General features: G+C 55.4%; 169 protein-coding genes, 1 tRNA gene and 1 CRISPR repeat array (1 of these 171 running past the window's edge). Of the genes, 51 read left to right on the top strand and 119 right to left on the bottom strand.

Annotation, left to right across the window (positions count from 1 at the left end; all coding sequences use genetic code 11):
• A protein-coding gene (locus CLV58_RS10515; RefSeq protein ID WP_106137748.1) for a nucleoside permease crosses the window boundary here: on the bottom strand, window positions 1–1207 show its 5' portion. 8 nt of this gene lie to the left of the window's left edge; the window shows 1207 of its 1215 coding nt (coding positions 1–1207); its start codon is at window positions 1205–1207; its stop codon lies off the left edge, out of view.
• 191 nt (window positions 1208–1398) lie between these two features.
• Between CLV58_RS10515 and CLV58_RS10510 the strand changes: the two genes are divergently transcribed.
• Entirely contained in the window at window positions 1399–2118 is a 720-nt protein-coding gene (locus CLV58_RS10510) for a LolA family protein (RefSeq protein WP_106137747.1), read from the top strand.
• Window positions 2119–2327: 209 nt separating this feature from the next.
• Here CLV58_RS10510 and CLV58_RS10505 read toward each other — a convergent pair whose 3' ends face one another.
• Window positions 2328–6533, bottom strand: coding sequence for an NPCBM/NEW2 domain-containing protein (locus tag CLV58_RS10505; protein WP_106137746.1), 4206 nt, complete (start codon window positions 6531–6533; stop codon window positions 2328–2330).
• Between the two features lie 305 nt (window positions 6534–6838).
• Here CLV58_RS10505 and CLV58_RS10500 point away from each other — a divergent pair, with 305 nt between their 5' ends.
• Window positions 6839–9037 (top strand): M28 family peptidase, encoded by a 2199-nt coding sequence (locus tag CLV58_RS10500; protein ID WP_106137745.1) that lies wholly within the window; start codon window positions 6839–6841, stop codon window positions 9035–9037.
• Window positions 9038–9126: 89 nt separating this feature from the next.
• Here the strand turns inward: CLV58_RS10500 and CLV58_RS10495 are convergent, their stop codons facing one another.
• The 5 genes from CLV58_RS10495 to CLV58_RS10475 form a co-directional block, all read right to left on the bottom strand.
• The gene (locus tag CLV58_RS10495; RefSeq protein ID WP_106137744.1) at window positions 9127–9627 is read right to left on the bottom strand and encodes a Rad52/Rad22 family DNA repair protein; all 501 of its coding nucleotides are present in this window, start codon (window positions 9625–9627) and stop codon (window positions 9127–9129) included.
• 103 nt (window positions 9628–9730) lie between these two features.
• Entirely contained in the window at window positions 9731–11074 is a 1344-nt protein-coding gene (locus CLV58_RS10490; protein WP_211300842.1) for a GntP family permease, read from the bottom strand.
• Window positions 11075–11527: 453 nt separating this feature from the next.
• Window positions 11528–14188, bottom strand: a complete 2661-nt coding sequence (mutS, locus tag CLV58_RS10485; RefSeq protein WP_106137742.1) for a DNA mismatch repair protein MutS — start codon at window positions 14186–14188, stop codon at window positions 11528–11530.
• Window positions 14189–14410: 222 nt separating this feature from the next.
• Entirely contained in the window at window positions 14411–15871 is a 1461-nt protein-coding gene (locus CLV58_RS10480) for a carotenoid oxygenase family protein (protein ID WP_106137741.1), read from the bottom strand.
• Window positions 15872–16018: 147 nt separating this feature from the next.
• On the bottom strand, window positions 16019–16822 hold the full coding sequence (locus CLV58_RS10475; RefSeq protein ID WP_170108677.1) for a bacteriorhodopsin: 804 nt from the start codon (window positions 16820–16822) through the stop codon (window positions 16019–16021).
• Window positions 16823–17059: 237 nt separating this feature from the next.
• On the opposite strand from CLV58_RS10475, the gene CLV58_RS10470 reads away from it, so the two are divergent.
• The 4 genes from CLV58_RS10470 (at window position 17060) to CLV58_RS10455 (ending at window position 20247) form a co-directional block, all read left to right on the top strand.
• Window positions 17060–17974 carry a cation diffusion facilitator family transporter gene (locus CLV58_RS10470; RefSeq protein ID WP_106137739.1) on the top strand — a complete coding sequence of 305 codons (915 nt, stop codon included), beginning with the start codon at window positions 17060–17062 and terminating at the stop codon, window positions 17972–17974.
• Window positions 17975–18012: 38 nt separating this feature from the next.
• Window positions 18013–18543, top strand: a complete 531-nt coding sequence (locus tag CLV58_RS10465) for an RNA methyltransferase (protein ID WP_106137738.1) — start codon at window positions 18013–18015, stop codon at window positions 18541–18543.
• Window positions 18544–18615: 72 nt separating this feature from the next.
• Window positions 18616–19080 (top strand): hypothetical protein, encoded by a 465-nt coding sequence (locus CLV58_RS10460; protein ID WP_106137798.1) that lies wholly within the window; start codon window positions 18616–18618, stop codon window positions 19078–19080.
• Between the two features lie 228 nt (window positions 19081–19308).
• Complete coding sequence (locus CLV58_RS10455; RefSeq protein ID WP_106137737.1) at window positions 19309–20247, top strand: sensor histidine kinase; 939 nt, start codon at window positions 19309–19311, stop codon at window positions 20245–20247.
• Window positions 20248–20550: 303 nt separating this feature from the next.
• Here the strand turns inward: CLV58_RS10455 and CLV58_RS10450 are convergent, their stop codons facing one another.
• From CLV58_RS10450 to CLV58_RS10435, 4 genes are all read right to left on the bottom strand, one after another.
• The gene (locus CLV58_RS10450; RefSeq protein WP_106137736.1) at window positions 20551–24396 is read right to left on the bottom strand and encodes a PVC-type heme-binding CxxCH protein; all 3846 of its coding nucleotides are present in this window, start codon (window positions 24394–24396) and stop codon (window positions 20551–20553) included.
• Window positions 24397–24525: 129 nt separating this feature from the next.
• Window positions 24526–24942, bottom strand: a complete 417-nt coding sequence (locus tag CLV58_RS10445; RefSeq protein ID WP_106137735.1) for a GNAT family N-acetyltransferase — start codon at window positions 24940–24942, stop codon at window positions 24526–24528.
• An 85-nt stretch (window positions 24943–25027) separates the two neighbouring features.
• On the bottom strand, window positions 25028–26137 hold the full coding sequence (locus CLV58_RS10440; protein ID WP_106137734.1) for a Gfo/Idh/MocA family protein: 1110 nt from the start codon (window positions 26135–26137) through the stop codon (window positions 25028–25030).
• A gap of 56 nt (window positions 26138–26193) precedes the next feature.
• Window positions 26194–27066 carry a sugar phosphate isomerase/epimerase family protein gene (locus CLV58_RS10435; protein ID WP_106137733.1) on the bottom strand — a complete coding sequence of 291 codons (873 nt, stop codon included), beginning with the start codon at window positions 27064–27066 and terminating at the stop codon, window positions 26194–26196.
• A 135-nt stretch (window positions 27067–27201) separates the two neighbouring features.
• Here CLV58_RS10435 and CLV58_RS10430 point away from each other — a divergent pair, with 135 nt between their 5' ends.
• Window positions 27202–28089 (top strand): AraC family transcriptional regulator, encoded by an 888-nt coding sequence (locus tag CLV58_RS10430; protein WP_106137732.1) that lies wholly within the window; start codon window positions 27202–27204, stop codon window positions 28087–28089.
• A 135-nt stretch (window positions 28090–28224) separates the two neighbouring features.
• Here CLV58_RS10430 and CLV58_RS10425 read toward each other — a convergent pair whose 3' ends face one another.
• The 3 genes from CLV58_RS10425 to CLV58_RS10415 form a co-directional block, all read right to left on the bottom strand.
• Window positions 28225–29103, bottom strand: a complete 879-nt coding sequence (locus CLV58_RS10425) for an alpha/beta fold hydrolase (protein WP_106137731.1) — start codon at window positions 29101–29103, stop codon at window positions 28225–28227.
• A gap of 161 nt (window positions 29104–29264) precedes the next feature.
• Window positions 29265–32732, bottom strand: coding sequence for a putative Ig domain-containing protein (locus CLV58_RS10420; protein ID WP_106137730.1), 3468 nt, complete (start codon window positions 32730–32732; stop codon window positions 29265–29267).
• A 218-nt stretch (window positions 32733–32950) separates the two neighbouring features.
• Complete coding sequence (locus CLV58_RS10415; RefSeq protein WP_106137729.1) at window positions 32951–33898, bottom strand: 2-hydroxyacid dehydrogenase; 948 nt, start codon at window positions 33896–33898, stop codon at window positions 32951–32953.
• A 122-nt stretch (window positions 33899–34020) separates the two neighbouring features.
• Here CLV58_RS10415 and pdxA point away from each other — a divergent pair, with 122 nt between their 5' ends.
• The 4 genes from pdxA (at window position 34021) to CLV58_RS10395 (ending at window position 38868) form a co-directional block, all read left to right on the top strand.
• A complete protein-coding gene (gene pdxA / locus CLV58_RS10410) occupies window positions 34021–35643 on the top strand; it encodes a 4-hydroxythreonine-4-phosphate dehydrogenase PdxA (RefSeq protein ID WP_106137728.1) in 1623 nt (540 codons plus the stop codon).
• A gap of 179 nt (window positions 35644–35822) precedes the next feature.
• Entirely contained in the window at window positions 35823–36710 is an 888-nt protein-coding gene (locus CLV58_RS10405; RefSeq protein ID WP_106137727.1) for a YicC/YloC family endoribonuclease, read from the top strand.
• Window positions 36710–37342, top strand: coding sequence for a DNA-3-methyladenine glycosylase (locus CLV58_RS10400; protein WP_106137726.1), 633 nt, complete (start codon window positions 36710–36712; stop codon window positions 37340–37342). Before CLV58_RS10405 ends, CLV58_RS10400 begins: the two co-directional genes overlap by 1 nt.
• Window positions 37343–37554: 212 nt before the next feature.
• Complete coding sequence (locus tag CLV58_RS10395; protein WP_106137725.1) at window positions 37555–38868, top strand: MFS transporter; 1314 nt, start codon at window positions 37555–37557, stop codon at window positions 38866–38868.
• 18 nt (window positions 38869–38886) lie between these two features.
• On the opposite strand, the gene CLV58_RS10390 is transcribed toward CLV58_RS10395, so the two are convergent.
• From CLV58_RS10390 to CLV58_RS10380, 3 genes are read right to left on the bottom strand one after another with little or no spacing between them, the layout of a single operon-like run.
• Entirely contained in the window at window positions 38887–40443 is a 1557-nt protein-coding gene (locus tag CLV58_RS10390) for an ABC transporter permease/substrate-binding protein (protein WP_106137724.1), read from the bottom strand.
• Window positions 40440–41174: an ABC transporter ATP-binding protein gene (locus CLV58_RS10385; RefSeq protein WP_106137723.1), complete on the bottom strand. Its 735-nt coding sequence runs from the start codon at window positions 41172–41174 to the stop codon at window positions 40440–40442. Before CLV58_RS10385 ends, CLV58_RS10390 begins: the two co-directional genes overlap by 4 nt.
• Window positions 41174–41455: a DUF427 domain-containing protein gene (locus CLV58_RS10380; RefSeq protein ID WP_106137722.1), complete on the bottom strand. Its 282-nt coding sequence runs from the start codon at window positions 41453–41455 to the stop codon at window positions 41174–41176. Before CLV58_RS10380 ends, CLV58_RS10385 begins: the two co-directional genes overlap by 1 nt.
• 653 nt (window positions 41456–42108) lie before the next feature.
• Here CLV58_RS10380 and CLV58_RS10375 point away from each other — a divergent pair.
• The 6 genes from CLV58_RS10375 (at window position 42109) to CLV58_RS10350 (ending at window position 48776) form a co-directional block, all read left to right on the top strand.
• On the top strand, window positions 42109–42621 hold the full coding sequence (locus tag CLV58_RS10375) for a response regulator transcription factor (protein ID WP_106137721.1): 513 nt from the start codon (window positions 42109–42111) through the stop codon (window positions 42619–42621).
• A gap of 292 nt (window positions 42622–42913) precedes the next feature.
• Window positions 42914–43918 carry a sugar transferase gene (locus CLV58_RS10370; protein ID WP_281257898.1) on the top strand — a complete coding sequence of 335 codons (1005 nt, stop codon included), beginning with the start codon at window positions 42914–42916 and terminating at the stop codon, window positions 43916–43918.
• On the top strand, window positions 43897–44820 hold the full coding sequence (locus CLV58_RS10365) for a glycosyltransferase family 2 protein (RefSeq protein WP_106137720.1): 924 nt from the start codon (window positions 43897–43899) through the stop codon (window positions 44818–44820). The genes CLV58_RS10370 and CLV58_RS10365 overlap by 22 nt, the downstream gene beginning before the upstream one ends.
• A 27-nt stretch (window positions 44821–44847) precedes the next feature.
• Window positions 44848–46050 carry a glycosyltransferase family 2 protein gene (locus tag CLV58_RS10360; RefSeq protein WP_106137719.1) on the top strand — a complete coding sequence of 401 codons (1203 nt, stop codon included), beginning with the start codon at window positions 44848–44850 and terminating at the stop codon, window positions 46048–46050.
• A 53-nt stretch (window positions 46051–46103) separates the two neighbouring features.
• Window positions 46104–47573 carry an O-antigen ligase family protein gene (locus CLV58_RS10355; RefSeq protein WP_106137718.1) on the top strand — a complete coding sequence of 490 codons (1470 nt, stop codon included), beginning with the start codon at window positions 46104–46106 and terminating at the stop codon, window positions 47571–47573.
• Between the two features lie 27 nt (window positions 47574–47600).
• Window positions 47601–48776 (top strand): glycosyltransferase, encoded by a 1176-nt coding sequence (locus tag CLV58_RS10350; protein ID WP_106137717.1) that lies wholly within the window; start codon window positions 47601–47603, stop codon window positions 48774–48776.
• Here CLV58_RS10350 and CLV58_RS10345 read toward each other — a convergent pair.
• The 4 genes from CLV58_RS10345 to CLV58_RS10330 all read right to left on the bottom strand — a co-directional run bounded on the left by CLV58_RS10345 (window position 48760) and on the right by CLV58_RS10330 (window position 52133).
• Window positions 48760–49392, bottom strand: coding sequence for an acyltransferase (locus CLV58_RS10345; RefSeq protein WP_106137716.1), 633 nt, complete (start codon window positions 49390–49392; stop codon window positions 48760–48762). The two genes, CLV58_RS10350 and CLV58_RS10345, sit on opposite strands and share 17 nt — an antisense overlap.
• A 47-nt stretch (window positions 49393–49439) precedes the next feature.
• Window positions 49440–50312, bottom strand: a complete 873-nt coding sequence (locus CLV58_RS10340) for an alpha-1,2-fucosyltransferase (RefSeq protein WP_106137715.1) — start codon at window positions 50310–50312, stop codon at window positions 49440–49442.
• Window positions 50309–51277, bottom strand: coding sequence for a hypothetical protein (locus tag CLV58_RS10335; protein ID WP_106137714.1), 969 nt, complete (start codon window positions 51275–51277; stop codon window positions 50309–50311). Before CLV58_RS10335 ends, CLV58_RS10340 begins: the two co-directional genes overlap by 4 nt.
• Before the next feature lie 79 nt (window positions 51278–51356).
• The gene (locus CLV58_RS10330) at window positions 51357–52133 is read right to left on the bottom strand and encodes a 4'-phosphopantetheinyl transferase family protein (protein WP_211300841.1); all 777 of its coding nucleotides are present in this window, start codon (window positions 52131–52133) and stop codon (window positions 51357–51359) included.
• A gap of 103 nt (window positions 52134–52236) precedes the next feature.
• Between CLV58_RS10330 and CLV58_RS10325 the strand changes: the two genes are divergently transcribed.
• From CLV58_RS10325 to CLV58_RS10305, 5 genes are all read left to right on the top strand, one after another.
• Complete coding sequence (locus tag CLV58_RS10325; RefSeq protein ID WP_106137712.1) at window positions 52237–53235, top strand: T9SS type B sorting domain-containing protein; 999 nt, start codon at window positions 52237–52239, stop codon at window positions 53233–53235.
• A gap of 91 nt (window positions 53236–53326) precedes the next feature.
• The gene (locus CLV58_RS10320) at window positions 53327–55687 is read left to right on the top strand and encodes a T9SS type A sorting domain-containing protein (RefSeq protein ID WP_106137711.1); all 2361 of its coding nucleotides are present in this window, start codon (window positions 53327–53329) and stop codon (window positions 55685–55687) included.
• Window positions 55688–55785: 98 nt separating this feature from the next.
• On the top strand, window positions 55786–57228 hold the full coding sequence (locus CLV58_RS10315) for an MOP flippase family protein (protein WP_106137710.1): 1443 nt from the start codon (window positions 55786–55788) through the stop codon (window positions 57226–57228).
• A 352-nt stretch (window positions 57229–57580) separates the two neighbouring features.
• A complete protein-coding gene (locus CLV58_RS10310) occupies window positions 57581–58345 on the top strand; it encodes a porin family protein (RefSeq protein WP_106137709.1) in 765 nt (254 codons plus the stop codon).
• 62 nt (window positions 58346–58407) lie between these two features.
• Window positions 58408–58974 carry a pentapeptide repeat-containing protein gene (locus CLV58_RS10305; RefSeq protein WP_106137708.1) on the top strand — a complete coding sequence of 189 codons (567 nt, stop codon included), beginning with the start codon at window positions 58408–58410 and terminating at the stop codon, window positions 58972–58974.
• Between the two features lie 4 nt (window positions 58975–58978).
• Here the strand turns inward: CLV58_RS10305 and CLV58_RS10300 are convergent, their stop codons facing one another.
• Window positions 58979–60262 carry a glycoside hydrolase family 2 TIM barrel-domain containing protein gene (locus CLV58_RS10300; RefSeq protein ID WP_106137707.1) on the bottom strand — a complete coding sequence of 428 codons (1284 nt, stop codon included), beginning with the start codon at window positions 60260–60262 and terminating at the stop codon, window positions 58979–58981.
• A gap of 188 nt (window positions 60263–60450) precedes the next feature.
• On the opposite strand from CLV58_RS10300, the gene CLV58_RS10295 reads away from it, so the two are divergent.
• Window positions 60451–63009 carry a glycosyltransferase gene (locus tag CLV58_RS10295; protein ID WP_106137706.1) on the top strand — a complete coding sequence of 853 codons (2559 nt, stop codon included), beginning with the start codon at window positions 60451–60453 and terminating at the stop codon, window positions 63007–63009.
• Between the two features lie 137 nt (window positions 63010–63146).
• Here the strand turns inward: CLV58_RS10295 and CLV58_RS10290 are convergent, their stop codons facing one another.
• The 12 genes from CLV58_RS10290 to CLV58_RS10230 form a co-directional block, all read right to left on the bottom strand.
• The gene (locus CLV58_RS10290) at window positions 63147–67169 is read right to left on the bottom strand and encodes a non-ribosomal peptide synthetase (protein ID WP_106137705.1); all 4023 of its coding nucleotides are present in this window, start codon (window positions 67167–67169) and stop codon (window positions 63147–63149) included.
• 3 nt (window positions 67170–67172) lie between these two features.
• Window positions 67173–73994, bottom strand: a complete 6822-nt coding sequence (locus CLV58_RS10285) for a type I polyketide synthase (protein WP_106137704.1) — start codon at window positions 73992–73994, stop codon at window positions 67173–67175.
• Between the two features lie 36 nt (window positions 73995–74030).
• Window positions 74031–76226 carry a GumC family protein gene (locus CLV58_RS10280; RefSeq protein ID WP_211300840.1) on the bottom strand — a complete coding sequence of 732 codons (2196 nt, stop codon included), beginning with the start codon at window positions 76224–76226 and terminating at the stop codon, window positions 74031–74033.
• The gene (locus tag CLV58_RS10275) at window positions 76226–77053 is read right to left on the bottom strand and encodes a TolC family protein (RefSeq protein WP_106137703.1); all 828 of its coding nucleotides are present in this window, start codon (window positions 77051–77053) and stop codon (window positions 76226–76228) included. The genes CLV58_RS10280 and CLV58_RS10275 overlap by 1 nt, the downstream gene beginning before the upstream one ends.
• A gap of 211 nt (window positions 77054–77264) precedes the next feature.
• A complete protein-coding gene (locus tag CLV58_RS10270; RefSeq protein ID WP_211300839.1) occupies window positions 77265–78473 on the bottom strand; it encodes a glycosyltransferase family 2 protein in 1209 nt (402 codons plus the stop codon).
• 324 nt (window positions 78474–78797) lie between these two features.
• Window positions 78798–80729 carry a CocE/NonD family hydrolase gene (locus CLV58_RS10265; RefSeq protein ID WP_106137702.1) on the bottom strand — a complete coding sequence of 644 codons (1932 nt, stop codon included), beginning with the start codon at window positions 80727–80729 and terminating at the stop codon, window positions 78798–78800.
• Window positions 80730–80843: 114 nt separating this feature from the next.
• Window positions 80844–81044: a helix-turn-helix transcriptional regulator gene (locus CLV58_RS10260; protein WP_106137701.1), complete on the bottom strand. Its 201-nt coding sequence runs from the start codon at window positions 81042–81044 to the stop codon at window positions 80844–80846.
• Entirely contained in the window at window positions 81041–81331 is a 291-nt protein-coding gene (locus CLV58_RS28745; RefSeq protein WP_245882296.1) for a hypothetical protein, read from the bottom strand. Before CLV58_RS28745 ends, CLV58_RS10260 begins: the two co-directional genes overlap by 4 nt.
• A 722-nt stretch (window positions 81332–82053) precedes the next feature.
• Window positions 82054–82581 carry a GNAT family N-acetyltransferase gene (locus CLV58_RS10245; RefSeq protein ID WP_106137698.1) on the bottom strand — a complete coding sequence of 176 codons (528 nt, stop codon included), beginning with the start codon at window positions 82579–82581 and terminating at the stop codon, window positions 82054–82056.
• A gap of 84 nt (window positions 82582–82665) precedes the next feature.
• Window positions 82666–83265 carry a DUF6624 domain-containing protein gene (locus tag CLV58_RS10240; protein ID WP_106137697.1) on the bottom strand — a complete coding sequence of 200 codons (600 nt, stop codon included), beginning with the start codon at window positions 83263–83265 and terminating at the stop codon, window positions 82666–82668.
• Window positions 83266–83362: 97 nt separating this feature from the next.
• Window positions 83363–83812 carry a GNAT family N-acetyltransferase gene (locus CLV58_RS10235; RefSeq protein ID WP_106137696.1) on the bottom strand — a complete coding sequence of 150 codons (450 nt, stop codon included), beginning with the start codon at window positions 83810–83812 and terminating at the stop codon, window positions 83363–83365.
• Window positions 83800–84699, bottom strand: coding sequence for a LysR family transcriptional regulator (locus CLV58_RS10230; protein WP_106137695.1), 900 nt, complete (start codon window positions 84697–84699; stop codon window positions 83800–83802). The genes CLV58_RS10235 and CLV58_RS10230 overlap by 13 nt, the downstream gene beginning before the upstream one ends.
• Window positions 84700–84844: 145 nt before the next feature.
• Between CLV58_RS10230 and CLV58_RS10225 the strand changes: the two genes are divergently transcribed.
• Entirely contained in the window at window positions 84845–85240 is a 396-nt protein-coding gene (locus CLV58_RS10225) for a rhodanese-like domain-containing protein (RefSeq protein WP_106137694.1), read from the top strand.
• A 131-nt stretch (window positions 85241–85371) separates the two neighbouring features.
• Here CLV58_RS10225 and CLV58_RS10220 read toward each other — a convergent pair whose 3' ends face one another.
• The 7 genes from CLV58_RS10220 to CLV58_RS10185 form a co-directional block, all read right to left on the bottom strand.
• Entirely contained in the window at window positions 85372–86619 is a 1248-nt protein-coding gene (locus CLV58_RS10220) for an exo-beta-N-acetylmuramidase NamZ family protein (protein ID WP_106137693.1), read from the bottom strand.
• Between the two features lie 358 nt (window positions 86620–86977).
• Window positions 86978–87322 carry a low molecular weight protein tyrosine phosphatase family protein gene (locus CLV58_RS10210; RefSeq protein ID WP_106137691.1) on the bottom strand — a complete coding sequence of 115 codons (345 nt, stop codon included), beginning with the start codon at window positions 87320–87322 and terminating at the stop codon, window positions 86978–86980.
• Between the two features lie 144 nt (window positions 87323–87466).
• A complete protein-coding gene (locus tag CLV58_RS10205) occupies window positions 87467–87883 on the bottom strand; it encodes a hypothetical protein (RefSeq protein ID WP_146141406.1) in 417 nt (138 codons plus the stop codon).
• 432 nt (window positions 87884–88315) lie between these two features.
• The gene (locus tag CLV58_RS10200) at window positions 88316–88651 is read right to left on the bottom strand and encodes an L-rhamnose mutarotase (RefSeq protein WP_106137689.1); all 336 of its coding nucleotides are present in this window, start codon (window positions 88649–88651) and stop codon (window positions 88316–88318) included.
• 1 nt (window position 88652) lies between these two features.
• Window positions 88653–90044 (bottom strand): L-fucose:H+ symporter permease, encoded by a 1392-nt coding sequence (gene fucP, locus CLV58_RS10195; protein WP_106137688.1) that lies wholly within the window; start codon window positions 90042–90044, stop codon window positions 88653–88655.
• A gap of 58 nt (window positions 90045–90102) precedes the next feature.
• On the bottom strand, window positions 90103–90927 hold the full coding sequence (locus CLV58_RS10190) for an amidohydrolase family protein (RefSeq protein ID WP_106137687.1): 825 nt from the start codon (window positions 90925–90927) through the stop codon (window positions 90103–90105).
• An 89-nt stretch (window positions 90928–91016) separates the two neighbouring features.
• Complete coding sequence (locus CLV58_RS10185) at window positions 91017–91874, bottom strand: fumarylacetoacetate hydrolase family protein (protein ID WP_106137686.1); 858 nt, start codon at window positions 91872–91874, stop codon at window positions 91017–91019.
• A 217-nt stretch (window positions 91875–92091) separates the two neighbouring features.
• Between CLV58_RS10185 and CLV58_RS10180 the strand changes: the two genes are divergently transcribed.
• From CLV58_RS10180 to CLV58_RS10165, 4 genes are all read left to right on the top strand, one after another.
• Complete coding sequence (locus tag CLV58_RS10180) at window positions 92092–92853, top strand: OmpA family protein (RefSeq protein ID WP_106137685.1); 762 nt, start codon at window positions 92092–92094, stop codon at window positions 92851–92853.
• A gap of 122 nt (window positions 92854–92975) precedes the next feature.
• The gene (locus CLV58_RS10175; protein WP_106137684.1) at window positions 92976–93740 is read left to right on the top strand and encodes an oxygenase MpaB family protein; all 765 of its coding nucleotides are present in this window, start codon (window positions 92976–92978) and stop codon (window positions 93738–93740) included.
• A gap of 78 nt (window positions 93741–93818) precedes the next feature.
• On the top strand, window positions 93819–95219 hold the full coding sequence (locus CLV58_RS10170) for an L-serine ammonia-lyase (protein WP_106137795.1): 1401 nt from the start codon (window positions 93819–93821) through the stop codon (window positions 95217–95219).
• A gap of 81 nt (window positions 95220–95300) precedes the next feature.
• On the top strand, window positions 95301–96368 hold the full coding sequence (locus CLV58_RS10165; RefSeq protein ID WP_106137683.1) for an AI-2E family transporter: 1068 nt from the start codon (window positions 95301–95303) through the stop codon (window positions 96366–96368).
• An 87-nt stretch (window positions 96369–96455) separates the two neighbouring features.
• On the opposite strand, the gene CLV58_RS10160 is transcribed toward CLV58_RS10165, so the two are convergent.
• Entirely contained in the window at window positions 96456–98978 is a 2523-nt protein-coding gene (locus CLV58_RS10160) for a PspC domain-containing protein (RefSeq protein WP_106137682.1), read from the bottom strand.
• Between the two features lie 22 nt (window positions 98979–99000).
• Window positions 99001–99408: a PadR family transcriptional regulator gene (locus CLV58_RS10155; RefSeq protein WP_106137681.1), complete on the bottom strand. Its 408-nt coding sequence runs from the start codon at window positions 99406–99408 to the stop codon at window positions 99001–99003.
• Between the two features lie 258 nt (window positions 99409–99666).
• On the opposite strand from CLV58_RS10155, the gene porU2 reads away from it, so the two are divergent.
• Window positions 99667–103023, top strand: a complete 3357-nt coding sequence (porU2, locus tag CLV58_RS10150) for a putative type IX secretion system sortase PorU2 (RefSeq protein ID WP_106137680.1) — start codon at window positions 99667–99669, stop codon at window positions 103021–103023.
• Window positions 103020–104285 carry a hypothetical protein gene (locus CLV58_RS10145; protein ID WP_106137679.1) on the top strand — a complete coding sequence of 422 codons (1266 nt, stop codon included), beginning with the start codon at window positions 103020–103022 and terminating at the stop codon, window positions 104283–104285. The genes porU2 and CLV58_RS10145 overlap by 4 nt, the downstream gene beginning before the upstream one ends.
• Before the next feature lie 22 nt (window positions 104286–104307).
• Here the strand turns inward: CLV58_RS10145 and CLV58_RS10140 are convergent, their stop codons facing one another.
• The 28 genes from CLV58_RS10140 to moaC all read right to left on the bottom strand — a co-directional run bounded on the left by CLV58_RS10140 (window position 104308) and on the right by moaC (window position 137182).
• Window positions 104308–105738 (bottom strand): phytoene desaturase family protein, encoded by a 1431-nt coding sequence (locus CLV58_RS10140; protein WP_425443508.1) that lies wholly within the window; start codon window positions 105736–105738, stop codon window positions 104308–104310.
• Window positions 105739–105788: 50 nt separating this feature from the next.
• Window positions 105789–107006 (bottom strand): sulfite dehydrogenase, encoded by a 1218-nt coding sequence (gene soxC / locus CLV58_RS10135; protein WP_106137677.1) that lies wholly within the window; start codon window positions 107004–107006, stop codon window positions 105789–105791.
• 115 nt (window positions 107007–107121) lie between these two features.
• Complete coding sequence (locus CLV58_RS10130) at window positions 107122–107739, bottom strand: c-type cytochrome (protein ID WP_245882295.1); 618 nt, start codon at window positions 107737–107739, stop codon at window positions 107122–107124.
• A gap of 14 nt (window positions 107740–107753) precedes the next feature.
• Window positions 107754–108632: a DUF1684 domain-containing protein gene (locus CLV58_RS10125; RefSeq protein WP_106137676.1), complete on the bottom strand. Its 879-nt coding sequence runs from the start codon at window positions 108630–108632 to the stop codon at window positions 107754–107756.
• Between the two features lie 90 nt (window positions 108633–108722).
• Window positions 108723–110447: a tetratricopeptide repeat protein gene (locus CLV58_RS10120; protein ID WP_106137675.1), complete on the bottom strand. Its 1725-nt coding sequence runs from the start codon at window positions 110445–110447 to the stop codon at window positions 108723–108725.
• Window positions 110448–110510: 63 nt separating this feature from the next.
• Complete coding sequence (locus tag CLV58_RS10115) at window positions 110511–111971, bottom strand: RagB/SusD family nutrient uptake outer membrane protein (RefSeq protein ID WP_106137674.1); 1461 nt, start codon at window positions 111969–111971, stop codon at window positions 110511–110513.
• 21 nt (window positions 111972–111992) lie between these two features.
• Window positions 111993–115151: a SusC/RagA family TonB-linked outer membrane protein gene (locus tag CLV58_RS10110; RefSeq protein WP_245882294.1), complete on the bottom strand. Its 3159-nt coding sequence runs from the start codon at window positions 115149–115151 to the stop codon at window positions 111993–111995.
• Window positions 115152–115246: 95 nt separating this feature from the next.
• Complete coding sequence (locus tag CLV58_RS10105; RefSeq protein WP_106137672.1) at window positions 115247–116848, bottom strand: hypothetical protein; 1602 nt, start codon at window positions 116846–116848, stop codon at window positions 115247–115249.
• A 12-nt stretch (window positions 116849–116860) separates the two neighbouring features.
• Complete coding sequence (locus CLV58_RS10100) at window positions 116861–118288, bottom strand: DoxX family protein (RefSeq protein ID WP_245882293.1); 1428 nt, start codon at window positions 118286–118288, stop codon at window positions 116861–116863.
• Between the two features lie 12 nt (window positions 118289–118300).
• Window positions 118301–119587, bottom strand: coding sequence for an O-acetylhomoserine aminocarboxypropyltransferase/cysteine synthase family protein (locus CLV58_RS10095; RefSeq protein WP_106137671.1), 1287 nt, complete (start codon window positions 119585–119587; stop codon window positions 118301–118303).
• Between the two features lie 185 nt (window positions 119588–119772).
• Window positions 119773–120687, bottom strand: a complete 915-nt coding sequence (locus CLV58_RS10090; RefSeq protein ID WP_106137670.1) for a cyanophycinase — start codon at window positions 120685–120687, stop codon at window positions 119773–119775.
• Between the two features lie 63 nt (window positions 120688–120750).
• The gene (locus tag CLV58_RS10085; protein ID WP_106137669.1) at window positions 120751–122097 is read right to left on the bottom strand and encodes a RagB/SusD family nutrient uptake outer membrane protein; all 1347 of its coding nucleotides are present in this window, start codon (window positions 122095–122097) and stop codon (window positions 120751–120753) included.
• 204 nt (window positions 122098–122301) lie between these two features.
• Window positions 122302–125349 carry a SusC/RagA family TonB-linked outer membrane protein gene (locus CLV58_RS10080; RefSeq protein ID WP_106137668.1) on the bottom strand — a complete coding sequence of 1016 codons (3048 nt, stop codon included), beginning with the start codon at window positions 125347–125349 and terminating at the stop codon, window positions 122302–122304.
• A gap of 150 nt (window positions 125350–125499) precedes the next feature.
• Complete coding sequence (locus CLV58_RS10075) at window positions 125500–126324, bottom strand: phytanoyl-CoA dioxygenase family protein (protein WP_106137667.1); 825 nt, start codon at window positions 126322–126324, stop codon at window positions 125500–125502.
• A gap of 124 nt (window positions 126325–126448) precedes the next feature.
• Entirely contained in the window at window positions 126449–127675 is a 1227-nt protein-coding gene (locus CLV58_RS10070; RefSeq protein WP_106137666.1) for a sterol desaturase family protein, read from the bottom strand.
• Window positions 127676–128272: 597 nt separating this feature from the next.
• Window positions 128273–128935 (bottom strand): thiamine diphosphokinase, encoded by a 663-nt coding sequence (locus tag CLV58_RS10065; RefSeq protein WP_106137665.1) that lies wholly within the window; start codon window positions 128933–128935, stop codon window positions 128273–128275.
• Between the two features lie 124 nt (window positions 128936–129059).
• Window positions 129060–129815, bottom strand: a complete 756-nt coding sequence (gene kdsB, locus CLV58_RS10060) for a 3-deoxy-manno-octulosonate cytidylyltransferase (RefSeq protein WP_106137664.1) — start codon at window positions 129813–129815, stop codon at window positions 129060–129062.
• 104 nt (window positions 129816–129919) lie between these two features.
• Entirely contained in the window at window positions 129920–130756 is an 837-nt protein-coding gene (locus CLV58_RS10055) for a phosphatase (protein WP_342748902.1), read from the bottom strand.
• Between the two features lie 21 nt (window positions 130757–130777).
• Complete coding sequence (gene kdsA, locus CLV58_RS10050) at window positions 130778–131629, bottom strand: 3-deoxy-8-phosphooctulonate synthase (protein ID WP_106137662.1); 852 nt, start codon at window positions 131627–131629, stop codon at window positions 130778–130780.
• Between the two features lie 69 nt (window positions 131630–131698).
• Entirely contained in the window at window positions 131699–132784 is a 1086-nt protein-coding gene (locus CLV58_RS10045; protein ID WP_106137661.1) for an iron-containing alcohol dehydrogenase family protein, read from the bottom strand.
• A gap of 109 nt (window positions 132785–132893) precedes the next feature.
• Entirely contained in the window at window positions 132894–133094 is a 201-nt protein-coding gene (vapB, locus tag CLV58_RS10040) for a type II toxin-antitoxin system VapB family antitoxin (protein ID WP_106137660.1), read from the bottom strand.
• 15 nt (window positions 133095–133109) lie between these two features.
• Complete coding sequence (locus CLV58_RS10035; RefSeq protein ID WP_106137659.1) at window positions 133110–133418, bottom strand: DUF2442 domain-containing protein; 309 nt, start codon at window positions 133416–133418, stop codon at window positions 133110–133112.
• Window positions 133357–133647 (bottom strand): DUF4160 domain-containing protein, encoded by a 291-nt coding sequence (locus CLV58_RS29130; protein ID WP_106137658.1) that lies wholly within the window; start codon window positions 133645–133647, stop codon window positions 133357–133359. The genes CLV58_RS10035 and CLV58_RS29130 overlap by 62 nt, the downstream gene beginning before the upstream one ends.
• 1 nt (window position 133648) lies before the next feature.
• Entirely contained in the window at window positions 133649–134854 is a 1206-nt protein-coding gene (locus CLV58_RS10025) for a DegT/DnrJ/EryC1/StrS family aminotransferase (RefSeq protein WP_245882292.1), read from the bottom strand.
• A gap of 92 nt (window positions 134855–134946) precedes the next feature.
• Window positions 134947–135432 carry a nucleoside deaminase gene (locus CLV58_RS10020; RefSeq protein ID WP_106137656.1) on the bottom strand — a complete coding sequence of 162 codons (486 nt, stop codon included), beginning with the start codon at window positions 135430–135432 and terminating at the stop codon, window positions 134947–134949.
• Between the two features lie 10 nt (window positions 135433–135442).
• Window positions 135443–136066, bottom strand: coding sequence for a DUF6992 family protein (locus CLV58_RS10015; RefSeq protein WP_106137655.1), 624 nt, complete (start codon window positions 136064–136066; stop codon window positions 135443–135445).
• 47 nt (window positions 136067–136113) lie between these two features.
• Window positions 136114–136728, bottom strand: coding sequence for an NTP transferase domain-containing protein (locus CLV58_RS10010; protein WP_245882291.1), 615 nt, complete (start codon window positions 136726–136728; stop codon window positions 136114–136116).
• On the bottom strand, window positions 136706–137182 hold the full coding sequence (gene moaC / locus CLV58_RS10005) for a cyclic pyranopterin monophosphate synthase MoaC (RefSeq protein ID WP_106137654.1): 477 nt from the start codon (window positions 137180–137182) through the stop codon (window positions 136706–136708). The genes CLV58_RS10010 and moaC overlap by 23 nt, the downstream gene beginning before the upstream one ends.
• Before the next feature lie 164 nt (window positions 137183–137346).
• Here moaC and CLV58_RS10000 point away from each other — a divergent pair, with 164 nt between their 5' ends.
• The 4 genes from CLV58_RS10000 (at window position 137347) to CLV58_RS09985 (ending at window position 142435) form a co-directional block, all read left to right on the top strand.
• On the top strand, window positions 137347–138555 hold the full coding sequence (locus CLV58_RS10000; RefSeq protein WP_106137653.1) for a molybdopterin molybdotransferase MoeA: 1209 nt from the start codon (window positions 137347–137349) through the stop codon (window positions 138553–138555).
• Between the two features lie 88 nt (window positions 138556–138643).
• Window positions 138644–139579 carry a carbon-nitrogen hydrolase family protein gene (locus tag CLV58_RS09995; protein WP_106137652.1) on the top strand — a complete coding sequence of 312 codons (936 nt, stop codon included), beginning with the start codon at window positions 138644–138646 and terminating at the stop codon, window positions 139577–139579.
• Between the two features lie 88 nt (window positions 139580–139667).
• A complete protein-coding gene (locus tag CLV58_RS09990) occupies window positions 139668–141551 on the top strand; it encodes a GEVED domain-containing protein (protein WP_146141405.1) in 1884 nt (627 codons plus the stop codon).
• 86 nt (window positions 141552–141637) lie between these two features.
• On the top strand, window positions 141638–142435 hold the full coding sequence (locus CLV58_RS09985) for a Fic family protein (protein WP_106137650.1): 798 nt from the start codon (window positions 141638–141640) through the stop codon (window positions 142433–142435).
• 10 nt (window positions 142436–142445) lie between these two features.
• On the opposite strand, the gene CLV58_RS09980 is transcribed toward CLV58_RS09985, so the two are convergent.
• The 5 genes from CLV58_RS09980 to CLV58_RS09960 form a co-directional block, all read right to left on the bottom strand.
• The gene (locus CLV58_RS09980; protein ID WP_106137649.1) at window positions 142446–143429 is read right to left on the bottom strand and encodes a glycosyltransferase family 9 protein; all 984 of its coding nucleotides are present in this window, start codon (window positions 143427–143429) and stop codon (window positions 142446–142448) included.
• 170 nt (window positions 143430–143599) lie between these two features.
• Complete coding sequence (locus CLV58_RS09975) at window positions 143600–144664, bottom strand: DUF4249 domain-containing protein (protein WP_106137648.1); 1065 nt, start codon at window positions 144662–144664, stop codon at window positions 143600–143602.
• A gap of 127 nt (window positions 144665–144791) precedes the next feature.
• Window positions 144792–147197, bottom strand: coding sequence for a TonB-dependent receptor (locus tag CLV58_RS09970; protein ID WP_106137647.1), 2406 nt, complete (start codon window positions 147195–147197; stop codon window positions 144792–144794).
• 205 nt (window positions 147198–147402) lie between these two features.
• A complete protein-coding gene (locus CLV58_RS09965; protein WP_245882290.1) occupies window positions 147403–147753 on the bottom strand; it encodes a DUF6970 domain-containing protein in 351 nt (116 codons plus the stop codon).
• Window positions 147754–147839: 86 nt separating this feature from the next.
• A complete protein-coding gene (locus CLV58_RS09960) occupies window positions 147840–148559 on the bottom strand; it encodes a membrane or secreted protein (RefSeq protein ID WP_106137646.1) in 720 nt (239 codons plus the stop codon).
• A gap of 201 nt (window positions 148560–148760) precedes the next feature.
• Between CLV58_RS09960 and CLV58_RS09955 the strand changes: the two genes are divergently transcribed.
• From CLV58_RS09955 to CLV58_RS09945, 3 genes are all read left to right on the top strand, one after another.
• Window positions 148761–149291, top strand: coding sequence for an L-threonylcarbamoyladenylate synthase (locus tag CLV58_RS09955; protein ID WP_106137645.1), 531 nt, complete (start codon window positions 148761–148763; stop codon window positions 149289–149291).
• A gap of 125 nt (window positions 149292–149416) precedes the next feature.
• Window positions 149417–150898, top strand: coding sequence for a CCA tRNA nucleotidyltransferase (locus CLV58_RS09950; protein WP_106137644.1), 1482 nt, complete (start codon window positions 149417–149419; stop codon window positions 150896–150898).
• Window positions 150899–150945: 47 nt separating this feature from the next.
• Window positions 150946–151146: a hypothetical protein gene (locus CLV58_RS09945; RefSeq protein ID WP_106137643.1), complete on the top strand. Its 201-nt coding sequence runs from the start codon at window positions 150946–150948 to the stop codon at window positions 151144–151146.
• Window positions 151147–151259: 113 nt separating this feature from the next.
• Here the strand turns inward: CLV58_RS09945 and CLV58_RS09940 are convergent, their stop codons facing one another.
• From CLV58_RS09940 to CLV58_RS09910, 7 genes are all read right to left on the bottom strand, one after another.
• Entirely contained in the window at window positions 151260–152051 is a 792-nt protein-coding gene (locus tag CLV58_RS09940; RefSeq protein WP_106137642.1) for a M23 family metallopeptidase, read from the bottom strand.
• Window positions 152052–152210: 159 nt separating this feature from the next.
• Window positions 152211–152867 carry a type IX secretion system protein PorG gene (gene porG, locus CLV58_RS09935; RefSeq protein ID WP_211300838.1) on the bottom strand — a complete coding sequence of 219 codons (657 nt, stop codon included), beginning with the start codon at window positions 152865–152867 and terminating at the stop codon, window positions 152211–152213.
• Between the two features lie 18 nt (window positions 152868–152885).
• Window positions 152886–153887 carry a DUF6089 family protein gene (locus CLV58_RS09930; RefSeq protein WP_106137641.1) on the bottom strand — a complete coding sequence of 334 codons (1002 nt, stop codon included), beginning with the start codon at window positions 153885–153887 and terminating at the stop codon, window positions 152886–152888.
• A gap of 130 nt (window positions 153888–154017) precedes the next feature.
• Entirely contained in the window at window positions 154018–154893 is an 876-nt protein-coding gene (locus CLV58_RS09925) for an NAD kinase (protein ID WP_106137640.1), read from the bottom strand.
• Window positions 154894–154989: 96 nt separating this feature from the next.
• Window positions 154990–155658: a CBS domain-containing protein gene (locus tag CLV58_RS09920; RefSeq protein WP_106137639.1), complete on the bottom strand. Its 669-nt coding sequence runs from the start codon at window positions 155656–155658 to the stop codon at window positions 154990–154992.
• Between the two features lie 121 nt (window positions 155659–155779).
• Window positions 155780–156559 (bottom strand): alpha/beta fold hydrolase, encoded by a 780-nt coding sequence (locus tag CLV58_RS09915; RefSeq protein WP_106137638.1) that lies wholly within the window; start codon window positions 156557–156559, stop codon window positions 155780–155782.
• 9 nt (window positions 156560–156568) lie between these two features.
• On the bottom strand, window positions 156569–157186 hold the full coding sequence (locus CLV58_RS09910; RefSeq protein ID WP_106137637.1) for an anthranilate synthase component II: 618 nt from the start codon (window positions 157184–157186) through the stop codon (window positions 156569–156571).
• 223 nt (window positions 157187–157409) lie between these two features.
• On the opposite strand from CLV58_RS09910, the gene CLV58_RS09905 reads away from it, so the two are divergent.
• Window positions 157410–158705 carry an NAD(P)/FAD-dependent oxidoreductase gene (locus CLV58_RS09905; protein ID WP_146141404.1) on the top strand — a complete coding sequence of 432 codons (1296 nt, stop codon included), beginning with the start codon at window positions 157410–157412 and terminating at the stop codon, window positions 158703–158705.
• Between the two features lie 56 nt (window positions 158706–158761).
• Here the strand turns inward: CLV58_RS09905 and CLV58_RS09900 are convergent, their stop codons facing one another.
• Window positions 158762–159724, bottom strand: coding sequence for an NAD(P)/FAD-dependent oxidoreductase (locus tag CLV58_RS09900; RefSeq protein ID WP_245882289.1), 963 nt, complete (start codon window positions 159722–159724; stop codon window positions 158762–158764).
• 164 nt (window positions 159725–159888) lie between these two features.
• Between CLV58_RS09900 and CLV58_RS09895 the strand changes: the two genes are divergently transcribed.
• Window positions 159889–160701, top strand: a complete 813-nt coding sequence (locus CLV58_RS09895) for a hypothetical protein (protein WP_106137634.1) — start codon at window positions 159889–159891, stop codon at window positions 160699–160701.
• 58 nt (window positions 160702–160759) lie between these two features.
• On the opposite strand, the gene CLV58_RS09890 is transcribed toward CLV58_RS09895, so the two are convergent.
• Window positions 160760–161701 (bottom strand): hydrogen peroxide-inducible genes activator, encoded by a 942-nt coding sequence (locus tag CLV58_RS09890; protein ID WP_106137633.1) that lies wholly within the window; start codon window positions 161699–161701, stop codon window positions 160760–160762.
• Between the two features lie 329 nt (window positions 161702–162030).
• Between CLV58_RS09890 and hemH the strand changes: the two genes are divergently transcribed.
• Both hemH and CLV58_RS09880 read left to right on the top strand, forming a co-directional pair.
• A complete protein-coding gene (gene hemH / locus CLV58_RS09885) occupies window positions 162031–163092 on the top strand; it encodes a ferrochelatase (protein WP_106137632.1) in 1062 nt (353 codons plus the stop codon).
• A gap of 510 nt (window positions 163093–163602) precedes the next feature.
• On the top strand, window positions 163603–169638 hold the full coding sequence (locus CLV58_RS09880) for an immunoglobulin domain-containing protein (RefSeq protein ID WP_106137631.1): 6036 nt from the start codon (window positions 163603–163605) through the stop codon (window positions 169636–169638).
• A gap of 81 nt (window positions 169639–169719) precedes the next feature.
• Here CLV58_RS09880 and CLV58_RS09875 read toward each other — a convergent pair whose 3' ends face one another.
• Complete coding sequence (locus CLV58_RS09875; protein ID WP_245882297.1) at window positions 169720–170757, bottom strand: hypothetical protein; 1038 nt, start codon at window positions 170755–170757, stop codon at window positions 169720–169722.
• A 266-nt stretch (window positions 170758–171023) separates the two neighbouring features.
• Here CLV58_RS09875 and CLV58_RS09870 point away from each other — a divergent pair, with 266 nt between their 5' ends.
• Entirely contained in the window at window positions 171024–172148 is a 1125-nt protein-coding gene (locus CLV58_RS09870; RefSeq protein WP_170108675.1) for an OmpA family protein, read from the top strand.
• Between the two features lie 56 nt (window positions 172149–172204).
• On the opposite strand, the gene CLV58_RS09865 is transcribed toward CLV58_RS09870, so the two are convergent.
• The 5 genes from CLV58_RS09865 to CLV58_RS09845 form a co-directional block, all read right to left on the bottom strand.
• Window positions 172205–173062 carry a DMT family transporter gene (locus tag CLV58_RS09865; RefSeq protein WP_106137629.1) on the bottom strand — a complete coding sequence of 286 codons (858 nt, stop codon included), beginning with the start codon at window positions 173060–173062 and terminating at the stop codon, window positions 172205–172207.
• 2 nt (window positions 173063–173064) lie between these two features.
• A complete protein-coding gene (gene nadE / locus CLV58_RS09860; RefSeq protein ID WP_106137628.1) occupies window positions 173065–175167 on the bottom strand; it encodes an NAD(+) synthase in 2103 nt (700 codons plus the stop codon).
• A gap of 197 nt (window positions 175168–175364) precedes the next feature.
• The gene (locus CLV58_RS09855) at window positions 175365–177746 is read right to left on the bottom strand and encodes a glycoside hydrolase family 127 protein (protein WP_106137627.1); all 2382 of its coding nucleotides are present in this window, start codon (window positions 177744–177746) and stop codon (window positions 175365–175367) included.
• A 120-nt stretch (window positions 177747–177866) separates the two neighbouring features.
• Window positions 177867–180356: a glycoside hydrolase family 127 protein gene (locus CLV58_RS09850; RefSeq protein WP_245882288.1), complete on the bottom strand. Its 2490-nt coding sequence runs from the start codon at window positions 180354–180356 to the stop codon at window positions 177867–177869.
• 196 nt (window positions 180357–180552) lie between these two features.
• Window positions 180553–181680, bottom strand: a complete 1128-nt coding sequence (locus CLV58_RS09845; RefSeq protein ID WP_106137626.1) for a glycoside hydrolase family 18 protein — start codon at window positions 181678–181680, stop codon at window positions 180553–180555.
• A 216-nt stretch (window positions 181681–181896) separates the two neighbouring features.
• On the opposite strand from CLV58_RS09845, the gene CLV58_RS09840 reads away from it, so the two are divergent.
• Window positions 181897–184386 carry a phosphocholine-specific phospholipase C gene (locus CLV58_RS09840; protein WP_106137625.1) on the top strand — a complete coding sequence of 830 codons (2490 nt, stop codon included), beginning with the start codon at window positions 181897–181899 and terminating at the stop codon, window positions 184384–184386.
• A gap of 93 nt (window positions 184387–184479) precedes the next feature.
• Here CLV58_RS09840 and CLV58_RS09835 read toward each other — a convergent pair whose 3' ends face one another.
• Window positions 184480–184998: an AAA family ATPase gene (locus tag CLV58_RS09835; protein WP_106137624.1), complete on the bottom strand. Its 519-nt coding sequence runs from the start codon at window positions 184996–184998 to the stop codon at window positions 184480–184482.
• Between the two features lie 188 nt (window positions 184999–185186).
• Here CLV58_RS09835 and CLV58_RS09830 point away from each other — a divergent pair, with 188 nt between their 5' ends.
• Window positions 185187–187610, top strand: a complete 2424-nt coding sequence (locus tag CLV58_RS09830; protein ID WP_106137623.1) for a TonB-dependent receptor — start codon at window positions 185187–185189, stop codon at window positions 187608–187610.
• 204 nt (window positions 187611–187814) lie between these two features.
• On the opposite strand, the gene CLV58_RS09825 is transcribed toward CLV58_RS09830, so the two are convergent.
• The 11 genes from CLV58_RS09825 to CLV58_RS09775 form a co-directional block, all read right to left on the bottom strand.
• Entirely contained in the window at window positions 187815–189968 is a 2154-nt protein-coding gene (locus CLV58_RS09825; protein WP_106137622.1) for a xanthine dehydrogenase family protein molybdopterin-binding subunit, read from the bottom strand.
• Window positions 189965–190450 carry a (2Fe-2S)-binding protein gene (locus CLV58_RS09820; RefSeq protein ID WP_106137621.1) on the bottom strand — a complete coding sequence of 162 codons (486 nt, stop codon included), beginning with the start codon at window positions 190448–190450 and terminating at the stop codon, window positions 189965–189967. The genes CLV58_RS09825 and CLV58_RS09820 overlap by 4 nt, the downstream gene beginning before the upstream one ends.
• 187 nt (window positions 190451–190637) lie before the next feature.
• Entirely contained in the window at window positions 190638–191312 is a 675-nt protein-coding gene (locus CLV58_RS09815) for a class I SAM-dependent methyltransferase (protein WP_106137620.1), read from the bottom strand.
• Window positions 191313–191384: 72 nt separating this feature from the next.
• Window positions 191385–191774 (bottom strand): HEPN domain-containing protein, encoded by a 390-nt coding sequence (locus tag CLV58_RS09810; RefSeq protein ID WP_106137619.1) that lies wholly within the window; start codon window positions 191772–191774, stop codon window positions 191385–191387.
• Entirely contained in the window at window positions 191771–192106 is a 336-nt protein-coding gene (locus CLV58_RS09805; protein ID WP_106137618.1) for a nucleotidyltransferase domain-containing protein, read from the bottom strand. Before CLV58_RS09805 ends, CLV58_RS09810 begins: the two co-directional genes overlap by 4 nt.
• 44 nt (window positions 192107–192150) lie before the next feature.
• Window positions 192151–193437 carry a DUF5690 family protein gene (locus CLV58_RS09800; RefSeq protein WP_106137617.1) on the bottom strand — a complete coding sequence of 429 codons (1287 nt, stop codon included), beginning with the start codon at window positions 193435–193437 and terminating at the stop codon, window positions 192151–192153.
• 84 nt (window positions 193438–193521) lie between these two features.
• Window positions 193522–194061: a phosphonate degradation HD-domain oxygenase gene (locus tag CLV58_RS09795; protein WP_106137616.1), complete on the bottom strand. Its 540-nt coding sequence runs from the start codon at window positions 194059–194061 to the stop codon at window positions 193522–193524.
• An 80-nt stretch (window positions 194062–194141) separates the two neighbouring features.
• Window positions 194142–195056 carry a metallophosphoesterase family protein gene (locus CLV58_RS09790; protein WP_106137787.1) on the bottom strand — a complete coding sequence of 305 codons (915 nt, stop codon included), beginning with the start codon at window positions 195054–195056 and terminating at the stop codon, window positions 194142–194144.
• A gap of 103 nt (window positions 195057–195159) precedes the next feature.
• The gene (locus tag CLV58_RS09785; RefSeq protein ID WP_106137615.1) at window positions 195160–196269 is read right to left on the bottom strand and encodes an alkaline phosphatase family protein; all 1110 of its coding nucleotides are present in this window, start codon (window positions 196267–196269) and stop codon (window positions 195160–195162) included.
• A gap of 134 nt (window positions 196270–196403) precedes the next feature.
• A complete protein-coding gene (locus tag CLV58_RS09780; protein WP_106137614.1) occupies window positions 196404–198002 on the bottom strand; it encodes a SusD/RagB family nutrient-binding outer membrane lipoprotein in 1599 nt (532 codons plus the stop codon).
• A gap of 128 nt (window positions 198003–198130) precedes the next feature.
• Window positions 198131–201406 carry a SusC/RagA family TonB-linked outer membrane protein gene (locus CLV58_RS09775; RefSeq protein WP_106137613.1) on the bottom strand — a complete coding sequence of 1092 codons (3276 nt, stop codon included), beginning with the start codon at window positions 201404–201406 and terminating at the stop codon, window positions 198131–198133.
• A 402-nt stretch (window positions 201407–201808) separates the two neighbouring features.
• Here CLV58_RS09775 and CLV58_RS09770 point away from each other — a divergent pair, with 402 nt between their 5' ends.
• The 3 genes from CLV58_RS09770 to CLV58_RS09760 all read left to right on the top strand — a co-directional run bounded on the left by CLV58_RS09770 (window position 201809) and on the right by CLV58_RS09760 (window position 204776).
• Window positions 201809–202246 (top strand): MarR family winged helix-turn-helix transcriptional regulator, encoded by a 438-nt coding sequence (locus tag CLV58_RS09770; RefSeq protein WP_106137612.1) that lies wholly within the window; start codon window positions 201809–201811, stop codon window positions 202244–202246.
• Window positions 202247–202360: 114 nt separating this feature from the next.
• Entirely contained in the window at window positions 202361–203641 is a 1281-nt protein-coding gene (locus CLV58_RS09765) for an MFS transporter (protein ID WP_342748900.1), read from the top strand.
• A 139-nt stretch (window positions 203642–203780) separates the two neighbouring features.
• On the top strand, window positions 203781–204776 hold the full coding sequence (locus CLV58_RS09760; protein WP_106137611.1) for an amidohydrolase family protein: 996 nt from the start codon (window positions 203781–203783) through the stop codon (window positions 204774–204776).
• Window positions 204777–204795: 19 nt separating this feature from the next.
• Here CLV58_RS09760 and CLV58_RS09755 read toward each other — a convergent pair whose 3' ends face one another.
• From CLV58_RS09755 to CLV58_RS09730, 6 genes are all read right to left on the bottom strand, one after another.
• Window positions 204796–205941: a TIGR03364 family FAD-dependent oxidoreductase gene (locus CLV58_RS09755; protein WP_106137610.1), complete on the bottom strand. Its 1146-nt coding sequence runs from the start codon at window positions 205939–205941 to the stop codon at window positions 204796–204798.
• Window positions 205942–206094: 153 nt separating this feature from the next.
• Entirely contained in the window at window positions 206095–206805 is a 711-nt protein-coding gene (locus tag CLV58_RS09750; RefSeq protein WP_106137609.1) for an HAD family hydrolase, read from the bottom strand.
• A 105-nt stretch (window positions 206806–206910) separates the two neighbouring features.
• A complete protein-coding gene (locus CLV58_RS09745; protein WP_106137608.1) occupies window positions 206911–207636 on the bottom strand; it encodes a response regulator in 726 nt (241 codons plus the stop codon).
• Between the two features lie 12 nt (window positions 207637–207648).
• Entirely contained in the window at window positions 207649–209454 is a 1806-nt protein-coding gene (locus CLV58_RS09740; protein WP_106137607.1) for a histidine kinase dimerization/phosphoacceptor domain -containing protein, read from the bottom strand.
• 268 nt (window positions 209455–209722) lie between these two features.
• Window positions 209723–210967 carry an alkaline phosphatase family protein gene (locus tag CLV58_RS09735; protein ID WP_106137606.1) on the bottom strand — a complete coding sequence of 415 codons (1245 nt, stop codon included), beginning with the start codon at window positions 210965–210967 and terminating at the stop codon, window positions 209723–209725.
• Between the two features lie 149 nt (window positions 210968–211116).
• Window positions 211117–212598: a nicotinate phosphoribosyltransferase gene (locus CLV58_RS09730; RefSeq protein ID WP_106137605.1), complete on the bottom strand. Its 1482-nt coding sequence runs from the start codon at window positions 212596–212598 to the stop codon at window positions 211117–211119.
• Window positions 212599–212745: 147 nt separating this feature from the next.
• Here CLV58_RS09730 and rpoN point away from each other — a divergent pair, with 147 nt between their 5' ends.
• From rpoN to CLV58_RS09710, 4 genes are all read left to right on the top strand, one after another.
• Window positions 212746–214197 (top strand): RNA polymerase factor sigma-54, encoded by a 1452-nt coding sequence (gene rpoN / locus CLV58_RS09725; protein ID WP_106137604.1) that lies wholly within the window; start codon window positions 212746–212748, stop codon window positions 214195–214197.
• 225 nt (window positions 214198–214422) lie between these two features.
• The gene (locus CLV58_RS09720) at window positions 214423–215061 is read left to right on the top strand and encodes a hypothetical protein (RefSeq protein WP_342748899.1); all 639 of its coding nucleotides are present in this window, start codon (window positions 214423–214425) and stop codon (window positions 215059–215061) included.
• A gap of 131 nt (window positions 215062–215192) precedes the next feature.
• The gene (locus CLV58_RS09715; protein WP_106137603.1) at window positions 215193–215984 is read left to right on the top strand and encodes an enoyl-CoA hydratase/isomerase family protein; all 792 of its coding nucleotides are present in this window, start codon (window positions 215193–215195) and stop codon (window positions 215982–215984) included.
• 129 nt (window positions 215985–216113) lie between these two features.
• Window positions 216114–216187 (top strand) — tRNA-Arg (locus CLV58_RS09710).
• Between the two features lie 118 nt (window positions 216188–216305).
• Window positions 216306–220844: a CRISPR direct-repeat array (repeat unit 30 nt; unit sequence ATTTCAATTCCACTCAGGTACGATTAGAAG).
• 214 nt (window positions 220845–221058) lie between these two features.
• Here CLV58_RS09710 and cas2 read toward each other — a convergent pair.
• The 10 genes from cas2 to cas3 form a co-directional block, all read right to left on the bottom strand.
• Window positions 221059–221322, bottom strand: a complete 264-nt coding sequence (gene cas2 / locus CLV58_RS09705; protein WP_106137602.1) for a CRISPR-associated endonuclease Cas2 — start codon at window positions 221320–221322, stop codon at window positions 221059–221061.
• 95 nt (window positions 221323–221417) lie between these two features.
• On the bottom strand, window positions 221418–222440 hold the full coding sequence (gene cas1b, locus CLV58_RS09700; RefSeq protein WP_106137601.1) for a type I-B CRISPR-associated endonuclease Cas1b: 1023 nt from the start codon (window positions 222438–222440) through the stop codon (window positions 221418–221420).
• Between the two features lie 36 nt (window positions 222441–222476).
• Window positions 222477–222638 carry a hypothetical protein gene (locus tag CLV58_RS28320; protein WP_170108674.1) on the bottom strand — a complete coding sequence of 54 codons (162 nt, stop codon included), beginning with the start codon at window positions 222636–222638 and terminating at the stop codon, window positions 222477–222479.
• 93 nt (window positions 222639–222731) lie between these two features.
• Window positions 222732–223241 (bottom strand): CRISPR-associated protein Cas4, encoded by a 510-nt coding sequence (gene cas4, locus CLV58_RS09690; RefSeq protein ID WP_106137599.1) that lies wholly within the window; start codon window positions 223239–223241, stop codon window positions 222732–222734.
• Window positions 223242–223245: 4 nt separating this feature from the next.
• Complete coding sequence (locus tag CLV58_RS28960) at window positions 223246–223602, bottom strand: PDDEXK nuclease domain-containing protein (protein WP_281257900.1); 357 nt, start codon at window positions 223600–223602, stop codon at window positions 223246–223248.
• Window positions 223550–224275, bottom strand: a complete 726-nt coding sequence (locus CLV58_RS09685; protein ID WP_211300837.1) for a PDDEXK nuclease domain-containing protein — start codon at window positions 224273–224275, stop codon at window positions 223550–223552. Before CLV58_RS09685 ends, CLV58_RS28960 begins: the two co-directional genes overlap by 53 nt.
• Window positions 224276–224278: 3 nt before the next feature.
• A complete protein-coding gene (locus CLV58_RS09680; protein ID WP_146141403.1) occupies window positions 224279–224956 on the bottom strand; it encodes a hypothetical protein in 678 nt (225 codons plus the stop codon).
• Window positions 224957–224959: 3 nt separating this feature from the next.
• Window positions 224960–225937: a DevR family CRISPR-associated autoregulator gene (locus tag CLV58_RS09675; RefSeq protein WP_106137597.1), complete on the bottom strand. Its 978-nt coding sequence runs from the start codon at window positions 225935–225937 to the stop codon at window positions 224960–224962.
• 11 nt (window positions 225938–225948) lie between these two features.
• Complete coding sequence (locus tag CLV58_RS09670) at window positions 225949–227796, bottom strand: hypothetical protein (protein WP_106137596.1); 1848 nt, start codon at window positions 227794–227796, stop codon at window positions 225949–225951.
• A 2-nt stretch (window positions 227797–227798) separates the two neighbouring features.
• On the bottom strand, window positions 227799–230396 hold the full coding sequence (gene cas3, locus CLV58_RS09665) for a CRISPR-associated helicase Cas3' (RefSeq protein WP_106137595.1): 2598 nt from the start codon (window positions 230394–230396) through the stop codon (window positions 227799–227801).
• Between the last annotated feature and the right edge of the window lie 290 nt (window positions 230397–230686).

Below are 230686 nucleotides of genomic sequence, written 5' to 3'. Positions count from 1 at the left end.
CCAACTGATCCTCCTGCGCCAGTACGCGCTTTTTATCGGAGAAGAAGACGATGAAGAGGACAAGGACGACGGCGGCAATGCCAGCTGGCACGAGCCATACGCCAAGCCAGTCTTTCGACCCGTCGGGACGAGTGTAATAGTCGAGCACGATACCCGCTATTTTCGAGCCGATCCCCATACCGATGCCGTAAGTCGCCAGCGAGATAAGCCCCTGTGCCGACGATTTGATCTTGTCGCCCGCCTTATTATCGGTGTAAATCTGGCCCGTTACGAAGAAGAAATCGTAGCAGACACCGTGCAGAATGATCGCCAGATACAGCAGCCACTCGCCCGACCCGCCATCGCCGTATCCGAAGCCGATAAACCGTACAATCCAGGCAACCAGCCCCACGATCAGCATTTTCTTGACGCCCAGGCGGGTGTAGGCCAGCGGAATCAGCAGCATAAAAATCACTTCCGACGCCTGTCCCAGCGACATTTTATTTTCGACGTTCTGCATGCCACCATCCGTCAGTGAGGGGTTGGCCATAGCGTAGTAGAACGACAGTGGAATACAGATCAGCACCGACGACAGAAAGAAAATAGCGAACGACCGGTCTTTAAACAGCTTGAACGCATCGAGCCCCATGATCTGGGTGAATGAAGTCGATACGATTGCCTTAGGCGGGGTATTAGGCAGGAAAAAGGCGAAAATCCCCAGCGCAATGGCGGCTACCATCGACAGTTGGAAGATCGTTACCTGATCGCCGAAGCCGTAGATACCGACAATGTTCGTCACCACGATCCACGACACCGTTCCCAGTACCCGGATTGGGGGAAATTCCTTCTCCGGCACGTTCATCTGCTGCATCGCAATGGAATTGGTCAAGGCCAGCGTGGGCGCGAAGGTTAGGCAGTAGCCCAGTATGAGCAGGAAGAAATTATCGGGACTGGTGTTCTGCGTAATCAGGTAGAGCAGCGCGGCACCCAGCAGGTTCAGCACACCCAGTACCTTCTGCGCGGCAAAGTAGCGGTCGGCAATCATACCCACGAAAAACGGCGAAATCAGCATGGCCAGTGAGAATGCAGCATAAGCACTGCCGACCTGATCGCCGGACGCATGCAGCGTCGTCAGCATGTATTTACTCATCTGGCCGTACCAGGCACCCCAGACAAAAAACTGGAGGAACATCATCACCATTAATTTTACGCGGGTTGAAGCGAGCATCGAGGTTGCAGGAAGTTAGGGGTTAAACCGGATGAAGGTAAAAAACACCCGTCAGCCCTGCAAGCCGCCTACCCCCTAAAGTTGCCAGCCAGCCCCAATGTTGCTGCGATTTCGGCCACAACCGCTGATTTTCGCGCCGGCTTTGAGCCCGTATTGCTTACCTTTACTGACCTAGTTTGACTACTTTATTCATGAAAAAACAACTCTATACGCTGATCGTCCTGCTGGGCACCTCAGCGTTGTCGTTCGCGCAGACGGCCGACGAAATCGTTGCCAAGCACATCACGGCGCTGGGTGGTGCCGATAAAGTCGCTGGTGTAAAAACGGCGCAATACGAACAGACCATGTCGGTTGCCGGTATGGACCTGGTCGGCAAAACGTCGGTTGTGGTTGGCAAATCCGCCCGTAGCGACATATCGGTTATGGGACAGACCATTACGCAGGTGGTCGACGGCGATAAAGGCTGGGCGATCAACCCGATGCAGGGTGGTACCACCGCGCAGGATTTACCTGAGGATGTGGTGAAACTACAAAAAGCCACTACCGAGCCGACGGGTATGCAACTGGCCTACGCCAAACTGAACAAGCAGCCGTACGAACTGGTCGGCAAGGAAAAACTGGACGGCAAGGATGTCTACAACATCAAAATCACGAAGCCTGAAGGTACGTACAGCTATTACGTCGACGCGAACAACTATCAGTTGGTCGGCACTAAATCGGACATCACGGTGCAGGGCCAGAAAGTGAACGGCTCGGCCATGTTTGCTGACTACAAAAATACGGATGGCCTGATCCTGCCGTACACGCTGACCCTGACGGGTGGCGGTATGCCGGGTACCGTCACGGCGAAAGTAACGAAGCTGCTGATCAACGCCCCCGTCGATCCGTCGGTATTCGCGAAACCTAAGTAATTATGGAGTGTGTAGCCTGAACTTCCCGGTCTGGAGGCCGTCAGGCCAACTACATTAAGCGGTAGCCTTTTTGGCCGCTATCGCGTCTGCCAGACCGGGAGGTCTAGGCTACACCGGCTACACAATACGTCAGGTTATACCATCGACTCCACAAATCAAATGGCCAGTTCGCGCTTGCGAACTGGCCATTTGATTTTTCGTCAATCACGTTACTCCGTGAGTATCAGCTTCTGCGTTTGCCGTTGATTCCCCTGCGTCAGCATCAGGACGTAACTGCCCCGGTTGAGTGAGCGGACGTTTAGCCGGATAGTATTTTCACCAGCCGTAACGGCCTGCTCAGTTTGTAACACCGCTTGCCCGGCCAAACTAACTAATTGCACCGTCGCGGTTCCGGCGGTTGGCGCGTCGTAACGTATCCAAACGGTTTCCTGCGCCGGAACGGGGTATACCAGCACCGTCGCCCGGCTCGCTTCCGCCACGGCCTGCCGCCCCGACCCCATACTGGCCGGGTACAACCGTACCTGCGGAATCGGCTGTTGCCCCTGACCAGGATACAACCAGAGCAATTTCGCCGTAGCGCCACCGCCGTATTCGAAGTATTCCATCCGAATGTCGTACCGTTGGCCAGCCGTCAGATTCAGCACCTTACCCGCAACGAGCGTCGGTCCCTGCGGTACCCACTGATCGATAAGCTGCGTACCATTAACCCACAGGCGCACGCCGTCATCGGTCGTGGCGTAGAATGTGTAACTGCCGGTAACGGGTGCTTCGACCTGCCCTGTCCAGCGAACCGAGAAGTTATCGGTCCCTACCCGGCCCGCTGCAGGAGAACTATCACTCCACTCGAAATTCACGGTATCGTCGCGACGCGTCAGCGCGGCCGAGCCGCTCAAGGTTGTATTCGGATAGTAGTCGCCCCGCAGCCCCGTACCGGACCCGTTGCCGGCTACCGGCGTCGTTGTTGCGCCACCCGTCGGAATCAGTCGGGCACCGGCCCAGTCGCCGTGGTCGCAGGCAGCCCCATCCCCCCCGTCGGTAACCACCAGCGTCAGCGTTTGCTTGCCCGACACATCCAGCACCAGTGATTTAGTTGCGGTGGCTGCATTTACAATTCCACTGCTATAGACCTTATTGCCGTCCAGGAAAACCTGAAACTCGATCGTCCCACAACCCACGCTGGCAATCTCGTCATCCAGCCCCATGTCGGTAATGAACTGCGTATACTGTCCACCCAGGTTATAGCTAATCGACGAAGCCGCGTGTACCCCCAGCCCTTTGGTGTAGGTTTGCCCGTTAAGGGTGATGGTCCGCCCGTCGCCCGCGTTGGCTTCACCGTTGCTTTTGTCTTTCTCAACGGGGCCATAGCCATTGGTGACCGATGTCCAGCTCAGGTCTGACAGATACACGCCCGATCCCGATGGGGTTGGGGTAGGTGTCGTTGTCGGGACGCGGAAGAACGCGCTGGCTGGTATTACCTGTTTGTTGAGGCTGGGGCCGCTGTAGCTGGCGCTTAGCGACTGACCGTTCACCCCCTGAAAATAAACCACCGTGATGGCGTGTTTCCCCGCTTTCAGGCCAATCGATCCCGACCGTTCCTGATCGCCATGAACCCCATCATTGCTCACAACCTCGGTATTGCCGATATAGAGTTTAGTACCATCGTCAGAGGTCGTGTAGAAGGTGTAAGAACCATCGGCAGGCGCGTTGATGTAGCCCGTGAAGCGAAGACCGTAGTTCTGATCCCGGCTGCGGGGTGACAGGTCTACCTGCCCAGCCGTACCCGTTTTGACCGGCGTCAGCGCAGCGAAGTTGGGCAGCGCACTCCAGTTGCCTTCGTAGTATTGGTAGTCGAGCCCGTTGGTAGTCGACGCCGGATTTTCGGGATCGCGCAGCGTCACGGCCGGCGGGGGCGTCGGGGTGTTGTTGACCTCTTTGAACAGGATAACCGATGCGTAGGGCTCGACCGTGACCTGCCCGTTATAGGAGTTGTTTTTCGCGTCGCGGTATGCCCCATTTAGCGACTCGACTTTCGTCTGCGCTGTCGTATTGTATACCAGTTTGATGTAATCGTCCGGGTTGACGGGACTCAGCGACACTTCATTCAGCCGGATATTGTCGAGCCAGGCCGACTGGCCGTCTTCGTCGGTCTGCACCACCAGAATCGCGTCAGATTCGTCAGCCGTAGCCGTAAAGGTGATATCGTACCCCTGTCGGCTGGTATTCAGCACATAATCCTTGCGCGGAGACAAATCCTGGTAGCTGCCGACGCGCTGCCGCAGGTATACCTGCACCCGCTTGGTAGCCGACGACGCAATACCGTCGAACAGTAACTGATAGGCCTGTCCTTTCCGCACCGACCCGACAGTCTGTATGGCGAGCGAATACGAGTTGCGCTGATTCGAGGCCGACGCAAACCAAAGCCGCATCGAGCCGCCGTCCAGCCGGTTCGAATTGTCCCAGTCGACGCGTCCGTTGCCATTTGGCGACCAGACACTCCAGCCGTTGGTACCGTCGGAGAACGAGTTATTAAGTCGGTTAGCCCCCGTCTGCGATACCACTTCCTGCTTGTAGGTAAACGGGCTACCGGTGGAATTGCGGTCCTGATTCCACTGCGCCTGCCATTCCGCCAGCGTCAGTACTTTACCCGTCAGGCCCGAACCGGGGTTCCAGACGGCCTGAATTTTAAACGCATCCTGAAACGGACTGATATACCGGTTGTTGTCGAACGGCCCGTACTGATTCAGGTCGTTGGCATACGATTCGTAGTCGGCCACCAGCTGATTGGGCGTCCGGCTGACAAAGATATTGTCCTGGAGCGTGTTGTTGCGGAAGGCACAGGGCTCGTTGTAGCCCAGCCGGATCTGCTCTTCACCGTTGTTGTAACTGGTGTTTCCCCGCACTACGACATTCGATGTACCGCGCAGCAGCAGCCCCTTCGATTTACAGTTGAACGTCGTGTTGTTGACGATCTCCGCGTTCTTCGAGCAGTCGTCCAGGAAAATACCGTTGGCCCCGGCGTAGAAGTCGTTCACGGTTCCTTCCGGCGCCCCCAGGCCGTTGAAGATCACGTTGGAAATGATACGGTTACCGCCGGGATTGCCATAGTCGCCGTTCCACGAATAGACGCCACTGCCATCACTTTTCGTCAGACAGAAGTTCGACACGACGTTTTTCTGAATGGTCGAGTTACTGAACACCGAGATACCGTTGTAGCCAATGTAATCCAGCACGTTGCTCTCAATCAGTACGTTAGCCGTCGCAACGGATTGCAAGCCGGTGTAACTACCATCGCCACTCCCGCCCCGGCCAGGCACCATGGCAATGCGTTGCAGCGTGTTCCCCCGGATCGTCACGTTCTGGTAGGGGCCGACGTACACACCGTTGTTGTTGACATCCTGAATCAGGTTGTTCTCGATCAGCAGCGTATTCCCCGAACCGACGGCGGTAATCGCATCGGCACCCAGCTTTTTCAGGTCGTTACCCGACAGCACCAGGTTCGAGCCATTGTTGACGGCGATGCCCGTGGTAAGCGTTTCGGCGATTTGCAGGTTACGAACCGTCACGTACGATACATTGGTCAGGTTGACAGCCTCCGAAAACGTGGTTACGGTAATCTGCTGATTGTTGGGGTTGCTCTGGTTATCGAACAGCCGGATCGTTTTGTCGGACGGATTATAATACCACTCCCCCGGCTGATCGAGCGTACCCGGATGTTTCTGGATGAAAAAGCCCCAGCCATCGTTCGGCTGGTATTTGGTTCCATTATCCGCCATCGACAGCGTGTTCCCGCTCTGACCGGTAATTGTCGCCCGGTCGAGTACCCACTGAACCGGCCGTATCACGACTTCACCGCCCGTCCAGTTACCGGGTAACGATTGTCGGCTGGTCAGCTGCGTTTTGCCGCTGTGCGACTGGATATTGAGGTAACCTCGCTCGGTATCGCTCAGATTCGGGTAGCGCCCCAGCGGCAACACTTCGCCGTTGCGGTACACACCTGTTACGTCGTTGCCGCAGCTCGAACAGCTTGCCTGCCAGGTGTTGTTTCCGATGTTGTTCCAGTTGCTGAGTTGTATGGAGCCCGCCAGCAAGGGCTTGTTCCCTTCGCCAAAGGCATCGACCACGATGGGCCGGTTGGCGACACCGGATTGCCGTATTTTAAGGCTTCCCCGGAAGGTATCACCCCGCCGGAACAACACCTGATCGCCGGGCTGGAGCGACAGGCTGTTGACTTTATCGATCGTTTTGTACGGCGCGTCGCTCGACCGACCGGAATTGCCATCGTTACCCGAGGCCGCTACATAATAGGTCGTTTGGCCAAAACTCGTCGACGAAAGACCGGCCAGCAGTAGCCAGCTGGTAGTCAGGCGCAGGGCCTTTGCCGGCCTGCTTAGTTTGCTAGTAAATAAACGGTGCACAAGTAAACGGAATAGGTACTAAAAAGAAATCTCCTCAGCTTTCAGTAGCCGGGCAGTAGTCACAGCGGGTCAGTGGGATAGCGAAACGCACGTAGCGGGGACTGAGTAGTAACCCCTAGCAAGCAGTCGTGTGGACGTAGGGCCGACGAAATAGCAATAGTCCAATTTCGTCGGAATAATGTCTAAGCAAATAGAAAACCTGCGTAGACTTTTATTTATTAAACGTACCACTACCAAATATTATTCCGGTTTTTACATAAATTGGGCAAGGTCGTAATTTTTTAATCTATGTTAACCAAATATATATGAAGCAACCGTACATGATCAGTAAATGCGCAATAGCCATTAGTGCGCTGATTGTCAATCTATCCTCATCGTTCGCGCAGCAGTCTTTGTCCGGCTTCGTACCGGCCCGACAGGCCGATCAGTACAAAATCGAGGCCGATTTTAAAGCAAAACAATCGTCGACTGCGTTTAAAAATCACCTGGAAAAGCTGAGTAGCGTACCGCACATTACGGGCTCGAAAGAGAATGAACAGGTCCGCGACTACATCGCCGAAACCATGCGCAAGGCGGGCTGGCAGGTCGACATCTATCCGCACGATGTGCTGCTGCCAAAGGGTCCCGGTGAGATTGCCGTCGAACTGGTCGAGCCCATCCGGCAACCCCTCAACATCAAGGAGTTCATCTTCACGCAGGACAAATACGCCAGTGACCCGCGCCTGACGCCCGGCTATAATGCCTGGTCGGGGTCGGGCGACGTAACGCGCGAAGTCGTCTACGCCAACTACGGACGTAAGGAGGATTTCGAGCAGTTGAAGGCGATGGGCATATCGGTCAAGGACAAGATCGTACTGGCGCGCTACGGTGGTAACTTCCGGGGTTACAAAGCGCAGTTTGCGCAGGCAGCCGGTGCTGCGGGCGTCATCATCTTCACCGATCCGTCGGATTCCGGCTACATGCGCGGGCTGACTTTTCCCGAGGGACCGTATTACTCGGAAAGTATCATTCAGCGCGGTTCGTTGCTAACCACGCCCTACACCGGCGATCCGCTCACGCCCGGCGAAGCAGCACTGCCCCTGGACGCGAAAAACACCCCCAAACGACTCGATCAGCAAGCCGTCGGGCTGCACACGATTCCGGTGACCCCATTGCCGTATGGGTCGGCCACCGAGATACTGAAACGCATGGCGGGTGCCCGTCCCGTACCCAACGGCTGGCAGGGTGGTCTTCCCTTCACCTACCGGCTTGAAGGTGGGCCGACCCTAAAAGTGCGACTGATGGTCAAGCAGGAAAAAGCGATTCAGCGCATCTATCAGGTTGTCGGCACGCTGACCGGTACCGAATTTCCGGACGAATGGATCATTGCCGGGTGCCACTACGACGCCTGGTCATACGGCGCGACTGACCCCAACTCCGGCACCGCCATGCTACTGAGTATGACCGAGTCGCTGGGCAAAATGGCCAAGGCCGGGCAGAAACCCCGCCGGACGATCAAAGTCTGCCATTGGGATGCCGAAGAGCCGGGCGTGATCGGCTCAGCCGAATGGAGCGAGCAGTTCCGCGACGAGCTGACGCAGAAGGCAGTGGCGTATATGAATTACGACGCGGCCGTGTCGGGTCGGACGTTCGGTGCGAGTGCATCACCGAGTATGAAAAAGCTGATTATCGAAGCGACGCAGGCCGTACAATACCCCGATTCCAACAAAACGGTGTATCAGCACTGGATGGGCAACCGGGCCGCTGGTAACCCGACGCGTGTAACGGGTTCGTCGGCCCCGGCGGTGGGCGATGGTGAACCGACGATCGGTAACCTCGGCGGTGGTTCCGACCATATTGCGCCATACATGCACATCGGCATTCCGTCGTTGAGCGCCGGAATGGAAGGCCCCACGCTGTACCACTCGCAGTACGACGATCTGTTTTTCTACGACAAGTTCGCCGATCCAACCTACAAGATGGGTCCGATGATGGAGCAGGTTGTCGGAACGATGACGCTGCGACTGGCCAACGCTGATCTGGTACCCTACGACGTCAAACGGTACCCGGCCGATCTAGCCGTTCATCTGAAGGCCGCCGAGAAAGCCATTCAGGCCTACGCGCCCACCTACTCGATCAAGCCCCTGCTCGACGCTGTTACCGAGTTAAGCCGTAACGCCGATGCAGCCGAAGCCGCCCGGCAGCAGTATCTCAAGGCAGGCCGCACCGACAAACTGGTGGCGCTGAATCGCGAGCTACGGATGCTGGAACGCTCGTTTATCGACCCTAAGGGCAACGCCTTCGGGGGCTGGTATAAATCGCTCTATGCTTCGTCGGACCCGAACAGTGGGTACGCATCGTGGATGCTGCCCGGTCTGCTCTACGAAGCATCGCTGAAATCAACAGCGAACCTGCCCGCTATCGAAGCACAGTATAAAAAGGCAATCACATCACTGTCGGAGAAACTTCAGACTTTGTCGCAGGGCATGGGCAGCGTACCGGCCGCGCTGGGTAGTGGGAAATAGCCGATTGGTTTATCTACTAAAAAAGCGTCCCGGAGCCGGGACGCTTTTTGTCTTTTTAAGACAGCTGGCTGTTTACAGCTTACGTTGTTTCACGCGACTCGCGCAGGCTTGGCGTGTTCGGGTTTGAGCACGACGACATCGCGGACGGCACCGCCGGCGTTAATCTTCGCGACCATGGCGTCGAGCAGCGGGACCGCCCAGCTGGGAATGTATTTATCCGTCGTTTCGACGAACACTTTCGGAAAATCATACAGCGCCCGGCCCAGTCCGAACTGCACGGCGCAGCGTTTCATCGCATCCGAAATACCCCCTTTGACCGGCTCAATACCCGTGCGGCTGGCACCATCGGTTTTACTTACGGCACTACCATCGGGGAGCATGACGGTGATGGTACACAGAAAGCCCCCGTCGATCTCCTTGATCTCATTGTTCCAGCCCGACCAGCCAAACTGCTCGTCGAAACGCTGCATCACACACCGGTTGGTGATGTACGGCACGACGATGATTTTCTGGCCATCTTTGGTCTGGCTTTGTACCCGCCATTCGATCTCGTGGGCCGTCAGCGGAGCGTTCAATACGTTCAATTCCATTTGTTGTTTATGTGTTGTATGTACAGGCTGGCTGCGGGTGTGAACCTGGTTAATTACCCTTGAATATCGCCATTTTTAGCCATTTCTGCAACGTTTTTGCCACTTATTTAAGGGCTAAAAACAGCGCCCAGATCAGTAGTTGTACAACGATTCCCATAGCGATGGTAGCCAGGCTGTAGACGCGAAACATGGTGGCTGTCGGCAGGTCAGAAAAGCGGCTGATTACCCAGAAATACGCGTCGTTGGCGTGGCTGACAACCATACTCCCGGCCCCCATACTCAACACCGCCAGCGTGACGCCCATCGGCGATTGCAGGCCCAGACTGGCAAGCAGTGGCGTTACCAGCGAAGCCGCCGTGATAACCGCCACCGTCGAGGAACCTTGCGCCGTTTTTAATAAAGCAGCGATCAGAAACGGAAAGAAAATACCAAGCGGTAGACCGTTCAGGGCATCGCCGAGACTTTTGCCGATACCAGTCACCTGCAACATTTCGCCGAACATACCGCCCCCGGCGATAATCGCGATAATCATCCCGGCCTTGTCGACACCCTCGGTCAGCCAGTTTGTCAGTTCGCTGCGGTGTCGGGACTGAATGAGCAGCAACGACGCAATGATCCCCACCCCCAGGGCAACGACGGGTTCGCCGACGAAAATAAGTAGTCGCCACCCCAGCTGTTCAGTGGCTTGTTGCGCTGAGATTGTAAGCAGCGCCAGCGATTTACCAGCAATCAACATGATTGGCAAAACGACCGGTAGAAACGACAGACCCGCCGAGGGTAGCTGCTCATCGACTACCGGTTCTGCCGCAGCATCGGGCTGGTCGTACGAAACGATCTTTCCTCGCCAGATACTCCAGCCGTAGCCAACGGCCGTTGCCGGAATAGCGAGTCCCAGCCCGACCAGCATGACCATACCGACATCTCCCCCCATGGTACCGAGTGCTGCTGTAATCCCCGGATGGGGCGGCACCAGACAGTGTACGGCATACAGCGACGTTGCCAGCGCAGCGGCCATAACCGGCATGGGCATCCGCGTTTTGCGCACCAGCGACTGATTCAGCCCACTCAGAATAATGAACCCACTGTCGCAGAAGATTGGAAAGCCGATGACAAACCCCGTCAGGGCGATGGCTAGCGGGGCGTTGCGTTCATCGACCAGCCGCAGTATGCGGTTGGCCATGCTCAGCGTAGCGCCGGTCCGCTCCAAGATAACGCCCAGCGTAGTACCAAGGATAATCAGCAGCCCGATTTTCTCCATCGTGTGACCAAAGCCAGTTTTCAGCGTACCAGCGATACTGTCCAGCGGTTGGCCACTCAGTAAACCAACACCCAGTGCGGCTAGTAGCAACGCGAAAAAGGCATTAACTCGCTTGTACGCGGTTAGCCAGATGATGAAGCCAATACTGGCGGTCAGCAGCAGAAGAGAATACGTAGTAGATGTTGTCACAACCAATAAAGACTGAAAACGACAGGGCATACCTCATCTAGCTACTAGCCCGCAGATACCAGTCTTACGCTGTCACAGAATTACAACCCATTCAACGATCAAACTGGCATCCGACACTCCCGCCAACCCAGCTACGAAGTCCCAACCCCCAACCCGCAGGGTTGTTAAGTTCTTGATTTGATACTACCAGAAGCCAAATTTCCTTCGGCTAACCATACCCCCCGCCCCCCTGAAGGGGGTGAAATTTGCAAGCAAACTACTCCCCCTTTAGGGGGCTGGGGGGTAAACAGGCTAGAACTTAACAGCCCTGCCCCACCCCCAACCCGCTCCCGCTATGGTATTTTCAACGCCAACGGTAGGCATAATTTCGACGGATTTGTTAAACGACAAAAAATAAGTTACCCCTGCTACCGATTCTGTCTGAAGCTAGTAGCAGGGGCAACTTATTTTCTATTAATCGACCAGCTTAAGCAGTTCGTTGAGTTTCAACAAGGCTTCGATGGGTGTCAGCCGGTTGACGTCGATGGCGCGGAGTTTTTCCTTGATCAACTCGGCCTTGGGGTCGCCCGCTTCGAATATTTTCAGTGCCAGTTCCCGCTCCTGCGGCACAGCGTTGTGGATCGATTCCCGATTCTGCTCCGTCCGGTTCGATGATTCGAGCTGCTTCAGAATCTCACTGGCCCGGCTCACGATCTGCGCGGGCATACCCGCCATCTGCGCGACGTGAATGCCGAAGCTGTGTTCCGAACCACCTTCTTTCAGCTTGCGCAGGAAGATTACTTTGTTGCCAACCTCTTTTACGGCGACGTTGAAATTGCGGATACGCTCGTTATCGTTGGCGAGGTCGTTCAGTTCGTGATAGTGCGTAGCGAACAGCGTTTTGGGGCGGCAATCGGTTTTGTTGTGCAGGTATTCCGTGATCGCCCACGCAATCGATACGCCGTCGTAGGTACTTGTTCCGCGCCCGATCTCATCCATCAGCACCAGGCTCCGCTCGCTCAGGTTGTTCAGAATACTGGCGGTCTCGGTCATCTCGACCATAAACGTGCTCTCCCCCCGCGACAGGTTATCACTGGCCCCGACCCGCGTAAAAATCTTGTCGACCAAACCGATTGCCGCCGACGAGGCCGGCACGAAACTACCCGACTGCGCCATCAGTACAATCAAAGCCGTCTGTCGCAACAACGCCGATTTCCCCGCCATGTTCGGCCCCGTGATGATGATGATCTGCTGGGTTTCGTCGTCGAGGTAAATGTCATTCGGAATATACGGCTCACCGGGGGGCAGTTGCTGCTCGATCACCGGGTGACGGCCGTCTTTGATCTTCAGCGCCTTGCTCTCGTTGATTTCCGGCCGAACGTATTTGTCCTTCACCGCGACCCGCGCAAACGACGACAGGACGTCGAGCACCGACAGGACGCGGGCGTTCTGCTGGATAGCCCCGACATATTCCCCAGCCGCCAGCACCAGTTCGCCGAACATGCGCGCTTCAATCTGGAAAATCTGCTCTTCAGCGTTCAGAATCTTCTCTTCGTATTCCTTGAGTTCGGGCGTGACGTAGCGTTCAGCGTTTACCAGCGTCTGCTTCCGAATCCAGTCGTCAGGAACGCGATTTTTGTGCGCGTGCGTTACTTCGAGGTAGTAGCCAAACACTTTGTTGTACGACACCTTGAGCGACGTAATCCCCGTCCGTTCAATTTCGCGCTCCTGCAACTGCACGAGGTAGTCTTTACCGGTGTAGGCAATGGCCGTCAGTTCATCGAGTTCCGCATTGATACCGGGCTTTATCATCCCCCCCTGATTCGACAGCGTCGGCGGATCTTCGCGTAGCTCTGCTTCGATGCGATCGAGCAGAAACGCGACGGGGTTGAGCTGATCGGCGTACTTTTTCAGGGACCCCGGGTTGCGATCCGGTGCGTCGGGCTGACTCAACGCCGTGATCAGCATTTCCTTGATCGGCAGTACGTGCTGCAACGACCGCTTGAGCTGCACCAGTTCGCGCGGATTGATACGACGGACCGCTACTTTCGAGACCAGCCGTTCCAGATCACCAATCTGCCGGAGGTGGTTCATCATGGTGTCGGCCAGATCAAGGTCCTGTACCAGCAGATCGACCATGTTCAACCGCTCATCGATCAGGGCTTTTTCTTTAAGCGGCAGGTTGAGCCACTTCCGCAGCAGCCGCGCACCCATCGGCGTCACGGTCTGATCGAGAATCTGAATCAGCGGGACGCCCCCCTCCTGCTGCGCGACGGTCAGTTCGAGGTTACGAATCGTAAAGCGATCGAGCCAGACGTAGCGGTCTTCCTCCAGCCGCGTAATACGCGTAATGTGCTGCAGGTCTTTGTGCTCGGTCTCGTTGAGGTAGTGCAGAATTACGCCAGCCGCGATGATGCCATCGGGCAACCCTTCGATGCCAAACCCCTTGAGCGAGGTCGTCTGGAAATGCTGCCGCAGAAAGTTATAGCCGAAGTCGTAGGTGAACGCCCAGTCTTCGAGCGTATACGTGTGAAACTTGTCGCCGAAGAGCGCCCCAAACTCCTGCCGGTTGCGCTTGCAGTACAATACCTCCGACGGGTTGAAGCTCTGTAGCAGTTTATCGACGTAAGCGGCATTGCCCTGCGACGCCAGAAATTCACCCGTCGATATATCCAGAAACGACACCCCAAACTCATCCTCGCCCTTGCCGAACTGAATGGCGGCCAGATAGTTGTTGCGCCGGGTGTCGAGTACGTTATCGTTGTAGGAAACGCCGGGCGTCACCAGTTCCGTAACGCCCCGCCGGACGATTCCTTTGGCCAGCGCCGGGTCTTCGAGCTGATCGCAGATGGCGACGCGTTCGCCAGCCCGAACGAGCTTGGGCAGGTGTGTATCGAGGGAGTGATGCGGGAAACCAGCCAGTTCTTCGTTGGACCCGCCGTTGTTGCGTTTGGTGAGCGTAATGCCCAGAATTTTACTGGCCCGCACGGCATCTTCACCGAACGTTTCGTAGAAATCACCAACGCGAAAGAGCAGCAGCGCTCCCGGATATTTAGCCTTGATCTGGTTGTATTGGCGGTTGAGGGGCGTTTCGTTTTTCTTCGCGGATGACTTAGTTGGAGCGGCTGTTTTCACTAAATTTATCGTAGGCTGATCTAGACAAATATAGCAATTTTTCAGGGGAACCCTGCCGTTTCAGCCAACGAACCAGCAGGGCTATCACAGTAAAAAACCATCCGGTTAATGTAGAGACGCAATACTTTGCGTCTCAGCACGCGTCAGCAATCACATGCCGTGTCAGCCAAACTATAATGTAGACGAAGCCATCCGGGTAATGAGACGCGAGGGGTCGCGTCTCTACAGTTGCGGCAACCACATGCCGTGAAAACCGAGGGGAATGTTGTGGGGTAGTCGCAGGCGGGCAGTAGTAGTCAGCGTGGCGGCATCGGCGACAATCAGGTCCGTCGTTCTCGTTCGATCATCGAACAGTAAATACAGCAGCCACGCGTCGTCCTCCGCCGTACTTCCGGGTCGAGGCACAACGATCGGTTCACTCGGCAGGGTGTGATCATCGCCGGTATGTATACCTTGTCCGGTTGTCACGTCGATCTTGACAAGCTGATCGGCCAACGGGCGACTATGGCTCAGCGGCCGACCAATGCCCCAGGCGTACTGGTACGATTTACCGACCCGATCGGGATGAACTTCGGGTAATTCCCCCTCATAATCAGCCAGTGGTTTGTGTGTTACCCGCTTACCAGCCAGGTCGATCACGTAGCGGGTGAAGCGGGCACCCGTACCGTCGTCGGCAACGTCGCCGTTCAGGTACGCTTTCATCAACTCCGATTCCGGGAAATAATCCAGCATCAGTCCATCGACAATAAGCGTCCCGTCGCGCTCCTGATAGCCGTTGACAAAGTGAAAGACAAAGCAGAAGTCGGTCGTCAGCCGGTGAATTGTGCCATCGGGGTCGATAACCAGGACCAGTGTCGGCTTGTCGCGGTCGACCCGAATCGAAGCTGCCGGAGAAGTCAGACCAAGCAGCGCCCGTGGCATATCGAAGGCAACGGGCGTCAGAAACAGGATTCGATGACCGCTTTGCGTGACGACAAAATCGTGTGAGAAGGTCATATCGTCCATCTCAATCACCTGATCGATCATTGCCTTGCCGGCAGGATCGACTTTGTACAGTACCAGCCGTTGCTTCGTACCGGCCACCGTACCGAAATTGTACAGCACACCCGTGTCGGAATGAATCTTGGGGTGCGCCGAAAACGGCAGTTCCGGCATAATCTGACTGTCGAGCCACGAGAACTGGTTTTTCAGTACGCCATCGTAGTCGTAACGGTCGATGGTGTCGAGCGTGGCCGGATCGATGCGGTGGGGCCAGCCACCTTCCCAAAGCGCCATCATATGCCCGCCATGACTGACAACGCTGGTATTGGCTGCGTTTTTAAACTGCATGCGGAAGGCATTTTTCAGTAAGCCCCCCGGCAGGTTCGTCCCGAAACTCCGGTGCAGCATCCGACCCGCTTTCTCCTCTTCCAGGAACTCCCGTGTGCGTACGTATCGGTTGCGGTAGCATACCCGTTGGCCGTCGAATTCGAAACGCGAAATCATACCATCGCCGTCGAACAGATGATCGTACCACACCCCCTGATGCGCAAACCGACCGTTTCCGTTGCGGTACAGCACACCTGTCAAATCGGCCGGCAACGCCCCTTCCAGTAGCGGTAGTACAACATCATCATACTCATCCACCACCGTTTCGTTGGCCTGAACGTAATCGTGCAATACCTTATAATGCTGAATGGCCATAATCGCGCAATGAAGTGTATCGGTTCATACACTGAACCCTGGGTGGCTAAGCAATGTTCGACCCTGCCGTTGGCTGACCGGGCAGCTTACCCGGTTGTTCCATTCACCTATAGCAAGCGACTGGAACAACCGGACAAGCGACGACTTTTAGTCTCGTCCGTAAATGACTGATTTCATCGATTCGCGGGCGGGCTCATAGCCTTCTGCCGCACTCAGTCGGGTCGCCAGTTGACCCAGCATCACCCCGTAAATCACTTTCGAGGTGATGTCGGCGATGGTGTACAGGATCTGCCGGGCAACCATACCGTTCGGCGTCGGCGACAGCCAGGGAATCAGGTACGCGATCGGGTACAATGTCCAGGCAACGACGAGTAACCAGAAAAGCGCTTTGGCCAGTCTGGCGGCCTTTGGCGGCATACTTACATTCGTCTCAGCAATCGAGATACCCACGATGTAGCAGATGTAGATCATGAACACGGTACTGATGGCACCCCAGATCAGTAGCTTGGTAATGTCTGTCGTTTCGTAAAACTGCCCGACGTAGCCGGTATAAATCATCAGGATACCCGCGACGACCAGACCAACCCAGCGCCGGCGGAAAGCAGCACCCGACACGCCCAGCACGATTAGTAACTGCGTGAGCAGCATCGGCACGTCGATCGACCAGTTGACATACCGGAAGCCATTGGAAAAGGTAGTAGCCGATGGATTCCACTTGTTGCCATCCCACGCAAACGCATGCTGCCAGCTTTGCTGCTGATTAAACAGAATCAGAGCCGCCGACACCATAACGACGGATGATATGACCGAGGTCAACCGATAACGGGGTGAACTGTCTTTTATCGTCATGATGAAATAAGCGAGTCCCGACATCATAGCGCCCACCCCCAATACCAGCACGTGATTGATAATGTCGTACTGTACAGACGAGTAGCTGAAAAGATTCTCCATGTTTTCCATAACCGTTTCTTTAATCTTATTTTAATAACACTACGGATACGTAACCTGTGTATCTACATCTTGTTCGCCAACTACTCAGTAAAAATCCTTAGAATTTTCCCCTAGTGCATCGGCGAGTTAGGAACAAGTGAGTTTGAGCCGTTCTTATTGTGATTTGACATAGGCGGTAGGATAGCTGGATAAACAATTCCTTCCCTGGCCGGTTGGCATTAGCGACAACAACCGTTTATGGCTGCCTCTAAACTGCCGATTTATAGTGCGCTGGCTGCGAATCTGGGGATTGCTGCCACCAAGTTCATTGCCGCCAGTGTGACGGGTAGCTCGGCAATGATTTCGGAGGGTATTCACTCGCTGGTCGATACGCTCAACGAGATCCTGCTGCTAATCGGCATCAAGCGCAGTCATAAACCGGCCGATGCCAATCGTCCGTTCGGGTATGGGAAAGAGTTGTATTTCTGGGCGTTTATCGTTTCGATTCTGATCTTTGGCATTGGTGGGGGCGTTTCGTTCTACGAGGGCATTACGCACCTGCAACACCCCAAATCCATCGAAGACCCATATTGGAACTATGTCGTGCTGGGGATAGCGTTCGCGCTCGACGGCACGTCGTTCGTAACAGCCCTGCGCGAATTCAACCGGCAACGCGGTACGACGCCGTTCTGGTCGGCCGTCAAAGGCAGTAAAGACCCGTCGACGTTTGTCGTGCTGTTTGAAGACGCGTCCGACCTGTTGGGATTGATCGTTGCTTTTCTGGGCGTCTTTCTGGGTCACCAGTTAAACAATCCCCTCTTCGACGGCATTGCCTCCATCATTATCGGGCTTATCCTGACGGCGGTATCGCTAATGCTGGCCCGCGAAAGCCGAAGCCTGCTCATGGGCGAAAGCATGAGTCAGGAGACGCTGGAACGGATCGTGACAATGATTGAGGCAGACCCGGCCGTATCGGCGGTACTGGAATCGCCATCGATGTATATGGCACCGGAGGAAGTGTTCCTCATTCTGGTAATCGACTTCAACGACCGGCTCACCATCGATGACATAAACAGAACGATTCCCGCCATTCGACAGACAATTCGTCAGCAATTTCCACTTGTGAAACGCATCATTATCGAGCCGGGCGTAGCCGGACAACCAACGGTATAGATTTTCTTTGCGCCCATTTTCCACCATCACTGCACAATATGCCCCCCCGTAAACTTATTCTGGACGAACTGAACCGACTGTCTGTCGATGCTTTCAAAGCGGCCCCCAAGTTCCCTTACTGCCTGATTCTGGACGATGTCCGCAGTATGAACAATGTCGGTTCTGTTTTTCGTACGGCCGATGCTTTTCGCGCGGAAAAGTTGTACCTCTGTGGCATAACCGGTCAGCCGCCCCACCGCGACATTACGAAAACGGCCCTGGGCGCTACCGAATCCGTCGATTGGGAGCACGTATCGGATATTACACAACTTATCACACAACTGCAACAGGCGGGCTGGCGGGTGATGGCAGTCGAGCAGGCGGAAGGCAGCGTAAGTCTGGCGGATTTTCAGCCGGAGCCGGAGCAGCGCTATGCGTTCGTACTGGGCAATGAGGTAACCGGCGTTCAGGAAGCCGTTGTCGAACAGGCAGATAGTGTACTGGAGGTGCCCCAGTTCGGAACGAAACACTCGCTCAACATTGCCGTCACGGCGGGGATCATTTGTTGGGATTTTGTGCAGAAAACGTAACAAAAACTTAACATTACCCTTTTGATTCTGCCAAATTTTTCGTATTTCTTTGTAAATTTTTTTCTTCCAATTATGGCAACCCCAAAGAACAAGTCCCAACACCAGTCACTGGCCACCGATCTGATCAGTTCGATCGAAGCAAAACTAGGCGAAGCAGGCACAGCTACCAAAAAAATGAAGAAGTCGATTGAAAAATCGGCAGAAAAGCTGGCCAAGAAGCTGACCAAGTTGATGAGCAAGACGGAGAAGAAGACCGACAAGTCGGCCAAAGCCGTTGCCAAGAAAGCGAAGAAAGAGTCGAACAAAGCCGCTAAAAACGCGAAGAAGGCTGCCAAAAACGCTAAACGCGCGATCAGCAAGAAAGTAGAATCGGCCGAAAAATCGGAACAGACACCGGCAACGCCAGCGGCTCAGCGCACCCCGGCTCGTCCGGCTGCTAAGCCAACCTCGTCGTCGCGCACGCGTCCGGCCCAACCCAAAAAACCGGCCGCAGCAGAACCCACTCCGGCGACAGACGACACTACGCAAACAGCCTGATACTGAGTAATAGGTTACGATTGGCCTCCAATTGATCAATAAGTAGGCCAATCGTACGCATTCGTAGGATACTTCCGTTTTTCTGATCCCGCCCCGAGCGGGATTTTTTGTTTACTTTTTTTTCTTTTTATTAATTCCGTACCCATATTTACATAACTTAATTGCTTTGCGCTCTACATTATAGCCGTTGCTGTTTACAGCTTTATCGTACCTTAAAACCCAGGCGATATGCCGCATCGCTCTACATTACAACTTCTATTAATCATTGCGCTTTTTCTGGCAATTCTGACAGTTGGGCTACTATGTGTTAGCTGGCCGGGGCTTGACCATTTTTCGCTGACTAGTCAGCCGGCGCTGCGTTGGCTGGTCATGCTCGTGCTGGCCTTATTTGCGCAGGTGTTGTTCGGATACGCGTTCTGGCAACTAATGACGCAAAAGCAGCAGTCGACCGTAAAGACGGAATCGCTCAATGCCATCGTCCATGAGTTTCAGACGCCGATCACCGCGATCCGGATGGCAATCGATATTCTCGACTCGCCCATCGCCCAGAATCAGCCGGAGCGCGCCCGGAAGTATTTTCGGATCATTCGCGAGGAAAACGAACGCCTGCAAAAGCAGGTCGAGATGATTCTGACGCTGGCCCGTGCCGACAACAACACGTTATCGCTCAATCAGGAGCCGATTTCCCTCAACGACCTGCTGTCTTCCATCGCCGAACGGCATGGCGACTACCTGCAACTTAATCTGGGCTCGAATAACCATCACCTGATGGCCGATCGGATGCACCTGACCAATATCCTGCACAACCTGCTCGACAACGCCATCAAGTACAGCGCCGATGCGCCCGATGTAACGATCCAAACCAAATCTTCAGTCGACGGCTTTGTAATTTCGGTAAAAGACCGGGGGGTCGGCATCGCGCCAACAGTCATCCCCCACATTTTCCAGCCTTTCTACCGCGTTCAGGACCGCAACAGCCCCAGCGTGAAAGGTTTCGGCCTCGGCTTGAGCTACGTGCAGCGCATTGTCCAGGCACACAACTGGGATATCTGGGTAAAAAGCGAAGTCGGTCAGGGGAGTGAGTTCACGATTCAGATTCCGCCCGACGCGCTTGTCAACCCCCATCTGAGCAACGTCTCCCGGCAGTACGCCGGATTGACTAATTGAGTGATGGAGTGATTGAATGATAGAATGGGTCAATGGTCGGGATCAATTACTGACGAGGCATAGACTTCGTAGTTGATATATAGAAATTCGTACAGAAACGGCATTCACGTAACGAGCGAAGGGTTTAGCGCAATTGCCGTTTCGGTAATTGCGCTAAACCCTTCGCTCGTTATAACCAACCTACGGCTCAACGACCAGCAAACGAAAGAGTGAACGGTCCGCCGTCGCGGTGAATGAGCTAACGCAGTTATTCACCGCGACGGCGGACCGTTCATTCAATCACTCAATCATTCAATCATTTTATTATTTACTCACCGATGCCGTTTTGGCGGAAATTACCCGCATCACCCCGTTCATCAGGCGCCAGTGGCCGGGGAAGGTGCAGACGTATGGGTAGTCGCCGGGGGTGTTCGGAACCGTAAAGCGCAGCCGGACGGTCTGATCGGGATTGACGAGCGCCGTTGCGGCAATGACCTGCGGAATCGACGGTACGTAGTTTTTCTCCGCCCCGTCTTTCGCCGTAATCATCTTATCAGCCGCGCTACCGATTACGTCCATACTCTTCGGCTTACCGATAACCAGGTTATGCTGCATGGCGTCGGGGTTTTCGAGTACGATCTCTACCTGCTTGCCCGCCGTTACGGTAAACTCTTTCCGGTCGAAACGCATAGCCTCACGTACCGTTTTCATCCGGATCACTTCGACGTTCGGATCGGCAGGCTGCTCGCTTACCAGGCCCCACGCTTCGTAGAGCCGCTGAAGCCGAAGCTGATTGTCGGCCGATGCCGAGCTGTTCAGACTGGCCAGGAATGTCCGGTCGTCGGGGCGGATCGTAACTTTCTTTTTCGGATTCCAGCCTTCGCTGACGCCTTTTACGATAGCCTGTCCCTGCTCCGCTCCCATTTGCTGACTTTGCCGCAACAATGCCATGACCGAATCGATGGGGGCTACCGACGCGTAACTACGGCTGGCCCGTTCGAGCACGTACGAACTCATATTCTGCGGAGCGCGGTACGTCAGCTTATGCGACTTGTTGTTGTTCTGCTCGTTGCCTTCCACGATTTTGTTATCCCGGTCCAGCATCACCGTGATCGTGTAATCGCCGGGGCGGTCGAAGTTAACGTTGAAGTCAGTCGACCACGGGCCGTTGTTCCCCTTGCTGATCGTGACCGTTTCGCCGGGCTTGATGCCGGTAGTGTGTGCCATGCTGACGTAATCGATCTTCGACTTATCCGTCGCATTCGATGGTCCTTCGATACGAATCGACAACGGGATGGGCGTACCCGCCGGAATTTCGACCCCACCCGCGTTCGTTACGTCGACGAAGATCTGCGCCCGCTCACGCAGGGCCGGGCTTTGTGGCGTCGTACGAATGGCAGCAACGATCAGGTCCGGTTTATCAGCCGATGTCATACCAGCGGGTTTGGCCGGGGTCGACGCTGGTGCCGGTGTCGTTGCCGCCGACGCGTTGGGACCATGGGCGTCGTGCTGATGCTGACTCATGTCGTGGGTCGGCGCCGTTTTCGGCGCGTTCATCCCCACTTGTTTCAGATACGCTTTCATCAACCGGCCATCCTCACCAACCAGGGCACTGGCAAAGGCTTCGGGCAACCAGCGGTCGTTCACGTCCGTCGATTTGTCGAGCCGCGCCAGAATCGCCTGTTGTACGGCGGGCGACTGCGGCACCTCCGATAGCTTCAGCAGCGAACTCAATACCACCAATGGCTCGGTATCGGTCATCAGGTTGGCGTTGAGCACAGCCGTAGCCGTTTCGGCCGTTCTGGGCAATGCCTGAACGGCGGCCCGGCGAACGTAAGCGACAGGGTGTTTCAGGGCCTGCGTAGCAGCCGCCAGCGCCTGTTGATCGGAACCGTCCAGTGCGCCCAGTCCCTGTAGGGTCCAGAGTGCGTGAATGGCTGCCGGGTTGTTGCCGATCTCATCCGTCGATTGGTCATTGACCAGTGCAATCAGTTGCGGTACGACGTCTTTGTTCTTCCGGTCGACCAACAGCCGCTGGGCAGTCATGCGCCAGAACATATTGCTGTTTTTCAGCGCAGCGACCAGTTCAGCCGGCCGATCCTTGCTCAGTACCAGCGGTGTGTAAGCAGGTGCTTTACCGTAGCCGACGCGGTAGATACGGCCGTGGGTAAAGTCGCGCAGGGGGGTTTCGTAGGCATTACCAGCTCCGTTTTTGGCACCTTGTGGCGTGGGGTTGTGCTGAATGATGTAGCTGTACCAGTCGACCACCCACACCGCGCCGTCGGGACCGGTTTCGGCGAAGACGGGCGCAAACCACTCGTCGGCACCGGCCATCAGGTTGAACCCTTCGGCATCTTCAAAGTCGGTACCGTCTTTTTGCAGTACGTTCTGGTGAACGATGTGCCCGGTCGGCTCCGATACAAACGCGATTTTGTTCCAGTACTTTTTCGGGAACGCGCGGGCCGTGTAGAAGTTGTGCCCGGCTGCTGCCGTGAAACCACCAAACACGTCGACCTGCCGCACCTTCTCGGTAATCGGCTTCATGTCTTTGTGCGTGTCGGTGCTCCGGCTGCCGTTCTCGCGCAGGTGCATACCACCGTGGAAATACTGATTCGGAATAGCCATGTACCAACCGTGTGCGTTGTTGGCAGTACTGCCGAAGACGTCGCCCGTTTCGGTGAAGCCCAGGCCCCACGTGTTGTTCGACGTGCTGGTCATGTATTCCAGTTTCGACCCGTCGGGCTTGAACCGGAAGAAGCCCTGCCCGAACTGGATCGAGTCTTTGCTGTCGCCGACCAGTCCTTTGAAACCAGCGTAACCCACGCTGCCCCAGATCCAGTTATCGAAACCGTAGTGCAGGTTGCTGGGTCCGGCGTGGGTATCGAAGGTACCGAAACCCGTAAACAGGACCTTTTTGACGTCGGCTTTGTCGTCGCCGTTGGTGTCCTGCAAAAACAGCATGTGCGGAGCCTGCGACACATATAGCCCACCGTTGCCAAAGGCCATGCCCGTCGGGATGCTCAGTCCTTCGGCGAAGTTGGTAAACTTATCCGCTTTGCCGTCTTTATCGGTGTCTTCACAGATCACGATCAGGTCGGAACCGCCTTCGGGCTTGCGCTCGTTCGGGTAATCTTTGGTAATCAGTGCGTAGAGCCGACCCCGTTCGTCCCAGGCCATGGCGATGGGGTGCATCACGTTCGGCTCATGGGCAAACAGATCGAGCGTAAAGTCGGCCGGTACCTGAATATGTTTCATCGACTCTTCGGGCGACAGGGGCAGTTGCTCCATCTGTGGGCCGGGACGATTCTCGTAGTTCGGTAGTTGGGGCGCTTCCTTATACGCGAATGCCTGCGGTTTCAGGTCGTCGTGCAGTTTTTTCACGTCATCGCCCACGGCCCATAGAATACCGCGCTCCAGCAGTTGCTGGAAACCGGGTTGCCGCCAGGTGCGCTCATCGTGTCCATAGGCGGTGTAAAACATCCGGCCTTTGCCGTACGTCCGGGTCCAGGTATACGGCTCCTCTTTCGCGTTGGGCCGACCGGCATCAGCCAGGTCTTTGAACTGATCGGCTTTTACCTCCCGAACGGCCAGTACGTTGTTGTCGGGTTGCAGATGACTGTGCAGGTAGGTTTCGTCGTACGCCTTGAACGACGGCAGGCCCGCTACGATTGGGCTGTTCGGCTGGGTAAACCGCGTTTGAATGGTATCCATTCGGTGCCGCCAGAACTGCCCGCCCACCACTTTATCGACGTATTCGGGGGAGTTCCGAAAGCAGAACGATGCGCAATGCACCGGAATGATTCCGTGGCCCGCAGCGACGTAATCGAGCATGGCTTTCTCCTGCGGTTTCGGAATGCTGTCCCAGTTGGCGTAGATCAGCAGCCCGTCGTACTTATTCAGGTTTTCGGGGTTCAGGTCTTCCAGCTTATCCGTGTAGGTAAAGTTTATTCCCTTGTTACCCAGTGCGGCCATAATCTCCGGCACGCGCTCGATGGGCCGGTGGTGCCCGTTATCGCCCAGGAAGAGTATCTCCGTTCGACGTGGCCGGTTCGCAGCCACCTTCGTCCCCCCCTGTCGATCACTCGTTTTTTGTGAGTTCGTTTGCCGGGCGCACTGCGTCGTCAGGAGGACGACTGCGCTCAGCAAAGCGATGAAGCTATGTTGTCTCATGTATGTATTGGTTAAAGGCACTGTTGGTTATTGATTAGCCAGATACGTCTCTACCCGACTAACCCAATTCGTATCTACTTACGGTGTTTACGGTGTAATCAGCTTCATCGTCGTTGCCTAAGCTAGTAGTCAGTCAAGCTGCCACAGATACCGGCATTTCTGCCGTTCGCCGTCCTGATACATGTCCAGCTCTTCCGGCAGATCAATAATCTCGACCAGTCTGGCACCGATGCGTTCACACGTTCGGCGGGACGGCCAGTTGTCAGGATCGCAGGTAATCCAAAGTTCGCTAAAACCGTGTTCTAATGCGCGCGCTTTTAGCAGCATGCACGCTTGTTGCGCGTAGTGATTTCCCCGGTATGCTTCATTAACCCGGTAGCCGACATGCCCAGCGTACAACCGAATATCGTCCGTATCGCTCAACCGTAACCGAATCGTCCCGACGCTTTGCCCTGAGACCGTTTCTACGATCGCGTAATGCTCGGTCATTGCCCGTCCCGCAGCCGGATCGGCCGGGGTTATCCGTTCGAGTACCAGTTCAATCATTGGGTCTGTAGTTTGTGGTTTGTCGTTTCTCCGGTGAAATGGCTTCGCGCCAGCCAACTACAAACCACAAACCACGAACTAGCAACTAATCAAAGTCCGGAAGTTTCATGATTTCGCCACCGCGTAGGGCTGACTCATGCGCCAGGATACCGACGCTTGTCCAGTTGGCCGACTGAGCCGCGTTGGGGAACGGATCACGATCTTCGACAATCGCCGATACGAACTCGTGTACCATGTGCGGGTGCGAACCACCATGCCCGCCACCCTGCGTGAACGACAGGTGCTGGGTTTCATCGGCATCGTACACGCCTTTTGTCGTAAACCGCTGAATTTCTTCCGGCAGGTAGTGCGCGTAATCGGGAACGGTTACCTTTTCGGGAATCTCCGGTTCGGGTTTCTTAGCTGTGTGAATTACGGGCTGCTCATCCTCGATCAGCTGCCATTCAAATGACTTTTTATCGCCGTATACCTCGAAGCTTTCGCGGTACTGCCGCGCCACGTCGAACAGCGACCGGTAGACGTACGCCGACAGGTCACTGTCTTTGAACTTGATGTGCGCCGATTCGACGGCGAAGGGCGAATTGTGAATCTTCGCTAGTTCTTCGCGGATCGTTCCCGAGCCGAAGCACGATACGTAATCCGCCTGGAGCCGGAGCAGCCCCGCGACCGGCCCGACGCAGTGCGTAGCGTAGTGCATCGGTGGCAAGCCCGGCCAGTAATCGGGCCAGCCGTCCATATCCTGCTGGTGGCTGGCTTTCAGAAACTGAACTTTACCCAGCTCGCCCGTTTCGTACAACTCCTTGACGTACAGAAACTCGCGACTGTAGACCACCGTTTCCATCATCATGTATTTCTTGCCGCTTTCCTTGCAGGCCTGCACAATGGCTTTGCAATCGTCGACCGATGTCGCCATCGGCACCGTACAGGCGACGTGCTTACCGGCCCGCAACGCTTTCAACGTTTGTTCGGCATGGTTGGGGATAGGCGAATTGATGTGAACCGCATCGACCTTCGGGTCAGCCAGTAGTTCGTCGTAGCTGCTGTAGCGTACCTCGATGCCATACGCATCGCCGATCTTATTTAGATTCTCGACGTTACGCTGGCAGATGGCGTACATATTGGCCTGTGGATGGCGCTGGTAGATAGGGATAAATTCGGCCCCGAACCCGAGACCAACAATAGCAACGTTTAGCATAGTGATTGAATTAATGAGTGACGGAATGATTGATTAGCTGGACCGACGTTGGCGATTCAATTATTCAACAACTCAATCATTCTACCTTTTAAAAATTGTAGTCCGTCGGCGGCCAGTTGCTCCGGGGAGTCGAACATGGGGCGGAAAATGTGCGTGGCAGCGGCCAGGTCGGGCGGGTTGATACCGAACGCTTCGATGGCGATGGGGCCTTCGTAGCCAGCGTCCTGCAAGGCCGCGAAAACCTCCTCGAAATTAATGTGTCCCTGCCCCGGCGTTGAGCGATCGTTTTCCGAAATCTGTACGTGAACCAGATAGGGCGCGACTTTGCGGATAGCTTCCCCGATCCGTTTCTCTTCGATGTTGGCATGAAACGTATCGAAGGCAGCCCGGCAGTAGGGATGATTAACGGCTTCGACGTAGCGCACGAGTTCGTCGGCGCAGGTAAGCAGGTACGTCTCAAACCGATTCAGGTATTCGATCGCCAGCACGACTCCTTTTGTCTCGGCATACTCGGCCACCTCCCGCATCGCCTTTACCGACCAGTTCCACTCCTCGTCGGTAGCAGGCTTACCGGTAAAAACACAAAAGCCCGCGTAGAGCGGACCCATCAGAATCGTAGAACCGGCGGCTGCCGAACAGTCGACCATAGCCCGCAGGTACGAAATACCAGCCTGCCGCTGCTCGTTGTCGGGACTAATCAGGCTGCGATCAGGTGGTAGAATGGCGCAGGTTTGTACACCCAGTCCCAGCGTGGATGCCTGCTGCCCGATACGCTCCCACTTCGACAGTACAGCCGGCCCAGCGTCTGTATCACCGATGGGTAATTCAACGAAGTCAAACCCGGTCTGCCGCAGGTAGCTTAGTGTATCACTGAGATACTCGTGCGTTGCAGCTGTCCAGGCAAACAAGTTCATTCCAAGTTTAGTCATAGTCAGTCACTGAATAAGTAAACAAAATTAATTTATGCCCGAATAAGGTGTAAGGCCTTTTTTGGCAAATAATGACTATATATTTGCACAAGAAGGCACTATTAGCCCTTGCCCTTAGCAATAAAAGCACAAATCATGCGTCAGCCACTACGCAAAGAGCTTGAACCCGTTGCGGCTTCTTTTCTGGTGAAAGAACTCGTTGAACCGTACTTCGACCCGAACTGGCATTTTCATCCCCACTACCAGCTTTTTCTGGTCAGGGAAGGCACGGGAACCCGCTTCATTGGTGATTCGATCAGCACATTCGGCCCCGGCGATCTGGTATTTCTCGGACCCAATTTGCCGCACCTGTGGCGCAGTGACCAGCCCTACTTCGATCGCCATTCGACCTTATCAACGCAGGGTATCGTTGTCTATTTTCCGGAAGACTTTCTGGGTGACAGCTTTTTTGAAAAGCAGGAGATGAGCGCGATTCGGCAGTTGCTGGCGAACGCCCGGCACGGGTTGACCTGGTCGAATCAGACGCATAACCGGGCGGTATCGTCGCTAACGAAGCTGGTAGCGCAGCCGGTTAGTTTCAGCCGGCTGATGAACTTGCTGACGCTACTCAACGAACTGGCCGAGAGTGATGATTATCAGTTGCTGGCCAGCGCAACGTATGTGAACAGCCTGCGACCGGAAGAAGCTGATCGGAATATCTATCACCGCATGCAGGTCGTGCACGACTACGTCCTGAATCACTTTCCCGAGGAGCTGAGTCTGGAAACCGTGGCGGATCTGGCGGGGATGACGGCCCCGGCCTTCTGCCGCTATTTTAAGGCGCGGGCGAATAAGACGTTCTCTGAGTTTGTCTCGGAAGTACGCATCGGGCATGCCTGCAAGTTACTGATGAATACACCGCTGAGTATTACCCAGGTAAGCTACGAAAGCGGTTTTCGTACACTCTCCAATTTCAACCGGCAGTTCAAAGACATTACCGGACTTACTCCATCCGGCTACGTCAAAACCTATCGGCAATTGTAGAAACGCAACGACCCCGACCAACTGGCCGGGGTCGTTGCGTTTCTGCCGTTTACGGTTTTCAGAGAGCAGTTTTCGGTTAATAATTTATGGGTATGCAAACTACCGAGAACCGACTTCCGTAAACCGTAAACCGACTTAATACAGCGTCGTAGTGCCGATAGGCTCGCGTACCGAAACACCTTCCTGAATAAAGCTCAGCAGGTCTTCGATCACCCGGTCTTTCTCGCTCACGACCAGGCCGTGCGGAGCCCCTTCATAGACAATATATTCTGCGTTGGGCAGTGCCGCAGCCGTACGTTCAGCCGAGGCTTCGATGGGCACGACTTTGTCGGCATCGCCGTGAATAATCAGGGTAGGTACGTGAATCTGCGCCAGGTCGTCGCGGAAGTCCGTTTCCGCGAAGGCCGTTACGCAATCGACCGTTGCTTTTTGACTGGCGGCATAGGCGCGGGCGAAATCGCCGTCTAGTTGCGCCTGACTGACCGGCTTATCGAGGAAGCCCATACCATAGAACTGCTTACCAAACGTTTGCAGGAAGTCGGCCCGGTCTTTGGTCAGTTTTTCCTTCATGTCGTCGAATACATCGCCATCGACACCATCCGGATTGTCATCCGTTTTGAGCAGGTATGGCGTGATCGCACTCAGAAATACGACTTTCGATACCCGGGCACCACCGTGACGGCTCATGTAGCGTGCTACTTCGCCCCCACCCATCGACATACCGACGAGTGTTACGTTTTGCAGGTCCAGCGTATCGAGTACCGCTTTCAGGTCGTCGGCAAAGGTGTCGTAGTTGTAGCCGTCCCAGGGTTGCGACGATTTGCCGAAACCACGGCGGTCGTACGCAATTACCCGCAGGTTATGCTTCGGTAATTCTGCCAGTTGGTAATCCCAGAGTTGGCTGCTCAGGGGCCAGCCATGGATCAGTACGACGGGGCGACCGGTTCCCAGATCCTGGTAAAATACTTCGATGTCGTTGCCAGAGGCATCGGTGCCTACTTTGATAAAATTCATAACCGTTGATTCGTTTTACAGTGCAAGAAATAAGTCCTCTATAACAACCGGCCTGAGTCTGAAAGGTTGGCCTAAGTCAACGAATTTTGAGAATACGGCATAAAAAAGCAGCGATCCCGGACCCGGCCGAAATCGCTGCTTTTCCGCGCACCCAGTACGGGTTAGTTTTTCAGCACACGAACCGTTTTGGTTTGCTCCGGCGTACTGACAGTCAACAGATACACACCAAGCTGACGACCCAGTTTCACCGTTTGCCGCTCAACCGTCGCAGCTTGTTTCACGCTACTGCGGCTTACCGCCTGTCCGCGCTCGTCGACCAACTGCCATTCGAGCGGCTGACCCGACGCACCCCGTATTTCCACCTCGATGGTTTCGCCCGCGCTTGGATTGGCCAGTACCGCGACATCCAGTGCTTCCCGGGTCTCCGACACACCCAGGCGACTATTCGCCGTGCAGACGGCCAGCCAGTTATAGGTATAGGTCGTAACCGTGCCATCCTGTTCGGCACGAAGCAGAATAGTTGGATTATCGGTGTACAGATTCAGTGAATAGGGGCCCGCGTTCGTCGTTGGCATTGCCTCGTTTACGGCATGGAACATAATCGGTGCCCCCGACGCACCTGCGTATTGTGGCGTAAACGTGACGAGCCTTAGCGACGGTGACAGCCGCTCACAACCGGTTGTGTTTACGCTTGTAATGGCAAAGGTCACCGGTGCTGTTTGTGTGATCGTGATTGGCAGCGTTCCCCTTGCTGTCAGGGCACCCGGATCACGGGCCGTAAGCTGAACCGTATACTGACCAGCGGTTGTGGGTGTGCCGCGAATGACGCGTGTCGACGCCGTAAACGTCAGGCCGGGCGGCAGGCTGGCAGCGGTATACGTCAGGCCGACCTGTCCGTCTGGATCGGTGAACGTTGTAGCCGGTAGCGTATAACTAAATGGTACGCCTACCACGCCCGACTGCGCCGTGGTTCCGTTGAAGACGGGCGGGCGGTTGGCAACAGGTGCACTACCGCAGGCAGCCCGGAAATTCCAGACGAAGTACGTCGACCGGGTCGCCTGATCCTGAATCGGCAGTATGTACTGATTCTCGTCGTAGAAATAAGTGTAGCGAACGCCCAACTGGCCATCACCCGTCACCCCGTTCATAAACAGCGCGGGCAACGCCGGTGTAAACGTGCCGTTGCTGTAGCCAACGACGAAATCGACACTGAATCGATTCGTCGAAAGGGTATTGCAGGTAAAGCTGGTGATTGTCAGCGATGCCGGATCGGCTGGTGTTGGTGCTGGATCGCTGACACTAATTGTCACCGTACCCGACGTAGTCGCACCCGACGGATCGGTGGCCGTTAGTGCCGCATGGGTTGTACCAAGCTGCTGGGGCGTACCGCTAATAACACGCGTCGGCACGTCGAATACCAGCCCGGCGGGCAGGTTCGTCATAGCAAACGTCATGGGTTGCCCTTCAGGATCGGTAAAGGCGGTAGCGGGTATTGCATAACGAAACGCCGTATTGATCGTTCCGCTCAGTGTCGGTACGCCGTTGAATACCGGTGGCTGATTGGTTGTCGTAGCGGTAGTACAGGCCGCCAGCCAATTATAGCTAAACGACGCTATACCCGCTGCACCAGCCTGCTCGGCACGCAACGTAATAACTGGATTATCGGTGTACATCCGTATCGTGTACGGACCTACATCAGTCGTCGCGTCTTTTTCGTTAACAACCCGAAACGCAATGGGCTGTCCATTCGAGCCGCTGTACTGCGGGTTGAACGTTAGTTGCCGCTCCGTTTCCGAGGTACTGACGCAGCTCAGCGTATTGACCCCCGTGATAACCAGCGTGCTGCCACCCAGCGTTTGGAGCGCCTTGTCGGCCTGAACGAATCCGTAGCCCGTACCGAAGTCGAAGCCCGTATCGAAGCCCGGCGTCACCGGATCATCCATATCGAGGGCGGTCTGCTGCATCGTGGCCAATACCTGCGCGGGCGACAGTCTATTACCGGCACGCTCCTGCATCAGCGCAGCGACAGCAGCCGCGTGTGGCGCAGCCGCCGACGTACCGAAGAAGTTCGGGAAACCATCGGGTTCGTAGTCATTGCCGAAGAAGGTGTTGTTGCCGCCATCGACCGCCGTAATCTCGGGCTTTTGCCGCGTAACACCCGTTGTTCCATTGATCCGCTGCCCCGTAGCGTCGAAGTAAATGGGGACACCTCCCGCCGACGAAAACGTTTCGATCACGGCTGTCGATAGCTGGCTGTTGTACGCTGGTGTGCTGAAATAGGGGGCCGCCCCTACGCAGATAGCCCGTGTCGCATTACTGTGCCCGAAGGAAGCCCCCGTTTGCGTATTGTATTCGACGATACTGGTTCGGCTCCCGACGTTAACCCAACGGATCGTGCCCGGATCAGGACCGGCGTATTTCACAATCACGACATTGACTTCCAGCGGAGCACCGGTAGTGTTGGTATACGTGCCCGTTATTTCGACAGGGTCACCACTAAAAATATTGTCAGAAGCACTAGAAGAAACAAGTGAGTTTCCCCGGTATATCAGGATGTCGAGATCCGTCTTTGCGCCAGTTCCTCCGCTCACCGATCGAAACGGGTCATCCCACTGAAACGACAGCCGGATCGTGCCGCCCGTCGGGATGGTCACTTTCTGGTAAATATCGCCCCCACCAAAGTCGTGCGCAACCCCGTAACCGGGTAAGACAATACCCGAATTGCGAAACTGACTCATGTACGACGCCCGCCCCTGGTTACCAGCCGACGAGAAATAGCTGACATTGTTGTTAGTTACCACCTGATCGACTGCCTGCCCGATGATACCATCCTGAAAGAAGGGTTCCGCAAAGTAGATGACGTCGTCTACAATGATGTTACAGCCCGCATTGGCTAAGTCGATAATCCCTTTAGCAAAACCAGCCTGACCACGGAAAGCCGTGTTGAACGCAATGGCAGCGCCGGGCGCTACATCGTGTACGATCTCGGCCATGGCACGCCCCTCATCAGTTCCTGACGGTAAATCGTCGATAACCTGCACGCCTTCGGCGGGTAGATCGCCCGAAGCCACACCGGCAGCGGCTCCTTTCAGCGCGTTGTAGGTATCAGAGATAACGCCAACTTTAGAACCGGCTCCGGTTACGCTATAGGTTGCCCGAGCGACGTCGGCCCGCAGGCTTTTGTCGCCCTGCGACGTGACCTTACCCGCGTTGTTGATGGGTTTGTAATAAGGCCGGGCGTAGTGCAGGCCGGATACATCCTTCAGCTCATCGAGTCTGTCGATGGGGAGGTAACCGAAAATCATGCTTTTGAAGGCGACGCCTTCGCGCAGGCCCAGCGCCTGTAGCTGCGCCAGCAGGGCATCCCCGCGCTGATCGACCGCTACGCCTTCAATGGCAACAGCTCCGTCAACAATTACGTAGTCATCAGCAGACCCGCCGGGCCCCGGTGCCGCCATGCGACCGTTGGTACTTGGCCTACCCTTCATCACCGCCAGCAGATCGGGCGTCATTTTGGCCACGCGGGCCGCTTCCTTGGTTGGCGTCTGCGCACTAGCGTCCCTGGGAACGCTTAACAGCGTTCCGCACAGCAAAACCACCAAGCTTCCTGCTCGTAGTTGTTTAATCATTAAAGGATGAAGTTAGTTGATTAGGGAATTCTGTTATTTAATTGATAGAGTATATCAAATATGCTAGCTTCTTTTCACACATATGCGAATCGACGTAGATAAAGTTGGGCAAATAGCCTATGTGGCTTGCACTTAATATGTCTTTAATCGTCTATAACGTAAAAAAGCCCGGAACACCTACGGGTCGGCAGGTGTTCCGGGCTTTTTCAAAATCGTGTTTACTCAGCCAGTGCCTGACTTAGCTGCTGAACGAGTACCTCGTTGATTCGGACGTAGCTTTCATGGGTCCAGCCCGCTACGTGGGGGGTCAGCACAACTTTGTCTGACTGGCGCAGGTAGTCGAAAGCCGTCTGCTGCTCGGGTGTCAGTTTGCCGAGTTTTTCGTTTTCCAGTACGTCCAGACAGGCTCCGCGCAGTTTACCACTCTCCAGTCCCCGCACCACTGCCGACAGCGACGCGATTTCCCCCCGGGCGGCATTGATCAGGTAAAACGGTTTACTCGCCTGCTGAATGAGGTTGTCATCAATCAGCGTCCGGGTTTCGTCGGTCAGCGGGATGTGCAGGCTCAGTACATCGGCTTCTTCGAGCAATTGGCCCATCGACGCTTCCTGCGCAAACGCATCGCTATAGCTTGTCCGGTATTTGTCGTAGCACAGTACCCGGCAGCCGAAGCCGCTAAGCCGACGGGCGGTGGCCTGTCCGTTATTGCCGTACCCGACAATGCCGACCGTCATACTACCCAGTTCGTAGCCCCGGTTACCTTCGCGGTCCCAGACGCCCTGCCGCACTTCCCGGTCGGCCTTCACGATATTGGCAATCAGGCCCAGCAACATACCAACGACATGCTCGCCCACGGCATCGCGGTTGCCGGTACCGGCATGAAATACCTGAATGCCTCGCTGCTTGACCACGTCCAGATCAATCAGGTCAAGCCCGGCACCCGCCCGCCCGATCAGTTGCAGGGCCGGGGCATGCGCCAGCAGGTCCGCATCGACGGTGGTTTTACTGCGAATAATCAGCCCCTGGTAGGCACCGATCGTTGTCAGTATGTCGGCCCGGGTCAAGGTCGGCTGGTAGCTGTAGGCGAAGCCAGCGTTGTCGAGCATGGTAAACAGCGACGGGTGCATTTCGTCGACAATCAGAAGAGAGAAGGGAATCTGGGACATCCGTCGGGTTTTCGTACCTTGCGGCTTTATCGATGAAACAGGAAAATCGCCAATCGTCGGTAACCCATTGGGTACCTCAATTGGTTTAGTAGCTAAACACCTGGCGAAACTAGCAAAAGTAGATGGAACAACGCCAATCTGAAGATAGTACACCCGATTCGTTGGTGCCCTTGCCCAACTCATCGGTCGATATAGAGGCTACCCAGCCCACCGCATCTGCCCCGGTGGAGCCAACTGCCCAGCCTGCCCCCGCTGAAAACACCCCAGCCAATCCGCGCGAAGGAGGCCGGCGTGGGCAACCCCGCCGTGAGTTTACGCAGGGCGACAACAACGGGCGCGACAACCGGCAGAACGGACGGCACGACATGGTGCAGAAAGATAGCCGGCCGCAACGAGACAACGGACGCCGTTCCGACGATACCCGCGACCAGCAAACCCGCGAAACCAATCAGCGACCCGCCCAAAACCAACGCACTGGCGACCGGCAGGCGAATCGCGAACGCGATGCGAACAGTCAGGAACCGCGCAATCGGGAGCAAGCCAGTCAGGCACGGGAGACCGACAAGCAGGAGCCGCGCAATCGGGAGCAGTCGGGTCGTGACCGGGAAAACGGAAATCCGGAAAACCGGCAACGCGAGTCCCGGCAGCGTGACGCTTCCGTCAATGAATCCGACGATCAGGCCAGCCGCGCCGACCGCGACGGCGGTCAACCGGGTGATAACCGGCTGGTGATCGGTATCTCGATGGGCGACTACAACGGTATCGGGCCGGAGGTAATCCTGAAAGCCCTTCAGTACAACCGCCTGCAAAAGCTATGTACGCCGGTCATTTATGGGTCGATGCGCATCATGAACCGGTATCGGAATTTGCTGGACATGAAAGACTGGAACCTCAACGGAGCCCCCAGCATTTCGCAGATCAGCCATAAGATGACGAACGTCATCACGTGCTGGCCCGATCAGCAGCAGGAAATTCAGCCCGGTCAGGTGACACCCGAAGCGGGGCAAGCGGCCTTCGCCTGCCTGCAACGCGCCGTAGACGATCTGAAAGAAGGGAAGATCGACGCGCTCGTAACGGCTCCGATCAACAAATACAACATTCAGTCTGAGGAGTTTAAATTTCCGGGTCATACCGAATACCTCGCCGAGCAGTTTGGCGTTGCCGACAACCTGATGTTCATGGTCAGCGAGCAGTTGCGCGTGGGCGTCGTTACGGGCCACGTACCGCTGGGCCGGGTACGGCAAAACGTTACCCGCGAGCGGATTTTGCAGAAACTGAACCTGATGATGCAGTCGCTGAAGCAGGATTTCGGTATCGAAAAGCCGAAAATTGCGGTGCTGGGCCTTAACCCCCATGCAGGAGAAGAAGGGCTGCTGGGCAACGAAGAGCAGGACATCATCAAGCCGTTGCTGAATGACCTGCGCAACAAAGGGCAGCTGGTGTTTGGCCCTTACCCGGCCGATGGCTTCTTCGGTACGCGCAGTTACGGCAAGTTCGACGCGGTACTCGCGATGTACCACGATCAGGGACTGATCCCGTTCAAATCGATTGCGTTTGAGGAAGGCGTCAACTTCACGGCCGGTATGCCAGCCGTACGGACCTCCCCCGACCACGGCACCGCTTATGATATTGCGGGAAAAAATCTGGCCGATGAGACATCCATGATGCAGGCTATCTACACGGCCATCGACGTGGCCCGGCAGCGCAAGGAATACGCCGAACTGGCTGCCAATGCCCTTAAATAAAGTTATAAAGTTGGATAGTTATAAAGTTTCAGAGTTGCAGCGCTGTAGAGTTGCGGTTTCCCGCCGGGGCTGACTCGTCCTGGCTGCTGAATGGCAACTTTACAACACGACAACCATGCAACTTTACAACTGGCTAACGCTACAACCATCCAACTTTACAACCTTGTAACTCCATTCGTATGCTTAAGTCAATGACCGGTTTCGGCAACGCGACCATAGAAACCGGTAGCCTGTCCGTTACCGCCGAAGTAAAGACGCTGAACTCTAAATTTCTGGATATTTTCTGCCGCCTGCCCCGGCAGTACGCCGACAAGGAAATCGAACTGCGCGCCCTGGTTACGCAGCAGCTTGAGCGTGGGAAAGTCGAGTTGTCCGTCAGCGTTACCCGTACGCAGTCGGTGAAGCCGGGCGTTGTTATCAACCGCCCCCTGCTGACAGCTTATGTCAACGACATCCGCGAATCGGCGGCTGGCCTGTTGATGACTATCCCCGACGGCGACCTGCTGAAAATGGCCCTTGGTCAGCCCAATGTTTACCAGACAGAGGTTACCGAAGCCGCCGACGACACGACCGACTGGTCTGCGGTGCAGCAGGCGGTGCAGGAAGCTCTCCGGCGGTGCAATGCGTTCCGGCAGCAGGATGGTGCCGTGCTGGAAGGCAAATTCGGCGAATACATTCAAACGATCAGCAACTGCCTGAGCGACATCGAGAAGCAGGACGTCCTGCGGATTCCGGCGGTGCGCGAGCGGCTGATGACCAACGTGCGCGAACTCCTCGACAGTGAAACCTTCGACCGGAACCGCTTCGAACAAGAGCTGATTTATTACGTCGAGAAGTTCGACATTTCGGAAGAGAAGGTTCGGCTGAAAAACCACCTCGATTATTTCGTCGACGTCATGAACACCGAAGAAGCCAACGGCAAAAAACTCAACTTCATCGCGCAGGAAATCGGCCGGGAAATCAATACCATCGGCTCGAAAGCCAACGACGCAACGATTCAGCGCTTCGTGGTTCAGATGAAAGACGAGTTAGAGAAGATCAAGGAGCAGACGATGAACGTGATCTGATGGAACGGCTTGGCGCAGCTTTTTACAACAACGACACGCTGACCGTTGCCCAACAGCTGCTGGGTTGCGAACTGGTCCACGAAACGCCGGAAGGCCTTACCACCGGCATCATTGTCGAGACAGAAGGCTACGTGACGGGCGACCCCGCCTGTCACGCCTATCGGCGGCAGACAACGCGCAACGCAGCTATGTTTGGCCCCGCCGGAACGCTCTACGTGTACCAGATCTATAATCACTACAACTGCATCAACGTCGTTACCAGTCCCGAGGGTGTGGGGGAAGCCGTACTCATCCGGGCGCTGGAGCCAACCGAAGGCATCGACCTGATGGCCGATCGGCGCAACGAAGCGTTCAAGACCGGCTTCGAACGCTACCGCAACAACACCGTCGACCCCGGCACCACAAAGGGTTTCCGTAACCTCTGTAACGGTCCCGGCAAACTGACGATTGCACTGGGTATCAGCCGGCAGCGCGATAACAACAGTTCGCTCATTACTGGTACCATCTACATCCGTGGGCCGGTTCAGACCGATTTCGACATGGTCACGACGACGCGTATCGGCCTAACGCAGGGCGTCGACTTACCGTACCGCTATTACATCAACGGCAATCCGTTTGTCAGCAAGAAATAAAGCACCTCAACGGGTGCTTTATTTCTTACTACCGATGCCCATTTACGTTGTAGAACCAGCAGACTGTCAGAGTCGCTCATACCTGCCGACCAACCGATTATATTATGCATACGCAACGGTCTGCGCCAACTCCTGTTGACTGAGCAAAACCAACAGGTACACAAAACGTCATTCGCTGAAACACTACGGCCCGTACAAGCGGTTGACAGCCTATGACGTTACCTACCCTGACGCTGTCGCAACGACGGTCACTGCGCTACGGCACTTTTTTTTACCTCTACGTCATGCAGGGGCTGCCCTCCGGTTTCGCCCTGACCGCCGTTACCAATTACCTCGCAGCGGAAGGATTAACCCCGCAGGCTTTGGGTAGCTTTGGCGCTATCGTTGGCTTACCCTGGGGCTTTAAGTTTGTCTGGGGACCGTTTGTCGATCGGCTTCAGGCATCAGCTATGGGCCGTCGACGCCCCTGGGTACTGGCCGCTCAACTCATGGCGTTGATTGCATCCGTCGGTATCATATTCATCCGTGATCCAGTCAGTCAGTTTTCGGCGCTGGCCATTGCGTTCTCATTACACGGCGTTTTTGCATCGTTGCAGGACGTCAGCGTCGATGCCCTCGCCATCTCGACTGTAGCTGTAGCCGAGCGGGGCCGCGTCAATGCCTTTATGAAAGGCGGCATGGTCGTGGGGCAGGCAATCGGCGCGGCCGGACTGGCTTACCTGATTCGCAACGGTAGTTTTCAGCTAGCGGCTATAGCCCAGTCCGTTACGCTGCTGGCCTTTACCGTGCTGACATTTTTCATCCGGGAACAACCCGGCGACGCGTTCGTTTCGTTCAAGCGCCGGATAGTTACCCCCACCCCGGCCCCCGGCAAATTGCCGGTTACGCGACCAGACTGGTCGTTCGGCCCCCTCCTCCGTACCTTGTTACGGGCCATTCTGTTGCCCCGACCCTTGCTGATTTTTGGGGCTATCGCCCTGGTCTTCATCGGCGAACGGCTCTTCCAGCGCGCATTCAATATTCACTTAATTCAGCAACTGGGCTGGACCGACACCGATGTATCTGTACTCAGCGGCACATATGGTACGCTACTAGCGGTTTTGCTGGCGCTGTTGGGGGGGTGGCTGGCCGACACTGTTGGTGCGCAACGAATGCTGCTGGGCACCACGCTGGGCATGGCAATACTGCACATTGGGTACGCACTGGCGGCTTCGTCCTGGAACGATCCGACGGTAGCTACTGCCGGACTGGTGGTCCGTCAATCACTCGAACCAATCTTCAGCATTGCCGCGCTGCCGATGCTGATGAGTCTGTGTCAACGCGGCATCGAAGGGTCACAGTTTGCTTTTTATATGGCGATAAGCAATCAGGCAGATGTAATCGGCATTTTTCTGGCCGGGCAGTTACAACCCATGATAACGACGTCGACGCTTGGTATTGGCTGTGGAGTAGCCATGCTGGTAGCCGCAGTAGTCCTCCGGAAGACAGTGCACCAACCAAACGCGCAGGCTTCGCCGGCCAGTTGACCCAGCGCTACTAGCCGGCTATCGTTGTAGGTAACGGACCAGATCGGGTATCGAGCGAATGCCCAATGCCTGCGCCTGCTGGCGACGCATCATCAGCGCATAACTGTTGCTGAACCCCAGCGGTTTTAACCACTGTATGTTGTACGAAACCCTGAACTGCGCGTCGACAAACGCGTAGACCGAATCGGACTGCATCGACATCGTTCGCAACGTATCAGCTGGTGGTTGCAGGATGACCAGCAGGCCCGTCCCCGTGTATTCGGGGTAAAAATCGATGGCACCAGTACGCAGGGCATCAAAGCAAATCTGCGTACCGCCCAGTCCCGTCTTCGTGACCATCCGTAGTTGTGTTTGCCCCTCGATCAGTTGCCGGTAGATTTCGGCCAGAATATACTGCTCGGTAAACACCTTCGACCCCATCACAATCGTCTGCGTTCTTTCGCCCGGCGACGGCGTTTTATACAGCCCCGTCCGTTGCAGAAACTGACGCGCCACCGCTTCCGGCGACTGCTTCTGGTAATCGACCTGGTAATTCAACGTAGTCATGACGGAGTCTGACAAGCGACCAGCCAATTTATTCAGCGTTGTTCCCAGAGCCGGGTAGCGATCCAGAGCCGCCTGCCGTACGATGGGCGCGGCATCGTAGGGTGGAAATGCGTGTCGGTCATCGGCCAACACCAGTAAATCGAACGCTTTGATACGACCATCGGTTGAATAGCCACTGATAAGGTCGACCTGCCCCCGGTGAATGGCCTCGTACATCAGATTCTGGTCGATCAGCTTAGGCGTTAGCTGCAAGCCGTACGTTTTCTGCAAACCGGGATAGCCATCGGCCCGGCCATAAAACTCATGAGCGAACCCGGCAACCAGCCTATCATGTCCTGCCGGAAGCAGCGCAAACCCGGATAGCATGGGCAGCAGCAGGGCAAAGACCACCGCGCCCACACGCAGGCGCCGTCCCGATCGATGTTGCAGCCAGGCCAGACCAGCATCGAACCCAACGGCCAGTAACGCAGCCGGAATGGCACCCGCCAGAATCATACTGGTATTACTCAGCGCAATGCCACCAAAAATAAACTCACCCAACCCACCAGCAGCAACATAAGCAGCCAGGGTAGCCACGCCAACATTAATGACGGTTGCGGTACGAATACCGGCGAAAAGCACAGGTAACGCTAAGGGCAGTTCAACTTTGAGCAGGATTTGATTATCGGTCATTCCCAGCCCGCGAGCCGCATCCGTCACCGACGGGCTTACCTCCGTAATACCGACATAGGTGTTCCGAATGATGGGTAGTAGCGCATACAGGAACAGAGCGACCAGCGCCGGCCCGATACCAATACCCAGCACCGGAATCAGAAAGCCCAGCAGGGCGACGCTAGGAATCGTTTGCAGCACGCCCGCCACGCCCAGTGTTACACTCGCCAGTCGGGCATGGCGCGCAATCAAGATACCCAGCGGTACGCCGATCAGCAGCGCCAGCAGCAACGAAACAAACGTCAGTCCGATGTGAGTTAGCGTCTGGCGAAGGAGTTGATCAGCGTGGGTACCGACAAAGGCAACGAAGTCGTTCATCCGCGTAACCGGTGGGGTTTATCATCCAGAAAATCACGGACAAAATCGTTAGCCGGTCGCTGGAGTAGTTCATCAGGAGTACCGATCTGTACAAGACGGCCTTTATCCATGAGTGCAATACGATCGGCTAGTTCGATTGCTTCGCTGACGTCATGCGTAACCAGTACGACCGTTGTCTCGCTTAATTCGGTCAGACCAAAAAGCTCCCGCCTGACGTGCCGACGTGTGAATGGGTCGAGTGCGCCAAACGGCTCATCCATCAACACGACTGGTGGCCGGACTGCCAGCGCACGTGCCAGTCCTACCCGCTGGCGTTGGCCACCGCTTAGTTCAGATGGATATCGATTCAGGCTTCCTACCGGCAACTGTAGTTTATCAAGTAATTCACGGGTGCGCTGATCAATGATGTCCGGTGTCCAGTTTAGTAATCTGGGCACGGTGGCAATGGCTTCGGCCACCGTATAATGCGGAAATAGTCCCCCATCCTGGATAACATAGCCAATGCGTCGACGCAGTTCCGGAGCCGGTTGCTCCCGAACATCGATTCCGTCGATGTGAATCGTACCGCCGTCCGGCTCAACCAGCCGATTCAGCATGCGGAGTGTCGTTGTCTTGCCACAGCCGCTCGTACCGAGCAACACGAGCGTTTCACCGGCGTCCACCGACAAGGATAAATCGTCGACCGCCTTGAAACCACCAAACTGTTTGGACAGGTGCTGTATGTTTATCATCAACTCGTTACCTGAACGCCTTTCCAGAACGATACACGCCCCGCGATCTCACGCGCGGCCGGTTTTGGGTCAGGGTAATACCAGGCAGCATCGGCGTTACTCTTACCATCGACTTGTAAGTTGTAATAGGAAGCGACGCCTTTCCACGGGCAGGTCGTGTGCGTATCGCTGCTTGTTATGAAGTCAGCCCGCACCGATTCACGAGGAAAGTAGTGGTTATTTTCGACAATCACGGTGTCGTCGCTTTCCGCAATGACCTGTCCGTTCCAAATAGCTTTCATTTGTTAGTTATTTCGTAAAAAAAACACTAGTTTTTCACAAACGGGTATTGATCGGGTACGCATACGGCTAAAGCACAGCGGCCAGTTGGATAACCCGGCCCGTTGAAAAATAACGGAAATGTATCAAGGTGTAAACCGCTGTGGTAGTACCTTGTTCACGCCATCTAAAGGGCTGAAGAATAAGACAGATACGCTAGTTTATTTATATCTACACTATTATACTTATCTGTAACTTACAAGAAAATACGACTCTTCTATAGATACGTTTTCAGGAAAAAAAATACTTTTATATATCAATTAATTAGCTAAATACCAATAACATACACAAATCATATTAAAGCTTTTTAATATACACTGACCTACCGTTTAGAATATTTCTGGTGGAGCTGATTAAAATTAATCCTGCGTATTTACGGGCTTGGGAAACGCAGAAGATCAGGACAAACGTATCCACTACTCTACTGAAAGACAGGATTTTATTAACATCGTATACAGGTACGATATAACACGATATGCCGCTAATTTTTGCCTTGGGCAAATTCTAGCGGCTAACGACTGCGCTGATTTGTGTCACCAAATCAGTAACCTTGAAATGACTTACTAGTCTAATCTACAGACGACCCATCAATGTGATCCGAAACTTTACTTTGCAAATGAATAGTAAACCACGCTTGCTGATTGTTGACGGCAATCCATTTATAGCAGGAATACTGGTAGAAAATCTGAAGAGTGACTTCGCTATTTCCGTAGCAAATACCGGGCCAGAAGCTGTCCGTTTATTAACGCAGGAAAATCGATACGATTGTGTGCTGACCGAGCTGAACCTGCCGTTCGTAAACGGTCTGGAACTAACCAAGCTGATTCGGAACAACCGTTTTCTGTGCAACATACCCGTATTGGTGCTGTCGAGTGCCACAGACAGCGAAACCCGTATTCAGTGCCTGAATAATGGCGTCGACGATTTTGCCTCAAAACCCTTTAACCCGCTGGAAATACGGGCCAAACTACACGCACTGCTACGCCGGGCAGTCGCACCAGTCTACGAATCAGCTTATTCACAGCCTGATTCGGCTCGATTATTGCCCGATATCAAGTCGTTTTGGCAACAAAAGACACGCGTTCTGTCAATGATTCGACGCAGTGATCCTGTAAAGCAAAGTGCGTAACAACCAATAGCAGGCGTCACTTTGCAGGCAGTATAGTATAGCTGCTGCACGGGGCTTAGGCAAAGCGTGTGCTGATGTTCACTGGAACGGCACATCTGTCCTTACAGCCTCTTTCGTGACTACCTCAACCCTACCCTGTTTAGCATTCATTGGAGCAGACGGCTTTACCGCCAATCATCTTACTGACTCATTATCAACCCATTGCCAAGTAGTTCACTTCACAAACGCGGTTGAAGCCAGGCAGGGGTTTGCCGATGCCAGCAACATAGCGCTAGTCGTTACCGACGCACCGATGATACAAGCGGTGTACCAACTGGTGCGAGCCGACAAGCAGAAACAGAACGTACCGATCCTGATGATCATATCGCCTGACAATGCCGAGGGCACCCCAGACTCCGCACTGCCCTATGCCACTGATTTACTGGACATTACGAATATGTCGGGCGACTGGCAGGATAAGATTAATTATTACCTCGATTTGAGTACGCGTTTGGCAACGGTCTACGTTAGTGCGCCCCCAACCTATTATCAGTTCCGCCTTCCGCTATGGAAACGGAGCATCGACATTGCCGTTTCGCTATCAGCGCTCCTGCTTTTGTCGCCCCTGTTACTGATCGTGGCACTATTGATAAAACTGGATTCGAAGGGCCCGATTCTGTATAAATCGGCACGAGCCGGGGCCAATTTTCGCATCTTCAATATGTACAAATTTCGTACGATGAAGGCGATGGCAGACCGTTTGATCGGCGACATGAAGGCAAGCAATATTTATGCCAAAAAAATCAACTCGTCCGACAATAGCGAAAACGAGCAGGACGACCGGTGCAACGAGTGTCAGTTGCTGAACAGCAGTTGCCGGCAGCCGCTATTCGATCAATCGCGCGTCATTTGCGAGAAGCGCTATCTGACCGACACCGAAGGCGCGGCCAAATTCATGAAATTCCGGAACGACCCCCGGATCACCCGGCTTGGTACTTTCCTGCGCAACAGCAGCATCGACGAACTACCGCAATTACTCAATATTCTTCTGGGCGACATGTCGCTCGTTGGCAATCGCCCACTTCCCCTCTACGAAGCTGAAAAGCTGACTACCGACCAGTCGGCCCAGCGATTCGCGGGACCAGCCGGCCTGACGGGTTTGTGGCAGATCAAGAAGCGGGCGAAGGGCGAAGGGCCCGTTACCGATAGCGAACGCATCGCGCTTGACATCGAATACGCGCGTACATTTTCGTTCCGAACGGATATGTACATCATCTGGCAGACCTTATTCAGTGTATGGCAGAAGGAGAACGTCTGACCGATTCGATCCCGCTGGTATCCATCGTTACCATCAACTACAATCAGGCGGAAGTCACCCGTCAGTTTCTGGACTCGGCGCGCCTGCTGACTCATCCCCGTGTTGACATCATCGTCGTCGATAACGCATCGGAGCCAGCCCTTACCAGTTGCATCGACACGAGTCAATACCCAAACCTGACGGTTATTCGCAGTGAGGAGAATCTCGGCTTTACGGGCGGCAACAACCTGGGCATCGCCAACGCCAAAGGAGACTACTTCTTTATCGTCAACAACGACACCGAACTCAATCCCGACCTGTTGACGGAGTTGCTGAAACCGTTCGCTGCCGACAGCCGGATTGGGGTCACCTGCCCGAAGATCCGCTTCTTCAGCAACCCAACACTCGTGCAATACGCGGGCTACAATCCGATGAATATGCTGACGGGTACGGCCGTGCCGGTCGGCTACAAACTACCCGATGATCCCCGCTACGACGAACCCAGCCCCACGGCTTTTGCCCACGGCTGCGCCATGTTGGTCAAGCGGGCGGTTGTCGAGCAAGTCGGGCGGTTTGCCGAGCGTTTTTTTCTGTATTACGAAGAACTCGACTGGTCGCAACGGATACGGAACGCCGGTTTTATAATTCAGTATCAGCCATCGGCTTACATTTTGCACAAGGAGTCGATGTCGGTTGGTGAGTTCAGCCCGCTGAAAACGTATTTCCTGACCCGCAACCGGATTCTGTTTATGCGTCGGCACGGTTCGTCCGTCCAAAAGCTTGTTTTTTACTTGTTTTTCGCGGTTTGTGTGGTCCCGAAACACCTGGCAACTTATCTGCTGACGGGCAAATGGGAACATGCAAAAGCCTTTGTGCGGGGGGTACGGTGGAACCTGCACTCGCCCAGTACATCGCCGGTATAGTTTACCAAACTGATATAGCGTACCTGAATGATTAGTCTGTACTCGCTGGCCTCTGTCCTGTTCTGGCTGCTGGCTTTTGTGGTTTTTTACACGTACCTGGGTTACGGCATCGTTATCTGGGTGCTGGTCCGGTTACGCCGGGGCTACGCGGCCCCGCCAGCCCAGCCGGTCGAGCCGCTACCCAGTGTGACGATGGTGGTACCCGCGTATAACGAACGCGATTACCTGCCCGCCAAGCTGGACAACTGCCTGGCCCAAACCTACCCGGCCGATAAGCTTAATCTGCTGTTCGTCATCGAAGGCTCGACAGACGGTTCGGCGGAGTATCTGGCCAGTCGGCAACTCAGCATCCCGGCACTGTCGGTGATATCAGGTACGGAACGCCTGGGCAAGATCGTCGCGATGAACCGGGCCATGAGTCAGATCAAGACCGATATTACCATTTTCACGGATGCCAACACGACGCTGAATCGGGAAGCGGTCAGCCGATTGGTGGCCCGCTTCGCCCCCCCCAGCGTCGGTGCCGTTACGGGCGAGAAACGCATCAATACGGAAGGGAAAGAATCGGCAGCGGGCAGTGGCGAAGGGCTCTACTGGCGTTACGAGTCGTTCCTAAAAAAACTCGACGCGCAACTGTACACCATCGTCGGAGCCGCCGGGGAGTTGTTCGCCGTCCGGACATCGCTCTACGAACCGGTCGAACCCGACACGCTGCTGGATGATTTCATTATCTCGCTGCGCATTGCCCAGAAAGGCTATCGCGTCGAGTACGCGCCCGATGCTTACGCGCTGGAACGCCCGTCGCATTCGGTCAGCGAAGAAACCAAACGTAAAGTCCGTATCGCAACGGGTGGTTTTCAGGCCATTCGCCGACTGGCTCCGCTGTTGTCGGTGGGCCGCTACGGCTGGCTGAGTTTTCAGTACATTTCGCACCGTGTTCTGCGCTGGGCCGTAACCCCATTCTGCCTGCCCATACTGCTGCTACTCAATATATTACTGCTTACCCAGCCGAACGTGCCGCCACTCTGGATTGGCTTATTCTGGGCGCAGGTCCTGTTCTACATCGCTGCGGGTGTCGGGTACATCCTGGAAAGCCGACAGACGCGCTGGAAGCTGACATTCGTGCCGTTCTATTTCGTGTACATGAACGTATGCGTGCTCGCTGGCTTTCTTCGTTATCGCAGGGGCGGTCTATCGGGCAAGTGGGAGAAATCGCGCCGGGCTGCCTGATTTTACCGTATCTTCGTCGGTGATTATCACCTGTTTCTTCGTCACACCAACCCATGGCTGAACAACTCGCTCACCTTGCCGACCAACTCCGCGACAGTCGCTGGTTCTACGGCGTACTCAGCGTTTTTGTGGCCTTGCTGACGGGTTGGCTCATTGGCACGTTTGGCGTGCTTGGAGGTGCCGTCATGGTTGTGCTCCCCCTGGCACTGGCCGTCGTGGTTGGTATCTTGCTCCAACCCAAATTCGGCCTGCTGATCTATGTGACGCTGAGCTTTTTGATCGGCTTCATGCGCTTCGTACCGGGCGATGCTCCACTTGGTCTGTCGCTCGATGCGGTGCTGATGTTTACGCTGGTAGCCACGTTCATGAACGGCAAACAGATGAACTGGAAGCGGCTGCGCAGCCCGATTTTCTACCTCATGGCCATCTGGCTGTTCTACAGTATTCTGGAGTATTTCAACCCGGAGGTACCGAACCCGGTGGCCTGGTTTTACAAGGTTCGGTCGATCTCGTTCAGCTGGTTCCTGTTAGTGATTCTGACGCTGGTCATGCCCATCAGCCGGCAGGATATCCTGTGGTTTCTGCGCATGTGGCTTTTCTGGTCCTTGCTGGCGGCTTTCTGGGCGTTCAAGCAGCATTATATCGGGCTGGCCGATGCCGAAGCCCAGTGGCTGGCGGCTGGCGCGGCCAAGACGCACTTACTCTGGGGGCAACTGCGCTGTTTCTCTTTCTACTCGGACGCGGCTCAGTTCGGCGCTGAAATGGCCGGCGCTACCCTGATTACCGTCATTCTGCTTTTTGCGACGCATTCGACGGGGCACCGGCTGCTGTACATTCCCCTCTTCCTGATTTTCTTCTGGGCCTACGCGCTGTCGGGCACGCGGAGTGCGCTGTTTGTAATGATCGGGGGTATACTGGCTTATATCGCGCTACGCCGAAGCATCAAAACGATTCTCTGGGGCGTCGGCATCATGGGACCGCTCATGCTCATTTTGATGTTCACCCACATCGGCGATTCCAACTACCAGATCTGGCGCATGCGAACGGCGCTGCATCCGAAAGAAGACGCGTCGTTCATGGTGCGTATCGAAAACCAGCAGCGGCTGAAGTCGTACATGAAGGATCTGCCCTTCGGCGCTGGTTTAGGTACCTCGGGTTCGTGGGGTGCGCGCTTTGCACCGAATCATCCGGCCGCCCTGATACCGCCCGACAGCTGGTATGTCGAACTCTGGATCGAGACGGGGATGGTCGGGATGGTCCTCTACCTGCTGATTCTGGTAACCATCATCGGCATCGGTACGTACCAGATCTGGCAGTTGAAAGACCCGTGGCTGCAAACGACCATGATTCTTTTTCTGGCCGAATTCTTCGGCATCTGCGTTATGAGTTACTCCAACGCCACGCTGGGTCAGTTTCCAACCAGCACGCTGCTGGGCATTACGTCCGTCCTGTTCACGACCTGTTACCGCTGGGATCTCGATCCGGCGCGGACCGACGCACGCGTACAACCGACCTATGATTAGCCAGCCCATTCGTCGGCTCAATACCCTATGAAAGATTTCGATAGCATCGTCTGCGTCGGTCAAACCCCGTGGGAGGGCGATTTTCAAAAAGCCATCGTTCAGCTTATGGGCGAACTGGCCGCCCGGCACCGCATTCTGTATGTCGATTATCAATACACGCTGAAAGATCTGGTGATGGGGCTGGCAAAAAAACAGGCCGTTCCCGTCGGCACGCTTACGTCCCGCGCGAAGGCGTTGACCGTGAAGACACTCGCTGGCGGAACCCAGGTACACGTCTGGCAACCCCCGGTGATGTTACCCATCAACTGGCTCCAGGCCGCTGCGCACGACAGATTGATTCAGCATAACGTCAACCTGCTTGTCAGAGGTCTACGGGCCGTCATGGCGCAGTTGAACATGCATCGGCCGCTGGTCATCAATGGCTTCAATCCGGTATTCGGGTTGCCCATGCTCCACAAGCTGAATGAGGCTGGTACGATCTACTACTGCTTCGATGAGATTACAGCCAGCGACTGGATGGGTCGTCACGGGCGTCGCTACGAACCGGACTACCTCCGGCAGGTCGACGCCGTTATTACGACGTCTGATGCCCTGTGCCAAAGCAAAGCACAGCTACAGCCTAACGCGTTCTGCGTAAAAAACGGCGTCAACTTCGACCTGTTTCATCAGGCCCGGCTCCTGGCCGACAGGCAGCCGGTGGAGCGGCCGGTGGTTGGCTATCTGGGTACGGCCGATAATAGAATCGACGTTACTTTGGTTGCGCATTGCGTGCGGACAATGCCCGACGTTCTGTTTCGCTTCGTGGGGGAAGTGAACGAACCAAAGGTGCAACAGCTTTCGGATTATCCCAATGTCGAATTCGTACCGCCCCACCAGCCTCATCAACTGCCGGCGCTGCTAGCCCAGATGAGCGTTGCCATCATTCCGTACGTTTGTAACGCACACACCAACACGATCTATCCGCTGAAGATCAATGAGTACCTGGCAGCGGGCCTGCCTGTCGTATCGACGCCTTTTTCCAACCTAACTGACTTCAACGGCATTGTCGAACTGGCGGCTAGTCCGGAAGCATTTGCCGACGCGCTGGAACGTGCCCTGAATGATCGGGAACCCGCCAGCCGCGATCGGCGCGTTGCCACGGCACGGGCCAACTCCTGGGCGCGCCGGGCGGAGGAATTTGAAGCGGTTATCGAGCAGTTGTGAGCGGACCAGCCAGCCAGCGCCGGGTGTCCGCATCGTAATAACGCAGGACACGGGCCGGGTTACCGCCCACGACGGTAAAGGGCGCAACGTTGCGGGTGACAACACTCCCCCCCGCAACGACGGCATGCTTGCCCACGGTCACACCCGCCGTAATCGTCACGTTAGCCCCGATCCAGCAATCGTCTTCCAGCACAATCGGTTTGGTAATCGTCGGCTGGTAGCGAATCGGTGTGTCGATGTCCTCGTATCCGTGGTTCAGGCCCGACATCACGACATGCTGCGCGATGATGATGTTGTTACCGAGCGTTACCGGTCCGATAACGACAGTGCCGATACCCAGGTGGCAATGCTGCCCGATGTGTACATCACCAACCCCATTGTTGACCACGCTGAAATCTTCGATCGTACTCCCCGCCCCCAGCTGGAAATCATTGAACGGTACGACATCCATCCGTACCGACGAGCGAATTCGCGACGAAGCACCCCGTTTGTGAACCAGGGGGTTTACCAGCCAGCTTACCCACAGGCGGGGCCGGGCCTGTTCAGGTCGAATCAGTAGCCAGTGGATAAACCGTTTCAGTGCAGGTCGATCGTCCAGGTATTGTTTAAGATTCATGGGATTTACAGCTATGGGCGTGGCGTATTGACAAACAGATCGCAGGATCAGAGTCGTAACCAGGTGTCGGGAATCAGATCGACGGTATTCCAGGTGGGTTTGTTGCGAAACCAGGTACGGGGTGCAATCACCAGTTTGTCGGGGCGTGGATTGAGCCAGGCTCCCCACCAGCTAAAGGAGCTATTGGCAATGACGTGGTGGTGACACAGGCTCATCAGTTGCAGGTCGTCGACGTCGGCGTCAGGACCGCTGTTTCGCACGTACACATGCGGGGCGCTCAGGTGCAGGTTAGCGGCTACCCAGTCAGGATCGTCGCTGAACACGAAGAACCGCGCGTTGACAAACCGGCGATTCAGTTCGGCCAGCGCAGCCTGGTAGTAATCCAGCCCGATGAAGCCAAACGACTGACTGAACTCGGGATGGTTCACGTAATCACCCCGACGGATGTGGACCGACACAGGGCAGTCCGTTTGCGCAATTTGGTCCGCGTACCGCGCAAAGTCAGGTCCGGGTTTCCGTTGAAACGTCAGCTCGCGTCGAACGGCGTCCGCACTCGCCCGAAAATACCGCTCTGACTGCCAGAAGCCTTCCAGTGTGACGACGGCAGAACGGGCCTGTTCTACGCTTGGGTCGACGTGGAACTGCTGTTCCTGCACGAAGTGAAACACAGGCTTCAGCGTTCGGTTGGGCAACAGCTTGGTGAACTTCGAGACGTACAGGAAAGGCGAGTCATTCAGTACGTGATAGTGCGTGTTGAACCGATCCAGCTTGAACGAGCGAAGCGTATCGGTTTCATACGCCTGCCGGTAATAGCTCAGGTCGACGTAAAGCGAGGTCTTGTTTTTCAGCGCCAGATGGCGAGCCAGGGCGTACTGAAACAACTGATTTCCCAGTCCACTCGTAATGCGGGCGATAATCATGAGACGGCTTGTCCGTAGTGTTGCTCAACCAGATCGATCACCTCCTCGGGCGTCTTTGCGTGCCGGATGGTAGCGCCAGACAGGGCGGGGAATATGGTGTTGTACTCGTCGAAATGATGTTCCATCCCCCCACCGGGCCGCGACAGAATGATGTTTGTTCCTTCGAAATAACTGGCCAGCGCAGCCGTCCCGCCGTGCATCGAAATAAACCGGTCGCAATTGGCATAAACCAGCAGTTGCAGGTGATTAAAGCTGCTGACCCGATCGCGATACTGCTCATGCAGGTCGTTCATCAACAGCACCTCGGGGTGGTTTTCGCGAATCCACGCGTGTTCGCCCAGGTCCATGATTTCACTATTGTCGAGTACGATCTGCGACGACAGCGGGCGGTTATAGACGATCTGATGCGTGGTTTTGCAACGGCTGATGATGCGGTCGAGCGTTGGAATATCGAGGAAATTACGCGGTGGGCCGTCCCACTCGATATTGTATTTGTTGGCGATGACCAGCAAGGGTTTTTCGTAGCGAAACAAGTCGTTCCGATAGTGACTTTTGAACGGCACCCGCTTCCACTTCGAAAAGTCGAACGTGGGGCTATGGGTCATGTTCGGTACGTCGTAGTAGTCGTAGCCTGCCTGCCACACCCGCTTCGGGTATTTTTCCTGATGATCGGGGCTGAAATAATAGAACTCCTTCGTATTCGTGCAGGAGATGGTTTGTTTCAGCGTTCCGTTGCACTGGTGCCAGTACGCAAAGGGCAGCACGTAACGCAATTCCTGATCGAACTCGCCGTGGTAGTCCGTTACTTTATACGGCTTTTTAGCGACGTAATCGGCCTTGTAAAACTGGATCTGATTGAGCCGGGCAAAATAATTATCGCGAACGAAATAGCGCAGATCGCGTCGGATACGCGGGTACTTGAGCGTCGCTACTACGTACAGGGCCTTTAGTATCAGTCGTTGCATGGAGAACACATAGCACGTGTCGAATGAGGATGCACTCGTCCGGTACGGCTATGTATATGACCGACACACGGTAGCTCGGTCACCCAAACCGATGATACGTTAACAAATCAGATGCCGTTAGCCGATAATAGGTTGGTAATTCACGAAAAGACTGGTAAGCTACGGCCGCTGTGTGTACCGAATCGACAGCAAAGCTGTCAACGCGCCAGTTGACTTCACCAGCGTCGATAGCTAGCGGAATGACTGTTCGGCCGGCCAGCGCGGGTACGGTATCCAGCTTATCGATCAGTCCCCGCCCGATGGCTTTCAGCAACGCTTCCTTACGCGTCCAGAGTTGCAGAAAGGCAGCCGTGGCATGTTGGCTTCCCCGGACATAATGCTGCTCGGCCGCACTACAGATGGTCGGCAATAGGGTGTCGAGCAACAGGTTCACCGAAGATGACTCGACATCGATTCCGACCGGTTGCCGATCGACCGCTACCAGTACCCAGTCGCCGGCATGCGACAGGTTGACGTGCCAGCCCGTATCAGCCGGGAAGTCGGGTTTACCGTAAGGCCCCGTCAGCAGTTGAGCCGGACGCCCCGTCAGGCGGTAGCTGACCCAGCGCAGCAACAACCGGCCGTAGAGAAACCGGAGCCGGTCGGCGGGTTGCCGGAATCGATCGGCCCGCTGCCGTTCTTCGGGTGTCAGGCTGTTTAGCTTGTCTTCGGAAAGAAGGGCTACGTCACCGAGGGGAAGTCCAATTACAGACACGCCCCCCTGACGCCATTCGCCGATGGACTGCCATTGTATTGGCTCAGTCAGTTCACAGGTTACCCAGGCCATTTGTCGTGCTTTGACTCGTCGTTTTGCCAAAAATAGCAGCCTGAAGCCGCCTGTCATACAGTAGCCTGATGCCTATTAACTTACCGGGCCTGGCAAGTGACGATATGGTCACGAATTCGTCACAAGTACGGTCATGCATATCCCAACCCATCGATGTAGTAAACTAATCAGGTCCGCCTGGTTCACGCTCTGCCTGTTGGGATGGGCCGTTGTCCTAACCATATGGTCTGGCGCTCCGCTACGGGCGCAGTCGTGTACGGGCGGTCCGCCCGAATTAGCCGTCGATGAATCGTTTGGCCGATTGGGCTCTCCGGCTTCTCTCAGTAACCGCACCCGCTATCAGTTGACAACCGTTGCCTGCCCCCTCGACGGGCAGTATTCGCTGACGGATCACGTCGACGGTTCGTGCTACAACAGTCTCTGGCACACGATTTCTCAGGATCATACGCCGGGTGAAACGGGCGGGCTGATGATGGTCGTAAACGGAGCACCGGGTGCCGGAGAAGTCTTTTCGCAACTCGCTACGGGCCTGTGCGGGCAGACGACCTACGAATTTTCGCTCTGGGGCATCAACCTGCTGCGACCGGGCATCTGTACCGACCCAATCTTACCGAACCTGACCCTCCGCGTCGAAGCCGCCGACGGCACGGTCTTGCAGAACATTGACTTTGGCTCGATTCCATTGAGCGCTACCCCCGTCTGGAACCGCTTCGCAACCTTGTTTACCACCCCAGCCTCGACGGAGGGCGTCATCATCAAACTCATCAACAACCAGGGCGACCTGGGCTGCGGAAACGATATGGCCATCGACGACGTGCAGGTAAAACAATGTACGTCCTGTCCGGCCATGCCGGTGTTCGTTCCTGACGTGTTTACCCCTAACGGCGACGGTACCAACGACGTACTGGGCGTTTTTCTCACGGGCGCTACGGCCTTTACCATGACCGTGTATGACCGTTGGGGAAGCCCGGTTTTTTACAGCAATTCGCTTGACCAGCGCTGGGACGGTACGGACAAAGGAACACCGTGTTTAGCCGGTACCTACACCTGGCTGCTGACGTATCGGCAGACGGGTGCCGACCCCAACGACAAACCCATTGTGCATCGTGGCCAGGTAGTGCTGGCACGCTGACAACGTAGCGGACGATCCGATCGCCCGGCCCTGTAGTACGCGTACCTGACTAACCCGCCCGGAAACCCATCGGGCTACATTTACTTGACTGATGAAAAAGCTACTCGTTTCGACGGGGGTGTTGCTGGTGCTGTTGTTACTCCTGATGCCCCGCCCCCGGCTACTACTGGCACTCAGTACCGGGACAGAAGCCCCCACCGACACCACCAAAATCCCAATCGTAGGCGCTCGCTGGTACCAGCTCAACAACGTCAGCAACGGACTCGACGGGCTTTTCGATGGCAACACCAGTCAGGAGGTCAATACGGGGTATGGTAAACTGCTCACCAACTACGACGCCTACTACCCGCTGCGCACCGGCGAACAGATGACCATCGAGCGTATTCGCATGTACGACGGCAACGGTACCAACGTCGACGCCCCCCTAACCATTTCGATCATTACCGATACCTGGGAGCGCATCCCGATTGCCCAATTCATCGGGGATAAATACGACACCTGGGTTGGCCCGGACCCGTCCAAACCCGACGTGTTTACCCTCACCACGCCAGTCACGGGGGCCCGCTATCTGGTCATCAACACGTCGGGGGCCTATCCCACCGAACTTGAATTCTACGGGAGTTACAAACCCGGCCTATCTCCGACACCCGCGCCGACCCGGAACACGCCCCTGGCACAACAACTGGGGGTCAATGTCTTCGAGTGGAATATCGAAAGCGCCGAAGCGTCCTGGCAGGTCGACGAAACCCGCATCCCGCCCCTGAAAGGATTCACCGCCATCCGCCACTACATGGACTGGGAAAAGCTGGAATCGACACCTGGCCAGTACACGTTCAACCCCACGCTTAGCGGCAACTGGAATTACGACGCGATCTACGAACGGATGCAGACCGAAGGCATCGAGGTGCTGGCCTGTTTGAAAACCTTGCCGAAGTGGCTGGAAAACACGTACCCGGATGGGCAGCGTGACTACGAAAACGTGCCGGCGATCTATGGCCGCGACCTGACCAAACCCGCGTCGTACGTCGAGCAGGCGCGCGTCGCGTTTCAGTATGCCGCCCGCTACGGCCAGAACAAAAAAGTCGACCCGGCGCTGGTTACGGTTAGCCCGGTGAAGACATGGGCGGGCATCAATTCGGTAAAGATTGGCTTGGGCCTGATCCGGTATATCGAATGCGACAACGAGCGCGACAAAACCTGGAAGGGCCGCAACGCCTACCAGACCGCCCGCGAATATGCAGCCAACCTCTCCGCCTTCTACGACGGCCATAAAAACACGCTGGGACCGGGCGTTGGCGTAAAAAATGCGGACCCGGCCATGCTCGTCGCCATCGGCGGACTAGCCGCGTCGACCACCGATTACGTGCGGGGTATGATTGACTGGTGCCGCGAGTTTCGGGGCTATAAGGCCGACGGCAGCATCGACCTTTGCTGGGACATCATCAATCAGCACCTGTACGCCAACGATGCAGGAACGTCGCAGGACGGGGGTGGCACGCGCGGAGCCGCCCCGGAAGTGTCGGGCGTGGGGGCGCAGGCAGCCGCCTTCGTACAACTGTCGCACGAACTGGCCAACGACCGGCCAGTCTGGATCACCGAAGCGGGCTACGATACCAACCCTGGCAGCCCACTGCGGGCCATCGGCGTTGGCGACAAGACGGTCGAGCAAACACAGGCCGACTGGATTCTGCGGACGGCCCTGCTCTACAACCGCGTTGGTATCGACCGGCTGTTTTTCTACCAGTTGTACGACGAAGACCCCAAGAATCCGACGCAGTTCAGCTCGATGGGATTGATTAATGGCGACAAGAGCCGCAAACCCGCTGCCGATTTCCTCCGGCAGGTCAACAACTTGTTGGGGGCGTACCGCTTCAGCGACACAGTCCGTGTAACCAACGGCCCGGCCCGGCTGATTATCGACCGGTATGAACCCGGCCCAACCGTGACGGGCCTGGGCGAACGGCGCTCCGCCTACGTACTGCTGATCGGGGATGAGCGGGGACGAACGGGGACGTACAACTTACCCGTGCCCCGTGGCGACACCGTGCAGTTATGCATCCCCACGATCGGCCGGAGTACGATGACGCGCAGCCGGCTCGTCAGTCGGAACGGTACGGTACCTGTTCCCGTCAGCGAGACGCCTGTTTTCGTAATGCCGGGCGCAGGCCCTCCCCTGATCGATGATAGCCATGCTGATCTGTCGTCGCTACAGGTTTTTCCCAACCCCACGGCCGACTACGTCGACATCGTCCTGACCAACGACAGCGAACAACCCGTCCGGGTCGACATTTACAGCATAACCGGTCAGTTGCGGCAATCGGCACAGTTTGTGAAAGCAGACCCTACCCTGTCCGGGCGTATCAATCTGGCGAATCTACCACACGGCGTTTATCTGCTTAGCGTGCAACAGGGCCAAAGCCGTACGGTGCGAAAAATTATCCATACCCAGTAGAGACGCTTTGGCGGCTTCCCAGTCTATATAGAAGAGCGTCTATACTGTTTTCATCCCTTAGTTAACCAATCCGTACTACGTACACCGTCAACAAACCAATGAGTAACAAAGACAAGGCCATGAACGGTGGCAAATGGATTACCGTCGCGACGGTGATTTCGACCATCTTTCAGTTTGGGCAAATGGCGATTCTGGCTCGCCTGCTCGACCCTACTGATTTTGGTATTGTCAGCATCAGTAACCTGGTCATCGGCTTTTTCACCATTTTCTCCAGCCTGGGCTTCTCCAACTCGATCATCTACAAGCAGGAGAGTGACCGGCGGGTACTATCGACGCTGTATTTTCTCAACCTGCTGGTGGGCGCGCTCATTTTCGTGGCAGTCTACCTGAGTACCCCGTTTATCGTTTCGTTTTACAAAGAGCCCAAGCTGGCGGGGGTCGTACATCTGTCGTCGTATTACTTTCTGATCGTCTATTTCGGGCAGCTTTACCTGTTTCTGCTTCAGAAGGAACTGAAGTTTCGGTCCGTTGCGATCATCGACATTGCGGGCACGGTGATCGGGTCGATTGCGACGGTTTTGCTGGCCTACAATGGCTACCATGAATTGTCGCTCATCATTGGCTCGCTGATCAATCAGACGGTCAAGACCATCTTTCAGGTCATTTTCGGCCTGCCGTATTTCCTGCCGACACTCGCCCTCGACCTGCGTAACATCGGCGAACACCTGCGCTTCGGCCTGTACAATCTCGGCGACGGCCTGCTTGGGTTCGCCCAGTCGAATGCCGACAATATTTTCATCGGCGGCATGCTGGGCGTCAAGCTGTTGGGTTATTATACCATCGCGTATCAGCTCTCGATTTTTCCGATCACCAAGCTGAACCCGATCATTTTGCAGGTGGCCTACCCGATTCTGGCCAAGATGAAAGATAGCACGGCCGAGCTGAAAAAGTCGTATCTGAAAATTCTGGACTTTGTCAGCTACTGCAACATGCCGCTGCTGGCGGGGCTGTACATTACGGCCGAGAGTGTCGTGCCGCTGGTGTACGGTCCCGGCTGGGACAAGACCATCGAGCTGATTCGTCCGTTCGTCTTTGTCGGCTGGTTTACCTGCCTGAGCCACCCCCTGTTCACGCTGGCGTTTACCAAGGGCAAGCCCAACCTGCTGTTCTACCTCAACCTGGTGACACTGGTCGTGAAGATCCCGCTGGTGTATTACCTCGGCACCTATTTCGGGGTTATGGGTATTGCGGCTGCTTTCGTCCTGTCGACGCTGTTCAACCTGGTCGCCAACTTCGGCATCGTACACTACCTGATCGGTGATTTCTTCGGTGCCTTCTTACGCAACATCGCCTGGCCCACGGCATTCTGCCTGATTATGGTACTGGTCGTTTTCGCCTACAAGCAGTTGGTTGGCTACGAAGGCATTGTCAACACCATTGCCCAAGTCCTGCTCGGTGGCCTGACCTATGGCCTGCTGACCCTGAACTACAAGCTTTCGTTCTCAGAGTTGAAAACTTACCGTCAATCGCTGCTATCTTAACCGCTGATTTATCTGATCATTTTGATTGCTCTGATTTCCTTATTTGAATCATAGTCGGCCAAAGTAATCAGACGAATCAAAGTTCGAGACTATCTAAACTGTGATTCGTGTGGTTGTTTTGATCCGTCTGATTGCCTTTTTTGAATCACAGTCTATCAAAGCAATCAAATAAATCACAATTCGAAACTATCTGAACCTTGATTCGCCTGATTTCTTTGATTACTCTGATTTCCTTTTTTGAATCATAGTCAATCAGAGTAATCAGACGAATCACAGTCTAAGACGAAGCTGTCGCTTACGGAGGTGTTGGGTAGCGCCCTAAACCATTTGTGGTTCGGGTCGTTTACGAGACATGGATAAAAAATTACGCTTTCCGAAGGCGATTGCCGGCTGGTGCTGCCTGCTTATTGCCGTTTTTGGCAGCATTCCGACACAGGCGCAGCTACGGCTCGACCTGGAATCAGGGCTGGTGCTGGGCACCCGCTATAACGACGTCAGAATACCCAATCAGGGTGGTACGCTCGTCAACCTGCCCGATAACCTAAGTGTCAATCCAACGGTATTTTACCGGGCCCGGCTTGGCTATACCATTGCTGATCGACATACGATATCGCTGTTGTACGCGCCGTTGACAGTACAGTACCAGGGATCGTTCGGGCAAAACGTCAACTTCAACAATCAGCAATTTGTGGCCAATCGCCCGCTGACCGTCGACTATACATTCAACTCCTACCGCCTGACGTACCGCTACGATTTTGTGGCCCGTACGCACTGGCGCGTCGGTGTCGGTCTAACGGCCAAGATTCGGGATGCCAATGTCCGGTTTGCCAGCGAATCGAACAGCACCAATTTCGATAATATCGGGTTCGTGCCGCTCATCAATTTTTACGTAGCCTATAAACCGAACGAGCACTGGAGCGTGCTGGCGGAAGGCGATGCGCTGGGTTCCCGCTTTGGCCGAGCAGAAGACATCTTCGTTGGGGGCGCTTACAACGTCAACCGGACGCTTGGTTTTAAAGCCGGCTACCGGGTCGTCGAAGGCGGGGCCAACGTCGACGAGATATACAACTTCACCTGGATCAACTACGCGTCGGTCGGCGTTCTGCTCACGCTGTAAGTAGTTGCTCAATTGACCCAACTGTCCGTGCTTTGCTGTTAAACGAAGCATTCAGACAGTCAATGGAGCATTACCGGCAACACTACAACACGCAGGACGATCTACCGAATCAGTGGGCAGGGCACACATTCGAACAATGTACGTTTCAAAAGCTGAACCTGTCGCAGGTACTTCTGGCGGGCGCAAACGTTATCGACTGTCGGTTCGAGCAGTGTAATCTTAGTCGGGCGATTGTCAAAAACACACAATTCAACGATGTGTCATTTGCGGACTGCGTACTGCAAGGCGTAGATTTTGGTAGTTGCAACACCTTCGGCTTTCACGTTGACTTTCAGACGTGTCAGCTCGACCAGAGCCTGTTTGTCGGCCGTCGGCTGGTGAAGGCAAAATTTGTGGAGTGCTCACTCAAGAGCGTTCTATTCGTGCGTTGCGACATGACCAGCGTACTCTTCGATCGGTGTGATCTCGAACTGGCCAAATTCGACGATAACAACCTGACACAGGCCGACTTTACGACCTCGTTCAACATCGCCCTCGATCCCGACGAGAACCGGCTGAAGAAAGCGAAGTTCTCCCTCTACAGTTTGCCCGGTTTACTGACCAAATACGGTCTCTCCATCAGGGAGTAAGTCGTTAGTTCACCAGAAAAGACAGGTTTGCTGAGGCAACATGATTGTGCGTATCGTACACGTCGATAAAGAGCCGGTACGCACCGGGCTGGCGTGGCGCTCGAAATGTCGTTGCTACCGCTGTCGCCGATTGCATCAGACCGGTCAGAGCAGGAAGTGATGTATCGGTATAATCGGACGTGTGCTGTGCCGACGGTTTGATTTGCCAGTAGTATGTCAGGGAATCGCCTTCCGGGTCAGTCGCCAGCACGCGCACCCGGTGCTGCGTAGCCGGGGCCAGCACCGCGTACGACACGGGCTTGCCATCGGTTTGTATGGCCCTGATCGTCGGTGCCCGATTAGCAGGCCGCTTCCCCGTCCACAATTCCTGCGACAGCCCGACCAGTGCCGACTCCCGCCCGTTGTCGTCAAAAAAGCTAAACCAGGTATGCGTTTCCTCCTGCTTGCTGCCCCAGAAGAACATATACGCGCCCAGACAGCCCGGTGGCCGTGAACCGATGTACTGCTGGTAGGTTTGCTGCACAAACGTCGTTTTCGCCTGCGGCAAGGGTTCGATGGGTGTTTTCCAGGGCGTTAGCGGCACTTCCCAGTATCCTTTGGGACCAAACTCCGAGATCAGGTAAGGCTTCGTCCAGCCGCCTTCATCCAGAAACTGCCGAAGCTGCGCCATAACACCGTAGGCGTTGACCGAGAGAATATCGAGTTCGGGACAACGCTCGCGTACGAGCCAGATCGAGCGGCCGCTGTCGGGGGAGATCGCCGTAGTAATCGGGTGACCGGGGTCCAGTTCATGCACCAGTGCCGTCAGCCGATTGACTTCATCGAACACGGCAAAATTCGTCGCGTCCTGCGCCCATTCGTTGCCCATGCACCAGAGCAGCAGAGCCGGGTGATTTTTGTACTTGAGCACCGTCCGCCGGACCCGCTCATACTGCCGGGCTACGGCTTCCCGGTCGTTGTAATCGAAGCCATCCGTTTCCCGTTCGACCCATATACCCAGCATTACGGTCATACCCCGTCGCTGCGCGTCATCAAGTACCGCGCCCGCATCGAGATCGTCCCAGACCCGAATCGAATTCCCTCCGCAGGCTTTCAGTCGGTCGAGGTGGATATGGCCACCTGCCCCCCGAATAAAATACGGTTGTCCGTGGCGAAGCAGCACCGCCGAGTTGCCCCGCTGCTCGATACGAACCGGCGCTGACGCGGGTACCGTTCGCCCTGTTTTTTCCCGACAGCTACTTACCAGCAGCAGACTGACTACCCCTACTACCCAAACAAAAAAACGCATCCGGTAATGAAAGCCGGACGAAATCAGTACCGGCTTATTGTTAGATAGCCGTTCGCTTTATCCGGTCACCGCTACCAACCTTCCAACCCTGAATTATGTAACTATCAGCGCCATCCACAATTGTATCTTTGTCGTCCTACTCGCGCGTATCTTCACCTGATTACCAGCGCCTAACCCTGCTTTATACCATGAACCGGCCTGTTCAGCCCCAGCCGTCCCCCAACGAACACTACACCGTTTCATACCGCCCCCGCGACACCGGCCGCATCCGGCTGCTGATTGTCGTCGGGCTGCTGTTGATGGCGGGTTTTGTGTGGGTGTATTTCCAGCCGGGCAACCGGGGCTATGGCTGGCTCTACGCGCTGCTCACCTTCTCGGTCGTCCTGAAGCTGGTACGACTGCTCCACGAATGGTATCACTACTGGCGGGTCGTTCCGCCGGTTCCACCACACCAGCATACTCAGTCGTACACCGTCGACGTGCTGACGACCTACTGTCCCGGCGAACCCTACGAAATGGTGCTGAATACGCTGCGGGCGATTCAGGCGATCCGTTATCCGCATGCAACCTATCTGTGCGACGAAGCCAACGATCCTTATCTGCGTGAACAGTGTGCCCTGCTCGGCGTCCGGCACGTTACGCGTACCGACCGCACCGATGCCAAGGCGGGTAACATCAACAACGCGCTCCGGCAGGCCACGGGCGACATTTGCCTGGTTATCGACCCCGACCACATCCCCGTTCCCGATTTCCTCGACCGGGTGCTACCGTATTTCAGCGACCCGGCGGTTGGTTTCGTGCAATGCGTACAGGCCTACTACAACCAGCGGGAAAGCCTGGTCGCGTTCGCAGCTACCGAGCAGACGTACACATTTTACGGGCCGATGATGACTGCGATGGGCAACTACGGTACCGCGCAGGCCATCGGTGCCAACTGCACGTTCCGGCGGGCAGCCCTCGACAGTATCGGCGGTCATGCGCCCGGTCTGGCGGAAGACATGCACACGGCGATGCGCCTGCACGCAAACGGCTGGCAGTCGGTGTACGTCCCGCTCCCGCTGTCGTACGGGCTGGTTCCAGCGACCCTTTCGGCCTATTACAAACAGCAGCTGAAATGGGCACGGGGTACGTTCGAGCTACTGTTCGTTGTCTATCCCACCTTATTCCGACGGTTTACAGCCCGGCAGCGACTGCACTACTTCACCATGCCGCTGCATTACCTGCTGGGGCTTACCCAGCTGGCCGATTTTCTGGTTCCGATCGGGGCGCTGCTACTGCTTAAACTCCCCCTCCAGCTCGATCTGCTGGTATTTGCCGTAGCGTACGTCCCGCTGCTGACGATGGCTTTTTTGATCCGGCAGTACGCCCAGCGCTGGCTTATCGAAGACCACGAGCCGGGCTTTCACTTACTGGGTGGCATCCTGAGCGGTGGCACCTGGTGGGTCTATGTACTGGGGCTTGTCTACACAATTTTTCGAATCGAGGTCCCTTACCTGCCAACGCCGAAAGACGATAAGCCCCGCAACAATCTGGCCCTGGTACTACCCAACCTGTTGATGGCCGGGCTGACACTGTGCGCTATAGCCTTCAGCGTTTACCACTACGGGCGCTTTGCGCTCAACAATGGCTTTTCGCGATTCATGATTGGCTTCGGGCTGGTCAACGTCCTGCTACTGGCGGGCAATGTACTGATCGGGCAGGAAGTGTGGCTAAGTCGCCTGCAAACGCTATTACGCCGGTTGACGTTTCGTTTACCACTTATTCGATCGGTGCGGATTCAGGGCTGGCACCTCCGCTACGGACTCTACAGCCGACTACGACTGCTGGCGTTTCCCCTGTTCCTGCTACTGGTTCCGGCAACAATGGGGCTGGTGGCGTACACACATCGAAAGATCAACGATCGGTTACCCCACGACGTCCGCTACGCCACGACCCAACCGTTCTACTACGGCGTTCGGTCGATGGGTCAATCAGCAGATTCGCTGCTCCCCGCAGTACTTCCGTTTCCGGACCGGATGATTCGCCCACAATCGCTCCGCTGGACGCCCGGTCAGACCATTACAACACCGGTCTGGTCAAACCTGCCGAATCAACTGCCACTGCTGTATCTGGAACCGGCGCTTACGAATCAGACTGGGGCGCTGAACCAGTTTTTGACGGCCATCATTGCGGGACGTTATGACGCGGATTTACAACGAATTTTTCAATCGCTAACGGTTTACGGGCGGCCTGTCCTGGTTTCGTTTGCGCCTGAATTCGATAACGCCCGGCATCCGTGGGGCACGACGCAGCCGGCAACGCTGACGCTGTACGCCCGTGCGTGGCGGCACATCACCTTACTGGGGCAGGCACGGGTCCCGACGATTAGCTGGGTATGGTGTCCCGCTCAGTCATCGACCATCATCGCCCACTATCCCGGCGACGACGTTGTCGACTGGCTGGGGCTGGCCATCCGTGATCCGTCGCCCAGAACGGACGGGGTAGCCCGCTCGTTTGCCGCGCAGTACCAGCAGCCGCACAAAACCGTCAGGCTGCACACCAGCTACGACATCCGGCAGAAGCCGATTTTACTGACGCAGCTAGGCCAGCAGGTTTCTCCGGCTCAACGCCGTGCGTGGTTAATCGACGCGCTTGATATAATTGACGAACGCTACCCGGAGATTCGGGGTATGTTGCTGTCGCCCGACCAGATTCAGGCCCTGAAACCTACAGCGTCAGCGATGAACAGACTCGTGAAGAAGGAGTAGTACGACAAGACCTAAAAGGTTTTGAAAACCTTTTAGGTCTGTTAATCGGCCCGACTGTAACAGCAAAGTCTTACCACAAAGGGCGGTTTTTGTCATCCCTCCTATCGTCGGGATGACAAGAAGCTGACACAGTCGCCCTATCTGTCGAGCGCGCGCTGTAGCATTTCGGCAAATACCTTGTCGTTGGGGTGAAGCATCATCATCCGATGATCGCCCGGTACCTCGTGCACCCGTACTCCTTGTTTCGCGTATTTCCGCCAGCCCAGAAACTTGTTGTCATCAACGAAATAAACCCGTTTTTGGGCCTTGAACAGGTCGATGACGCCATCGTACGGCTTAAACACGTAGTTTTCGTACGCAATTTCATGCTTCTCCATGATCCGGTTCAGATGCTCCATACCGGCTTCCGGTTGGGGTGTCTCGTAAAAGCCAAATCGCTGCTTAAAGCGCTGCACCAGCGACTGGGCGAAAGCGGCCTGGTAACGGATCGTCGACAGCGGATTTTCGAGCAGTGATTTACCGATCCAAAGCATCTTCGGGACTTGTTTGGCAACCCGCCACTGTAGTTTTGCCGCTTTCGACCAGTGCTTGGTCGACGGCTCGGCATTGGTATCGAACATGGCCAACATCTTCACCGATTTACCCAGTTGCTGAAGCTGCTGCGCCATTTCCAGCGCAACGTACCCCCCAAACGAATAACCCGCAATGGCGTAGGGTCCATCGGGGTTCTGTTGCAGGATTTCACTGATGTAAAAAGCAGCAATGTCCTCCATCCGGTCAAACGGCTCGTCCGTTCCGTCCAGTCCCCGCGCCTGCAACCCGTAAATCGGTTGGTCGGGGTCCATGTACGACACCAGACTAGTAAAATTCAGCAGGTTGAGCCCGATGCCGTGAATAATATAAATCGGCACTTTGCTCCCCTCGGGCCGTATCGGCACCAGCGACTTCCAGCTCGTTGCCGGCTTTTCCGTCTCGAACAGCGACGCTAGTTTCTGGATCGTTGAATGAGTCATCAGCGTCGACAGCGGCAACCGGCGACCGGTTTCGGTTTCGAGCTGCGTCATCACCTGTACCGCGATCATCGAGTGCCCACCCAGATCGAAGAAGTCGTCTTCGACGCTGATCTGTTGCACGCCCAGCGCATCCCGCCAGATGGCCGCAATCGTTTTCTCGATGGCCGTTTCGGGTTGCCGTCGCTGAGCCATATCAATCAGCGCACCGGGCTTTGGCAGCGCCTTCCGGTCAATTTTACCGTTGGGCGTAATCGGCCACTGACTTATCCGTACGAAGTCAGCCGGAACCATGTAGGTCGGCAATACGTCGCGCAGGTTGTTTTTCCAGTCGCCGACGCGATTGGCGAAGGTACTGTCGGTCAGGTCGGGGGCCAGCACATAGGCTACCAGCCGCCGGTCGCCGGGACGATCTTCCCGCGCCATGACCAGTGTCTCGCGAACACCGTCTTCCCGCAGCAGGATCTGCTCAATTTCACCCGGTTCGATCCGGTAACCCCGAATCTTGATCTGCTGATCGATACGGCCCAGGCAGTTGACTTCCCCATCGGGCATGAACAAGCCCAGATCGCCCGTGCGGTACATGCGGGCACCGGGTGTTTTGCTGAACGGGTCGGCAACGAATTTCTCGGTAGTCAGTTCGGGACGATTCAGATAGCCCCGTGCCACACCGTCGCCCGCCAGGTAAATCTCCCCGGCGACCCCATCGGCTACGGGTTGCTGCTGCTCGTCCAGAATATAAATCTGCGTGTTATGAATCGGCCGACCGATGGTAATCAACTCATCGTCAGGCATAATTTGCTTACCCGACGAATAAATCGTGGTTTCGGTGGGCCCGTACATGTTCCAGAGCGACGCACAGCGGGCCGTCAGTTTCTGCGCCAGATCTTTCGGCAGCGGTTCACCACAGCACAGCACCTTCACCGGCAACGGTTGCTCCCAGCCAGCCGCCAGCAGCATCCGGTAGGTAACGGGCGTCGCCTGAATCAGGCTGATCTGCTGATCGGCCAGCGTATGCAGCAGCGCCCGGCCGTCGCGGGCCGTTTCGGCATCGGCCAGCACCAGTGTGGCCCCCACCAGCAGCGGCAGGTACAGCTCCAGTCCGGCAATATCAAACGAAATCGTCGTGACAGCCAGCAACCGGTCGTCGGGCGTAATACCGGGCCAGTCGATCATGCTGTCGAGCAGATTGACCAGACTACGGTGTTCAATCTGCACGCCCTTCGGCCGTCCCGTCGACCCCGACGTGTACAGGATATAGGCCAGATCGCGTCCGTTCAGTGGCAGGTCAGGTACCGTCGCGGGTAGATCAGCGGATTCGGTCAGCAGCGTTTCGATCAGGCGTTCCGGCGTTTGCCCACCTACCCCGCCCCGGCCATATTTGCGGGACGTCAGCAGTAGTTTGGCACCCGAATCAACCAGCATGAAGGCGATACGATCCTGCGGATAATCGGGATCGAGTGGTACGTAGGCAGCGCCGGCTTTCAATACCGCCAGCAATGCCACCAGCAGATCGGGCGTGCGGTCGAGCAGTACCCCGATCACGTCGCCCCGACCGATCCAGGACCGATGCAGTACCTGCGCCACCCGACTTGATGTTTCATCGAGTTCGCGGTAGGTACGCTGCTCATTCCCAGCGATCAGTGCCACCTTATCCGCAAATTGGCCGGCCGTTTTGGTCAGCAACTGCGTCAGTGGCTGCTTGTCGGGGTACGCGAACGCCGTGTCATTCCAGACGGCCAGTTTGTCTAGCTGCTCGTTGCGGTCACTCAGGTTGACGTCGCCCAGCCGAACAGCCGGATTTTGAACAACCGTGTCGAGCACCGCTTCAAATTCCGCCATCATCCGGTCGATGGTATCGGGTCTAAAGAGCTGCGTATTGTACGACCACTCCATCGTCAGCTCGTTCACCGAACCGCTGATATTCAGGAACAACTCGACGGTTTCGTAGGCTCGTGGGTTGCTGATAAACCGGTACGTCAGGCCCTCGAACCGAATATCGTCCGTCAGGCCCAGATCGACGTTGACCAGCACCGGCACCATCGGCACCCGAGACGGATCGCGGGGGATGGTCAGCTTTTTCAGGAGACTGCCAAACGTAAGCTGCTGATGTTCGAGGGCGTCGAGCAGCTCATTTTTGCGAATACGCAGGTAGTCGACAAACGACAGATCGGGTTGGGGGCGACTCCGCAGCGGTAACAGATTGACGCAGTGCCCCACCAGCCGAAGGTTATTCGTCGCCGATTGACCCGCCGTCGGTAAGCCGATAATCAGGTCGGATTGGCCCGTCAGCCGGTGTACCAGCACTTCAAACGCAGCGATAATCGTCGTGACGAAACTGGCACCCGCTTTCGCCCCTACTTTACGCAGGGCCGGCCCCAGATCAGCCCGCAGGGCATAATCCTGCCGGGCGCTGGTAAAGGTGCGCAACGATGGCCGGGGCCAGTCTGTCGGTAAGTCCAGTGTCGGCACTGCATCCCGGTACTGATCGAGCCAGTACTGTTCGGTCTGCCGGTAAGCCGGACTCTCGCCATACACCCGTTGGTCAAGGGCATACTGACTGATCTGCGTCGGGTCGGGCAGTTGAACCGGTCGATGCTGCACGAAACCGGAATAGAAGCGGCCTAAATCCTGCAACAGGATACCAACCGACCAGCCATCGCAGATGATGTGGTGCGCGGTCAGCAGGAACAGGTGATCCGTTTCGGTCAGCCGGAGCAGGGTTGGTTTAACCAGTGGCCCGTTGAGCAGATCGAACGTATGGTGCGCGTCAGCCGTCGTGTATCGCAGCCGTTCAGCATCCTGGTCAGCCACCGACAGCTGGCTACAGTCGTGGTAAACCAGTGGTACGGTCAGTTCCGCAAACACAACCATTTGCGTACCATCGGCACTGAACGCGGAGCGGAGTGCTTCGTGGCGTTGAACCAGTTGCTGCCACGCCCGGTCGAAAGCCAGCCGGTCGAGCCGCCCCGAAAAACGCAGGGATACCGATTCATTGTAGGCGCGGCTCGCATCGTCGCCCCCGAGCATGCAGGACGTCCAAAGCTCCTGCTGGGGCTCGGTGGTCGGTGCGACAAGGGCGATAGGCGGTCCCGCGAAGGGGTCAAAATCGACGGCGACTGTGTGTAACTGTGTAAGACTGTCCACCATCCGTCATATCGTTAGATCAACCTGTAAATAAGCGCCGGGGCGATTCGGGTCGGGCAAAAACCAGGCGGGATTACCGGCCGGGTCACGACCCAGTCGCGCACCAGCCACCGGTGGCTCACTTGAATAGGCGGTTACGCCTTCGTGTACAGCGGGTTTGTTACTACCTGCTTTCTTAGGGAAGAACGTAGCCTCGATCATCTCGTCGACGCTTTGGCGGAAAGCCGTAATGACGGTCTCAACCTCCTCGTCGGTATGCGCTTCGGTCATGAAGCAGGGGAAGCCGTCCCAAACGTGAATGCCTTTCTGCCGCAGCAGCGTGAAGAGCAGTTCGCTGTACGGCAGATCGTCGGTATACTTCAACTTCCAGAGCGAGCCGAAGTGAGCAATGAACATGGGTAGTTGCCGCTCCGTCAGGTAGGCGTTGAGCGTGTCGGCCAGGTAGGTCGTTTTGCGGGTCAGTGCCTGTTGCAGCCCCGCACCCTGCTCCCGCAGGTGCAGCATCGACGCTTTGGCAGCTGCCAGCGCCAGCGGGTGCCGCACGAACGTACCGGCGAAATACGTTACGCCCACTTCCGGCACCGACGCATCGCCGTACTGCCAGAACCCGCCGTCCAGCGCATCCATGAACGACCGTTTCCCGCCAATGATGCCAATCGACATACCGGCACCGGCCACCTTACCGTAGGTCGCCATGTCGGCCCGGATACCGAGCAGGGCCTGCGCACCACCCAGGTGCATCCGGAAGCCGGTAATTACTTCGTCGAAGATCAGGGCGCTGCCCGATGACGCCGTGATCGACCGTAGTTCTTTCAGGAATTCGATCGGCACAAATTCCGGACGGCGGCTTTGGATCGGTTCGACCAGTACGGCCGCCAGTTCGTCGGCCCGTTCCCGGATGATCCGCAGACTTTCGTCGGTCCCGTAATCCAGAATCAGCATGTTCTGCACGACGTTGCCCATGATGCCCGACGCGGCCGGAAAGGTTTTCAGTTTTTTGGACCCCCGCACCAGCACTTCGTCGACGATTCCGTGGTACGAGCCGGAAAAGGCGACGATGAGTGAGCGGCCGGTAATCGTACGGGCCACGCGCATGGCTCCCAGCACGGCCTCCGAACCGGTATTACACAAGGCTACCCGTTCCGAACCGGTCAGTTCACAGACCAGCTGACTGACTTCGCCCGCGAGTTCGTGCTGCGGGCCAACTTCAAAGCCTTTCTCGATCTGTTCGTGCAGCGCCTGTTTGATGAAGTCGGGCTGGTAACCAAACATGTTCGACCCAAACCCGTTCAGCACGTCGATATACTCGTTACCGTCGACGTCCCACAAACGGCTCCCGGCCGAACGGTTGACGACGATCGGGTACACGATTTCTTTGGTCACCGGCCGGAAGCCCGACACCACACGCGGGTCGGCCATCTGCGACCGATGCTGCTGCGCATAGGCTTTACTGCCCGCCGTCTTCTGGTTGTACTGTTTGGTCAGCCGGTCGAGGAACTGCCGCTGAACGGTCGTCAGTTCGTGGCTGTGCTTTTCAATTTTCGCCGTGGCACCGAAGGGTTTTTTGTGCTCGATCTGCTCCTCCGGTGTCAGGTCGCTGGTGCCAGTCGTCGGCATCGACACGGTCACGGGTTTGGCAGGGGCTGCGGCTGCCGGAGCAGCGGCTACCGATGTAGGCTGCGGAGCCGGAGTCGTCGGGACTGGTTGCACTACGGGAGGAACCGGTGCCGGCTGAACGGCTACGGGTTGCGGAGCGACACCCTGCATCAGGGCCACCTGCCGGGCCAGCAGTTGTAGCTGCTGGGCAATCAGGCCGAGGGCCGAATCACCACCGGGCATGGCAACAGGTACCATCGCGGGAGCCGCCATTACCGGCATTGGCGCGGCTGGCGGCATCATTGGTATCGCCACGGGAGCGGCTACCGTAGCAGCGGCTACCGGTACTGGCTGACTGACCGGCTGCGCAACCGGTGCTGCGGCTGGTGTTGGCTGGTACTGCTCGGCGGGCAGTTGCTGATCGAGGAAAGCGGCCAGTGCTTTCGGGCTGTCCAGATCGGCCGTCAACTGCCGGAACGTGATAGGGGTGCCAAACTCGTTGCGCAGCGTAATCGCCATCTGCGTCAGCAGCAGCGAGTCGAAACCGAGTTCGAGAAAGTTCGTGTCGGGCGATGTACCAGCCATCTCGATGCCTGATGCATCTTCCAGCAGCTGGTATATTTTATCGATGAGTGCAGTTGTTCGCATAGGTGGTGTGGTTACAGGGATATCGATCGGTTGTGTATTGATAGAGCGTTCATTGGTTGACGTAGTTACGGTAGCTGGTATTGGTGCGTTGACCCAGCAGCGACGCCGGTCGAATGCATAAGTCGGAAGCGATACCCGGCGCGTTGCCCGACCGGCATAGAACGCCTGCCAGTTGATCGGCAATCCATGCAGGTACAGTTGGCCCAGGGTGGTTAGTACAGATTCGTACGTGGTTTTCGTATCAGCCTGCGTAGCCAGTCCGGCCAGAGCCGTCATGGTCTGATCGGTGGCCTGCTGACGGGCCAGCGTTGCCACCGTCCGACCCGGCCCTACCTCCAGCAGCAGCGGCTCATCGAGACCAAACAGGGTATCGAGGGCGTCGGCAAACCGAACCGTCGCGCGTAGGTGCGTAGCCCAGTAACCGGGGTCGGTAGCCTGCGCGTCGGTCAGAAACGTACCCGTCACCGTCGACACAATAGGACGTTGCGGGCGGCTCAGCGGAATAGTCTTGACGATGTCGGCGAAGCGCGTCACGACCGGGTCCATCATGGCCGAGTGAAAAGCATGACTGGTCGCTAACGGCCGGTTGGGAATTTCCTGCTCGTCGAGTAAGCGGGCAAAGTCGGCAATATCCTCGTCAAGGCCAGCCACAACACACAGGTGCCGGCTGTTGATCGCAGCGACGGACAGGGTATCGGGTACCAGCGATCGCAGCTTCTCAATACCGACCCGTACCGACAGCATACTACCACGAGGCTGTTCGCTGACCAGCCGTCCGCGAGCTGCAACGAGCCGCAGAACGTCGGGCAGCGTAAACACACCCGCCAGATGAGCCGCGACAAATTCGCCGACACTATGCCCGCACAGAATCGACGGTTCGATACCCCAGCTCATCCAGAGCCGGGCCAGTGCGTATTCCGTCACAAACAGGGCTGCCTGCGTATACAGCGTGTTTCGCAGTTGTTGCTCGGCTTCGGAACTGACCGTATCGGGGTACAACACCCGCCGAATATCGGCACCGAGGTACGGCAGCAGATGACCCGCGCAGTCATCGATGGCCTGCCGAAACGTGGCTTCGTGCTCGTACAGCGCGCGGCCCATGTTCAGAAACTGCGCACCCTGACCCGGAAACAAAAACACTACGTCGCCGGGTACCCGGCTTAGCGTCCGGGCGTTGGCGGTACTGGTCAGTGCGCCCGAAAGTTCATCCGGCGTGGTTGCCAGTGCAAACTGGCGATGGGTATAGGTGGGCCGGGTAGTTTGTAAGGTAAAGGCAGCATCTGCCAGCGCGGGCGCATTTGGCTGGCGCAACTGGTCCGCCAATTGCCCCCCGTAGGTATCCCGGCTCTGCGCCGACTTCGCCGACCAGGTCAGCAGCTGAACGGGCCGCGCGGGAGTAGTGGTATCTGGCGCATCAACCGTGGCTTCGCGCGACTCGACAGCCGCTTCTTCCAGTACGACATGCACATTGGTGCCGCCCACGCCAAAAGAGCTGACCCCCGCCCGGCGGGGCAGTCCGGCTTCGTCCTGTACCCAGTCGCGCAGGGTCGCGTTTACGTAGAACGGGCTGCTGGCGAAGTCGATTGTGGGATTGGGTTTCTCGTAGTTGATCGACGCCGGTATCTGGCGGTGGTACAGGCTTAGCACCGTTTTGATTACCCCGGCTACACCCGCAGCCTGGGTCAGATGCCCCATGTTGCTTTTGATCGAACCAATGGCGCAGTATTGCTGACGGGTCTGTGGTCCGAAAGCCGCCGTTAGCCCTTCGATCTCAATAGGATCACCGACGGGCGTAGCGGTACCGTGGGCTTCGACATACCGAATCGTTGCCGGATCGACCTGCGCGTCGGCGAGGGCCATCCGAATCGAACCCGCCTGCCCATCGGCGTTGGGGGCCGTGAAACTGCCTTTGTTACCCCCGTCGTTGTTGACCCCGACACCTTTGATGACAGCATAGATCGTATCGCCATCGCGCCGGGCATCGTCCAGTCGTTTCAGGAGTACGACACCAGCCCCGTCGCTAAACACCGTTCCGGTAGAATCGGCGTTGAACGACCGTGTGTGGCCATCGCGGCTGAACATAGCCCCTTCCTGGTACAGATGACCACTGTTGACAGGAGCCGTAATACTGGCTCCACCCGCCAGTGCCACTTCGCACTGACCGCTGCGCAGACTCTGCACGGCCTGGGCAATGGCCAGCAGCGATGTCGAACAGGCGGAGTACACACTCACGGCAGGCCCGTTGAGATTCAGCTGATATGCCGTCCGCGACGCGATGTAATCTTTCTCGTTGACGGTCATGGCCTGAAACGAACCGACCTGCGCAACCACAGCGGAGTTGGGCAGTACGTTGTTCAGGTAGTAGGTATTGTTGCCACAACCCGCGAACACCCCTACCCGACCGCCATACAACTCGGGCAGGTGTCCGGTGCTTTCGAGCGCTTCGTAGGCGATTTCGAGAAAAATGCGCTGCTGCGGGTCCATCACCTGCGCGATGGCGGGCGTCAGTCCAAAGAAGCGGGCATCAAACTGATCGGCCCCGTCGATGACGCCCCGCGCTTTCACGTAGCCCGGATCGGTACGCAGCGTCGCGGGGATGCTGGCGTCGAGTTCAGCGTCGGTAAAGAAACGGGTCGTTTCGCGCCCTTCCGTCAGCACCGTCCATAATTCATCGATCGTACGGGCACCCGGAAAACGACCACTCATGCCGATCACGGCAATCGCGTCGTCGGCCGTAGCGGGTCGACGGCTGGTTGGTTCGGGCGTTGTCTGTTGCGGACGGGCGTTGGCAGCGGGCTGCATGAAAGCCGCTAAGCCAGCCGCCGTCGGGTGCTGGTATAGTTTGGTGATCGGTACGGTAAAGCCTCGTTGCTCCAGAGCCGCCACCGTTTGTTGCGCCAGCAGCGAGTTACCACCCAGTTCAAAGAAGTTATCGTCACAACCCACCGGATCGAGTTGCAGCCATTCTTCCCACAGACCGACGATCTGTTTTTCCAGCGCCGTGCGGGCCGGGCGATACAGCGTCGTCAGGTCAGGCCGACCGTGATCGGGCGGGGGCAGCTGCGCCTTATCGACTTTACCGCTTGTGGTCCGGGGTAGATCGTCGAGCCGGACATAGTAGGTGGGCAGCATGAAGTCGGGCAGGCGCTCGGCCAGCACCGCACGCAGGGCCGGTACCGAAAAATCAGCCGGCGATGCAACCACGTAGGCCACCAGTCGCTTGTGCCCCGGTATGTCTTCCCGCGCCACGACGACGGCCTGCTGCACAGCGGGCTGTTGCGCCAAAAGCACTTCGATTTCACCCAGTTCAACCCGATTCCCCCGAATCTTGACCTGCGTATCCCGCCTGCCGTGGAAGTCGAACGTACCATCGGGCAGCAGCCGGGCAAGGTCGCCGGTACGATACAGCTTCGTCGGACCGAGTCGGGGGTGTTGCCAGTCGACGAAAGCGTCGGCGGTACGTTCGGGCTGATTCAGATAACCATCCGCCAGGCAAACACCACAGATACCGATTTCACCCACCTCACCGTCGGGCACTACCGTAAGCTGCTCATCGATGATGACGACCTCGCAGCCAGCCACCACCCGGCCGATGCTGGGTAGTTGTGGCCATGACTGGGCATTGCCCCGAAGTCGGTTTTCCGTCACCCAGACACTGGCTTCCGTCGGTCCGTAGACGTTCATCAGCGTACAGTCGGGCAGGGCTTCGAAAAAGCGGGCGATGGCGGGGGTTATCTTGAGCAGTTCGCCCCCCGTAATGACTTCCTGCAACTGAGCCGGAAACCGGCTGTCGGCGACGGCGGCTTCGGTCAGGTATTGCAGGACGACATAGGGCAGGAAGACCCGGCTGATGTGCTCCTGTTCGATGTAATCGAGCAGCCGTCCGGCATTCAGCCGGTATGAATCGTCGATGAGGTGAACGGTGCCGCCCGTCAGCAGCGGCACGAAGATTTCCTGAAACGATGCGTCGAAGCTCAGGTGGCAGAATTGCAGCGTTTGCAGGCCCGGCTGATCGGCCCAGCGACGAATCTGATTGGTCAGCATGTTGACCAGGCCCCGGTGCGTCAGGCAAACGCCCTTTGGCTTGCCGGTCGAGCCCGAGGTATAGAGCACACAGGCCGTTTCGCTTTGCTGCGTAACCGGGCGAACGGGACCCGTGTGTGACTCGTCTGACCGCAGCACTTGCAACCCCAAATTCGTGAACAGTGCCTCATCGACCGCCGTCGCCAGGCAGACCTGCACCTGCGAATCGGCGATAAGCTGCTGAAGTCGGGCTTCAGGATAAGCCGGGTCAAGGGGTAAATACGCTTTACCGGCTTTCAGAATCGCCAGCACGCCAACGACCATCTCGACGGTGCGCGTACAGCTGATACCGACTCGTTCGGCCTCGGGGGCCGCGCGTAGAATAGCCTGACTCAGCAGGCCGGACTGTTCGTCCAGTTGCCGGTACGTTTTTTGTTGCCCAAAAGCCCGGATCGCGGGCGTATCCGGGTTGGTACGCCCCATCGCATCGGCCACCAGCTGCTGAACGTAACCGAAGTCAGGCAGAACCCCTTCCGTCGATATGGCTCGTTGATCAGGCATATACTTTCTGGGTTAAAGTGGATAGATACGGCCTCCTCAGCGGTTGAGTCGCGTCGGCTGTAAGGGTCGTTCCGAATCGGTACGCAGGGGATGTTCGCTGCTGTCGGCCTGCGTCGGCACGTCGACATAGTTCTCTTCCACCTTGTTCAGCACCGTCAATAGCGGCTGATTGGTTACGCGCAGGTACAAACTCAGCAACTGCTTCTCGGCCCGTCCCCAGGCGCTCTGTGCATCGACCACCAGGATCGACAGCACGCTCGACTTGAGCAGGTATACCGGTATCTGACTGCTCATCAGCGACGGCAGTTCCAGTACGATCCGGTCGAACTGAGACGCGTCGAAATTATGCTCCGCGTCGAGCAGGTAATCCAGCCCGGTCACGTTCATGAAGTCGGGCCGGACGGTGTACGGGAAATAGGTAACCCCCGGCCGGTCCTGCCGCCGTTCGCGCCCCGTCTGCCGTGGGTAGCAGTACGCCACCTGCTGATCGGCATTTGCGTAGGCGTCGATCAGTCCGTTGGCCAGCCAGGTTTTGCCTTGTTTGGCCCGCACGCTGAACAGCGTAATCAGCGGAGGATATGGCTTACCGGCAGCCTGCGCAATTTCGATATTGATGGTATTGAGCAGTTGCTCCATCATGGCCCGCGACGCCCGCGTTACTTTCGAGTACACCTGCGGCTTCCGCACCAGCGGGAACAGCGCCGTCAGGGGTCGCCCGATCAGTTGTTCCGCCTGCTCGGGCGACTGAATCCGTTTGTCGAGCCAGAAGCGGAGCGCCAGCAACAGCAGCGCCAGGAACACGCCAACACCCGCCCCGACAATGACCAGTTGCATCCGTTTGGACGACAGTGGGCTTAGTGGATAATCCGGCGCGTCGAGCACTTCGAGCTTACCACCCACGGCGACGTCCTGCTGCCGCGTGCGTGACTGCTCAACGTTTTGCAACAGAGCCAGGTATTCTTTTTCGGCAATCTCCAGATCCCGGTTCAACTGCCGCAGCTGCGAGCCCAAGGGGCCGAACTGACTGGTTTTCGCCTGATACTCGTTCCGGCGTCGTTCGTAGACCCGAAGCCGGGCCACAGATTCTTCGTATTCCAGCGTTTTCGCCAGCCAGTCGTTCTGCATGGTCTGCGCAGGCATTGCATCGGGCGAGCTACCCGCCGACGAATACTTCTGGGCACTGGATTTCAGTTCGTTCGACAGCTGATCGACAGTAGCCTGTAAACGCGTCAGGGTCGCCCGCGACTGCCCGTAAGCTTTCGCGTTCGACAACTGGTTTTCAGCCGCCGTCAGCCGGCGTTGTTTTTCGTTGAGTTCGTTGGTTGTTGCCGATGAGCCACCCTGTTTTGCCATCTGCCGGGCCACCGCATCGACGGCCGCTTTTGCGGCATCCCGGTGCATCAGCTCGCGGTTATACTCCTGGTCGAGGGCTTCGCGCGATGCGGCTACGGTGCGGGCTTCTTCGTCGTAATCGAGCACCTTGTTCTGCATGGTGAACGCCCGCAGCCGGGCTTCGGCCTTGCTCAGGTTATCTTTGGCCGCCTTCAGCCGATCTTCGTAGTAGCTTACGACCGACTTGGTTTCCGACGTTTTGAAAAACGAGTTACGCCGGTTCAGGATGTCGATGGCGTACCGCAGCGTCTGCTGGGCGACGGCCGGGTCATTGGCCTCGTATTCCATCAGCAGCACGTCGTTGGTATTTTTCCGGGCAGACGCCTGCAATTTATCGGCGATGGTGTTGATCGAATACGGCAGTGACGATTTCAGCAGTAGTTCTTTAACCGGGTTGTCGGTGGCCGTTTTCGACAGGCTGTCGAGCCGGGTCCACAGGCGCAGCGAATCCGGTTCGCCGAGCAGAAAGGGCTGCCAGTCGGCCGGGATTGCCTGGTGCAGCTGGTCGAATCCTTCCGGACCCAGCACCAGCGAGTCGGGCTGTTGCAGCCGCAGGTGATCGTTCAACAACGAAACCCCGACCTGTAGGCGGGTTTCCTTGGAGTTGAGCGTAGTAAGCAGGTTGTCGAACGCACTCGACGAACGGTCCATCGACTGGCCTACCCGGTCGGTCAGCAGCGTGTACCCCGACGCCAGTCCCGTGTATAAGGTAGCTTCCGAGCGGTACGTTTTCTGGGTATTGCGCGTAACGTACCAGGCTGTCGCGGCCGTGACGACCGGCAACAGAATAATCCAGAGCAGATTCTGCTTAAACAGCCTGAACAGTGCGTTGATAGACATTAATTAATTCGTTTTAACCGTTGGATAGGTTGCCCCATGATGGTTTCAAAGTAGCGGACGTTCTTGATGAAGTCGCCTTTTACCTGTTCCGAATACGACTTGGCCTGCGCATAACGGTTAACGGCATTGGCCAGCGTTTCAGCATTACCCCGCCCCTTCTGCGTTTCGGCCTCGGCGATACGGTAGGCTGTCAGCGACGACTGTTCATCGAGCAGCCGCGTTTTCAGCACCTGCTGTGTCGTAATCATATCCTGGTAGATACCGATCAGCGCCCGGCGGATGTCCTGGGCGATAATGTCTTTCTGCACGATCGAAGCCCGGTAGTTCGAATACGCCTGCTTCATCTGTTGCTTGCGCCCGAAGAGATCGTACAGCGTAACCCGCAGATCCACCCCAAACCGGTACCCGTTGGCAATCTGCGCCACCGGATCGACCCCGTTGACGATGTTTACCCCTGAGGACACGATGGCCTGGTTACCGTTCGAGTACCCACCGTATGCCGACATATTCTGCAATACTTGCAGCTTCGAAATCTGATAGCCGGCATCGAGCGAGTTGGCGATCTCGTTCTGGTATTTGAGCAGGGGTGAATAGGTGGTAGCAATTCTGACCAGTTCGTCAAACGGCAGTAGTTGCACGGCAATGTCTTTGTCGACGTCGAGTACCGACGTATCGCCGGTAACGCCCGCCGACTGCCCGAAGGAGACTAATCCACGAACACTTTTATTCGGGGCCTGCCCAACACTGTTGTGACTGATCAGCAGCCCCAGCAGCAAGCCTAATCCTATACTTAGTTGTACGACTGTACGATTACCAACTACTTTCATACTTGTTGTAAGAGCGCGGGATGCAGCACTCGACGCTAGACGTTTAGGTATTGACAACGCAGTACACCCAGACCGTCAAACCCTGAACCAGTTATCATGAAGCGTTGTCGCCAGGCTGTTACTGACGATGCCCGGCTGTTCCGGCCGAGCACTACGCTACTACTCTAGTTGTTCAGACTGCTTTTCCGGACAGCTGTCACTGCGCTGTTGACTAAACGGATTTATTTGATTGCAACTGAACGTCAGGGGTTCCGGTATGCGGTGTATGCATGAACCGACGGAACGCCTTGCGCATGTTCAACGCAGCACGCGCAAAGCGAAGCATCAGCATCGGAAGCAGTAGCAATTCCCGAACCGTTAGTCGTTTCCAGAGGTAATTCGGGACCGAAATCACCAGGCTGAACCCGAAAACAAGCAGTAATACGGGAGCCGTCAGTTGGAAGAAAGGCCGGGTGGCCAGCAAACTTAGTGCCGATAGCAGGGTCAGCACGCCCAGCAGCATCACCCGTGGCAATACCATAGCCTGAATCAGTTTGAACCCACTCATCATACGCCCCGCAGCCAGTTCGCGCAGACCGGGCCGGAAATAGTTCGTCAGAAACTGCCACTGTGCCGCAATCCAGCGGGTACGCTGATTTTCGAATACGGCCTTACTCGCTACTTTTTCATCGTAGATATACGCGTCGGCGAGGTAGCCGATCGAGCGGCCCGCCATCACGATATTCATCTCCAGCTCTTTGTCGTAGCCGCCCATCGTGTGCAGCTTCGCCATACCGGCCCGCATCAGTTCGGGTTCAAACGCCATCCCCGACCCGATGATCGACGAAGCCAGCCCCAGCGCCCGACTTCCCTGCCGGAACAGGTGGTTGCTGATTTCTTCGCTGATCGCATCCAGCACCGCCACGCTGGTGTTGGTATTTTTCGCTACCCGGTGCCCCTGCACCGCCTGCCAGCCCTGCTCGAATGCCAGGTTGATACGGCTCAGGAAGTCAGGAGCCATGTGGTTATCGGCATCGGCCACCATCAGCACGTCGTACTGCCCGGCTGGTATCTGTGCCAATGCCGCATTGATGGCCTTTGAAACGGTCGAGGTTTCGAACGAGACAGGGATGATTCGGATGGGCAACTGCGCCAGTTGTGTCAGCACGGCCGGCTGAATCGAATCGGCGATTACGATCAGTTCGAAGCGGTCGGCGGGGTACTGCTGCCGCAGGTTCGCCTGCACCGACTCGATGATGACCGCATCTTCCTTATAGGCCGGGATAAGCACCCCAATTTTTCGGTAGACCGTCGGTATGGCCTGTGGGTCTACGTCGTCGGTACCACCGAAGCGACCGGCGACGGCAAACACGGTCAGGTACAGTACGCTTAGCCCCAGATACAGCAGGAGGGCAGCGTAGACGAAACTGAGAATCAACATAGTGTTGGTATTGGTACTTTTTTTATGGGCTAGTAGTATCCGTCGGGGGTGTTACAAAGGTGGACAGTACTGCTGTTACCGCAGCCTATTTTCTATGAACGGCCCCAAACGGAGGGTAATCACCAAGAAATGTACGGAGTCCGTCTCAATTGGCCAACCTTATTGTACAACCGGCAGCCAATCTTTTGATGCGTATCCGACCAATCCCTAGCTGTTCTTTTGACTACTTTTTTTCGTTTTGGTTACACTTAACGGAAAAGCCGGAACCCGTTTGCGAACAGGTTCCGGCTTCGATTTATCTACTCGTCTAAATAACAGGTACGGTTACTTCAGCACCGATACCTCAATAACCGAGTCGTCGTAGACGCGGTGCGTCGCTTTCTGGAAGTCAGCCGCGTCGGCCTTGTAAATATTGTCGACGTATTTCTGCGGGTTCCGGTCGATCAGCGGGAACCAGGTACTCTGCACCTGTACCATAATCCGGTGGCCCTTCTTGAATGTATGCAGCACATCCTGCAAGCGAACGTTCACCGGCGTTGCCTGATTGGCCACGAAGGGTTCGGGCTTTTCGAATGAGTTGCGGAACCGGCCGCGCATCACCTCCGACCGGACCATCTGCTGGTAGTTGCCGAGCGTAATGTTCTTATTCGGCATATACGGATGATTCGGCTCGTCGGGCGGGTACACGTCGATCAGCTTTACGACCCAGTCGGCATCGGTACCGGTGGTACTGACGTTGAGTTTCGCCATGAGCTCACCCGCCAGGGTTACGTCGTCGGTCAGCACGTCGGTCTGGAACGTCAGCACGTCGGGGCGACGGCTGGCGAAACGCTGATCTTCCGACATATAATTGAACGGGGTGAAGCCAAGCGTCGTGGTATTGTCTTCCGTGTACGGTACGGGTTTGGCCGGATCACTGACGAACTCGGAGAAGGCGCTGGCGTTGCCTTTACCACCCATGTCGAGCTTACCACCATTACGCAGGGCGAGCTGCATGGGCTGGGCGTTGGGGGCAGGCCACTTGTCGAAGGTTTTCCACTCGTTACGACCCGTGTTGAACAGATACGCTTCGGGCAGTCCCGTTTTGCCGTCGCCGGGGCCTTTCAGAAAATGGTCGAAAAATTTCGCTTCGATATTCCGCTGATAGAAGGTCGCGATGCTGTCGCCGAAATACACGTTGCTGTGCATCGTATGGCCCGTCTCGCGCGACCACCGACCGTGCCCGAACGGCCCCATGACAAGCGTGTTGTACGTGCCGGGATTGTTCTTCTCAACCGTCTTGTAAATCGTCAGCGGACCGTACAGATCCTCCGCATCGAACCAGCCGCCTACCGTCATGACGGCATGCTTGATGTTTTTCAGGTGCGGGATGATGCTGCGCTTCTGCCAGAACTCGTCGTAGTTGGGGTGGTTGACCGTCTCCTGCCAGAAGAAATTGTCTTTGTAGTACTTGTCGGCATTTTTCAACGGACCGAGATCATACTGCCACTGGAACCCGTCTTTCGAGCCCGTGTTGATCATATCATTTTCGTACCATGCCTTTGTCGTTGGCGCGGGGTGCTGAACGCCGAACACCGGGAACGTGAACAGATACGCCTGAATGAATGCGCCGTTGTGGTGGAAGTCATCGAAGAAAAAATCCGAGACGGGAGCCTGTGGCGACGATGCTTTCAAGGCGGGATGCGCCCCGACGGCTCCGGCGATGGTGTAAAAGCCGGGGTAGCTGATACCCCACTGCCCCACCCGGCCGTTGTTGTTCTTCACATTTTTGAGCAGCCAGTCGATGGTGTCGTACGTATCCGAGCTTTCGTCGACCGCCAGTGCCGACTGTCGGGCGGGGGCTTTGCCGCGTTTCTTCAACTCGGCCGCCGACGGCTGATCGGTGACGGTCGGTGTCATGTTGGTCCAGGTACCTTCCGACGCCCAGCGCCCCCGCACGTCCTGATACACGAAGATGTATTTGTCGCGCATCAGCGTTCCCGACGGACCCAGGCCATTGGGATAGGTATCAGGGCCGTACGGTGCCACACTGTAGCAGGTCCGCTGCATCAGAAACGGGTACTTGTTGGTCGCCGACGCGTCTTTGGGGATGTATACGTTGGTGTGCAGCTTCGTGCCGTCGCGCATGGGAATGTCGTATTCCATTTTCTGGAAATTGTCGCGGACGAAGGTGTTGGTGGGTCGGGCGGGTGGGGTCTGCGCGAGGGCGGGCAGCACCGCGACGCATACCGACAGGCTAAGCAGCCATTTTTTCATGGAGTTGATGCGTTAAAGAAGATTCGTGACTGTTGGTAAAGATAAGGCCGACGCCTGATTTAGCCGAACGACATAAAAAAAGCGTCCAGCCACCGCTGAACGCTTTCGATCGGGTTAGTCCGTCTCGTCAAGTTGAAAAATAGCCTCGACGGGCTGGTCGAACACCCGGGCTATTTTCAGCGACAGCACCGTCGACGGCACATAGCGGTTTGCTTCGATCGAATTGATCGTCTGCCGACTCACCCCGATCCGGTCGGCCAGCTCTGCCTGCGACAGGTTCTGTTCCGCCCGGCACACTTTCAGCCGGTTTTTCATAAGGTCAGCAGGGTGTTCGTATGCCGGTGCAGGAGCCAGCGAAAACGCCCGATAAACACCAGCAGTACCGTGAACATGTTGTAAACCATGACATCGATGAACGCAGTGTCATAGACAGCCAGCATAGCGATTGCCAAAACTACATAATTGGCGTAGATACTCCACTGCAACGCTTCCAGCCGTAATCGACTAATCATTTCATCCTCAACCTGTTCTTTGGAGAATGCGATTAGCAAAAGTCCGGCAATCATACCCAGTCCGGCCAGTTCGTCGGTCAGGTTGTTCATACAACTTCCATCCCAACAGCCTTGAAAAAATGTACCTTTCACCGTAAGCCACTTAACCATAAACCCACCGTACCGATTGGCGATACCTAGGAGTAGAGACGGCACGAAAAGAACCCAGCCAATCAGCCGGTACCGATGTGGAAACAACCATTTTGCCTGCATGCTATGTAAAGTTTATTTGACAGCACAAGTGTAAATTTAGTTTTACATAATAGCAAGCAAACTTTACATATCTGGCAAAAAAAATTTCCGACAATGGATGTATTGCCGGACTCTATGTGCGTGTCGAAGGGGCTCGACTGCATGAGAAGGCCATCACGGTGTTTACCGTGTCCTTCCGGGAACAGGATTATTACTTACGATAGTCCGTAGGCAAACAACATACTGCCTACTAAAGCGCATACGGTCTGAAAGACAGTTGAAACTATCAATACGTGCAGTGGCTCTGAAAAATCTTTCTGTTTACTGAGTGCAACAATTAGGACACTACCAAGCGCTATGATTGATGATAGAGCAACTCCCAGCAACGTGAACGCAGCGAATCGCTTCATGACTAGAAGAACTATACCTTCTTCAGCGAGTAGCCTTTGCGTTGTTTGGGCAGATCCAATCGAAAACACCGCTGACCAAAATGCGACGAAGATTCCGCAGATCGATATGAAAATCATATAGAAGCTATCGCACAGTATATCAATGCATTTGTCCACTGCTTCAACTGTTCTTTACCCACTTATCCAGTCCTGCCGTCTCACCGCGTAGATCAGTTCATCGACGTATTCTCCGTTTTTGTAAAGCGTTCGGTCAAAACGGGCTTCCAGTACAAAGCCATTCGTTTCCAGTACTTTCTGTGACGCTGCGTTAGTACCAAACGGGCGGGCGAAAACGCGATCGATGTCGTACGTCTTGAAGGCAAAGTCAACAACTCGTTTTATCGCGGCACGGACGATTCCTTGTCCCCAGAAAGGCTCAGCCAGCCAATAGCCGAGTTCGGCATTTTTCCGGTGAATGTCGGTTTGCGGATGAATCCCAATACCACCAACGGCTTCCCCCTCAACGTCGATGGCAAACAGATGAATCGGACTGTCAGCCGTCGCAAACGCGATAAAGGACTGCCCGTCGGCTTCCGTGTACGGATGCGGAAACTTGTCGGTCATATTCCTAGCAACCTGCCAGTTGTTGGCGTACTTGACCAGGCTATTTAGATCACTCATCGCCCAGGGTCTGAGGGTAAATGCTACTTGTGGATTCATCGTTCGCGTGTAGACCTAAACGGTTTTGAAAACCGTTTAGGTCTGTTAGTCAAGTAATTAGTTTTCATACTGTTAACTTAACAACTATGCAGTAATCCAGCCGACTCGTTTGCGCCAGGCGTCATAGCTTTCCCGTTCTGCCCGCCGGTCGGCTGCCGTCGGCGTTTTATTCTGTTCCACAGTCAGTTGCGCCATCCGCTCCGCAACGGTGTTTAGCCCCAATTGCCGACGCCGTTGATTCACCTGATCCAGCGACCCGTCGAGTTGGTACGGTACGAGACGCCCCTGCTCATCGCTGACAAATTGCGTTCCGTACGACTGAGGTCGATCGGTGTACATGGCAATCCGGTCGGACAGAAAAGCGAGGTTGACCGGGTCGATCGTGCGCGTCTGTTTCTGCGCGTTCATCAGGGCAAACGCCTGTTTCATGAAGTCAGGCAAACTGATCGCATGCTGAACGATTAACCAGGCCGCCTGACTAGCGGCCTCCCCTACCTGCTCCCGCGCTGGCCAGCCAATCTGACTGATTATCGTCTGAAGCCATCGGGCGTTGCTCAGGTGGACCGCTTCCATGTCCGGGTCATACCCACCCGACAGCTTACCCGCGTCGAACAGTTGCTGCCGAACGGCCAAATCGTGGTTGGCTCGTTCGATCAACTCGTTTGCAATGGCAGGATACAGCATCTCAACAGATTAGCGGATTATTTTTGGTGAACGTTGGTAAGCTAGTCAAGCGTATGAGATGTAGGAAACGAGACTATTTGGTACATATGCTCACGCTTTACAAATCAATAAAGAACCGAACTTTATCCTTACCTATTGCACCAATACGCTTGTAAAATTTGATAGCTCTATCATTGAAAACAGGCGTTTGCCACTGAATATTGACGCAACTAGTTTGGTCAGCAACAATTCTCAACTCGTTGAAAATATGTTCACCGATCCTGAGCCCTCTGAATGGTGGGTCTAGATACACGCAATCTACGTGTAAAAACTTCTCAGCATCCCAGGTTGAGAAATCGAACGTGTACGTAAAATAGCCAACTAAGCAAGAATTGACTTCAATGACGTAGCAGAAGAGTTTCTGACCACTAGTAAAAATTGCCGCTCTTAGCGCTGATTCTTTATTCGTTGACGTGTACTCCGCTTGCTCAAATTCAGCGTGTCGTCGGCATAATTCAATCAATTGACTAAGTTCCCCTTCCCGAATTTTTCTAATTACGTATTCCATTGCAGGTTAATTTCGGATTGTAAGAATTCGACAAAGCGTTCGAAATAAGCCGGATACGCCTGATGGGCACGAAAAGCAATGTAATGTTTCCGCTTCAATCCGTTCTTGCCGATCTTTACTGTCTTCAGTTCCCCGTTTTTGAGGTATGGCAATGCCGCCCATTTCGCCATTGCCATTACCCCCATATCGGCCTTTACCATCTCGATCGAGGCTTCTGTAAGCGGCAGGGGCGTTATTTTTTGGGGCGATACACCAGACGGAGCTAAGAAGAACTGATGAACTGTTACGGTCTCCAACGGTAATGAGTGAATAAACAAATGTTCATTCACAAAATCTTCAGCCAATACGTATGCTTTAGTAGCCCACTGATGATTTTCTGCAACGACCATTACAACTTCATCCTGAAAAAGCTCAATATACTGTATGGTAGCCTCTTCCAGTACATCACTTATAATCGCCACATCCAATACATTATCGAGCAATTTCTTTAGTGGATAATGGGTCGCTTCAACAACAAGTTTCAACTCGATATTTGGGTACAGCAGATGAAACTGCTTTAATACCGAAGGCAACCAGTGATAACTTGAGTAACATTCAGTGCTAATTCTAATTTCTCCAACTTCACCGATTAACAGGGATCTGACTTCCTTTTCCGTTTCGATCAGTTTATCAAGCACCATAGTGGCCGTCTCGTACCATTTTTCTCCGGCCTTTGTCAGAACCAATCTCTTATTTTGCCTTAAAAATAGCTTCGTACCCACCTGATACTCTGCTTCCTTGAGTTGGTGACTAAGGGCTGACTGAGTCAGGTGTAGCTTATCGATAGCTTTGGTAATACTACCTTCTTCGACAATAGCCTTAATTAAACGGAGATGTCTGATTTCCATTTTTTAAAGAAAAGCACAAAAATAGACCATGTATAAATAATCTTTTTATGAGAAATTTTGATGTATACGATGAATTCTTTTCGTTTTTATGGTCAATTAGACTACAATAGCTTTGGCCCATCGTTCACCTAACTGATTTGTAATTATGCATGAGCAACTAAACCACTATCAGAACAAACTAGCGTATGAGATGGACCCGTCGGACTTGTTCGACGCGCTGACCAATGGCGAAAATGTTATAGCGCTTGATGCTCGAAAGCCGTTTGGTTATGAAGCCGAACGCATTCCCACAGCTATCAATATTCCGCACCGGGAGATGAATGAAGAAACCACCAAACATCTAGACAGATCGGCTGTCTATGTTACCTACTGTGATGGAATTGGCTGTAACGCGTCTACGAAAGGGGCCCTGAACATGACGAAGCTCGGCTTTACCGTCAGAGAACTCATAGGAGGCATTGAGTGGTGGAAGTTCGATGGGTACGCGACGGAGGGTAAACAAGCCGCTGCTACCGGACAAAAAATTGCCTGTGCCTGTTAGCTGTTACAACGTCAGCGAACCCAGCTACGATAATACCATTCGGGTTTGTAGTAGTTGGGTTCGCTGACGTTGAACTAGCTAACAGGTCATAAGCTAGTACCCAATTTTAGCCAGTAGTTGCCGACTGACTCTTACCGGTAAAGAAGGTATTTTTTCCGCATCGTCCGGTAGGCCGTCAGGCCGGGTTCCCAACTCGCCCGGATGGCCTTCTCCGACACGCCATCCATGACCTGTTTGCGAAACGTATCGGTCCCGATCAGTCGCTCGATGGTACCCATTTCCTTGCTCAATTTGTTGTCAAAGAATTTCTCTTTGTGCGGGTGCGCATTGTACAGCTCGATCAGCCAGCTTATGTTGAGTTGCCGGCTTTTACGCATCCGGTTCACATCGTAGGTGCGCAGGTCGAGGCCGTAGCAAACCTGATCCGCAAACAAGGGCGTTTCGGCCATGCCTTTTATGCCCGTGGGCGTGTAGGAAAACGGATAGATTCCTTTCAGTTCCGGACTACCGACGACGGTAAAGGGGAAATACGTACCGCGTCCGTGGTTGAGGTACGTACCTTCAAACAGGCAGGTCGACGGGTAGAGCAGGATACCCTGCTGCGTGTTCAGGTTCGGCGAGGGCGCAACGGGCAATGTGTACGGCGTGTCGTGCGTGTAGTTGGCCACGCTGATAATTTTCAGTCGGCACTTCGCCTGATTCGCCAGCCATCCTTCACCATTGGCCATCTGAGCAAATTCACCCACCGTCAGGCCATGCGCGACGGGAATGGGGAACTGACCGATACCTGACTTGAACCGCATGTCCAGAATCGGACCGTCGATCAGGTAGCCGTTGGGATTGGGCCGGTCCAGAATCAGCAGTTCCAGGTTGCTTTCCTGACAGGCGTCCATCAGCCGGACAAGGGCGTTGATATTTGTGTAAAAGCGACAGCCGACATCCTGAAGGTCGTAGATGAGCACGTCGACGTCGGCCAGATCCTGCCGGGTAGGCTTGTTCTTTTTGCCGTACAGGGACACAATGGGAATACCCGTCGTGCTGTCCCGCTCGTCGTTCACAGCCACCCCCGCACTGGCTTTCCCCCGAAAGCCATGTTCAGGCCCGAACACTTTAACGATGGTTATGCCGCGACTAAGCAGACTGTCGACCAGGTGTTTCTTCCCAATGATCGATGTCGGATTGGCCATAATCGCCACCCGTTTTCCTTTCAAATACGGCACATACTGCTCCGTCTGATCGGCCCCGGTTCGTAACGCCTTATTAGGCAAATAGCTAGTCGTGCGATAGCTGCTGAGCCTGTCAGGGCTGTACGCTGTCAACACAAGCGCAGTTATAGCAAGCCAGCATACACTGGCAGCCAGTAAGGTTGGTTTAGTCATAATGGTTTGACCCGAACAAAGGGCCTTCGTCGTGAACCCGAAACGTCAGATTTTCAACTTTTGCAAGCTCTATTTTTCCTCGCTCGTATAGGTACAGCCCCAATGGTCGATGTGGGGTCTTTCGCCATAGGGGCCTACGCGTTTCAGCTAGCTGATTTTCTACAATATCCGTATTGGTCTGATCGATTGGCGACCGTAGAATGCGCTTGATATGATGACGATACGTCTGGTTGACCCAGCGTTTTCGCCACCGGATACCCTTGCGCGAACTTTTATTGCCCTCCATATAATCGTCCCGCCGGTCGAACTGATAGCTCAGTCGCTTTTTCTCCTGAGGTGTCCTAAACGTGCCCATTTCCTACAAATCATACACGACTTTCATCGTGCTGGTAATACGATCCGTTAGCAAATCGATTAGTTCTTCGTCCATGAATTCGTAGTCATCAGGAATATTTAAGACGTTGATGTCTGGCAAATCCAATTGACGAAACTGATCCCGAATTCTGTTCCGTTGCCCGGCATCCATAACGAAGGCCAGATCTGCCCAGTTTAAATCATTCTCGGTGAGTTTATGATCACTTTGCGGACTTAAACCCGCCGAGCGAATATTGAAGCGGTCGTCATTTTTAAAGATATGTTCGGCCGTTCGGCTCCGCTTCTTATTCCGCCCACAAACCACAAGCACATTCGGTCGTCGATTCATTATATTTATATCCTTCTCGATTAATTATCTGAGCATTCGCAGGCGCAAGGAATAAAAAAACTACGGGCTATATAAGTAAACGACTATTAACACACTTCACAGTTTAATAAACCAATGAATTAATTCACGTAGATCAAAAATAGGTTATTCGTCAATATCCTCGAACACAAGTATATTACTATCCTTATCGATTTTTATTTTTCTAAACGTAGGCGCATATCCATCACCTTGTGGCTCAAACAACTCTCTCACAAAAAATTGATCTGTTGCATAGTTACGGATAATTCTTCTTCCTGTATACCGATTCGGCGTTTGAAACAAGCTATCGTCTATCCAGGTTTCATCTTTCTTATGACTGAAATCCGGCGAGTCTATGATCAAACGAATGAGCTTACGCCTATCATTTTCTGTAATTTTTAGCGTAAACGTGTGATAGTAGTCTCCGATAGCTGACATCGATTCATTTTTCAGTAGTTCGAAATCATCTTTTAGTTTAACATTCTGCTCTGTTAACAACTCTTCAGCATCGCTCTTGGAAAAGAGCTGATCTTCGAAAATCATATATGCAGTAAACAAAACAAAAAGTAGATAACTACTAACTAACAATCTCTTACCCAATTTTGGATGTCCCAGTCGTTTGGCTATCCATTGAAGGGTATACCCGACGGCGACAAAAGCAAGTAGAATCGACAAATAGGCTAGTACATACGGAACCATATTTTTTATGCAAGCACAAGTTCTTTGTTATATATAGCTTAATTCGTTGCGAAACATGTTTTGTCATGCTGACGCAGGAAGCAGCTTCGGAAGGAAAACTATTTTGTTGTTAGCGAAGATGCTTCCTGCGTCAGCATGACAAAATATAATCCGTTGTATTTTCAATAACCCGCTTAAACAGAGTCAGGCTCATTAGTCAGTCGATTTTTCGGATCAGCGAAAGTCTGCTAATGAGCCTGAGAACCAACAATCAGGTTCTTCTACTACGATAACTATTTACCTTTCTTGCAGCGCGAAGATCTGCTTCATCGGCACCCATTTTTCGCCGGGTTTGGCGAAGGGCAGCGGTTGCTGAAATGTGCTGACGAACGCTTCCCACTCCTGCACCGCTGGGTTGGCGGCATCCATGGCCGCTTTGGTTTCGAACGAGAAATCGTCGTCGGTTTCGATGATCATGAACAAGCGGTTGCCAGCCCGGAAGATCTGCATGTCGTTGATACCGGCCGAGCGAATGCTGTCGGCAATTTCTGGACGCGCTTTTTCGTGCTGCCGTTCGTATTCGGCAATCAGGGCAGGGTCGTCTTTTAAGTCGAGCGCAAGGCAATAACGCATATCAGGGAACGAGTTCAGGTGGGGTGTTGGGTGTATGCAAATCCGTCGAGGTAATCTTGTAGCCGTTGGCCGCGAAGAACACGATATACGCAAAGCAGACCAGCGGTACGATCAGGGCATAGACCGCGCCCCGCTCGAACAGGCCACCAGCGACCAGCGGCATCAGTGCACCGCCGACGATGCTCATAATCACCAGCGATGAAGCCAGTTTCGATTCGGCACCCAGGCTTTTCGTCGCCAGGGCGAAGATGGTTGGGAACATGATGCTCTGACAGAAATAAACGAAGCTCAGCGCGATAACGGCGGTCAGTCCACCGGCGGTAATGGCGATGGCAACCAGCGCCACGGCGACGGCAGAGAAAATCGTCAGGACCAGATTCGGCCGCATTTTGGTCATCAGGAACGTACCGACGAAGCGACCCAGCATCAGCAACACCAGCGCAAACGACGCGTGGAAGCCAGCAATCTGCGTCGCCGACAGCTGACCACCTTCGTTACCCGTCAGGCCGTTGATCAGGTGCATGAAGCCCAGCGCAGGTCCCCAGTGAATGTCCCGCGAAAAGTCGAGTTTAAGGTCAACGAAGTAGCCCCACAGTACGGCCTGTGCGCCGACGTTGGCAAACTGCGCGATGATACCCAGTACCAGATGCCGGTGCCGGAACAGCCGTCCGATCGATACATTGCTGCTTTCCTCTTCTTCCTCCCCAACTTCGGGCATCTTCGTCACGGCGAACAGAATCGTCACCAGCGCGATGATTGTTCCGATAACCAGGTACGGTCCCTGCACGGACAGGGCTTCCTGCACGCGAATCGCTTCGGCCTGCGCCGGGGCCATGGTTGCCATCATCTCCGGCGTGTATTCGGTTTTCGAGAAGATGAACAGAGCCCCGATTATCGGCCCCATGATGATGCTGATGCCGTTGAACGACTGCGAGAAGTTGATACGCCATTCCGATTTGGCCGGATCGCCCAGCACGGTCACGTACAGGTTAGCCGCCGTTTCCAGACAGGCGATACCGCACGCCATCGTAAATAGCGCGACCAAAAAGAAGCTGTAGACGCGGGCTTCGGCGGCCGGATAGAACAGAAGCGCCCCCCCGCCGTACAGGATCAGGCCCAGCAATATCCCGCGCTTGTAGCCAAACCGGCGCATGACATAACCCGCCGGCAAGGCCATAAAGAAATAGCCGAGGTAAAAGGCGAAGTCGACGATACCGGCCTGAAACCGGTTGAGATCGAGGGCAATCTGAAACTGCTTGATGAGCGAGCCGTTGAGGCTGTTGGCCAGTCCCCACAGAAAGAACAGGCTGGTGACCAGCCCGAACGCCAGGCCGTAATTCCCCCCCGAGCCGGGCTTTACCTTAACGGGGGTAGTTGGTGTTGGCAATGCCATAAAGAGGTAGGGTTTCGATAATCGGTTTTCAGTGTACAGTATTCGGTACGTGGAGAGTCTACAGCCGGTAAAAGGTCGTGGCGTTAGTGCCGAACACCTTGTCGCGGACGTCGTTGCCCCAGGGATCGACGTATTCTTCGATCAGCGTTTTGACCTGCGTGTAGTTGGCAGCAACCAGACAGACCGGCCAGTCGGAGCCAAACATGAGCCGGTCGGGGCCGAAGCTTTCGAAGGCGAAATTCAGGTACGGGAAGAAGTCGCGCTTGCTCCAGTGCTGCCAATCGGCTTCCGTCACCAGTCCCGACAGTTTGCAGGATACGTTGGGCTGCGCGGCCAGTTGCGTCATGAAATTCGACCAGCGCGTAATCTCACCCGTTTTGACGTACGGCTTCGCCATGTGGTCGATGACAAAGTTCACTTCCGGTACTTCCCGCACCAGGTGCAGCGCGGCTTTCAGCTGATTCGGGTAAATCAGAATATCGTACGTAAAGCCAAATTCAGCCAGTTGCCGGATGCCCTTGACGATAGCCGGACGCGTCAGGAAATCGTCAGGCTCGGCCTGGGCAACATGCCGAAACCCTTTCAGGGCCGAATGCTGCGCCAGATCCGTAAGCTGATCGCGCAGATCAGCAGCCGTCAGATCGACCCAGCCCACCACACCCTTGACGATGTCGTAGGCCTGCGCCAGCTGCATCAGAAACCAGGTTTCTTCCAGCGACTGACTGGCCTGCACGGCCACGCACCCATCGATGCCGTTCTGCTGTAGCACCGGTTCGAGATCTTCGGGTAGAAAATCACGACGGATCACCGCCATGTCGTCGGTAATCCAGCTATCCCGTACCGGATTGTACTGCCAAAAATGCTGATGTGCGTCGATGGTCATGGGAAAATGAGTGATTGAGCGAATGACTGATTGAGTGATTGAATAGGCTGTCGCAAAACATTCAATCACTCAATCATTCATTCACTCTATTATTCTGTATACGCTACTGCGGTTTGTTTTTGTTGTCCTAGTCCGTCGATGCCCAGTTCGACGACGTCGCCGGGCTTCAGGTAGCGCTGGGGTTTCAGACCCAGACCAACGCCGGCGGGGGTACCCGTCGAGATGACATCGCCCGGCAGCAAGGTCATGAACTGACTGATATAGCTCACCAGTGTCGGCACGTCGAAAATCATGTCGTCGGTGTTCGAGTCCTGGAGTTTCTCGCCGTTCAGTGTCAGCCAGAGGGGCAGCTTGTTCGGCTCGGTGATTTCGTCGGTCGTGACCAGGTACGGCCCCAGCGGAGCAAAGGTATCGGCGCTCTTGCCTTTCACCCACTGACCACCGCGTTCCAGTTGCCAGGCGCGTTCGCTGTAGTCATTGTGCAGCGCGTAACCGGCGATGTAGTCCATCGCTTGATCAAGCTCGACGTAGCTGGCCCGCTTCCCGATCACGATAGCAAGTTCGACTTCCCAGTCGGTTTTTTCGGACCGTTTTGGAATGACGACATCGTCGTTCGGGCCGCACAGTGCTGTCGTGGCTTTATAGAACAGGATAGGTTCTGCCGGGATAGGCGCATTGGTTTCAGCCGCGTGTTTGGCATAGTTCAACCCGACGCAAATAATCTTCGAGGGTCGTTTTACGCAGGGACCAAACCGCTCGTCGGGCGCTACCTCGGGGCAGTTCTGCGCGTGTGATTCCAGCCAATGCGTCAGCCGGGCAATGCCGTCGGTTGTAAAAAACGACTCGTCGTAGTCTTCACCAAAGTGGGTTACGTCGATCGACTGACCGGATGGGAGAACGACGCCGGGCCGTTCGTGGCCGCTAGGACCGAAGCGAAAAAGTTTCATCTAATCATTCAGGCTTTTGGTCAAAAGTACGGCAGGCAGACTCTTTAACCATGCGATGTCGAAAGAATAGCCCGGTTTGCGTTACTTAACCGGCTATACTGTGCAAATAAGCTGCTCCCCGCACCTTGTTTACAGCCCCCTGTTTGTCAAGCCTGTCGGGCCTGATCCCGGCATTCAATTTGATAAATTTGTCGTACGTATTCTCCCATCCTCCGCTATGCGCCTGTTATTAGTCCTTGTACTATCCTTCCTGCTCCTGCCTGTTTACGGACAGGTAGTAGCGCCCAAAAAGCCACAGCGAACGCTCTTTACCCTCAAGGCAGTCGACAGTCGGACGTCGGCTACAGTGTCGGCGCAGTTTTCGGTGACGGCGATCCAAGCCCGCAAAACGTATTCCAGCCCCCGCACCACCCTGTTCGATTTTATCCTGACGCAGACCGACACGATCAACGTACTGGCTAAGGCCCCCGGCTATTTCGACGCGGAAGAACTGATGGTCGTTTCCTGCGATACCTGCCACGACTACGAGTACGTAATCAAACTCGACCCGAAAGCCCAGAAGCAGCCACTACTGACTCCAGCGAAAGCCAGCGAGACGGCCAAAGCCGACACGGTATTTCGTAATCTGGCGATCAATCAGGCCATTCAGCTCGACAACGTCTACTTCGAACAAAGTACCTACACGTTGCGCCCCGAGTCATACCCGCAACTCGACAAGCTGGTCAAGACGTTGCGAACCAGTCCCCAGCTAATCATTCTGGTGGCGGGCCATACCGATAATGTGGGCGACAAACGACTCAACCAGGCCCTTTCCGAAAACCGAGCCAGCGTCATCCGGGCGTATCTGATGCGGCACGGCATCGCTGAAAACCGGTTACAGGCCCACGGCTTTGGCGATACCCAGCCGGTGGCCCCCAACGATTCCGAAGCCAACAAACAAAAGAACCGGCGCGTCGAATTCGTTGTACTGGCGATGTAATGTCGGTTTATGGTTTTCAGTTTTTCGGTATACGGTCAGCGGCAGACATGCTCCTCGCCGGCTAACCGGACAGGCGTTCACTGAAAACCGTAAACTGCATACCGTAAACCGTAAACGCTGCTATGCACTACTTCGTCCGGCCTAGCTCGGTCGTTCGCCGAATCTGGGGCGATGCCGACGTGATTCTGTTGATCTTCGCTGGGTCGGCGGCTGAGTTCGCGCTCAACAAAGCCGTCGACTGGCTGTTTTTTACGGGCCGGCTCCCCGCCGATCCCATTGCCCGGCTGTTTTCGACGGTTCGCTACGCGCAGGAAATCGTGTTTGCGCCCGACGACCGCGCCCGACAGGCCATTGCCCGGATGCATACGATTCACAAAGGCGTCGAGCAGAACCGGGGATACAGCATCCCGGATTGGGCCTACCGCGACGTACTGTACATGCTGATCGATTACTCGGAGCGGGCCTATCAACTGCTGCACCGCCCCCTGACCGATCCCGAGCGGGAAGAACTGTTTACGACGTTTCGCGCCGTAGGGGCTGGCATGGGCGTACCCGATCTGCCTGTTACCTACGCCGACTGGCAGGTCGACCGGCGAAAGCACCTGGACAATGATCTGCTACGAAGCGACTACACCGACCGACTCTTTCAACGGTATCACGAACAGCTCGGCACATGGCGCTACAACCTGCTTCGGCGCGTGCAGTCGATTCTGGTGCCGGAGCAGGTCCGGAGCCCGCTGGCACTTACCCCCGACCCGATCCTGCCGCACAGCATCAGTCTGTATAAACTGCTAAATGCGTTCAAACTCCGATCGGTCGTGCAGCGGATTCTGCTGCCAACGGAATACCTGGCGCAAATTCAGGGGCTCGACCAGCCAGTCAGGTAGCTCGTCTCAACTGGCAAGGTACTGTTGAGCCAAACAGAGCCAGTAATCGTTACCTTTACCGCGCTGACCTTCATCAACATGCTTCCTGTTAACCCCATTACCACGTCCATTTTTGACCTGTTCAAAATTGGTCCGGGCCCGTCGAGTTCGCACACGATTGGCCCCATGAAAGCCGCGTTCGATTTCCGCGAACGACTCGCTACCTTACCCGACGACCTGCAACATCGTGCCGACGCCGTTCAGGTACATCTGTACGGATCACTGAGCGCCACGGGAAAAGGTCACGGTACCGACCGGGCCGTCGTTGCCGGGCTGCTGGGCTGGCAACCCGAAACCACCGATCCGGCCGCCCTGCTCAACCTGCTTCGTGACCCAACGGTCAGCTATGCGCTCCCGGTTGGCCCGTACACCGTTCAGCTACGACCGGAACACATTCGGTTCGAGCGCGTCCGCTACGAGTCGCCGTACCACAACACGATGGTGTTGCGCCTGACCCAGCAGGGCGAGACACTGTACAGTGAAGAATATTATTCGATCGGCGGGGGCTTCATCATCCGCAAAGGCGAACCCACCGTCGATCCGGCCAGCGTATCGGTGCCGTATCCGTACGGGACCATGACCGAGCTAAAGGGGCAACTCACCAAACACGCGATAACGCTCGATGCCCTGCTGATGGCCAACGAAATGGCCCTGACCGGCCGAACACGCAGCGACGTCAACCACCGCATCGATCAACTGCTCGACTACATGCACAAGGCCGTCCGGCGGGGGCTGCGCCATAGTGGTACGCTACCCGGCTCGATCAAGCTTAGTCGGAAAGCGCCCCAGTTGTACCAGCAGGCGAAAGGCATGGGGCAGTTAGGACCAGCCCTCCGCTCCGACAGTTTCCTCATTTTCCTGAACGCTTACTGTCTGGCCGCGTCGGAAGAAAACGCAGCCGGCGGCATCGTCGTTACGGCCCCCACATCGGGGGCGTCGGGCGTCATTCCGGGGCTGACGTACCTGGCCAAGCATCAGTTTCACTACGATAAGGCGACGCTGCGCAGTGGCATGCTGGCAGCAGCTGTCATCGGCTTTCTGGTCAAGCACAACGCCAGCATCTCCGGGGCCGAAATGGGCTGCATGGGTGAGATCGGTACGGCGTCGGCAATGGGGGCGGCTTTTCTGACGCGCTGCGCCCAGCCAACCGGCTCGATCAGCGCCATCGAAGCGTCCGCCGAAATCGCCATCGAACACCACCTGGGCATGACCTGCGATCCCATCGGCGGGTACGTACAGATTCCGTGCATCGAGCGGAACGCAATGGGGGCCGTCAAAGCCTACAACGCCTTTTTGCTGGCAACGGCAGGCTCGGCCAGCAAGCAGAAGATTTCCCTCGATGCGGTCATCAAAGTCATGAAAGCAACCGGCCGCGACATGTCGACCAAGTACAAGGAAACCTCAGAGGCCGGGCTAGCCCTGAGCGCCACCGAATGCTGAGCTTAACGGCATCTTAAAACAATTGTGGGGTGGAAGCAGGTTAGGTCGTATACGTTTCGATACGACCAACTACCTTCTCCCATGGTTAACGTATACACAACCAAACAGCAGCGGGTGCTGCTCATCACCGCCCTGGTTATCCTGGGCGGGTTTATCATTTTCGGCCTTAGTGGCTACATCTCTGCTTTCATCGGTGCAGGCATTCTGTATGTCGTGCTGCTACCCTGGTTCAACGCACTGGCCATCAAGCGCGGCTGGAACCGGTCGCTGGTCGTTACGCTACTGATCCTGTTTTCGCTGCTGGTCATCATCCTGCCGTTTCTGACGCTCAGCCTGTTGTTGATCGGTCGGATTCAGTACTACATTCAGCATAGCGATCAGATTCTGGCACTGGCAAAAAAACTCGAAGACCTTACGGGCTACGAGATCACCAGTCAGCAGAATATCCGCACGGCACTGTCGCAGGCGGGCACCTACGCCAGTCAACTGTTGCCTTCTATCGCGGGTAGTACGCTGGACTTTATCGTAATCATCGGGCTGATGTTCTTCACGATGTGGTATATGTTTACCCAGAAGGAAGACTTTGAGGGCGGTCTACAACGCTACCTGCCCTTCAAGAACGATACGCAGAAAGAACTGGGCGAATCGCTGAAAAACAACGTCAACGCCAACGTACTGGGGCAGGCACTGGTTTGTCTGGTGCAGGGCGCGCTGACGGGACTGACGCTGTGGATTTTTGGTGTACCCGACGCGCCGTTCTGGGGGGTTGTTTCCTTCTTCATGGCCTTTATCCCCGTCCTTGGCACGCCCATCATCTGGGCACCAGCGGGGTTGATTCAGCTGTCGGAAGGGAATACGGCGCAGGGTATTGGCATTCTGGTCGTTGGTACGATCGTCATCATCAATATCGACAACCTGCTACGGATCGCACTGGCCAAACGCATGGGCGATATTCACCCCTGGATTACACTGGCTGGCATCGTGCTGGGTGTACCGATCTTCGGTATTCTGGGTCTGGTCGTAGGCCCACTGATCCTCTCCTATTTCATCGTACTCATCAAGGTCTTCGAGCGTGAAAACCGACGGCAGGAAAAAGAAGTCGTCCGCGACAAACTGGAAACCCAGCGCGAAGCCCAGCGGGAGGTTTGATAAGGATTGAATGAAAGAATGATTGAGTGATTGAATAGGCTGACGCATGCCACCATTCAAGCACTCAATCATTCTTTCATTCAATCACTAATCGTTCTGCCGCGTTACTTTGCTGGCGCCAGACGCGTTGGAGTTGAGGTTGGTAACGTTCCCCAGACTGACGTGGCTGGCCCCACTGGCGTCGACAGTGGCCGTGCTGACCTGCATTGATTCGGCGTCGATTTTGCTGGCTCCACTTAGTTCCGCGTCGAGCTTGGTGGCTGTGCCCCGTAGTACGAGATTCGATGCACCCGACAGATCGACTGACAGATCCTGTACGGTTCCGTCAAATACGGTCCGGCAGGCACCACTCATCGAAATCTCCAGGTTGTCGTAGCGATCGAATCCAGCCAGGTTTGCTTTCGAGGCACCCGCCAGTTCCAGTTTGTCGATCGACGGCACGGTAATCGTCAGGCCGATACGCTTCCGGTTTTTCCAGTCGAACATACCGGTTTTCTTCATCGACACATTGGCCGTTTCGCCATCCACGTCTACCTCGACTTCGTCCAGATCCTCTTCGCTCCCGTCGGCGACGACCTTGTATTGATCCCCCTTGCGGAAACGAACGACGAATGCGCCACTTACGTTGACCTTCGAAAACTCGCCAACGGTGAACTGACGGGTATGATCGCCAATGGCCTCAAAGTCGTCACCCAGTTCATTGGCAACTGCACTTTGTACCTCGTCGGTCAGGTCGGTCACGTCGCTATCATCATTGTAATAGGTAGTGTTTAGCTCGCGGGGGAAGTTCAGGCAGGTCAGCCCTTCTTCTTTGGTGAACACCCACACACTGGTTTCCATCCGGTCGATTTCCTTGCTGCCGAATTCATTACGGATGAAGTGCGCAAAGGCTTCCGTCATGCGGAACGGTTTGCCGTAGGGAATTTTCATCGTTATGTTCAGATTCTGCCCACGGAAGCTGGCTCCGGGTGCGAGCGACACCCCATCATCGAACCGCACCGTCGAGTCCTGCACCGTATACTGGTAGCGCAGTTGCAGCGCGTTGGCTTTGGCCTCGTCCCGGTTGCTTCCCTGCGACCGGTAGTGTTTCACCAGTTGAATGGCGGTGCCGTTATAGCCTTCGAGTTCAATCGACGGTTTCCAGTCAGCGTCTGAATCTTCCATGGCGAAGGTCACTACACGACCTGCTACGTTCAGCGTAGCCGTCTGCTCGACACTACCCCGGCGCTGGAAACTGCTGATCACCGGCGTGATCGTACCCCCGAAGACAACCAGGGCCAGCAGCCACACCCCCGCCAGCGACAGGGCTACCCGACTACCGATGAACGGACGGGTCGTGATGAGCATGATGCCCAGCACCGCCAGCCCGAAGGCAGGAATGAGTCCGGCCACGACACCCGACAGGACCATCGGCATGGTGATGTCGTTGCGGATCATCTCGAAGGGAAAATTACCCGTTTGCACCGTGTTCAGGCCGATGGCGGCACCCAGGAATGCCAGACAGGCAATCATCAGTGCGAAGCCCAGCAGCAACAGAATGATACCGGCCGTCACGCGAATCAGAGCCACTATGCCGTTCAGAAACGGTCCCAGTGCGTTGCCCAACCCCTTCAGAATCATGGCTACGGCCCGGAAGGGAAACAGCAATATGCGCGTCATACTGCTTTCGCTATTCGGCGTATCGTTGATGTTCAGGCTCTGTTTGATGCTGTTTTCGATGTTGTAGAGCGTAATCGGCTGCCCCTGCATCTCCATTTTTTCCGTCACGGTATTGGCCGCCGGTGAGATGATCCAGAGGACGATGTAGAACAGGAAGCCGACGCCGAAGAACACGATTCCGAGCACGAACAGCAACCGCACCACACCGGGGTCGACCCCGAAATAAGCCGCAATACCCGACGCTACCCCGCCCAGCACTTTGTCGTCGGGGTTCCGGAAAAACTTCTTCTTGGTTTTGTCTTCCTCGATACCGACCGAGCCCGGCAGCGCAATCCACATGGCGATGTATATCAGTACCGTAAATCCTGATAGTGTTCCGGAAAATTCACCATCACTACCCGAGACACCGGCCAGCGTCGGGAAACCAACGACTAGCGCGACAAACAACAGACGAATCCAGACGACGTCGACGCTGAAGTAGTGGGCCAGACCAGCGGCTACCCCACCCAGCGTTTTCCGGCGCAGGTCGCGCACCAGCCGGCGCGGACCCGCATAGTCGCCCGCTGGCGGAACCGTACCCGATGCGGTGCTGCTGCCCGACGACGTAGCCCCCACCGGCGGCACCTGACGGCTGCCACCGGTCGAGTTACGGCCACCCGTCGTCACGAGGACTTCTTCTTCTTCGACCGCTTCGAAGTCGGCGACGGAGCCCATGGCCGCTACCAGTTCGTTGACGTCTTCAAGCGATACGGCCTGCTTATCGGCGGCTTTCAGCTTGGCCAGCAGCTTTTCGGCGATCCGGTTTTCGATGTCGGTGACGATTTCCTGACTGTCTTCGTAGGTCGAGAAATACTGTTGTACCGATGATAAATAGTGTTTCAGCTTGTCGTAGCCATCCTCCTCGATGTGGAAGATCACCCCGCTGATGTTGATGCTGATTGTCTTTTTCATGGCGTTTTACAGAAAGGGGAGGTCAAGCGTTGGACGAAGGAGTGATTGGCGAGCCCGGCAGTTCCACCGATACGGCACCGTTGCCCGGTTTTTTGTGCTGATCCGTTTTACTGACAATGGCGTTGACGGATTCGGCCAGTTCCTGCCAGGTGTCGTTGAGGGCTTCCAGTGAGGTGCGCCCCAGATCGGTCAGCAGGTAGTATTTTCGCGGTGGCCCGGACGTCGATTCGACCCACTTGTAGTCGAGCAGTCCGGCATTTTTCAACCGGGTCAGTAGCGGATAGAGCGTACCTTCCACGACCATGATCCGGGCCGACGTTAGCTCGTCGAGCATATCGGAGGCATACACTTCGCCCCGCGATATGATGTGAAGAATGCAGAATTCCAGAATTCCCTTCCGCATCTGCACCTGCGCGTTTTCTATATTCATAGCGACGGTATGTAAATGAGTGAGTGGTTGAGTGAATGCGGGAACGACGAAATTGATCAGGCACCTGGCCATTCGATCACTCAGTCATTCACTCATTCAATCTTGATAAGACAAATATATACATAAGGTACTATGCAATGCAAAGTACCTTATAAAATTAACCTTGTTTTCAGGATAAGCGGTAATGATCGTGGGCCGAATGGTTTGTCGGTAAAGAACCCGGCATGAAGTGTGTACATAGTCAGGCACGTTGTCTCTATGCACCACACCTACCTGACCTTCATACTGTTGTTGATCACCCGGTTCGGCTGGGGGCAGTCACCGCGAGCGGGGAATGAATGGATTGTCTATACCCAGTCGTACCTGAAGATTCCGGTGGTTCAGCCGGGTTTGTATCGCATCACACCGGCCGACCTGCAACGGGCTGGCTGGCCCGTGTCAACGATCGATCCGACTGCCATTCAGCTTTTCCACCGGGGTACCGAACAGGCCATTTTCGTTGCCGGTCAAACTGATGGTCGTCTGGACGCCGACGATTACATCGACTTCTACGGCCAGGGGAACGATGGCGCGCCCGACTCGCTGCTGTATCGGCCGGCCAGCGCCATGCCCCACCCCTACTACAGTCTGTTCAGCGACACGACGGCTTATTTTCTGACCTATCGGCTCGACGGCAAAAGCGGTAAGCGCATGGCCAGCTACACAGACAGCGACGAAACCGGTTTAACGGCCGAGAGCTGGCACTGGGCTGAAGAACGGCGCGTATTCACGCAGACATACCCCACCGGAACCATCTATCCCCTTGGTGCCAATGCGGGTAACGGCGCTATCCTGAGTAGCTACGACACCGGCGAAGGCTGGACAGGCCCAATTCTCAGACCGGCTGACCGCTACGATCAGCTAGTCAACCTGATTGATTACGCGAGTGCCGCCGGTGTCAGGCCACGCGCCAGTTGGCTGGTGGTGGGTCGTACGCCAACGCCCCACCGCATGGCGTTCAGCGCCGGCGCAACAGCGGGTTCATTACGCGCACTGGGCGCGGTTACGTACGACGACTACGCGACGAGCCGCTTTGACACCGAGCTTTTTTCATCTGATCTGTCGGCAACCGGTTCGGTCGTGTTGACGGCGCAACCGGGTGAGACCAGCGAAGAGGCCTCTGTATCGTATCTGAGCCTGCGGTATCCGCAGCGTATTTCGGTGCCTGGTCAAACGAATCAATGGCTTCAACTGCAGACAGATTCCACCGGGCGCAGCCTGCTCGATCTGACCAGTCTGCCCGCCAGTACGCCCATCCTTGACATTAGCAACCCCGACGCAGTAACCCTGATCGGCAGTAATACGACCGATCACTGGCGGGGTATCGTTCGGGCTACGCAGACAGGCCGATCCTTGTTTGTCAGCCACCAGCCGCGATCGGTACCGACGCTGCTTCCTGTCCGCTTCCGCCAGATCACGCCAGCGCGACACAACTACCTCATCGTCACGCATCCGTTGCTCCGACAGCCGGTGGGTACCATAGCCGACCCGGTGCAAACCTACGCGGCTTACCGGGCGTCGCTGGCGGGCGGCAGTTACGACACACTGACGGTGAACATCGGGGAGTTGTTCGATCAGTTTAGCTACGGCGAGCGGCACCCGCTGGCGATTCGCCGGTTTGCCGCTTACATGCTTTCCGGCGGAGCGGGCCCCAAATTTATGTTCCTGATCGGGCAGTCGCGCGACCCGCAGAGCATCCGCAAAAACGCCAGTGGCCCGCTGCTCGACCTGATTCCCAACATCGGCTGGCCGGGTTCCGACCTGGGGCTGGTAGAAGGACTGAACGGTGAACCCGCCAACGTACCGGCCCTGCCCATCGGTCGGCTGAACGCCATCCGGTCGCCGTCAGTGCTCGATTATCTGGCGAAAGTACAGGCCCACGAATTGCTGGACGAACCCGCTCTCTGGCGCAAAAACAGTCTGCACCTGAGTGGTGGGCGTACTCCCGCCGAGTTACAGACATTCCGGAGTTATGTCGATGATTTCAAAGGAGTGATCGAACAATCGTACGTCGGCAGTCGGGTTACGACCGTATCCAAACGGACGAACGATCCGGTAGAAATCCTACAAATCGCGGATATGGTCAACAAAGGCACAGGCATGATTTCCATGTTCGGCCATTCCAGCCTCGCCGTCTCCGATATCGACATCAGCTTCGTCAGCGACGACCGGCTCGGGTATCGTAACAAAGGGCGGTATCCGTTTCTGTTCGCCAACGGCTGTGCAGCCGGCAATTTCTATTTTGGCCGATCTACCTTTGGTACCGACTGGATACTGACGCCCGACCGAGGGGCAATCCTGTTTCTGGCGCACACGCACATTGGCTTCCCCTTTGCCCTCAAAACCTACGCCGATCAATTGTATAGTCTGCTGGCTGACAGTCAGTTTGTGACCCGACCCGTTGGACTGGTGCAGCGCGAAGCCATCCGGCGTTACCTGCGGGCGAGCAACACCATTTATACCGCCACGACGGCGCAGCAGATGACGTTGCAGGGCGACCCGGCCGTGGCTGTTTTTCCGTTCGCTCAGCCCGACTTCGCTTTCCTGCCTCGTAGCCTGCGCGTGACCGACAGCCGGGGCGATTCGCTGACCGTCCGTTCCGACTCCGTGGTGCTGACAGGCATTGTTGCCAACTACGGACGCACGACGAACCGACCGCTTACGGTCCGCATTCGACGGTATACGGCAGCGGGCCAGTTGGTGCGGGACTACCGCCTTGCGCAGGCGGCCCCGCTCTACGCCGACACGCTCCGCTGGACAGTACCCAACGACAAAACCGCTACCGGACCAGCCTTCTTCGAGTTGCTACTCGACCCCGACGACCGCATCCCCGAACGGATCGAAACGAACAACAAAGCCGAGATCAGTTCGGCCGGATCGCTCGACGCCCTGCCCTTTCCACCGGACGTGGTCGCGCCTACCCTCGACGTTGCGTTCGACGGGCAACACATCAGCGACGATGCCATCGTTGCCCCCCAGCCCCGCATCGACGTACTGCTTCAGGATGACAACAGCCGCCTGCTCCGCTCGGACACAACTAATCTGGAACTGTACCTGCAACGACCCTGTGCAAATTCGCCCTGCCCCTACGAGCGGCTGAGTCTGCGTGGCCCCGGAACAAGCTGGACCGCTGCCGGTACCGACAATGCGTTTCGACTCCAGTACCAGCCCGCCACCCCGCTGCCCGATGGTACCTACACGTTTGCGGTGCGCGGCAGTGATCTGAGCGGCAATCAGGCGGCTCCGTATCAGATTCAGTTCACGGTATACAATCGGTCCGAACTCCGCTCCGTAACGGCCTACCCCAACCCATTTAGTCGGCAAATCCGCCTGTCGCTCGTCCTGACCGGTCAAATCCCACCCGCCCGGTTGACCCTGCGGCTGTATGATGTAGCGGGTCATGCAGTGCGAACCGTATCGATACCGGGGCGTATTGGCCTGAACGAGTGGACGTGGGACGGCAACGATGACGCTGGCAATCCGTTACCGGCCGGTTTGTATCTGTATCAGATCGACGCTACCGGCTTACCCACAACTACGGTACCCTTGTCGGGCCGCCTTATCCACTCGCCATGAACCGACCACTCCAACTGACGCTCCTACTTCTGGTTACCGGTGGCCTGATTCTCGGGTTGTGCGTCGTCAACCCCAACCGATTTACTACCGTCGACTCAGGCTATTACCTACAATCAGCGACGAACCTGCTCAACGGACAGGGCTACGTCATCAGCAACAACGGACAACTGGTTTGGAACGGTATTTTTCCCATCGGCTACTCCATCCTGATTGTGCTATCGTCGTTTCTGACAAACCTTTCCGTGCTGTGGGCGTCAAAACTGGTCAACGTGCTGGCGGTTAGTCTGTCGGCGATTGCCTGGCAGTACCGAATTGGCACTACCCGGACCCTTTGGCTGCTATCGGTCTGGTGGCTGGGCGGTTTCCTTAAAATACTGGCGTCGACCTGGTCCGAGACGGTCTTTCTGGTCGTGCTGGCGGAGTGGGTGTGGTGCCTGTTTCGCTTTCTGCCCGAACCTACGCGGTGGCATACAGTCCGCCTGTTTCTGGTGAGCTGTGCCTTATTCCTTCTCCGCTATGTCGGTGTTTACGTTGTCCTGACGACGCTGCTACTGACGGGCCTAAGCAGGCTAAACCGCCAACGGCTGGAACGTACTCTGCGGCTCACATTTGGGCAGGGCGCACTGGTGTGGCTGTTGATCTGTTCACTGGCAGCCCTGACAGGCTTTCGCGCTTATTTTTACCTGAACAACCAGCTATCAGGATCGCCGTTCGGGGGCGAACGCTTTCTGGCTACCGAGCCCGCCCCCGTTTTGGCTCACTTATTCGGGCAATCGTTGCTGAATGAACTTTTGCTCATCCGGCATTTTACGCCGAACCAGCCGACCGGACTAACCTGGTTGGGTACGGGGCTACAAACTTTTTTATCCGTCGGTTTATACGCCCGCTGGCGTAGGCATACCCGCATACAGGAATCAGCGCCCCCGCTCGGTGCACTCAGCCGGTTGTTTATCCTGACCGGGGTCACCTATCTTCTTGTGCTGTTTGCGTTGCGCACTGTCAGTCCGTTTAGCGGCCCGAATCTGCGGCTCATGGCCCCTGCTACCTTTTGCCTGTTATCGGCTACGCTGCTTTGGGTCAGTGCATCGCACCACCTGCGTCGTCTGGTTCTGCCCGTCTGGATCGCTCTCCTGTTCTGCTCCTGGCTTCAACTCCTACCCCAGGCCGATATGAGCCGCAAGCTGAACCGTATCCTGCCGTTTAGCGAGCAACACGCTCCCCCAAACAATCCCTGTTCTCCACCGGGCCAGTTTTCGCATTAATGCTTTCTCAGGCCGCGTTTGGTTAGGTAAACAAGTCGGCCAGTACCCGGTTAGCTGCGTGGAAGCCGCACATGCCATGTACACCACTACCCGGTGGCGTCGATGAGGAACAGACGTAAATACCCTTTGCCGATGTATTGTAGGGCGACAGCGACAGAACGGGGCGCGTGAAGAGCTGGGTGATATCGAGTCGACCGCCGTTGATGTCGCCCCCGACGAAGTTCGGGTTATACGTTTCCAGTTGGGTCGTGTTCAACGTATGGCGCGCCAGAATCTGATCGCGGAAGCCGGGCGCAAACCGTTCGATCTGCCGTTCGATCGCATCGGTACGGTCCAGCGTCGAGCCGTTCGGGACGTGGCAGTACGCCCAGGCGGTATGCTTCCCGGTGGGGGCACGACTGTCGTCGAACAGGCTTTGCTGGGCAAGCAGAACGAATGGCCGGTCGGGGTGATTGCCGGCTGCGGTCTGCTGCTCGGCCTGCCGGATTTCGTCCAGCGTCCCCCCGAGATGCACCGTGCCCGCCTGCCGACAGGCCGATGCCGTAAAAGGAATCGGACCGTCGAGCGCCCAGTCAACTTTAAAAACGCCCATCCCGTATCGGAATCGCGCCAGTTGACGCCGGTACAGCGTCGAAAAGCGGTCGCCGGCCAGCGCCAGCAGTTGCCGGGGCGTCACGTCGAGCAGTACGGCACGGGCGGGGGGAAGTTCCGCCAGTGAGCGTACCGGCCAGTTGGTAATGATCGTACCGCCGAGGGATTGAAAATAAGCTGCCATCGCCTGGGCAATGGCCCCGGAGCCACCGATCGGTATGGGCCAGTTATGCCGGTGGCCCATGGTCATGAGCACCAGCGCAATAGCCGAGGTCGTCAGATTCGTCAGCGGTAGTGTTGCGTGAGCCGCCATGCCCGCCAGCAGGCCACGGGCTTCGGGCGTTTGAAATCGCTTCGCCAGTACAGTGATGGGCTGAATGGCGTTCAGGCCGAAGGCGGCAAAGTCAAGGGGATGCTTTGGCAGACCCAGCGGCCCCAGTACGTCGGGAGCCAGCCCCGGCCAGCGGTCGACCAGCGGTTCCAGCAGGTCGCGGTAGACTTGTTCGTCGGCTCCCAGCGACCGGGCGGTATTCGCAACCGTACCCTGTAAGGCCGCTGCCCGGCCACCATCGACTGGGTGCGCAGCGGCAACGGGTGGATTGACAAACCGCAACCCGAAGTCGGCCAGCGGTACGGATTGAAAGAAGGGCGACCCAACCGCCATCGGGTGAATGGCCGAGCCGATGTCGTGCCGGAAGCCGGGCAGGGTCAGCTCTGCCGACCGCAGCCCACCCCCGACCGTTTCTTTACCTTCGACAAGGAGTACCGAAAGCCCCGACCGTTGTAGAGTGATGGCCGCAGCCAGCCCGTTCGGCCCCGCCCCCACGACGACCGCATCGTATGTTGATTGACTCAAAATCAGGTGTATTTAGTGACGGTACGCACGCGACAAAGCCAGTCGTGCAAACAGGGTTAGCGTATTTCGGGCCGGTGTAGCACGCGACCGTCCCGTTTGATTTGCCAGGCGGTTATAGGGTTCATGTGGTAGCCACTGTTGCCCCCCCGCGCATCGAGCAGTTGCCGGTATGTAGGCTGGACATAACCCGTACTGTCGACAGCCCGGCTCATGATTTCGGTCTCATCGCCGTTCCAGTGCCAGAGCAGGCGGAAGCGGGTGTGCGCTTTATCAAGTACCGGCTGTTGCAGCGTGGCTACCTGCCAGCTTTTCCCCGCGTCGGTACTGATCTCGACCCGCTCGATAGTCCCCCGACCACTCCAAGCCAGGCCCCGAATTTCGATCCAGCCCCGCTGCACGGGGGCCGGATAGGCCGGAAACGTGATGATCGACCGGGCGTCGATGTCGAAGCTGAACTGCCGGATTTTTCCATCACCGACGGCTTCCGTGTATTTCGACGTTTCTTCACGGGTTTGCCAGGGCGCATCACCGAGTTCGATTCGACGCAGCCATTTGACACTGGTATTTCCTTCCCAACCGGGCAGAAACAGCCGTACTGGATAGCCCTGCTCAGGCCGTAACGCTTCACCGTTTTGGGCGTAGGCAATGATGGCATCGTCCCATCCTTTTTGCACCGGTATGCTCCGCGTCATCAGGGCCGCGTCGCCCCCTTCGGCCAGAAACCAGCTTGCACCGGGTCTGACACCGACTTCCCGAAATAACGTCGCCAGCGATACGCCCGTCCACTCGCTCTGGCTCGTCAGACCGCAAATATCCTGTGGACTCAGCGTTTCCTTGCCCGTTCGGAAGTTGCCGGAGCATTCCAGAAAGGCGATGTGCGACACCGACGGAAAGCGTTTCAGGTCGGCTAGCGTAACCACGAGCGGTTTATCGACCATGCCGTGAATCAGCAGTTCGTGCTTCGCCGGATCGATGGCGGGAACGCCATTGTGGTGCCGCTCGAAGTGGAGGTCAGATGGTGTCAGGATACCGTGCAGGTCCTGTAACGGCGTACGCGACGAAATATCCGACGGATTTTTCACCAGCTTCTCAAACGGCGACCGCGTTCCAACCTGACCCGGTGGAGCGCCACCCGGCTGCTTGGTTGGGTCATCGGCCCAGAGCTGGTCTATCGGGACACCCACCTGCACCGCTTTGGCCGTAGCCGTCTGCGCAATGGCAACAGCGGCCGTAGCAGCCCCACTCAGCCATGTCCGACGATTTACTTTTTTCATAGAAAAGGGTTTTGACAGGATTTACAGGTTTAGGGCGGATCAATAAAAACTTGTAAATCCGCCCGGCGGCCACCGTGGCGCGGCCCGGCTGTAATCCTGTCAAAAATTTTGTCTGTTACCGGATTTCGGAGCCACCGCGTCGGTCGTCCGGGATAAATAATGTCTGGGCAGGCATCACCACCGTTGGCAAGGTCTGCGCGGTGATAGTCGCTTTCTCGTCGATGATGCCGTTGGCATGGAGCAGGTAGGCGGTCAGGTGGTAGACCTCCTCGTCGGTTAGCGAACCGGGCTCGTTGAACGGCATGGCCCGGCGGACGTAGTCGAAGACCGTCGTCGCATAGGGCCAATAATTACCGATGGTTTTCTCGGGTCGTTTGCCCGCGACACCAGTCGTAGTCATCGTCGTCGTTACCAGTGCCCCACCGAGACCGCCCGTTCCTCCAACACCGTGACAGGTGGCACATTTGGTCGCGAAGATAGCCTTACCTCGTTCGGCCGTTCCAGCCCCCGCCGGTAGCCCCTTCCCGTCGGGCCGCACGTCGATGTCCAGCCGGGTTAGTTCAGCCGTCGTAGCTGGTCGACCAAAACCGAATCTGGCGGGCGCGGGTATAGTGTCCAGCGAATGGGTTTGCGCGGAGGAGGTCAGCGGGGGGCCTGTCGTTGGGCGAAAACCAGCCATCAACCCAACCACACCCAGCAGGAAACCAGCACGCCAGCATGTTCTGTTCGTCATCAGCAGCGAGCGGCTTAGTGATCGCCTTTGTACTGCTCACCGGCCCGAATGGCTACCGTCAGGCGGTTTTCTTTCGGCGGGGTCGGGCAGGTGGCGTAGGGCGTAAAGGCGCAGGGCGGGTTGTAGGCTTTGTTGAAATCCAGGTCGACAAGTCCGTTGGCGTCGGGTCCTTTCAGGTCCAGAAAACGCCCCCCGCCATAAGTCTCGTGCCGGGTCGTCTGATCGGCGAAGACCACGAACAGATGTTCGGCGGTACCCGTCGGAATAAGCACCTGTTCTTTTCCGTCAATAGTGAACACTAGCCGACCGGGTGAATCTTCCTGCGACGCCCGACCCGTGATGTCGACAATGCCGATTTTTTCGCCGGTCGTCGGTACGAACGTCGCTTTCACGCGCCATTGTTCGTTGATGGGGAACGTGGGAATGCCGGCAAACGCTTTCACCTCCGGGCTTTCCAGATCGCGCAGCCGCACGGCGTATTTGTCGCCCCGTTTGATGATGAACCAGCGCAGCGACTGATGTTCCAGCACCACCGGTTTGGTGTATGGGAACACCTCCTGCCGCGTCACCGGCTGCCCGGCCACCGATACAGCCGCGTTAGGGGCTGCGTCGAACGTAACGGTGCCGTTCTTTAGCGTCAGCTTACCCAGTGATGCTTTACTGTGGTCGGACGGGAAAACGATGCTGTTTTTATCGCTGCTGCCCAATGTATTTTCACCTTCTTTCAGCCAGAACAGACCCGCCAGATTCAGCCAGCCGTTTTCGCTTTTCAGGCCTTCGATTCGTTTCTTCTGCCAGTCCCGGATACTTTCTTCGTAAGGCGTATCGGCCGTGAACGCCAGCGCTGGCAAGAGCGCCAGCAGAATCGCGATTGATTGGTGTAATGCTCTCATTGCATGTGTTTGTTTGTGTGTGACTTGTTTGACTTTATGCCTTGACTACTTTTCACCTAAACCATCTCATCGACACGCAGTTAGCATCCCCTAACGCGGAAAAAGTTCGGCAGCGTCGGGTTGCGTAACGGAGTCGAGTAACTGCGCATATTCCCGGCTTTTCGCCGTGTCGCCCTTCTGTTTATAGACCTTATACAGCCCCCAGTACCCGTTGGCGGTGTTAGGATGCCGTTCCAGCAGTGCTTTGTAGGCCGTAATGGCTTTCTCGTACTGCCTGGCTTTCAGATGCGTTTCGGCCAGACTGATAAGCACCGGACGGGCGTAGGTTGGCGGTTCGCTGTAACCCAGTTCGTGTTCTTTCTGAACCGCCTTTTCCAGCAGCGTAACAGCCTCCGGGTAGTGCTGCTCGGCGCTTTTGATAACGCCCTGCAACTCCAGCGACGCTACGTTCAGATCGGCCAGTCGCCGGGACGAGATGGTCTCTTTTTCGCCGGCCTGATTTTCGTTGCGCCATAACGATGCATCGAGCGCATCCGCGTATTGCCGGGCTTCATCGAGCTGATTGCGCTGTACAGCGTCCATGCCCGACGCAAAATAGAACAGGCCCTGCTTGTAAGCAATCGCTTTGCCGGTAAACAAACTGTCTTTGTCGAGCTGAATAGCCGCCAGCCGGTCGGCCGCCCGCTTGTAGTAGCCGAAGCACAACTCCATTTTGGCGGGAGCAATGATTCCCTGATAAAAAAAACGCCCCTCATGCTTTTGCTTTCGCTCCTTTGTGACGGGCATATGCTGCAACTTCTCAGCGTAATACAGCGCGGTTGAATACCGACCGTCTTCAGCACAGTTTGATAGCAGGTAGTTGATGTTGTGTATGTAATTCCAGTTGTCGACTTCGGGGATATGCTGTTGTTTCATATAGGCCGAATCGACCCGGACGGCCGCCGTAAACGCCTGGTACGCCCGTTTGTAGTCACCGAGTTTGTAGTAGACATGGCCCGGCATGTGCACCATGTGTCCCGACGACGGAGCCAGCGTGGGTAGCTTCTCCGAACTAGCCAGTGCCTGCTCCGGACAGCAGTTTTCCATCAGGTGAATCCAGTAATGATGCACGGCCGCGTTGTCGGGATACGTTTTCAGCAAATCCCGGAGCAGGTATTCTGCGTAGAGTTGCCCTTCACGCGGATTCATATCCGGATCGTAGCCGCTCATCTTACTCAGGGCCAGAAACAGCTTCGCTTCCAGGTCGTCGGGAAATTTGTGGACGATCAGTTCCAACTTTCGCTGGTAGTCGCGCTTGCCTGTTTCGCCCATGGCATCACGCGCCAGCATGCCCTCGGCGTACAGGCGCTCATGTTCCGATGCGTTCTTTTTCAGCGCGTTCAGCTTACGGAGTGCCAGCTTTTTATCGGCCGCAAAGTCGTTTCCTTCGATGGCACCTATGGCGCTGTATAGCCCCCAGTACGGCATGATGGCCGCTGAGTCGTGCCGGATCGCTTCCTTGAATGCCCGGTACGCTTCAAAATCCCAAAAGCAGTGCAAAAGGGCGACCCCCTGCCGGAAGTACCGCTGCGTCAGCGAGTCTTTGGTCTGAATCGCCAGCGTCGACGAGCCGATGCCCGGTAGCAGTCGGGGCGCGGGCAGGTTGTGGACGTAAGCCGTTTCTTTTCGATACTCCAGAATATGATTCAGGTGATCGTGGCTTTCGCCGTCGTGCGCTTCGTGCTGGTGTTCGGCCTGCCGCACCCGCTGGGCCGTTGCAACCCCTGCCAGCAGACACAACGTAACGATCCAGCCAACAATACGATTTTTTGCCATAACGTAGTGTCTGTCAGTGGATAGTCGCTGGGCATGCCATGCAACTATCCACCGGTTAAGGGGTTATTGCAGCAGCAATTTGTTGGTAATGATCTCTACGTTTGGCAGCGGATAAATGTAGTTATCCTGGGCCGGGGTAACGGCGGGCGCACTGTTCGAACTGCTCGACTTCGCCGGGAACGTCTGTAGGTTACGAACGATATCGTTTGTGCGGAACCCTTCGCCCAGCAGCTCGATCCGACGCTCTTTCCAGATCGTACCGACCAGCGCCGTTTCCGTCGACAGTGCACTGGCGGGGAAGCTGTACGACGCATCCGAACGGTTCCGAACGGCTTTCAGCAGGTTGGTGGCCAGCGTCAGATCGCCCGTGCGCGCGGCTGCTTCGGCGTAGTTCAGCAACACTTCCGAATAGCGAATGATGGGCATGTAATCCAGAAAGGGCGACGGTTTACTGTACTTGGTCAGGAACTGCACCCCCGACGCGGTGCGGGCGAACGTCCGGCGCAGGTCGGTCGATTTCCACTCAGTGTCGCCCCAGATACCGGCTGGGTTCAGGTTGTATTCCGAGTTGGCGTTGAACACGTACGGAAACGACGACTGCCCCGTCACGTTGTCCAGCTCCGTCATCGGCACCGACAGGATCGATTCAGTACTGGTATAGTTGGTCGTGAAGATCTCGACAATGTTCTGCAAGCGATGATTCACGCCCGTCGAAGCTACATACGGCGCCGATGTCGACACGATCTTTCTGGCTTCCTCGACCACTTTCGCCCAGTTGCCCGTATTTAGGTACACCCGCGTTTTCAGCGCAATGGCCGTGTTGCGGTGGGCACGTGTCGTATTGAGCAGGGCCGTCGAATACGTCAGCGGCAGGTCTGCTTCGGCCTCATCCAGATCCTTGATAATCTGCGCGTATACCTCAGCGACCGAGCTGCGTTTCAGGTCGTTGTTGGCAGACGTTGTTTCCGCCTGTACCCTTAGCGGCAACCCCGGCGAGGTTCCTTTGTTTTCGTTGTAGGGCCGGGCGTAGGCCGTGACGAGCGCGAAGTAACTCAGCGCCCGCAGGAACTTGGCTTCGGCGACGTACTGCTTCGCCAGCGTAGCATCGACCTTTCCTGGGTTGTCGGCCAGTCCTTTGATCAGAATGTTGGCATTGTTGATAGCCGCGTAGCCAGCGATCCAGAAACCCGCCACGAAGTTAGAGCCGGAGTTCAGCGTCTGGTTCCAGGCTTCGTAGGCCGTAAACGTATTACTGGTTCGGTTGATAAACTCCTCACCCCGTGCTTCCGAGTAGGTATAGTAGTTACCGCCGTAGAAGTTTACGCCTTTCACGGCCTTGTAAATTCCGTTGACCAGCCCCAGTATGCGGTCGGGTGTATCGAAGGCGTTGGCCCCGCTTACCGCCGTTTCGGGCGCGGGGTTCAGCAGGTTCGTTTCGTTACAGGCCGTCGCCGTCAGCAGCAGGCTTAGGGTCAGGTAGCCGCTAAACCGGCGGACAAAAGAAGTAGCTCGTTGTATCGTCATGGTTGTCTAGTCGATGGATGGTTAAAAACCCAGGTTCAGTCCGAGGGTGAACGTACGGGCCTGCCCGATCGAGTTTTTCTCGACACCGGGTGTCGTGTTGGAGTTGCCGTTGACCGATGATTCGGGATCGGTACCGCTATAGCTGGTCAGCAGAAACAGGTTAGACCCCTGCGCGTAGACCCGTAGCGACCCCACACCGATTTTGCGCAACAGCGTAGCGGGCAGCCGATAGCCGAATGATGCATTTTGCAGGCGCAGGAAATCAGCCTTCTCAGCATTACCCGAGATGGGAAACGACGAGCCGCTCGACGTTTGATCGTTGTAGACCAGCCGGGGAATGTCGGTGACGTCGCCCGGCTTTTGCCAACGGTTCAGAATTTCGGTCGAGTTGTTATAGGCCCGCTGATCAAGCAGCGTAGCGCGGGTACCGTTCTGTACCATATTGCCCCCTGCGAACGACAGATTGACACTTAAATCGAAGTTACCATACTTGACATTGTTGGCGAACCCACCGTACCAGCGGGGTAGCGCGTTGCCGATCAGGTAATAATCAGCGCCGGTAATTGCCGGGGCTTTCGTGCCATCCAGATACGTCCACTGACTCTGGCCGGGGGCTACCACCTGACTGTACTGCACTTTTTCGCCCTTCGCGTTGACGAAAATCCGCTGCCCGTTGGCCGGGTTAACGCCGTCGGTTTTGGCCCCGTACAGGCTACCGACCGAGTACCCCACGCGCGTGATGTTGGTCGTTTCGTACGATACGTGCGTTGTACCGACAATCTCGGTGTTGCCGTCCGCCAGCGCCGTTACCCTGTTGTTCAGGTTGGTGTAGTTAAACGAGGCATTCCACGAAAAATCACCCCGGCGCAGCACCGATGCGTTGATGCCCAGCTCGATACCCCGGTTGTACATGGACCCAACGTTGCCCAGGATCGCGTTGCCGGGAATGCCTTTCGACACAGCCTGTGGCGCACTCAGAATCAGCCCGTTGACGTCGTTATTGAAGTATGTCAGTTCCACCTGTACCCGGTCGTTCCAGAAGCCCAGGTCGGCACCGACGTTGGTTTGGTCGCTGGTTTCCCAACCCAGGTTTGGGTTACCAGCCTGCGAAATCGCCCAGGTCGGCGCATTGCCGTACAGCGAGCCGCTGTACAATTCCAGCGAACTGAAGGCATTGTCGAGATTCCCGTTGCCGACCCGGCCCCAGCTCGCCCGCAGCTTGACGTTGCTCAGCGTATTGGCGATACCCGCATCCTTATAGAACGGCTCTTCCGATAAGGCCCAGCCACCCGATATACCGCCGAAATTTCCGTATTTCCGGCCCGTTCCGAGCGCCGAGTTACCGTCGCGCCGGAGGTTGACCGTCACGAAGTACTTCTTGTTCAGGTCGTAATTGAGCCGGGAGAAAAACGACAGGTACGCCCGCTCGCTGAGGTCATTGCCCGACGCCGTGATATTTCCCCAGTTGCCCTGATAGTTCTGAAAAAACGGATCGGCCGACTGGGTCCGGTTGGCACCCCAGGCCGAGTTGGTAAACTTCTGCACGTCGTAGCCCAGCAGTACCGCCAGACCGTGTTTACCGCCGAACGTTTCGTTATAGGCCAGCGTGTTCGTCCAGTTCCAGTTGTCGCGCACAGCCGACACGTTCGTAACCGATCCCCGGCTGGAAAAACCGTCGCCCTGAATTGCGCTGTTAAAACTGACGTTATCCGTCCGCAGCCGGTCGATGGCGTAGGTCGTCGTAAAATCCAGATTTTTCAGCAGCTTCGCCACTCCACTGAAACTCCCGATGATGCGGTCGTTAGTCGACGTAAAACGGTTCAGATCGAGCAGCGCAACCGGATTCCCGAAGTTGCTGACGACCCGGTTGTTGCCCATGCCAATCGTGTTCAGGTTGGTCGTGCTGATGTTGTAACTACCGTCCGGGTTAAAGGCCGGAACGTTCGGCGGAAGGGCGATGGCCAGCCGGGCCGCGCCCACCAGGAAGAAGTTGGAGCCGGGTAGCGATCCCGCGTAAGGCGACTGATTATAGCTGGTATTGTACGACAGGCTTCCCCGAAACTTCAGCCAGGGAGTTACTTCCTGATCGATGTTGAACCGGGCCGCTTTCCGCTTGAACTCGTTGGCTACCAGAAAGCCTTTCTGATCGGTGTAATTGGCCGAGAAATAGTAGGTCGTGGTTTTGGTTCCGCCCGATATGCTGACGTTGTGGCTTTGGGAGACGCCCGTGCGGTAAATGTAGTCGTACCAGCGCGTGTCGACGGGCGATCCGTCGGGGGTGGTATTCGGGAAAAACAGCGCCGACGCAACGTTGTCGTTGGTTGCATTGCCACCCAGTACTTTGGCGTTCAGCACCGCTTCGTTCTTGATACTGATGTACTGTTCGGCGTTCAGTAGCTTGGGTAGCCGTACCACGTTGGACACCCCTGCCCAGGTTTCATAGTTGATGCGCGGCTTACCTTCCTTGCCCCGTTTGGTCGTAATCAGCAGAACGCCCGCTGCGGCCCGTGACCCGTAAATCGAGGTCGATGCAGCATCTTTCAGCACGTCGATCGACTCGATATCAGCGGGATTAATATCACCCAGCGGATTGTTCGGTACGGCCGTACTCGCCGATACATTGCCCGTATTGATCGGAATACCATCGACGACAACCAGCGGGTACGAACTCAGCGAGATCGAATTGACACCCCGAATTCGAATGACCGGCGGGTTGTTCAGCACGCCGTTGGGCTGGGCAATACTGACACCGGCTGCGCGGCCCGCCAGCCCCTGATCGAAGCTCTGCACGGGCTGCTCCTTGATGATGTCGCCATTAACCCGCGCGGCTGATCCCGTGAATTCGGCTTTGGTCTGCGTACCATAGCCCACGACCCGTACTTCGCTCAGTTGTCGGTTATCCGAGCTGAGCGTCACATTGACGGTGTTACGCCCCTGCACACTGACTTCCTGCGTGGCAAAGCCGATTGACGTGACAACCAGCTTCGTAACACCAGTTCCTACCTGTAGCGAGAATTTACCATCGGCATCCGTTTGCGTTCCGACCTTAGTACCGGGGACAACGACGTTAGCACCCGGCAGCGTCTGCCCGTCGTCTTTACTGCTCACTGTCCCTGTTATCTGCCGCGACTGGGCCAGGGCGGGTAGCGCCCTTACACTCAGCCAAACGCTAAGCAGCACAATAACCAATCTATTTGATTGATTTAGTAGATTATTTGCGATCATATTATTCAGGTTATTTTGGTTGTATTCGATTGATTTAGTGACGTATCACCTCAATACGCCCCCGCATTGAGCGTACTCTTCGACAGGGCATAGTTACGCTGCACGCGGTCGAGCACGACCCGGATCGAATCGTTCGTCTCGTTGACGCCCGTCAGCACGACCCGCGAGCCGTCGGTGGTCTGGTAATGCAGGGTCATGTGCTTGCGGGTACCGTCTTCCCGCCCCGCTTCTGACTTGATGCCTTTCGTGCGTCGGGTACTGCGGGCCAGGGCATCAATTTTAGTGTCTTCGTCACCAATGCGGGCGCGGGCGTCGACGGGTATCCAGTCAGTTACTGGCTTCCTGACTGTTCTGGGTTTATCCCCCACCAGATCCGCCGACAGCCGTTCGCTCCGGTCCGACTGCGGGCGGTATTTGTCCTGCAGGTACAGTACGTGGTTCGTTGAATCAGCATCGTAGTAAAACACCCGTTGTCCACCGCCAACGCCCGTTAGCTCGAACGTCCGGTTGAGGTCGCGCATGGGCGAGCCACCCCCATTCGACAGGTCAAGCGGAGTGGGCCGGTTTACCTTGAACGTTAGCGTCGACCAGTTTTCGAAGGTCGCTTCCTGCCAGCGAACCGTGTCCGACGGTGATTCCGGGATGAGTTGATCGTTCAGCCGGAACTCCGTCACGGCGTAGTTACCACGCAGCTCCGACAGTCCCTTCTGTGCGGGTTGTTTGTAGGGATCGTAGCGGAAATTGACCCATTGTACCCAGCCGAGCAAGCCCAGAAAAATGCCGATGGCCGCCGTTTTCAGGGTCACCCGGCTCACCTGCTGCCAACCCGAGAAGTGGGGGGCGAAGTAATGGGGCACCGTTGGCCGCTCCCGGATCAGGAGGTTGTACAGATCGGGAATGTAGTAGGCCAGTAGAAAGCCGGCCAGTAGTACGAAATACGAACTGTAGACATGAACGCCCCCATCGTACGCGAGATTGACATACACGATGTCGGCCAGCGCACCGAACAGCAGCACCGCCCCCCAAAAAGTCGTCGCCCGGAAGAACAGCAGCGCCCCGGCCAGCACCTCGACTACCCCGGCGAATACCTCGTACCAGGGCACGATTCCGATGGATAGCCAGTAAATTTTCTGCGCCGTCAGGTCGCCGAAGTTCGTGTTCAGCAAACCCAGCGATGGGTACGGCAACTGCGTCGGCATCAGCTTGGTAAAGCCAAAGCCGATGATACCGATACCCGCCCGGTAGCGCACCAGCACCCGCAGCCAATAGTACAGCGTCTGGTAGTTGGCGGGCTCGGCCTTCCGCTGCCGCACAATAGCGGTCCAGCCCAGGCCACCCACGACGGCAACCAGCAACAGAAATGCCCACTCGCCATACCCCAGCCAGACCGGCCACCACGACACCCGGCCGAGGATGTTCGGCTGAAAACGGGCAATGTCGTATAGGTCGCGGTAGTGCGGGTGCAACCAGTCGAGGGTAAACAGGTTTTTGAACCACTCGTCCCCCGTGGGCAGGGAAACGAGCACGAAGAAGATAAACGCGATACGAAAGACGATCTTCTGCGCCGATGTCCAGACGGGCGACGGATGGGCCGTCGACGCTGCCTGCGTTGGTACCGTACTGACCGGCGTATCGAGAGAGGAAGTAGCCATAGGAAGGTTTTTTTACAAGGTCAGTGCGCCCCGCCGACCGGCTTTGGCGGCTTCGTGGATCAGGTACTTTTTAGCTCGCTTCTCCAGTACGACGTACACGGAATCACGATCTTCGTTCAGACCTGATAGCGTGATGCGCTGGGGTGTCGGGCGGTCGTAGTGCAGGTGCAGGGTTTCACTGGTGTGATTCGGGTTGCGGTTCGTCAGCGTCAGTACGTGCCGGGTCGAATCGATCTGATACTGGTAATAGTGTCGTCCCTGTGAGCCGGCCTGCTCGTACGTCCGGTCGGTGTCAGCAGCGTGAATTTCTTCGGTATTCTGCGCATCCAGTTTAACCGGCCGGTTCGACTTCACGCTGATCGTGTTCCAGGTTTCGAACACGACATCCTGCCAGCGCACCGAATCCTGCCGGGCGTACGGTATGGTCTGTCCACGCAGCCGAAACTCGGTCACATTGTAGATACCAGCCGCACCGGGCAAGCCCGCCGACTGTGGAAACTGGTACGGACCCGTGCGGTAAGCCGCGTAGGTTTTGTACCCATAAACACCCACCATCAGCATAATAAACGCCGTTTTGACGACCAGCCGGGCGGCACGTTGCCAGCCAGTGAACACAGGTCGAAAGCGCGCCGGGGCAGCTGCCACTTCCAGCGACACGAGCCGGAACAAGCGCACAGCGTCGAACGCAAACAGGGCCAGGGCGAACGTAATCAACAGGAGACTGTATATATGTTCGCCCCCTTCATAAGCCAGATTCGAGACAAACACATTACCCAGAAACGGCAGGATAAGCAGCAGTCCGATCGGCGTGGTCCGGCGGTTAAGCAGCAGTAAACCGCCCACAATTTCGACCAGTCCCAGAAACGATTCGTAGGACGGTACCACGCCCAGGCTCAGCGAGAATAGCTTCCAGGCCGTGAAATCACCATAGGCTGTATTCAGGTTGCTGATCGACGGGTAGGGTGCCTGCAACGGAAACAGTTTGATGAATCCGTACACCAGCACGCCAAACGCCAGCCGGTAGCGCAGCACCACCCGCAGGACGTAGTACAGCCCGTCATAGTTGGCCCGTTTCTTCGCCTGCCAGCTCCAGATCAGCGTTCCCAGCAGGGCGATCTGCGCGATGATAGCCCAGTCGGCAAACGTGTCGGCTGCTACGCCATAGCCAAAGAACCGGGGGGCGTATCGCGACAGGTTGAAAACATCCCGGTAGAAGCCGCTACCCCAGTCCAGCGTAAGCAGGTCGCGGTAGAAACGCCAGTCGAGCGGGACGGCCTGTAACGTGAAGTAAAGAAAGAAGAACCGAAACAGAACCCGCTCCACTGGTATCCAGCCCGTTCTAACCGACGAGTCAGCAAGGTTAACCGGCCGCTGTATGGGCGTACGACTTTCCCAGGCAGGATGCCAGTCGGACGCGATGGTACTATCAAGTTTGCTCATGCGCCTGTCGTTTTAGAGCGCGGCCAGGGCCTGCTCGATGTCGTCTTTGATGTCGTCGATATGCTCGATGCCTACGGAAAGCCGTAGCGCCGTTGGTGCGACGCCAGCCCCCGACTGTTCTTCCTCGTTAAGCTGCGAGTGCGTGGTCGACGCGGGGTGAATGATCAGCGTTTTGGAATCACCTACGTTTGCCAGGTGGCTGATCAGTTTCAGGCTGTTCACGAATTTTTCGGCGCGGGCCTTGTCGCCTTTCAGCTCGAACGAGAGTACCCCGCCGAAGCCGCGTTGCAGGTACTTCTTCGCCAGCGCGTGGTACGGATTGTCGGGCAGGCCCAGGTAGTTTACGCTGGCTATCTGCGGATGCTGCTGAAGCCACTGCGCCAGTTCCAGCGCGTTCTGCGTTGTCCGTTCGATGCGCAGTGTCAGCGTCTCCAACCCCTGTAGCAGTAGAAACGAGTTGAACGGACTCTGCGACGGCCCCCAGTCGCGCAGCCCTTCCACCCGCGCCCGGATGATGAACTGGATGTTGCCAAACGGACCGCCGACACCAAACACATCGTTCAGCACCAGCCCATGGTAGCTCGGCGACGGCTCGGTAAACTGCGGGTACCTGCCATTACCCCAGTTGTATTTTCCGGAATCGACAATGACGCCCCCGATAGTCGTCCCGTGCCCACCGATCCACTTCGTTGCTGACTCCACGACGATGTGGGCTCCGTAGTCGATGGGCCGGGCAATGGCACCAGCCGCCCCGAAGGTGTTGTCGACGATCAGCGGCAGGTCGTATTTTTCGGCCAGACGGGCAAAAGCCTCGAAATCGGGTACGTTGAAACCGGGATTGCCAATCGTTTCCAGGTAGATAAATTTCGTCCGCTCATCGATCAGTTTTTCAAAACTCTCGACCTTGTCGCCGTCGGCAAAGCGCGCTTCGACGCCAATATTTTTGAACGAGTTTTTGAACTGATTGTACGAACCGCCGTACAGATAAGTCGTCGTGACGAAGTTGTCGCCGACGGTCGTGATGTTGTTGATCGCGATGAACTGTGCCGCGTGCCCGGACGCCACCGCCAGTGCCGCAACGCCCCCTTCCAGCTCGGCTACCCGCTTCTCGAACACTTCATTAGTAGGGTTCATGATGCGGCTGTAGATGTTGCCGAATTCTTTCAACGCGAACAGGTTCGCGCCGTGCGTCGTGTCGTTGAAGGCGTAGGAGGTCGTCTGGTAAATGGGGACGGCACGGGCGTTGGTGGTGGGGTCAATCTGCTGACCACCGTGGAGTTGAATGGTTTCGAAGCGCATGGAATTGGTATGTTAAGAGAAGAATTGTTTGTTGTATTGACCTCGCTGACCTCACGGCAGCAGTCAGTTCTTGGGTCAAGTCTGTTGATAGCCAAATTTTCTCCGACCCGTTTACCCCCCAGCCCCCTAAAGGGGGTGAACTTCATTTGCGGAGTGCTCCCCCTTCAGGGGGCCGGGGAGTAAGGTCAGTTCGATCGCTGGGGCGCGCGCGCGATCACCGTACGGGTTTGCAGGTCAAATTTTTGTCCCTTGCTCAGGTAGTAGAATGGCCCGCCCGTACTGTTCTGCCCAGACGGATACTGCGCGCTGCTGGCAATCTGCCTAGCGTCGTAGATGCCGACATACGACGCGCCCAGCACCTCGAACGTATTTTGCTGCACGACCACGGCCGTTCCTTCATCGATACCCAATCCCAGCAGTTCGGGCCGGGCTTTGATCACCTCGATCAGATCGAACTGCCGGTTCCGGCGCATGACGTGCTGATCGATGGTGACGTTATGGATGAAATCCAGCCCCTGCGTGTGGTCGCCGATCATGATCGCGTTGCCTTTCGTGTCGCCCCGCACCATGAACGAGCCCTGAATCGTAGCCCCCGCCGACGTCCCGCCAATAACCCCGCCCCGCGCCAGCAGCGCATTGAATTGATTGTGTGCCAGCGTATTGAGGTATGAATCAGCCAGTCGCCAGTGCCGTCCGCCCACGAACCAGATACCGGTCGCCTGTTTTAGCGGTGCAACGAAGGCTTCGGTATTGGCGACTTTCGGATCGCGGGTATGCAGCAGCGTCAGCTTGGTTACGCCCAGTTTCCGCAGTGTTTCGTATTCACGGGGCGTACTGTTCGCAGCCGAGTCCTCGCCAGCCGTTGGAATGACGACGATGTTGGCGGTCGCCGGTCCTCCCGCCAGTTCGATGAAGCGGTTCCAGATGTCAGGCGTAATGGCCCCGCCCCCAACGATCACCAGCGCACCCTTTTCGGGGCCGACGAATTTAGGCTGTGCCGCACTGGATTGTGCCGCACTGGACTGTGCCGCACTGGACTGTGCCCGGCCAGACAGGCCAACGCTTAACAGGAAACCGATAATGAGCAGTTGCTTTTTCATGCGTTTTTGGGATTGAGTTTTTTAATGCTGCTAATAACCTTACGGCAGCGGCAGAATCAATACCTAGTACCCCTCATTCTGCGTCAGCGCCTTATCGGCCAGTAGCTCGCTGTTCGGAATCGGGAACACGTATTTTCGGGTGTCGGTGATACCCAGCACGGTAGCGACCCGGCCTGTACGGACCAGATCGAACCAGCGGTCGGTTTCGAAGGGAAATTCCACCCGGCGTTCATCGCTGATGGCCGTCAGTAGTGCGTCTTTCGTGGCGGCTGTCGACGCGGGTACAGCGGCCCGGCTGCGTACGGCGTTGAGATCGGCCAGGGCGAGTGTCGTTTTGCCAAGTTGCGCCCGTGCCTCGGCCCGAATCAGGTAGAGTTCGGCGATGCGGATGACGTAGGCCGGGTCGGTGCCCAGCGGGTTGCGGTAATATAGTTTGCCGTACCAGAGATTACCCGGCGCGGCCGTCTGCGCGATGAGTTCTTTCCGGTTTCCTCCCACCGTCGCGTCGTTCAGCGATTTGACGAGTGCATCGTTGGGCGCCCACTCCCGCCGACCACTCAGCGCCGGAGGTAACCACCAGTTGTAATGCCCATTCTTGAACGAGTTGCTGTACGCGATTTCAAATACCGACTCGGTCGTGGCAACAGCATTATTGGCGAAAAACGCACTGTAGGGCGATACCAGTTTGTAGTTGGTATCGTCAATGAGTTTAGTCGCGTAGCTTTCCGCCTGTTCCCACTCCTGCCGGTACAGATGATACCGCGCCCGCAGCGCCCAGACCGTCTTACGGGTAAATCGGTTGCGGTTGGTTGTCGCACTCAGCAGCGGCTCGGCAGTGGTCAGGTCCTTGAGCACCTGCGCGTAGGTGTCGGTCAGGCTGCTGCGCGGAATACCCGTATTGTCGGTTGGCGCATAGGTGGCTTTCAGAATCAGTTGCACACCACCCCAGCCCCGCGCCAGATCGAAATACGACAGCGCCCGCACGGCGTAGGCTTCGCCCAGTATCTGGTTTTTGCGGTCGGCCGTCAACTGCGGGTCCGACAGGTTGGGGACGGTTTCGAGCAGGTAGTTAGCCGCCAGAATCGTCTGGTAGATGGCCGCCCAGGCCGACCCTACATAGCCGTTGGTCGACGTGACGCGCCGGGCGAAGATTTCCTGCGGGGCTGTCTGCGAACCCGTCCAGTTGATGTCGCCCCCCGACAGATACGACAGTGCCGGGAAATTCGAGCCGTAATAGCTATCGTTGCCGAGTCGGTTGTACATGCCGTTGACAGCCGCTTCAGCCGTGCTGGCGTTGGTAATAGCCTGTGACTGATCGACCTGTAAATCAGGCTGAACGTCCAGAAATTGCTGACAACTGCTGGTGAGTAGCAGCACAGCGGGGAGTATATGATAGATTAGTTTTTTCATGGAAAGACGGAGCGATACATGTATGTGTTGGCTATTTCCTGTCATAGCACCGGACAAACGAAGGGTCAGGTCGTCGGGCCGGAAAGAGCTGTGTAGCCTGGACCTCCAGGTCCGGGTGGGCGCGCTAGCGACCGAATAGCTACCGCCTGAACCAATTGGCCTGACGGCCACCCGGACCTGGAGGTCCAGGCTACATAGTGCTGCTTACAGTGTGATGTTCAGGCCAAACTGAGCTGTGCGCGGTTGCGGGGGTGTGCCGAGGTCGTAGCCCTGCGTCGTTGGGTTTGCCGTTACGTTTACTTCGGGGTCGGGACCCTGGTAACGACTGAGCAGCCACAGGTTCGAGCCGCTGTAATAGACGCGGGCCGACGCGATACCGATCCGGTTCAGGATCGCTTTCGGAATGGTATAGCCGATTACCAGCGAGTTCAATCGCAGAAACGAACCATCTTCCACAAAACGACTGATCGGACTCAGGTTATAGTTGGTACCGATGGTCGTGACGCGGGGTACGTCGGTGATGTCGCCCGGTTTCTGCCAGCGGTTCAACTGATTTTTGTTGATGGCTCGCCGTTCGTCGCGCGTTCCACCCGACTCTTGGAAGAACCGATTGCTGTTGTAGACCTTGTTGCCCGTCTGGAAATTAAAGAAGACCGACAGATCGAAGCCCTTGTACGACAGCGTATTGTTTAACCCGCCAAACAGCGTAGGCAACGCGCTGCCGTAAAACTGCCGGTCGTTGGCCGTGATCTGCCCGTCTTTGTTGACGTCCTCGTAGACCGCGTTGCCGGTTTGTGGATCGACGTACAGTTGTTTATAAACGTAAAACGCGTGGAACGGCTGCCCCTGCTGCATCCGCTCGGCGGAGTAGCTGGCATCAACCGGAATGGACAGTTGCTCAATCCGGTTGATGTTCGTCGCAATGTTGAAACTTGTGTTCCACTGCAACCCGCCCCGGTTGATGTTCAGCGAATTAACGGCAAACTCAAGCCCCCGGTTACTGACGGCCCCGTTGTTCTGATAGATCGACGCGAAACCCGAACTCTGCGCCAGCGGCACCTGCAACAGCAGATCGTAGGTGTACTTGTGATAGGCGTTCAGTTCCAAGCCGATGCGGTTGTTGAGCAGGCCGATGTTCAGGCCGATATTGGCCTGCCGCGTGGTTTCCCATTTCAGATTTGGGTTGGCCAGCTGCACCGGAAATGTGCCGGGGCTATCCTGGTAATTAAAGCCGCCACCCCACAGGCCACGGGCCGCGTAGTTGTCGATGCCGTTCTGATTCCCGGTATACCCCACACTCGCCCGCAGTTTCAGATCACTTAGGAAACCGACATCTTTCAGAAAGTTCTCCTGCTTCAACTGCCAGGCTACCCCCACCGACGGGAAATAGCCCCAGCGCTTGCCCTCGGCAAACTTGGACGACGCATCGGCCCGCAGGCTGGCTTCGAGGAAGTATTTCCGGGCAAAGCTGTAGTCGACTCGCCCGAAAAACGACGTCAGGTTGTAGGCGTAGCGATTCGACGAGGCCGTCGTTACCGAGGCCGACGCGATCTGCCTGAAGGCGTCCGATGGGAAGTTGGTCCCCTGCGCGAACGTCTGCGTCGACACGTTGCCTTGCAGCGTATTGCCCAGCAGGGCACTGAACGTGTGCTGGCTGCCGAACGCCCTGCGATAGTTCAGCGTCTGCTCATTGATCCAGATGGTATTCGTGCTGATGCTCGACGTGGCCAGCCCTTTGCTGGCGCTACCCCGGTTCGTCAGCGTGTTCCAGTATTCGTATTCGTCATAGTTGTTGTAATCCAGACTCCAGCTGCTGCGTAATTTCAGCCCCTTGATGATTTCGTATTCGCCATAAATATTTCCGATGTACCGCGTACTGATCGAATGCATATCGGTATTGTTGATCAGCACGTCGAGGTTATCGAATCCGGCCCATTTGGCGTATGTACCGTCGTCGTTGAACTTGGGCAGGTAGGTCGGCGTGTGCAGCGCAGCCTGTAAAATACCGCCCTGCGGCCCATCACCGACGCGGGCGTTGGTGCGCTTCGACTGCGAGAGAATATTGCTTGTCCCGATCTTGATCCTGTCGGTAATATCCTGGTCGAGGTTCAATTTAAAACTGGCCCGGTTGAAGTCGTTGGTGCGCAGCGTGGCTTGCTGACTGGTATAGCCCCCGCCGATGTAGTAGCGCGTGTTCGCGTTGCCACCCGCCACCGACAGATCGTAGTTCTGTAGGGCACCCGTCCGGAAAATATCGCCCAGTCGGTCGTAGATCGGTTGTTCTTCGGGCAGTCCCCGCCCCCCTTCCGATTTGGGCCGGAACGGGCGCGTCGCAGCCGATTTACCATCGTTGATCCACGCTTCGTTGATGATCGTCGCATGTTCGGGGCCCGTCACCAGGTCCCAGAGTTTGGGTGCCCACGCCTGCCCGCCTGATAGGTTGAGCGACACCTTGGGTTTGCTATTGTAAGCCCCCCGCTTGGTTGTAATCAGCACGACTCCGTTAGCCGCCCGCGCGCCGTAGATGGCAGTCGCTTCGGCGTCTTTCAGAATCGAGATCGACTCAATATCAGCGGGGTTGATGTCTGCCAGCGGGTTGTTGGCCTGCCCCTGGGTCGTGATTTTCTGAAGCGACTGGTTATTCACGAATACCCCATCGACTACGTACAGCGGGTCGTTGCTGGCGTTGATCGAGGTTGTCCCGCGAATACGAAAGAAAATACCGTCGCCCGGCACACCCGTATTGGCAGCCACCTGCACCCCGGCGGCCCGCCCCTGCAACTGCTGATCGAAGCTGGCAACGGGTCGGTTCTTGATCTCGTCGGCGTTCACCTGCGACACCGCGCCCACCAGATCTTTCCGATCCTGCGTGCCGTACCCGACAATCACGACTTCGTTCAATTGCGAAGCCGATTCGTTCAGCGTAACAATTATACTTGACTGATTACCAACGGTAACTTCTGTCGACTGGTAGCCGATAGCCGAGACCACCAGCACGTCGGCCGCTTTGACATCGAGCGAAAACGCCCCGTTTCCATCGGTGGACGTACCACGAGTCTGCCCCTTAAAGACGACACTTGAACCGGGTAACACGTCGCCGTCTTTGGCCCGAACGACGCCTTTTAGCAGGTGTTCGACAGATGATTGTGCGCGTATTCCCTGAATACTGATCAGCCAGACTAATCCACTGAGGATAGCCCAGCTGGCCGTACGGTACCTGGCAGGATACCGCACGCTTGCTGGTTTTTGCATTACTTTGTATTGGTTATGTGAAAATGAGGCCTGGCAGGGCCTTGTTGTAACCGGCCGGGACGGTGGCAGCCGTTCCGGCCTTTTTTTGCCACTACCCTACCGGGCAACGGCGATCAAGTTGTTGATGAGAGGGTACTTCAAACACGCCCGTTAATCCTGAATCCGGCGGGCAAAGCGGTGGTAAAAGGGTGTCTTGCTATGCTGGTTTTTCGGCTGGTACTCCCCCGTAATGATGGGAATGTACATCACCCGTCGCCGACTGGCGGCCCCTTCGTAGGGCGACTGCTCAACACGGTGCCACAGACTACCATTGTGAATGGTCAGGTCGCCCGCTTCAATGTCGAAGCCGACTTCGCGTGGATCGGGTCGATGGTCGATGAACTGGCGTTTCCTGAATAAGGTCAGTAGCGCATTCTGCTTATGCGTACCGGGCAGCACCCGCAAACCACCGTTTCGTTGCGGGCAGTCGTCGAGGTGCAGCCCCACGTTCAGCATCGGCCGAATACGGTGGCCCATAAACAGGTCGCGGGGACTATCCGTATGCCAGCCCATGCGCGAGAAATTCGACTCCGGCGTCCGCACGTAGTGGTTGATGACCAGCCCATCTTTCTCTTCCGGACTGATACGCCCTTCGTAGGGCGACAGCAGTTGCGTCAGTTGCTGTAGCCGGTCATCGTTCAGGAAATCGGCCAGCACCGGGCTGAACAGCGACGCAAAGGCGAACCGCTGCACGATGCGCTGACCGTTTTCATCGTGCCCGAACTTAATGGGTGTACCGTTGATTTTATCGACCTTTTCGGCCAGCCAGTTTGATTCGATCCACTGCATTTCACGCAGAAACGTTTGTACCTGCTGCCGGTCGACAAACCCTTTGATATGTACGAATCCATTCTTGTTGAAAAAGTCAACCTGCTCGTTGGTCAGTGCTTTGGTAACAGGCTGTGTGGTGGTGTCAGGTAGTTCCAGCATGTGCATTTTTCAGTTAAGCGCGCCGACAGACGCGTATTGACCATGGATAAAAACTCTCACTCAGTTTTCGATCTTTTCTGCGGATTGGTAGACCTAAAAGGTTTCTAAAACCGTTTAGGTCTGTCTTCATTCAGGAAGGTACCGGTTGAACCCGGCCGTACAGGTATTGGAAATAGTGTCGCTTGATGCTTGCCCGGTACGCCCACCACGACAGGCCACCGATGTACGCCAGCACGACCAGCAACTGTATACCCGAAACCGCGTATACCAGCCCCCAGATTACAACCAGCCGGGCCAGTTCGAGGTGCAGCACCCAACGACGCTGTTCGAGCAGCGCGCCCATGTTGATCAGCGTCAGCAGGACAAACACCGCTACCAAACCCTGGGCCCAACCGGGTATGTAGCGCTCCAGCAGCAGAAAGACGAACAACAGCACCAGTACGCCCACCAGTTGCCCGACCACATAGCCGCGAAACTTGCCCCGATTCAGTGCAGGCGGCACTTGCTGTAGCAACCGGCTTTCCAGCTCAGCCCGAATCCCCGCATCAACCCCGTCGGGTCGACCGAAAAGCAATCGGATCTTAGCCACGACACTGGGGGTACGGCGCACGGCCACGAGCAATTCGAGCAGGAAATGGAACTGCTGCCAGAGAAAGCTGTAGCTGTTCAGCGGCTTGGTAAGGCCGTAGACAGGCTCCTCCTGTTCCTCCGCGAAGGTGCCGAACAGCTTGTCCCAGAAAATGAATACGTCGCCGTAGTTCTTATCGAGGTACTGCGGGTTGACAGCGTGGTGAACCCGGTGGTGCGACGGTGTCACCAGCACGTATTCAAGCCAGCCCAGTTTACCCACCGTGCGGGTATGCAGGAAGAAAGCATACAACCCGTGTACCAGCAGGATACTCACAACCATACCCGCCGGGAAACCGATGATAGGCAGTACGCTCCAGAATCCCGTTCGGACGATGGCCTGAAAAACCGTAATCCGCGCCGAGACGGTGTAGTTGAAATCTTCGCTCTGATGATGTACCACGTGCGCGGCCCAGAACAGACTGATTTCGTGCCCCAACCGGTGATACCAGTACCAGACAAAATCTGTCATGACCAGCAGCGCGACCCAGCTCCAGATCGTTGCCCGAATCTCGAACAGCGCGAATCGTTGATGCAGCCACGCATAGAACACATAGGTTGCTCCGGCAATGAACAGATCGAGCAGACGCTCGGCGATGCCCACATTGAGGTTCGCGATCGACTCATTGAATCGGAAATACGTCTTCCGCTGCGCCCGTGAGACCCAGTACTCCAGCCCGATCAGAAGTAAAAAAAGCGGGATTGCGTAAGCCAGCCAGTTAAGTTGCATAGTCGGTTGGGGTTAAGCTAACGAATGCGATTCCGCCAACCGGATACTGTCGTTAAACGATCACCTGAAACCGGCTTAGCTATCCATTGTCGTGAAGTAACTGTCGTATTCATAGCGTGCTGTTCGAATCGTTTTGGTCCTCTGATTTTCCGTGTTCCGGTAAATACACCAATAGTCCCGGTGTTAGATAGACTATTAGTACTTTTAATCTATTGGAGTAGTAGATTTATGCAAATAAAGCACGCGATTCCGTACGCTTCCAAATAATCAGCGCGTAAAAATTAAATTTAGTAGAAATGAGGAGCGCAACGTATCGTAACGATTCGAGTTGCTACACGGCAAGGTGATCGGTGTTGTCCAGCCACTAACCGATACAACTAACCCTCTGTTTCGCAGTATGTTACCTAAACTATCAGCCGTCACATTGCGACTGAACGAAGCCAGCCACTTTGTACGATAACGGGACAATACAGGAAAATAAAACGAATCCAGCGTATTGGATAAATCCACATACGCCGAACGTCGACCAGCAAGTCAGTTTGACGACGACGAGCAAATTCATTGTAGGGGTACTGATGTATTCCGGTCTATATCAGATCAGTCCCAGCATTCCATAATCAGCAGATCGCCAGTTTGTGCTTCGATTCGCACAAAGCCATCGCGTTCGGCCTCGTTACTGCTACCGGTGCGGTAGCCCAGCGTCAGCGTTTCGTCGTTCAGGTTGTACTTCAGTCCCTCTGTCACGATACCCGATACGGTACCGACCGGAATCAATGAGATGGGTGTACCGGCGGCATACCACTTCTCGTAGCGCCCCACCAGCGGAAAAATCTTCGAATGATCATCGAAGATAACCGGCCGAATGCGGTCTTTATACCGTACCAGACTGGTCATGTTCGTGATCGAGTGGTCGGCCCGACGCCCCGTTGCCCAGACGATGTTGACCGCCGGGTACCCACGTTCGATGAGCAGCTCAATGCCTTTGTCGAGATCGGTCTTATTCTGATCGGGCGCATGGACAATCTCCAGCGGATACTGATGCGCCCGGATGGTATCCAGGTCGAGGTCGCGGTCGAAATCGCCGAGCAGCACATCGACTTTGATACCCAGATCGAATACGCGCCAGATGGCACTATCGAGTACAACCACCGTCGGACTCCACTCCAGCAGTTGCCCCAGCAAGTCCGGCTGACAGGCTTCGCCATTGGCGATCAGCAGCGCCGGTTCCTGTTTCTCACGAACAACGTGGTGGGAGGACATACGTTTGGTTTACGGTTTTTGGTTTACTGTCTTCTGTTGGTCACAATATAGAGTTGGTAACGCATCGGCAATACCTGACCGGTTAGGCAACCGTAAACCGTACACCGAAAACTATAAACCGACACTACAATGCGCTACGGAGGGCTTTTTCGACGTCGTCGGGTTCGTCAACGGCCTGCGCGGTATGGGCTGTTTCGACCAGTTTGATGCAGAAGCCGGCTTCGAGCCATCGCAACTGCTCCAGCGATTCAGCCTGTTCAAGCGGTGAAATGGCTAGTTGCGTGATCTTGTCGAGAATGTCGGCGCGATAGGCATACAGGCCCACATGCCGGTGGTAGGCGTGGTGCTGGTGCCAGCTCATCGGGTCGACACCGCGCATGTACGGAATTGGCTGCCGGCTGAAATAGAGCGCTTCCTGCCGGGCGTTCATGATAATCTTTACTTCGCTGGCACTCAGCAACACCTCCGCCGACTCGACCGGTGCCATCTGCGTAGCCAGTTCAACCGACCCGTCCAGCACGATAGCCAGTTCGTCGATCTGATCGGGATTCAGAAAGGGTTCATCACCCTGAACGTTGATGACGTAATTCGTAGCGTCGTCGGGTAGGGTACCATCGGCAACCAGTTTGCGGTAGGCTTCCTGGCAGCGGTCCGTACCACTGGGCAATTCCGTGCGTGTCATCACAGCCCGTCCACCGGCCGCTTCCACGACCGCGACAATTCGTTCGTCGTCCGTCGCGACAAAGACCGCGTCGAGTTTCTGCGCCAGTTTTGCCTGTTCCAGCACCCGCTGAATCATTGGCTTGCCACCAATATCGGTCAGTGGCTTACCGGGAAAACGGGTCGAGCCGTACCGGGCGGGGATGATACCAACAATCATTTTTTCGATTTTCGGTTAGTAGTTTTCGGTTTACAGTCTTCAGTTTGCGGTAATTCCGGACAGCCCTTACTACCGTAAACCGACTACTGAAAACCGTAAACAGCTTATTTCTGAACAGGGCCGTCGGGACCGACAGTCCAGTAACTCGGTTCGACGGCCTGACGCTGGGCGTAGTACCGATCATAAACGGGTTTATAGCGCAGTCGCTCGTTCATCACCGTATCGAACTGACCCAGCAGCCCGAGCAGCATCTCGCAGCCTTCGCGCACGGCCCATTGCCCGCTTTCTGAGCCAGTCAGGTAATCGACCAGCCCGTTGCGCACGACATAATCCGTGAGCAGCGGGTTGGCCCGCCGACGCACCATCACGCGTACACCCGCCACTTCAGCCACCGACAAATCGAGGGCATCGTCGAAGAAAAAAGCGACTTCGTGCGGTTGTAGCCCATACTGATCCAGCAAATGCTTCAACACGTCGACTTTGTGCTTGGCCTGTGAATAACACGCATGAAAGTGCTCCCGCCGGACAAGCGCATCGGCCAGTTCGTTGATTACGCCGGTGATGATGGCTACGACCGGTAATTGATCGCGGTGATGCAGCCAGAAACCGAAGCGCAGCAGGTTCGTCCCCATTGAATCGACTTCGCTGAAGCTGCTACTCCCCGATCCCGTTTTTACACCGTCGTTAAACACCCCGTCCCAGTCAAACACGATCGCCTTTACGGCGCGTAGTTTTTCCGTCAGCGTATCGACGGGTGTTACGAATTGGCCGCCCAGTGCGGTAAACGTTTGTTCGGTATGATTCATCAACTCGATAGGCGTGTATATCCAGTGCAGTGTAGCCTGGACCTCCAGGTCCGGGTGGACGCGAAGCGGCTTATAGCTGCCCCTCAACGCAGTTGGCCTGACGGCCACCCGGACCTGGAGGTCCAGGCTACACATTCACAGACTAAATCTGGAGCCCTACGCCAGTTCGGGCAGTGTGTTGCGGTATTTTACTTCAACCGCGTGCAGTTCGAGCAGCGGTTTCAGGAATTCCTCCAGGTATTTGATGTCAAGCTGACTGGCCGCATCACACAGGGCCTCTGAAGGGCAGGTGTGCGTTTCAACAAACAGACCGTCGACGCCGGCAGCGACACCGGCGCGGGCCAATACGGGCAGGTATTCGCGGGCACCACCTTTCGCATCGGCCGACGGAATACCGTACTTCCGAATCGCGTGGGTTACGTCGAACACGACGGGGTAGTTGGTGCGGGCCATGTGGTAAAACGAACGGGGATCGACCACCAGGTCGTTATAGCCGAAGGTGAATCCACGCTCGGTCAGGATGATCTGATCGTTGCCCGAGTCTTCGATTTTCTTCACCGGATGCTTCATGTTTTCCGGTGCCAGAAACTGGCCGTGCTTTACGTTGACCACCCGGCCGGTTTTAGCCGCTGCCGTTACCAGCATCGTCTGCATGCAGAGGTAAGCTGGAATCTGAATCACGTCGACTACATCAGCTACGGCTGCACACTGATCGGGGTAATGCACATCGGTCAGGACGGGGAAGCCGAACTGCTCTTTTACCTTCGCCAGCACCTGAATGCCTTTCTCCAGACCGGGGCCATTGTAGTAGTTCAGGCTCGACCGGTTGTCTTTCTGAAACGATGATTTATAGATGATCTTGATACCGACGCGCTCCTGAATTTCGCGGAGCTGCTCGGCCACGTTCATCATGATTTTCTCGTCTTCAATGACGCATGGTCCCGATATGAGAAACAACTCATCCGATCCACATTCGATGTCGCCAACGCGAACAATTTTCTGAGACATATATACGTAAGTTAACCCGCCAGTAGTGCGGAGAATTTTTCAATACGGTAAGCGTGACAGTAGTCGCACTTACATCCGGCGGAACAGGTCTTTCAGCGAGTCGATCGTAACGACGTCTTTCCAGTTATCGCCGATCGCGTGCAGCCACATGTGCGGCAGATTGTACGATACGTGCGCCATCTGCGTGATCGTGTCGTCGCTCCACTCCTTCGATAGTCCCTGTGGCAGGTCGATCTGGTGGTACGCCACCATTTCCTTGAACTCCTTCACGCCTTCGGGGTAGAAGTCGCCCAGGTGATTCATGGCAATGCAGTTGGCGTAGCAATGACGCATCCCCAGAATCTTCGACAGGCCGTAGCTCAGCGCGTGACAAACGCCTACTTCGGAGTATGTCAGACTCAGGCCACCCATCAGCGACGCCACCATCAGTTTGTCGTCATTTTCGGGGGTTTGTCCCGAATTTTCGCCCAGGTAGATTTCCCGGCAAAGCTTCATCGACTGCTCGGCGAACGCGTGCGAATACGCATTGTTCAGCCGTCCGTTTTCCGACTCTACGCAGTGAATATAGGTGTCCATACCGGTGTAGAACCACCAGTTACGGGGTACCGATGCGATCAGTTCGGGATCAAGCACGATCTGGTTGAATACCGTCCATTCGCATTTCAGGCCCAGCTTTTTCTCCGGTCCGGTCAGTACCGCCGTCATCGACACTTCGGCACCCGTACCTGAGATGGTCGGCACGCCAACGTGGTAGATACCCGGCTTTTTGATCAGATTCAAGCCCTGATATAATGTCGACGATCCTTCGTTGGTCAGCATCAGCGACAGTGCTTTGGCGATGTCCATGATGCTGCCGCCCCCGATACCGACTACGCCCGACGGCAACCCTTTCTGCGCCAGAATCTCGTCGCGCAGGCTGTCGATCTGCTCGGTGGTCGGCTCGTGCTCTTCGACGCTGATGTAATACACCAGGTCGTGGTCATGTACCGGCACGCGACTTTCGAGCGGCTTGCCTTTGAAGTAATTGTCGACCAGAAACACGAAGTACTGGTTGTTTTCGGCCCGTTGTGGTGCCAGAATGTCATCGAGCTGATTGAAACTCCCCCGCCCGTAGACGGTCTTTTCAATCCCCTTGAAATTTTTGTGCAGTGTCATAATCAAATAAGGTACTACCAGACGATACTTACTTCGTATAGTTGAAACAAAGCATCACGCGTAGGAACAGCTATATGTTCAGCTAACGCTTGTGCTCTTAACAACGGTCTCATTGATAGTCAGCAAAATCGTCTAGCGGGGCATCAAAATCGGGAGCCATCCATACTTTCCCTTTCGCATAGCCAAACTCACGTTCGCCAGTCGTTTGGCTCCGCTGTTTAGTTCGCAGAAATTCGACAAAGTGCTCTGTCTCCCGACGTAAATCGGGAGACAGAGCTTGGAATTCGGCTATTGAATGGATTGTTGACATGTCGTCGTATGCAGATTACGCAGCCAGTTGTGCCGGTGGATACAGAATATTTTTGACCCCAATTATTTCGTCGAGTTCATCCCAAAATACATGATACGCCGAAAAGGTGAACTGCTGTCGCTGCTCGGGCGTTGCTGCCGCCAGCAACGCCGACCATGTAATCGGCCAGGCAATCAGACGGCCATCTGCCAGATCAAAATGTACCCGCTTATCGTCAATCCACACATTCACCAAAACAGGTAACTCGCCAATTTTTACCGCATCAGACGTTACGTTTGGTCTTGTAGTTAAGGGAGATACTGTTTGCTGCGCAGTAGGTTCCATAGGCTTCTTGAATTGAACGCATTTGTTCGGTTAACGTCGTTTCAACATCGTTTAATTCGCGTTGCCTAAATCCGCTATTATCAGCTAGCTCAAAGCTACCGTCGGCAAAGATCCAGTACTTGCAAAGACGCTTTCCTCTGTCGCCAATGTGAACGTGAAACGGTTCGTTCAGCAAATCGAACATAACGAAGAAAAACCGTAACCCCGCATGAATGAACAGCGTGGGCATTTTACGCTTCTACGCTCATTGCCTTCTTCACGGCAGCGCTGATCTTGTCGGCGAGAGCAGCTACTTCTTCATTGGTCCAGGTCGCGCGAATACCGAACGAAATCAGTCGGCCGATGGTCTGCTGTGCGCCCGGTACGTCGAGGTTGTTGTAATCCTGTGGAGCACCGAGCTTTTCGATGGTCAGAGCCGACGCGGTACGCATCTGTTTCAGGTGGTCCCACTGATTGATGAAGTGGTACATATTGGTGTACCAGTAGTTGAACCCACCGACACCAGCCGCGTTCAGCTCAAGCACGACCCGAGCCGCCGACTCCGTGTCGGGCAGGAGTATGTTGAGGAACGTAGCCGAATCACCATCCGCATCGGGGATACGGGCGAACGAAATACCGTCGACTTCGCCCAATGTCGCCATTAGTTGCTTCTTATGAACGTTGTTTTTCTCGATGATTTCCGGTACCCGGCGCGTCTGCACGAGTCCGACGGCGGCATGGAGTTCACTAATGCGGTAATTGAAGCCCAGAATCGGGTGCTGCTCCATCCCCCGGTTGCTGCCGATATGATCGTGGCCGTGGTCCGAGTACGAATCAGCGTGTTTATACGCCGTTTCGTCGTTCGTCACCATGATACCACCTTCGCCCGCCGTAGCGATTTTGAAGAAGTCGAACGAGTAAGCACCCGTCTTTCCAAACAGTCCCGTGTACGTCCCCTTGTAGCTGGCACCCATCGCCTGACCGGCGTCTTCGACCAGCACCAGGTTGTGCTCATTGATTACGGCCATAATGGCATCCATGTCGGCCATCTGTCCGCACATATGTACCAGGCAAACGCCCTTCGTTTTTGGCGTGATGGCTTTGCGAATACCCTCGGCGCTCAGGCAAAGCGTATCATCGATGTCCGCAAAGACGGGCAGGGCACCAACCATCAGCACGGCTTCTACCGTCGCGATGTAGGTGAACGGTGGCACGATGACTTCATCGCCAGCCCCGATGCCGGCAGCCACCATTGCAATCAAGGCGGCTGTTGACCCGCTCGATACGGCATGCGCGTAGCTGGCACCGACCAGTTTGGCTACTTCCGCTTCAAACTCGCGGGCTTTGTAAATATCGTTGCGCAGGGCTTCGTGGTTGTAGCGAAACAGGATACCCGTTTCCAGCACGTCGTTGATTTCCTTGCGTTCGGCATCACCGAAAAACTCCATTCCAGGCATAATCGGAAGGGTTAATATTGGTTTGTTGTTCAGAATTGACAGACAAAAGTACGGCATTTTACCGACTTCGTTTGGCCGGGATTTTGGGGCAGCTAGTAGCGAATCCGCTTGTCGAGGGCGACCCACTCCCGAAACACAACGTTAGCTTCATCGCGCAGGCTCTGTTGCATCGGAATGTGTCGTTCGTCGCGCGGCTTCTCGATTTCCTCGTAGATAAACTGATCGTCGAACCCGGCCCCGGCCGCATCGGAATGAAACGAGCCATACACGATCCGGTCGGGACGCGCCCAGTAAATGGCTCCCAGGCACATCGGGCAGGGCTCGCAGGATGCGTAGAGCGTACAGCCTTCGAGTTGAAACGTGCCCAGCCGCTGGCAGGCATCGCGGATGGCGACTACCTCGGCATGGGCCGTCGGGTCGTTGGTCGACGTTACCTGATTACTTCCCTTGCCGACGATCTCCCCGTTCCGGACGATCACCGCCCCAAACGGACCACCTTGTCCGGTCATCATACCATCGCGGGCTAGCTGAATAGCCTCGCGCAAAAAGTCATTATCGGTTTTGTTTGTAGCAGTCATACTTGAAAAGTCAGTTAATCGGCAGCACGAGTCCAATACCCGAATCGGTAGCCTGTAGCAATTGTTCCTGCTGCCGGTCGCCCCGGCGCTTGAAGAGCAGGTAGTTAACCAGATCGAAGGCGAGCAGGAAACCGCCCTGCACCATAATCGACGTACCGTAGCCCTGCTGCTGAGCCGCTTTGCCGGGCAAGCCGCTCAGTTCATTGGTCCTGCCCCGCTGCCGCAGGTACAAGCCACCCATGACATAGGCCACGTCGAGACCAGTGTTGACCAGTAGAAGCTGCTTCATGTTTTCGTGTCGCCGGACGGCCTGCGCGAGCGTTTCGCCTTCACCGGACTGTTTTCGCTGACTCAGCGCAGCCGCTCCGGCAATACCCAGATTTACCAGATTCCAGTAGACGTTCATCTGGTGAAAGGCTTTGGTTTCGCCCGTTGTCTGTCCGGCGGCAATGGCCCCAACAGCGATATTCGCCAGCGCATACCCGCCCAGTGCGTATCCCAGTGTTTTCTGGTGACGAATCCGCTGTTCGCTGAAGTCGCGTAACGTAGCCGGGGGGTCCGCTCGTTGCGCCGAAACGGCCGTACCCAATAAAAGTGAGCTGGCCGTAACCAGCCACGAACGAAGTGACGTCATAAGGTCGTGCGTTTATGCTGGAACAACCCCGATTGAACCGGCTTGTTTCAGAAGCCCAGCGCGTTCCGCTCGGCGGGACTGTTGACGTTGGTCAACTCGCGCGGATCAGGCGCGGGCAACAGCGCTGCCGAATGCAACATCAGTAGTTTCCGGGGCGACACCATGCCGTTGTTGAACGCGTCGCGTACGACGGGTCCGCTGGCGGGCTCCCAGATACAAAGCAGCGGTTCGGGGTAACGACCATCGGTATCGTAAAAAGCCGTCGCCAGGCAGGCTGGGTTACGCCCGGCCACCAGCGTCCGCAATGACAGGTCGGTCAGCAGGGGCATGTCGCAGGCTACGACGAGCCAGGCCACCGTCGGGTCGTGGTTGAGGGCCGCCAGGATACCGTTGAGCGGACCCGGTCGCGGATTCTCGACATCGCGCAAAAGCGGCATACCCGACGCCTGTAAGCGATCGATCTGCTCCGCGTTGACCGACCAGTAGACCGTCTGGCAGTAGGGCCGCAGCAACTCGGTCAGGTGATCGCGCTGGGGTTTGTCGTGGTAAACGAGCTGGGCTTTGTCCTGCCCCATCCGCAGGCTACGCCCACCGATCAGCACCAGGCCGTTTAGTAGAGCCACCTGACCGTCGCCCGTGCTACTTGTCTCGGTTGAAGTCACGTTTACCACCGGTTTTTTCCATCAGCTTCGTTTCCTGAATGACGATGTCGTGCGAAAACGCCTTGCACATATCGTAGATGGTCAGGGCGGCAACCGATGCACCGACGAGGGCTTCCATCTCCACACCCGTCTTGCCTTCGGTCGACACGATACATTCGACAACGGCGGTCAGCCCTTCGGTATGAATCGTAATGCGGCAGTTGTCGAGCCCCAGCGAATGGCAAAGCGGAATCAGTGAATCGGTTCGTTTGGCGGCCATCGTACCGGCGATGATGGCCGTCTGAAATACCGGTCCTTTCTTGGTCGCGATGTCCTGGCCAGCGAAATGCGTCATAATTTCCTCGTTGAGAACAACGACGCTGCGGGCGCGGGCAGTCCGGCGGCTAACGGCTTTGGCCCCCACGTCGACCATCGCGGGGTCGCCTTCCGGGCTGATGTGTGAGAATTGGTTCATGCTTTCAGAATTCGGTTTACGGTTCACGGTAGTCGGTTTTCAGTACTGCCAGTGCGACTGTAAACCGTAAACTGACTACTGAATACCGACCACCGTCTTGTATCGTCGCGTCGAAGTTCGACATTCGTAGCGCAACTTGCCTTATTTTCGCTTACTCGACTCCTATGCTTACTGCTGCTCAGGCCACCGATCTGGTGTTGCAACACTGTCTGTCACTACCAACTGAATCTGTCACGTTAACCGAAGCCGGGGGGCGGGTGTTACGACAAGCCGTTTGCGCCGACCGTGATTTTCCGCCGTTCGACCGGGTCGCGATGGATGGCATTGCCATTCGCTTCGCTGACTTCGCCGGTCAGCCCGCCGACGCGCCCCGGACGTTTCGGGTGGTCGGGATGCAGCGGGCGGGGCAACCCCAGCAAACCCTGACCGACGCGAACACCTGCCTGGAGGTCATGACGGGGGCCATGCTGCCGGTGGGGGCCGATACTGTTATCCGCTACGAAGACATTGACATCGCTGACGGCTACGCTACGGTGCAAATCGAAGACGTCCTGAGCCGGCAGAACGTACATCATCAGGCTACCGACCGTCGGGCCAACGACGAATTGCTGTCGCCGGGCATGCTACTTGGTCCGGCAGCGATTGCCGTTGCCGCATCGGTTGGTCAGGCAACATTGCTCGTGTCGACCCTCCCGCGTGTAGCGCTGATCTCGACGGGCGATGAACTCGTTGGCGTTAGCGACACACCCCTGCCCTATCAGATTCGCCAGTCGAATACGTACCTGCTACAGGCTGCGCTGAAGTCGCTGGGTATTTCGGCCAGTTTGCACCGCATTGTCGACGATGAAGCGTTGATGACCGAACGGCTGAGCATGCTGCTGGCAGACAATGATCTGCTGTTGCTGAGCGGGGGCGTATCGGCGGGCAAAGCCGATTTCGTACCGGCCGTGTTACAGCGACTGGGTGTTGAACAACGCTTCCATAAGATCGATCAACGACCGGGCAAGCCACTCTGGTTCGGCACGACGCCCGATGGCAAAACGGTCTTTGGCCTGCCGGGCAACCCCGTGTCGACGGTGCTTTGTACGTATCGCTACGTGATGCCTTACCTGCGGGCATCGCTGGGACTGCTGCCTGAACCACCCGTTTATGCGCAACTGGCTTCGGCCTACACGTTCCGCCCGGCACTGACGCATTTTCTGTCGGTTCGGCTGACCAGCGAACCCGACGGTCGACTGGTGGCGCACCCCCTGCCCGGCTCGGGTTCAGCCGATTTCGCCAATCTGCTCGACGCCAACGCCTTCATGGAACTGCCCGCCGACCAATCAGATTTCAAACCGGGCGACGCGTTTCCCGTCTGGAAAACGTTGTAATTTGTCAGCACCAGCATCCTCGCTGGTGCTCATGCCAACCAATAGTTCGTCGCTACCGCGACGGTACCAACAGACAAAACCGTACACAATGGATTTGCAAACCGTTACTGTCGGCGTCGTGCAGGCGACGCCGGCGCTGTTCGACCGCGAGAAAAGCATCGACATCGTTATCGACTGGCTCGGGCGGGCCAAACGGGCGGGTTGTCAGCTGGTGTTGTTTCCTGAATCGTTTATTCCCTGCTACCCACGGGGGCTGCGCTTCGATGCCGTTGTCGGTCGCCGGACCGACCGGGGGCGCGAACAGTGGCTCGATTACTGGGCCAACAGTCTCGACGTGCCGTCGCCATCCGTCGACCGGCTCAGCAACGCCATTCGCGACGCGGGTTTGTTTGTGGGGCTGGGCGTTACCGAGCGCGAACCAATCGGCGGTACGCTCCACTGCTCCCTGCTGTATTTCGGACCGGACGGTACGCTGCTGGGCAAGCACCGCAAGCTGAAACCTACGGGTCTGGAACGGTACATCTGGGGCGAAAGCGACGGTAGTACGCTGGTTAGCTACCAGACCAGCCTGGGCCGGATCGGTGGATTAATCTGCTGGGAAAATTACATGCCCCTGGCCCGCACGGCACTCTACCAGAAGGGTGTCGAGATCTATCTGGCTCCGACGGCCGATGCCCGCGATGCCTGGCAGGCAAGCATGCAGCATATCGCGCTGGAAGGCCGCTGCTTTGTGCTGGCCAGCAACCAGTTTGTCCGCAAAAGCGATTATCCCGAACGCTACCAGGCCGACCTTGCCGATGAGCCCGACATTATGAGCCGGGGTGGCAGCGTAATTCTGTCTCCGCTCGGCGACGTACTAGCCGGGCCACTCTGGGATCAGGAAGGGCTGCTTACCGCCGAACTCGATTTCAGCCTGCTCGCCAAAAGCAAACTCGACTTCGACTGCGTTGGTCATTACGCCCGCCCCGACGTGTTTCAACTGACAGTCGTCAACCAGCCAGATACCCAGATTTATCCGACCTGATAGCCGGAATACTGCGAAAAACGAATCTACTGGCATAGATAGTGGACAGATCTACTGGTTTCCCCATCGACTGAGACCCCACGTAAGCATGGGCCGATTTGTACGCTTTCTTACCGTTTCGTTATACCCTGCTGCTCAATTTCTTGCGTGGACGTTTCTGCTGACACTAAGCACCCTGCCTTTGGTTCGGGCACAACCGACAGCAACACCACCGCCGTGTCGCACCAGGCCGCTGCCCCTGTCCCAACGGAAAGCCCTTGAAGCCGCCATGACGCAGGCCGTACAATTACGACTGGCGAATGGACAGCCTGTTGCCGCGCTGACGTATGTACCGATCCGGCCGCATATTCTTCGCCGGTCCAACGGGACCGATGGCTATAGTTTAACGAGTCTGAACAACGTACTCGCCCTGACCAACAATTACTACCGGTCGGCCGGTATTCAGTTTTTCTTTTCGGGTAACAGTCCCGACTATGTCGATGACGACAACCTGTACAACGCTTTCGTCATCGGCGTCAGTGAAACCACCATTGCCAACCGTAACGCGACAAACGCGCTGAATCAGTATTACGTGCAGGCTTTCGACGGCGACAACACGGGGGGCTATGCCTATTACCCATCCAACAATGTCGCGTCGACCCAGTCGTTTATTCGGGTGGGGAGCGATGCCGATCTGGGCAATCGCCTGATTCCGCACGAGCTGGGCCATAACTTCAACCTGCTGCACACCTTCGACAATGAGACCGGGTACGAAACGGTAGCGGGCGACAATTGTGCCCGGACAGGTGATCTGGTCTGCGACACACCCGCCGATCCCTACGGCCGAACTGACCTGCCCGATGCGGCAATGACCTGCGTCATGGGGTGCCCATCGGTTTATACCTGCACCATCACGGAACCCGGCACCGGAGCGCATTATCACCCCTCGCCAACGAACATCATGTCGTACTACTTTCCCTGTACGCACGATCTGACGGCCGGACAGTATGAACGGATGGCAAACGGGCTCGCGCTTCGTCAGTCGCACACCGCCTATTCACTCAACGCTGCGTCGACCCCGGTTAGCCCGGTCACCAATCTATCGGCCGCGCTGGTCAACGCCCGCGTCGTGCTGAACTGGACAGACAATGCGACCAACGAGATGGGGTATTTCGTCGAACGGTCGATCACCTCCGACTCGACGGGTTTCACCTTTGCGGGTGGCGTAGCCCCGAATGCAACGTCGTTCACGGATCTGGATGCCCCCCTGGCGGCCACTGTCTACTACCGGATACGTCCCTCCAACAGCACAGGTGACCTTAGCCAGGTTCTTATTTTCCATACCCCCTTCTGCCAGCCGGTATACACATACGGGTGCCAGGATTATGCGACGGGGCTGGGGAGTGTCCAGTTCGATGGGCAGGTACTGAGCCAGAACTCAGGCTGTTCCCTTTCGGGGGTCGGGCAGTTTACAACGTTGGCTCCGCCAGTTGTGCCGGGAGCCAGCTATACCTTTACCATTACTCCAATCAACCGGGTCAACGCCCTGCGGCTGACGGTCTGGGCAGACGTTAACCGGAACGGCTCGTTCAGCGATCCGGGCGAACAGATTTACGAGACCCCCGCGTCGACCACGGCGGTTATCACCGCTGGCATCACCATACCCGCCAATGCAAAGCCGGGCCGCTTCCCAATCCGAATTATATCCTTGGCGGGGAGCAGTACCAATCCGGCCGATCCCTGCGGTAACTACAGCTACGGCGAAGCGGAGAATTATCAGTTGACCGTACTACCCTGTTTACCGAAAACCGTGCGAAACGGCAACTGGCATGACCCGTCCGTCTGGTCCTGTGGGCGCGTACCTGTTGCGGGCGAAGCCATCACCGTGCAGCATATCATCACGGTATCAGCCGTTGCGCAGGCCCAACGCATCTCACTGACAGCCGGTGGCCAACTGGTGTACGCCAGTAGCGGCTTACTTCAGCTCAACTGAGCGGGTCTACTGCGCTCCACTCATTCTCCACTGGTACCGTCACTACATTTGCACCTTATTCACTATTGTTGGCATCTTTATCAATTATGAATAAACGTATTGACCTGCATACGCTGAACGATCAGTGGTTAACTGACTATGTTGACCGCCAGCCATTGACAATCCATAAACACATCAACAAGCTACGGCGACTTGAGCCGTCACTGGATTTCTTCTCGTTTCTCGTAGCCAGTTCGATCTTCTCCAGCAATATTGAAGGCACCACGGTGGACCTTAACGAGTACTACCGGTTTCAGGAGATGGGTTTAAAAAAAACGAAATCGATTCAGGAAATCGATGATTTGATCAAAGCCTATCGGTATGCTCAGCAATCGACAATCACGGAAGACCGACTGCTCACGGCCCACCGATACATGTCGGCTACGCTGCTGAATCGAAATAAGGCGTATCAGGGTAGTTATAGAGACAAAGAAGTAACGATTCGTAATCTACAGACGGGAGCCATCGTATATCAAGGCGCGCCAGCGACTCTGGTATCACAGGAAATGCAACGCTTGGTAGCCGACATAAACCTGTTGACCGAGCAGGACCTGAACCACAATGAGGTCTTTTACTTTGCCGCTCAGATTCACCTGCGCGTGGCTCAAATTCATCCCTTCGCCGATGGCAACGGCCGAATGGCTCGCCTGTTGGAAAAATGGTTCCTGAGTCAGATGCTGGGTGATGTAGCGTGGTATATTCAGTCGGAGCGCAACTACCAGCGCAAACTAACGGCCTATTACAAGAACATTCATTTAGGTGATCGTTACGAAACCGTGCGTGACGACCGAAGTTTGCCTTTTCTGCTGATGCTCCCCTGGGCGTTACGCCTGAAAGCACGCTGATAAGCGCTGCCTAAAACTTCTTTTTCTTGCGCAATTCCCGCATCTCGACGTCGAGGGGCAGCTCGTTCATACACTTAAAGTGGCCGAGCGGGCAGGCGTCGAAGCCGATTTTTGAGCAGGGGCGGCAATGCAGGCCGGTCTTTTCCAGCACGACGTAATTAGTTTTGTACGGGTACATGCCCAGTTGGGGTGTCGTGTTGCCCCAGATCGAATAGACCTTCTTTTTGAACGCAGCCGCGACGTGCATCAATCCCGTATCGTGGCTAAATACAACCTTCGCCCGCTGCACCAGCGACGCCGACTGATTCAGGTTGTACTGCCCGCAGGCGTTGTAGATGAGTCCACTGCCCAGTGCCTGTTCAATTGCGCTGCCCGCGTCACGGTCTTCTTTACCGCCCAACAAGACAATGGGGTGATTGATCTTCCGGCAGAGTTCGATCATGCGCGGCACGGGTAGTTTCTTGGTCGCGTGTTGCCCGCCAATCGCATAGGCCACGTACTCGTCGCGGTGGGTAATCGGCAACCAGTCCGCTTCGATCTGATCTTTGTACGGGATAAAGTAGTCAAGTCCCTGCTCATCGTTGATAACGCCCAGCGGCCGGACGGTCGCCATGTATCGGTCGACGATATGCACGTCGGGCATGCTGTTGACCTTCCAGCGGACGTAGAGGTACTTGCGCAGGTTCAGCTTGTTGAAACTGTAGGCCTTCACACCCAGCAAGCCCAGCTTAATCATACGGGTGCGAAGGTTGTTGTGCAGGTCGATGATGTAGTCGAAGCGTTCGGGGCGGATGGTAGCCAGTAAGTCCGACAGACTACCATCGAGATAATGAACCTTGTCGATGTACGGGTTGTGTTCGACAATGGCCTGAAACGATCGTTTGGTACAGAAATGCACCTCAGCGTCCGGCAATTGCTGTTTCAGACAGCGCACGACAGGCGTTGTCAGCACGATGTCGCCGATCGACGAAAACCGCAGCACTAAAATCTTCATCGGGAAAGGTTGTTTCGTCGGTCGGTATACAGTTTACGGTTTACAGCGACTGCCGTACAATCTCCAGTAGTTCAACGGTAGCCTGCTTCCGAAAACTATGTACCGAATACCGTAAACCGGGTTGACCCTGGTTGCAAAGCTATTGCATTTGGCGCGGGTTGTCAACTCATTCAGTTACGCCACCCCCGGGGTGCGACGGGCGTTTGGTAAAGGCTGTTCTGACAGGCAATACAGGGGGGATTCGACGGGTACGGGAAGTCGGTCGGGTAGTCGGCGTCGGGGCTTCCCTGCCCGGCACTGCGATCTACATAGATGATCTGCTCCGACAAGCCTACCGCCCCAAAATACCCATATACCGGCTGACTGGCGTCGCTCACGCAGCGTATGTTCCCGGCCACCGACGACGGTGCCGCATCGAACAGACCACCCGTATTGCTGACCAGTTGCTTCACGCTTTTCCAGAACTGATACGCTCCCCGGCTCAGGCCCTGTTGCTGCACAGCCAGATAGTAGCGGGTATTCGACGTGTAGGGCACCTGCATGATGTACTGACGACTGATCGCCTGCCCGTTGATATCGACATCCGAGCTAATATCGATGCAGTTGTGACAGCGGTCGATCTGCCAGCAGGGCGTGCAGCACGAGATACCGTCGTATAGCTTCTTCGTGGCGTTGAACGTTTTCTTGCAGGCCTGTAACGTTTCGTAGTGCGCCCAGTTCCAGCGGTAGTAATTACCCAGCGTGTCGGGGTCCTGCGTGTCGATGTATACGTTCCAGCCCTGTTTGATGCCAAGCTGATTGACTCGTGGTGTGCTGACGTATTCGGAGTAGATTTTCGAAATGGGCGACACCCCCGGCAGTACCTCCGCCGTCGACTCATAGCGCAGTCCAGCCTTGGTCTGGATGGTCAGCGTATAACTCCGGCCGACCACGCCCTGCATTCCCCCGGCCCTGGTCTGGTACACACCACCCGGCGACAGTTCGGTCAGGACTTCACGATTGCCTTTGTCATCGGCAATCGTCACGGTAGCACCCGTTTCGAGCAGGTTGACGCTCTGAATCGTGTAGTCGGCCGTACGGGTCAGCCGGACCGTGTAGGGACCGGGCTGATCGGTTACCTGACCTTCTACCACGAGCGCCGGCGCAATACTGACCGTTTCCGACTTGTATTCAGTCACGCAAGCCAGCACCGTCAACGAACAGAGGAGGCTTATCAGGAAGGAGGATAGTTTCATAACAGGTTTCGGTTTACGGTATTCGGTTTACGGTATTCGGTTTTCAGTGTGTACCGGTTTCTTGGCAGGAGGGCGCGTGACTACGCCAGCGCTACCGAAAACCGAATACGGAGAACCGTAAACCGCCTTAAAATTTAAAATTGTACGTCAGCGAGGGGAAGGCGGTTCCAAAGATGGATAGCTTGTAGGCATTTTCGTTGGCTGCGTTGCTTAATCGATAAAAGACCGAATACGCATTTTTATGGGCGTAGACATTGTAAATCGAAAAGACCCAGCTACTCTGGTTCCGCTTCTTTTTCAGTGGGTTCTGCTCGAACAACATCGAAAAATCGAGCCGGTGATAATCCGGGATGCGCTGCTGATTCCGGTCGACGTAAATCGGCACATAGATTCCATTGATAAGCGCGCGGGCATACGGCTGTGTTGTCGGGCGACCGGTGCTGTAGGTGAAATTCAGCGACAGGCTAAACCAGGCCGTCGGGCGGTAGGTCGCCAGCACGTTGAGCGTATGCGGTTTATCGTAGTTGGCCGGATAAGGATTACCGCCGTTGATCCGCTCACTGGCATACGGGCTGTCCATTGTCAGGAACGTCCGGGCGTAGGTATAGCTGGCGAAACCCGTCCAGCGTCCTTTGTTTTTACGCGCCAGTCCTTCAAAACCATACGCACGTCCGTCACCCTGCACGATCTGCGTTTCAACGTTGGGCGCTAACTGGATTTCCGCCCCGTCGCGGTAGTCGATCGCGTTGGCGATGTGTTTGTAATAGACCTCTCCCGACAGTTCGTAGGCGTTGTCGGTGCTATTACGAAAATAGCCCAGCGAGTACTGGTCAGCGATCTGCGGTTTGGTATACGCATCGCTCAGGTGCCAGCGCGAGGTCGGTAGCGCGGCCGTCGTATTCGTAATCTGATTGATGTACTGCCGCAGCCGGCTGTAACCCAGTTTCACTGATTTCCCGTCGCCGACCGTCCAGCGCAGCGCCAGTCGCGGTTCCAGTCCGCCGGTGGTGTGGTAAACGGCACCGGCACCATACGGGCGGGTGCCGGTCACGGTTTCGTCCTGCACCGGACCGTTCTCGGCATAGGTTCGGACGGTCGCCGGCCCCCGGTTGAGCAGTTCCGAGTAGCGCAGCCCCATCAGGATCGACAGTACTGGGTTCAGCGTCCATTCGTCCTGCGCGTAGGCCGCCAGTTCGTAGGCCCGTTCATCGGCCAGCGTTACCGGCAGCACATTGGAAAACGGCCCCACCGTGCGCGTATTGGGTTGTACCCGATAGTCGATCAAACTTAGCCCAACCTGTACCTGATGCGCCGGATTGAGCGTGTACGTAAAATCGGTTTTCAGTTGCCGTTGCCAGATACCCGACCGCAGCGTAAACGCATTGGCCGAGTCGGGAGCCGACAGATAAGCGCGGTACCGACTCAGAATCAGCGCCGTGTTGAGATTCGCCCGCTTACTGATAAAGTAGTTCCAGTGCAGGGTTCCGTTCAGCGTCTGGTAGTTGAACTGTGTCGATGATGCGTTGATTTCCTGCCCCGACAGCGAATCGGACGGTAACTTAAACGCATCCTGACTCTGGTAACCGGTGAGCGTCAGCGTGTGCTGTTCGTTGAGCTGGTATTTGAGTTTGGTCGTCAGGTCGTAGAAATTAGCGCGGGTATTTCGCAGATTGGCCGGGGCCAGTTTGAATAGAAAATCGTTGAACGACGCCCGCGCCCCCAGCAACAGCGACAATTTATTTTTCAGGATTGGTCCTTCAACACCTAACCGGCTCGACACCAGACCGATCCCCCCGTTGACACTCCATTTCTGCGCGTCGGGTTCGCGGACTTTTACGTCCAGCACCGACGACGCCCGACCGCCGTACGACGCAGCCACGCCCCCCCGGTTGAGCGTCACGTCGCGCACGATGTCGGGATTGAAGGCCGAGAAAAAACCCATCAGGTGACTGGTGTTGAATACGGGGGCATCGTCGAGCAGCACCAGGTTCTGATCGGCGCTTCCACCGCGCACGTTGAAACCGGGAGCCCCCTCACCCACCGTTGTTACACCCGGCAACAGCAACAGACTTCGGATAATGTCGACTTCGCCCAGTAAGGGAGGAATCCGGCGGATACTGCGGATGGTTAGTTGCGACACCCCCAGTTCGACCTTCCGTACGTTCCGGTCGGGCGTCTCGCTGGTCACCGTTACTTCGTCAAGGTCTTTGGCATCGTCGGCCATCGTCACTTCCCGAAACACGGTACCCTGCACCTGTATCGTGTCGAGCGTCGGTCGGTAGCCGACGTGCGTGAATTTGAGCACGTAGCGTCCTGCCGGCAGGTTGACGACGAAGAAGCCGTCTCTGGCCGTGACGTAGCCTTTCGATACGTCGAGCACCACGATGTTGGTACCCTGAATAGGCTGTTTCGTCCGGACGTCGCGTACGTAGCCTGTCACGGAAAAGACGGGCGATTTCTGTCGGGGGGTCTGCGCCTGCGCAAGTCGGCAATAGCCGGTCAATACGAGAATCAGTAAAGCAGTCAGGCGCATATGCAGCGGATGTGTAATTCAGAACCAGACACTAAACGCACCCGGCCGTCCGATTTACCCACTACGTTTTGACTATCGGTTACTGTTGCAGTTGGTGTAGCCCAGACCTCCCGGTCTGGAGGCCGTCAGGCCAACTTACGTGATCGGCAGCTTTGCAGGTCGCTGTCGCGCCCTCCAGACCGGAAGGTCTGGGCTACACGCTCCACTACTTCCGGGTATCTTCCCAGAGTAATTTCTCTTCCGTCCGCTTCTCGAAGAAGTCGGTGCATTTGCCATCGCCCGAACCAGCGAAACCACCGTCGGGCAGGCAGATGGTATTGCACTGATCGTCCAGCAGCTGGCTCGGAATATCGCAGCAATGTTGTGGGATGAAATAGACGGTCCGGCCCTGATACCGATACTGATAGACTTTCGCGGGTGGGCTCCACACGCCCTCGGCTTTGATCATATCGATCCGGGTTTGAAGACAGGTTGGAATACCAGTTGGAACATCACTGCGCCGACAGCCTAATGACAACAGGCCGGCAAAAAGACAGAGGTGCAGAAAACGATTCATCGATCAGTGTGTGGTTGGTTTATTGCCAGACCTATCGTACCGCCAATGGGTTGGAACGACGCCTTTTATAATCCCTGTACCACCACTTAGTTCCCCGTTTCCCGCGTCCAGATTTCGTTGACGGGGCCACCGGTCGAGCTTTGCCCGGTATGATGCCACTCCGTAGGACCAACCTCGGCCCCGAACGTCAGCGACTTACCGACGCGGCTGTTATCGCGGGAGAAAAACTCGATTGTCTCGGTGTACTTCCCGTCTTTCAGGGTATAGGTGCCACCACCCGTACCGGAAAACTGCTTTGTCTGCGGATTGATAGCGACCCATTGGAAGCGCGTTCCGGTCAGCAATTTAAGCGTCTTGCGGGGGCCACGCTGCATAGGCGTCAGTTGCCCCGCATCGTTGGCCCGGCTCGTAATGCGCCATAAACCGGCCAGTTGCTCCGGCGAGTTGAATTGATCGATTCGATCGAATATCATCTTCCCAGATCGGGTGGCTACGGTCAGCTTTTTGTTAGTCAGGCTAACGCCCATGCGGTCGATTGACCCGACACGGGTACTGTCCGCTGCGTTGAACTCGATAATTTCGATCAGGTTGTTACCCGCCAGTTGCCATGTTCCGCCACTGGTACTGATGAATCGGCCGGGTTCGTAGGCCGTATGCATAACGTAATTGTCCGTGAACGTCAGCACCGTACGCGTACCCGACGGCGCTACAAACTGCCAGGCACCTACCAGATCCGTCGGTTTTACCTGCGCTATTGCCGTCAGCTGACACAGGCCAAGAAGTAAAGAAACTACAACTGCTTTCATGGTTATCAGGAATAAGGTTATTGCGTTTAGCTGGCGTTCGCGACAATGTAGTCATTGATCGGCGAACATAAGCAGTAAACGGTGTTAGCGCTTGGTTGTCTATCGCGAACGAACGAAGCTACGTCCGGCGCATGTCTGAACAAAGGGGCAACACGGCTGGCGAATGGCAAACCGTGCCGTATCTTTGTGGTTTAGACAACTATGGCAGCTACAATCCGCGACATTACCTATCAACTCCGGCAGGGCAACCTGATCGCGCTGGCCGACGAAGCCGGCTGGTCGGTTGCCGCCGACCCGACCAACGAAGAAGCCGTTGCGAAACTCCTGACACTTTTTTCGGTCATGCCCGACGGCGTCCGCCCGACGGTGCTCATTCAGAACGCCGATCAACTGGTGCTGTACGTGGCCAAACTGCCCGACGTTGCTTACGACGTGGTCGACTTTGCCGAAAACCCGCTGATCGTCGTCTTCGAGCAGGGAAAAAACATTGCTCCCGTACTACTCGAACAGAGCCAGGAAATTGCCGTCCGGCGGTCGTTGAACGCCGAGGTTCAGCGGTTGATCGGTGGTTTCGGCCGGGGCCTGCTCACGATTCCGTTCGAGTCGCTGACCTTGCCCCCACCCGCCGAAGCCGCCGTTAGCGAACGATTTGGTGCCTTACCCGGCATGCCCCGCAAGCCCCGCATCATCCGGCTCGACCTGGACGGCGGCATGGCGTTCATTAGAAAATAACGTGCGGTTTTCGGTATTCAGTTTACTGTTTACGGTCCCTTGGGCCTGTCTATGTCAACAGCCACCGGCAAACGGAACGTGTTGAATCACTGTAAACCGAATACTGAAAACTACAAACTACTACTATGAATTTTACCGACACACTACAGGCCAACCCCATTTTCGAGACGCTGGCGCAACAGGCCGACGCGCTGGGCGTTCGTGCGTATGTGGTGGGCGGGTTTGTACGCGATCTGCTACTGAAACGCCCGTCGAAAGACATCGACGTCGTTTGCGTGGGTAGCGGTATTGCGCTGGCGGAAGCCGTTGGCAAAGCGATGAAGGCTCCCGTGGCCGTGTTCCCCAGCTTTGGTACCGCCATGGTCAAAGTCACGCTGGGCGGGCAGGTGTGGGAAGTCGAATTCGTCGGCGCGCGTAAAGAATCGTACCGGTCGGACTCGCGCAAACCCATCGTGGAAGATGGTACGCTCGAAGATGATCAGAACCGGCGCGACTTCACCATCAACGCGATGGGTATTCAACTGAACCGCAGCAGCGCAACGGGCGTGTTCGGCGACCTGCTCGATCCGTTCGACGGACAGAAGGATCTCAAACGAAAGATCATCCGCACTCCGCTCGATCCGCTGGTTACCTTCTCCGACGATCCGCTGCGCATGATGCGGGCGATTCGCTTCGCGTCGCAACTCAACTTCGACATCGAACCCGCTACGTTCGATGCCATCGTGCAGATGAACGATCGCATTGGCATCGTGTCGCGCGAGCGCATCACCGACGAATTGAACAAGATCATTCTGTCGCCGACGCCCTCCTACGGCTTCAAACTGCTATACCATGCCGGCTTGCTCGACCGTATTTTCCCGGAACTGGTGGCGCTGAAAGGCGTCGAAACCATCGAAGGACGGGGCCACAAGGACAACTTCTACCACACGTTGCAGGTGCTCGACAACATCGCCAGCCGCACCAAGTCGACGCCCGAACTCAACGCACAGGAACTGTGGCTGCGCTGGGCCGCGCTCCTGCACGACATCGCCAAGCCCGCCACCAAACGCTATGACAAGAAGGTTGGCTGGACGTTTCACGGGCACGAAGATCTGGGGGCCCGCTGGGTACCGGGTATTTTTCGGACGATGAAATTGCCACTGCACGAGTCGATGCGGTTTGTGCAGAAGCTGGTTCGGCTGCACCTCCGCCCCATTGCCCTCACCAAAGAGCAGATCACCGATTCGGCGCTACGTCGGCTGCTGGTCGATGCGGGCGACGATCTTGACGGGCTGATGGCGCTGTGCCGGGCCGACATCACGTCGAAGAATTACGAAAAAGTACAGAAGCACCTCCGCAACTTCGACCGGGTCGAGCAAAAATTAATTGATTTAGAAGAACGCGATAAACTACGCAGTTTCCAGCCCGTCATCACCGGTGAACTGATTATGGAAACGTTTGGCTTACCGCCGTCGAAGGAAGTAGGCGAGCTGAAAACGTTTATCCGGGAAGCCATTCTCGACGGCGACATACCCAATACGCTCGAAACGGCCTACCTTTTTTTGCTGGAAGAAGGGCGTAAGCGTAACCTGACCGTCGTCAAACCGCTCGAACTGAATCTGCCTTAACGAGTTACTACACCTGAGCTATAGCGTATCAACCACCTGAATACACCATGGAAAACAATACCCGCCGGTTCTTCGGCACGTCATTGACAATTCTGGGCGTCGTCGTCGTCCTGTTTGCCCTCGTTGCCTTTCTATCGGATGGCAAGCCCCTGCTGGGTATGAGCATCAACAAGGCCGAATCAGCAGCTCCGTTTATCGTAGGCATGATCTTCCTGATCACCGGCGTCAACCTCGTACGCGAATCGTAACTAGAGTTTTAAAGTTATAGCGTTGAAAAGTTGGCTGGCGCGTCAACCCATCCGGTACCAGCCAGAACGCGCCAGCCAACTTTATAACTTTACGACTCTACAACTTTATAACTTCATTTAGAAGTCTTTGCCGAGAGCAGCCACTTGTAGGTATCCTCGGGCTCGGGTAAGCCGCTGGGCAGAATTTGCAGGTACATCAGGTGCAGGTGTGTCGGAGACCGGGGTTTATAGGCGTTGAAGCCCGAACGACCCATTTCGGAGATTTTCTGTCCGGCCCCGATCCACTGCCCCGGCAGCACGTCGACAACGTTGTTGTGGGCGTAATAAAAAAGCCCGTTCATCACCGGATCGTATAGCCAGATCCAGTTACCGCCCCGGTACTCGGAGCCGGGCGTCCAGGCCGTTTCGATGGCCAGTATAACCCCGCTCGTCATTGCCAGCACATCCGCCGGTCGTCCGGTCTGATCGTCGATACAATCCTGATTACGGTCGGCGATAAAAATATCCTGTGCCGGGTGACTGCCCCGCACGTTGTAATCGAATAAATCGAAACCTTTGCCCCGGTAGCCTTCGCCGTGCGTACCGCCGATCGCGCGTGGATTATAGCCCCGGATCGGAAACGCAAAGTACTGACCCGTTCGGCGCAGGCTGTCCCGTTGCAGACTGTCGTAGCGCATACGCCCATCCTGATCAAACCGGTGTTTTAGCCCAAGCATGATCTGACTAAACCGGCGACGGGCCGAATCGGGTTGAATACTTTGTTCCCGAATCTGTGTGTACAACACCTGAAACTGCTGGCAGTAGGAATAGATCGTCGGTTCGTCGGGCTCGCGGTCCATTGTCTGTGATGATGCGGCATTCAGCCCGCCAACCAGTATTGCCACTACGATACCCAGTATTCGCATAAGCGCGTACCCATTACTACTCACTACCTGTCAGATTTGAATTACGCGCCAAAAATACGGAAAGCGCGGTAATACGAAGGACCGAACGTGCCGAAGGGGGCTTTACCCGTATACGAAATACGACCAAAGCCCCCTTCGACGGACCGATTGCGCAACCGGTTACGGGCAAACAATCTTATAAAACGTGTAGCTAAGCGTGATTGCCGTGTAGGTATAGCTGTCCGACAGGGCGGTATTACTCTGCCCCAGCTTATTACTTGTCGTTCCAAACGTCTGGTCGCCCAGCCCGTCGATGTAATCGTAGCGCGTGAAGCGTGTACCAAATTCAAATCCTATACTCCAGGGGCGGTGAAATTCATATTTCAGTCCCACACCGAGCGGAAAATTCAGCATACCCCGCCCCCGCACGACGTCGTTTCTGCTATTGAAAAGCCCGATGCCGCCAAACACATAGGGCGTCCAGTTTTTGACTTTCGGCTGTGAGGTATAATTTCGAAAGTTATACTGCAGGTCGCCTGTCAGTTCACTGATCGAACTTTGGAACGCGAAGTTCCGCGCCTGCTGAAATGGATCGTTGCTTAGCCGATCATCGCCCCGTACGCCCCCCAACGCAACACCCAGTCGGGCGGAAAACGAACGCGTAGCATTGTAGCGGAAAAACAGACCACCCGCCGGTCGGTACAGACGCGGGTCGAGACGGACCGATACGTCGCCTTTGTAGAGCATACCACCCAGACTACCGCCCACCTCGATCTTCTGCGCGTGCAGATGCAGGCTTATGAAAAGCCCGGCGATGAGCAGCCGGGCCGTACGCATGTGTTGGTTCGTCACTACCTATCGGATCGGGGGACACTTGATCTTACTCGGGATGATGTAATGAATCTGGAAGCTGGTCAATAGGTAACCGTCGTTTAGTTTACCATCGGCACCCCGCACAACGCTTCCCTGCAATTCATTACTAATTTGTGCCTGCTGGCTAGGATCGCCATTCTGGTACAGATCGACCAGGGGCTGATACCGGTTCGGGTGGCTTTTCGGCCGGGCCGCGTAAACCTCCTGCCGACGGTCGGCCATCTGCGCTGCCAGCCCGGTCAATGCATCCTTGGCGGCATAGTTACCGCCCGCATCATCCAGATAGTCGGTAAACGTGTACCGAAAGCCTACTTCGAACGCAAGGTTGAAGTTCTCGTTCAGTTTATAGCGTACACCCAGGCCAACCGGAATAGCCGCTGTCACGAGCGAGTACGGTTTGTCGTAACCGGGTTGCCCCTGTCCTTCCGTGTGCAGGGGCTGTAATTTTACCCATTGCTGTGCCTCAGTCGCGTTCGGATCATACGGGGTGCGCGCTTCGGGACTGTGCGCCAGCAGGGCAATGCCCCCGAAAATGTAGGGCGTAAATTTGGCCCGCTCTTCCGACGTCCGTCCGTCCGGAATAAAATTATAAACGCCCGTGATGGCAAACTCTTTCAGATCGTTGCGAAAGTGCAGGTTCCGGACATACTGAGGCAGGTTCTCAACGATGTTGTTCTTGTTGAACGTGTAGTCGTCCCCCGCAATACGTGCCCAGGTAAAGGTAGCGCGGGCGGCAAACTTGGGCGTAAATTGCCGGGTGTAGCCGATACCTACGTTCCAGCGCGGCATGATATACGTTGCCTTAATAAACTGCCGGTACCCGGCCAGATCACCGTAGTAGTGCGAGGAGCCAACACCGAAACTGACAGATGAGTACGGCAGAAAATGCGTATTCACGCGTCGCTGCGCCAGACTATCGGTTGAGTCAGCAAACAAGGCAGCGACCGATAGCATACCAGCAGTCAGGTATTTTATTTTTTTCATAGAGAATGTATGGGCGAATCAACCGGATGAATCAAAGCGTAATCTCTTCGGAAACGGCAATTTGTGGCTTTTATTGGTGAATCCGCAAAAAAAGGCCTGTGCGGAACTCATCAGCAAGGATCGCACCAGCCTAATTGCGGATGTCCCAGCCCCAGTTGAGTTTGCTGCGCAGCGTGTTGAGGAAGTTCTCGTCGCCCAGCTTCACCAGTCGGGCTTTGAAGTCTTCCTTCTGCACGCTGATTCGGGCCGACACGTCGACGGTAAACGAGCGGGAGTCGAGTGCTGCCAGGAAGTTACCGCTGCGGCTCTCGACCTCAAACGACAACTGGCAGGTGTCCATCACGATCATCGGGCGCACATTGAGGTTGTGCGGACTGATGGGGGTAATGATCAGGTTGTTATTTTCAGGAAGGAGCACCGGTCCACCGCAACTCAGCGAGTACCCCGTCGAACCGGAGGGCGTTGAAATGATGAGCCCATCGGCCCAGTAGGAGTTCAGAAATTCACCGTCGAGGTACGAGTGTACGGTAATCATCGAAGATGTCTGCGTACGGGTAATCGTAAAATCGTTGAGACCAAATGGTAAGGCCCCGAAAATATCGGGCGTTGACCGGACATTGACCAGCGTGCGTTCGTCGATACCGTATTTCCCGTTGAAAAGTGCGTCGATCATGAGCCGGATCGACGGGGGGGCAACCGTGGCCAGAAAGCCCAGCCGACCGATGTTGATCCCTACGATCGGAATTTGCCGGGGCCCGACATGCGTCACGGCGTCGAGTAGCGTACCATCGCCCCCCAGACTAAACACGAAGTCGGCGTCGATAACGCCTTCCTCGGGCAGATACGTCGATTGACTGTAGTGAGCGACGCCAGCGTTATCCAGAAACTCGCGATATCCCGCCGAGATCAGCACGTCGACCTGCCGTTTGGCTAATTCCTCGAACATAGCCTGCACATAAGGCCGGGCTGACTCGGGGAAATTCCGCCCATGAATGGCGATTTTCATAAAATAATGCGGTATACAGTTTTCGGTTTTCAGTTTTCGGTAGCCAACCACGGCACGTATCAATCAACCGAGAACTGTGTACCGAATACCGAAAACCTACGTATTTAAGTAGCGCAGCAATGAGTCCAGCCGTTCCTGATCGATGCTTTCGACGGGCGTGTTGGCAAATGCAGCTTCGATCTGATACCCGAACCGTTCGAGTGTAGCTATAACCGCCGTAATGTCCTGTCGGTTAAGTTTAAGCGTCAACCGTGACCGATCGGGCATGCCATAAGCGGCACTCGAAAAGTAGCTGCTGATGATCTTGACGTTATTCGACTCGACCAGTCGGCTGATTTCCGCCATCGAGTAATCGCGCTCGTTCAGGCTCAGAATCAGCACGGCTCCGCTTTCCTGCACACCCAGTTCCTGGGCAAACTGCCGTAGCAGTTCGGCCGTCGACACGGTGCCGATAAATTCACGACCTTCGTTCAGTACAGCCACGACGTCCATACGCTGCTGCATGACCATACCCAGTACTTCGTACAGGTGCTGACCTTCGTAGACGTATACCTGCTCGAAGAGATGCAGTATGTTTTTCAGCGGCCGCTGATCGTCGCCAACATCGAGCAGCAGCTCTTCGCTGACAATGCCCAGATAGTCGCCCTGATCGATCAGGACCAGTTGGCCAATGCGGTGTTCCTGCATCCAGTCCAGCGCCTGCCCAACCGAATCGGTCGGTTTCAGGGCCGGCAGCATTGGGTCGATAAGTTCAGCAGCCAGCATACAGATTGGTGTCAACGACGAATGTGTTGGTCAGAAAACTACGGAAAATCCAAATAGGTTGGATATACGCAGTCTGTGAATGTCGGTAATTATCCCACGGTCGCCTGACACGCCGGGTTACTTAACCAACGACCAGTTCGCCGATGGGGTTCCGGATCAGCCAGTCAGCGAGCAGATTGTTGAACTGAGTCGGGCACTCCATCATGGGTGCGTGGCAGCATTTGTCGATAAAATGCAGTTCTGACTGGGCGATGAGCCGGTTGAATTCATAGCCCACCTCAGCCGGTGTGATGGTATCGTTGAGCCCCCAGACCAGCAGCGTAGGTACCTGAATTTTATGCAGGTCTTTGGCTACGTTGTTGCGCTGCGCCGACTTGGCAATGCCCACGATGCTCATGCACTTGGGGATACTGCTCGTCGTTTCAAAGACTTCGTCGACCAGTTCTTTCGTCGCTACTTTCGGATCGTAGAACGTATACGCGACGCGCTCAGCCACATAGTCGTAACTACCCCGCTTGGGAAACGAACCGCCCATCCCATTCTCGAACAGACCCGAACTCCCCGTCAGGACCAGCCGCTGCACGCGCTCAGGATGCTGAAACGTGTAGAGCAGCGCAACATGTCCACCGAGTGAGTTTCCCAGCAGGGTCAGGTCGTTGAGTTTCTGGTAGTCGACAAAGCGTTCGATAAACGTCAATAAGCCTTCCAGACTTGCCTGTCGAATCGGCATCTCGTAGATCGGCATCAGCGGAATAATCACCCGATACCGGTCCGAAAAATCCTTGATGACGGCGTCCCAGTTACTGAGTGCGCCGAATAAGCCGTGCAACAGCAACAACACGTCGCCCTGCCCTTCATCGACATACTGAAATCCTGCTTCTTTCCGAATCTGATAGTTCATACCGGTATGCTATGCTACTAAACAGGCTGGTGCCGACGATGCTTCGTTGCCAGCCGTGTTCTCGTGTTGATTAAAGTTAACCCAGTTTTTTATAAGTGACAGCCCATGTTCGGTCAGGGCTGCTTCGGGGTGAAACTGTACACCCCAAAGTGGTAACCAACGGTGGCGCAGGGCCATAATCTCCTGCTGATCGGTCTGCGCCGTACTGACCAGTTCGCCGGGCAGGGTACGCAGCACCAGCGAGTGATACCGCGTGACGCCAAACCGACCGGGCAGGCCAGCGAATAATTCATCGGCAGGATCGACACGAATCAGCGACACCTTTCCGTGCATGGGTTGGTCGGCCGTCGATAGCTCAGCACCGAAAAATTCGCCGATGGCCTGATGCCCCAAACAGACACCCAACATGGGTACCTGCCGATGAAAATGCTCGATGACGTCCATCAATCGGCCCGCCCGACGCGGTGTTCCCGGACCCGGCGATAGTACCACCGCATCACAGGGCTGCGTCAGTTGGTCCCAGGGTGCGTCGTTCCGTAATACCCGACACGTCGCTCCCGCCTGCCGCAGGTAATCGACAAGCGTGAAGGTGAACGAATCGAAATTATCGACAACCAGCAGGTTCATGCCCGTATAACACAACGAATAGGCACAAAATTAATAATAGCTTGAAAAAAGCAATTCCTGTTTACCTATTCTCACTGATTATCAACATATTATTTTTTTATTATCTTCAATTAAGTCAATTTTTATAAAAATAGTACCAGCCAATAACCAAGCCGCTGCCCGACGGGTTAGATGAGCACGTACTTTTAGCGGGCCGATCGTTCGGTTCAGCCTTCATACATACATGAATCTACCCAATACCCCTGTTCCTGTTTTGATTATAGGTGCCGGCATGGCTGGTCTGGCCTGCGCTGTCCGGCTGAAAGCCGCTGGTGTCGACGCGCTGCTACTCGACAGTAGCGACGGCGTGGGCGGGCGCGTGCGTACCGATCTGGTCGATGGGTTTCGGCTCGACCGGGGCTTTCAAATTCTGCTGACGGCCTACCCGGAAGCGCAGCGAGTGCTCAATTACGAAGCCCTTGAGCTGGCCCGGTTTCGGTCGGGTGCGCTGATTCATCAGCCGCAGTCCGGCACCAACACCTGGCTGCCATTATTCAACCCGTTCAAGGAACCGCTGTCGGTTTTCAAAACGCTGACATCACCCGTCGGTACAGTCGCTGATAAACTGCGTATTGTCGAGTTACTGCGCCAGACCCAGAGCCTGCCTGTCGATGAGTTGCTGAGACAGACGCCGACAACGACATTGCAACGACTGCATGACCTCGGCTTTTCCGAGCACATTATCGAGCTGTTTTTCCGGCCTTTCTTCGGTGGGGTCTTTCTGGAAGACGCCCTGACGACGTCCTCGACATTCTTCGATTTCTGCTTCCGGATGTTTTTTTCGGGCGACGCGGCCCTACCAGCCCTCGGCATCGGTGAACTAGCCAACCAGCTGGCGCGTCGGCTATCGCCCGATCAGATCCAACTCAATAGCCCGGTAGTACAGCTCGACGGTACGCGGGTTACCCTGGCGGATGGCCGGACGATACAGGCGCAAACCATCGTGCTGGCCGTTGATCCGGCATCGGTGGCTTCACTGCGGAACCGGCCGGTTCCCGATAACACGGCCTTCAACCACACGACCTGCACGTATTTCGCCGTCCCCGACAGCTGGCAATTGCCCGACGAGTTGCCGAAGAAAATGCTCATGCTGAACCCTAACCGGCGTTCGGCGGTGCATAACATGGCCATCGTCAGTGATGTTGCGCCAACGTATGCGCCAGCGGGACAACGGCTGATTTCGGTCAGTACGCAGGGGCTGGAAACTGTCAACGAGACGGCGCTAACCGACCGTATCCGACGCGAACTCACCGGCTGGTTTGGCGACGGTGTGCAGCAATGGCGACATCTGCGTACCTATCACATTCCGCAGGCACTGCCAGCGTACAGCCCGACCGCAGCTACTGCCGGCACGACCCATCAACCGCTGAAGCTGGCGGAAGGGTTATACCAATGCGGTGATCAGTCGGCTTATCCGTCGCTCAATGCAGCGTTGCAAACAGGACGGTTGGTTGCCGAACAGATTCTCCGCACCGATTGACTAGCGGCAACCATCTAGTTACCAGCCCTAACAGGTTTTTTGGAAACCTGTTAGGGCTACGCTGACTGAGCAACAAGCCAATCGGCCATGCTCCGCCCGGACAGGAATGCCCGTTCGACGTTCAGATGCGGATCGTAGGGGGCCGTTCCGCCGAAACCGTCGCCACCGAACAGGAGTGGCAACGGGGTAGTTGCCCGCCAGTATGGGTCTGGATGGGCCTGCACGACCTGACTGTAACGCCAGCGGTGTACCTGTACCGACGTAATCGTTTCGGCAGGTAGCCAGTCGGCGAGCTGTGCCAGCAGCTGTTGGCCCGCTGCGGTCAGGTCGCCATCCAGATTGGCCCGGCTGAACGCAGTACTCGCTAGTATCGTAACGGTCGGTACGTCGGGCGAAATACCTTTCTGCTGGTTGTCGGCCACCCAGGCGATGTCGGGCCGGTCGAGCCACAAGCCGCCGGGCGCGGGAATTTGGCTTGCCTGGTCCAGCGCGACCAGTACGGCCAGGCAGGGGTCATACTGAATCGTTTGCAGGGCGCGCTGATCGGCGGGTGCCAGCAGATTCGATTTATCGACAAACAACGTCAGCGCCTGCGGAGCGGGTATCGTACACAGTAACGCGTCGCCCCGAAACGACTGGCCGCTTTCCGTCTCGATTCGCCAGCCCGTTCCGTCGGCCTTTACCGCTACCACCGTCTGCCCGGTTTCGATCGCCAGCCCCGTAGCCAGTTGTTTCGCCACCCGGTTCATGCCGTCGCGTCCGACCCAGCCGGTACCTACCGGGTCGACAGGCCACGCCATGAGTGCTGCCTGCCCGTCGGCCGATGTAAGCCAGTCATTGAACGGGACTGTGGTGGCCCGGATCACCTGCGCGCCGTGGTCGGCCCGGCCATTGGCCAGTCGGCGGGTGGCCAGCCGCCCCCCCAGTCCCCGCCCCTTGTCGAGCACGGTTACGGTCCATCCCTGTTGTACAAGTTGTCGGGCCGCTGTAAGGCCTGCGATGCCGGCTCCGATAATCACACACGATTGCATTGACTGGTACGATTTTTAGGGTAGTAGTCTATTTTCTGTTAACACGCTCAACGGCTTTGCGTCCGACAACCGCCGGTTCGAATAGGAAAATCCGGTCGGGGCGTCGTACTTCGCAGTTTAACAAACGGATGTAGGGCCGTGTTGACGATGTGATGCCCAAACTCGGTGCTGTTCGTTTCTTTCTATCGCTATTTGTTGCGCTACCGCTGGCCCTGCCGCTGTTGTACCCGCATCTGTTTCGTTGCATGCTGGTAACGCGCTCGGGCGATTTTCGGCAGGTATTCGATAGTACGTCCAGCCACGCCGTATACGTGCGAACGACGGTTTCGCCCCGGCAGCGAACTACATTTCAGGCCCACGTCCGGGCTGCGCAGGCACGAATCAGCCGATTTTGGGGTAGCCAGCAAGGGCGGGCCATACTGATTTATTGTCCTGACCAGGCCGACTACGTTCGGTACTGTGCGGGCGGTGAAGGAGCCGGTTGCAGTCTCGGCACGCCCTGGGGCGACGCTTATCTGGTGCTGGGTCCCGACGGAAACAACGTCGATGTGATTGCCCATGAACTGTGTCACGACGAGCTGTTTGCCCGGCTTGGCTGGTGGCGCATCAAACGACAGGTTCCGCAGTGGTTCAACGAAGGACTGGCTCTGCTGGTCGATTATCGCTTCAGCTCGCCCGACGTTTGGGAACAGCCCGATACAAGCACAACGGTGCCTGATGAATCCCTGCGCAACCGGTTCCACTTTCCACCGCGCCCCATGATTCCCCTGACCGATCTGGTCACGACAGACGACTTTTTCGGGGGCGACTATGGCCGGGTCATGCTGGCTTATCAGACCGCAGCCGACGAAGTCGAGCGCTGGTTATGCCGGGTGAAGCGACCGGGTTTACTGGCGCTTACGCAGGCTGTTGCCAGGGGCGAACCGTTCGACGAAGCATACCGCCGGTTGGAGCGGGAAAAATAAACCGGCCGCGCTGCCAACCGGTCAGCCGTAAACTGTGTACTGAAAACCGGCTGCCTGCTTACACCAGCGTCACTATGGTACCATCGTGGGTATCGACGGGTAAAGCAGCGGGCAGATGCTGGAGAATCTCGGTGCGAAGCGCGTCGATCAGCCGGCGCTTCAGGAAGCTGCGGTGAATAATCAGGCTGACCTCCCGTACCGGCGCTGGCGACGCGAACGGCCGTATTCGTGCACGACGGGTTTCGTCCATGTCGAGCGTGGCCAGAAAAGGCAAGAGTGTAAAGCCATCCTGCCGATCGATCAGTTTGATCAGTGTTTCAAGCGAGCCCGTTTCGTATTGCAGGGCATTGGTCGCGTTGGTCGGACGGTCGGTTCCGCAGACGCTGATAACCTGATTGCGCAGGCAGTGCCCCCCCGTCAGTAGCCAGAGCCCGTCGGTCGCCAGGTCATCGGTATGTATCTCCTCCCGGATCGACAAGGGATGTGTGTCGGCCGCATAGACCACAAATGGTTCGCGAAACAGGGGAATCTCCGTAATCCCGTTTTCGTCGAGTGGCGTCACGACGAGCCCTACGTCGAGTAAGCCTTTACGGAGTCGTTCGACAATCTGCTCCGTCACCAGTTCCTGAATCTGTACCGATACCGCCGGGTACTTCGTCACAAATTCACCGATAAAATACGGCAACAGGTAGGGTGCTAACGTCGGAATAACACCAATCTTCAGGTCGCCCTGAAAATCGTTTTTCGATTCGCTGACGATCTCGGGAATGCGCCGGGCGGCCCGCAGCACTTCCCGCGCCTGCGCCAGCACAGCCTCGCCCACGCCCGTCGGAACCACCGGCTGCTTCGAACGATCGAAGACCCGAATTCCCAATTCATCTTCCAGCTTCTGAATCTGCATGCTGAGCGTAGGCTGCGTTACGTGACAGTTGTCGGCAGCCGTAGCAAAATGCCGGTAGGTATCGACGGCTACAATGTATTCAAGTTGTGAAAGAGTCATAAGCGCGTACCAGTCAACAGAACGGGCCTGCCGACACTACAATCGAAAAAATCAATACAAATCTAAATTACATTGAGTAAACAAATACACCATGGTCTTACTTTTGCCGATCTAGCCGCCCCTCCTCACCCGAAAGACAACGCTGCTGGTAAGGCGATGGTACCAGCCCGTGGCTTACCCCCCGGCTTGCCCGAAGCGTTGCGAATAAGCCCATCGCGGCTAGTAAGTCATAAACTAAAGACCAGACCGTAAAACCCTGTATTTTTACACGCAGTTTGTGGTTAACCAACTCGTGAGCGGCTTCACCGGCTCACCGACCACTGAATCGTATGAACACCTACGCAAGCACCGCGCCTGTCGAAACAACCCAAAAACTGGGAAAGACCGGCGTTCTTATCGTTAATCTGGGTACCCCTGACAGCCCGGCGGTTCCCGACGTCCGCAAGTACCTGCGCGAATTTCTGCTCGACGGACGCGTACTGGACATTGCCGCCACCACCCGTTATTTTCTTGTCAACGGCATCATAGCCCCCTTCCGGGCACCTAAATCGGCCAAGGTATACCGCGAACTCTGGACAGAAACCGGCTCGCCACTCAAATACTACGGCGAAGTCGTTGAACGCGAATTACAGAAAGCACTGGGCAGCGATTACGTCGTCACACTGGCGATGCGTTACCAGAGTCCCAGCATTGAAGCGGGGCTAACCCGGTTTCAGCGACTGGGCCTGAACAGCATCATCGTCATTCCGTTCTTCCCACAGTACGCATCGGCCAGTACGGGTTCGGTCTACGAGAAAGTAATGGACATTATCAAATCGTGGCAGGTGATCCCGGAAATCAAGTTTATCAATCGCTTTCTGGAGCACCCGAAGTTTATCCAAGGCTTCGTGCAGAACGGCCGCAAGTACATGGAAAAACGCGCCTACGACCATTACCTGTTCACGTATCACGGCCTGCCGGAACGGCAAATTCTGAAGGGCGACGTCACCGGGAAGGTCTGCAAGCTGGGCGACTGCTGTAGCAAACTGCACGCGATGAACCAGTATTGTTACCGGGCCCAATGCTTCGAAACAACCCGACGGCTGGTCAAAGAACTGGGTATTTCCGAAGGCAGCTACACCACCTCTTTCCAGTCCCGACTCGGTCGCACGCCCTGGATCAAACCGTATACGGACGAGGTCATCAAGGAACTGGCTGGCAAAGGCGTAAAGAGCGTACTGGCTTTCTCCCCTTCCTTCGTTGCCGACTGCCTGGAGACAACCATTGAAATCGGTGACGAATACCGCGAGTTATTCGAAGAGCAGGGGGGCGAACACTGGCAGCTTGTCGAAAGCCTGAACGATAGTCCCATCTGGATTGACACGCTGGTCGACCTGGTCAAAACAGCCTGACGAGTTCTGCCACGGTATGTTCAAAATGGGCGTGCCCATGCAAATGGTTAGCGTAGGCACGCCCATTCTAACGCTTTCAGGTTGTCAAAGTCTATGCCGCCCCTGTATCGGCCGGATTACCTTGTAGCCAGATAATCAGTTTTGCGTTTACTTTAGTCAGGCTATTACAAAGTTTAGCTAGCACAATCAGCAGTACCTGATAGCCCGTCTTACACAGGGACGACCAGCGAATTTGACACCATACTGAGCGCTGGCGTTTACGCGGTACAAGCCTTTTTCTTAGCGCCATAGCCCTGTCTTTAGTAGTAATTTCCAGAATCGATAGATTAAAAAAGTATTAATATAATAATACTACTATGTAAACCATAAATCATATAGATATACATATATAATGTTTATTAATACGTAACGGACAAATAGAGAATCAATAGTTGCCAAATTACCGACATTGGTTTGGCTTAATATTTGTCAACTGGGATTTCAGACAATTATTACGTCTGTCATCCAACTATGTATCGTAACGTTTACCTGACCTTAGGCCGTCTGCTCAGGCAGGGGCTATTCATGGCTTGCATACTATTCCAGCTAGCCACACTGGCCTCCGCAGCACCGGCCATTTCACCCGGTCGCCCACTGCCCGACCCAGGCAAAATGCTCCGGATAGGGCCGGGCCGCCCGCTACCGCGCTATCCGCTCTTTTTCGGGTTGCCCCGGCGCGATCAGGCCGACAGTGATCCCATCCGGTTTACGATACAGGCGAATCGGCAGTCGATCCGGTTGGGCGAACCAATCGAACTGGTCATCACGGCTGAGCTGATGAACATTGCGCCCTCGCTGCTGTTTACGCTGCCGGGTGCCAACGCTTACCGGCTTAAACTGCTGCTTCCGGCCGGCTTCGAACAGACCGGTGGTGATTTTGTCGACTACACCGGCGATCAACTGAGTTACCCATCGCGAACAAGCGCGACCTACCGGGTAACGGGCTACTTTTCATCGGTTAAAGCGGGCACACAATTCCAGCTGCTTCGTAGTCATAGCCAGGCCGATGCGCAAAGTTTATTTGTCGAAAAATCGTCGATTACGCTACAAACGCTGACAAATGAAGGTCAGCCCGTGGCCACGGCTAACCAGACTCGTGGTGGCGTTACCAGTTCAACATTAGTGATCGATGCACGCGATACACATGCATCGGCCCGGGTGGCTGCCGGTAACTTTCAGAGTCACCTCGATGCAGCTACCTGCGAGTATGTAACGGGCTGGATTATCGATTACAACAACAAAAATGCTGCGCCAACGGCCGACATATACATCAACGGCACCAAGGTAGCCAGCGTTGTGGCAACGGTTAGCCGGAAAGATGTGGCCGATGCTTACGGAATCACGACATACAGCCAGTATGGCTTCTTATACAGCATACCAGCCTCCTATAAAACGAATGCTCCGTTAAGTATCTCGGTCCGGTACAGCGGTACATCAGATAATATCGTCGGTAGCCCGATGACGACCGCTACCTGCGCTGGTTCAACGTCGACGACTGTGACAACGCCACCGTCAACGACGGCTACGGCTCCGCCAGCGGTCACCACGACCACGCCCCCCTCAAGCACCACCACCGCCCCACCCAGCACCACCGTCACCAACCCACCTTCCACCACCACTGCCCCACCGTCGACTACCGTTACCAACCCGCCCTCCAGCACTACCGCCGTCAGCATACCACCTGTCAACCCCAACGCCGACTACTACGGCTTCCTCGACGCGGCCTCCTGCGACTCGATCCGGGGCTGGGCATTCGACCGAAACATCATCAAGCAGTCGGTCGGCGTCGATCTGTTCATCAACGGCACCAAGGTAGCCACCCTGCTGGCCAGCCGACCAAGACCTGACGTGGCCGACGCCTTCGGCATCCAGGGCTTCAACGCCTACGAATACGCCTACAAGATTCCCGACAGCTACAAGAAGAACGCGACAATCACCGTCGCAGCACGCATCGCCAACACCAGCCGGGAGCTGATCAACAGCCCCCGCACCACCGCTGTCTGCCAGGCCACAACAACTACCCCCGTGGTCAAGCCCGACACCTGCCAGTTCAGTCTGAGCACCGCCAGCAGCCTGAGCGCCAGTTGTGGCAGTTCGCTCACCCTGAGCGCCAGTTGCGCGGGCAGCAACTGCAACCGGGTCAGCTACGCCTGGAAGGGCAACGGCCTGAGTCAGAGTGGTCAGTCGGTGAGTCTGACGGCTCCCACCGCCAACGGTACCACCAGCTACACTGTCACCGCTTCGGCCAGCGGCTGCGCCAGCCAGACGGCCAGCGTGGCGCTGATCACCACCGGCTGCAACTCGACCACCACCGCCCCACCCAGCACCACCGTCACCAACCCACCTTCCACCACCACTGCCCCACCGTCGACTACCGTTACCAACCCGCCCTCCAGCACTACCGCCGTCAGCATACCACCCGTCAACCCCAACGCCGACTACTACGGCTTCCTCGACGCGGCCTCCTGCGACTCGATCCGGGGCTGGGCATTCGACCGAAACATTATCAAGCAGTCGGTCGGCGTCGATCTGTTCATCAACGGCACCAAGGTAGCCACCCTGCTGGCCAGCCGACCAAGACCTGACGTGGCCGACGCCTTCGGCATCCAGGGCTTCAACGCCTACGAATACGCCTACAAGATTCCCGACAGCTACAAGAAGAACGCGACAATCACCGTCGCAGCACGCATCGCCAACACCAGCCGGGAGCTGATCAACAGCCCCCGCACCACCGCTGTCTGCCAGGCCACGACAACTACCCCCGTGGTCAAGCCCGACACCTGCCAGTTCAGTCTGAGCACCGCCAGCAGCCTGAGCGCCAGTTGTGGCAGTTCGCTCACCCTGAGCGCCAGTTGCGCGGGCAGCAACTGCAACCGGGTCAGCTACGCCTGGAAGGGCAACGGCCTGAGTCAGAGTGGTCAGTCGGTGAGTCTGACGGCTCCCACCGCCAACGGTACCACCAGCTACACCGTCACCGCTTCGGCCAGCGGCTGCGCCAGTCAGACGGCCAGCGTGGCGCTCACAACCACCGGCTGCAACTCGACCACCACCGCCCCACCCAGCACCACCGTCACCAACCCGCCTTCCACCACCACCACTTCACCTGTTGTGACCAACACGAAGTTTCAGGGCTTCCTGGAGATGGCGAACTGTGATGGCGTAGCAGGCTGGCTGCTCGATTCGAACAATCCGAAACAGGCACAGGCGGTTGACATTTATCTGAATGGCGTCAAAGTAGCGACTGTAACCGCCAGCCGTAGTCGGCAGGACGTCGCCGATGCGTATAGCGTGCAGGGTTACAACACCTTCGGCTATTTCTACGCTATCCCGGCCGCTTACAAAGCCAATGCCGCCCTGAAAGTATCGGTCGTACCCGCCGGCACGACCCGCGACCTGAGTCTAAGCCCGCGCAATACCCCCATGTGCGCTGGTAACGGACAACTGCCCACCAGTCCACCGGCCGACAGCTGCCAGTTCACACTAGGTACATTAGCTCCCGTCAGTGTTAGCTGTGGTAGTTCAGTAGCGCTGACGGCTGCCTGTAGTGGTGCCAACTGCAATCGAGTCACGTACACCTGGAAAGGAAATGGTCTGACAGCCACGGGGCAGACGGTAAATCTGACGGCTCCCAGTACCAACAGCACGTACAGCTACTCGCTGACGGCGTCGGCCAATGGTTGTACCAGCCAAACCATAACCAGCACGGTTTCAGTAACGGGTTGCACGACCGCTCCGGCTCCGACGACCACGACGACCCCGCCAACGACGACCGCAGTCGTGACAAACGCGAAATACGTCGGCTTCCTGGAAATGGCAAACTGTGACGGTATAGCGGGTTGGGTGGTTGACCTCAATAATACCAAGCGCAGTCCCGCCGTCGACATTTATCTGAACGGCGTTAAAGTGGCAACTGTCACGGCCGAGCGCAACCGGCAGGACGTCGCCGATGCGTATAGCGTGCAGGGTTACAACACCTTCGGCTACTTCTACGCTATCCCGGCCGCTTACAAAGCCAATGCCGCCCTGAAAGTATCGGTCGTACCCGCCGGCACGACCCGCGACCTGAGTCTAAGCCCGCGCAATACCCCCATGTGCGCTGGTAACGGACAACTGCCCACCAATCCGCCGACAACTACCGACAGCTGCCAGTTTAGCCTGAGCACGAGCCCAATCAGCGTTAGCTGTGGCGAATCGGTAACGTTACAGGCGAGCTGTAGCTGGGCAACCTATACCTGGTCCGGCAATGGCACTACCCAAACCGGTCAGCAGGTGACCCTGACTGCGCCGTCGGCCAATGGCACAACTACGTACACGGTTACGGCCACAGCCAAAGGTTGTCCATCGCAAACGGCTACGTTTGACCTGATCGTCAGTGGCTGCGCATCGCTCACGACGACGCCCCCCCCCAGCACGACGACGAATCCACCCAGTACCACAACAACGACACCATCTACACCGACAAACGCGAAGTACGTCGGCTTCCTGGAAACGGCGAACTGTGATGTACTGGCGGGCTGGATTCTTGACGTTAACAATCCGAAACGTAGCCCATCGGCAGACGTCTATATCAACAATGTCAAGGTGGCGACTATTACGGCTGATCGTAACCGGCAGGACGTAGCCGATGCCTACGGTGTTCAGGGCTACAATACCTTCGGTTACCTCTATACGATTCCGGACAGCTATAAAAGCAATGCACCGTTAAACGTGTCGATCAAACCGGTTGCTACTACAACTGATTTGAACCTGAGTCCGCGTACGACCGCCTTCTGCGCTGGTAACGGCACACCACCGAGCTCAACCACACCGATCAACACGACCAGCACGGGTTGCCAGTTTACGCTGACGACCAGTAATGCCAGTGCAGCCTGCGGCAGTACGGTTACGCTGAATGCAACCTGCGTCGGTACTAACTGTGATCGGATCAGCTATGCCTGGTCAGGTAACGGTATCAACCAGTCGGGTCAGTCAGTTACGTTCAATGCACCCGCAGCCAACGGAACAACGACATACGTGGTGGTTGGCTCGGCCAGCGGATGCACAAGTCAGTCGGTGAGTGCGGCTGTAACCGTTACGGGCTGCTCGTCGGCCCCAACCGACCAGGGCGATTATCCAGTGCTGAACAGTCCATATCCAAGCGACAAACGGCCAGTGCTGCAAAACGAGCGCGTGCGGGTTGCTGTTGATCTCGGCGTGGGCGGTGTTATCCGCGAAGTAACTGACCTACAGGTCGGCGAGAACATGATCAACTGCATGGAATACGGCTCAAGCGGCCGTCGCGATCCAGGCCGTGACGATCAGATCTCGCTGTATTCGATGCCGAACGCAGCAACGGGCTGGTCACAGGGTGGCAAACCGGTACTCGATGACATCGGCTACAATCCGGTGCAGGGAGGTGATATCGCCGGTAATTTCTCACCGATGCTGGGCTACGGCCGTACCGACAAGATGCTGTACACCAAAACGAAGGGACTGCTCTGGGGACTCAACAACGAACCAGGCCATTACATTGTCGAGCAGTGGATTCGGCTGGAAGGTAACGTTGTCAAGCGGCACGTCAAGATTGTTGGCAACCGACCCGACAATACCAAGTATGACGACGTCCGTCAGCAAGAACTACCCTGCACCTATACGAACAGCGCTTACTACCAATACTACGTCGTACAGGGTGACCCGTATAACAGTGCACCGATGATCAATGTCAACGGCATTCGGAACCTGGGCGGTAGCGGTATCTGCCTGAACGATTACAAAAATCAAGGGCAAATAAGCCCGTTGAACGTTGATTCGTCGGAACCGTGGATCGCGGCTGTCCGTCCCAACACAATGCGTGGTTTGGCCCTGCACACGCCCTACTCGCACGAGTTCAAGGTCGGTCTGTTCAACGAAGTAGGTTGGGGACCCGCTGAATCAATCAACGCGGGTTACATCGCCAATACGGTATCGATGCCGCTGGACCCGAATGGCGTGTACGAGTTCGACATCAACATGGTCGTCGGTACGCTATCGGAAATTCGGAATACGATTAACACACTCCCCCGCTCGGAAACCAAACCAAACTATATCTTCGCGGGCAATCCAACGCGCTGTGGCTTCTACTACCGGAAAGCGTACGACCAGGGCTTCCCGGTCGGCAATGAACTGGTCATCACCCCGACCGACCGCCGGTTCAAACTGGTCTCGCCCAACAAAGGCTACCGCGCATCAGAAACGCCGACGCTATACGTTCGGATGCGGGCGATCACGACCGAAACCCGCATGATACTCGAATGGCGTAAAGTAGGCCAGACCGAACTTGAAGCAGCTCAGGCTGACCAGACAATTACGTTCAACGTACAGGGTGACAACCAGTATCATACGATCGCTATTCCGACCGGACAGAATAGCAAGTGGAGCGGAACGATTAGTAACTTCAACATCCGGTACGAGAACGTGTCGGAGACGCCCGTCAGCGGTCAGCAGTTCGGCGTCAAATGGATTTCGGCGACGAACCTGGGTGACTTCTAAAACAGGCTCCCCCAGTATCATAACGCAGCAGGGCCACTCCGTATGGGGTGGCCCTGCTGCGTTATGATACGTAACTTTTGCCTAGGCTATAGGCTTGTCGGCCGTCAGCATTGGAACGATCACCGTATTCATCCGCTCCCGTACGAAACTTTCCTGCAAATAAGCGGGTAGCTTGGCTACCAATTGCCGGTACGCATCCAGCCCCAGTGCCTTCGCAATATACGCTTCATGCACCGCGTTGACGTGCGTCACGATATTCACCAGACTCTGGTGGAACAGCCTAACGTCGATCTCTGACTCAACGAAGCGTTCAATCTCCCGATTTGTCGATGAGATGCGTAGCCGGCTCAGCATGTCGAAATACGTCGTGTAGCCGATCTGCTTGGCCAGCTGTTTGTACTGCTCGACACTGAACTTCTGCAATACCTCCCCCGTCTTCGGGCTACGCAGGGCCGTCTTGGGGTTATTCTGGATTACGTTGCGCAGCGTCTTGACTCGCTGATCGCGGGTCGTTTTCAGAAACTGCGCCAGTTCGGCCTGCACCGATCCTTCACGCGACGGCAGCAGCAGATCGGCCTTGCCGGCCATCGTAAACCGACGCGCCATGGGCAACCGCTGAATCCGGTAGTTATTGATCGGACCGAGCGCGTAATAGCCAATCGACGACGGATAATACCCCCGAACGACCATGTTGCCGATCCGCTTCCGGATCAACTCCTCGTTGCTCACGTTGATACCCTGAATGGCCAGAAAGGCGCGGGCACTGAAGAGAGCACTGTAATAAGCCTGTGGGAATGTCCAGTGCAGCGAGCTTTGCAAATACTGCTCGTCGTTGACGACGGGCGTAATGCGCAGCGCGTACTCGGCACTCCAGCTATTGAGCAGCAATTTCTCGATAGCCTTGTAGGTAGCCTCGCTCGGCATACCGTAGAACTGCTGAAATATGGGAAACTTAGCGATAGCAAACAGATCCTGCTGGTGCTGGATGTGGTAGTCCATCGCAAAGAAATGATTCAGAAACACCTGTGCGGGAATTGACTTCCGCCAGTTTTCATCAGTCGCCGGCGAGGTAGCCGCCACAGGTGGCTGTGGGGCCGGAACGTTCGAAAATTGCGTCATCATGTTGTTTGCCTGTGTCATACATTTCTAACGAAATACAGGTCACCTACGTTCATTTTCGAAGCACTTTTTATACACGTAACACCCCTGTTTATCAGTTATTTATGAGCCTTTTTCATGGACAGACGACGCAATCGATAACAGACCGTATAATCAACAATTAATCTGATTTTTTCTGGACTATGATGTACTTAAAAGGCAGTTTCAAACGTTGGGTTTTCATGAGAAAATGGATGCATCACCCATATGTTACTGTACCTTTTCTTTTGGGTATATTAGGTTTTTCAACAACCCAAATCCAGGCACAGTCAGAAGCGACTGCGAATCAGAAGGCCTCGATTGCAGGCATCGTATTCGACGCGGACACTAGACAGCCTATTCCTGGGGCAACGGTAGTAGTGCAGGACCCGTCGGGCAAACAAATAACGGAACAACGCGTCGGCACCGATGGCCAATTTCGGCTGGATGTCGCGAAGAATCAGACGTACACACTGAACACGAAATCGTTTGGCTATGACCCTGAATCCAAGCAGTTTTCCTTTACGTCGGACCAGCAAACCTCTCTGTCCGGCTATGGCATAGCAATGCACCGCGCTGGTAAAGCGGCCACGGTAGCGCCACCAGCGCTGACAAGTCAGACAGCGTCGACGTCGCCTGTACCTCCCGTCAGCACCCAACCAGCATCATCAGGCAATTCGACACCGGAACCTACCGTAACGACGCCAAAAACGGCTCCCACTCCCACACCGGTCGCTACTGCGGCAGCGTCCACTGCGGCAGCATCCACTGTGGCACCCAAGCCTGTGCCTGCGCCCGTTGTGACGCCACCGGCAACGTCGGAACAGTCAGCCGCCGTCGTTACAGCTTCGGCCCCTGTCACGGCTAAAAACCGGCGGGGAACGGCAGCTACGCGTCGGCAGGCAGCTGTCGCGCAAGCGGCTGCACCGGCGGCTGTTACCCCATCGGCTCCCGGCAGCAGCGTCGCACCACCAAAGACGCTCGATGCCAAAGTGAGCAATACGACACCACTCCTGATCGCACCGAAAGGTGAACCCACGCAGCTAAAATCGATCCGGTTTGCCCAAAGCAAACCCGAACTGTTGCCGGATTCACAGGCTGAACTGGATCAGTTGCTGGCGTTTATGAACGGCAACCCGAAGGCCGAAATTGAACTGGCAGGGCATACCGACAACCAGGGTGGTTTTGAAGAGAACATTCAGCTATCGCGCCTACGCGTCGAAGCGGTGAAAGAATATCTGGTGCGCAATGGTATTGCCGCCAGCCGGATTGTGGCGAAAGGCTATGGCCCAACCCGCCCCATTGCCAGCAACAACCACGAAGAAACGCGTCGGCTCAACCGGCGGGTGGAATTCACGGTAACGAAGGAGTAACGTATACCGCATCGCACTTTCTTATAGCCTATCAGGAGTGGCCCACCGGGTCGCTCCTATTTTTTTCGCCCCAGCCAAAGCCCAACAATCACCAGCATCGTCCCGACCATCGTATAGACCGTAATCGGTTCACCTAACAGCACATACGAGTAGACGAAGCCAAAGATGGGGCATAGGTACAGAAACAGCGACGCCCGAACGGGGTCCTGCCGAATCAGGAAAAACCAGAGTTGCAGCGCCCCGACCGACACCGGCAGAATCAGCCACCATACTGCTCCCCAGAAACGCAGGTCGTACTGCGCGGTGCTCAAATCAGCGGTAAGCAACGTAACGGGCAAGAGCGTTAGCCCACCCAATAATACCTGCCAACCGTTAATGACCAGGTTCGGTAACCGCCAGCTGATCCCCGCGTAGTAAACCGTGGCCGCCGACACTACCACCACGCCAACCAGCAGGATCAGGATACCCGCGACAGTCGCGTAGCTGTTTTGCAGCAGCGGATAGGTTGCAACGCCCACGCCCGCCAAGCCTAGTAACAAGCCGAGTACTTCATTTACGCCGGGTCGACGGCGCAGCCAGACCGCCGACAGTAGTGTGATAAACAACGGGTTTGTTGCCGTACTCAGGCTACCAATACCCGCCGATACCTGTTTGAGTGCCAGTACGAAACAACCCAGGTAAATGGTTGTGTTGAGCAGCGAGAAAATAAACAGCTGCCGCCATTCAACTCCCCGTGGCCAGGCATCACGCGTCCGCTGTACGCCATAGGCAAACAGCAGCATACCCGTACCGGCAATAAAGAACCGAACGTTTGCCAGCACCAGGGGCGGCACCGACTGCACACCCAGCTTGGTCGCGACGGCCGCCGATGCCCACAAAGCCGCAAACAGAATTCCGGGAACGAGTTGACGCATTGCTAAAACCCAATCTTACCTTTTCGGCTGTTTGGCTTCTGCTCAGACGCCCAGTCGCGCATCGCGGCCAGTTCTTTTTCGAAACCGCCCGACAGAATCGGGAAGCGGCACCACGAGCGGGGGTCGAGGTTGTGATCGTCTAGGTGGAAGCTGGGGGCGTATCGTTCGCGCTTCCACTGATTACGGCTCCACAGCCGGAAAAATCGCTCGACCCAGCCCATCAGCTGCTCTCGGTCGTGCCGCCCGGCATAGCGCACTTCAATCTGTTTCAATACGTCGACGGGTGCCTGCTTGTCGCGGATGCCGGCCTCTTCGATGGAGTTCAGCACGTCATAGGGCATCAGGTCCTGCTCGTCGGTTTGCTTGCGGTCGGTGGGGCGCAGTTCGGCAGTGGGTTGCAGATTATTGACCCGGTGCAGACCCTTCACTTTTATCAGTTCGGTCGGCCGGACGTCGTCGTCCGTAGCCAGGCTGGTACGGTCGGTCGGTTCGGGCGCGTTCTTCACGTTCAGGCCAACTGTTTCGAGCCAGCGCAGCCAGCCCCGCAGGAAGTGCTTGTCGATACCCGTAATCGGCGAAATACTCCCCGACGTGTCGCCATCCATCGTGGCATAACCCACAGCCGCTTCGGAGCGGTTCGAGGTCGTCAGGAGCAGGGCATTGTTGATGTTGGCCAGCATCCAGATACTTGGAGCACGCACCCGCGCCTGAATATTTTGCAGGGTCAGATCGTCGGTTTCCCACGACAGTTGGCGGCCAATCTGCCCCTCGATCAGTCCGCGATAGGTTTCTACCAGTCCTTCGATGTCGATATTCAGGAAGGTCGCGCCGATGTCCTCGGCCAGCTCTTTCGCCGACTGGTACGTATCATCTGAGGAATTAGCGGTACCCTGATACATCACCGTCAGCAATTTACCGAGCATCGCTTCGGGTGTGTCGCAGTCTTGAATCGACTTGATGTAGCCCAGCTTTTTCTTTACCCCGTCGATACCGATGTTCTCCACGGCCATGCGAATCATCAGGTAAACGGTAGCCGCAATGGCCGACGAATCGGCCCCACCACTCAGTGACAGTACGTAGCCCTGCGAACGGCTTTTCCGCAGATAGTCGAACAGGCCAAGCGCCACGGCGCGGGCAAACTCTTCTTCTTTCAGATAGCCGCCCCGCTCCCAGGCTTCGAGCTCCGCTTTCTGGATGACAGGCGCGACCTCGGGCCAGTCGAAGCGCTCGCTGACGCGCAGGTTTGGGTACGCCAGCGCCAGGTTTCCCCGATTCTGTACCTGACTGAGCCGGGTCAGATCAACGTCGACTACGGCCGGAACAATCACGACATCTTCATAGCTCAGCCGCGCCCCCGACACCAGCAGTTCACCGTTCGATGCCACCATCGCATCACCGTCATAAATCACACGTCCGGCTTCGTTGCCCAGCAGGTTGGCGTAGATATAGCTGACACCGAACGAACGAGACCCGTCGACAACAAACCGTTCACGGGTCTGCGACTTCATAAAAGCAAAATGACTGGCGGACGGATTCAGGATCAGGTCGATGCCGCGTTCGTAGAGCATCCGGCCGGGGCGGTTTGCGATCCACGCGTCTTCACAGATCTCAAACCCGATCCGCACGCCCGACAGATCGAACACGATATCGCCGAAGGGATACACAAAATCGCCGTGCGACGGACCGCCAATCCTGATCTCGTCGCGTACGTAGGGCGACCACGGCTGGAACCAGCGAGTTTCGTAGTGAATACCATTGTTAGCCAGGTACTGCTTGGCGACGAAGCCCAGTATGCGCTTGTTGGCGATCAGACAGGCCACGTCGTAGGTACGGTTATTATGGCGCAGGGGTAATCCCACTGCCACCGCAATGTCAGCCGTATAACCGACGATATCCAGTAGCGACTCGACCGCCTGATCGATAGTATTCTGCGCATAAAACGCATCTTCGCACCCATACCCAGAGATACACAACTCGGGCAGACACAGCAGACTGACGTTCTGACGCTGCGCTTCGGCAATAGCGTCAATGATATTTTTCTTGTTATGATCCCAGGCCAGCGGAATCTGATTCAGGACACCGGCGGCTACTTTGAGCAGTTGCATCTACGAAAGAGTGAAAGAGCGAAAGAATGAAAGAGCGGTTCAGCGCGTCGGCTGGTGCTCTTCGATAGACTCAATAACAGACTAACAAATATGGGCAGGGAATAGGTTTTACCATGACGTTCGGACGCATTCATCCTAAAACAGTAAACGCCCGATGAGTCCACCGGGCGTTTGCTGACTAATCATTCTTATCGAGACTATTCCCGCACCATACGAACACCGTAGACGGGGCCAGCCGCGTTGTTGGGCTTTGCCTGTAGCTTGATCGTTACCGACGTTTTGCCTTTTGTGAGTTCGATGGGCAACTTATACGAAATATCGTAGAAGCGACTTTCCTTGTACTTGTTGAGGTCTTCGCTGGCAATCACGTTACCATCCACGGCAACGTCGAACAGGCGGCCCCGGTTGTCCATGCCCCAATAGGTTCCGATCAGGATATTCTGCTTGTCGGGGTCGGCTTTCATCGTGAATGTCATGGCACTGCCGGCGTTGGCAACGCGGAATTTGCGGGTATGGTCTTCACCCACTTCCAGCTTGTCGCCGGTCAGGTTATGGTCGCGTTCGGGCTGCATCTCACCGAGTCGCAACAGATCGACGGTCCGGCGTTCGAGGTCGGCGGCTTCCCGGCGTTTCTGTTCGTAAACGACCTGCTGCTTCTGCCAGCTGTCGGGCGTAAATACGTCCCAGTAGACCGTGTAGAAGTTTTTTTGCAACTCATAGAACGGCCGTAGCGTCACCGCCGACTGACCGCCGGTGCTGCTCGTGCGGAACTCCAGGGGCTTATCCGTCGCTTTGATCCATGCGTTAGGGTCGGCCGTGCTGGTTACGAAGACGGGAACGCCCTGCGTGGGGTCAGGTTCGGTAGCACCCAGATCACCGGCCAGCAACACGGGACCGTAGAAGAACGCCTGCCGGGCCGGGTTGTCGGGCATGGCCAGATAGCGCAGATTAGCCGGTAGCGTCAGGTCGATTTTGTCGCCGGTTTTCCACGTCCGGGACACGACCACGTAGCCGTCCTGCATCGTCTGCGACACGACTTTCCCATTTACCCGCACAACCATGTCGCCACCGAGCCAGGCCGGTTTACGAATTCGAATCGGCAGTGTCACGGCCTTATCAGCCTGTATCGTCAGGGAAACGGCAGCACTGCCGGGCAGGTTGGCGTTCATCGTCAGGTGCAGCCCCTTTTCGTTCCAGTTCAGTTCCGAGGGGATAAACAGGTTGACAAACAGGCTCCCATCAGCGCCTTTAAAGTAAATGCTCTCGCCGTATTTGACGTGGTTTTCCATCCCCGTCCCGACGCAGCAGGTAAAATCTTCTTCTTCGTTGCTGAAGTGTTTCCGCGTACCCATCCGCAGCGGCACGAAGTAGCAAACCATGCCGTCCTGATGGTTCTGCGACGCCAGAATGTGGTTGTACAACGCCCGTTCGTAGAAATCCATGTACGAAGCGGTAGGCCGCAGCGCGAACAGATGCCGGGTCAGTTTCAGCATGTTGTGCGTGTTGCAGGTCTCCATCGTATTGTCGGTCAGCTTGTCGTTGAGCTGATCGGGCGTACTCAGGTATTCGTAGTTGCTGTTACCGCCGGGGGCGTAGGTATGGTGGTTGACGACCGTGTTCCAGAAAAAATTCGACATGGCAAAATCGGGCTGACTACCGGTCAGTTCGTACCGCCGGATTGTGCCGATGAGCTTAGGAATCTGCGTGTTCGAATGGCGTCCGGGCAGGATGTCGCGCTGATGAGCCAGTGAATCGAGTACGCGCCGGTCGTGGAATTTGTACGACAGATCGAGGTATTTTTTGTTGCCGGTCAGGGCGTAGGTGTTCACCAGCACGTCGTTCATGCCGCCGTATTCGCAGAGCAGCATCTGCTGAATCTGTTCGTCGGTCAGGTTTTTCAGGATGTCGCCGGTCCAGTCGGCCATGCCTGTTTCGACCGCCAGCGCTTTGCTGTTACCGGTATACAGGTACGCATCCAGAAGACCGGACATGACTTTATGCACGGTATACCAGGGCGACCACGCGCCGTTCAGGTCGAAGCCCCGCGACCGGATAATGCCGTTCGACACTTCCGTAAACACGGTATCTTCTTTGGGGATGGCCCCAACATAACCCGTCTTCCGCGCCTGCTGACACTCGGCCAGCTCATCGACCACGTAGTCGACACGCTTTTTAAACTCGGGGTCGTTGGTAGCCGCGTAGTGCAAGGCCATCGCCGACAGGTAATGCCCCAGCGAATGCCCGGCCAGCCCCGACGACTCCCAGCCGCCGTAGATCTCGCCCTTCGGCTTCAGCCCCGAATGCGTCCGAAACTGCGACAGCAGGCGATCCGGTTTCAGACCCAGCAGAAAGCGTGTGTCGGCTTCCTGCGCCGTTTTGAACGGACTGGCGAGTAGCTTGACGTCGCCCGGCGCGAACGAATAGGCCCGCACCGGCACGGCAGTTTTCACCTTCACGCGGCTGTCGGCCTGCTCGGGGAGGTAGGTTTGACAAAGAGCGAAAGAGGGGAAGAGTGCCGCAACGGATGTTGAAAGAGCGATGGTTGCAACGAGCAACGGGAGTTTTGACGGTAATTTCATGATACGGGGTATTGTGTAGCCCAGACGTCCACGTCTGGTGGGCGCAAAGCGACCAAAAAAGCTTCCGCTGTTAACAGTTGGCCTACCGGCCACCAGACGTGGACGTCTGGGCTACACCTTTTACTTGTTGGATACACTCCACTCGATAATACCGGCAGACGCTTCTTTCGGCAACTGGATTTCCATGCGGAGGGCGCTGGTCTCGACGGGTTCGAACGTAACGGTGTCGAACTGATCTTTCGTGACCGCGTAGGGCGTCGTATTCGTAACGGGTTTCCACTCACCGGCGGGCGTCTGGTACAGCAGTTTCCAGCCGGCCGGGATACGGCATCCGCCCCACGGGCTATCATCGAACCAGTATACCTTCGACGACGCGACAGTCGTCGGTTTGGCGAAGGTGTATTGCACCCACTGCGTCGTGTCTTTTTTCGGCCACCAGTGGTAGTAGATGTTGTCGTGGTCGTTGGAGTTCTTGGGTGTCTCCCGGTCGTTCAGCGCCATCAGCGTCTTGCTGGGTGTCGAGGCCGACAGCTTGCTGGTCGACGCAATCGTCGGGGCTGGTGTGACGCGGGCGGCTGTAGGTTGCGTAGCCAGCCAGACGCTCATCTCTCCATTGCCCCGGTTTGCCCAGGCATAGTACGGAATAGCCGTTAACTGGGCCGGGCTGAACGCCAGTTGATTGTTCGCATCGCGCCGTACTTTCTGCACATTGGCCGTGATCTCTTCGACGCCACCCAGCTTCCCCGACTTGTACGAAGCCGTCAGTTGGGCCGTGTCGGGCAGGATCATGTCGAGGACGTGCCCATCGGGCGAATCGGGCCATTCGGTGCAGTAGACGATTGGGCCACGTTCCAGCGCTACTTTATGCTGGTCGGCTTTTATCTTTTCGTTTGCCACGACCCGCCGAACATCCATCGGCAGTGACAGGCGCACGACATCCCCTTTTTTCCAGGTCTGATTCAGAATAGCGTAGCCATTTTCCAGTTTGTACGTCGCTTTCTTCCCGTTGATTGTCAGCACGACAGGACTCTCCTGCTGACTGGCAAAGCGGTACAGATCGCCCGGCACGGGTTGGTTCTGCGCCCAGCCCGGCACCCGAATCGCCAGATCGAACGCGCCTGTTTTGGCCGGATTCAGCGTAAAGGCAACGTCACCGTCCCACGGATAGCGCGTTTCCTGCATCACCGTGACCGCCTTCCCGTCGAGCGAGACGGTAGCGGTGCTGTTCACGAACAGGTTGGCATAGAGCCGATTACCACGTTGCGCGTAGACATAGCCCGGCATCGACGGAATGAACCGGCAGACGTTGCTGGGGCAGCAGGCACAACCAAACCAGGCCGCCCGCGTGTGCTGACCGCGCGATTCGAGCGGATTGGGGTAAAAAAAGCGATCGCCACTGAGCGATACGCCCGACAGCATGCCGTTGTACAAGGTCCGTTCGAGTATGTCGTAGAACTTGGCGTCGCCATGCAGCAGAAACAGGCGCTGATTCCAGTAAATCTCCCCAATAGCCGCGCAGGTTTCGTTGTACGCGCTCATGTTAGGCAGGTTATAGTCGTCGCCGAAGCCTTCGTGCCCGCCTTCAGCACCGATACCACCCGTCAGGTAGTATTTGCTGTCGACCACGTCGTGCCAGATTTTATCGATCGCGTTGACATAGGCTTTGTCGCCAGTGATAGCCGCTACGTCGGCCATGCCCGAATACATGTACGTCGCGCGGACGGCATGTCCCACGGCGGTCGTCTGCTGCGTCACGGGTTTGTGATCCTGACTGTACTCGGTACCCTTACCCCGTACGTCGAGCAGGAACTTAGCCAGATCGAGGTAGTCTTTTTTGCCAGTCACACGATAGAGTTTCACCAACCCCATTTCCACGATCTGATGACCGGGTGAATAGCGCAACTTACCGGGACCGAAATCCTTCACCAGCAGGTCAGCGTTCTTGGTTGCGACGTTCAGCAGCGTTTTTTTACCCGTCGCCAGGTAGTGGGCAGCGGCCGCTTCGAAGAGGTGCCCGCTGTTGTAAAGTTCATGGCTCAGGTCCGACTCTTTTTCCCAGCGTTTCAGTCCCGACCACGGGTGTGGGTGCGCCGGATCGATGGTACGGGCCGTGTAGAGGTAGCCGTCCGGCTCCTGTGCCGCAGCCACGTACGTAATCAGCGAATCGACACGGGCTTCGAGTTTTTTATCAGGAAAAGTTTGAATCGAGTAACTCGCTCCCTCAATAATTTTATAAATGTCGGTGTCATCGAACGGGTATTCCGTGCAGAATTTGGTCCCCTGCTTCAGATGGCCCGCCACCAGAAAATTGTCGACCCGGCCCGTGCTGTAACATTGCTGGAGCGCAATCGGAATCGTCACGTCATGGTTACGCCGGATGCGCGGTGCCCAGAACTGATCGGTCACTTTCACCGCCGTAAAGGGCACCGGCTGAATGGGATAATCGCCTTTGGCCGGCGTCGGTTTAGGTTTGTTGGTTACTTGCGCCAGCCCTGCGTAGGGCAGCGCCATAACAAGCAGACCGGGGAGTATACGATGGAGAAAATGAAGCAGTTTCTGGTTCATGGTCAGGGGCATACGGTTCGTAGCGGAAGCTACGAAAGTACGCATTTACCCGCCCGGCTATGTCTCCTTTCTTTACCGGAACTGCTACTATCTTAACTTACTTTATGAAGTTGTAAAGTTTTAGAGTTGGATGGTTGTAAAGTTGGCTACCGCCGGAACTAGACGCGTCAGCCAACTCTATAACTTTACGACTCTACGACTTTATAACTCTACAACTATCCAACTCTACGACTTTACAACTTTAAAATTTCATAGCATCCAGTAGGACGTCTTTCTGCTTGAGATCGTAAATGTATTCCCAGAACATGATCCCCGCCAGCTTTTTCGACTTCACGTAGTCGACCCGGTTTTTCAGCGATTCCGCGTCGGCGTAGGAAATAAACATGCGCTGCGTCGGATTCCACAGGTAAGGCGATTTGGCCGTATCGTCCCAGTAGCGGGTAAAGCCATTTTTGTTGATGTATTTCGCCATCAGTTCATCGTAGCTGATAAAGTAATGTTTACCCGGCGCAGGCTGATACAAACCCTTATTTTCGGGCGTCACCTCGGTCCAGCCGCGACCGTAAAATGGTACGCCCAGCACGATCTTGCTGGCCGGAACACCCGCCTTGATGTGTCCTTCTACCGCCGTGACGCTACCGGTACGGGCATGCGGAGCCGGGTCTGACTGATAAAGCGGACTGTGGTGCCCGGTCTGCTTGTCGTTACCGTGGTACAGGTCGTACGTCATGATGTTTACATAGTCGAGGTATTTCTGCGCGTTGGCCAGTTCGGTATGGTTCACAAAGGCCGTATCGCCCCCGGTTGCCGACGTCAGCAGGTAGTGGTTCTTACCCGTCCGGTTGTCGCGCTTGCCTTCTTCATCGAGCCGGTCGCGCAGTGCCTTTAGAAACAGCGTGTAGTTCTGCTTGTCTTCCGGCCGGAAAATATTCCCCGCCCCGATTTGGGCCGGATATTCCCAGTCGATGTCGACCCCATCGAGTTTGTTTTTCTTGAGCAGCGCCACAGCCGCATCGGCAAACTTCCGGCGCGACGCGTCGTTCAGGGCTGCGTCGGAAAAGTATTTGCAACCGCCCCAGCCGCCAATCGAAATCAGAATTTTCAGATCTTTATTGACCGACCGCAGGCTGGTCAGCGCGGCCATGTTCGCTTCGTCTTTCGCCTTCATCGGCTCCAGCCCGCCCGTCGAATCGGGCACGGCAAAGGCGTAGTTGATGTGCGTCAGTTTGCGCGCCTGAATCTGTTCTTTCGTCCAGCCGTCGCCCGTCACGTAGCCGATCATGACGTACGATTGCCCAAAAGCGGCCGGATGAATCAGAAACGAAAAAGCAATGAGCAGCGGGCAAACAAACTGTGTAAAACGGATCATTGATACAGGTTGAGTTTGGTAATTGTCAGGTCGAAGATACGCAGGATGAGCCTTGTATCGGACGCATACGACCAAACTGTCGTCGACTACTCTGGGCAAACACATCGTGTTTAGTCGGTAATAAGCGGTCGTTACCAAATCGTTAAGTCTGAGCAGGCGGCACGATTTCGTGACGGAGAAGGTTGTAGTTTCGTTATTGTACAGATCAGTTTATTTATGGATACCCGGCGGGATTTTCTCAAAAAAGCGGCTTTACTGGCCGGTAGTGCAGGCTTCACCGATGGCCTGCCCGCATCCATTCAGCGGGCGCTGGCCATTGCTCCCAAACCCGGCAGTACGTACCTCGACGCGGAGCACGTGGTCGTTCTGATGCAGGAAAACCGGTCGTTCGACCATTGCTACGGCAGGCTGCGGGGCGTTCGCGGCTTCAACGATCCGCGCGCCATCACGCTGCCCGACCGCAAACCCGTCTGGCTTCAGACCAACCGGGCCGGACAGACCTACGCCCCTTTTCGGCTCAACCTACGCGATACCAAAGCCACCTGGATGAGTTCGCTGCCGCACTCATGGACCAATCAGGTCGATGCCCGCAACGGAGGCCGCTACGATAAGTGGCTCGATGCCAAACCGTCGGGAAATCCGGCCTACGCGCAGATGCCACTGACGATGGGCTACTACGACCGGAACGACATTCCGTTTTACTATGCCCTGGCCGATGCCTTTACCATCTGCGATCAGAACTTCTGTTCGTCGCTGACGGGTACGACGCCCAACCGACTGTTTCTCTGGACCGGCACCGTGCGCGAAAACGCCGACGCGCTGGCCCGCGTCCGCAACGAAGACCTCAATTACGACAAACCCGCCAGTTGGACAACGTTTCCCGAGCGACTCGAAGATAACGGCATCTCGTGGCGCATCTACCAGAACGAAATCAGTCTGCCCAGCGGTCTCACGGGCGACGAAGACGCGTGGCTCAGCAACTTTACTGACAACCCAATTGAGTGGTTTTCGCAGTACAACGTCCGGGCATCGGCCAGCTACCAGAAATACCGGCTGCACCTGCTCGATACGTTGCCGGGGGAGATCAGCGCCCTTGAAAAGCAACTCGTCAGCCTGTCGCCCGATAGTCCAGACCACGCGAGAGTTACCCGCACGCTGACGCAGAAACGGCAATGGCTGGCCACGCTGACGGCTGAAAAACCCGTGTCGGTCGATCAATTGTCGGCGCGGGAACGGGCGCTGCACGAGAAAGCCTTCACCACCAATGTCAACGACCCGGACTACCGCAGCCTGACGAAACATACCTACCAGGATGGCGACACGCAGCGGGAGGTACTAATTCCGAAAGGCGACGTGCTGCACCAGTTTCGCAGCGACGTGCAGTCAGGCAAGCTCCCGACCGTTTCGTGGGTGGTGGCGCCGGAAAACTTCTCCGATCACCCCGGTGCTCCCTGGTACGGCGCGTGGTATCTGTCGGAGATGCTCGACATCCTGACGCAGAATCCTGACGTCTGGAAAAAGACGATTTTTATACTGGCTTACGACGAGAACGACGGCTATTTCGACCATGTCCCGCCCTTCGTAGCCCCCCACCCCGACCGACCGGAAACCGGCAAAACCACCGATGGTATCGACACGCGTGTCGAGCATGTCAGTTTGGCGCAGGAACATAGTCGAACGGTAAAAAATCCGCAGAAAGAAGCGCGGGAAGAAGCCATTGGGCTAGGGTATCGCGTGCCGCTGGTTATCGCGTCGCCCTGGAGCCGGGGTGGCTACGTCAATTCCGAGGTGTTCGATCATACGTCGATTCTTCAGTTTCTGGAAGGTTTTATCGGGCAGAAATACGGTAAGGATGTCCACGAAACCAACATCAGCCCCTGGCGACGAACCGTCTGTGGCGACCTGACATCGGTGTTTCGACCTTACAATGGGGAGTCGATTCCCTTACCGGCGTTCGTCCCGCAGAAACCATTTATCGAGAGTGTACACAAGGCCAAGTTCAAGCAGGTACCCAGCAATTTCCACCCGCTTACGGCCGACGAGATCAATGCCGTTGGTAAACAGACCGAGTCGGGCAGCGTGCTTCCCCGGCAGGAGCCCGGCACCCGCCCGGCCTGCCCCCTGCCCTACGAGCTGGCCGCCAATGGTCGGTTGAATCCAAAGACAAACACCTTTGACATTACCCTGTCGGCTGGTAACGAGCGATTTGGCAAACGGGCGGCCGGCGCACCGTTTATGGTTTATAACCTACACGACCATTCCGTACGGAACTATGCCCTGACACCGGGTACGCATCTGGCGGATTCACTGCCGCTTGCCGCTGACGGCACCTACGCTTTCCGCGTGTACGGGCCAAACGGTTTTTACCGTGATTTCGCGGGTGAAGCATTGGGAACAATGCCCGTAATTTCCGTATCGCTGGCGCCAAAAAGTACTACGCCCGAACTGCAAATTCGCCTGGCGAATCCCAGTCAGACCCAGCCGGTATCGATCGAGTTAATCGACGAATCGTATCGGTCGGCGAAACGGCAACTCGTACTCAATGGAGATCGGTCTACGATTATACGCTGGCCGTTGACTGATAGTAAGGGTTGGTACGATTTCGTCGTCCGTCCGTCGGGTCCTGCTACTGCCAGCGCCGGCTATCGCTTCGCCGGGCGGGTCGAAACCGGTGCGGAAAGCATCAGTGATCCAGCGATGAGTTAGCAGAGAAGAAAGAGGAAAGAGAAAAGAAGAAAGACAGAAGCGGAAAATTTACCACCATAGCGGTCTTTCTTCTCACGTCTTTCCTCTTTCGTCTCACTCAAAACTGACCGCTTCAGTCCAGTCAGCAGCAGATAGTACTTCGCTGTTGAAATCGAATTGTTTTTTCAGGGCGGCCAGTTGCTGCGCCTGCCGCCGAATGACGGCTTCGCCCACCGAATCGTCGCGGTACCTGTCGCGTTTGATACACTCTTCAACCGGCGTGTCGACCAGTTGGTACGTAACGGCCACCGGCTCGGATTGACTGAGTAGTAGCTTTCGAAACTGACTGATATACGACAACCGCAGGTTCGTATTGTCGATTACCAGATTCCAGCCCTGCTTCAGCCCCTTCAAAATGGTCGTCGTCTGCAACTCGTTGACGATCCGTTCGACGCGTTCGCGCTCACACTCGGGCCACGTCTGATTGTATTCACTCAGCGACACCGATAGCAGACTACGCCGGAGGTCGTCCCTGTTGACGCGCAGGTAGTCGGCTTTGTCGCGGCAGTATTGCCGTGCCAGCGTCGACTTGCCACTGCCGCTTAAACCGACTAAAATCAGCACTTTTTTCATGTTCTGTTCATCGCTGACCGGCCTTACGAACCAGCCTGTTTTGTTGTATGACGACTAAACATCAGTACGCGGGACAATTGTTTTTTAGATTAAATTTAAATTAAAAACTCCACTACCAAGCAATAGCCGGGTTGCGCGCTACCAGTCACCCCCCTACTTTTGCCGTTGATTATAATTAATCTAAATAAATGAAAGCACTCTTTACGACGACTTGCTACACAGCCATACTGATCCTGATCCTGACAACGGCTACACTGGCGCAGACGACGGGGATTGTCCGGGGCATAGTCAAAACAAGCGATGGATCGCCGGCGTCCTACGTCACGGTCAGCCTGGTAGAAAGCAAGAAAGGCACGACGACTACCGAAGACGGGACGTTTACCCTCAGCAGTGTAACCCCCGGCACGTACACGCTTCGCATTACGTTTGTCGGCCTGCAGCCACAAACCAAAACCGTTACGGTATCAGCGGGCCAAACGACGACGATCAATTTCATACTATCAGAAAACGCGTCGCAACTGGATGAAGTTGAGGTAACGGGTCAGACCAAGGGCGTAACGATCGGCAAGGCCGGACTGGCTCCGCTCGACGTTCCCCAGATGACAGGGGTCGTCAGCAACATCGTCATCGAGAATCAGCAGATCTCGCGCCTTGGCGATGCGCTTCGTAACGTATCGGGCGTATCACTGACCCAACAGCGGCAGGGCGTATCGGAAACGATTTCGGCGCGGGGCTACAGCATCGGTGTCGGGGGCGGCTCAGGCAGTATTTTCAAAAACGGTATCCTGACCAACACCTCGGGTTATCCCGAAGCCAGCACGCTTGAATCAGTCGAAGTGCTGAAAGGAGCCTCGTCGCTGCTGTACGGTAACGTTTCCGGTGGCCTGATTGTCAACATGGTTACGAAGAAACCACGTTACGACTGGGGCGGAGACGTCTCGATGCGCGTCGGTAGTTTCGGCCTTTACAAACCCATCGTCGACCTGTACGGCCCCCTGACGAAGAATCTGGCGTTTCGGGTAATCGGCACCTATGAAAAGTCGAACAGCTACCGGGACATCGTCAAAACCGACCGGTTGTACGTCAATCCATCGCTGCTGTACAAATTCAGCCAGAAAACCACGCTGCTGGTTGAAGGCGACTACCTGAACGCAAAACTGACTCCCGATTTTGGGGTGGGCGCGGTCATCGTCAACACGGTCAGCCAGATTCCAAGCGACATTCCCCGATCGCGCTTTATCAACGTGGCCTGGGCATACAATAACATGAAGCAGGGCAGCGCCAGCGCCACGCTAACACATCAGTTCAACGACCGCTGGAAAGTAAACGTGATTGCGGGTGGACAGCAAACGGACATCGACTCGTACGGAGCTGGTGTACCGAACTCGGTCGCGGCTAACGGTACGTGGAACCGATCGCTCAGCCGGGGGCTGACCTCCGAGCGGAACAGCACGCTACAGGCTAACCTGACGGGTCGGTTCAATACGGGATCGATCGGCCATCAGCTGCTGTTCGGTGCCGACCGCGTGGGCGTAACAACAACCAGCAATTCGTTCTCGATCATCAGTGGTGGCAAAGCCGTTACAACCTACGATCAGATCAACATTCTCAACCCGTTAGGTGCCGAACGGACGGATATTCCCGAGGCAACTGCTTATGCCCGCACAACGTCGCCGTCGGTTCGGACGGGCATCTACGTACAGGACCTGATTGCGCTGAGCAACAAGGTCAAGGTACTGGGCGGGGTTCGCTGGTCGTCGCAGAAAACGGTGCAAACGACCATTCGTGACCTGGCTACCGGCGCTGAAACGCGGGGGGCTACTGCCGATAAAGTCGATCAGGCGTTCTCACCGAAGGTAGCACTAATCTACCAGCCGCTGCAAACGACCTCGTTCTTCGCGTCGTACGCCAACAATTTCGTCATCAATTCCGGCATCGACGTCAACGGTCAGGTACTGGCTCCGTCGATTGTCGATCAGTACGAAGCGGGCGTCAAGAATGAGTTTTTCAGTGGTCGGCTAACCGCGAATCTGGGCGTGTACCGTATCCGAAACAGCAACCTGGCGCAGATGGCCCTGTTTGCCGCCGACGGTACACCCAACGCTAACACCAACGTGCGGGAACTAACCGGCCAGACCACCAGCGACGGGCTGGAAGTCGACATCACCGGTACGCTGTCCCGCAACGCTTATTTCATCGTGGGCTATGGCTACAACTACATGCGGTACACGAAAACGTCGGACGCCAAGGGATCGTACCTCGAAGGGGAGCGGCTGACCAACAACCCGGCGCATACGGGTAACGCTACGCTTTTTTACACCTTCGATCAGCCGGGCCTGCGTGGCCTGAAAGTAGGCGCGTCGGCCTTTTACACGGGTGCCCGGTTTGGTGGTTACAACAACACCAAAGGTCAGACGCAGACCGACCGCCGGATTCCGCTGTCAGCGTTCACCACGCTCGACCTCACCGCCGGTTACAGCTGGAAGAACGTAACGCTGCTGGCCAAGCTGTCGAACATCACCAACGAGCTGAATTACCTCATCCACGACAACTACAGCATCAACCCAATTCCACCCCGGCAGTATACGGCTACGCTGTCGTATAAGTTTTAGGTTGTCGGTATACGGTAGCCGGTTTTCGGCGGCTACCGTATACTATCAGGAACGAGCAAGGGCCAGTACTTTCGCAGTACTGGCCCTTGCTCGTTTCGGCGCATTGCAGTGGTGTCGGGTCCCTGACCTGACACCGTCTCGGGCGAAGCAATTGCTGACGCGAGTGTGTCGGGTCAGGGACCCGACACCACGAGTAAGAATGCATCAAGACAATACGCCCTTAAACGCGTCGTCTTCAACAAATGGCTGACTGCGGACGCGTTTGCCGGTGGCTTTGTACAGCGCGTTGGCAACAGCGGCTCCAGCGGGTGGCAACGACGGCTCGCCCAATCCGGTCGGATCGATTTCGTTCTGGACAAAATGGACTTCCACGGCCGGAATTTCGTTCATGCGAATCAGGCGGTAGGTATCGTAGTTGTGCTGGTCGGGGATACCGTCTTTAAATGTCAGTCGACCGTACATGGCGTGCCCGATACCATCAACAATGCAACCCGTTACCTGCTGCCGTGCTCCGCTCTGATTGATTACGACGCCACAGTCGGCGACCGAATACACTTTGTGCAGCACGGGCTTGTCTTTCTGCATAACGACTTCCCCAACCTGCGCGACATACGACCGGTGCGAGAAGTAGACGCTGAAGCCCTGCACGACGGGTTTCCCCGCAACGGTTTTCTTCGTACCCCAGCCCGCTTTTTCCGCTGCCAGTTGAATGACGCCCTTCATCCGATCGACGTCGTACTTGACGGCACCCGCTGGTTTTTGTTTGGCCCGGTCAAGCAGATCGAGCCGGAACTGTACGGGGTCTTTACCCGCAGCCTGCGCTACTTCATCGAGGAACGCCTGCTCGGCAAACGCCAGAAAGTTGGTAATCGGTGCCCGCCAGGGGCCCGTCGTAATCGATGACTTGTGGTCGACACTGTCAATGAGCAGGTTGTCAACCGCACCCGCCGGAAAGTTGTCTTCCCGCGTAGCGTTACCAGCGTTGATGCTTGCCCCCCGCAGTTTGTAGCCGATCATATTTCCCTGCGCGTCGAGGGCGGCATCGAACCGGTAGCGGACGGCTGGACGGTAACTGCCCCCGGTCATATCGTCTTCGCGCGACCAGATTACCTTAACCGGCGCTTTCACCAGCCGCGACACCTGCACCGCTTCCAGCGCGTAGTCTGCCTTGAGCCGACGACCGAAGCCCCCCCCCATGCGGGTCAGTTGTACCGTCACCGATTCTGGTGGTAGCCCCAGCAGTTTGGCCGTTTCATTCCGGGCCAGTTCAGGTGTTTGCGTTGGGCCAATCAGTTCGGCGCCGTCGGGCCGGACATGGGCGAAGAAATTCATCGGCTCCATGGGGTTGTGCGGCAGAAACGGACACTGGTATTCAGCCGTCACTACTTTTGCCGCGCCCTTGAAAGCCGCATCGACGTCACCATCTTTTCGGCGAACTGTCGCCTTGTCGCCGTCGAGCATCTCGCGAAACAAGCGGTTGTGATCGGCTGTGCTTTCGGTCGTATTCGTTTTGGTCCACTCGATTTTCAGCGCATCCTTCGCTTTCTTCACCTGCCAGGTCGACTTACCAACCACGGCTACGTTGTTATCGAACGTGACGACGTCGACAATGCCGGCCATGGCTTTCGCGGCCGTACTATCGACCGATGTCAACGTATAGCCGAACGCGGGGCGCTGTAGCATGGCGAACAACATGCCATCGCGGTACACATCGAGGCCGAACAGGGGCTTGCCGGTCAGGATACCGGGGTTATCGACGTTTTTGATTGTCTGTCCGATCAGCTTGAAGTCGGCGGGCCGTTTGAGCGGAACGTTGGTCGGAACGGGCAGTGCAGCCGCTTCCGTTGCCAGATCACCGTAACTCAGTTTCCGGTTTGTCGCCGTATGCACTACGTAGCCGGGCGTAGTCGAGCAGTCGGCGACAGGCACGTTCCAGCGCTTGGCCGCTGCCGTCAGCAGCAGTTGCCGGGCCGTAGCCCCCGCCTGCCGCAGCCGCGTCCACGAGTGCGGAATAGACCCGCTTCCGCCGGCCACCTGCCGTTCAAACTTCTTTGTATCGAGCGGAGCCTGTTCGACAACGACCTTTGTCCAGTCGGCATCCAGTTCTTCCGCAACGATAATCGGAAACGCCGTTTTGATCCCCTGCCCCACTTCCGGATTCGGCGACAGGATCGTGACAACCCCCTGCGGATTGATCGACAGGTAGCTGTTGAAGCCCACTGCCGACGCAGCGCCACCCACTGCCGGAACGGCTTCGATAGCACCGGCTTCGGTATCGAACCAGCTAAAACCCAGCAGCAACCCACCTCCGGCAACTGCGGCACCCTTCAGAAAATTTCGGCGGCTGGCAGTCGTCATGATTTGCTCTTGGTTTTGGTGGTCGCCGGCATGGTAGCCGCGAGTTGAATGGCTTCCCGAATGCGGTGATACGTCCCACAACGGCAGATATTCCCCGACATCGTCGCGTCGATTTCTTCGGTGGTCGGTTTCGGATTTCGTTTGAGCAGCGCAGCCGCCGTCATGATCTGCCCGGCCTGACAGTAGCCACACTGCGCTACGTCGACGCTATCCCAGGCTTTCTGAACGGGGTGCGTACCGGTGGCCGACAAGCCTTCGATGGTTGTAATGGCTGCTTTGCCGATGGCCGACACCGGCAACGCACAGGAGCGGGTCGCTTCCCCGTTGAAGTGGACCGTACAGGCTCCGCACTGAGCGATGCCGCAGCCATATTTGGTACCAACCAGGCCGAGGTGATCGCGAAGCACCCAGAGCAGCGGGGTGTCAGGATCAACGTCGGTCCGGTAGCTGCGGCCGTTGATTTGCAGCGTGAATACTGCCATACGTAAAGAGGTTCAGGTGAAGAGACCAAATTACGAATTTTTGCCGACAGCGCCGGTAATAGTCTAGCAGAAAGGGAGGTTTATCGGGTTGATTGTCATATAATCTAGATCTGACTCGTACGCAGATACCATCCTTCCTGACTTCCTGATAGACCGAGTCGAACAAATTTACGTAACTCCCAGTGAGCTACCGATCCCACGTGAGCCAGTCGTCGCGACCGTCTTCGTCGGTCTGTGGCAACTCGCTGACTTTTACAAAGTCGTAGGAAATCAGGCTTTTCCCATTGGGCATCCGGTAAGTTTGATAGCCTTCGAAGCGTAAATCCGGCGAAGCGTGTTGCCGTAGCGTTTCGTCCGATACTTCGCTGGCGATGGCTGCTACGGGTCGAAGCGTCGTTACGCCCGTATTGCTGACCCAACCGGTATCGTTGCTGCGCTGCAACACGACATTGAGCAGTCCGCCCGGCCGGAGTACCTGCCGGAAGCTGGCAAACGCCCGGTCCAGATCGACGTATTCCAGAAAGAGATGGCAGATAAGCAGATCAACCGATTCGGACGGGATAGCGACCGACTCCTGATTGATGTCAACCCGTACCAGTACCAGCTTATTCAGGATTGGGTCGTAGCGCTCCTGACAGATGGCGAGGTAGGTCGGGTTCAGATCGACGGCGTACACGGTCTGCGCATCCACGAAGTGCGTGAAGCCATTTCCCGTACAGGCACCGTACACAGCCACCGTCTGCGGATACCGCTGGGCTACTTTCTCACCCGTGATCTCATTCAGCAACGCCAGCTGCCCCACCGTCTCGTGGCTCATATGGCGTTCATAATCGGCATAGGGAACGTCGCTCCAGGGATTCATAGTGTTGTTGGTTGCCGCCAATTCATTAACTCAGTAGCCGAGTTATTGTAGGGTTGGCGCATCAATCATTTTTCATTCGACCGGATGCTGCCGCAAATACGCCAGCGTAAGATCGTAGAAATGACGGGCGTCGTGGAGTAACTGCTGAGCCAGCTCATCCGTGATGTCAGACTGCATATCGTAGTCAGCAGACTGTCGGGCATTGAAACTGTGGGCAACAAGTTTACCTGCTGCTATATCGAACCGACTGGTTTTGACAAACAGTTCATTGAATTTACTCAGCGCGCCAGAATGCTTTTTAGTGGTGATACCCTCGGTCAGTAATAGCGCGCTGAGACAATAGAAAACCGCATAGTAAGCCCGGTTTGCTAAAGCCAGCTTGCGGCCGTCCTGTAGAAGAAACTCGGCGTCGTCCAACGTCAGCGCGGCATGATCCAGGAACGTTTCGATAGCTTCTTTCATAGCATGATGCCCTCTCGACGGGCGTTTTGGTAGACCGGCATATACGACGTTGTGAATCGACTTGCCGCAACGGGCAAAACTGATATTACTTTACCATAGTCAAATAATAACCCTGTTGTTAGATCACCCATTTTCCACACTTCACCAATCGTATTCACCTTCTCATCACTGAGAACGACCATCAGGTCGATGTCGGATTCATCGTCGTAGTCGCCCCGGGCGTAGGAACCGTACAGTATCACCTCGCGCAGCCGGTCGCCGTACATCGCTTGCAGGGCCGTTTTGAACTCGCGCACGATGGGTTCGATTGCCGGGTTGATAGTCGCTTCCATAGTTGACAAAGCTAACCGATTCGTAACCCGGATACAACCGGCAACTAGACCAGACTTTCCTGCCCCTGCGTCACGGTTGCTCCCCGATACCGGCCCCGGAAGTAGACGTACGAACCAACGACCAGCAGAGTATAAATCACGGCCAGGATGTAAGCGCCGTTGACGAAGAAGTCCAAGTAGCTGATGCTGCCCTGTCCGAAGTTTTTGTAGAGCAGTACGCCTACGCTACCCAGATAACCGTACCAGTCGGCCAGGGTAACGATGAAACCGACCGTGCTGACGTAGCGGAACGACGCCACCAGCCGCTCGAAATACAGGCCGTTGCAGGGAACGTAACCCATATACAGACCCAGCCCGGTCAGCAGAAACCAGGTACCGGTCGAGAGCAGGCCACCCGAGTACGCCCAGGTACTCAGGCCTACCAGTGCGCCCCCGAGTAGCATAATGCCGTTCAGCAGGGTGAAGGCCCGAAAATTGTCGGTAACGCGTTGCAGCAGCGCCATGACAAGCAGTACGCCTACCGCCACCAGCGTTTCGGTTTTGGCGAAAATACCGGGGTTGCTCACGCCCGCATCGCGCAGAATTTCGGGGCCAAAGTTGTCGCGAAAGTCGCGGAATGCCGAGAGCAGCACGTACGACGCAATCAGCAGCACCAGCCCTGGCCCGAACGTGCTGACGAAGGCCCGCCGTTCGGCCGCATCCATCGGTTTCCGCTCGGTTCGCAGGGCGCGGTCTTCGGTCGTTGGTGGCGGCAACAGCGTCAACGCGTACACTGACAGGAGCAGCGGCAGCACGAACAGCGCGCCGGTGACGAAGGGCAACCAGAACTCCGAAACGCCCCAGTCGGCGCGGATGGTAAGCGCAACGGTTTTGACGAAGCCCGACGCGAAAATAAACGAGGCTGTCAGGCCCGCGACGAGGGCGTCGGTTTGTCTGCGGCCTTCCAGAAAGCCAAGCATGATGCCGTAGACCATGCCCAGTGGCAGGCCGTTCAGAAACAGGAAACCAATGTTCCAGGGAGCCGGCACCAGTGCGAAGCCCAGCAGCGCCAGTTCAGCCAGTCCAATAAACAGCAGAATATTCAGCGCCCGACGGCCCGGCGACATCTCCGACACGACTTTCACTCCGATACGCTTGGACGCTGCGTAACCCAGCACCTGCGCCGTAATCAGCCAGATTTTGTAGCTAATCCCGGCAAAAGCCACCCCGTCGAATGACACGGCGGTTATGCCCTTGCGAAAAGCATACATGCAGGCATAGGTGCAAAACGCAGCGATGGCTCCGAACAGGGTGAATGTCGTAGAATGGCGGAGGAAAGCGGGCGATGACATTGTGGGTGCGAGATGGATTCGTGCAATACGCAAGCTAACCAAACTAAGTCGAAGTTTCCTTCCGGGTAGCGATGGCCTGCGCATTTACCGCCGGACGCGCTCGCACAGGGCCAGGTAATGCTCGATGCCGGGGGTTGGCAGGTCTATTTCCTTGGCCCGTTCGTCCCAGCCACGCACCTGTAGTATTTCACGGAAATACGGATTTTGCTCAAACTGCGCGGCTTCGTCGGCAGTCATTGGTCCGCCCTGGAACATAAGCGTTTGGGTACTTGCTTCCGACAGCCGGGCGCGGTACTCGGGATGCTTGTACACCAGGTAGCGCTTGGCGTTGACGTGGTGCTCGATGAGTTGCGCGATCTTTTCCGAGAAGCCCCGCTGCCGCAGAAAATCAGCCCCCAGCCGCTCGTGATCGACGGTACCGTAGCCATCCATGTAGCCTTCCGCAGACTCGACGGAGAACAGATGACCAATATCGTGCAGGAAGGCAGCGACAACGGTTTCGTCATCAGCACCGGCCTGCTCGGCGAGTTGCGCGCATTGCAGCGCATGTTCGAGTTGCGTAACAGGCTCGCCGTAGTACTCGTCCTGCCCGCTCTGCGCAAAAATCTGGGCGATGGTTTGCATGATTAGTTTACGGTTTAAAGTTTATGGTTTAAGGTTAAGAGACCGCCCGAGACGCAACATTAAACATTAGACCTTAACCCTTAAACTGAGATATACGTCCGCTCGACGGTGCCGTCGTCGTAGAGGTCGAAGAGTGCGTAGCCGGAATGGGTCTGCTGGTAGGTAGCGTCTTTCCACCAGTTACCCGCGACAGAGCCATTACAAAGGTAGGTTACACCGTTGTACTCGGCGCGGTCGAGCAGGTGCATGTGGCCGCTCAGGCAGGCCTTCACGTTTGGGTGCTGGTAAAAAAGTGTGATAAGCTGGGCTGCATCGGGCAGAGCAATGCCGCCGGGAATCTGCCAGTTGCCGTCTTTAGCGTTGGTCGCGAAGGCGAAGCCTGTTACCGACACAATGGGTATATGCGACATGATGAGTACCGGCGTTTTCTTATCGATCTTCGCCAGTTCCCCTTTCAGCCAGTCCAGTTGTTCGGCGTCGATACCACCGGTATACCACTTACCATCGGCTTTCGGTTGTACGCTGTCGAGGATGATGAATTGCCAGCCCCCTTTGTTAAAACTCCGATACCGGCCGCTGATGCCCATCTGATCGATGGCCCATTTCTTCCCGTAAAGCGGATCGTTCTGTGCGTTGTCGAATCCCCAGACGTCGTGATTGCCGATGCAGTATTCGATGGGCAGGTTGTTGTTGGCTTTGGCAACCGAGTGCCAGGCATCCCATTGCTTCTGCACCTTCTCGCGGTCTTCCTTCAGCGCGTCCATAATGACGTCGCCCCCATGCAGGATGAAGGCCGGCTTGTCGCGCTGCTGCTGTACGTGCTGTAGACAGTTGGCAACGCCGTCCATCGGCTTCTTGTCGGGAAAAATGTGCGTGTCGCCCAGGTAGGCAAACCGCAGACTGCGCTTACGGGCTGCCGTGGTCGTAATCAGTTCATTCGTAGCTGGCGCAAGGGGCAACAGCCCGGCCGATTTCAGTATGTCGCGACGATTCATGTTGGGTTCAGGCTTGCCTTTTATCATTCCTCACAAGTCCGGAATGACAAAATTGGTCTTTCTATAATTCGTAGGACATAGGGCACCTACTTTTTCTTGCTGTCTACTTGTCTCCTGTCACACGATCAATGGGTGCTCCGACCGGGTGATCGGCGGTAAACGTCAGCCCCAGGAGTTTGGCCAGCGTGGCGGCTATCTGATTCTGGTACAGCACCGGTCCGTTCTTCTGTTCGCCCGGCGTGGATGCGCCCGGCGTGGATTCACCAGTCGTAGCGACGCCCGTTCCCATCGCTGCCAGCCAGATCTGGTAGGAATCGGCGGTTTTGGTACCGTGATCTTTCCAGCGGGCTTTGGGCGTGTGCCCCCGTCCGTGATCGGTCGTAATGAGCATCGCTGTTTTGCCGGCGTACTGCGGCATCGACTGAAGCAGTTGCCAGAGATCACTGAGGTAGCGGTCGATCGACTGCACCATCTGCAAATGCTCGGCGTATTGCCCCGCATGGGCCAGGTCGTCGGTTTCGTCGAACGAGAGAAACAGCACTCTCGGACGCTTTTCCTTGATGTACTGTCGGGCCGTGAAATACGTCAGCATGTCGGCGCGGACACCATCACCGAAGGGGCGCGGCAGCAGTCGGGTCATGTCGGCCAGCAGGGAATCGGGACCAGTAGCGGGCCGACTCGCTTCGTTGGCCGAACTGGCGTATATGCCGCTCCGTTTTTCGTTGACGGCGGCTTCGATCACATCCCATGACGAAAACGCAGCGACCTTACCGGTAAAACCCGGTTGCTGATTGATGAACTCCAGCACCGTGACGTTGGGATTATCGATCTTGTCGTTCGATTTGATCCGGTCGTCGGCATACCCGCTCAGAATTTCGTTGTAGCCGGGGTAGCTGAACCAGTGCGGATTCGATACGTTCATCTTGCTACCCAGTTTGCGATTGCCGTACAGTTGCCCTTGTTTCGCGAGCGTTGTCCACAAAAACGGCATGAACCGCTCGCGTCGTTCGGCCGGGGTGTTGGCCCAGAACGCTTTCCGCGCAGCCGCCGTATCACGACTGTAAACCGGATCGAAAAGTAATGATGAGTCCGCGCCGGTGAATACGTCCTGCCAGCGCACGCCATCCATTGTAACGAGAATCACATTCTCGGCCGGTTGCGCCAGCAATGGACTGGCCAGCAGCAGGGTTAGAAAGAATAGTATAGACCGCATAGCAAGAATTTCTGTCATTCTGACACTAGTAAGGAACGTTGGCGGCAACCATTTGTCAGCCACTTGCGCAGTTCCTTCCTATCATCAGAATGACAGAAAAGTTGGTTTTAGAAAACTACTATGACTGACCTGACTTAGTCCTGTAACAGCCACATTTTGGCGTTGATATCGTCGCCGGTTGACCCGTACTGACTCGTCACGGCCGAGCTATTGTTCGCGCCGTTGTACTGCCGTTCAGTAGCAGGGTACTGCCAGCGTAGCGGAATCCGGGTACTGTTGCCCGTACCCGGACCAACCTGGAACGTGGGTACCCCCGTCCGACGCTGGTTGTAGAAAGCTTCCATGCCCGAGTTCTGCGCGAAAGCCAGGTATTTCTGTTGCAGAATCTGCGTCAGGCCCGTGCTACCACCCGCGTATTTCACTCCGCTTTGCGCGTAGTAATCGCTGTAGCTGACGTTGACGGTGTATGTGTTAAAGTTTTGATACCCACCGTCGGCCGAGAAGTACACCGTGTTGGCTCCGTCGGTCAGACCGTAGAACGACCACGACGCTTTGATACCGTTCTGGTAATACGTTTCGGCGTTGCCCGTTGCCCAGCCCCGGTTGATACCCTCAGCGATGTTGAACTGTAATTCGGGGTAGCCGATGATGAAATACGGCTCACCCAGATAGGTGCTATAGTAGCGCTTGCGGTTCTGGAACGAGTAGCCACCGACGTTGGCTTTCGACGCCATCGTTGCCAGATCCTCGCCCGACGATGCACCCAGGAATGAACTGAAGGCAGTCGGGCTACCACCTGCCGCCACGAGTGCGCCAGCGGGTTCGGCCACGACGAACGTACGCGGGTCTTTCAGCTTCGTCAGCAAACCCAGGTACGTATCAGCCATGTTTTCGCGCGTGGCGTTGTTACCGAAGTTACTCGGGTTGCGCGGATACTGGTTGTACACCGTGTTGTACGTGTACTGCATGTTGTCCGACAGGCTGCTCATCAGCGGGTACTTTGTCGGGTTGTTCAGCACCGCAGCAAACCGGGCAGGCACGTTCAGGTCAGTATCCGATGCCTTGTGGCTCAGCGACACCAACACACGCATCTTGAACGTATTGACCACCTTTTGCCATTGCGTCAGGCTGTTACCCATGTAAATATCGCCCGACAGGTTACCGTTTTTCTGCGAAATCAGCGTAGCCAGATCATCATTGGCGCTGTCGAGCCACGACAGGATTTGCAGGTAAACGGCTTTCTGCGTGTCGTACTTGGGCGTCAGGTTGTCGAGTCCTTTCAGGGCGTCGGTCATCGGAATATCGCCCAGCCGCCGGGTCATGTTCTCGAAGAAATACGCCCGAAAAAACTTACCCAGCGCCGAATAGGGGTTTACGGATGCTTGTCCCGTGTTGGCGGCTTCGATTTCCATCCGCACTACGTCTTTCAGCGTCGTGTAGTTGAGCGAGGTCGACGTCCAGGCGTAATCGTTGGTCGCGTAGTAGTTGTAGTTACTGGCGTGGAACTGATTCCAGCGTTGCTCATCATCCCACGGCTCGTTGGTAACACCGTTGAAGCCCGATGGGGCACGGTTGGCGTTGTACATGTCGTTTTCGATACCCTGCAAAATCAGCGACGCCGGGGCCGACGACGGCCGGTTGGGGTCCTGCGCCAGTTGATCGAAGGGTTTTTCGCAGCCCGCCAGCGTCAGCAAACCCAGCGCGAGGGGAAGGATATGTTTGTAGCGTTTCATAGTGTCAGTTTTCCGTTTTCGGTTTTCCGTTTTCGGTCAATCGGCAATCCAACAAGTCAGCTTGGTTATAGACAACGCACCATGTAGCGGACTACCGAAAACCGTAAACGGAAAACCGAAAACCAATTTTAGAATGTCAGATTCAGGTTGATACCGTACCGGCGGGTGGTGGGCGTTTGCAGACCCGAAATCGCGCCGGTGATGTACTGATCGAGGTCAACGTCTTTACGCTCGGCGAAGTAAAGCAGGTTACGACCGACCAGCGACACCGACGCACCCCGAACCCGGAACCGGCTAAGCAGCGACTGCGGCAGGTTATAGCCGATAATCACTTCGCGCAGTTTCGCGTAGCTGCGGTTAATCAGAAACGACTCCGTAGCACCGTATTGGCGGGCGATGTAGTCCTGCACGAACGTCGGCGTTGTATTGACGCCCAGGCTTGGCACCAGCTCGTTATAGTTGGTAACATTACCGTTTACGTCGTACTTGATCGCTACCGAACCTAGTGCCAGCCCTGACCCGACGTACGACTTGATACCCTGCACATCGTTCAGACGGGCTGCGCCAATCGCGCCTTCCACCGTCTCGATGTTACGACCACCCTGATACGACTTCTGCTTGATGTAGTCGCCGATAACCCCGCCTACGCGACCATCGAACTGAAAGCTGAATGTGAAGTCTTTATAGGCGAAGCGGTTGTTGATACCCCACACGAATTTCGGGTTGGCATAACCCAGAAACTGACGAGTCTGGTTGATAATCGGCCGCCCCCCCGCATCGTTGATCAACTGTCCATCTGGCGTGCGAACCAGTTGTGTACCGTAGATCGCATCGACGCGATCGCCGATATTGACGTACCGGGCGTCGCTGCTGCCGCTCACAAAGTAGTTCGAAGGCACCGAATTAATCCCGCCTTCAGGATATACTTCTTTCAGCCGCTGCACGTAGCTCGAATAGTTCACCAGCACGTCCCAGCGAAAGCTGTTGGGCAATCGCAGCGCCTGACCCGTCAGCGACAGTTCGATCCCTTTCTTCTGCGTCTTGATACCGTTTACCAGTCGGCCCGGATAACCGCTTGCTTCCGACTGCGGGAGGTTGAAAATAGCCGGACCGTCGTTGCTGATGTAATAAGCAGCGTCGAAGGCAAGCCGGTTTTTCAGGAAGCGGATGTCCAGACCGACCTCCGTCTGCGAGGTCGACGACGGGCGTAGGTTCGGGTTGTTCAGCGTGTTGGTGTAGTAGGCCGACGGCTGGTTGTTGATGGACGTTGGCAGCGTGTACACCGCCGAGTTCTGGTAGGTTGGTCCGCCGTAGGTCGATGAATATTGCAGACCGTAACCCACCGGGTAAGTCGCACCCGGTGTGGCCCCGATAGATGCCTGCGTTAGGGCGTCTTTCACATTGGCGTAGCTGGCCCGCAGTTTCAGGAACGAAATAGCTTCCGGCAACCGGGCGTAATCTGAGACGACCGTGTTCAGCGCCACCGACGGATAGAAGTAAGCGTTCTTACCGCTGGGCAGGGTCGAGAGTTTATCCATCCGGCCCGTAGTCGACAGCGTCGCGTAATTTTTGTACGTGAAGTCAGCCGAGTAGTAGGCCGACAGTACGCGCATATCCGCCATATAGTTCGACGACTGCACCGGGTTCAGCGAGTTACCGAAATTGTAGACACCCGGTACAATCAGGTAATTGGTCGTCGTATAGCTGGAGTTGTAGTTGAATACCCGCATTTCCGCGCCGGCCAATGCATTGACGGTCAGGCTGGGCGACACGTTTTTGCTGTACTGCAACAGCAATTGGTTGATGTTGTCGAGCAGGTTACGCCGATCTTCGCGGTAGTCGCCTTTGGCCTGTTCGCGACCGTATACCGTGGCCGAGTACGGAAACTTCTCGTTACGGAGCAGGTTCCAGGTCGTTGCCTGCACTTTAGCCGTCAGGTCCAGCCCATCCATAATCCGGTAACGCAACGACGAGTAGCCGTAGACGTTGGTCATGTAGTGGCCGCGCTGCCAGTATTCGGCCAGAAACCACGGGTTATTATACCGCTGATATTCGGCGTAAATCTGCTGCGTACCGACTTTACCCGGCTGCCAGATCTGCTTCATGTCGTCGACGTTCCAGTCGGCACCACCCCAGATCAGTACGTTGTAAATGAGCGAGTTCGGGCCGTACTGTACGTCGGGAATGTTGGGTGTATACTGGCGGTTGAAGTTGATATTCGATTCAAACCGCAGCTTCGGCGTGAAGTTGAAACCAAGCGTCGTATTGAAATTGGTGATATTCAAACGGGTGGTAGGAACGAGGCCGCGCTGGTAATTCTGCGACACCGAAAAACGCAGGTCGTACTTGTCCGTAGCCGACGAAACCGCGATGTTGTTAGTGCTCAGGATACCCGTTTGCAGGAACCGTTGCAGGTTGTTGGCACCCCGCGCCGTGAAAGGCGTCGGCTGGCGGTCGCTGGTAAACGAACCGGCCCAGAACTTGGTCGTGTACGACTGACCCGTATTGACCGGGCTGTCGTACTGCGGAATCAACTGACCGTTCAGCGCGGGCCCCCAGATGTCGTAGTCACCGTCGTTGATACCGCCCCCTTTGCCATCCCCGAACGCATACACGCCGTACTCGCCGGGGCCGTACTGATCCTGTACTTTCGGAATGGCGATGAACCCTTTGTCGGCCATCTGACTTGTATTCACTTCAACTGAGAAGCCGCGCTTATCTTTCGAGCCGCGCTTGGTCGTGATCAGGATGGCTCCGTTTTTACCCCGGAACCCATACAGTGCCGACGCCGATGCGCCCTTCAGCACCGTATACGTATCGATATCATCGCTGCTGATGTTCCAGGTATCCGAGTTGATCGGAATACCGTCGACAACGTACAGAATGTCGGTGTTGCCGCGCAGGGCGATACTCGGCGCACCCAGCAACTCCGACGACGGCCCGACCGTCAGACCGGCAACCTTACCCGTCAGCGAATTGATTGGGTTTGGTTCGCGGGCTTTTACCAGTGCCGCCCCGTCGACGGTCTGAATGGCAACGGCCGTGTTGCGGATATCTTTCTTGATACCAAGCGCAGTCACAACCACTTCCGACAGTTCGCGGCTGTTCGTCCGCATGGTCACGTTGATGCGCGAGCGGTTACCAACCGCAATTTCCTGTGAATCGAACCCGATAAACGAAAACGTCAGTGTAGCCGAGCCGTCCGGGACGTTAAGCTTGTAGGTACCATCGCCGAGCGATGTCGTACCGGTCGTCGACCCGTTAACGATTACGGATACACCGGGGAGCGGTTTCTGGTCGTCAGCGGAAATAATGGTTCCGGTAACGGTTGTCTGCGCCAGAGCAGATACCGTCGTCAGCACTATCAGCGCCCAGGCGCAAGCCAGTTGCCGTAGTGGCTGCATAGTTCGGGATGAACGTAAAAAAGTAAGCATTCAGCGTGCAGGTTAGTATGCATTTGCCCACAAAAGTACCCGCGACAACCCCGGACGTCAGCCATCTGTTTATCAATCGTTTATGAATAATACTACCGAAATTTTACGCAAGCTTAACGGTAGCGGACTGGAGTTGTCCGGCAAAAAAATAACTAGTACGCGCGTCGTCGGCAATGGCCGTCGCTATCAACTCAATCGCTCACAGCCGGCGAATAGATGAGCGCATGATCGGTTAACAATCCGGTAAAAATCAGCGCCTACTACCCGGTAGCCGAGCGAAGTAGCAGACAGAAAAAGTTGATGAATACGGCACTAATCTGGTCCAACTTCTGTCGTATTAGTAAGGTAACTTACGTAATTTACTGAACCAGTATGGTACAACTTGACGATTCACAATTAGCATCCGATCTGCGCACGGTTGTATCACGGCTGACCAAGAAACTGCGTAGCCACTCGTCGGGCCGGAGTCCGCTGTCGATGACCGAACGAAGCGTGATCAAATTGCTGGATGAGCACCCGATGCTGCTGCCGGGCGAACTGGCGAAGCGGGAAAAAGTAACGTCGCAGTCGATGTCGCAGATTCTGGGGCACCTGCTTGAACTGGGTTACATCATCCGGCAACCGCTGGAAACCGACCGCCGGACGGTGGGCATTTCACTCTCTGAAGCAGGCAAGGCATTTCTGGACACCACCCGACACGAACGCGACGAGTGGCTGGCCGACGCCATTCAGCAAACCTGTTCGCCCGACGACCAGGCGTTGCTGCGCCGGGCACTTGGGCCGTTGAACCGGCTACTTGGTGTTGATTGAGAAGAAAGAGAAAAGATAAAAGAAGAAAGAGAAAAGAGTGCGGCACTATGCTACCAGCCCTGTCTTTCTTCTCACATCTCTCTTCTTTCTTCCCGCATAGAATACAACCACTTATTGAATGCGTACGAATTGAACAGTCAAACTTTCCGGGCCTTCGGTAACCGCAATTACCGACTTTACTTTACCGGGCAATCCCTTTCACTATTGGGAACCTGGATGCAAAAAACCGCCGTCAGCTGGGTCATTTACTCGACCACGCAGTCCAAACTAATGCTGGGTATCAGCGTCTTTGCCACGCTGTTTCCGTCGGCGCTGCTTACCGCCATCGGGGGTGTCGTTTCCGACCGGTACGACCGCTACAAAGTCCTGTTGCTGACACAGGTCCTATCGATGGTGCAGGCCATCCTGCTGACGACTGTCGTCTATTTCCAGGCCGACGCCGTCTGGACGATCATCGGCCTGAGCGTATTGCTGGGGCTGATCAACGGTTTCGATGTACCGGCCCGGCAGTCGCTGGTGTACGAGCTGGTCAACGACAAAGCCGATCTTTCCAATGCCGTAGCGCTGAACTCATCGATGGTCAACCTGTCGAAACTGATTGGTCCCGCCCTGGCCGGACTCGTCATCGAGCAGTTTGGGGAAGTCGTCTGTTTCGGGCTGAATGCCGTGAGCTTTATTGCGGTCATCGGTTCGCTGCTGTTGATAAAACTACCAGCCTTCGCCCCCCGCTCCCACCCCAAAAACATGCTGGGCGAACTGGTAGAGGGATTCTCCTACGCGAAGCACACGGAGTCGATTCGGTTTATCATCACCCGGCTGGCCCTGACAAGCCTGCTGGTACTGCCCTTCACGACGCTGATGCCGGTCTACGCCAGGGATATTTTTCACGGAACAGCCTCGACCTTCGGCCTGATCGATAGTGCCATCGGGTTGGGCGCGTTCATCGGGGCGCTTTACCTGGCGTCACTCAAACCAACCGCGAACCTGAACAACGTCCTGGCGATCAACACGTTTATCTTCGGCTCCGGCCTGATCCTGTTTTCCCACACGGGCTGGTATCCGCTGGCACTTGCCCTGCTGGCCGTCGGTGCGTTCGGGATGATGTCGCAGGTAACCATCACCAATACGCTGTTGCAAACGCAGTCGGACCCGATCATGCGCGGGCGGGTCATCAGCCTTTTTGTTATGGCCAATGCCGGGATGCAGCCGATTGGCAGTCTACTGGCGGGCGTCGTGTCGCAGCGCATCGGCGTACAGAATACCGTCATGCTTCAGGGCCTGCTGGCACTGGGGATCGGTGCCTTCCACGTCCACCATCTCCGCGAAGCCCACCGACCCAAACCGGTTATTCAGCCGGCCCCGGTCGCCGTGCAGGAAGCCACGCTAACCGTATAGACAACGCCGGTAACAGTGGGCCTACTACGCGTAAACCATGACTGGCCGACTTATGTATCGCTATCAACGTTGGCTCGAACAACGCGCCGATTCGCCGGTTAAACCGCAGGACCTTACCCGGCGAATCCCGCGATAAACCATGACCAAGCTGATTGCGATTGAAGAGCATTTTCTGACGAGCGCCATTCGTTCGGCCTGGGCCACATCCACCATTGGTCAGGAAGGTACCGACCGGCTGGATCAGGGCATCATCGACGAACGGCTGGTGGATCTCGGCGCGCAACGGCTGGCGCTGATGGACGAAGCGGGGGTCGACGTGCAGGTGCTGTCGGTAACGACGCCCGCCCTGCACAACCTCGAACCCGATCAGAGTGTCTTACTGGCCCGGCAAACGAACGATTTCTTGGCCGCGACGATAGCTGAACATCCCACGCGCTTTCAGGGCTTCGCCACCCTGCCCACCGCTTCGCCGGCTCATGTGGCGGCAGAACTGGAGCGGAGCGTAACCCAGCTCGGTCTGAAGGGTGCCATGCTGTGCGGCCGGACCCGCGAGAAGAACCTGGACCACCCCGACTTTTTGCCCCTGTTCGAGACAGCCGCTAAGTTGGGCGTACCGGTATTCATTCACCCGCAGATACCCCAGCGCGCTGTTCGGGACGTCTATTATTCCGGCTTTACCGATACGGTCGACACGGCGTTTGCGACGTTTGGGCTGGGCTGGCATTACGAAGCGGGTATTCAGTTTATCCGCTTGATCGTAGCCGGTGTCTTCGACAAATTCCCCACGCTTCAACTGATTCTCGGCCATTGGGGCGAGGTCGTTCTGTTCTACCTGGAACGAATGAACGCGCTCGGACAGATCGCCAAGCTGCAACGACCCATCGCCGATTATTTCCGGCAGAACCTGTACGTCACGGCCAGCGGCATGTGGAGTCCGGCGTATTTGCAGCGCTCGCTGGAGATCGTCGGCCCGGAGCGGATTCTGTTCTCAACCGATTATCCGTACCAGTACCGGCCCGGCCGACAAGCCCGTTCGTTTCTGGAACAGGCACCGCTTTCCGGCGAACAAAAGGCCCTGTTTGCGCACGGCAATTGGGAACAACTTACGCAGCGCACAAACCCCCAGGCGAACTAATCAGGCTGCGTCGAACGACTTACAGCCCCCACTGCTGAATGCTTTCTTCGGCGTAACCCGCGCTGGAACTCATGCCTTTACCACCAATACCGGTGATGATACGGATGTTCGGCGCGACGTCGTATTCGAAAATCTCATTGGGCGTCTGACTGTAAAAGCCAGCCCACGCCTTGCGAACCGTCAGCGGGAAGGCGGCAATCCGGCGGGCTTCGGTCAGCATCAGGTTGTTGATGTAGTCCTGTGTATGGTAGCCGAGGTCTTCCTGCGCCGTGGCGGCTGCGTATTCGTGCGAGTCGCCGACGATGATCGAGCCATCCGTTGCCTGCTTGAACAGAATATGAATACCCCAACGTTGCAACTCGGCGAGTTCGGGTGAAACGGGCGTCAGCTGCGGGTAAGACGGACATTCCTGGAAGGCTTCGTAGCGCCGAATCGTCAGGCCGGTCAGAATGTTGCCGGGCAGTTCAAGGCCGGCGACGGGTTCGGCCAGCAACATCTGAAGCTTGCTGACAACCAGCCCGGCCTGCGCCAGCACGTCGGGAAACAGAAGCCGCACCTCGTGGCCACCGCACAGCAGCACCCGCCCCGCTTCTACTGTCTGACCGTTTGCCAGCGTCACCCGTACATGGTCGCCAATTGGTTCACAGCCGATGACGACAGAGCCGGGCCGATACTCGACGGCTAGCTTTTCCTGTACGAAGCCGATCAGTTGATGAATCATCTGCTCCGGCTCGACGCTTAGTTCGTCGGGGAAGAACAGGCCACCGTACACGTAGTCGGCGCGCAGGCTTGGCCACTTCGCCAGCACCTGTTCTTTCGACAGTAATTCGCTGCGGTAACCGATGCGGCTGTAGCGATCGTGCAGTTCGTTGGCGACCTGCCATTCGCTCGGTTCCGAGGCTACATAAACCGTACCGTTCTGCCGGATGGTGATGTCTGTTTGTTGCTGAATTTCGCGGTATAACTCCAGACTCCGTCGACCGTAGTCGAACCATCGCCCCGCCAGCCCCGACGGGACGACCTGACCGAAATTCCGGACGGTAGCGCCAACCGGATAGCGGTCTTTTTCCAGCAGCAGCACCCGTTTCCCGGCTTTGGCCGCGTGGTATGCATGGAATGTGCCGAGGACTCCGGCACCAATAATTATCAGATCGTAAGCAGGCATAAGGTCGGGAAACGGTTTTCGGTATTCGGTTTACGGGGGCTACACCGCGTAGGTGCCGGCGCGGGTCTGGTAGCCGTCAGGCTAACTACTCTACGCGGATGCTTTTTTAGCCGCTATCGCGGCTACCAGACGTGGACGTCTGGGTTACACCGTCTACAACAAATCGGGCAATTCCCGTAGTGAGCCGAGCAGTTTGTCGTGTGGGTAGGCTTCGAGCTGGGCGCGGGTATGGGTACCGTTGGTCAGGCCGAGGTTCAGGGCGACACCGGCTGCCTGCCCCGACAACAGATCAGAGGGCGTATCGCCAATGTTGACGACCTGCTTCGGGTCGGTTACGTTCAGCAGCTGCATGGCGCGCTGAATCATCAACGGCTGCGGACGCCCCTGCGCCACCTCGTCACTGGCAATCGACAGTTGAATCAGGCTGTCGGCCGTGCCGATCCGCTGTTCATTCAGTCCGTCGAGCCAGCCCAGTTTTTCCAGGATAATGTCGGTCACAACGCGGTAGAAACCCGTGGTCAGGGCAATTTTGATACCGCGCTCGTGCAGGGTTGCAAATGTGTCCAGACAACCATCGGTCGGCGTTGCGCCCTGTTTCCGGTAGTGGTCCTCCAGCACGTCCCGGAAGACGTCGTATGATACGTCGACATGGGTCGGTACTTCAGGGCTATCGGCTCCCAGCTGTTCTTTCCAGAGCGTCTCGAATACGTGCCGTTTCGACAGCCCCTGCATGGCCAGAATCCGTTCGTCGGAAACGGTCAGGCCGGTTTGGGCAGCCGCTTCGGCGAAACATCGTTCAACTTCGTGGTGATCGGTAACGGTCGTACCGGCCATGTCGAAAACAACCAGCTGAATAGCGCTCATGGAATCAGGATTCGTTTATAGCCGGCAAAGCAACGGAAAGATCGGTTACGATGCCGGCACAGTGTATTAAGAAATCAAAAAGAGTGATCGCCTGTCGGCAAAACTTCACTTCGTCCGGACTACGGTCATCTGCCGAAGCAGTTCCTGCCGTTTTGCTTCCGATATGTCCAGCGGTTTGGCGTGCGTAGCCATGTAGAGGTGATGCTGTTCGAGCCGCTCCAGATAGTCGAGATTGATCAGCAGGGATCGCGACAGTCGGTAGAAATTAGGCGTCGTCAGGTACTGTTCGAGCCGACCCAAAGAGATACTGGTAAAGTACGGTTTTTCCTGGTCGTGCACGTAAACATTGGCGTGAGCGCCAGCCGCCATAACGTACAGAATCCTGCCGGGATCGATCTTTCGGTACCCCTTCACCACCGGCAGCATCAGCGGCAATTCACTATCAGGGCGACGCACGCGCCCCTGCTGAAACCGCTCGTAGGCAGCCTCGATCTGCGTCACCAGTTCCGTTGGATCAAACGGCTTGAGCAGATAGGCAGCCGGGTTTGTGTCTTTCGTCGCCTGATAGGCCTGTGGCTCCGAGTGCGCCGTCAGATAAACAATCGGAATCAGGTAGTGGGTCGTGATTTCGCGGGCAATCGTTATGCCGTCTGTCGTCGATCGGCTCAGGTGAATGTCGACGATGGCCAGATCGGGTAGTTGCTTTTGCAACACGTCCTGCACCTGTTCGTACGTACGAGCCACGGCCAGCACCGAATGGCCGGCGGCTTCCAGCGTTTCCTGCATGGCCATTGCCGTGATGGCCTCATCTTCAATAATCAGTATCGTCATCTTATCAATAGGTTAGTCAATGGGAAATTCCAGCGCAAATACACTCCCCTGCTCCGACCAGAACCGGCAGGTACCATGCAGTTGCTCCGTCAACGACTCGATCAGTTGCCGCCCCAGCGAGCGACGGGGCAACCCGTTCGTCGCGCTAAACGCAGACACGACCGACTCATCAGCAGCCTTACCATGACTTTCCAGTCCGGGACCGTCCAGTCCGGGACCATCCAGTCCGGGACCATCCAGTCCGGGACCATTATCGCTGATGCGGATGTGTACCCGGTGGTTTTGTTGGTGGCAGTCGAGTTGCAGCGTGGGTTGATTCGTATGCGGAAAGGCGTGTTTGCAGGCATTGGTCAGCACCTCGTTAAGGATCAGTCCTACCGGTGTAGCCTGCTCGGCCGCCAGCGTGATCGGGTCGACGCAGATTGTCGGCTGCACCTGTTCGTAGCCATAAGCGCTCAACACGCCAACGGTCAGCTGTCGGATGAAGTCGGGCATGTCGACGCGGGCCAGTTGGTCGCCGTCGTACAGCCGCTGGTGGAGCATCGCCATTGCCTGTACCCGCAGCCGGCTTTCCTCCACCGCCTGCTTCGCCGGCTGATCGGTCAGCCGGTTGGCCTGCATCAGCAGCAGACTGGCCACAACCTGCATGTTATTCTTGACCCGGTGATTCTGTTCTTTCACCAGTTCTTCGTTACGCCGACTGATGCGTTTGTTTTTGCGGGCCAGCCAGAAAAATCCCCCGCCTACCCCAGTTGCCAGCACCAGCAGCGCCAACGTTAGCCCTGTCAGTTTGCGCTGTGTCTGCCAGTTCCTGGTTTGCAGCATCAGCTGACTGTTTTTGGCACGGATCTCGGCCTCTCGTTTCTGCGTTTCGTATTCGATGTGCAGCCGGGCAATAGCAGCCTCCCGGTCCGACAGCATCTCGGTTCGTTCCAGTTGATGCGCAGCCTGCTGATGCGAAAAGGCCTGTTTCCACTGTCCGGTAGCCTGGTAATACCGCACAAATTCCGTTTCCAGGCCCAGAATGGTATCGTAATCATCGAACCGATCGGCGATGTACCGGGCTCGGGCAGCGCGCAGCAAGTCGAACGCTCGTTGCGGCTGGCCGGCTGTCAGATACGCCGTGGCAAGGTGTAGCATCACATTCGGCACCAATCGGTCGCGGTGAATCAGGCGGGTCAGGCGAAGGGCTTCGGTCAGGTATGGGACAGCCCGTCGATCACGCACCTTCGTAAACAGGGTTCCCAGTTCCAGCCAGGTTTCGGCCATACCCAGCGTATCCCGCATCGCCCGGAAGATGGGCATTTTACGCTGGTAGTAGGTTTCAACGCTGTCGTAGTGGATCGTGTAGCCGGGCAGATGCTGTTCCCAGATCGCTTCGTTCACACGCCCGACAACCCCGTAGGCCAGTACCAGCGCTCGCGGCTGATGAATACGCTGCGCGATCGACAACGCCAAACGGGCGTACCGCAAGGCGTCGGCCTGACGCCCAAGCCGGCTTTCGTTTTCACTGAGTCGCACGTAGATGCGTGACAGGTCGGCGGAGGGGCCAGGCGGTTCGAGCAGGCGCTGCGCGCGGAGAAAGTAGCCCTGCGACGTTTTGTAATCGCCGGCGAAGATGTAGGTGCGGCCGTACTGGTAGTATGCTTCGGCCAGCCCGGCCGGGTTGTGCTGCCTCATGGCCTGCCGCTCCAACGCCTGCGCCCTGGCTAATCGCTCCGCATTTACCCGCAGGTGAGCCGGCACCTGCCCTGTGCTTTGTTCTAAAGCCAGTAGCCAGCACAGCAGCAATCCTGTATAGACAGCCGGGCGATTCATGGTCAACGATGCGGAGTAGCCTGCAAAGCTAATGACTGTCAGTAGTTTCCCTCAGCCCCGTTCACAAGAAAAATCGGTCTGCTGACGCGAAAAATACCGGGTTTGACCACGACTCGGTTGACTGGAACCGAAACTTTAACCTGCTTTAATCTACTAATAGGGCCGGTAATCGGCCATCCTCGATCGCTGTTGGTTGATATCGATCGTTTCTATCCACACCACTTGACTCACCGTAGCCCGGCTTCGTTCCAGTAGAACGTTGACCGGGCTATGGCTTTTCAGACCGCACCACCCACCGGTTTACCATGTTATGCGGTCCCTCCAGCACAATCTTATAGAGCGACGACGGCATTGCCGACACGTCGATGATCGCACGGCGTTGTGCCAGCGGTACTTCAGCCATTCGCTGATACGTATCGGTGCCGCCCGTTTCAGCAGCATTGGTGGGCGTTACCCAGATAGTCACGTTACCCGATGGTTCCAGCGCCTGCCAGTCGATGATAAGCCGGTCCTGCGAAAAGATAGCGTCCGGCTGCGCGATTGATACAGGCCCAATCAGCGGGATACCGTCGACCTCGCGTTGCACGTTGGTCGGAAGCGCCATGCCCAGAAAGCGGGCCATCGTCGGCATCAGGTCGACAATGCCGGGCTGATCGTAGCGCGCGTAGGCGTTGGGGGTTGTCAGGTTACTCACCAGCCACGTAGCCCGCTGCCGCGCCGACTGCCCACCGTGGTTTTTACCGGTCTGTTCGTCGCGCCCGTGGTCGGTCGTGATGAGCAGCAGCCAGTCTTCGTTATGCTGTTTCTGTCGCTGTTGCACGACGTTCCACAAGCGGCCCATCTGCGCGTCCATCTGTTCGATAGCTTTCAGATACGGGGCGCTATCGCCGTATTTGTGGCCCATATCGTCGGTGTATTCCAGATACACCCACGACAGATCGGGTGCCTGCTGCCCCAGTGTCCTGACCGCTTCATCGACGACCCGCTCGTCGATCCGGTGCATAAAATCGCGCGCCGTATCGTGCGGAAACTGGACCGTATCGAGTTCATACCCATCGAAATGGTAGTCGGTTTTGACAGCCTTGGTTTGCGGAAGACCCTCACCGATCAGCTTGGTCCGGTTATCGAGCCAACTGGAGAAGATGGCCGTTTTCCGATTCGGAAACTGATCTTTAAACAGGCGAAAAATCGTCGGATAATGGTAATTGGGTGCTTTGATGCTGTTGTCCCAGACGTTGTGCTTGTTCACCCACGTACCGGTCAACAGGCTGTTATAGCCGACAGCCGAGATAGTCGGTGTCTGCGAGTAGGTTCCCTTGTCGCCCCCGACGTGCATCCGCTGATACGTTCCGGCTTTCGAAATCGCTCGCAGGTTAGGCACATTCGCCGTTTCGATCACATCGGCCGGAATGCCGTCGACGATAACGAACACGACTTTTTTCGGGCGCGCCTGCGCCCACAAAACGGGCGTCGTCAGCAGCAACGTACTAAGGAGAAACAGGTACTTTTTCATCGTAAGAAGGGAGGACGTTTAGGTGTAGCGTGGCCTGACGGCCACCAGACCCGCCCGCAAAATAAACCCTTACTTCATTCACCAACTGTAACTAAATTGTCAAGTCCGCCTGGCGACGATAACACAGCGGTAATCAACAACGACAGCGGTTAGTCGGCATCGCGGGTGCCGCGTAGTTTCAGAATCAACTCGGTTTTCAGCTCATGCAAGCCATTTTCCAGCCCAACGGGATACGTATGCGGATTGACGAAGCGCCGGACGCCGGGGTGCAGCCGCGCTAACTGATCCTGCACCCGCGCCCGGACCGCATGAATGTCGGGCAGGCTGTACACCAGGTCACCCGCGCGGAAGACTGGCACCAGCAGGTCGTCGAACGCCTGCGCCGTACCAAACCGCCGACGTTTGGTAAAGTCCAGCGGATCGATCATCGTCACGGTTTTGCCGGACAGCGCGTCGGGGTCGCTCTCGTTGACGATCATATCGGCCAGAAAACCGCGCTCGTCGCTGTACCGACGCACCTGCTGAATACCGGGCGTCGACGTTTTGATCGCCTGTTCCGACAGCTTGATTTTGTAGTCCCACGACCCGTCGGTATTCCGTAGCGCTGCCAGCTTGTAGACGCCCCCCAGCGCGGGCTGGTCGTAGGCCGTCACGAGTTTCGTACCGACACCCCAGACGGTGATCTGCGCACCCTGCTGTTTCAGACTGGCAATGATCGTTTCGTCCAGATCGTTGCTGGCGACGATGGCCGTATCGGTAAAGCCAGCCGCATCGAGCAGTTTGCGGGCTTCGATGCTGAGGTAAGCCAGGTCGCCCGAATCGAGCCGGATGCCCGACAGCCGGTAGCCCCGTTCCCGCAGCCGTTTGCCCGCTTCGATGGCGTTGCGTACCCCCTGTAGCGTGTCGTAGGTATCGACCAGCAAGGTCACATTGTTGGGTAATACGTCGGCATAGGTCTCGAACGCGTCCAGCTCCGACTCGAACGACATCACCCAGCTGTGGGCGTGGGTACCCCGAACCGGAATGTCGTAGTGTTTGCCGGCCAGCACGTTCGACGTCGCGTCGCAACCGCCGATGTAGGCCGCCCGGCTCGCCGTCACCCCACCGTCGACACCCTGTGCCCGGCGTAGTCCGAACTCCAGCAGCGTATCCGCTTCCGCGACCAACCGCAGCCGGGCCGCCTTCGTCGCGATCAGTGTTTCAAAGTTGATCAGATTCAGCAGCGGTGTTTCGAGCAGCTGACATTGCAGGATCGGCCCGCGCACCCGCACGAGTGGTTCGTTGGGAAAAACGACCGTTCCTTCAGGAATTGCGTCGATGTCGACGGTCAGTTTCAGATCGGCGAGGTAATCCAGAAAAGCCTCCTCGAACAACGGCTGTCCGTCGGACCCCGTCAGGCTGCGCAGGTAACGCAAATCCTTTTTGGTGAAGCCAAAATGGCTGACGTAGCCGATAGCGTTCGCTAGTCCACAGGCTACGGTGAAGCCCCCTCCGAACGGATTTTTACGAAAGTACAGGTTAAATACCGATTCCTTTTCGGCCGTCCCTGACTTCCAGTAGCCGTACGCCATCGTCACCTGGTAAAGGTCTGTCAGCAAACTAAGCGAGGTATCGTAGAGTTTATTGGTCATGGCGCGAAGGTAGCGTCCCGGTTAATTCAGCAAACTTTTTGACCTAAAAACAATTCGTTTTGTAACTTGGTCTAATATTTGTGCAGCCGGCTTTACCTAACCATTGTCGCCTGCTTAGTTCTATACGTTTGCGTTCTCCAGCCCCTTATGCAGAAGTTAAGTCTATCCCAATCCCTCCAGCAGAAACTGTCTCCCCAACAGATTCAGTTTATCAAACTGCTGCAAATTCCAACGGCGGAGCTGGATACGCGCATTGAGGAAGAACTTGAAATCAATCCAGCCCTCGAAGAAGGCATGGACGACGACTTCGAGCAGAAGGAAGATGATCCGTTCGCCGATGAATTCGACGACGATTACAAGGAGCGCAACGACGATCTGGACATCGACGGCTACCTGCAACAGGACGATTACGCCGGCTACAAAATGCAGGGCGATGGCAACTACGGTGAAGAAGAACGCGACATGCCGCTGGCCACTTCGTCGAGCCTGCTCGATTCGCTGGTACAGCAGTTCAGCTACCTCCCCCTCACCGACGATCAACGCGTGATCGGTACGCAGCTGATCGGTAGCATCGAAGCCGATGGGTACATCCGCCGGTCGATGCAGGCAATTGTCAATGACCTTGCGTTCTCGCAGAATGTGTTTACCGATACGGAAGAGATCGAAGAGGTACTGCACAAGGTACAGACGCTCGACCCGCCGGGTATTGCGGCCCGCTCGCTCCAGGAATGCCTGCTGCTGCAACTCAGACGCCGAGACCTTTCCGACCCCGACGTGGTCCTGGCGATTCGCATCATCGACGATTTCTTCGAGGAGTTTTCCAAAAAACACTACGACAAAATTCAGCGTCGGCTGGCCATCAGCGACGAAACGCTGAAGCGGGTAATCGACATCATCATCCGGCTCAATCCGAAGCCGGGCTCCGTCGACGACAGTTCCGGAACGGCTCAGTTTCTTATTCCCGACTTTATCCTGATCAACAACAGTAACAAGCTTGAGCTGTCGCTGAACTCGAAGAATGCGCCTGAACTGCGCATCAGCCGGTCGTTTGCCGACATGCTCGACACCTACGACAAGGGCAACAAGCAGAACAAGGCGCTGAAAGAAACGGTGTCATTTGTGAAGCAGAAGCTCGACGCAGCCAAGTGGTTTATCGACGCCATCAAGCAACGGCAGCAGACACTGCTCAAGACCATGAACGCCATCGTACGGTTCCAGTACGACTTTTTCCTGACCGGCGAAGAATCGAAGCTGCGACCCATGATTCTGAAAGACATCGCGCAGATGATCGACATGGACGTGTCGACAGTGTCGCGGGTGGCCAACAGCAAATCGGTACAAACGGAGTTCGGTATTTATCCGCTCAAGTACTTTTTCTCGGAAGGTATCTCGACGGATTCGGGCGAAGACGTTAGTAGCCGGGAGGTGAAAAACATCCTGAAAGACCTGATCGACAACGAGCCGAAACTCAGCCCGCTGTCGGACGATAAGCTTGAAAAAATCCTGAACGATCGGGGGTACAACATCGCCCGCCGGACGGTTGCCAAATACCGAGAGCAACTCAATATCCCCGTCGCCCGGCTTCGGAAGCAGTTGTAGTCTTTACGGTGTTCGGTTTACCGTTTTCCGTTTACGGTTCTCAGGCGGGTGAGTGATACACGCTAGACTATTGGCTGGCTTTTCGGGGCATGGCAACGGACTTACCACACCTATGCTGTATTTTTGTTAACGGATTCATCACCCGCCAACGGGTTGTTACAAACGACCGGTGCGGGGATGAGTTAGCACGCGACAGCACTCCCTAAACAGTAAACCGTAACCCGATTGACTACCCCGCTTGCCCGCTTCCTCTCGGTTGCGTTTCATCCCCTGCTCATGCCGACGTTACTGTTCGGTATTCTCTTATTTCAGGCACCGTATACGGTTGGTGTCGACGTGTTTTCGGCCTCCGTGCGGGGCAGCTTGCTGATCCTGATCTTTATCGGGACTTTCGCCGTCCCCTCCCTGCTGATTTATTACCTGTTTCGGAGTGGTTATGTACAGTCGCTCTACCTGAACACGCTGGCCGACCGCCGGCTCCCTTATTTCCTTACAGCAGCCATCTACACGGGCGTTACGGTGTTCTTCGGCTTCCGCATGGAACTGGTGTCGGACATTGCCCCGCAGATTGCCATTCTGCTGGGCAGCGTTACCGTCTCGATTCTGCTGGTCGGCCTCATCAGTCTCTACTGGCAGATCAGTGCCCATAGCGTCGGGATTGGCGGGGTTGTCGGCACACTGGCGGGCATGGCCGTCCGGCACAGTACCATCGAACTGGTACCAACGCTGGCAGCTATCATCGCCATCGCCGGACTTGTCCTGAGCGCCCGCCTGCACCTCAACGCTCACACGACCGGCCAAACCACCGCCGGCCTGCTCCTGGGCCTCCTCGTTAGCCTCTCCGCTGTGCTGTGGATGGTTTAGCGTCGGTTTACGGTATTCGGTGCATCAGTTTACGGTTAATGGCGTCGGCTTTACTTCGCAAGGTTTGTAGCTTAGCGCATCTACTGCCGATCAGGAACAACCGTAGACAGTAAACCGAAAATCGTAAACCCATGTACGACACCCTCCTCTACGACGTAAGCGACGGCCTGTGCCGGATTACGCTGAACCGACCACAGGTATACAATGCGCTCAGCACCGGGCTGATTCAGGACATTACACGCGCCATAGAAGCCGCTGGAGCCGACGATAGCGTGCGGGTGGTGGTGCTGACCGGCGCGGGCGACAAAGCCTTCTGCTCGGGCGCAGATTTGAAAGAAGCGGGTTCGGCGATGGCCAGTGGCAACCCGAACCTCGGCGACGCGCTCCGACAGGGCTACAACCCAATGATCCGGGCGATTCGTAATCTGCCCAAGCCCGTCATTGGCCGCATCAACGGGGTTGCGGCCGGCGCGGGCTGCTCGCTGGCGCTGGCCTGCGACGTCGTCATCTGCGCTGAGGAAGCGTACTTCAGTCAGATCTTCGTCAACATCGGCCTGATGCCCGACGCGGGGGCTACGTTCTTCCTGCCCCGGCTGGTGGGTCCGCAACTTGCCTTTGACCTGTGTAGCACCGGCCGACGCGTCTATGGCCCGGAGGCAGCCCGTATCGGCCTGGTAAATCGCGCCGTCCCGACGATTGAGCTGGACAGCGCCGTCGCCGAAACGGTCGCTTATTATGCCACGGCTCCTACCCGCGCCATCGGCGCGATGAAAAAAGTTTTGACCAAATCGCTCTACTCCGACCTCGACCAGATGCTGGAGCAGGAGGCTGAGAATCAGAACGAACTGGGCCGTTCTGCCGACGCAGCCGAGGGTGTACTGGCCTTTTTATCGAAGCGTCCTGCAAATTTTTCTGGTCATTAGCTTGACACAGGCCCTTTTTCTATCTACTTTTGCACTCCCAATCAACGGGAAACGCACACAGTGCAACACATTCGTACCGGGGTCGCGCTCGACATCAATTGGAAAGAGCACCTCACAAAAATGTGAATCGCATTCGTAGCTCAATTGGATAGAGCACCTGACTACGGATCAGGAGGTTTGGGGTTCGAATCCCTACGAGTGCACGAAGTCCTGCAATTAGCTAATTGCAGGACTTTTTTTTGGGCACAGTTTGAGTAAGGCTCAAATTCAGATACGATTAGAGGGTCCCGACCCGGTGCAGCAGCCGGCATAACTCCAAGCATTTCAATTCCACTCAGGTACGATTAGAAGCTCAACGCTAAAATGCTGTACGTTTCTGACGTTCGTAATTTCAATTCCACTCAGGTACGATTAGAAGTCCAGCTGACTGGCTCCAGTGACGGCCATCTCGAAACATTTCAATTCCACTCAGGTACGATTAGAAGTAACCCCCACACCCCGCCCCCTTGCCGGTTCGCCGATTTCAATTCCACTCAGGTACGATTAGAAGAGACGCTCGGTTTTCTCGTCGAGATACCACGTCCACATTTCAATTCCACTCAGGTACGATTAGAAGGTTGCGCTCCTCGACCGTGTGCCGGGCGTACACGATTTCAATTCCACTCAGGTACGATTAGAAGTGTTTCCTTTCTCTACCATCGAATTAGGGGAGGTTCTATTTCAATTCCACTCAGGTACGATTAGAAGCGTATCGAACCTAAAGCCTGCAAATCAGTATCGAATATTTCAATTCCACTCAGGTACGATTAGAAGTCTCTTTCGCTTCAATAATCGCTCGCTCTGTAACGGTATTTCAATTCCACTCAGGTACGATTAGAAGGCAAGTGTGCGCGAAAACAGCCAGTACATGAACACATTTCAATTCCACTCAGGTACGATTAGAAGTCGTAGCCGTCGCCAATAGTATCAAGGCGATCAGCTACGATTTCAATTCCACTCAGGTACGATTAGAAGTACCATCGCCGACACAACTAAGAATTGGCGCATACCCATTTCAATTCCACTCAGGTACGATTAGAAGACCAATGGCCACGCCGGTCGTTGTGGCAGCGGCTACCTATTTCAATTCCACTCAGGTACGATTAGAAGTATTACCCCGATCCACCAGCCCCCGCCGAGCAGTCGAATTTCAATTCCACTCAGGTACGATTAGAAGTGGCGCGCTTCAGCGACCTCTCGCTGGCACCTCTGCGATTTCAATTCCACTCAGGTACGATTAGAAGCAATTACGTGGGTACCAGCTCGATGTTTCTACCCGCATTTCAATTCCACTCAGGTACGATTAGAAGCACCTCCCACATCCCCACGACGTCCGCAGCATTGACTATTTCAATTCCACTCAGGTACGATTAGAAGTGCGCATATCAAACCGCTAACAAATGGGGATCAACCTAATTTCAATTCCACTCAGGTACGATTAGAAGGCGACCCAATCTCGCCTGTATTTCCGACACCGATATTTCAATTCCACTCAGGTACGATTAGAAGCGACGCAGCCAGATCCGGGGCGTACCGAACTGAAAATATTTCAATTCCACTCAGGTACGATTAGAAGTGAGCAGTAGTGTGCGAAAAATGGCTGTTTCGTACCGCATTTCAATTCCACTCAGGTACGATTAGAAGCCTTTGCCAGCGTGTTGTTCAAATACCCCTTCACAAGGGATTTCAATTCCACTCAGGTACGATTAGAAGTAGTTATTGATGTGAACGCCCCGCATACCGATGTACATTTCAATTCCACTCAGGTACGATTAGAAGAACTATATCTACCCCCAACTCAAACTCGTGATGGGATTTCAATTCCACTCAGGTACGATTAGAAGTGCTGTAGAACCCGGCGCCAATTGTCCGGCGTGTCATTTCAATTCCACTCAGGTACGATTAGAAGGTGGTGTTCGACGGCGGGGCAGTGGTCGTGCTCGAATTTCAATTCCACTCAGGTACGATTAGAAGGAGCCGACACAAGAACAGATAGACGAGCAAATGACGATTTCAATTCCACTCAGGTACGATTAGAAGAATCAGCCGCTACGTCAGCCGCCAACTCGCAGACGTATTTCAATTCCACTCAGGTACGATTAGAAGGCCTGCCTGCGTTGCTAGATACAGCCCGTCGCCCTTTAATTTCAATTCCACTCAGGTACGATTAGAAGGCGCGCTGTTCGCGTCTGGCCCCGCGTAGAGGTTGTTATTTCAATTCCACTCAGGTACGATTAGAAGGTCCTGCTTGGTAAGCAGCCGGTATTGGACGCCGTATTTCAATTCCACTCAGGTACGATTAGAAGTACCATCGCCGACACAACTAAGAATTGGCGCATACCCATTTCAATTCCACTCAGGTACGATTAGAAGACCAATGGCCACGCCGGTCGTTGTGGCAGCGGCTACCTATTTCAATTCCACTCAGGTACGATTAGAAGGGCTTTAACATGCTCAACACCTATGCGCCGGTTGCGGCATTTCAATTCCACTCAGGTACGATTAGAAGACCTGAACATGGCCGTTTCGGGCGTCTCGCAACTGTTCAATTTCAATTCCACTCAGGTACGATTAGAAGAGTCAGTTCCCTGTACAATCTTCCGGGTAGTTCCTTATTTCAATTCCACTCAGGTACGATTAGAAGACGAAAAGCGTTTTAAGTCGTTGAGCGATAAGCAAATTTCAATTCCACTCAGGTACGATTAGAAGTTGTGCAATACGACGTACGCGCGGGAAATGAGTATAATTTCAATTCCACTCAGGTACGATTAGAAGAAGCCAAGCGCGACGGTACCATCACGGGCGTTCCTATTTCAATTCCACTCAGGTACGATTAGAAGTTGTTGAGCCGGGCTAGGTGGGGGTTAGGTAGTAGATTTCAATTCCACTCAGGTACGATTAGAAGTATGAACAGCTGAAGAAAAAGCACGGCTCCCTCGACATTTCAATTCCACTCAGGTACGATTAGAAGTTGAGAGGCCGCAGCTCGTACGGCACGTCGGTTGATTTATTTCAATTCCACTCAGGTACGATTAGAAGGTTTCATATAGCGCATATGCCGAAGCCTGTATTCAGATTTCAATTCCACTCAGGTACGATTAGAAGTCAGCCAGGCGACCTACGATACGTATCCGAAGCGGATTTCAATTCCACTCAGGTACGATTAGAAGGGCAGTATCGGCCTGTAGCATCTTTGCGTTTCGCTATTTCAATTCCACTCAGGTACGATTAGAAGGCCCGCATACGTGCCGCATTGTCCAGCACACCGCCTATTTCAATTCCACTCAGGTACGATTAGAAGACGACTACCTTCATTGTTGTATCCACCGCCAATACATTTCAATTCCACTCAGGTACGATTAGAAGATCGTAACCCGCTGCGTAACTAAGCGCAATGCCCGAATTTCAATTCCACTCAGGTACGATTAGAAGAATGATCAAAAAATTCGCCCGGCCAACGCCTGTACATTTCAATTCCACTCAGGTACGATTAGAAGTGTGAAGCGGATAAAAACAAACGACCTGAATAGCAAATTTCAATTCCACTCAGGTACGATTAGAAGATCAACCGACGTTTCTGGTAAGCCAGTTGAAACTATTTCAATTCCACTCAGGTACGATTAGAAGACTGATCTGGAACCTGTCGCTGTCGACCGAGCGCGAATTTCAATTCCACTCAGGTACGATTAGAAGGATGAAACGCTAGTATGTCACCCTCTAACTTATAGTATTTCAATTCCACTCAGGTACGATTAGAAGAACTAAAGCAGGAGAAGCGGGAAGTTGATAGAGAGATTTCAATTCCACTCAGGTACGATTAGAAGTTTTCGCTAACACAGGTAAGGAGAAAGAAGAAACGCATTTCAATTCCACTCAGGTACGATTAGAAGGAATTTTTCGCGGTTTTGAAAAACAGCTTCGACAATATTTCAATTCCACTCAGGTACGATTAGAAGTTTACCACAGTCCAACGTAAGAGCGTAATCTGTTGAATTTCAATTCCACTCAGGTACGATTAGAAGGGGCACGATCACCGGCAATGAATACGCCTACATGAACATTTCAATTCCACTCAGGTACGATTAGAAGACAGCAGCCACCGTTAAGGCGATTAGCAACCATGCATTTCAATTCCACTCAGGTACGATTAGAAGAAAAAAACTCCCCCCGTTGCGACGCCCCCCCTCTTTATTTCAATTCCACTCAGGTACGATTAGAAGGGCGACCACCTCGTTGAGTCCCAGTCGCCCCGGCGCTCATTTCAATTCCACTCAGGTACGATTAGAAGCCGACCAGTCAGTCTATATTAAGAAGGGCATTACCATATTTCAATTCCACTCAGGTACGATTAGAAGGCAGGATTTGTTTGCGGCAAAGGCTGTAGTGAACGAATTTCAATTCCACTCAGGTACGATTAGAAGCTATCGGACGCGATAGGTGTTGAACGCGTTTAAGGAGATTTCAATTCCACTCAGGTACGATTAGAAGTAGGCTTTGCCCTGTTCGCTGAGTTTGTCGGGATCAAATTTCAATTCCACTCAGGTACGATTAGAAGCGCAGGATTTGTTTGCGGCAAAGGCTGTAGTGAACGAATTTCAATTCCACTCAGGTACGATTAGAAGGATTAGGGGTGGCGAGCCTGAAGGCATCGGCCAACAATTTCAATTCCACTCAGGTACGATTAGAAGAACAATGCAACGGACGGTCTTGGGGGTGGCTATTACATTTCAATTCCACTCAGGTACGATTAGAAGCTAATCACGGGTGTAGCGAAGCCGCGCCTTCGTATATATTTCAATTCCACTCAGGTACGATTAGAAGCCGTGGGGATTGGGTATAAAAAAAGGCTTTTTTAGCCTGTAAAGCGATATAGTACCGTATCTTTTTTAACCAAAAAATCGTCGATCGATGATAGTACGAAAACCCCCGCCGATCGACGACCCTTTGTAATCAGACAGTTACGCCAAAATCACCCAAATTGAGCGCATAAACTAGTACGTCAAAGAATGGAGCTGAATCGGTCGACGACAGGTGCCTACAAGAAGTTGTCTGTCGACTGACGCTCTACGCCAACGATTTGCTTGTCCAACCACTTCTGATCGCGGTTTTTAAACAGAATCAGGCTGTCTTCGGCCTCATTCATAAGCTGACGGGCTTCGTAGAGCAACTCTTTTAACTGGACTTCGGTCATCTCCCCTTCGAACACTGAATTCTGTATCCAGTTCAGGTATCGCCGACAGAGTTTGCGCATCTTACCAACGCGCTTCTGCCCCATGTCATACACGAGAATAACGTACATAATCCAATTTTGAATGACTGAATGATAGAGTGACGGGGCCGCCCGCGCGGTGAATGCTGGTTGCCGGATGGTTCTTCACTCGTTCGCACTGAAACTTACCACCAAGCCTTGAACGGCCGGTATTCTTCCATACCCAGCAAATGCTTTTGCAGTTTGTAGCATTCCAGTTTGATCAAATGCTTGTAGCTGACGTTGCGGCCCAACGATCGGTGCTTGATCGTTTCTTTCAGCGACTCGTCAAAGGCCTGCACAAAGCGTTTCCGGGCGGCATCCTTCATCACACAGCCCCCTACCTCCATCCGAAAATCCGATGGCTGCAATTGCCGCTTGTTGACCATTCGAAAAATGAGTCGGTCGATCAGGATGGGTTTGAAAATTTCAGCCATGTCCAGCGCCAGTGAGTACCGACGTGCGCCCGGTTCGTGCAGAAAACTGATCGTCGGGTTCAACTGCGTGTGGTAGATCATACCCAGGCAGGCGGAATAACACAGCATGTTCCCGAACGAGATCATGGCGTTCAGCTCGTTTTGCGGTGGGCGCTTGCTGCGACCATCCATACAAAATGTCTCACCCAGAATCGCGTCGAAACAGCCGTAGTATGTCTGGCGGATGTTGCCTTCGATCCCCATGAGCGTCGGCACATCCGTAGCCGTCGGGATACTGGCCAGTAATAGTTCGACGGTTCTGATGGCGTCGTTGAGATCGCAGGGACGACGTTCGTTCTGACGGTTCTGGTAGTATTTCAGCACACGCAGAATGTTACTGGCGGCTCCTTCTATGAACGCCCGCGCTACGATTATCCGCTTTTTAGCCGACAGGTAATGCTGGGTCTGAACGACCTGCATTTTCCCCGCCAGCAGATACTCGCGGGGCATGAACGAACCGGTGTAATGCTCGTAATAATCGAAGAAGTGAACGGCAATATTCTGCTTGCCCAGAAAATTATACAGGGCCGAATTCGCATCGAGACTTCCGAACACGTACAGGTCAGACACCTGTTCGACAGGTAAAAAGCGGGGTTGACCCTCGTTGCCGTCTTCGTCGACCGGCGTAAACTTGAGCGTATTGTCCTGCCGACTCAGCCGACCGGGGTTAAACAGGTATTTAGTTTGTTTCATAAAGGGAATGGGATAGAAGACTTCTCCTGGAATCACTTATCGGTTCAGAAAATAATCCCGAAACTGAATCAATTCGTCTCGTTCGATTTCGAGGTACTTCTCATATATACGGTCGCCTACCTGTGCTTTCAAGGCCGAGATGCCTACGTCAATAAGCCGCAAACCCTGTTCGATGAGAAGGATATTGTCAAAAGCCAACCCATCAAGGATTGACGAGGGTATTTCATAAAAAAGGAAAAACAGAAGAAAGCGGAGAGAACAGACACACGTCTTGTCACCCCATGCCCAGTCTCACTCATCTTCAACATAACAGAAATCAAAGTAACTGCACGACCGGCATTTGCTTTTGGTGATCCGATCCGGGCACTGTTCAGATTCCACGATCCGTTCAATATCCTGCACCCAGGCTTCCACCATCGGCACGTCTTCCTTCTCCAGCCGGACAGTTTGCGTCTGCCGCAGCTTCGGATACTCGATCAACCCCGTAGCGCCTTCGATGCCGTTTTTACGAAGCAGATACAGGTAAAACTGCACCTGCGCTACGTGCGAATGTTCCAGCTTGTCGGACTTTTTCATCTCGTGAACGACTTTATCATACGGGTCGTAGAAGTCGATCTTTGAGCCGTCGAGAATGATTTCGCGGTATCGTTCGGCGCGTTGGGGATACGCCTGTTCGTGCAACTGCTTCCCCTCCGCAACGGCTTCCGACGTGTGCTCCATTCGGATATGGTTCGCGTGGAGCCACATCTTCCGATGACAGAGGTGGTAGTAGTTAATCAGGGTGGCGTTGGTGTGGGACATGAGACTACAGATCCAGTACTTGTAAACGATCTCTGATTTCTTCGGGTGAGGGCAACAAATGCTGAAACTCCTGCGGAAGCTCTTCCTGAAACGTGTAAGCCGATACGCCGATGGGCTGGTCGGTTGTTTTCAGGGCATATTCCACGATGGTTCGATTCTTATGCTGGCAGATGATAATCCCAATGGATGCGTTTTCGTCGGGAAGTTTAACGGTATCGTTCAACACCGCCAGATAGAACTGCATTTTGCCGGCGTATTCGGGTTTGAACTCGCCAATTTTCAGCTCCAGCGCGACCAGGCAACGTAGCTTACGATGGTAAAGTAGCAAATCGATAAAGTACTCCTGCCCACCTGCTTCCAGCCGGTATTGATTCCCCAGAAAGGCATAGTACCCTCCGTAGCGACGGCCCGGCCATTTCTAGTAAAAACCGGCGAACGTTACGGATGATCGCGTTCTCAAGCTCGCTCTCGCTATGGCTGGTAGCCAGTTCCAGAAAGCCGAATGTGTATTCATCCTTAACGGCCAGCTTAGCCTGCTGCCGATACGTTTCAGGAACGGTCTGCTCGAAATTAGTTTGGTTGAGCAGGTATTTCTCGTAAGCCTGCCCCGCCAGTTGATTAGCCAGCACGTTCTTTGTCCAGCCGAATTTGCGGGTCATTTTCAGATAAAACTCCCGCTGCAAATCATCCTTGCATTTCTCCAGAATGAGCACATTGTGCGACCAGGCAATTTCTCGCACCAATGGTGCGAGATTTGGTATATCCCGATATGTCAGAAAGAAACTACGCATCCGCCAGAGATTAGCTGTTGAAAATCCGCTAATTCCGGGAAACTCCGCCTGCAAATCTTTTGACAACTGTTCTACCACCGATTTGCCCCATCCCTCCGTTTCCTGTTTCTCCACAATCATCCGCCCCATATCCCAGTACAAGCCAATCAACTGCTGATTGACCACCTTCAACGCATCATACTGCGCCTGCTGGATGCGGGTTTTGATCGAGGAAAGAAAGTCGGGGTAGGTAGGTTGCTGCATGGGTTACATTTTGTAATGCGTAAAACTCTTTGACGACTTACGTACCCTCACCGGTATCAAATAGACAATTGTCTTTCGTTTTGGCTTAGTAGAGGAAAAGCTATTGACCATATCGAATGTAGCTGTTTCATTAAAGTCATCAAATGCCTGTAAGACGCCCGGTTTAATACTTCCAGCACTCAGAGCGAAGGGTAATACATTAGCTTCTCCAATTGGTTCATCATAACCAGAAAACTGAAAAAAACACCCCTGCTTCCCAAAGTAGCCAACCTTATGTAAATAAGATTTCCAGAAAGGAACGGCCACATCATCTGCTAAGTCAATCACAATCGTTATTGAACGAGTAATGTTAACGTACTCTCTGAAACTTACTGTTTTTTGATAGCCAGGTTCGTCACGAGCTGGTTTCAAAATCTTGATAAATGTATTATTTACGCAAAAGCTAATGTCTTCCGGGATAGCATAGCTAATCTTAGCATCCCGCACGAAAGCGAATACAGAACTATTCTTTTCAGACAAAGCATCTAATTCATCACCATACGTAATAGCTGCATTAAGAAGAGCCATTTTAATTGCATAAGGCGTTGGCAAGAGCAGTGATTTAGCTCCTGAGTTTGTAGCCGCGCTGTCTTTAAGTGAGAATAACGCAGCAGGTTGAAACGTAGCGGAAAGCCTTGCCATACTCTAGCCTAATTCATAAGGTTCATAGCCTGCGATCTCAACTAAAATCTCCGCTAATTCGCCCAGATTCTCAAATCGCATTGTTCGGATAGCGTCTGGTTCAAGTTTATTCAACTCCTGACTGATTTTATCAATTTGCTCTCTGTAATCATCATTCAACGGACTGATTGTAGGCGCGGGAAGTGAGCGACTTGAAACAGATACTACACCTTTAAAATCAGTAATGTGTGGCTTTTGACTGCTGGTCATTGCGCCACGTGGATTTAGGAACGTACTGATTAAGCTTTGTACAGCCGCCTTATACCGTTCCTGACGATCAACTGAATCTGCTTCGACATACTTACGAGTAATATCATTATAGCCTATTCGGTAAGCATCGAGGCTGCAGACGAAAGCATACACACCGTGATTAGCAGGCCGATGAAACAGGTTTTGCCCTGAATTACCCGCTTCTCCCCGCACATCTGTCGGGTCAGGAACAAACTTTGCATGGAGGTAGCTTTCTGTGTTGGTCTTACCGGGTATACCAACCGTCCAAGCAAACTCCATTACTGATTTACGAGGTACGTTTTTATTAGTTGAACCAATGCTTGTAATTAAAACACCATGTAAATCATCAATCACACAAGTGTCGATTATGGCGTCAACCACTTCACGATCTTTCGTTTCTTTTGGAGTTTTAAAACGCTCACCAAGTTCACGACCGTCTGAAAGCCGATTAGCATTAAACTCCTGACAATTTCGGCAGAGTGGAAGTTGTTCTGACTTTTCTTTGGCCAGGTTAACAAGATGGCCCGCATGTATATGCTTGAACATATCGCCACTAATACCATTGACCGTGTGTTCTTCGCCGTTCTTATCAACAATGGTCAATTGGCGGGTCACGATTTGGTTACCTTCACCGCCCTCATTATTGAGAGAATGTAAATTGAGAGTAATCTCGCCACTGATGGCGATGGACGAAATGGTTTGGGATGTCATGTGAATATTAGTTAAAAATCAATGTCCGTTTCTTCTACTTCAGTTCCGTCGTCGGTATTATCGGGTTCATTTGAGGCATCCTGGGCTTTACTTCCTGATGTATTATCCCATTTTGTTCGTGCAAAGCCATAGGCTGCCAGCATTGCACCAATAAGCCGAGGTGATTTCTCATACTTATTCAATAGCATGTAAAAGCTTGCTATTTCATCGTCTTCGACCGCACTTCTCTGGCTTTTTTTGAGATGATCAGGGATAGCATTCCATGAATCGAATTTGTCTAAGAGTTTTTCACGCGAACGTGCTGTTTCTGTATTGTACGAAGAAACAAATTCGCCAATAAACGTAGCTAAGTCATCTGTTGACTTCGACTTAGTTTGTAGTTCTTGAGACAAACCGTACCGGACATTAAAATTCCGCTCCTTTTTAGGTTTAAATTGGAGCCGGATTGTGCTGTTGCGTATTGCTCTTGCAACACTGATGAAGCCAGGGTTTGTGATGATTTCCTCAAGCTTGAGCGTTTCAGTACTCATACTGCTGAAAAATTGGTTTAGATGTTCAGTATTAAAAGGTTTTACATAATAGTGTTCGGCGGCTAACTCGCGCGTTAGATATGTTGCATAAAAGGTACTGAACTGAAAAAAATTATTTAAATCAGATCCACTCAAAAAAGAGCGATAGGCACGAAGGCCATCAATACTATCTCCTTGCTCTTCGATGCTTTTGATAATAGATCCTTGCTCATTTAGAATGGTAAGCCACGTTTCTGCTTCATCGACGTTTCGATACTCGATAAAAGTAGGTATGCCTAAGAAAGACATATTTACAACGGCACGATTCTGCCCGAGGTCTTTCTGAATAACTGAGTAAAAGCCGTTCATCGAATTCGTAATTTTTATCCGTCGCCAGCCGGAATTGCTATTATACTCTGGACTGTTTTCAATAAACGCTTTGCAAAACGCCAGTACATTAAGAATATCAACCTTGATAGCAGAGTTTGATGTCAATGTCTTCTTGAAAGAGCTTAGCAGTTTATTGACCTGTTGATATTCTATTTCATTAAATTCAGGTACGTTAACTTTTAGGTCCAAGCCCGTTCCTACCTTTACGTATTGACAAAACATGGTCTGTAGGGCACCTGCCAACTTCATTGTCTCAGGTATCCAAAATCCATCCAGATTTTCGGCTTTAGGACCATCCGCTTTTTCACGATTCGAGCCTTTTCCTTGATTAGGACTATAAAGCTGTTGGGCCGTTATTTTAACGGTTATTGTTTTAATATGGCTTTTTACTACACTTCCGATCTTAGTGTAATGAGAAAGTATTTCCCATATCAGTTGTCTAAAATCGGCTCGGTTGTTATTAAAATTTTCAAATAACTTTAGATAAGCCGGATAGGGATTTCGTACCATTTCCCGGTACACATCAAAATCTAAGTCTAACCGCTCTTCTAATTCTGAAGAATGCAGTATTGCTAACTCTTTAAGCTTTAACTTCCTCTCCAGTCCTGAGAGAGTTTTATCTTTTTGAATCTCTTCACGCTCAGCCCTTCTCCGGTTTCGAATATCCTTCTGCTTAGAATAATTGCGTAACTCAGCAAGTGGTATGCCTTCCGGTGTTGGCGTCTTTGCTTCTTTTTTGATGAAGGGTAATACCCAGAAGTAAGACAACGTAGCGAGGTCGGCCTGAGTGATGTCCCGATTAACTGAAATACAGTATTGATGCGGTTCGTTGCTAAGCATGATTCGCACGTCTTCGTTACAGTATAACTCACCACACAGTTTTTGCAAGAAATAGCCGAACCCAAGCCATTCCAGCGTTTCAGCGTAAGTACCAGATTGTTTAAGAACTGTGTAGATCATGACTAAAGGTTAGCATTTAGGTAGGTGCTTAGGTTTGCAGTTGCTTTCTGGTCGCACAAACGTAGAATACGCACCAACCAGAGGTAAAATGACTCTACTCCTTCTGGAAAAGGTTGCTTAAGTACATTATCGCGGAGTGTGCTGAGCGGTGGCGTAAAGTCGAAACCCTGTGATTGGGAAAGTTTAAGGAAACCTTTATGTGCTTCGGGACTAATTGTAAACGGCATAGAGTCACCTTTAATCAATGCGCTGTGATGGCGGCCAATTGCCTGAGCAACAGCGATCACTAAGTAATCGAAGGCATCCCCTTCAATCTGATGTAAAGTGGCCCACTCGCTAAGCACCCGCAGGATTACGCAGGCACCTACACTAGCATGAGGTGGCCGATTTTTCAAAAATTTATCAGATAGTTTTTTGTCATCTTCGTTGTTTCGGTCAAAATCTGAATGGGCTAAGTATCCTTTATATTTAGGACTGTTTCTCTCTTCTGTGCCAAGTATTACCTGAAGTCTTGCGCTACGATCAGCAAGGGGTAAAATTTTTAACTCTTCTTTTGCGGCTTGATATCGGCACATAGAATGAGCCCAGGCTTCGTTCAATTTACCATAATCGTGATACAAAATCATTAGTCTAACAAATTCATCAATTCGTTCAGCAGTCAGATTTTTGATATGAAAATATTGTTCGAAATACGTTGCAAATTGATTTCGTGTGTAGAGTGACTGCTGTCTAAATTCCTTTTCATAACACGATAATAAACCTAGAGTATGCTGCGAAAAAGTATCTTTCTTAAGCGGACCAAATTCTTCTTTATTCGCTTTCCTTTCAGCTTTGCGCGACGTTCGGCCATAAGTATTAATCAAAAAGTTGTTGAGCCCAATAGACGAATCATACCCGAAATAGTCTGCATTCAGAAAAATCTTGTCTGGTATTTTTTCGAAGTCAGCAGTTGGAATACGCTGTAATGTTTGAGTTGGTTGTTCGTCGTCGTCTATAATATCGGGATCTTTCAGACACCAAGCCAAGTCATCTTCATTGTAGTTAGCAAGTTCCTTCGCTTGATTCAGCCATTTTACTAATGTCCATTTATATAAGCTCACTGTTTCATATGCAAATGGAATTCGTTCAACCTTCTTTTTATCGCTCTCATGAACTAGCACTACGTTGACACTCTGAATATCCCGAACTAAGTCTCGGTAAGCATTCTTGGCACATTCCTCCCAGCTACGGACAATACCACTATAATTACCCTCTCGTATCTTATTGAATAAAGCTCGCTCTTTATCTCCCAACAGATTCTCAATTAGGCTATTTGCTACTGACTCGTCAATGTAGTTGTAGCTTCGTAAAGCACTGATCGTTTGTTCGCAAAGCGTCCGATCATAAGGTAGATAAGCGTCTTGCATCCGCTTGATTTCTTTTTTATCCTCTTTTGTCAAATCGTCTCTTTTGAGCAAATCATTATACGATGAATCGTCTGCTTCATCTAGGATTGGGTATACACAGACTTGACCAAATTCACCGCCGAATCGAGCACAGCGGCCTATACGCTGAAGAAATGAGTTGATTGGTGATATTTCCGTATGCATTACATCACAAGAAATATCCATTCCGGCCTCAATAACCTGTGTAGAAATTAAGATGGCGTTGGTAGGAGGGCTTTCTTTCCCGAATATTTGTTTCAAGTCAGTTTCCTTTTCTTGGCGGTCTCTGGCTATGAATCGAGAATGAAGGCAGATAACTTTAGGTGGATTAGGTTTGTCAACGAAATAATCTGTTAACTGCTGATATAGTAATTGCGCCCGCTCTACACGATTACATAATACAATAGATTTCATTTTAGACGAGGCATTATAATCTGCTACAATATTACTAACTGTAATTGGGTTTTTCTTAAGAGAAAGACTACGTTTGACTTTACCTTCAGGAGCACGTAATGAATGAATTTTTGGCTTGTCCTGAGGAAAATTGTCCAGTGTCACGATCTCGCAATTAGCTAAATGCTTTTGCAAGCTTTGCATCATGTCTTTAGTTAGTGTAGCCGTCATGATACAAAACCGGCTCACTTGCTCCAATTTTTTTAATAAACCGATTGTGGTAGTCATCGATCGGTCTTCATCGAGCAAATGAAACTCATCAAAAACCAAGTAACTACCAATCAAAGACCCTGCGTTTAGATTAGCTTGTGCCCGTGACAAAGGCAGTGGAAAACACAAGAAATTACTTAGCGTTTGGTCAATGGTTGAGAAAACAAAGTCAGCTTCAAAGTAAGGATCGTCACTAAATTCACCCGTCTGTATTTTTATCGCTGTACCAGCCAGTTCATCAAGCTTCTTTTTAAGTTTCTCATTTGTCAGATCACCATGTATTGAGTTAGCTAAACTGCGTAGCGGCAAACTATAGACCAGTTTAGCGGGAAAATCAGTTAAAGATTTTTTCCGAGCATACAGAAAGGGCATAACCGAAGCCCAAGTTTTACCCGCTCCTGTTGGTACAGACAAAATCACATTTCTACCGGATAATAGTAGTTCTGCAACTCGAATTTGATAATCGTACGGCTCGAATTGATTGCCCAGAAGCTGTTGATAGAACTCTTTCATATTAGAAAAAAACAGGTCAGTAGTGAACTGCTCGTTGGCAAACAGTAATCTTCACTTGGCTTCGTCCAAGGTAGGTTTGGAAGCTACCTCTTAAATTGATTCAGTTTCCGCTATCAACTACTACTGATCCTGCTATGGTCATAAAACTACAGAGACCAGTAAAAGTTTCCAATTGAAGTGTCTAATAGTTTATATATCAATCATATTTTTTAAACTACTGAAAATCAGCAATTTAACGTAATCCAGATATTTTTGTATCTTCGCATATTCTGGATGGAATTGAAAGATTG

Origin of the sequence: Spirosoma oryzae, from assembly GCF_003002825.1 — a bacterium.
In the GTDB taxonomy this organism is placed as follows: domain Bacteria; phylum Bacteroidota; class Bacteroidia; order Cytophagales; family Spirosomataceae; genus Spirosoma; species Spirosoma oryzae.
Note: the sequence above shows the minus strand (reverse complement) of the source record. Positions and strands in the feature narration are given on the sequence as shown.

What these genes read in the sequence shown, in the direction of transcription:
- CLV58_RS10035 (WP_106137659.1), bottom strand. Translation starts at nt 133,418, where the DNA reads ATGGAACCTACTGCGCAGCAAACAGTATCTCCCTTAACTACAAGACCA.
- CLV58_RS10230 (WP_106137695.1), bottom strand. Translation starts at nt 84,699, where the DNA reads ATGGAAATCAGACATCTCCGTTTAATTAAGGCTATTGTCGAAGAAGGT.
- CLV58_RS10070 (WP_106137666.1), bottom strand. Translation starts at nt 127,675, where the DNA reads ATGCAACTTAACTGGCTGGCTTACGCAATCCCGCTTTTTTTACTTCTG.
- CLV58_RS09930 (WP_106137641.1), bottom strand. Translation starts at nt 153,887, where the DNA reads ATGAAAAAAATAAAATACCTGACTGCTGGTATGCTATCGGTCGCTGCC.
- CLV58_RS10155 (WP_106137681.1), bottom strand. Translation starts at nt 99,408, where the DNA reads ATGAATATAGAAAACGCGCAGGTGCAGATGCGGAAGGGAATTCTGGAA.
- CLV58_RS10180 (WP_106137685.1), top strand. Translation starts at nt 92,092, where the DNA reads ATGCGCCTGTTATTAGTCCTTGTACTATCCTTCCTGCTCCTGCCTGTT.
- cas2 (WP_106137602.1), bottom strand. Translation starts at nt 221,322, where the DNA reads ATGTACGTTATTCTCGTGTATGACATGGGGCAGAAGCGCGTTGGTAAG.
- CLV58_RS10320 (WP_106137711.1), top strand. Translation starts at nt 53,327, where the DNA reads ATGAAAAAGCTACTCGTTTCGACGGGGGTGTTGCTGGTGCTGTTGTTA.
- vapB (WP_106137660.1), bottom strand. Translation starts at nt 133,094, where the DNA reads ATGTCAACAATCCATTCAATAGCCGAATTCCAAGCTCTGTCTCCCGAT.
- CLV58_RS10130 (WP_245882295.1), bottom strand. Translation starts at nt 107,739, where the DNA reads ATGACGAACAGAACATGCTGGCGTGCTGGTTTCCTGCTGGGTGTGGTT.
- CLV58_RS09980 (WP_106137649.1), bottom strand. Translation starts at nt 143,429, where the DNA reads ATGAAGATTTTAGTGCTGCGGTTTTCGTCGATCGGCGACATCGTGCTG.
- CLV58_RS10310 (WP_106137709.1), top strand. Translation starts at nt 57,581, where the DNA reads ATGGATAAAAAATTACGCTTTCCGAAGGCGATTGCCGGCTGGTGCTGC.
- CLV58_RS10245 (WP_106137698.1), bottom strand. Translation starts at nt 82,581, where the DNA reads ATGAATCCACAAGTAGCATTTACCCTCAGACCCTGGGCGATGAGTGAT.
- CLV58_RS10465 (WP_106137738.1), top strand. Translation starts at nt 18,013, where the DNA reads ATGCCCCCCCGTAAACTTATTCTGGACGAACTGAACCGACTGTCTGTC.
- CLV58_RS10480 (WP_106137741.1), bottom strand. Translation starts at nt 15,871, where the DNA reads ATGGCCATTCAGCATTATAAGGTATTGCACGATTACGTTCAGGCCAAC.
- CLV58_RS09920 (WP_106137639.1), bottom strand. Translation starts at nt 155,658, where the DNA reads ATGCTGGCTGCTGAACTTATCGACCCAATGCTGCCGGCCCTGAAACCG.
- CLV58_RS10225 (WP_106137694.1), top strand. Translation starts at nt 84,845, where the DNA reads ATGCATGAGCAACTAAACCACTATCAGAACAAACTAGCGTATGAGATG.
- porU2 (WP_106137680.1), top strand. Translation starts at nt 99,667, where the DNA reads ATGCACCACACCTACCTGACCTTCATACTGTTGTTGATCACCCGGTTC.
- CLV58_RS10170 (WP_106137795.1), top strand. Translation starts at nt 93,819, where the DNA reads ATGCTTCCTGTTAACCCCATTACCACGTCCATTTTTGACCTGTTCAAA.
- CLV58_RS09770 (WP_106137612.1), top strand. Translation starts at nt 201,809, where the DNA reads ATGGTACAACTTGACGATTCACAATTAGCATCCGATCTGCGCACGGTT.
- CLV58_RS09840 (WP_106137625.1), top strand. Translation starts at nt 181,897, where the DNA reads ATGGATACCCGGCGGGATTTTCTCAAAAAAGCGGCTTTACTGGCCGGT.
- CLV58_RS10400 (WP_106137726.1), top strand. Translation starts at nt 36,710, where the DNA reads ATGGAACGGCTTGGCGCAGCTTTTTACAACAACGACACGCTGACCGTT.
- CLV58_RS09875 (WP_245882297.1), bottom strand. Translation starts at nt 170,757, where the DNA reads ATGACGCAATTTTCGAACGTTCCGGCCCCACAGCCACCTGTGGCGGCT.
- CLV58_RS10470 (WP_106137739.1), top strand. Translation starts at nt 17,060, where the DNA reads ATGGCTGCCTCTAAACTGCCGATTTATAGTGCGCTGGCTGCGAATCTG.
- CLV58_RS10450 (WP_106137736.1), bottom strand. Translation starts at nt 24,396, where the DNA reads ATGAGACAACATAGCTTCATCGCTTTGCTGAGCGCAGTCGTCCTCCTG.
- CLV58_RS09820 (WP_106137621.1), bottom strand. Translation starts at nt 190,450, where the DNA reads ATGGCAGTATTCACGCTGCAAATCAACGGCCGCAGCTACCGGACCGAC.
- CLV58_RS10355 (WP_106137718.1), top strand. Translation starts at nt 46,104, where the DNA reads ATGGCTGAACAACTCGCTCACCTTGCCGACCAACTCCGCGACAGTCGC.
- CLV58_RS09740 (WP_106137607.1), bottom strand. Translation starts at nt 209,454, where the DNA reads ATGAATCGCCCGGCTGTCTATACAGGATTGCTGCTGTGCTGGCTACTG.
- CLV58_RS10350 (WP_106137717.1), top strand. Translation starts at nt 47,601, where the DNA reads ATGAAAGATTTCGATAGCATCGTCTGCGTCGGTCAAACCCCGTGGGAG.
- CLV58_RS10500 (WP_106137745.1), top strand. Translation starts at nt 6,839, where the DNA reads ATGAAGCAACCGTACATGATCAGTAAATGCGCAATAGCCATTAGTGCG.
- CLV58_RS10095 (WP_106137671.1), bottom strand. Translation starts at nt 119,587, where the DNA reads ATGCGCTTCGAAACCATTCAACTCCACGGTGGTCAGCAGATTGACCCC.
- CLV58_RS10045 (WP_106137661.1), bottom strand. Translation starts at nt 132,784, where the DNA reads ATGACACTGCACAAAAATTTCAAGGGGATTGAAAAGACCGTCTACGGG.
- cas3 (WP_106137595.1), bottom strand. Translation starts at nt 230,396, where the DNA reads ATGAAAGAGTTCTATCAACAGCTTCTGGGCAATCAATTCGAGCCGTAC.
- CLV58_RS09985 (WP_106137650.1), top strand. Translation starts at nt 141,638, where the DNA reads ATGAATAAACGTATTGACCTGCATACGCTGAACGATCAGTGGTTAACT.
- CLV58_RS10105 (WP_106137672.1), bottom strand. Translation starts at nt 116,848, where the DNA reads ATGGCTACTTCCTCTCTCGATACGCCGGTCAGTACGGTACCAACGCAG.
- CLV58_RS10495 (WP_106137744.1), bottom strand. Translation starts at nt 9,627, where the DNA reads ATGGAATTGAACGTATTGAACGCTCCGCTGACGGCCCACGAGATCGAA.
- CLV58_RS10335 (WP_106137714.1), bottom strand. Translation starts at nt 51,277, where the DNA reads ATGCAACGACTGATACTAAAGGCCCTGTACGTAGTAGCGACGCTCAAG.
- CLV58_RS10420 (WP_106137730.1), bottom strand. Translation starts at nt 32,732, where the DNA reads ATGATTAAACAACTACGAGCAGGAAGCTTGGTGGTTTTGCTGTGCGGA.
- CLV58_RS09845 (WP_106137626.1), bottom strand. Translation starts at nt 181,680, where the DNA reads ATGATCCGTTTTACACAGTTTGTTTGCCCGCTGCTCATTGCTTTTTCG.
- CLV58_RS10100 (WP_245882293.1), bottom strand. Translation starts at nt 118,288, where the DNA reads ATGAGCAAACTTGATAGTACCATCGCGTCCGACTGGCATCCTGCCTGG.
- CLV58_RS09915 (WP_106137638.1), bottom strand. Translation starts at nt 156,559, where the DNA reads ATGAACTATCAGATTCGGAAAGAAGCAGGATTTCAGTATGTCGATGAA.
- CLV58_RS09940 (WP_106137642.1), bottom strand. Translation starts at nt 152,051, where the DNA reads ATGCGAATACTGGGTATCGTAGTGGCAATACTGGTTGGCGGGCTGAAT.
- CLV58_RS10240 (WP_106137697.1), bottom strand. Translation starts at nt 83,265, where the DNA reads ATGCTGTATCCTGCCATTGCAAACGAGTTGATCGAACGAGCCAACCAC.
- CLV58_RS10445 (WP_106137735.1), bottom strand. Translation starts at nt 24,942, where the DNA reads ATGATTGAACTGGTACTCGAACGGATAACCCCGGCCGATCCGGCTGCG.
- CLV58_RS09890 (WP_106137633.1), bottom strand. Translation starts at nt 161,701, where the DNA reads ATGACTCTTTCACAACTTGAATACATTGTAGCCGTCGATACCTACCGG.
- soxC (WP_106137677.1), bottom strand. Translation starts at nt 107,006, where the DNA reads ATGAAAAAAGTAAATCGTCGGACATGGCTGAGTGGGGCTGCTACGGCC.
- CLV58_RS09925 (WP_106137640.1), bottom strand. Translation starts at nt 154,893, where the DNA reads ATGAAAATCGCCATTCATGGGCGGAATTTCCCCGAGTCAGCCCGGCCT.
- CLV58_RS09780 (WP_106137614.1), bottom strand. Translation starts at nt 198,002, where the DNA reads ATGAAACGCTACAAACATATCCTTCCCCTCGCGCTGGGTTTGCTGACG.
- CLV58_RS10160 (WP_106137682.1), bottom strand. Translation starts at nt 98,978, where the DNA reads ATGAAAAAGACAATCAGCATCAACATCAGCGGGGTGATCTTCCACATC.
- CLV58_RS09955 (WP_106137645.1), top strand. Translation starts at nt 148,761, where the DNA reads ATGGCAGCTACAATCCGCGACATTACCTATCAACTCCGGCAGGGCAAC.
- CLV58_RS10280 (WP_211300840.1), bottom strand. Translation starts at nt 76,226, where the DNA reads ATGTCTATCAACGCACTGTTCAGGCTGTTTAAGCAGAATCTGCTCTGG.
- CLV58_RS09970 (WP_106137647.1), bottom strand. Translation starts at nt 147,197, where the DNA reads ATGCGCCTGACTGCTTTACTGATTCTCGTATTGACCGGCTATTGCCGA.
- CLV58_RS10460 (WP_106137798.1), top strand. Translation starts at nt 18,616, where the DNA reads ATGGCAACCCCAAAGAACAAGTCCCAACACCAGTCACTGGCCACCGAT.
- CLV58_RS09975 (WP_106137648.1), bottom strand. Translation starts at nt 144,664, where the DNA reads ATGAAACTATCCTCCTTCCTGATAAGCCTCCTCTGTTCGTTGACGGTG.
- CLV58_RS10020 (WP_106137656.1), bottom strand. Translation starts at nt 135,432, where the DNA reads ATGACTGCTACAAACAAAACCGATAATGACTTTTTGCGCGAGGCTATT.
- CLV58_RS10360 (WP_106137719.1), top strand. Translation starts at nt 44,848, where the DNA reads ATGATTAGTCTGTACTCGCTGGCCTCTGTCCTGTTCTGGCTGCTGGCT.
- CLV58_RS10275 (WP_106137703.1), bottom strand. Translation starts at nt 77,053, where the DNA reads ATGAAAGTAGTTGGTAATCGTACAGTCGTACAACTAAGTATAGGATTA.
- CLV58_RS10430 (WP_106137732.1), top strand. Translation starts at nt 27,202, where the DNA reads ATGCGTCAGCCACTACGCAAAGAGCTTGAACCCGTTGCGGCTTCTTTT.
- fucP (WP_106137688.1), bottom strand. Translation starts at nt 90,044, where the DNA reads ATGGCATTGCCAACACCAACTACCCCCGTTAAGGTAAAGCCCGGCTCG.
- CLV58_RS10200 (WP_106137689.1), bottom strand. Translation starts at nt 88,651, where the DNA reads ATGCGTTATTGCCTTGCGCTCGACTTAAAAGACGACCCTGCCCTGATT.
- CLV58_RS09850 (WP_245882288.1), bottom strand. Translation starts at nt 180,356, where the DNA reads ATGCGTACTTTCGTAGCTTCCGCTACGAACCGTATGCCCCTGACCATG.
- CLV58_RS10270 (WP_211300839.1), bottom strand. Translation starts at nt 78,473, where the DNA reads ATGTTGATTCTCAGTTTCGTCTACGCTGCCCTCCTGCTGTATCTGGGG.
- CLV58_RS09995 (WP_106137652.1), top strand. Translation starts at nt 138,644, where the DNA reads ATGGATTTGCAAACCGTTACTGTCGGCGTCGTGCAGGCGACGCCGGCG.
- CLV58_RS10190 (WP_106137687.1), bottom strand. Translation starts at nt 90,927, where the DNA reads ATGACCATCGACGCACATCAGCATTTTTGGCAGTACAATCCGGTACGG.
- CLV58_RS10055 (WP_342748902.1), bottom strand. Translation starts at nt 130,756, where the DNA reads ATGTGTAGCCTGGACCTCCAGGTCCGGGTGGCCGTCAGGCCAACTGCG.
- CLV58_RS09670 (WP_106137596.1), bottom strand. Translation starts at nt 227,796, where the DNA reads ATGATCTACACAGTTCTTAAACAATCTGGTACTTACGCTGAAACGCTG.
- CLV58_RS29130 (WP_106137658.1), bottom strand. Translation starts at nt 133,647, where the DNA reads ATGCCCACGCTGTTCATTCATGCGGGGTTACGGTTTTTCTTCGTTATG.
- CLV58_RS10120 (WP_106137675.1), bottom strand. Translation starts at nt 110,447, where the DNA reads ATGGCAAAAAATCGTATTGTTGGCTGGATCGTTACGTTGTGTCTGCTG.
- CLV58_RS10025 (WP_245882292.1), bottom strand. Translation starts at nt 134,854, where the DNA reads ATGCCTGGAATGGAGTTTTTCGGTGATGCCGAACGCAAGGAAATCAAC.
- CLV58_RS10000 (WP_106137653.1), top strand. Translation starts at nt 137,347, where the DNA reads ATGCTTACTGCTGCTCAGGCCACCGATCTGGTGTTGCAACACTGTCTG.
- CLV58_RS10405 (WP_106137727.1), top strand. Translation starts at nt 35,823, where the DNA reads ATGCTTAAGTCAATGACCGGTTTCGGCAACGCGACCATAGAAACCGGT.
- CLV58_RS10075 (WP_106137667.1), bottom strand. Translation starts at nt 126,324, where the DNA reads ATGCACATGCTGGAACTACCTGACACCACCACACAGCCTGTTACCAAA.
- CLV58_RS28745 (WP_245882296.1), bottom strand. Translation starts at nt 81,331, where the DNA reads ATGAACAACCTGACCGACGAACTGGCCGGACTGGGTATGATTGCCGGA.
- CLV58_RS10475 (WP_170108677.1), bottom strand. Translation starts at nt 16,822, where the DNA reads ATGGAGAATCTTTTCAGCTACTCGTCTGTACAGTACGACATTATCAAT.
- CLV58_RS10315 (WP_106137710.1), top strand. Translation starts at nt 55,786, where the DNA reads ATGAGTAACAAAGACAAGGCCATGAACGGTGGCAAATGGATTACCGTC.
- CLV58_RS09825 (WP_106137622.1), bottom strand. Translation starts at nt 189,968, where the DNA reads ATGACGACTGCCAGCCGCCGAAATTTTCTGAAGGGTGCCGCAGTTGCC.
- CLV58_RS10175 (WP_106137684.1), top strand. Translation starts at nt 92,976, where the DNA reads ATGCACTACTTCGTCCGGCCTAGCTCGGTCGTTCGCCGAATCTGGGGC.
- CLV58_RS10325 (WP_106137712.1), top strand. Translation starts at nt 52,237, where the DNA reads ATGCATATCCCAACCCATCGATGTAGTAAACTAATCAGGTCCGCCTGG.
- CLV58_RS10085 (WP_106137669.1), bottom strand. Translation starts at nt 122,097, where the DNA reads ATGAAAAAACTAATCTATCATATACTCCCCGCTGTGCTGCTACTCACC.
- CLV58_RS09680 (WP_146141403.1), bottom strand. Translation starts at nt 224,956, where the DNA reads ATGGCAAGGCTTTCCGCTACGTTTCAACCTGCTGCGTTATTCTCACTT.
- CLV58_RS09855 (WP_106137627.1), bottom strand. Translation starts at nt 177,746, where the DNA reads ATGAAATTACCGTCAAAACTCCCGTTGCTCGTTGCAACCATCGCTCTT.
- CLV58_RS10285 (WP_106137704.1), bottom strand. Translation starts at nt 73,994, where the DNA reads ATGCCTGATCAACGAGCCATATCGACGGAAGGGGTTCTGCCTGACTTC.
- CLV58_RS10115 (WP_106137674.1), bottom strand. Translation starts at nt 111,971, where the DNA reads ATGACGATACAACGAGCTACTTCTTTTGTCCGCCGGTTTAGCGGCTAC.
- CLV58_RS10295 (WP_106137706.1), top strand. Translation starts at nt 60,451, where the DNA reads ATGAACCGGCCTGTTCAGCCCCAGCCGTCCCCCAACGAACACTACACC.
- CLV58_RS09755 (WP_106137610.1), bottom strand. Translation starts at nt 205,941, where the DNA reads ATGCCTGCTTACGATCTGATAATTATTGGTGCCGGAGTCCTCGGCACA.
- CLV58_RS09880 (WP_106137631.1), top strand. Translation starts at nt 163,603, where the DNA reads ATGTATCGTAACGTTTACCTGACCTTAGGCCGTCTGCTCAGGCAGGGG.
- nadE (WP_106137628.1), bottom strand. Translation starts at nt 175,167, where the DNA reads ATGCAACTGCTCAAAGTAGCCGCCGGTGTCCTGAATCAGATTCCGCTG.
- CLV58_RS10390 (WP_106137724.1), bottom strand. Translation starts at nt 40,443, where the DNA reads ATGAACGACTTCGTTGCCTTTGTCGGTACCCACGCTGATCAACTCCTT.
- kdsA (WP_106137662.1), bottom strand. Translation starts at nt 131,629, where the DNA reads ATGTCTCAGAAAATTGTTCGCGTTGGCGACATCGAATGTGGATCGGAT.
- CLV58_RS09990 (WP_146141405.1), top strand. Translation starts at nt 139,668, where the DNA reads ATGGGCCGATTTGTACGCTTTCTTACCGTTTCGTTATACCCTGCTGCT.
- CLV58_RS10300 (WP_106137707.1), bottom strand. Translation starts at nt 60,262, where the DNA reads ATGCGTTTTTTTGTTTGGGTAGTAGGGGTAGTCAGTCTGCTGCTGGTA.
- CLV58_RS10455 (WP_106137737.1), top strand. Translation starts at nt 19,309, where the DNA reads ATGCCGCATCGCTCTACATTACAACTTCTATTAATCATTGCGCTTTTT.
- kdsB (WP_106137664.1), bottom strand. Translation starts at nt 129,815, where the DNA reads ATGATTGTTGGTATCATCCCCGCCCGGTACGGCTCGACCCGTTTTCCC.
- CLV58_RS09685 (WP_211300837.1), bottom strand. Translation starts at nt 224,275, where the DNA reads ATGCAGCAACCTACCTACCCCGACTTTCTTTCCTCGATCAAAACCCGC.
- CLV58_RS09715 (WP_106137603.1), top strand. Translation starts at nt 215,193, where the DNA reads ATGTACGACACCCTCCTCTACGACGTAAGCGACGGCCTGTGCCGGATT.
- CLV58_RS10210 (WP_106137691.1), bottom strand. Translation starts at nt 87,322, where the DNA reads ATGAATCGACGACCGAATGTGCTTGTGGTTTGTGGGCGGAATAAGAAG.
- CLV58_RS09815 (WP_106137620.1), bottom strand. Translation starts at nt 191,312, where the DNA reads ATGAATCCCTGGAGCGACGTTCCCTATGCCGATTATGAACGCCATATG.
- CLV58_RS09760 (WP_106137611.1), top strand. Translation starts at nt 203,781, where the DNA reads ATGACCAAGCTGATTGCGATTGAAGAGCATTTTCTGACGAGCGCCATT.
- CLV58_RS10440 (WP_106137734.1), bottom strand. Translation starts at nt 26,137, where the DNA reads ATGCTAAACGTTGCTATTGTTGGTCTCGGGTTCGGGGCCGAATTTATC.
- CLV58_RS10015 (WP_106137655.1), bottom strand. Translation starts at nt 136,066, where the DNA reads ATGACGTCACTTCGTTCGTGGCTGGTTACGGCCAGCTCACTTTTATTG.
- CLV58_RS10510 (WP_106137747.1), top strand. Translation starts at nt 1,399, where the DNA reads ATGAAAAAACAACTCTATACGCTGATCGTCCTGCTGGGCACCTCAGCG.
- CLV58_RS09895 (WP_106137634.1), top strand. Translation starts at nt 159,889, where the DNA reads ATGCCCAAACTCGGTGCTGTTCGTTTCTTTCTATCGCTATTTGTTGCG.
- CLV58_RS10340 (WP_106137715.1), bottom strand. Translation starts at nt 50,312, where the DNA reads ATGATTATCGCCCGCATTACGAGTGGACTGGGAAATCAGTTGTTTCAG.
- CLV58_RS10165 (WP_106137683.1), top strand. Translation starts at nt 95,301, where the DNA reads ATGGTTAACGTATACACAACCAAACAGCAGCGGGTGCTGCTCATCACC.
- CLV58_RS10290 (WP_106137705.1), bottom strand. Translation starts at nt 67,169, where the DNA reads ATGGTGGACAGTCTTACACAGTTACACACAGTCGCCGTCGATTTTGAC.
- CLV58_RS10080 (WP_106137668.1), bottom strand. Translation starts at nt 125,349, where the DNA reads ATGCAAAAACCAGCAAGCGTGCGGTATCCTGCCAGGTACCGTACGGCC.
- CLV58_RS09750 (WP_106137609.1), bottom strand. Translation starts at nt 206,805, where the DNA reads ATGAGCGCTATTCAGCTGGTTGTTTTCGACATGGCCGGTACGACCGTT.
- CLV58_RS10145 (WP_106137679.1), top strand. Translation starts at nt 103,020, where the DNA reads ATGAACCGACCACTCCAACTGACGCTCCTACTTCTGGTTACCGGTGGC.
- moaC (WP_106137654.1), bottom strand. Translation starts at nt 137,182, where the DNA reads ATGAACCAATTCTCACACATCAGCCCGGAAGGCGACCCCGCGATGGTC.
- CLV58_RS10260 (WP_106137701.1), bottom strand. Translation starts at nt 81,044, where the DNA reads ATGAAAAACCGGCTGAAAGTGTGCCGGGCGGAACAGAACCTGTCGCAG.
- CLV58_RS09790 (WP_106137787.1), bottom strand. Translation starts at nt 195,056, where the DNA reads ATGAATCGTCGCGACATACTGAAATCGGCCGGGCTGTTGCCCCTTGCG.
- CLV58_RS09800 (WP_106137617.1), bottom strand. Translation starts at nt 193,437, where the DNA reads ATGTCATCGCCCGCTTTCCTCCGCCATTCTACGACATTCACCCTGTTC.
- CLV58_RS09805 (WP_106137618.1), bottom strand. Translation starts at nt 192,106, where the DNA reads ATGGAAGCGACTATCAACCCGGCAATCGAACCCATCGTGCGCGAGTTC.
- CLV58_RS09960 (WP_106137646.1), bottom strand. Translation starts at nt 148,559, where the DNA reads ATGAAAGCAGTTGTAGTTTCTTTACTTCTTGGCCTGTGTCAGCTGACG.
- CLV58_RS09865 (WP_106137629.1), bottom strand. Translation starts at nt 173,062, where the DNA reads ATGCGTCAACTCGTTCCCGGAATTCTGTTTGCGGCTTTGTGGGCATCG.
- CLV58_RS10345 (WP_106137716.1), bottom strand. Translation starts at nt 49,392, where the DNA reads ATGAATCTTAAACAATACCTGGACGATCGACCTGCACTGAAACGGTTT.
- CLV58_RS10385 (WP_106137723.1), bottom strand. Translation starts at nt 41,174, where the DNA reads ATGATAAACATACAGCACCTGTCCAAACAGTTTGGTGGTTTCAAGGCG.
- CLV58_RS09830 (WP_106137623.1), top strand. Translation starts at nt 185,187, where the DNA reads ATGAAAGCACTCTTTACGACGACTTGCTACACAGCCATACTGATCCTG.
- CLV58_RS09965 (WP_245882290.1), bottom strand. Translation starts at nt 147,753, where the DNA reads ATGAATCGTTTTCTGCACCTCTGTCTTTTTGCCGGCCTGTTGTCATTA.
- CLV58_RS09810 (WP_106137619.1), bottom strand. Translation starts at nt 191,774, where the DNA reads ATGAAAGAAGCTATCGAAACGTTCCTGGATCATGCCGCGCTGACGTTG.
- CLV58_RS09745 (WP_106137608.1), bottom strand. Translation starts at nt 207,636, where the DNA reads ATGACGATACTGATTATTGAAGATGAGGCCATCACGGCAATGGCCATG.
- CLV58_RS09730 (WP_106137605.1), bottom strand. Translation starts at nt 212,598, where the DNA reads ATGACCAATAAACTCTACGATACCTCGCTTAGTTTGCTGACAGACCTT.
- CLV58_RS10125 (WP_106137676.1), bottom strand. Translation starts at nt 108,632, where the DNA reads ATGAGAGCATTACACCAATCAATCGCGATTCTGCTGGCGCTCTTGCCA.
- CLV58_RS10380 (WP_106137722.1), bottom strand. Translation starts at nt 41,455, where the DNA reads ATGAAAGCTATTTGGAACGGACAGGTCATTGCGGAAAGCGACGACACC.
- pdxA (WP_106137728.1), top strand. Translation starts at nt 34,021, where the DNA reads ATGGAACAACGCCAATCTGAAGATAGTACACCCGATTCGTTGGTGCCC.
- CLV58_RS10435 (WP_106137733.1), bottom strand. Translation starts at nt 27,066, where the DNA reads ATGACTAAACTTGGAATGAACTTGTTTGCCTGGACAGCTGCAACGCAC.
- CLV58_RS10235 (WP_106137696.1), bottom strand. Translation starts at nt 83,812, where the DNA reads ATGGAATACGTAATTAGAAAAATTCGGGAAGGGGAACTTAGTCAATTG.
- CLV58_RS10425 (WP_106137731.1), bottom strand. Translation starts at nt 29,103, where the DNA reads ATGAATTTTATCAAAGTAGGCACCGATGCCTCTGGCAACGACATCGAA.
- CLV58_RS10265 (WP_106137702.1), bottom strand. Translation starts at nt 80,729, where the DNA reads ATGAAAAAATGGCTGCTTAGCCTGTCGGTATGCGTCGCGGTGCTGCCC.
- rpoN (WP_106137604.1), top strand. Translation starts at nt 212,746, where the DNA reads ATGCAGAAGTTAAGTCTATCCCAATCCCTCCAGCAGAAACTGTCTCCC.
- porG (WP_211300838.1), bottom strand. Translation starts at nt 152,867, where the DNA reads ATGCGTACGGCCCGGCTGCTCATCGCCGGGCTTTTCATAAGCCTGCAT.
- cas1b (WP_106137601.1), bottom strand. Translation starts at nt 222,440, where the DNA reads ATGAAACAAACTAAATACCTGTTTAACCCCGGTCGGCTGAGTCGGCAG.
- CLV58_RS09735 (WP_106137606.1), bottom strand. Translation starts at nt 210,967, where the DNA reads ATGAAAAAGTACCTGTTTCTCCTTAGTACGTTGCTGCTGACGACGCCC.
- CLV58_RS10220 (WP_106137693.1), bottom strand. Translation starts at nt 86,619, where the DNA reads ATGACTAAACCAACCTTACTGGCTGCCAGTGTATGCTGGCTTGCTATA.
- CLV58_RS09775 (WP_106137613.1), bottom strand. Translation starts at nt 201,406, where the DNA reads ATGCAGCCACTACGGCAACTGGCTTGCGCCTGGGCGCTGATAGTGCTG.
- cas4 (WP_106137599.1), bottom strand. Translation starts at nt 223,241, where the DNA reads ATGTCCCACACCAACGCCACCCTGATTAACTACTACCACCTCTGTCAT.
- CLV58_RS10090 (WP_106137670.1), bottom strand. Translation starts at nt 120,687, where the DNA reads ATGAAAAAGCAACTGCTCATTATCGGTTTCCTGTTAAGCGTTGGCCTG.
- CLV58_RS09905 (WP_146141404.1), top strand. Translation starts at nt 157,410, where the DNA reads ATGAATCTACCCAATACCCCTGTTCCTGTTTTGATTATAGGTGCCGGC.
- CLV58_RS09950 (WP_106137644.1), top strand. Translation starts at nt 149,417, where the DNA reads ATGAATTTTACCGACACACTACAGGCCAACCCCATTTTCGAGACGCTG.
- CLV58_RS10185 (WP_106137686.1), bottom strand. Translation starts at nt 91,874, where the DNA reads ATGAAACTTTTTCGCTTCGGTCCTAGCGGCCACGAACGGCCCGGCGTC.
- CLV58_RS10365 (WP_106137720.1), top strand. Translation starts at nt 43,897, where the DNA reads ATGGCAGAAGGAGAACGTCTGACCGATTCGATCCCGCTGGTATCCATC.
- CLV58_RS09835 (WP_106137624.1), bottom strand. Translation starts at nt 184,998, where the DNA reads ATGAAAAAAGTGCTGATTTTAGTCGGTTTAAGCGGCAGTGGCAAGTCG.
- CLV58_RS09910 (WP_106137637.1), bottom strand. Translation starts at nt 157,186, where the DNA reads ATGAACCTGCTGGTTGTCGATAATTTCGATTCGTTCACCTTCACGCTT.
- hemH (WP_106137632.1), top strand. Translation starts at nt 162,031, where the DNA reads ATGAACACCTACGCAAGCACCGCGCCTGTCGAAACAACCCAAAAACTG.
- CLV58_RS10065 (WP_106137665.1), bottom strand. Translation starts at nt 128,935, where the DNA reads ATGTCCTCCCACCACGTTGTTCGTGAGAAACAGGAACCGGCGCTGCTG.
- CLV58_RS10375 (WP_106137721.1), top strand. Translation starts at nt 42,109, where the DNA reads ATGAATAGTAAACCACGCTTGCTGATTGTTGACGGCAATCCATTTATA.
- CLV58_RS10205 (WP_146141406.1), bottom strand. Translation starts at nt 87,883, where the DNA reads ATGATTTTCGAAGATCAGCTCTTTTCCAAGAGCGATGCTGAAGAGTTG.
- CLV58_RS09945 (WP_106137643.1), top strand. Translation starts at nt 150,946, where the DNA reads ATGGAAAACAATACCCGCCGGTTCTTCGGCACGTCATTGACAATTCTG.
- CLV58_RS09675 (WP_106137597.1), bottom strand. Translation starts at nt 225,937, where the DNA reads ATGACATCCCAAACCATTTCGTCCATCGCCATCAGTGGCGAGATTACT.
- CLV58_RS10395 (WP_106137725.1), top strand. Translation starts at nt 37,555, where the DNA reads ATGACGTTACCTACCCTGACGCTGTCGCAACGACGGTCACTGCGCTAC.
- CLV58_RS09785 (WP_106137615.1), bottom strand. Translation starts at nt 196,269, where the DNA reads ATGCGGTCTATACTATTCTTTCTAACCCTGCTGCTGGCCAGTCCATTG.
- CLV58_RS10305 (WP_106137708.1), top strand. Translation starts at nt 58,408, where the DNA reads ATGGAGCATTACCGGCAACACTACAACACGCAGGACGATCTACCGAAT.
- CLV58_RS10415 (WP_106137729.1), bottom strand. Translation starts at nt 33,898, where the DNA reads ATGTCCCAGATTCCCTTCTCTCTTCTGATTGTCGACGAAATGCACCCG.
- CLV58_RS10370 (WP_281257898.1), top strand. Translation starts at nt 42,914, where the DNA reads ATGATACAAGCGGTGTACCAACTGGTGCGAGCCGACAAGCAGAAACAG.
- CLV58_RS09795 (WP_106137616.1), bottom strand. Translation starts at nt 194,061, where the DNA reads ATGCAAACCATCGCCCAGATTTTTGCGCAGAGCGGGCAGGACGAGTAC.